Here is a 230,686-nt window from a genome sequence, read left to right as displayed (position 1 = left end):
TCAAGTGTACCCCTTGCCAAACTTCCTAGCTATGAAGCATACCAAGATGATACCTCCAAAAAGGGAACCAAGGCCAAAAAAATTGACCAGCGTGGCTATAAAGAATTCCCTGCCTTAAAATCCGGCAAATCTGGTGGTGGTGTTCTTACAAACCGTGTTGCAGACGCCATGCTTGATAAGGATCCGTATGAAATTAAAATGGCAATCGCCGATTGGTGTAACCTCCCCTTCTCTTGTACTGGTGCTCAACGCTGGGAAAAAGCCCTAGAGCAGCTTCCCTTCTTGGCTCATATTACAACCAACCCTTCTGAGATGACTCAGTATGCGGATATCGTCCTGCCTGCACCTATGCATGTGTTTGAGAAATGGTCCTTTAATAAGAGCAAAGCCAATAAATATGGTTTTGCCGCTATCCAACAAGCCGTTGTCGAGCCCCTTTGGGATGTAGTCAACGATGAAACCGGTTTTTCTTGGCTTCTTGCAGAATCCTTGGCCAAGAAGGGTTTCCCCAACCTTCTCGACTATTTCAAGACTGAAGTTAAAGATCCCGAAACTGGCAAAGCTCCAACTAATCACGAAGAGTTCACCATGGCCTATCTTAAACAGTTAACGCATGCCCTCTGGGATCCCACTGCAGAGAAAAAGGGAGATACCCTGAACAGCTGGCAGGATTTTGTAGATAAGGGAGTATGGAATACTGTCGAACCCGCTTATTTTAAAAACTGGGATGACTTCGGTACAAAAACCACGAAGTTTGAATTCTATAGTGAAACCTTAAAAGCTGCCCTCGAAGGCCATGCTGAAAAGCATAAAACGACGGTTGATGATATTATGCAGGCGACCAAATATTTGGCCAAAGGAGAACAGGCCTTTGTTCCACACTATGAAGAGCCTTTACGCCATGGCGATGCTACCGAATACCCCTTCATCTTCTTTGAGCATCGTTCGAGGCTGAATCGAGAAGCCCGCTCAGCTAACACACTCTGGTATCAAGAGTTCAAAGATGTAGACCCGGGTGATGAGGCTTGGGATGATGTGGCCAAAATTAACCCAGCGGATGGAGCAAGTCTTGGTATCCAATCTGGAGATACCATCCGTATTACCTCTCCACAAGGAAGTATTACCTGCACCGCCAAGCTCTGGGAAGGTGTACGCCCTGGGACAGTGGGCAAATGCTATGGTCAAGGCCACTGGGCCTACGGTAAGATTGCCGCTCTGGAATATGGCAAAAAGCCACGTGGAGGAAATAACAACGAAATTCTGCCCTCAGACTTCGAACGCTTAAGCGGAAGTACTGCCCGTCACGGTGGAGTAACCCGAATCAAAATCGAAAAAGTTTAATTCACAAAAACGGAGGTGAATGACATTGGCACGATATGGAATGGTCATTAACTTGCATAAATGCGTGGGCTGTGGAGCCTGTGGAATTGCCTGCAAGAACGAGAATAATGTGGATCAGGGGATGTTCTGGGCCCATCATATAAAGCGGACAACAGGCGTTTTCCCCAATGTAACCTATGAGTATGTCCCTACCCTTTGTAATCATTGTGATAATGCGGCTTGCGTCAGAGCTTGCCCAACCCAAGCCATGTATAAGGATGATAAAGGACTAACCCTTCACGACCCAAATAAATGCATTGGCTGTAAAAGCTGTATGCAAGCCTGTCCCTATGAGGTCATAAACTATAACGCTAAGGAACCTCACGACTACTGGCGGAATAAGACTTCAGTAATTGACCAGGGTACGACGAATGGCGCCGAAGTAGCTGAAAAGGTTGGGGAAAAGATCCCCTATTATAACCCAGACCGAGCTACGACCTACGCTGGCATTCGTCCCAAAGGCATTGTTGAAAAATGTACCTTGTGCGATCATCGCTTAGCTAAAGGAGAAATACCTTACTGCGCAGCTTCCTGCCCAGCTGATGCAAGAACTGTGGGTGATTTCGATGATCCCACAAGTGAAGTTAATCAGCTCATCGGCAAGTATGGTTATAAACAATTAAAGCCTAATGCCGGAACTCAGCCAAGAGTGTTTTATATCAGAGATTTCTAAGATACCTCTATGATTCGGAGAAACTGCAAAAGGGCCGAAGTCGGCCCTTTTGCTCAATGCTTTATGAGCAAATGACTGAAAGGTTGGGGTAGCGATGATTGTCCCCCTAGATACCCAGGAATTAACCCAAACAGCGAATATCTATAAACTTATCTCCTTGCTCTATGGTTCCCCAAGCGATGCAATGGAAGAGGCACTATTCTTATTAAAAGAAACCCTAACGGATATCCGATTCGATCTGGTTCCACTAGTATCCGAAATGGAAAGATTCTTCGTCGGTAATACCAATTATGAAGAGCTAAAATTCGAACATGCTAGATTATTTGTTGGACCTTTTGATCTATTGGCGCCGCCCTATGGCTCAATTTATTTAGACGGTCAACGTCGAGTTATGGGGGATTCCTCGGTTGAGGTATTACAGGCATATCAAGAAGCTGGTCTTAAATTATCTAATGAATTTAAACAGCCTCCTGATCACATTGTAACTGAACTGGAATTCGTCTATTTCCTTATAGCGAAATACCTTGAGACTAAGGACAGCCAGTGGCTCACAAGGAGAGATGACTTTCTTGATAGGTACTTGAAACCTTGGATGAAAGATTTTGCAAATAGAATTGCAAGCAATTCCCAAAGTACATTTTATAAAGGATTAGCCCACTTGACTTTAGAACTTGTAAATAAATAATTAAAAAAGTGACGCTTCCTGTGGTAATGCACAGGAGGCGTCTATGATTAAGAAGGCAAGGAACATTTCATTGTTGTTCTATCCCTTTAATATAAATTGAGCTTTCTTAAATCTTAGGAAGTTTAGCTATATATGTTAGATATAATACAACACCTATAGCAATAAATATGCAAGAATGAGCAGAATAGGCCATGGGCCTCAACCACTTAAACTAAGTGGTTGAGGCCCAGGCTATTCTCTATTGTATTCGATCTCAAATTTGCCTTAACTAACAATTGACAAAAATATATATCAGTTTTACAATAAACATACTAACACATATGCAATTATGTACATATGTCAATATAGGGTGGAATGATTTATAATGAATACATTAACCAATATCTTTAAAATTCTCTCCGACGAAACTCGATTAAGAATCATAATGCTCTTATACCAGCAGGACCTTTGCGTCTGTGAGCTTAGTGGTATATTAGATATTCCTCAGCCTAAAATATCTAAAAGTTTATCCAAGCTAAGAGATACAAATCTAGTTTCCGATACAAGATTGGAAAAATTCGTTTTTTATTCATTGAAAACGGAAGATCCAGTCCTCCTTAATACACTAAAAACTATTATGGAGAATCTAGAATCTTATCCTCAACTTATCAATGATCGAACCAGACTTGCTGATAAAGAGATCTACTTAAATGCATGTAATAACGTTAAAGAGGGAGATTAATATCCTAGCTAGGAGGAGTTGAGTTATGTTTATCTTTGAATTTCTAAATAACCAGCTATTAAAAATGCAGTGGCTTTCAGATTTAATCCAGTACTTAGTTGAAAAAGGATTCGGTCTCAATATCTCCGACCGCCTAGGTGGTAGTATTCACTTTTTTATCTACGATGTGATTAAAATCTTCATTTTATTGTCTGTCCTGATCTTTACTATCTCTTACATCCAAAGCTTTTTTCCACCTGAAAGAACAAAGAAAATCCTAGGTAATTTTAACGGCGTTACTGCTAATATTTTGGGAGCACTTTTAGGTACCGTAACTCCCTTTTGCTCCTGTTCATCAATACCACTTTTTATTGGGTTTACCAGCGCTGGCCTCCCCCTAGGCGTAACATTTTCATTCCTTATCTCTTCCCCATTAGTTGATTTGGCCTCTGTAATATTACTGGCAAGTATCTTTAACTGGAAAATCGCCATTGCTTATGTCGTTGTTGGGCTCGTTCTTGCTGTTATAGGAGGAACCATTATCGGAAAGTCGAAGTTAGAAAAATATGTGGAGCCTTTTGTGTTTAGCAATAAAATGATGGAAGTTGAACAAGAAGAACTGACGGTTAAAGATCGGATTGATTTTGCTAAAAACCAAGTTCAGGATATCATCAAGAAGGTTTGGCTCTATATTTTGATTGGTGTCGGTATCGGGGCTGCCATTCATAACTGGATTCCTGAAACCGTGATCTCAGCTGTTTTGGGTCAGGATAAATGGTACTCTGTCTTACTTGCCACATTTGTGGGCATTCCCATGTACGCTGATATTTTTGGAACGTTACCTATCGCCGAGGCACTAGTTAGCAAAGGGGTCGGCATTGGGACGGCCTTATCTTTCATGATGGCCGTTACAGCACTGTCTCTTCCCTCGTTAATTATGCTAAAAAAAGTAGTTAAAATGAAGCTGCTTGCCATCTTTGTGGGTACTGTCGCAGTGGGAATCCTCATTATCGGATATACCTTTAATATTTATGGTTATCTTCTATTTTAACTAGCTTGAAAAAGGAGGAAAAAAGCTGCGGTTGCTCTTGCTAATAAAAAACTGAAAGGGGATCTACAAATGATTATTAAAATTTTAGGAACAGGTTGTACCAATTGTAAAAAACTAGAGGCAAATGCTAACGAGGCTGTTAAAGAATTAGGAATCGAGGCTGTAGTTGAGAAAGTGGAGGACCTGCAAGCCATTATGGCTTATGGCGTTATGAAAACCCCCGCCCTTGTGGTTAATGAACAAGTTAAAGCCATGGGGAAGGTGCTCTCCGCCGAAGATATTAAGAAATTTCTTAACTAAGTTGATTTCTATTAGTTTTCCTATTGACGTACCAATTACTTTGCACAAAGGAGACCGGTGTTCGGTCTCTTTTTCATTGACTTTTCTATGCGAACTACTTCAGTAGACAAGTTTATGAAATCTCAGTAGCCACTTTGTGGTCCGTTAATACTCATCCGATATAGTCGTTGGCGATACTCAATATGGTGCGGTAATAGCCTTTATCTCCATACATATATTCTTAAAATTGTACATTTGTCACAGACTGTAAGACATTGAATAGATACAATGAATTAGTGATTAAGAATACAAATTAATTTTAAAGGGAGATGTAAAATGTTGAGGAAATACAATCTATTGGTTCTAATCTTGCTATTAGTGGTCACAAGCCTCGCCATAGGCTGTAGCTCTCAACCCGCTAGCCAACCGTCTCTAGCTCCATCCTCAGCCCCTGCTCCTGTATCTGGCGCACCCACTCAAGATATACTTCAAACTAATCTACTGGAGTTTGACGCTTGGGAAGCAAAGATGGCTGGGGAAATCAACTTAGACTACTACGTCATCGATCTTCGCAGCCCTGCAGAGAGCCAGCTGGAGAAGTCTATCGAAGGATCCATTAACATCGATGCCAATGAGACCTTAGCTAAAGGCAATGTAAGTATTATTAATGAGAAACTCAGCACTGTTCCTGAGGATGCTATAATACTACTCCACTGCAAATCAGGCGGACGTGTCAAAGCTAACCTTGCAAAATTTGTTGAGGCAGGCTACTCCAATGTCTATGGACTTAATGGCTGGACAGCCTTTGATGCCAAGGGTTATATTGGAGCTGCAAAGATCAATGCCAACACAGAGCATATAAAGCCTGATGCTTGGGTGGCCAAAATGAGTGGCGAAATCGGTAAAGATTATTTCATAATCGATACTCGTAATAAGATTGATCATGAAACAGGCTATATCAAAGGGGCTATAAACCTAGGAGCTGCTGAAACTTTCACTGTTGATCACTCTGCAACTATGGTTATAGTAGAACAAACCATCCCAAATAAAGATTCTGTTATTCTGGTCCACTGTAACGCAGGGACTAAGGCTAGAGTCACTCAGGCTCATCTAAAAGCCGAGGGTTACAAGAATGTGTTCGTTCTAGACAACAGGATGGTTATCGACAAGGGTGGCAACTATACATTCGAGTAAATTCATAATAAAAAACTCTACCCAAAGGCACTGTTTTAGCACCTGATACCCTATGAATAGACATACCCCCGGAATTTCTTGAAGATTATCTACCGTGGAGTCCAGACGTGCAGGCTAACCATGCCTATTCTTATGATTTGCAGAGAACATAATCAGAAAATACCATTCGAAGGGCCAATCTCGCTCCCTCAAATTCGGCACCAGTGCAGAATTTGACATCTTGAAACTTCTGGCGTCCTGATGATGAACTCAGAATGTTTCATATTTAGTTCAGGTGGCCGAATTCTTTTCTTCGCTTTTCATTGGAGTCACACAATGATCCACCTGGGCTATATTATGATTTATTTCTAGAAGCCTAAATAAAACATATAGAAGCCAATACACAAAACAACCAATCCCATAAAGATTCTTAGCAATTTGCTTATTTGACCATATTTTTCATTTGACGTTAACTTCTGTACAAAACCAACTGAAGTCCCAGCAAATAAGACCAAAAAACTATGCCCCAAAGAATAGGAGATTAAAAGAAAGATTCCCCATATAAGACTTCCTTCTTTCGCCACAACAGCAAGCAATACGACTAAAACAGGGGTAGCACAAGGAGACGAGAAAAATCCCCCTAAAACACCTGCCAAAAAGGCGCCTGCAAAACCACGCTTCGTATTTCTACTGATTGCATACGACGACGGAATAAAATTGTAGACTTCCCAAATCTGTAATGTCATTAAAAGCATAAGAACGCCAAGAAATATGTACCACCAAGATCCGGTCCCTTGCACTAGCCTCCCCAAAAGAGAGGCGATTGTCCCTAGAACAGTGAAGGTAGCAGCCATGCCAATTGCAAATGTCGCAGATAGCCGGAAGGCCTTCCCCGGTTCTCGCTGTCCAGTACCTCCTACATAACCAATTACGAGAGGTACACTGGTTAGTGCGCATGGGGTAATCGATGTTAAGACCCCCGCAACTAAAGCCAAAAGTGGAGCTACCCAAGAATTCATGGATATTCCCGCTGAAATCGATTCTAGCCATTGATTTATTATGCTGTCCATCAGGTTAAACCCATTTCTTCTAAGATAACAAGTAGCTGTTCTTTGCTTAAACTTCCTTCATGGGTTGTAAATACATGCTCTTCAGAATCTCGAAGGGTATACAGGTTCATCTGCATTGCATCGGGATCTTTAGGTTTGTAGGGTTTTCCTTCAGCATCGATAAAGACCTGAGTCGGTATTAAGTTAATAGGATACCCTTTAGCCAACTCCTTATATTTCCACACGTCTACAAATTTAACTATTGCTCTACCTTGGAGCTCTTCATTTAACTCTTTCAAGACAGGAGCCATCTCTTTACAGGGTATACAAGAATCCGCACCGAAATCAATGATAATAGGTAACCCATAAGATTTTAATTGTTCTATCTCCAGAGATTCTGTTACATGTAGTGCAAAGTCAAAATTCGGGCTACCTTCTGATGCAAACCCCGCATTAGAGTTCTTTAAACCCCATATGCCTAACACAACACCTAAAAAAATTAGAGGGATAATAATTTTCAACGCAAATCGGTTGAACCCTTCTTTCTTTTCACCATTCATAAGCAACACTCTCCTTCTTGAATTTCACAACCTGAAGGCAAAAATTCCCTTAAATCCATTATAGCAGTCAGGGGACCAGAATAGTTCCCTGACTGCTATAATTTAGGACCTTTTTAAGCAGTTATTTTCCCTAGTTTAAAATACTTCTTCCCTAGGCGTAATGCTACATTAACTAAGGCAATCATGATCGGCACCTCAATCAAGGGTCCGATAACCGCCGCAAAGGCTTGCCCGGAATCGATTCCGAAGACGGCTACAGCTACTGCAATGGCTAACTCAAAGTTGTTACTTGCTGCTGTAAAGGATAAAGTGACCGTCTGATCATACGGAACTCCCATCCGATAGCTCATAAAGAAAGAAACGAAGAACATCACCAAAAAGTAAATCACTAACGGAATAGCAATTCGCACCACATCCATGGGGAGGGTCACAATATACTGACCCTTCAAAGAAAACATAATGACAATGGTAAAGAGCAAGGCAATCAAAGCTAAGGGGCTAATCTTAGGGACGAAGGTCTTTTCATACCATTCTTTCCCTTTTCTTGGTAGCAAAAGCTTACGTGTAAGAATTCCGGCTAAGAATGGTATACCAAGGTAGATTAGAACGCTTTTCGCTACTTCCCCCATACTAATATGGACTTCCAGTCCCTCAGATAGGCCTAACCATTGGGGGAGTACAGTGATAAAGAAATACGCAAATACGGAATAGAAGATGACCTGGAAGAGAGAATTAAGAGCAACGATAGCTGCTGCATACTCTGAATTCCCCTTGGCCAAGCTGTTCCAAAGAATGACCATAGCAATACAACGGGCTAACCCAATCAAAATAAGTCCAGCCATATATTCTGGATAATCATGGAGAAAGATCACTGCCAAGACAAACATAAGGATGGGACCGATAATCCAGTTTTGAATAATCGATAAGGACATGACCTTCTTGTTCTTAATAACCAGACCCATCTCTTCATATTTTACCTTCGCCAAGGGCGGATACATCATGACGATAAGTCCGATGGCAATAGGAATAGATGTAGACCCAATGGATAAAGAATTCAACCAATCCGACACTCCCGGGAATAAATAACCGATTCCCACCCCAATCCCCATTGCCAGAAAAATCCACAGCGTTAGATAACGATCCAGTACCGAAAGCCTCCGACTGATCGATGAATCAACACTCATTTAATATTCTCCTCTCCTTTTCCTTACCCTCAAGGAATTCTTTTAACCGTTCTTCATCTTCTTTAATCACTGGAATCATCGGCAGGATTATCCCTATGCAATGATTTTCCTCATTCAAGGAATAATAAGTCCATTGACCTCCACGACGTTCTTTTGCTAGGCCACTCTGGCGAAGTCGTCGCATTTGTTGTGACACACCGGGTTGGCTAATTTCTAATACTTCTGTAAGGTCGCATACACATAGTTCTCGATTACGGAGTAAACTAATAATTCGCAACCGCGTCTTATCCCCTAGTACTTTTAATTCCTCAACAAGGGATTCTAGAGTTTGCATCTCATCCATTGGTTCCCCTCCCCTTGATATTTGATAGTTAATCGATTACTTCCGTTTTACTTACCGTCTAAGGCAAATCTCATAATTCTTTCTTCGATTTCATCACGTACACGCCGAAAAACAAGCAGGCGTTCCTCTTCAGAGCCCTCAGCTCGAGCCGGATCATCGAACCCCCAATGGTCCCTTTTAACCTGTGGAGGAGTGATAGGGCAACGATCATTGGCATCTCCACATAAAGTAATCACATAATCCGCCTGAGTAAGTAGAGCAGGGTCAATGACATCTGAAGTCTGCTTAGATATATCCACCCGGGCTTCTTCCATAACCTGTACTGCCTTAGGGTTCAACCCATGAGCTTCAACTCCCGCACTATAGACCTTGTACTGATCACCAAGATATTTCTTGCCAAAACCTTCTGCCATCTGACTACGACAGGAATTTCCGGTGCAAATAAAGTAGATCATCTTATTATTCATAGATTCTTCCTCCAAGTAGATAAATTGAATTACACGATATAAGTATATGCTTATCTGCTGATAAGTCAATAGAGCCATCCTACAATTTCGAGGATGGATTATTCCGGTTTGCGCTCCCGCAACATCCTTGACCCCGATTAACAAATGCAATGGCATACTTTTGTCTTACTTCTTCTCGATCAATATCCATACCCTCACACTAATAATATTTTTAACCAGAATTATAAATATTATTTTTTTGATGTATCGGCTTTATCGGGAAAACCATAATGACTCTCGCACACCAATGCAAGAGTCATTATAAAACAGACGGGAAGCAAATTATTTCGTTAGCTTTTACACCTCTTCCAAAGCCAACATATGTGTATCAATTAACCCTATCAAAAGAAGGGCAAATCCTTTAAAGAAATCTTCTGTTGTCAACTCAAGTAGACATTGTACAAATTTCGGAATCCATGTGATCATATATTCATGCATAAAACTCGACTGCATTTGGATAAGAATCCTCAATTCATCTGCATCCACGGTTTCATTTAATTCTAGAGCCCTAGTGGTCAGGTAATTGATATACTCAAGTTCTGCACCTAGAAAGTCATCCGGGACAGAACTCATATTCGACATTACAATATTACTTTCAAGATAGTGCTTACGTACTTCAATTGTGCTTTCGTCCATAAGTTTCGGTTTAGGTTCCTTACTTAAATAAATAGAAGCATAAGGGCTTACTGGTGCCTTACCTGGGCCAATAAATAATCTTGTATATTCTCTATTTAAAACCACTTCACAAGAAGCAAGGTCTTTTCCATCTAGTGCCTTTTGAATCGTAATAATGCCTTTAACTAGATTGTCATCACCTTCTTCTTCATTGAGAGATTCACCATAAATACTTTGAAAACGTTCTAACAGTTCCTTTTTTGGGCCTAAAGTAATGGTTTTGCTTAGGAAACCATAGAGTTCACGTTGTGTTATAAAGATCTGTTTAAGTTCTTCGATTTCCACTAATTCAGCCTCCATTCTTTACTAGAGGGGTATGGAGCCAGGGCGAGCCTCTGGCTCCAAATTGAATCCTATTAAAACTTTTTATGCTTTTATAACTTTGATAATCATATCCGCATAACAGGGCATACCCATAATCGGACTATGAGCATTCGGATCGACTAAACCACTATGGTTCGGTGTATAATCCTTGTTCTTAGAAGTTGGGCCTATTCCAGGGGAGAAACGACCTCCCGTACCAAAACCAAGTTTGATCGTTCCAGGCCTCATTCCCTCTGTAACGTAAACTTTACCTTTTTCTTGTGCTCCAAGGGGATTTTCCAAAATGGCTAAATCGCCAGTTTTTAGACCTAATTTTTTAGCATCATCGGCATTAATGGCAATCGTCCCCACACAGAATGTATTCTCTTTAAATTCCTTTTCAACTTCCTCTAACTCATTATTAGCATTCATATCAATGATTTTATGCTTAAAGGAATTATTCAAAGGCATCCATATACCTTCTACAGGAGCCTCTGATAACCAAGGTACCATTTGTGTTCCTGTCATCGCATGGTGAACACGGCCGCAGATGAGCTGGAATGGATACTCATCCTTATACTTTGCATACTCCTTATTAGTATAAGGGTTCCATTTTGTTTCGAACCAGTAGAAGGTATTTGGATATTTATCATATCCAATCTCTTTTAATCCGCGTGGAATAATACCCGTTTCCGCGATGAGTTTGTTGTATTTATCATAAGCACTAAATGTGAATTCAAACAATTTAGAGTTCGTTTTGGCTACAGCCTTACTTGCTACATGCTTACCTGCTTCTTTATCAAATACCTTAAAGCGATTCCAACTCATGGGCCATACGGCAACCCCTTTGTTCTTGCGCATCCAATCAACCGTAACTAGTTCGCCTTTTACAACCTTTTTCTCATGGTCAATTGTTACACGACCAGCATCCAGTGAATCAGGTGTTCCTTGAAGTTTATAACCTAATGGAAGGTGAGGATAAGGAATAGGTTCTCCAGCATGATTGCGACCTGGTGCGGGTGCGAGCATTTCATTAACGAAATCTTCTTCACTCTTATACTTATCCCAGAAATCACTTGCTTTGAAGTCTGCATCACCAAGTTCACTTAATTTTTTAGCAATCATATTCATGATGTCGGTCGGACATTTAGCCTCATGAAGTGGTTCAATTACTCGATCTCTTAACCAAAGAACTTGATGTGATGGATACACATCAGAGAGACTCATCCGCTCTGCATAACTTGCTTCCGGAAGAATGACATCTGCGTACATTCCGGTTTCCAAGTAGAGCGTGTCAATATTGACGACGAGTTCCACTTTATAATTCCCATTAGAATCCTTTGCAGTCAAAGCGTCAATCCAGTCTTTAGTATTTCCTCCGGTCATAACGGGGTTACCGGTACGAATCATAAAGCCTTTAATCGGATATTTATGTCCCTTGAGCGGCCCATAATTTAGAGCAACACCTTCTCTAAATCTTCTTGGATAGTCGCCCACTACATCATCCCATGCAGCAGGCCAATCTCCATACCAATCCATGTGAAGATGTTCAACTTCTCCTTCAACTTCTTTGCCGTCCACTAATCTTTTTACCTTTTTCTTCTTGAGGCTAGATCCTTTAGCATCTCCACCCTTATCACTCTTCACAAGTTCTGTGTCAATTGCCCCGCCTGGTACGTCGATATTTCCAGTGATAATATTGAGCGCCGTTCCTAAAATTGATGCTGGATAGCCATTGTAATGGTGGCCTGGGCTTTGCATCCCCCACACGAGTGCTGCTGGCTTTGTGATTCCAAATTCGTGAGCGACTTGAGCAATCTGCTCTATAGGAAGTCCGGTTCTATCTGTTGCCCAATCAAGACTAAAGTAAGACTTACCGTTGATAGGATCAGTTTTGCCCCACCAGGATTTGAATTCCTTCTCAAACTCATCCCAGCCAACACTGAGCTCTTTGAAACTCCAATCAATATATTTCTTTAACGGATCATTGGGATTGTCATTTTCGATGATATATCTTAGCATTGCCGCAAAGAGGTCACCGTCTGTACCCGGCCTAATTGGTAACCATTGATCAGCTTGAGATGCCGTATTCGTATGTGCTGGGTCGACTACAATAACCTTACAGCCGTTTTCAACTTTAGCCCCCACAGTTCCGCGACTCTCATAATTGATCCGTGTAGCAACAAATGGGTTCCAACCAACATAAATAATAAGTTTTGAATAATAGGTGTAGTCTTTTTTCAGACTACCATCTGGCTGTCTAACGAGGACAGGACGCATAACATCAGGCTCGATGCGTTTGCCGCCCAACATAAGCTTAGGACCATGACGACGTGGCGTATCACAAATGGAACCATGCTCTACACAGTTTGGAGTCCCGAAAGCATGAAATAAGCGATAATATTGATCCCTATCAGTAACGTCACCAGCATCCATAATTACTGATTCAGCACCGTAATTCTTTTTAATCTCAACCAATTTCTTGCCAATGTAATCAATAGCTTCTTCCCAGGTTGCTCTTCTAAACTTACCTTCTCCGCGTTCCCCCTCTCGAATCAGAGGATACTTGTTCCGTTCAGGGGAGTATATCAGTTGCATACCAGATGCACCTTTAGCACAACACGCGCCATCGTTAAAAGGACAGCTATCGTTTCCGTAGATTTTTGTAATGCGGCCGTCTTTAACCCACATTTCCATTGCGCACTCACTCGGGCACATGACGTCCGCGGTATACTTTACTTCAACATTTCCTAAACTTTTTGCCAGTTTCTCAGATTCCTCTGCTGAAACCTTTTTTATGTTCAGCATATTCGCGCCGAAACCCATTCCTGTCGCAGCTGTAACAGCAGCAGAAACTTTTAAGAAATTCCTTCTTGATAGAGAAAAGGAATTATTTTTGCTAGACATAGTATACCTCCTTGACTAATTCTTTATTTCGCACTAAAACTTAGGGCATTACTGCAGCGAGACCGGCAAATACCAAGGAATACCTCATCGAAAACACTCCAATTAGTAACAACACTGAAACTACTGTAAACACGGTTCGATTTTTGTTTACATTTCCAAAGAGTAGAAGAGCAAGCGGTGCGAGTAAACCCAATACTAACTCGCCAACAACAAACCATCCAGAACTCCAAAGAGTTTGTACAGCTAATTGTGATTCAAGTCCAGAAGTAGCTAAAATTATACTTCTTGAGGCAATCCATATTAAGCTAATTACAATTAAACTAATTGCAAGCGTTTTAGCTGAAGAAACTAACTTCTCACTTAACTCTTTTTTTGCTGTAAATCGAACAGCAAGTATAAGAATAGCAAGTCCGGCAAGTAGACTAGTGGTTATGAAGTATACAGGTAACAGCTCAGTATTCCATAAGACTTTCGCTTTAATTACACCCAATTCGAACCCAGGGTAGGCACTCAACAATAACGCGAAAATAAAGACTAGCGTGTTTAAAACCTTATTGTCGCCACTTGCTGTGGCAGCAGTCTCAGCAACGGCTTGGGAAGAAGCAGAACCTGTAATAAATCTCATCGCAAATAAAACCAACGTAATACCGTATAAAATCAGAAGCCATCCACCCCAAGACATAGGTGAATGAACATTAAAATTAAGTGGATTAATTACATACAAAAAACGCATTGGTTGTTGCAAATCAAGAATCAAGAACAACGGAGCTAGTGCAAGGGCAATTAAAGAAGTAAATGCCGCCGGGCGAACAAGGACATCATAATGCTTCATCCCAAATACTGTACTTAAAGAGGCAATCATTAAGCTACCTGCACTAATGCTTATTATAAAGAAATATAATGGAACCAATGCCTCCCAATTTGATTCATTCATAAATGTATACATGTTATTAACCGTCAATTGATTTCCCCTCCTTACTTAGGCTGTTGATTAAAATCAGCCGATATATAAAATACTTGAGGTTTTGTTCCTTGTTCCGGTTTAATCACTTGAACAGCATTAAGGGAAATGAGCTGTGAAATCTTGCTGTTCGGGTCATTTAGATCTCCAAAAATCCGTGCCTTTCCCATACAGTTTTTCACACATGCTGGTTCTCCACCATTATCTACACGATGATCACAGAAGGTACATTTGTCAGCAACTTTTTGGGTTTTACTCATATAACGAGCATCATACGGGCAGGAAACTACACAGTAACCACATCCAATGCATTTCTCCTTATCAACTAGAACGATGCCATCCTCACGCTTATAAGAAGCTTTAACAGGACAGACCTCTACGCAGGGAGCATTTTCACAATGATTACAAAGCCTTGGCTGATAATATCTCTTTACATTTGGAAAATCACCTTTTTCAGTCATGTTTACCCAGGACCTAAAAACACCAAAAGAGACTCCATTCTCCATTTTACAGGATACCGAACAAGACATACATCCGACACATTTTCTCAAATCAATTACCATGCCGTATTTTTTTTGTTTGTTTTCTTGGGGCATAACCTGACCTCCTTACCAATTTTTATTAAGATTTTAATAATTTAAGAAAAGTTAGGCATCACTCCTTATACCCACTTTCACAATCCTAAGTTTATTGTATTACAAAAAACAGGGTGCTTGAATCAGGCGAACGCAATAAAGAATTACTGCAATCACCTGAAAAGCACCCTAGGTAAACACCCTGGTTTAGACACAATGATTATTGAATAAGACCCCTTTTTAAAGCATACTTAGTTAATTCAACCTTACTATGAACACCTAACTTTTTCATTAGATTTGATCGATGATAATCAACCGTTTTTGAGCTAATATTTAATATAGGAGCAATTTCGTTATTGGTGTGTCCCTTTGCTAAAAGTATGAGAATCTCTCTTTCTCGCTCTGTTAAAGTTTCATATTCATCTTCATTCCCATGTCTATAAGCATTGACCACAATTTCTGCTATTTCAGGGTCTAAAAATGAACGTCCCTGATACGTTGCTCGGATGGCATTAACCACTTCATCTGCCGCAGCCCTTTTGAGAACATAACCAGATGCACCAATTTTTATAGCGGGAAGAATATATTCTCTATTCTCATATTGTGTCAAAAGAATGACTTTAGTCTTAGGAGCCCCTGCCAATATATCCTTAGTAGCGGTTAGCCCATCCATCCCTTTCATCGCAATGTCCATTAGTACAACATCAGGATTTAGTTGGAGTACCATCGAAATTGCTTGAGCCCCATTATCAGCTTCACCAATAACTTCCAAATCGCTCTGTAAGTTTAACAGCAGCCTAATACCCTGACGAAAAATAGTATGGTCATCGACCAGAAAGACCTTGATTTTCTTCATTTCTTTCCTCCTTGTAAGATAGATATTGGGTTAAGGTTATAAAACCTACCCGAACGTTCTTTGAAACCATAATCCTTATTGTTCAGATGAATGAGCTGACACTCTACGTAACCAATATCGCTAAACCTCTGGTATAATCATTTTTGGTCAGAGAGATAGATGTGCGTTCCTCCTGGATCCCTCTTTTGAGGCTTATCCGTGAAAAAGCGTGTCACTCCACAAGAATGGTTCGATGTTTAGCTGGTTGGGTCACGTTCTCGTGTTACCCGTTTCAAATGCAAGGTTGTTGACATTCTTTTTTAGTGGATGCTCTGATTCATCTGTTGAAAGGTTGTGTTAATTTGTCCCAGTTTCTTCATGATTTTGTTGTTGGAATCGATGTTTCTTCTGAATTCTCAATCGTTGCAATGCTCGCTCCCTCCGGGGAACTAATCCGCAAACCTTTTCGGATTGATCATAATCCTGCTGGCTTTCATAAACTGCTCGATATCCTAAAAAAAGAAGAAGAGCGGTTAGAACGAAAGCCCATCTACTTCGTAGAATCTACGGGTATCTTTCATTTACCACTCTTCTTCTTCTTGAGGTCGAATGACCTCCAAGGTTTTGTGCTCAACCCCTTGAGTGTTCATTCTATCAAAAACTTTGACTTAAGAAAAGTGAAAAATGATCAAAAAGATGCTGAAGCGATTGCTAGGCTTGCTAAATACCAAGATGTTAAGTTTTCTCTGGTTCCTGAGCCTCAAATTCTGGCTCTACGCATGATGACCCGAGAATATTATGCTTTGTCGGATACCCTCACTGAGATGAAGAATAGGCTATGCACCGATCTCTATCTTCTTTTCCCAGGATTCCTTGATGTGTTCTCTAATATCTTTGGCAAAACAGCTTTAACCGTTCTGAAAAAGTTCCCTTCACCGCGAGCCATTCAGGCGGCTGATACAGAATCGCTAACTTCGCTTATTTCGAAAATCAGTCGTAAGGGTACGGCTTGGGCCGAAAAGAAGGTGAACTTACTCAAGGACTGCGCGCAGCTTGCCTCATCCATGCCTCATGAGTTCTCTTTGCTGGATGCTAAGATCAAAGTCCATATCGATGGGATCAAAAGCATGCAGGCCAGTTTAGACGGGATTGTAAAGCAAATTCATGCGATGATAGACTCTGAGCTCTTTCCTGCTGATGCCAAGCGGAATATTGAGCTTCTTGATGGCATACCCGGTATTGGCTTTCTAACGGCTGCTACGCTCATTGCGGAGATGGGAGACTTCAGTCTTTTCAAGTCTGCTAAGGCCTTTACAGCCTTCTTTGGGATTGATCCATCTGTCAATCAGTCTGGAAAATTCCAAGGTGACAGAAACAAAATCTCTAAGCGTGGCACACGGATAGGGAGAAGAATTCTGTTTACCATCGCTATGGCTTCCATTCGTACAACGCGCAAAGGTGATGAGATTAATCCGGTTCTGCGAGAATTCTACGCGGCAAAATGCGTTAACAAGAAGAAAAAGGTAGCTCTCGTAGCCGTAATGCATAAACTTCTCCACTACATCTTTGCTGTTCTTCGTGACCAGAAACCCTTTGAGATCAGGCAACCTAAGGATCATCAATCCTGGAGAAATACAAAGCTCAGTCAAGCACCTGCGGCTTAAACATCTCTTTGTTACATGGTTGTAAGTTTGCCCGTGTCAAGGGTGATGCGAGGAATACCGGAGGCCCTTAGGCCGAGGATATGCTCGCCATCATCCCATTGACACGGAACAACACCAGAAGCTTGAAGACGGCAAAGTCTCTTAAGCCCCAAAGTATTACCCCATATTAAAGAGAGTTTGCCTGGCAAGCGCCGAGCGTTTCGTTCCCTCATACATCGATTTGGTCATTGTTCGGATTTTTCAATGGCTTGGTTTCCTGTACCCATTTTTTCTTGGACCTTGAAACTAATCTTTTTTACATTACACCTTGACTTTAATTAGCTGGTCTCAAAATCAGGAAAATCCAATTTCAATGATATCCGGGTACCACTATCAATCCTAGATTTAATATCTATTTCCCCACCTACTAATTCTGCTCTTTCCGTCATCCCTAAAAGTCCTAGAGACTCTTTTCCATCGATTTGACTAAATGCCTTTTCTATATTAAATCCGACACCATCATCTTCTATAAACACCTCTAAAGAATTCAGGTCAAATTGAAGTCCTACATAAACATTCTTGGCATTTGAGTATTTGATTGCATTAGTGATTGATTCTTGGACAATACGAAAGATGGTCATCTCTATGTCATCAGGAAGTCGTATGGGATTTCCAGCAAACGTCACATGGGGTTTCATCCCTGTAGTTTCCAATCGGCTTTCTACATACCACCGAATTGCGGGCATCAAACCTAAATCATCCAAAAGAGATGGTCTTAAATCATATATTATTTGATGCAACTCTTTTAGGATCATTGAAGTCTTATTCTTTAAATCTTCAAGAACCGTTAAGGCATACTCTTGATCAAATTGCATAATTTCAATAGCAGACTTTAACCCAATACCTAGCGCCGCTATGGTTTGACTACTTTCATCATGCAGCTCACGTGAAATTCGTTTCCGTTCTTCCTCTTGAGCTGTAATTACCTTATTTAAGAGCTGCTTTCTTAATATTTCTTTTTTATTGAGTTCAACCCACAACTCTGCATTTTCTATAGCTACACCTAGCTGCAACCCTATGGAATTCAGCAGGTTAAGATCTTCTTTTGCAAATGACTCCAAGTCAGAAGCGATAATATTTAAAACTCCTAGAACTCTATCTTTATAACTCAGGGGTACATAGACATGACTTAAAGCTTTTGTTCCATCAGGCAAATATAATTGTTTAATAGGACAAGCTGTACTCAAAGAGGAATGTACTTGAATAGAATTCGAATTGGGGGGTGGAAAGTTGGTACACCTTTGAAATTGCTTGGTCTGAGCTAATGCTTCTTCTGGTAGAATGCCGATTTGACACATGAGTTCAGCTTTATTCACATCGTCTCTCTCATTATACACCAAAATCCAACCAGCTTGCTTTCCAACAACCTGAAGTATTGTATTCAATGCCTCGTCTAATTTACCCTTAAAATTCATTTGACCACTTATTGCCTTAGAAAGCTCATTCAGAGCAGCTAGTTCACGATTTTTGCGGATAATTTCCATAGAAGTCTTCTTTTTTTCGGTTATATCTCTGTTAATACAGATAATGGCTTGGCTACCTTCGTAAGTAATATTACAATAGCTTGCTTCCAAGTAAAGTTTCGAACCGTCTTTTCTTTCGATGGCAATCTCTATTTGCTTTGGTAGTATTAACCCGCGCTCTGAAAGAACCCAAACCTCCTCAACCTGTTTTCTGCTTTCGGAATCTACGATTTCATTCCCTTCCATTTCGAAAAGTTCTTCTTTTGAATATCCTGTTAAATTTTCGTATTGCTCGTTAACATACGTCATGGCGCTTTTGTGATTCTCACTGTCTTGGAATACTACAATCCCTTCTCCAGCAGCACTTATGGCTTCAAGCAATGTTCGATTACTCTCTTCAGACTGGCGGAGCATCTGCATACCCGTAAATAAATCCTTTCTCATTCGGTTAAGACATCCCGCAAGTTCTACAATTTCATCCCTACCCCTTATAATAATATCCTCTTCGAGATTACCCTTACCCAATCGAAGAGCATGAGAAGCTAACTTTTTTAATGGCCTTGTAATTAAAGTACTTAGAACTAACGCTGCCACGGCTCCTATCAAAACTCCATAAACCGTTAGATTTAACATAAGATTTCTAACATTATAAGTCCATTGAGAAATAATATCCTGACTGAATCCAACATGAATTTCAGCATTAAGCCCCTCTAAAATACGAACTCCTACATCACGGATTAAACCTTGTGACTGTACATTTAAGAGCATGGTGTTTGTAATTTGATTTGATTTAAGTATATTAGTGTTTGTCAAACTGCTTGGGAAACCTCCACTAAATGTATGGGCGATCACTTTCCCATCATTATCGATGACATAAACATAGGAAATTCCTGAGCCTGTTTGTAATAGATTTTCTATTGTTCGCTGTACTATGAGAACGTTTCCATCTAGAAGGGGATTAGCAACGTTATCAGCAGCCATCCGTGAATACGTTGAGCCCTGTTCCTCTAATTGTTGAGTCATTGCTTGTTCGACGATTGTAGAAATAGCGCCCATAGTTAAAAGCCCCATGACAACGATCAATATTACGGTAATGATAATCATCTTGGTGCTTAGTTTCAATTAATTTCACCATCCACTTTCTTTAATAACCCGAATTTATCAGCCCAATTTCTTAATGTATTATAATCCTCATCGTTTGCTTGTGTAAATCCATGTCGCATTTCAGATCTCTCCCAATGATAAAGGCCAACTTTTTCCTCTCCTTCAGGATCAAATTTTATTAATGCCTGAGTAATTCTAGAAACTACATCTCCACTAACACCTTTGGAAAAAGCAATACCACTGCTAGGGTATTCCTCTGAAACAGCTACAATTTTCAGAAGCCCATCAGTTTCAAGTGATTTTGCAAGGGTATCCTGAATACCACCTGCATCAAATCGACCACTCATAACAGCATTAGCAACTTCGGAGTGCGAAGCAAAGTTCTGGTAATACTTCAGCGAACTCATTTCAATCCCTTTTTGTGATAACATGATTCTTGGAATCAAGTGCCCTTGGGTTGAAGTTGGGTCGCCGAAAGCAAAGGACTGCCCTCTTATATCGGATATCCTCATTATAGGACTATCGGGACGGGCCACAATCGCGGCTTTATACCTATCTTTGTCCTCTATGTTAAGCCCTTTTACAGTAATGACTGCTCCGTAATTTTCAGAGGCTTGCAAGTATCCCAATGTACCAATTGCTGCCATTTGGATTTTTCCTTGTCCTAACTCCTCAACAACACTCGATTTGACTGGAGTAACATGTATTTTAAAATTATACCCAGTCTCCTTTTCCAAATATTTTAGTAGGGGAACATACATCTTCACATCTTCTTTTGTCTCTAGCCTTCTGTCAAAGCCAAAATAGATAACATCTGAGGAGTCGGGAGAATTGGAGCGAACTTCCGTATAGGACCGGTTAGTTAAATCGATATCGATCGCTTTTTCTCCCTGATTACTACAGCCTGCAAGCAGGGTTGATAGCAAAAAAAAGAACAGAGCAATAACTTTATAGGATGGAAAATCCAATTTAATTCTTAGAAAAAACTTAAATTTCTTATGAATAGTCAAAATGTTTCACTCCATTGAAAAAGTTTTTAGGGGCTCAGAACGCTCCCTCAAATTTTAATCTATCACAAACTTAGTTTTCCTTTTATACTATTACAATTTTCTCAAATATAATCTTTGCTTAGAATTCGACATTAAGACCATAAACCCCTTGCTGTTTTACATTTTCGAGCTATCATCAGGCAAAATAATAATGAGCCGTATTCATTGCAAATTTCACACGCGATTCAGAAATATTTTATTTACATCATGAAGAAGCTATCAGAACAAATCGGGGGACCTAATCGGCCCCCTGATTTGTTCATGCCATTATAGCCATGATCTGGGATAAAATCAAATCATGGCTAATTTATTATTGCATTGATAACCCTTTCTCTATGGCATTTTGAATAATTCCATGACAGCATTTGCCTAACGGGTTATTCTTTTGGCATTGCGAATTACTCATTGCTCCAGTGATCTTTATAACTTCACTCATATTGCTTGCACCTTCTTTTATTACAGCGTTTATCACCTCTTGTTCAGTAACTTTACTGCAATAACAAGCATATTTAGGATTAGCGTCATTTTTAAACCATATAGGTACTTTTATCTGTTCCTTGTTAAATTCAACATTGGACTCTTTATTATAGTAAGAAATATCACATTCTTCATTCATGCACAAAAAATAATCAACATCACCAACTTGTTTTATTAGTTCATCAATTACCATATGCTTTATTGTAATATTTTTGACAGGGACACCTTGTTTATCACATACCGGGCACAGGTTGATCCTCGGCTTGGTTGCCCAAATAAAACAGCTCACAACTGCTCCTTGAAATTCTTTAATCTCTTCTTCAGTCAATTCTTCTAGCATACCCTGCAAACTGGGGTCCTCAAGATCATATTCACGAGTAACCAGAAGCTCGATATTCTCAAACCCTGCATTGGACAGCTTTCCACGATATTCTTCTTCGGTCATTGCCCCGGCGATACATCCAGCCCAAGCAAGGATACTGTCTCTAATTTTCTCTGGAAGAGGTCTCTTTAATACAATATCGGAAACGGCAAAGCGTCCCTGAGGCTTTAATACACGGTAGGATTCTTTTAAGACTTTATCTTTGTCTCCCGAAAGATTAATCACACAGTTCGAGATGATAACATCGACAGTTTTATCCGATAAAGGAATCTCCTCTATATGTCCTTTCAAAAATTCTGCATTCTCAACACCGGATTTCCTCTGATTTTCTCTTGCCACAGCCAGCATTTCCTCGGTCATATCTAATCCATAAGCTTTTCCTGTCGGGCCGACTCTTTTAGCCGAGAGAAGTACATCCAGTCCGGACCCGCTCCCTAGGTCGAGAACCACCTCTCCAGGGTTTAAGGTAGCAAGTGCTGTAGGGTTTCCACACCCGAAGGAGTTCGCGATAAGATCGGAATCTAAGCCCTCTAACTCCTTCTCATCGTAAAGATTACTCGTTATAGGATCTGCCGCATTATTGGCGGAATCACTACAGCATCCAGCACTCCCGCAACACCCTTGACCCCGATTAACAATGGCCAGAGCATACCTCTGTCTTACTTCTTCTCGAACATTATCCATTCCATTCCCTCACTTTATTTCATATTTTCAACTAGAATACATCAACCTTTTTTGATGTGTACAAGTAAAAAAAGAGGCTAAAGATTATTGTCTAAAGTAATCTGTCTGATGTATTCCCTTAATGTCTCATGATTAAGAGAGTAAAACTTCCATTTGCCTCTCGTTTCCTCTTTGATTAATCCTGCTTCGGTTAACTCTTTCATATGATAAGAAACCCTAGACTGTAACATCCCAAGTGTTGATACTATATCACAATTACATAGCCCTTCTTCTGGGGAGTTACAGCAGACTTCTTCGAGTTCACCCCTTTCAAACTTTGATAACATCATCAGGATTTGATAACGGTTCGGATCACTTAGTGCTTTTGAAATAATAGTAATGTTATTCATGAATATATCATATCAAAAACATTTGATATGTCAATCTAATTATTGCGTTTCTCTTCTCTTCTTTTTATAAAAAAATGATTATAATAGAAGTTGTATCATTAGGGTTATAAAAGTATATGGAGGTTATCTTTATGGATAGGAAATATAGGGTTTGTAAACAAGCAGAAGACTACTATCGCCGGGGAGATTACTTTTGTTCAGAGGCGATTGTTCGGAGTATCCGCGACGAATTCAACATGGATGTGTCCGACGATGTCATTGCCATGGCATCGGGCTTTCCTGTGGGAATGGGAGGATCAGGTTGCACCTGTGGCGCTTTAGCAGGAGGTATAATGGCTCTTGGTTTATTTTTCGGACGCCGTGAACCCGGTGATCCAAGGGTTAATCATACCATGGCGCTCGCTAAAGAGCTTCATGACCACTTCACTTCTCAGCACAAATCAACTTGCTGTCGTGTCTTAACAAGAGGCATGAAATTAGGTTCTCCTGTGCACATGGAGCAGTGTATCTCCATAACAGGAGAAATTGCTGAGAAGACGACTGAACTTATAGAAAGAGAACTCCTAAAGAATACCTTCATCTAAGAAAAGCATAGACTTTAACATCTAATCATATGATTTGCGGAGAACATAATCAGACAAATACCCTTCGAAGGGCTAATTTTGCTCCCTCAAATTTGGCACCAGTGCTAAATTTGACCTCTTGAAACTTCTGGGGCCGAGGAATTGCACTAGCCTCCTTCACCCTATTGATGAACTCAAATGTTTCATATTTAGTTCAGTAGGCCCACTGGTATTTATTTTAACCAGTGGGCCTACTGCATATTTTCTCCGTTTTTTGATATAATTTATACTTGGACAACCTATTTCATTTAGGCCCGTTACATAATCACTTTCGACTGATGATGTTATCTTCTCTATTGCCTTATGGCCTTAATATGTATAGAATTTAGTATAATGTATAAAAAACCTTGATCGAAGATAAGGAGGCCTCCGATGAAAATCAAAGAACCCATGAATGCCCTGACCCATTTTGTCCCTTTTGTAGCCGCTTGGTTTGGTCTGGTTTCTTTACTGCTCTTATCTTACGGAAGTCTCTCCAAAACCATTACCATGGCTGTCTACGGATTAAGCGTCATCGGTTTATATGGCACAAGTTCTCTGTATCATGCATTGCCATGTACCCCGAAGAAAGAGCTGATCTTACGCAAAATTGACCATATGATGATCTATATCCTCATCGGCGGGTCCTATACCCCAGTCTTTTATTATGGATTGGAGGGAGCTTGGCGCTGGGCCATGCTCATAGCAGTATGGGCCCTTGCCCTGATTGGAGTTCTTTTAAAAATTTGGTTTATCAATGCCCCCCGTTATGTATCGACAGCTTTCTATGTGACTCTGGGTTGGATTGCCTTGGTGCCCATTGTTCAGCTTGTACATAACCTTCCCTTAGGAGCCTTGATCATGATGGTAGTGGGTGGGGTAATGTATACTGTAGGGGCTATCATATATGCGGCGAAGATCTTTCGAATTCCTCGTTTGCATCTTGGCTTTCATGAAATATTCCATATTTTCATCGCAGCAGGGACTTTGATCCATTTCTTGATGGTTCTCATCTATATAGTACCTATGGCTAGCTAACTGATTTAGGAGCAATAATTCGAAAAGACAACTTCTCGGAACCTTTCAAGTCGTAACTTACTTAATCCTTAGATTCTAAAGGCCTTTGAGCTTTGACATCCCAGTTTAAAGAAGATAAAGTAAATAGTGTTAGCCTTAACAAATATTTGTACTCAAATAAGCTCATGCGGGGATCTCCTTTATCTGGATTAATGTCTGGGAGGGGAAAACCGTTTACACTCTACGCTCGTGAAATAATATACAATCATTAGGGTGCCTATCCTAGAGCTTGGAGAAAAACAAAGATTTGTTATGTGGTTACGTTGGGTTGTATCAAAGAATGGAGGGTAATACAGATGACCGAAACTGCAATTCAGGCTATTGAAAGGAAAGAAAAGCCTAAGAAAGCTAGGGATAACGGTTTTGTACCTGGAGTACTCTATGGAAAAGGCATGGATTCCATCAGTGTGAAGTTTGATGAGAAAAAGCTTCAGAGAGTGCTTCAAGGTCGTTCTCAGAAGGCTAAAATCATTGTAAAAGTAGGCGATGAAACCAGACACTGTTTCATCCAAGAGATTCAAAGAGACTTAACTTTAAATAAACTTATTCATATCTCTATGCAAGTGGTTCGTGAAGATCAGATTGTAAAAATGAAAGTGCCCCTTACCTTCGAAGGAACTGAGAAACTCAATGAGAAAAGACTTATTCTCCAACCGTACTTTTCGGAAATTGAACTTACCGGTCCCAGTATGGATATCCCAGAGCATATCCTTGTGGATGTTGCAAATATATCCTTAGGGGAGAAAATCACAGTAGCAGATCTTACGGTTAAGCCTTCAGTAGAAATACTCGATGATTCCGAAAAAATCATTGCTGCTATTACTGCATCAAGAGTTAATCTGCCCGCAAGCGGTGAGGATTCCGATTCTGCAAACTAAACTCATATTGTAAAAAACGCGACTGCCTAAGGCAGCCGCGCTTTTTACTGTTTAAAGCTACTGTTATTTTTTTAAGCTCTTATTATTGAAGATTTTGGGCAATACGTTTTCCTAACTCTACACAATGAACAAGGTCATTTTCATCAGGTGTCCACATAAGGCGGACCCCATCATCGACGACTTCAAAACCGCCTTTCTTCAACTCCTCATTCAATAGCTTAGTTACTTCACCGCTCCACCCATAACTGCCAAAGGCCACAGCCTTTTTATTTTTAAACTTCAGACCTTTAATTTCTTCCATAATCGCAGCTATGGAGGATAGATAGCCATTATTCACAGTGGGGGATCCAACCGCGATGGCTTTGGAACGGAAAACCTCACCGATAATTTCCGTCGTATCGGAACGAGCAGAATTAAATAGCTTAACGGTGAGGTTCGGATCAACCATCCGAATTCCCGTAGCAATAGATTCCGCCATCTTCCGAGTAGCGTTCCACATCGTGTCATAAATGATGGTGACTTGATCTTCTTGATAGTCATTAGCCCACTCTAAGTATTTGTGCACAATCTGCAACGGGTTGTCCCGCCAGATCACGCCATGGCTGGGGCAGATCATATTGATCGGCAACTCCAGCTTAACAATCTCATTGATTTTGGCCGTGACCATTTTGCTGAAGGGCGCAAGAATATTGCCATAGTATTTGAGGGCCTCTGTATAAAGCTCACTCGTATCGACTAAATCATTATACATATGTTCTGAAGCAAAGTGCTGACCGAAGCCATCATTACTAAAGAGGATATTATCCCCTGTCAAATAGCTAAACATCGTGTCCGGCCAATGGAGCATCCGTGCTTCGATGAAGATGAGTTCACGACTCCCAATATTCAGGCGATCACCGGTTTTAACTTCGACAAAGTTCCAATCCTTATGATAGCTTCCTTGAAGAATCTTTTTGCCATTAGCAGTACAATATATTGGTGTATCCGGAATTTCTTCCATAAGAAAGGGAAGCGCACCACTATGATCCACCTCATTGTGGTTCATGATAATATAATCGATCTCTTTCAAGTCGATTTCTTGCTTTAGCTTTGTAACAAACTCACGGCCGAAAGGTTCCCATATTGTATCGATAAGGACAGTCTTTTCATCCCGAATAAGATAAGAATTATAGGATGATCCCCTCTTAGTTTTGTACTCTTCCCCATGGAAATTCCGAAGCTCCCAATCGATTTTACCCACATATGTAATGGTCTCTGTAATTTTAAAAGACATATCTATAATTCCTCCTTTCATTAAACTCAATTTAATATATATTGTCCCCGAAAGCAAGTTTAAATAATAAAAGACCGCTATATTCCTACAGGTAAAGGAAAAAGTCGGTCTTACTCAACATCATTCTTAGGGATTAATAAAAAAAACTAACCCCATGGTAAACGAATAGATTAAGAATAGGACTTGTAACGCAACTAATCCTTTCGCTGTAATCGATTCTGGAAAAACGGAGCTTCCCGTGGTCGCAAAGGTTGTAATACTAAAATAAAGAAAAGTAATAATCTCCTCTATAGGATTATCTTCGATATTATCCGTAAAACTACTCTTATCCAAACGATAAAGCCAAGTATAAACCGATGCAAAATATAGAATTTGGACGGCAATAGCACCAGCAATAGGCCAATAGATATCCATAAGATGTCCATCTGCTACAACAAGAACAGAGTAAACATAAGAAGAGAGTCCTGCTGTCACAACAGCACTATAGATAACACTGCCGATTTTCCCCTTTAATACCTTACCATTCTCCCCCTCTAACCCCCTAAATAGGGTAGTAAATAAAGAGTAAGCCGCCGTCCCTACCATGGCTGGAGCCAGAAGCCATACATTAGATGCTGCGGTAATCTTTGCATTAATCCGCTCCGCTTCCTGAGAAAGTATGGGGGCAACTCTTTTGATATGACCAAGAAAACTGGGTCCGGGATAGCTTGAGGGATAAGAATCCGGATATAATGGATACTCTCCTAAGGATCCATACACTAATAATCCCCCCTTTAACTCACTTTTATATGGTATTTTATTCCACGAGGGAGATTCTGTTCACCTTTCTTTTCCTCGCAACTATGTTAAAGAAAATCCCAGAGCCTCACACTCTGGGATATTATTATCTCGGATTGCTCTTCTGAACCGGTCTAACACTCTCAAAATTCCTAAGCTCGGAAACGGTACCAAAGCGATAACCCTGTTCCCTTAACCGATCAATAATCGGGCCTAAAGCTCGGATGGTTTGTTCCCGTCTTTCTCCCCCATCATGAAGCAAGATAATTCCTCCGGGGAAACTGTTCATCACCACGTTTTGAATAATTCGTGACGGTCCCGGGTTTTGCCAATCCTTGCTATCAATACTCCACAAGGTCAAGGTATGCCCTTTTTCCTTCACTCCTGCCAAGACAGATTCAGAGATGATCCCCCCCGGCGGACGATAATAGGTAGTACGTTTTTGAAGCAGCTCATTTAAAACTTCATCCGTACGTGTAAGCTCGGGGACAAATTTACTGGGGGTATAGCTATGGGAGTAGCCATGGTTTGCTATTTCATGCCCCTCCTCACTGATCCGTTTAAGTAGCTCGGGGTTGTCTTGCGCATTCATCCCTAAAACAAAAAAGGTAGCTTTGACATTTTTCTCCTTAAGCACGTCGAGAACATCTCCTGTAAAAAGAGGATCCGGTCCATCATCGAAGGTTAAGGCCAACACTTTTTCTTCCGTCTGGACTAAATAATAAGTTCCCGGATGCTTAGCAATGGAGGGAAGAGCCCAGTCCATAGTCCGGACACTGACCCCTAGTAAGACTAAGCCAAGAACCATAATACTCAGATACAATCCTTTGCGAGATAAGATCACAATACGCAAAAATACTTCCCTCCTTTGCACCCTATTTAAACATATGCATCTATGCGGGCCCTAAAACCTTAAAGGAGGAGATTTATCTTTTCAGAAAAGATTCTAAGTCGTATTGGGTAAAAAACGACTTGAATGGACCCTAACCAACAAGTATAATGCTTACAGTACTTCAAACTCTCACATTAGTTGCTATTAACGAACATACCGTTTTGATAAGTGAGGAATATAACCATGACTTCTATCGTTATTGCACTAGGAGGTGCCTTAGGCGCATTATCACGCTATGAATTGAGTCTTTGGATCTCCGACCGCTGGACTCACTTTTTCCCTCTGCCAACTTTTATTATCAATGTTAGTGGAGCTTTCTTATTGGGCTTTATTAATGTTCTCTTCCTGGATAAATTATCTTGGGCGCCTGAGTGGCGATTAGGAATTGGGGTAGGATTTCTCGGAGCTTTTACTACTTTCTCGACTTTTGGCTTTGAGATTTTTACTTTAATTGAAAAGGGATATTATTCGACCGCAATCTCTTATGTTCTATTGAGCACTCTGGTTGGGTTGTTTGGGGTTTCTGTAGGTGTCACCCTTGCTAGGTGGTTATAATAATACAAATGCTCTCTTATCGACGTGGGTTCTTACTTAACCTCATCATCGATAAGAGAGCATTAATTATTTATGGCCATCTTGCTATCTACTGCTTATAGGTATTTCGGTGAATTTTCTCCAATAGTAATTCATCATCTGTATGTTCTGGACGTGTTTCTGCCGGATAACCCAAAGAGATAATACTTCCAACCTGTAGATGCTCCGGTATTCCCAGTAGTTTTTTTAAATAATCGCCAGCGGATATCCCATCTTGATAATTCCGTTCTCGAATCTGAATCCAACAGGACCCAAGGCCTAAATCTTGAGCTTGCATCTGAATCATAATAGAAGCGATTGAAGTATCTTCTACCCATACATCACTTTTTTGGGGATCTGCGCAGACAACAATGCCTAAGGTTGCACCTTTGAGGGATTGAGCTCCGACTTTAGCTACAGAAAGCTTCTCTAAGAGCTCCTGATCCTCTACCACGATAAATTCCCATGGTCTCCCATTGCAGGAGGTTGGGGAGAGTAAGGCAGAACGAATGAGTTGGTCTACTTTTTCTTTTTCGATAGGGGTATTCGTATACTTTCGTATGCTCCGGCGCCTTTGCAGAAGATCCTTGATGTCCATCTTTGCCTCATCCTTTCTATAGTCACCCATAACCGTAATATCGTATTCCAGACTGCCTATTATTTTAGCTTTGGTTTTCCATAAGCCGAAGCATCTTTAATCCCATCTCCAGCTCAAGGCGATTCTTACTATCCTCTAGGTCGAGTTGAGCAATTTCCTTAATGCGTTCCAAGCGATAGAGTATGGTTTTATAGTGGATAAACAATCCCTTAGCGGCTTTACTGGCGTTACCGTTGCATTCAAGAAAGACCTCTAAGGTTTTTAATAGCTCAGCTTCGTTTTCCTGATCATGCTTTAGAATTTTAAGCAATGATTTGGGGATAAACTCTTCTAAAGAGTTCCTTTCCGCGAACTTGCATAGAATTCGAAAAACCCCCAATTCTGAAAAGGCCACAACGGTACTCCCATCGTGAAGCATTCCTCCATAGCTCAGAGCATCTAAGGCTTCTTTATAGCTACGAGGAATTTCTTCAGCGCCATTAGCCATATCCCCGATACCAACTTCAACACAAAGCTTTTTCACCCTCTTCTTTAGTTGATCCTGGGCATCTTGAGCAATCTTTTTTACGTTATCTAAAGGATTTCCCTGGGACTCCTTAGCGGGCAAGAGCAGAACAATCTTATCCACTTTATTACCAATAATAAAGTCCCGAGTATGCGTTTTAATCGTCCCTGATATGAGGGACGTTATTTCTGTTTTAATGCTTTGCAAAGCCATCTTATGCTGAGAACGATGCTCTGCATGATAAGAGTCCAAATTTTTAAGATTAAAGAGGACTACATAATAGGAGCGATTTAAATCCCACTCCATCAGATTGATGCGTTCTTGAGCATTGGTTGAACCCAATTCACCAGAGAGGATATGCTCAAGCAAATCATTCTTAAACTTGTATTCTACTTCCTTAACCGCAAACCGCTTGACCATATCCAAGGTGGTCACGGTAGCAGCTTGCTCAATACTAATAAAATCCATATCAGCAATAGACTTATTGAGCTCCACAATCGTCAAATAGCCTTTAATTTGATTAAAGGCTTGGATTGGGACGACCACTTGAGGTATGCATTGTCCCTCCAGTTCCGGATAAGAGACGGATTGTCGATAATAGGAAAATTTATCATTAAGCTTTTCCCGCAAAACAAATTCTTCCGGCACCTGGAACTGCTCTAAAGCAGGATGGGTGCTTTGAATGCATCTATAGTTTTTGTCATATACAGCAACGGGGTTTCCCACCAGTTCTTCTAGGGTATTAACGATCGCTTCCAGCCCTTCGCATTGCAAAGCTAAGGTGGTAAAACGTTCTTGTACATCCTTATAGTATTTAAGCTTCACCACTTGGGAGTTAAAAAGCTCCTCCATGACCGGATACATGATGTCGACAAATCGTACACTGCCTTCCAACTCAATGATGGGCAGGCCATATTGGTTAGCCGCCTCGATAATTTCGTTCGGGATCTCTTGGACGAAGCGTCGCACTTTGATGGCCAAGGCTGAGACCTCTTTCTCAGCCATTTTCCGAATGAATTCACAATAATCCATTCCTTCACCCGGTCCTGAGTACAAACTCGTCAAAAGGAGCTCACCGCCCGATAGCCAATTCACAATATCAGGAGCTTCGATGATGGTAACACCTTTGACTACATTATCAAGTTTTTGGTGCCCTGCAACCACTTGGGAGGTTTTCAAAGGGCCAACCCTCAATAAATCTTTCACAGTAATCTCCAATGTGCTACCACCTCTCACTCTCATTTTGCTGTTATGCTTTCTTCGGCATTCCAGTCAACTATAATTGAACGTCTCGATTGCAATCCTTCGTATAGATATAGGTAAAGGGTGTACGCCCTACGCCATAGCAAGCCTGGGGTACATAGGGACCAAACCATATAAAGTCTTCTTTCTTCACGGGAATCCATTGCTTATCAATCAGGTAGACCCCTTCTCCCTCTATCAGGTAGAGTCCATGTTCTTGGACATGGGTTTCAATAAAGGGATGGCAACCGCCCGGTAAAAAGCTCAAGGTATGGAAGTTGACATCAAAGCCTAAATCCGTAGGCAACAAATCCTTAATTCGGACGTTCTCCATGCCATCATAAGGGGCATCAGGCATATCATTGAGTCTTCCGACCACAACCCTCGCCGCAAAGCCTTCCACTGCGCGATAGCGTTGCTTGTAAAGAAGAAGTCGCCAGGGTGCTGGGGAATCATTCTTAAGATTCATGCCTGAGGAAGCGGGAGCAAAGACATAGCCACTTTCGTCAATGCAATATTCTTTACCCTCAACTGAAACTTTACCTTCACCGTTTAAGCAGTAGATAAACGTTTCAATTCCTTCTTCTTGAAAAGGCTTTACGGTGCCACCTCCCGGGAGAACCTCGACTGTATACATAGCAAATTGGGGACCATAATGAGGAGAAGCGATAATGCTCACATTACACTTTTCCAAATTCGGCAGAACATTTTTCACACGTCCTTCGGGAGGAATCAAAGCATACCTCCCATGTTGGACTACTGCTCTTGACGATAATAAATCCTGAGGATAACCCATATTCCATTCTCCTTTCATTATACCATTGAAATTCACCTAATTAGCATTATATTCTTAATGTTCGTTACCCCTGCATTTTTACCTTTATCCAAATGTGATAAAGCTTTAGCCTCATCAACCCTTATAATTTACCCTATTATGCTAAGATACATGCTCGCCCGACAAGAAATCAGCTCTCAATCTTTATCAACTGGGGATAAAGGAAGTACAAAGGAAACATCGAATTGTATTGCAATGATTATTAAAGGAGATGACGTAGATGAGCCGTATACTTAAAGTCGAGACCTTAACCAAGGAAGCTTTTGAACCTTTTGGCTATCTTTTATATCCTAATCCCGGCATTGCACCCTTTAAAAATACTCCTCCCATCTTTACGGATCGAATGCCCTTTGAAGTAGATGAGGGAGAATCCGAATTTGTCTATGCCCTCTTGGATCGCAAAGAATTTAAGTTTTCGAACCTAGAACGTCATATTAAAGTAACCCAAGGTTTTTTTATGATGACCAGCGGACCAGCAATCATTACAGTTGCGCCGGCCACCGACCCCTCAGACTTAGAATCTTTACCTTCCCTTGATTCGGTACGCGCCTTCCTCTGGGAACGGGATATGTGTTTTGTTCTCCATCGCGGAGTTTGGCATGGAACCATTCTTCCCCTAGAACCGAAATTCGCCTATATTTTAGCTACTCGCAAGCAAACCTCTGACGAATCCATCGCTCCACTCTATGACGGCGATGTCCAAATCCGTGAATTAGGAGAGACTTTTGAGTTAAAGCTCTAAACGGAACTCGGTATAGTCAGGCTTTGCCTTATAATAAAAAACCAACAGGCGTCCCTAACCACTTTCAAAAGTAGTTTGGGGACGCCTGCTTTTATAAAACCCTAATCCTAATTCCTAAATCCTGAACTTAATCCTATTTCCATCCTTATCTTTATACTTCAACAACACACATAATTTCCACTGCAGCGCCACCGGGAAGCTGATTGGTACCCAAGGCCATGCGGGTATGCTTTCCTCTTTCACCAAAACAGGTCAAAAGCAACTCGGACGCTCCGTTCATCACTAACGGCTGCTGGGTAAAGTTGTCGGCACTGCGAACATAGCCAATGACCTGAACAAATTGCTTAATTTTATTTAAGTCTCCAAGGTATTCCTGCAAGGCGGCCAGACAATTGCTCATGGCAATTCGGGCTGCCTCTTGTCCCTGATCCACAGTGAAATCCTCGCCCAGCTTGCCCAAAAACACATATTCTCCTTGAAGTTTAGGGGTATGTCCGCAGACATAAAGTAGATTTCCTGTCTGAATCACTCTGGAATAAAATCCATCGGGTTCTGAAGGAACTGGCAACTCCAGATTGTACTTCGCTTTTAAGACCTCTTCAATATCCATCATTCAGGGCTTCACTCCCCTCATCCCTATATGCGCACTGCCGTATCAAGTAAAACATGGTACAATACATTCACTCCATCAGCGCAATCTTCCATACTGCTCCATTCAGCCGGATTATGACTGATTCCGTCTTTGGAGCGGATAAAGATCATCCCAATGGGGCAAATATTAACCATTTGCATCGCATCATGTCCCGCGCCGCTGGGTAAACAGAAATATTTCAACCCGATCTCTTGACAAGCCTTTTTGGCCGCTAGTTGAAATTCTTGGGAACAAGGTGTCGGAGGAATCCGCTGCAGGATTTCCGTTTCAATCTGAACTCCTCGTTCTTGGCATATTCTCTCAATTTCTTTAAATATAGCGGCCTCTACTTGATCACTGACTTCTTGAGAGATATCCCGCAAATCCAAAGTAAATTCCACACGCCCAGGAATAATGTTAATACCGCCCGGAAAAACATTGAATCTCCCTACGGTTGCGACAGTACTTCCTGTTTTCTTGGCTTCGCTCTCTATGACTTGAACCATCTCAGCGGCAGCCACCAAAGCATCCTGACGAAGATTCATGGGAGTTGCTCCAGCATGGCCCGCCTCGCCATTGACAACAATCTTCATCCATAGCTCATTGACAATGCCTGTGACGATACCGACCGAGAGATCATTGCGTTCCAATACCTTCCCCTGCTCAATATGAAGCTCGACAAAGGCCTTCAATTCTTCCTTGGCGCGAATGGCTTCCTGAATTTTCACGGAGTCAAAGCCCTGCTCACTCATAGCCTGCGCCACAGTCATACCAGCTTTATCCTTCATTTCCAAGTCTTTAGGCGAAAGGTCACCGATGACACCACGGCTACCAAACATACTAAAGCTAAACCGGGAACCTTCTTCATCATTGAAAGCATACACCTCAATGGGGTGTTGGGTTTCGATTCCTTGTTCCTTTAAAGTCTGAAGCACTTCGATGCCACCAATTATCCCTAGGCCACCGTCGAAGATTCCACCGTCACAGACCGTATCAATATGGGAACCCGTAAGAACCACAGGGGCGTGAGGGTCCCTTCCTTCGCGACGGCCAATCAGATTCCCTACAGCATCTTCACGGACACTCAAGCCTGCTTGCCGCATGTACTCAGCCACTAAGTCCTTTGAGGTCCGATGTTCAGCTGTAAAAGCATGGCGAGTTACCCCGCCGGATTCTCTCAGACCGATCTTCCCCAATTCTTGTAATCGCTGATATACACGTTCTTTGTTAATCATAACTGCCACCTCTTCATTACTGCTTCAATGGTTGAACATTTCTGTTCATCTACATCACTGAATTAAAATGTTCAAATATTATCTCAATTCTTTTATTTTATTTATCCTTATTTTTTATTATTTCAAGCCCTTTGTCTTTGGCAACTTTGGATAATAATCTTAAGGTCTTTCTATCCTTTTAGACCACTGACCTAAATAGATTGACCAGATGGCTAACTACCTGCAAATTTACCAACCTATAAAAGTGCTTTGTTTATGCCAGGTAGCCATCGGATAAAGGAATGAATAAACGTGTCAAACTAAATAGCTTAGTCTTTGTTGGATAAACCTTTTTAGGTTTTATTGTCCCAACTTGATAATGCTAAATTAAAATATTCAGTATATTCTTAATGTAAATTAGCCAATCACTCAACCCTTTTTCTCAGTTTACCATGTAGTCCTATTTTATTTTTAGGGGGCATGTATGTGTTTAATCTCGTCATTAAAAACGGTAAGGTTGTGACTGCTGACAAAGTTATTGAGGCAAGCATCGGTATTAGTAACGGAAAAATTGCCGCCATCATCGAGTCAGGAACAGAGGTCGCAGCAGAAAAGGTTATCGATGCCCAGGGCAAGTACGTTTTCCCTGGAGCTATCGATACCCATGCACATTTAAATGATCCTGGTTACCTCTGGAGAGAAGACTATGCACACGGTACTGCTGCCGCAGGGGTCGGCGGTTTTACCACTATCATTGATATGCCAATGCAAAATGAACCGGCCATGACCGATGGTAAAATCCTAGCTAAAAAGTTAGAAGCGGTTTCTCCTAACGCTTATGTAGATTTTTGTTTCTGGGGCGGTCTCGTCGATTATAATCTGAACAATCTGAAGGAACTAGATGATAAAGGCTGTGTAGCTTTTAAATCCTTTATCGGACCGGTTTCTCCAGACTATGTTTCTTTATCCATCGGCCAAGCCAAGGAGGCTATGGAGATTTGCAAGGAGTTCGATGGCCGGGCAGGCTTCCATTGCGAAGATTATTCTATTATCAAATGGGAAGAAGCCAGAGCCGCACGTAAAGAGAAAAATGATTGGCAGGACTTTCTTGATTCTCGCCCCGTCCTAGCTGAACTGGTTGCTACTCAAAATATCATCGATGTAGCCAAAGAAGTAGGAGCCAAGGTTCACATCTGTCATGTCAGTCATCCAAGAGTTGCCGAAATTATTCGCCAAGCCCAAATAGAGGGTGTAGATGTGACTGCTGAAACCTGTGGACATTATCTCGTCTTTACTGATCAAGATGTCATTAAAAATGGCAGTCTCTTTAAATGCGCACCGCCTTTGCGTGATGCCGCAGCTATGGAAGGGATGTGGGAGTACATCAACAATGGTACCTTATCCGCCATCGCCTCCGATCACTCTCCCTGCGAGCTTAGTGAAAAAAGCGAAGCGCAATATGGTGTTTTTGGCGCTTGGGGTGGAATCAGCGGCATCCAAAACGTGATGCAAGTAGTTTTTAGTGAAGGTGTCGTCAAGAGAGGCTATTCCCCTACTCTCTTAGCTCGCTCCTTAAGCCAAGGCCCAGCGAAAGCTTTTGGCATCTTTGGTAAAAAGGGCGCCCTTCAAGTAGGATTTGACGCTGACTTGGTCATCCTTGATCCAGATAAGGAATGGGAAATCACACCTGAATCCTTACATTATGTTAATCCAATCTCTGCCTTTGTTGGTCTGAAAGGCCAAGGCCTTCCCGTATGCACCTTAGTCAGAGGTCAAGTGGTTGCTCAAGATGGTCAAGTGGTAGGTCAAAAGGGCTTTGGAGAATATGTTGAGAAGCTAAAATAGAAGGAGGTACCTCATGAGCAGTCATTATGATTTAATTATCCGCAATGGACATGTGGTTTGCCCCGATGGTGTACGGAAAGCTGATATTGCTGTCTATGACGAGAAGATTGTTGACATCGCCGATGAAATTTCCGGTGAAGCCAAGGAAGTTGTGGATGCCACCGGAAAATATGTCTTTCCCGGTACGACCGATGGACACGTCCATTTTAATGACCCCGGAAGAACAGAATGGGAAACAATCTCCACAGGCTCAAGTGCTTTAGCCGCCGGTGGCGGAGTCGCTTTCTTTGATATGCCTCTCAACTGTAACCCTTGCACCCTAGATGCAGTTCACTTCAATAATAAACTGGCCGTAGCTCAGAAGGATTCCTTAGTGGACTACGGTTTCTGGGGCGGCCTCACTCCGAACAACCTAGATAAGCTAGATGAACTAGCCGAATGTGGAGTGATTGGCTTTAAAGCCTTTTCCTGCCACAGTGGCATTGATGAATTTGGGCGTTTGGACGATTACACTGCTTTAGTCGGCATGCAGAAGCTCGCCAAACTAGGGCTACCCTTGATGGTTCATTGCGAAAACGCTGAGATTACCAAAGAATTAACCGAGCTTTCTCTGGCCAATAATCGGGCAGGGGTGCGGGATTACTTCGCAGCTCGCCCACCTATTACTGAGATTGAAAATGTTTCGCGGATGATTACCTTCGCTGAAGAAACCGGTTGCAAGCTTATTATTGCTCACATCAGCACCGCCAAAGCAGTTGAACTTGTCACCGAGGCCCGAAAAAGAGGGGTTGATGTCTGTTGCGAAACCATCGGCCATTATCTCTACCTTACCGGCGACGATGTAGAACGCCTAGGAACCGTAGCGAAGTGTTCTCCTCCCATTCGCGATGGCGCAAACCAATCCAAAATGTGGGGAAAACTTTTCAATGATGAGATTGCTTTTGTTTCTTCTGATCACTCTCCTTGTGACCCTAAGCTTAAGGATGGAGAATTCATGCGTGTTTGGGGTGGCATATCGGCCTGCCAGACCACCCTGCAAGGCTTGCTCACTCATGCTTACCATGATCGGAAGTTCCCTCTTCTGGATATTGCCAGATTAACCGCCCAAAATGTTAATGACATTTTTAATATCCAGGGTAAAGGAAAAATCCAAGCCGGTTATGATGCAGACTTTGCCTTAGTAGACTTGAATCAAGAGTTCACCTTGCAAGCAGACGATCTCTTTTATAAGCATAAAGTTAGCCCTTATGTAGGCGATCGATTCCGCGGCAATGTTACACAAACCATTCTGAGAGGAACGACAATCTTTAAAGATGGAAAAATAGTCTCCAAGCCCATCGGTAAGCATCTCAAACCAACTCTATAAGCTAAAAGAAGATTCTCACCTTAGCCAAAAACCAAAAAAGGAAGTGAATACATGTCTATAAACACTGAAGTTCAAGATATTGTGATTGAACATGCTCCAGGTGTAGAAGAAACTTTATATCCAAAGAGAGCCAAAGATCGCACCATGGGACCCATCCCTTATATGTTTATGTGGATTGGTGATGGAGTTAACTTAGGTAATATGACCCTCGGCGGCAGTATGATTATTGCCGGAATAGCTACCTTAAATATTTACCAAACCTTTGCTGCAGCCATCATAGCGATCGGAATCATCTCCCTTATTTTCACTCTGAATGACAGACTGGGCTATAGAACCGGAATCCCTTATGTTATGCAACTGCGGATGTCTTTCGGTGAGAAAGGATCTGTTATATCCTCGCTCTTACGTGGCATTCCAGCGATTGTCTGGTACGGATTCCAAAGCTGGGTCGGTGCTACCGCCTTAAATGAAATTCTCAAAGTCTTTACAAACGGCTCCTTTGATAGCATTCCCATCTGCTTCGTTGTCCTTCAGCTAGTGCAGATTGTTCTTTCCATGTATGGCTTTCACGCCATTAAATGGGTAGAAACCCTTATCTCTGTTGTCCTAATGGCCGCCTTTGTCTATGTATTTGGTCTTCTCATTGCGAACTATAGCGATGTTATCGCTCAAAAATGGATCAATACTCAAGGCACTTGGGGCATCGAATTCTGGGCTTTCATTATGGTCCTTATGGGCAATTATGCTGCCATATTCCTCAGTGCAGCCGATTATTCTCGTGAGCTCAAACCCGGAATTAGTGATGGGAAACGCGGCCTTCTTTACTTCTCTCCCATTGTCATAGCCTATGGTGCAGTCATTGTTATTGGTGCCATGCTAGCTTCAGCTACCGGTAACTCAAACCCTGTTAAAGCTTTAGCCATCGTTTTCAATAATGATGCCGTCACCGTTTTTGTCTCCGCCTTTATCGTCATGGGTGCAGTCGCCGTAAATATGGTTGCTAACATTATTGCACCAACCTATGTCATTCAATTGCTCACCAAAATCAAATACAAGCCAGCCGTTGTAATCACTGGTCTCCTCGGCCTTTGCTCCTTCCCTTGGGTACTGGTACAAGATTCCTCATCCGCAGGTTTGGCTATGTTTATTCTTATCTACTCCGCCTTCTTAGGACCTATTGTGGCCATACTCTTAGTTGAGTACTACATTCTAAGAAAACAAAAAGTAAATGTGGTAGACCTTTACAAAGCAGATGGCCCCTTCTCCGGGTATAACCCGGCCGCAATCACCGCCATGCTCCTTGGTGCAGCCGCAGCCTTTATGCTGGTGGACCTCGCTTGGATTATCGGTCTCGTCGTCGGCGGTATATCCTACTTCCTTCTCACGAAATATGCCTTTAAAGGCTCCAAGTTTAAAATCGGTACCATCTTCGAGAATAATTAAAACTAAATTTCGTCTCATATTTAAAAACTGTTTCCGGCATATTTGTTGGGAGCAGTTTTTATTTTGATCAGACTTCTATGCTACTAGAGCTAGGCTACTAATGAGTGGAAAATTCAGTGTCGCCTGATAAGATCATCATTATTGGTATTATTAGGTAACTTTTCAGCCAAAAAATGCTGTTAGACTTTCAGGATTAACCAGTGAGCCCCTCATTTCGACTATTGAAAGAAAATCTCTGGACCACTAAGGAGCTCTAGATGATAATAGTATCATATTGTGAAACTCAGTTTTGCACATCGAAACAAGCACTCTTGGCAATTCTTCTGCACGGTTTAGGAAATCGATATTTCAACCATTTAACTGTGAAACACTGTTTTATTATTTAAAATAAGGAGGAGTTATTATGGCACTTTGGGGAAATGAAAACGACGCCACCACTTTTGAGGGGTCTTCGGATACGAGCAAGGAGCGCATGACAGGAGCTCAGTTTATCGCCGCCTTTTTAGAAAGAAGAGGGGTCAAGCAAGTCTACGGGATTCCCGGAGCAGCCATTCTTCCCTTCTACGATGCTATACGGGAGCGAAACTTTGCATCTTATAACGTCCGCCATGAGCAAACCGCGATCTTTATGGCTGATGGTTTTGCTCGAACCACCGGTCAGGTAGGAGTTTGTGCCGCCACATCAGGCCCCGGAGCCACCAACTTTCTGACAGGCCTGTATAGTGCCTACAGCGACTCGATTCCCCTACTGGCTTTAACCGGTCAGGTCCCCACTTCCTTAATCGGTAAGGATTCCTTTCAAGAAGCCCCCATCCTAGAAATGGCTCGCCCTGTGACCAAGGCCGCTTATCAGATCATGAAAACAGCAGATCTTCCAACGATCATGAACGAAGCCTGGCAACTAGCCACAACGGGCAGAAAAGGTCCTATCTTGCTGGATCTGCCCTTGGATGTGCAGAAAGGGAGCTTGGCAGTTGATTGGAATGCTCTTGATGCCGCTTTGGATTTAAATTTACAAAGCTCACCCAAGCAGGAAATTGCGCAGAGCGAATTGAATACTATCCACACAATGCTCTGCGAAGCTAAGACGCCAACTCTACTGGTAGGTGGAGGGGTTGCTCTTGGTAACGCATCGGCAGAGCTGCTCGATCTGGCTGAGCTTCTGCACATCCCCGTGGTATCCAGCCTAATGGGCAAAGACGCCTTTCCCAACGATCATCCTCTCTATGCAGGGTTGATGGGCACTATGTGCCAAACCCCTCTAGGGAATAAAACCATCCTCGAATCAGATCTAATCATCAATCTCGGCGGACGTTTTGATGGTCGCGGCACTGGAGATGTAAAGCAGTTTAAAGCTGGACGAAAAGTGATTCATATCAATCTCGACAAGCAAGAGCTCTCTCGCCATATTCCCACAGAGATTTCCTTAGCCGTGGATATCAGGGACTTCATAGACCAGTTTCTCAATTTACTACGGGACAAAAACTACTCCCCAAGCGCTCAGGCTCAAGCCCGCATTCACTCGCTTCAAGAGGAACGGACCCGTTTAGCCCGCCAAACGGTGTTCAACACTTTCCCTCTCAAGCCCCAGCAAGCCATTGCTGAGGTACGTGGAGCCCTCGACAGAGATGCGATTTTAACTCTGGATTGTGGCATTAGTCAAATCTGGACAACACAGCTTTACGATGCCTATGTCCCCCGCTCCTTCCTGATCACTGGTCGGGCCGGAACCATGGGCTGGGGATTGGGAGCGGCACTGGGAGCAAAGCTTGCTTTTCCGGAGCGTCAAGTTGTTAACCTTTTAGGGGATGCGAGCCTTGGGATGTCCCTACAGGAGCTGGCCACGGCTGCCAAACACAATATTCCTGTCGTTGTGGTGGTATTAAATAACTCTCTCTTTGGCTTGATCCGTCAACAGCAAAATCTTCTTTTTAACCAACGTTGCATTTCTACGGATCTTGAGTACGAGAATCGCGTACAAGGTCATTCCCGAGGGCTGGACTTTGTGGCAACTGCTCAGGGCATGGGCGTGGAAGCGGAATTGGTCGATAAACCCGGCAAGCTTCCAGAAGCCTTACAAAGAGCCTTTAGTAGCGACCGTCCTTATCTAATAGAAGTTTTAGTCGACCCCACAGCCCAATGCTCCGTTTCCCTGGATGGAACCTTAACAGGTGTCCGCGAACTAGAGTGACAAAGAATTTAGGGAGGAATCAACACATGTTTGTAAAAAAAGAAAACCTCGTTGCCAATTTGTCCTTTCTCTTTACCGATTTGCCCCTTCTGGATCGCTTCAAAGCGGCCAAAGCAGCCGGACTGAAACGAGTGGAATTCATGTTCCCCTACGATTATGAGCCAACCGAGCTCAAAGGAGCCCTAGATGTCAACGGTTTAGAACTGGTCCTCTTTAATCTTCCCGCCGGAAATTGGGATGCCGGCGAACGCGGGATCGCCCTCGACCCCAGCCGCCAAGAAGAATTTCGAGCAGGGGTGGCCAAAGCCATCACCTTCGCCCAAGCTCTCCAGGTTAAACAAGTGAACTGCTTGGTGGGTAAAGCTCTTCCTGACCAATCAACGGAAGTATTATGGTCAACCCTAATTGCCAATATTCGCTATGCAGCTGAACAACTCCAAGCTGCCGGTGTTAAACTACTGGTTGAGCCACTCAATCACCTTGATGCACCCGGATTCTTTCTTAATACGACAGACGACGTGCTCAATGTCATTTCGGCATCGGAGAGTGATAATGTTTTTCTCCAATACGACACCTATCACGCGGCCCGCGAAGGAGAAGATCTCTTGCAAGTCTTACGTGATAAACTTCCTCAGATCGCTCACATCCAAATTGCTGATAACCCCGGACGTCATCAGCCCGGTACCGGCGAACTTGATTACCATACCTTTTTTAAGACCTTAGAAGAAGTGGGTTATCCCTTTGCGGTCGCCATGGAGTATGTGCCCCAGCCGGATACGGTGACATCCTTAGGGTGGATTAAGGACTTTGAGTAAGCTGCACGGAAGTGTGATAGAAAAATTTACGAGGAGGTACTCAAAATGAAAATTGGTTTTATTGGCTTAGGTATTATGGGCAAACCCATGAGTTTAAATTTACTCAAGGCCGGTCATGAGCTGGTTGTCTATAATCGCAGTCAAGGGTCCGTTCAAGAATTAGTTAAGGCCGGTGCCGAGGCCGGCCTATCTCCCAAGGATGTGGCCGAACGTTGCTCCCTGATTATCACCATGGTTCCCAACTCTCCCCAAGTCAAGGAAGTGATTCTCGGCGAAAACGGAGTGATTGAAGGCGCCCAACCTGGTAGCATGGTGATCGATATGAGCTCTATTGCACCGGGCGCTAGTCAAGAAGTGGCCCAAAAGCTGGCTGAGAAAAGCATTCGTTTCATGGACGCACCCGTCAGCGGTGGTGAACCTAAAGCTATTGAAGGAACCCTATCCATCATGGCCGGCGGGAATCCTGCCGACTTCGAGGAATTCCTTCCTATATTAAAGGCCATGAGCTCTTCAGCTGTACTTTGCGGTAATGTAGGCGCTGGAAATGTAACAAAGCTTGCTAACCAAGTCATCGTCGCCATCAATATCGCAGCGGTTTCTGAGGCCTTGACCCTCGCCACTAAGGCTGGAGCGAATCCTGAAACGGTCTACAAAGCTATCCGAGGCGGGTTAGCAGGAAGTACTGTCATGGACGCCAAAGCGCCGATGATGTTTGAACGCCGCTTTGACCCAGGCTTCCGCATTAATCTTCATATAAAAGACCTCAACAACGTCTTGGAAACCGGACACGATATCGGCTCTCCTCTACCACTGACCGCTTCAGTCATGGAAATGATGCAAACTCTAAAACACAGCGGTCTAGATCAAGCGGATCATAGTGCCTTAGTCCAATATTACGAAAAGCTAGCTGATATCGAAGTGAACAACGAAGCCTAAGCCTCTTCAGTTGATTATGATTCGATAATGCTATATACCCACAATATATACCCCACTTTCCCCACTCCATTGAGTGGGGATTTTTTATGTACCATTATATTTCCGATTCATATATTTAGGATGTTTGTTTAACTATCTTCACATAATAAGAAAGGCAAACCAACCTAATCATCAATAATTAACAATCCATAATCTAGAATCCTCGAGGAGGGAACACATGAAAAAATCGGGCGAGATTCAAAGACGACCTGAAGGGAGAAATAGCGCTAAGTATGAATCACGTAGTGCCCAGGAGAAGCAAGCCCAGAAAAAGGAAAAGGACCCTTCAGTATTAGAACAATCCTAGAATCCAGAGCCATTCAAAATCAATTTTTGAATGGCTCTAAAAATGCGTGACCTCTACTACCCTGGCGTTTTTACTGTAATGAGTTATTCATAGCAATGGGCTATCCTATGGCAATGCTACTATTTAGCAATGGCTTTCACTCTCTTATGGAGTGTGATTTGCCTTTCACGATATTCTAGCATTTTCATTAAGGCGGTAAACATCAAAGTTGATACCCCTAAGGCTATCCACCCTGTTCCCATTTCTATGTAGGTTAAGGCAATTCCCATACCGAGAGGACCTAAGGTATAGCCCGAATCAAAAATGATGGCTAGGGTTGAGGTCATTCTCCCCCGATGGGAAGCTGGGGTATTATCCGCCACAAAGGGTGATACCGTAATCGCAAGTATGATCTCTCCTAGGGTAAAGATAAATGCCCACAGGAATAAAAACTCCAACGAATGTAGCACCCCAATCATACCAAAGCCAACGGCGTAGAGTATTCCTCCAATCACCGCTCGTCGCAAGTAAGGAAGATGCCCGGCGAAGCGGGTGACAATCGGGGTAAAGACCATGACGATAAAGCCGTTAAAGGCTGCTACGAATCCAAAATACTGGGCTCCCATAACGGGATAGTCCTTCATAATCTGCATAGGAAGCATAAATGACCATTGCGAATAGGTGAAGTTATAACCGAACATAATCAGGGCAAAGAAGATGAGCAAGGGACGTAGTCGTATGACCTTGAAAATCGACCCTTCGACACTACGCTCTAGGTAACGTTCCTCATCTCGAATCTCTTCCTGAGCCTTGGCAATCGTCTCCTTAATAAAGATAACGATAAGAATTAAGGACAGAAAAATCGCCAAGCTCTCTCCGATAAAGACCCAAGGGAGATGATGTCGATAAAGGAATCCCCCTAAAATAGGACCAATTGCAAAACCAATATTCCAGCCCATATAGGAAAGAGAATAGGCACCACTTCGATTAGCAGGGGTTGTGAGGTCAGCAATAAGGGAGTCGTAAGCCGGCTTAGTCGTTGAACTTAAGGCTGCCGCAAGGATGATGAGATGAATCATCTCCTGCGACGGCTCCATCAAGCCGATTCGAAAATAAAGCAACACTGCTAAGCCTGAAAATAAGACAATGATTCTTTTTCGACCAAAGTGATCAACAAGTTTACCACCGGAAAGTGCGGCCAACATGCTAACTATTCCGGATATGCAAAGATAAAAACCTGCCCTTCCCTCGGACAATCCAATACTCTGAGTCATAATAATGGTCATTAAGGGTCCCACAAAGGCCCCTATTGCATTGATAATACGGGCAACGAAGATAACATAGATTTCTCTGGGCATTCCACGATACGGATTAAGCATATTGCGTAGTATTGACATCTTCTATCTCTCTCTTCCGTCAATCAACAAAGCCACGGACTTCTCTCCAAAGAGAGTTCCGTGGCTTTATAAAAATAAATAAAGTCACGGTTATAGCCCGTGACTCCACCATCCATTTCCAATTCAATAAATGTCAATGGTCAAATGGGTAGTCTCAGGCCGTAGGATGAAATTACAGGATAACTGTTATACAAATAAGCTGGAGCAATAAATAAAGTCATAGTCACGGCCTCCTTTCTGACGTACGCTAAGTAAGATTTTTCCTATGTATTAAAACATTATTAAGTATACGTTTTACCGGGCAAGTCTGTCAATCCTCCTATTTACATTTTTTTCTTGTATCATTAAGTCTTTTACTTTAAGTCCCCTACAGGATTGGAGCATGTTCAGCATTTTACCTTGAAGAAGTGCTCAACCTTTCAGGTTATCTCATTCTATCCATAAGACGAAAAGGAGCGCCGGCTGATGCCCACACTCCTTACTGTTCCTATTTACTGCAATCCTAATCCTTTGCGTTTAGTTATGATGTGAGCCTCAATGCCTTGGGCCACTTCGACAGGGTCATCTCCGAGAGCGACCTTCCCTCCGGTCATCCCCTCTATATCTTCAGTCAACAGCTTGACTAATTGAGGGGCACCTGAGACAAAAGGAGTCGGTGAAAGATGGGTATATGCTCCGTAGGCGATAGCAAAGATACCATCAATCGTGGCCTTCTGCTCCATCCACTCGGGTGCTGTAACGGCAATAGGAAGTTGAGGAATATCCACATCCAAGTGATCCGCAAGAGCGGTTACCAGCATACTGATCCGTCCAGTGTCTGTACAGGTACCAAAGCTGAGAACCGGGGGAATTTTTAAGGCGGTACAAATCTCTTTAAGTCCTGAGCCCGCCAGATTCACGGCATCCATGTTGCACAGTCCGGCAACTTCTAAGGCGTGGTTTCCACATCCACCAGCGACCACAAGGATATCTCGTTTGATTAACTCCTTCGTCAGATTCACAGTATTCCAATCCTGAGGACCATTCCTTAAGGTTGAGCAGTTAGCCAAGGCGACGACACCTTTGATTTTCCCTGCTGCAATGACTTCGACTAAAGGGTCCAGCTTATTTCCCAAGGCCCCTAAGACAGCCTCTGTGGAGAATCCGGCGATTGCTTTCATCTTTTTCTGAGGAACTAAGGGTTTCACCTTATCTTTGCGCTTTTTAAAGTTTTCAATAGCCAAATCAATGAGTTTTTCGACGATAGTTTCCGTTTCTGATGGGTCATAAGGGAACTTATGTTGAAGTCCTGGGATATCAATAATCGTGCTGATAGAAACAAGGGTGGCTTGGTATTTCTCAGCATACATGTCAAGAGCCGGGGGGGAGCAGTTTTCTTCCATGGCAAAGACATCAACGGTCCCCGTGGCCATGAGAGGCTCGATTGCCAGCCAGTTGCCCATCAACCCTACAAAAACATCATCCACCTCAAAACGCTGTAGAAGCTCTTGTCCTGTCTCAATAGATCCAACCACCCGCAGACCTTTTGCCCCGGCGGCTCTTGCTTTCTCTTGAACATCAGCCGAACGCGCTCTTTCAATGGTTGCCGCACCAATCCAAGGCTGATGACCATTAAAGACAATATTGACATGTTCCGGGCACATAATCCCTAAGTCCACTTCGACTTCGTGAGGTTTGGGTGTTCCATAAAGAATATCTTGCACCATTTCCAGACCAATCTGAGAGTTGTAAATGGTGGCTAATCCTAAACGGAGGGCTTTGATAGCCAAGGAAACATGGTTGCCATCCACGTTGGTTAAACAGCTTGCTACACAGTTTTGTTCTTCATGAACTGTTCCAGAAGGGTATATATTCAGATCCCGCCAAACTTGCTTTCTCTTCTTCGGAGCAAAGGCTTCAACCATCAGGTTAGGCTCTTCCACTCCGACTCGCTGTTGATTCTCTAAAAGATCTGCCAGCTGAATAGCCATCTGGTTCGTATCTTGGTTCGTATTGATACCCAGCTTTTCGCACATCCACTTTAGTTTCTCGGGCTCCTTAATTTTAAAAGGGGTTTTTCCTTCGGCAGTGGCTTTCAAGGTGCGAAAGGCTTCATAAGCATGATGACTATATGTACCTGCACCCATAATATTTTGCAGGAGGAATTTTCTCATGGCCATCGCATCAGGACCGATACCGCAAACCCCTTTGTCCTGCCCTCCCTTATCGCTGATTCGGCAAGGACCATTAGAGCATAGCTGACAGCTTCGGCCTTCGAGACAGAACTTGCAGCGGATCTTTTCTTGAGATGCATAACGATCAAATACATTAGACATCTCATCTTCGCGGATTCTCTTGAGCATTTCCTCCACGGAATCGTGATAACTAACCCGGCCTTCGCTTTTTTCCAGAATCGATTCAGTCATTCGCTTCACTCCTTATTCTTTGAGCCGTTCTATAAGAAAAATATATACAACAAAGAGTTTGCGCCTTTTGAGCCATGAATATGTACCTGTTGTCGCTAATCTTTTATGAAAAATAATGTATACTTATTCATTTTCTACTTATCAACCTCTGGGCATTATGGTATCATGTGTACTATAATAGCGATTCATATATTTATAAAATATCAAAGAATTAAGGAGAGTGATATTGGAGTGATTGCTTTTTCGGTCATCTGCTATATGATCATGATGTTGTCCATCGGGTATTATTCCTATAGAAGGACCACAAATCTATCCGATTACATGATTGGAGGAAGAACCCTTGGCCCAGCGGTCACAGCTTTAAGCGCCGGAGCCTCCGACATGAGCGGTTGGCTGATGATGGGACTACCCGGAGCTATGTTTGTTTCCGGAATAAGCTCGGGCTGGATTGTCGCCGGCCTTACCATCGGTGCTTATCTCAACTGGCTTTATGTGGCACCACGTTTGCGCTCCTACACGGAAATCGCCAGTGATTCCATTACGATTCCTTCCTTTCTCGGACATCGTTTTCATGATACTACTCATGTGCTCCGTTTAGTATCCGCACTTGTCATTATTACCTTCTTTACTTTTTATGTTTCCTCGGGTCTAGTTTCTGGTGCCGTTCTTTTTAACACGACCTTCGGCATGGATTACCATACAGGTCTTTGGTTGATTCTTGCCGTCATTGTGGGCTATACCCTCATCGGCGGCTTTCTGGCTGTGAGCTTTACTGACTTCGTCCAAGGACTAATCATGGTTATCGCTTTGATTGCGGTCCCTGTCGTAACCCTCTGGTATACGGGCGGCCTTGGTGAAAGCATCACCACCATCCAAACCATTGATCCTAACCTTTTAAACATCTTTACCGGAACGACGGCCATCGGTATTATTTCCCTATTAGCATGGGGCTTGGGTTACTTTGGTCAGCCACATATCATTGTCCGTTTTATGGCCATTTCCTCAGTCGGCGAAATCAATCGATCCCGCAAAATTGGCATGAGTTGGATGATCTTCTCTGAAATCGGCGCTATGTTTACTGGTTTGGTGGGGATTGCCTACTTTTCTACTCATGGCCTGACCTTAGCCGACCCTGAGACAGTGTTCATTGAGCTGGGCAAAATTCTCTTCCACCCAATCATCACGGGATTCCTGATCTCTGCCATTCTTGCCGCAATTATGAGCACAATCTCCTCTCAGCTTCTGGTAACCTCGAGTTCCCTGACTGAAGATATCTACCGTATTCTGTTCCGACGCTCAGCTACAGATAAAGAGCTAATTTTCGTCAGCCGCCTTTGTGTTTTGTTGGTTGCTCTGCTGGCGACCTATCTGGCCTGGACCCAGAACGATACAATTCTTAACCTCGTAGGTTACGCTTGGGCGGGCTTCGGCTCTGCTTTTGGCCCTGTTATTCTATTGAGCCTCTACTGGAAACGAATGACCAAGTGGGGAGCACTAGCCGGTATGGTTATGGGTTCACTCACCGTTATCCTTTGGGAACAGTTCCCTGCCTTCAGCGCTGTCTATGAAATTATTCCTGGTTTCATCGTCGGCCTGCTCTCAATTATCATCGTCAGTCTTTTGACAGCTGAACCTTCAAAAGCTGTTCAAGATGAGTTTGATAGATCTGCAGCTGAGACCAAAGGTATATAGGCAAAAGCAAATCTCATTAATCAACAGCAACCCTCCATAGAATATTTGACTGCTATAGGGCAAAATTAAAGTGCACCCTCAAATGTTGGACACGAAATCTAACATTCGGAGGTGCACTTTTTTATATAGCAAATTCAGTAAAGAGTTCAGCTTAAACCTACTTCTAGGAGCGGAAGATGAGCGGTTTTAGCCATTCTCCTCCATGATATTGCGAGCAATCATCACTCCGCAGGCTTCAGCCTGGGCTAGACCGCGAGTAATCCCCGCACCGTCTCCCCCCGCATAAAGTCCCCCAATTTCGGTTTCAAAATTGCTTTTTAGCTTCGGACGCGAGGAATAGAATTTGGCTTCAACTCCGTAAAGCAAGGTGTGTTCAGAGGCAATCCCCGGCGTTACTTTATCGAGAGCTTCAATCATCTCTATAATGCTTTTCATGGTGGAATAAGGAAGTACAAGCCCTAGATTGCCAGGAACAGCTTCTTTTAAGGTGGGCTCGACGAAGCTCTCCTTGATCCTCTTCTCTGTCGAGCGGCGTCCTTTCATAATATCCCCAAAGGTCTGAACTAAGACACTGCCGTTGGATAAGTCATTGGCCAGTCGGGAAATATTCTTGGCATACTCTGTAGGCTTATTAAAAGGATAGGAGAAGTTATGGGAAACCAAAAGGGCAAAGTTCGTATTATTGCTGCCTAGATTCTTATCACGATAAGCATGTCCGTTGGCCAGCATCACACCCGTGTGATTTTCAATAACCACATGACCGGAAGGGTTGCTACAGAAGCTTCTTACTGTCGTACCTACGGAAGTCCGATAGAGGAACTTTCCTTCGTACAAGTTCTCATTAATATCTTCCATGATAGTGTCCAGGGTCTCGACCCGAACCCCCACATCCACTTGGTTGCTGCTCATTTCCAACTTGTATTTCTTTAAGGCATCAGCAAACCACTCTGAACCATCCCGACCGGGAACCACCACAACCTTAGGTGCATAGTACTCCTCGCCCTTAGCGGTGCGGATTCCCTTGACCTGCAGGTGTCCTGCCCCTTCATCTGCGATGATGTCGGCAACTTCTGTTTCGAAAACCATATCGATTTTGCCTTTAAGAAACTCGTAGATGTCCTTAAGAATTTCCAGGTTTAATTCCGTTCCCAGATGGCGAACTTGAGCGCGGAGCAATTTCAGGCCAGCTCCTAAAGCTTTCTTTTCAATTCCCTTTACTATAGGAGTATTGGGATCCGTTAGGGCGGAAGTGGCTCCATGCTTTAGGTTAATCTCATCCACATATTTAATCAGGCTTAAGACTTCTGAAGGAGGCAGGTATTCGGTGAGCCATCCCCCAAACTCTGTGGTTATATTAAACTTCCCATCCGAATAAGCTCCGGCACCACCAAAACCATTGGTGATTGAGCATGCCGGTGTACAGCTGGCAAACTCCCTTTGCTTATTAGGCGGCGGGCATTTAGAAAGGGTCTTTTTTAAAATAGGACAACTGCGTTTATAGATATCCCGGCCTTTTTCAATCAAAAGGACAGAGAGCTGGGGGGCCTTGATTGCTAATTCATAACTTGCAAAAATTCCGGCGGGACCTGCCCCAATGATGATCACGTCATACTTTTTCAAGATTTTTTCCTCCTCGGTTAAAGCTTGACACCACGCAAACCTTATAAACTATACCTTATGTTCTTGAATAATTCAACCCTAAATTCGAACATTTCATTAAAATTACGCTGTTTCGTTTGGATTGAACGAGGCCGCGTTTTTAGAAAGGGATTCGGATTCAACCTTCTTTGATTATTAGTCCAGTACCGAGGTCAACTTTGGTTGATCTCGCCATCTTAAGCATAATCTAACAATAATAGAATGTTTGTTTCTATTGATATCGAACATATATTCGCATATAATAGATAAAGCAGAACTAAATTTAGCAGTTCATTGCAAAAAATGATTCCTCTTCAGGTGGTGCTTGATATTGAGCAAACATATTATCTTTCATATTGATGTGAATTCGGCGTATCTTTCTTGGGAAGCAGCTTACCGACTCCAGCAAGGGGATTCCTTGGATTTAAGGAGCGTCCCTTCTGTAGTGGGAGGAGATCCGTTGACCCGGCATGGTATTGTCTTAGCCAAATCTATACCTGCTAAAAAATACGATATCAAAACCGGAGAAACCTTATATTCTGCTCTCTCTAAATGTCCGGACCTGATTATTGCCAAGCCTAATTATCTCCTCTTTCGCCAATGCAGCCAAGCTTTAGGAGATATTTTAAAAGAGTATTCCCCTCTCATCCAGCAATTCTCCGTGGATGAATACTTTGTGGATTTCACCTCGCTGGATCAGCTTTGGGGAGATCCCCTTAAGGCGGCCTATCTCATCAAGGATCGGGTTAAGAACGAACTGGGCTTTACAGTGAATATCGGTATCTCTACCAATAAGTTATTGGCAAAAATGGCCTCGGAATTCCAAAAGCCCGACAAGGTCCATACTCTATTTTCTGAGGAAATCCCCGAAAAAATGTGGCCCCTACCCATCGAAGAGCTCTTCATGGTGGGAAGAGCAACCTCCCAAAAGCTTCTCTCGCGCAATATTAAAACCATTGGCGACCTGGCACACACCGATCCGCGCATCTTAAGAACAACTCTAAAAAGCCATGGCATCCTGATTTGGAATTATGCCCATGGGATTGAAAATTCCCCCGTTCGACCCGGCGGCCGCGTGAAAGTCAAAGGTATGGGCAATTCCACCACCCTGCCCTTCGATGTGGATAGTCGCAAGGAAGCTCACCTGGTCCTGCTCTCCCTTGTAGAAACCGTCAGCGCTCGTTTAAGACATGATCAGTATTTCGCCCAACTTGTAGCCGTTTCCTTTCGAACCCATGAATTTCTCTCATATTCTCATCAACGAAAAATCTCCCACCCCACAGACTGTACCAACGAAATCTGGGAGATCGCTTGTGAGCTCTTCGATGAGTTATGGAAGGGTCAACCCCTAAGACATATGGGCGTTCGGGTCTCTGAGCTTTGTCATAATGATTTTCTACAGTTATCCTTCTTCGAAAGGGACTATGAGAAGGATCGGAAAATCGATCAGACCATCGACGTGATTCGAGAGCGCTTTGGCTCTCATTCCATCATGCGTTCTTCTTATCTTCACTCCGGCCTCAAGGCCATGACCGGAGGGGTAATAGCCGAAGAGGAATATCCCATGATGACCAGTTTACTTTAAGCTGCCATCAAAATCGCCCGACAACAAAATACAAGGAGGAATGTTTAAGTGAAGGTTATCATGCAACCCATTGAGATGGTGGCTCGTTTCAATGAGCAGGGCATTCCCCGTCCGGTAAAGTTTAAAGCCCGCTTCGAAGGGGTTCCTGTGGTCGTTTCCATTGATAAAATCATCCTAAAAACTGAGGAGAAGCTGGCCGGCAATCGCATGATTATTTTCCGCTGCCAAAGTGTCATCAATGGACTTCTCAAGGTGTTTGAGCTGAAGTATGAACTCAACACTTGCAAGTGGTTCTTAGCGAAGATGTAATAGGTTCTTAGCCAAAAAGAATAGTCCACGGCTGTCCTTTTGTTGGGACGAAAGCCGTGGACTTTTGTGTTGCACTTATTATTGCTTTGAACTTATTGTTTTGAACTACCATCTGACATCTGACCTTACTGCAGGGGAATCCTACTCGTTGTTAGCGCCTATTCTTTCCTGCGCTCTCTTCTGCAACCAGCTTTTAAGATAAGCATAAACCGGCGGTATTGCCGATGTTCCGATGATTGCAAAAATCACTAGAGTGAAGTTATCTCGCACGAAGGGCAAATTGCCAAAGAAAAAGCCTCCGAAAAGGGCGACCGTAACCCATAAGAGGGCTCCGATGAGATTGTAAGAAAGAAATCGCATATACTTCATGGCGCCGACACCTGCCACAAAGGGAGCAAAGGTCCGAATGATGGGTAGAAAACGGGCAATGATAATGGTCTTTCCCCCGTGTTTTTGATAGAACTTCTGCGTCTTCAGCAGATTCTCATGATTAAGGAAACGTATTTCCTTTGAGAATACCTTGGGCCCAAGGTAGCGTCCGATCTCGTAATTGACAGTGTCGCCAAGGACAGCAGCCCCCAGAAGTAAGAAAAACAAAATCTTAATATCCAATGCCCCAGCAGCGGCAAAAGTCCCCGCCACAAAAAGCAAAGAATCTCCGGGAAGAAACGGAGTCACAACCAATCCCGTTTCCGCAAAAATAATCAAAAAAAGTATGAGATACGTCCATAATCCATAGGCACTAATAATTTCACCAAGATGCTTGTCCAAATGAATGAATATATCAATCACAGTTTGTAAAAATTCCAAGATTGAACCTCCTATTTTTTAGCCTATCCGTCGCAAAAGAAACTTCAATACTTCTTCGAATCATCATATCGTCTGCATTATCATATCGCCTCGAGGGGGAAAAATCAATTTATGAACGGCGAATTTAAGAAAAGTTTAATAAATACCTCGGAAAAGAAAACCAATAAAGAACCCAAAAAGAAAAACCGCCAATAAAGACGGTTCAGGGCGACAAGGGCAAACCCTTGTCTATATAAAAAGTTAGGAGAAGAATGTTATATGCATCATAACACACTAAATTAAAATGCAAGTGAAGAAATCGTAAACTCTTTGTTAACATTGTGTGAAAATAAGTTAAGCGCCCTTTGACACCTGTCTCCTATGAAGACGAGTGTCAAAGGACGGGTTAGTCCTGTGTTAATCTTCTTGGAATAAGACGGTCGAGAGATATCTTTCTCCTGTGTCCGGGAGAAGGACAACAATCTTTTTACCCTTATTCTCTGGTCTCTTAGCAATTTGCGTGGCTGCATAAGCTGCTGCACCGGAGGAAATCCCTACAAGAAGGCCTTCGGTTTTCGAGAGCTTTCTGGAGGTTTCGAAGGCTTCTTCATTTTTCACCTGATAGATTTCATCAATGATTTCAGAGTTATATACACCAGGAACAAAGCCGGCACCAATACCTTGAATCTTATGGGACCCAGGGTTTCCTCCTGATAAGACAGGGGAATCGAGAGGCTCCACAGCTATAACCTTTACCCCTGGTTTTCTCTCCTTAAGCACTTCGCCCACACCCGTTACGGTGCCACCGGTACCGACTCCGGCGATAAAGATGTCCACCTCTCCATCCGTGTCTCGCCAAATTTCTTCGGCAGTGGTTTTTCTATGAATTTCAGGGTTAGCCGGATTGTTAAACTGTTGCGGAATAAAGGCATTTTCATATTCTGTCGCTAATTCTTCGGCTTTTTGAATAGCACCTTTCATCCCAGCGGGTCCCGGGGTAAGAATAAGCTCAGCTCCGAGGGCTTTGAGAAGGTTTCTTCTCTCCGCACTCATCGTTTCCGGCATGGTTAAAATCAAACGATAGCCACGAGCAGCAGATACGAAGGCCAGAGCGATCCCTGTGTTGCCACTAGTCGGCTCAATAATCACGGTGTCCTTGGTGATTAAACCTCTTTCTTCGGCATCTTTAATCATGGCATAACCAATTCTGTCCTTAACACTGGAAAGGGGGTTGAAGTATTCGAGCTTCGCTATTACAGTGGCTTCTAATTCATTGGCTTGATTGTAATTGGACAACTCTAAAAGTGGGGTATTTCCGATAAGGTCAGTTAAACTCTTGGCAATCTTTGACATGGTGTTTTCCTCCCTAATAATAAACTTAAGCAATCGACGTCTGTCTTTGCGTGTAATGTCCGGTTTATTATTCCTAGTATTCTTATATGTTTTGTTGCCTTTATTTTAATACGGCCTCTCGGAGCTGTCAAGAGCAAATTCAAGAAAGCTTAGTGCATCCTGAAGTTTAAATGTTCAATTTTTATTATTCTACAGCGTCCGCCGAAATACTCTCATGCTTATCCTGGCCAAACTGACTCAGCTCAGTGAGAAAGACCTCGGCAGCCTTGGTGAAATAAGTATCGTATCCTCTGACAATCACAAAATCCCGCGCTAGATAAGGACAGCTTTTGTCGAGGGGTATGGTCATCAATTCTTTGGTCTTTAATTCTTTTTGGATAATTAATTTAGATACCATGGCAATACCCAAACCGCTGATGACTGCCGCCTTAACTCCTGTATTACTGCTGAATACATAAGAATGTTGCATTTTTATTTTTAAAGCTTGCATAAAATGATCGCTAAATTCCCGAGTTCCAGAACCCGCCTCACGGAGAATCCAGACGAAGCCTTGGAGGTCCTTTGCCGAAACGCTCCTAATTTTCGTTAATGGATGCCCCGCGGGAGCGATCAAAATCATCTCATCTTCCATGAAAGGCTCAACCATAAACTCCCTCTCATTCACTACTCCTTCTACTAAAGCGATATCTAACCGATTTTGGCGTAATCCTTGGGCAATCTCTTCCGTATTCGCTATCGTGACCGAAATGTTGAGATTGGGATATCCGGTCGCCATTTGGCTGATGAGTTCCGGCAGAATATATTCCCCAATGGTGAAGCTTGCCCCGATCCGCAGAGTTCCTGTAACTACACTTTGGATTTGGTTGATTTTCTCTTTCGCTTCTTTGTACTGATTAATAATCCTAGTGGCTTCCTCATAGAAAATCTCTCCAGCTGGAGTAAGTTCTACATGCTTTGATGATCGATTGATTAGCTTTGTCCCAAATTCATTCTCCAGATTACGGATATGTGAGCTAACAGCAGGCTGGGAAAGGAAGAGATCGTCCGCCGCTTTGGAAAAGCTTTTTTCTTCCGCCACTTTTCTAAAAATCTCCAACGGTTCAATAATCAAGAATATTACCTCCACTTTAGTTAGATTTTAACTTATAACATTTATCTATGTGATCTATTTGCAATTCAATTTGCATCATCTTCCCTATCAAGAGTAAAGTAAGCAGTATGTTAATTCCGTCTCTCTACTTTACTTCAGGAGGTTCTCATGTCAATTATAAACTACTTAGCAGAAAAAGCCGAACGTCCTTTTTATTCGAGCCTTAGTAATTACTCACCTTTTTTCTTTGGTGTTTTTTTTACAGTAGGCATTGCCGCTTTCGCCGTAGGGCTTGCCAACTTACCCGGTCTCAACAAGATTGGAGCTATGCTCTGCGCCATTTTTATTGCTGTTCTTTACCGCAATACTCTTGGCTATCCGGAAAGCTACCGAGTCGGCATTCAATTTTCAGCTCAGAAAATCCTCCGTTTTGCTATTATTCTATATGGCTTTCGCTTAAATATCCAACTTATCTTTCAGCAAGGCCCTTCGCTGCTGATCCAAGGCGGACTTACGATTGCAATCGCTATTATTACGACCCTTTTTGTCGCTAAATTGCTCAAGGCAGATCTGCAGCTTTCTCTTCTGCTAGGAATTGGCACCGGGATTTGCGGAGCTGCGGCTATTGCTGCAGTTTCTCCTATCCTCAAAGCAAAAGATGAAGATACTGCTATTGGAGTGGGTATCATTGCTTTAATCGGTACATTCTTTACTCTAGCCTATACTCTACTCTATCCCTATTTAGGTCTTACTCCCGCTCAATACGGAATGTGGAGCGGAATCAGCCTCCACGAGATTGCTCATACCGCTGCGGCCGCCGGCCCCGTGGGGTCGGAGGCTTTAACTACAGCGTTAATGGCCAAGTTAGCAAGAGTCTTCCTCTTAATCCCCGTCAGCTTCATTCTGCTCTGGTGGGTGCGTCGTAATTCAAAAGAAGAAAAAGACCCAACTCAAACAGCTTCCTTTCCTTGGTTCTTACTAGGATTCATCTTGACAAGTATTATCGGGACGTATTTCTCTATCCCCACTGTAATCTTAGATAGCATCGCAACCCTCTCCACCTTTTTGATGACTGCCGCTATGGTTGGCCTAGGCTTGAATGTTCATTTAGCAAGCTTACGTGCTCGTGCTCTCCGTCCTCTCCTAGCCATGTTTATTGCGTCTATTTTAGTTTCTACAGTCTCCTACCTCGCCCTAATTCTTTAAAAATATATGATAGCGTAAAGAAAAGGGATGTTCCAACAAAGGAACATCCTTTTTCTTTCGCATTAGCATTCATTTGTTTATTATCACACATCGTTGATGATTAGCCTACGGTTTTTCTTAGCGCTTGATCAAGATCATAGATAAGGTCGTCCGCGTCTTCAATGCCAATGGAAAGTCTGACCATATCCGGGGACACTCCCGCTGCCAGCAGATCCTTCTCCGACAATTGAGCGTGGGTCGTGCTGGCCGGATGAATGACCAGTGATTTGGCATCCGCAACATTAGCCAGCAAGGAGAATATTTCTAAGCTATCAATAAATTTCTTACCCGCTGCCACTCCCCCTTTGATGCCAAAGGTGAAGATTGAACCCGCTCCGTGGGGAAGATATTTTTGAGAGAGATCATAATATTTACTCTCTTTGAGGTTCGGGTAGTTGACCCAGGACACATGAGGATGGCTGTTTAAGAATTCCACAATCTTCCTCGTATTTGCCACATGTTTTTCCACCCGCAGCGATAAGGTTTCCAAACCTTGTAGGAATAAAAATGAATTAAAGGGACTTAGGCAGGCTCCCGTATCCCGCAAAAGCTGTACTCTGGCTTTGGTGATATAGGCAGCTGGACCAAGAGCCTCAACGTATTTTAGCCCGTGATAACTCTCATCTGGCTCCGTTAATCCGGGAAAGCGTCCACTACCCGCCCAATCAAACTTTCCTGAATCTACGATGACCCCACCGATGGATGAGCCATGACCGCCAATAAATTTCGTCGCTGAATGAACAACAATATCGGCTCCCCATTCGATAGGACGAATCAGGTAAGGCGTGCCAAAGGTATTGTCCACAATCAAAGGAACACCATTTTCATGGGCAATTTTGGCTACGGCCTCGATATCCACCAGGTTGATACCCGGATTACCGATAGTTTCTATATAAAGAGCTTTGGTCTTTTCCGTGATGGCCTTGCGGAAGTTTTCCGGATCATCGGGATTAACAAAAATCGTCTTAATCCCTAGTTTGGGTAAAGTCGCAGAAAAGAGGTTATAGGTTCCTCCATAAAGAGTGCTGGCTGAAACGATCTCATCGCCCATTTCAGCGATATTGAGCACCGCATAGGTGATGGCCGCAGAACCAGAAGCCACGGCAAGAGCTGCGATTCCGCCCTCTAAGGCGGCCATACGTTGCTCGAAAACATCCGTGGTCGGATTCATAATCCGGGTATAAATATTACCCGATTCTTTTAAGCCAAATAAATTAGCCGCATGCTCCGCATCATTGAACACATAGGATGAAGTCTGATAAATTGGCACCGCCCGTGAGCCTGTCGTTGGATCGGCTACTTGCCCGGCATGAACCTGCAATGTATCAAATTTCAATTTTCTCTCGCTCATTAGTTTCACTCCTTTAATCCTCATTAATCTACCCTAGCAAGACCGGAACTATTAGAGATCTTCGCAGTCCAAGTGTTATCTAGTATTTTAATATGTTTACTTGGCTTTAAACAGATTTTAATCACATTCTCTGCTTTTGTCAATACAAAATCACCCTGTATTATATATTTTTTATCTTTTTCGCTCTCTATCATCCAACAGATTTGCACAAAAAGACCTACTCTGGACCAAGACAAGAATTTTCATTCAGCAGTGCTGACGTAAACAGCATAGGAGTCTGATAGTATAAAAAAGCCGCCTCCAATCATCTGAAGGCAGCTTTACGCTTAAATATAATACATAATCGCACCATTTCCGCTCATCGCTTTATACTCCTGAACGAGATCTTCCAAGGTGATGGAATCCACAAATTCATTGATCCGTTCGGTCATCTGATCCCACACCTTAATTTGGATGCACTCCTGAATGCTTACCCCGCTATCATGATTCAATTCTTCATTGGCCACGGATAAATCTCCTTCCAAAACCCTAAGAATTGTACCCACTCTTATATCCGAGGCTTTATCTGCTAAGATATAACCGCCTTGTGCACCCTTCACGCTTTTGATGATTCCAGCCTTGCGCAAGGAGGAAAAAACCTGCTCTAAATAATTCTCAGAAATAGTTTGACGCTCTGCAATATTCGAAAGAGGAACATGCTCCCCCTGGGAATGAACTGCTAAGTCCAGCAATGCTCTTAGTCCGTATCTTCCTTTGGTCGATATCTTCATTACTTAACACTCCAAACTTAAGAATTCTGATTGGTTTAGTATCAATGTAATATGAATACTGAGCTTTGTCAAACTCCTAGGGGGTTCAATTATCTGACTGAGATATATCCTGTCTTCTCCACGAGACTTTGACCCTCTGCTGATAAAATCCACTGGATTAGCTTTTGGCTATTCCCATTGGTATTAGACTTTAGGGTCACTGCATACACCGGAACGGTGAAGGGATAGCTGGCATTGCGCACGTTTTCCGGGTGGGCAGAACCACCATCTGATTAAGTAGAGTAAGGACAAAATATCTTTTATTCGATTGCATGACGATCTAACTCCTCTCGGTGTCTCTCAATCGTTCAAAGCCTAAGTAACGTGTCCCTTGAAAGCTTAACCTTCCAATATCCTCCTCAGCCAACATCCCATACTCCTGGGCCCCCACTTGGAATTCCATCCTATCTCCACTCTCTACTTCAAAGGTCACATAATAGGTCGTGCTATGATGGTTATGAGATAGCCCGTTACCGCTGTTATGATGGTGAGATGTAACATGATCTCTCTTAGCTACAATCTGCGAGGGTACAATTAATACCGGCTGTGAATTATTATACTTCCAGGTCCGTATCCCTTGGATGATACCCATAAGTATTATCCCAAAAACAACAACAAACCCTATGGTTACCATGATCGGAACTATGGAGAACATCATATCCGATTGAATAAACAAATCCAAAGCGCCTCCTTATCGTGGTTTTAACACGTTATACTATTCTCGACTAGATTTAGATATCCTTCAAATTCCCCATTAATTTACAAGGACTTCCCGCTAAGCCGACTAGCTTAGCGGGAAGTCCTTGTAAATTTACTGCCTTTAAATTTATTGCCTTAAACCATAGGTTCGATTTACATCAAGTACAAAAATAATACCATGCCCCGGATTATCTATATGAAGCTCCTGACGAATGGCCGTGATAATCGCTTCAGTAGTAGAGGACTCTGCCAAAATCATCACGATTTCTTTCTCCGGTTCAATAGCCATAGAGAAAAGGGTATTTGTTTCATGGATACCCGAACCTCGAGCATTGATGATGGTTCCCCCTCTAGAGCCGGCTTTTGTCGCTGCTTCCATGACATCTTCGGCCATGCCCCTGTCGACAACGGTATAGATCGCATTGTACATTGGGTTTTCTGCACCTCGACTTTCATCTTCATGGCGATAACTATGATGATGTCCTACAAAACCCCTTACAGAGCTTATAAAGGCAATCCCGTGATTTGGCTTATGCAATGCCAGTTTTTCATTAAGTGCTGCGAGGGCGTTCTCCGCTGCTTTCTTTTCCCCAATCATCATAACAATTTCTTTGCGTATATCTGTTAAGTCTAACAGCTTCAGTATAGGATTATTGACCGTCCCTCGCCCTAAACAAATGGTCCCGCCGGATATTCCGTGCTGCTTGGCAAACTTGAGCACTTTAGTTCCCACCCCATGATTCACTACGAGGGAAATCAATTCAAATTCCAGTGTTGTAGGGCTATCCTTCATGTTGTTCTAACCCTTCCTTTACCGATTTAATCTTAAAAATAAACCCTAAGGTTTGCAGCGCAATAATCGGTGTCATAGCGACCATCGCAATAACTCCAAAACCATCGACCAGCACATTGGCCCCCTCAATCGCCTCCGCGGCGCCTTGAGCAAAGGCTAAAATAAATGTTGCCGTCATCGGTCCGGATGCAACCCCTCCGGCGTCAAAAGCTATTCCCACGAATAACTTAGGCACAAAATACATCATGAGAATGGAAACCACATAACCCGGCAAAAGAAAATGCCACAATTGAAGTCCGGGAACCAGGATTCTTACCATGGACAGGGCTACTGCAAAGGCAACGCCAATAGATAGAGCAATGAGCACCACCGGTCTCCTCACATATCCACTTGTAACATCTTCTATCTGATGTGTCAATACGTAAACAGCAGGTTCAGCTAAAACTACGACAAGTCCTATGAGAAAGCCAATACCAATGACAATCAACTTATTATCTAAAGCGGCTACGCTATAGCCGATCTTAGTTCCGACTTCCATAAAACCGGCATTAACACCCGTTAAAAATAGAACCAATCCGATAAAGGTATAAAGCAAACCCTTGAGCACTTTACGATAGGCTTTTTTAGATATTTTAAAAGAGACTTTCTGAAACACTAAAAACACTAGAATAATCGGTGCTAAAGCAATCAAAATTTCCCAGGCTACACTAGGCAATTTATGCATAAAAGGAGCAAGAACCGACGTCGAAGTTGCAGCAGCCTCCTGGAGGCTTCCCGTAATCTTATCTTGTTTTGACAAAATACTCATGATCATCACGGCTAGAATTGCCCCTGTGGATGTCACGGCCACGAGACCAAAGCTATCCTTTTCCGAAGCCTTGCCGTCCTTTTTCAAGGATGAAACTCCTAAAGCAAGCGCCAGCATGAAAGGCACTGTGAGCGCCCCGGTGGTTGCACCGGACGCATCAAAGGATATCGCGAGGAATTCCGAGGAAGTAAAGAAACTTAATCCCAAAATCAACAGATAGAGAACCGTCAGCAACTTATACAAAGGAATATTATAAACGATACGCACCAAACCGCAAGTGAGCATCATTGCAACACCAATGGATACCACAACCACAAGGCTCAGCTTAGATATCACTCCTGATGTCACCATATCCACTTGACCAGCTAGAATATGCAGATCTGGTTCGGCAATGGAAATAAAAAAGCCGAGCAATAAGCCAGCCCCAATAATGATCCACAATTTATTGCTTTTCGCTAAAGCTCCTCCCATGAGGGTACCTACTTTGCTAATGCCTATGTCCACCCCAAAAAGGAAAATTGCTAAGCCAAGAACAATGAATAAGGCCCCCAGAAGGAATCGAATGATTAAGTAGGGTTCTAGAGGGGTTATCGTGAAATTAAGAACCAATACGATGAAAACGATAGGGACAACGGACCATAAAATTTCTTTAAGTTTCTCTAAAAGTACACTCAAATAAACTTCCCTTCCCTTCTGTCTTTTAGTTTCTACACCTGCCGTCGCTTATGACGCAAGTATTCAATGAACTTTTCCACCTCCTCGAGCTCAAGTTCTGTTAGATCCTTCACATTGATTTCCCTACGGGAATGGCCCTCAGACGTTGAACTCTCATCGAGGTATCCCGCAACTTTCATCAGTTCGTTGTAATTTAGATGGAGAGCCAGAGCAATGGATTTGAGCACATTAGGAGATGGGTGCTTTCGTTCTCCATTTTCTAAGCGATAGATTTCTGTATGGCTCAAGTTTGCCAAGCTTGCCAATTTCCGAATAGAGATCTTTTGCGCTACTCTATGAACGGATAGATAATCTCCCAAAGCAACCATTTCAACACCTCTTCATTTTGTCCCAATCAACTTCACTTTTGCTCAATCAATTCGAACATTATATTTATTATCAACTTTAAAATTATAACATTCCTTGTATCCTCGTGTCACCAAAATTATCTTTTTTGGTGACACGAGGATACTATATACAATTGTTGACTCTATTTACAAATTTATGTATAATTAAATAAACTCGTTAGATTTTGCGGATGGAAAACCTTCTCGATTGCCTGTGGCTTTGGGGATCAAGGATACTACTTCCCAGTAACGGGTCGAATAAAATCTTGGAGGTTTTTTTGATGTTTGAAGACAAAGTATTATCCTGCAAAGACTGCGGCGCAGAATTCGTTTTCACAGCTTCAGAACAAGAATTTTACGCAGAAAAAGGCTTTACAAACGAACCCGGTCGTTGCCCTTCTTGCCGCGCAGCAAGAAAAGCACAAAGCCGTAACGGTGGTGGATACTCTTCACGCCCAGAAAGAGAAATGTTCCCTGCAACTTGCTCAACTTGCGGGAAAGAAACTACAGTTCCTTTCCAACCTACTGGTGACAAGCCTGTATATTGCCGTGATTGCTATACCCCTCGCAAACGCAGCAACTGGTAATTTCTAAAATCTACATGCGAACTTTGAGTTTAACGGCTCAGAGTTCTTTTTTTGTCCCCAATTGCAATACTTTCTTCCCCTTCGGCGCCAATCCTATCTAGACGAAAACCATGACCAAACCCGAGAGATTAAAAGTTAGTATTAAAGTTACCTATATAAATATTTATAATTCATATGTTAAACTTCCGTGAATTTACCCCAAAAATACTTGCCTATGCAACAAAAAAGAAGTATGATAGAGAAAAAAGGAACAAATCGCGAGGTAACACATATGCCAACATTTCAAGAATATACTTCACGATCTTTTGGGCATAAAGTGAACAAGTCGGCACGGCTCATGTCACAAAGAATGGCCCATCTATTTAAAGAAAACGGTTATAATATCTCCATAGAGCAATGGCGACTTCTTCTCTATTTGTGGCGCGAAGATGGCGTAACGCAAAACTACTTGGCAGATACCACAAGTAAAGATGAACCCAGCGTTTCTAGAATTATCAATACCATGGAAAAAAATAATCTAGTTATTAGAACCAGACATCCTCATGACCGTCGCACGAACCTTATCTATCTCACAGAATCCGGAAGGGACCTGCGGGATGGCTTGATGACTATCGGAGCAAGAATGAACAAAGATATAACCGAGGGTATAGATCCTGATGAGTTATCTGTTTGCGTTAAAGTATTAGAAAAGGTATTAGACAATTGCAATAAGCTGTTAGAAAATTGATTGCTCTTTGTTATTCAACTCTATAAGCACATAGATAAGCATATATTAAGAATACGAAGAAGAAGAGAGTTAGTATAAGGAATATTGCCTTATACTAACTCTCTTCTTTAGTATTATGGACATGCTATGGAACCGACTTGCTATGAAGACTGACTCACTGAGAGGATTGATGCTATGAGGATTGGCAAGCTGTGCTCAACCTACCGGCAAGCTAGCGTATCTGCATAGCGATAAACCTCTAAAACCTCCGTGGCCTCAAGACCAGAATCAAGGATACCTGCACTGGTGCCAAATATATAACGGCCAGGTCTGGCAGCTTCTATGAGTTCATCCACCTTATTGCTTCCTCCTGCGCTAAACCACGCCAAGCTGTACCCGCCCATCAGACAAAAATCATCGCCCACAGCTTCACGAACCTTCCTCAAATCCATGACGGACTCTAACGAATGGAGGCCGTTAAAGCCCATCTCCTTTATATCCTGAAGAATGAGCTGGAGATTTCCGTCAGAATGAAAAAATATCGGTATCTCTCTGCCAGTAAATGCTCGAGCGCTCTGCACCAGTTCTGCACGTAATTCTTTAAGATAAGGAAAAAAACGTTCTCTCATCGTCCGGGGAGATACATACAGCCCCTGATTATAGGCTATATCGTCTGCAATTAAAATACCATGTGCTCCGGAAGCTATAGCGGCTCGCCCCAACTCTAGACTTCGCCTGAGCGACCCTTGAACCAAGCTGTCCATCTTATCCTCATCCTTGACGATATCCATTAAAAACTCAGTAAAATCGGGATAGCCATGCCCTACTCCCTGAAAAGGTCCATCGATTAAAGCAAAGGTGAAAAAATCACTTTCCTCACCCCAACGTCTTAATTCTGCCCAAGGGCCGTCTTGGCTGTCGGTATCCGCCATAAAAACAAGCGCATCGAGCCCTAATAATTCAGACGCTTTTACGCGATCCTCGAAATCAATCCGCTTCAAACTTTGGTGAGAAGTCACTTTCAGAAGTTTGGTGATCAAGCCATCTTCGATATGAAACTCCCCCTTGGGAAGTTTATCTACTGCTTGCCCATAAATCGTGGCTAAGACTCTTTCAATCTTCGTCATATTCCCTCCAGGCGTCAACGGTCTAGGATAAAAAAGTCCAGGCAAAGTAAACTTCACCTGAACTTTTGCTTAACGTACGTAATCTCTTGGGTTGACAGTGTCCCCATTGACGATAACCTCAAAATGCAAATGGGATCCAGTCGATCGTCCTGTGGAGCCAACCAATCCGATGGTTTCTCCCTGAGACACAGATTGTCCCACTGAAACCAATAATTTTGAAGAATGGGCATAGCGAGTCTGAACACCATTACCATGATCGAGCACGATGCAATTACCATAGTTCCCTTGCCAACCTGCACTGATAACGGTTCCTGCCGCCGCAGCTACATAGGATTCGCCAGCCGGACCGGCATAGTCAATTCCTGTGTGGAATTCTCCACCCCGATATCCATAATAAGAAGATGTACTTCCCCCATAAGGCCTTACTAAGCCCGGCACGGAACCGCTACCCCGGGAAGCGCTTGCTACCTGCACGCGTTTCGGTCCTTTCGCGACCACCTGGGATACTGCCTCTTTTGTTACTTTCTCATCAACAATCGCTTTAGAGACCACTTTGTCATTTTTTTGCACATAAGAATATGTAACGACTTTTTCCCCATCAGCTCCAGCTTTAGTTACCTTAGAGGTACCGCTAGCCAACTTGGCATCAACCTTTGTCACCACATCAAAAGGAATGGTTTCCGTATCGGTCTTCGTTCCTTCAAAAACTACCGTAAGATAGGGTGTAATTTTCTCAATCATTATCTTTTCCCCAGGCTTTATCACCGTATCCAGTGTTGTTCCAGGGTTCGCGGCCAGTACCTCCACAGTTTTGAGATTGTTCTTACGGGCGATAAGCCACCAAGAATCGTTTTCTTCTACGACGTACTCTTCTTTTTGGATATTCCCCTCTTCAAGCTTAGCAAAGGCTGCTTCGGCTGTAGTGATTTGTTCAGGTAATACTTCTACATCCTTTATCTCTATCTCTTCATCAAAAGAGACATTCTCAACGACGTTCTTTTCATCCTCGTGAACGTAGATTCCTTGATAAGTTTTTATCAGTTCATCGACATCCTTTTGATCCGCTAGATTAAAAAGGGAGTTACCCGCAATGTTAACTTGAACGGCCTCGATATAAAGGGATAGTTTTTCTTTGAGATCCGCCTTGGATAAGGCGGTAAATTGATTATTAATCCGCGCAGGGTTGTATTCAATTTGATCATGGGTCTTGGCAGTTTCGCCAAAAGCAGCACCCTCTTCAGCGAGGATTTGCTCTACAAGCTCTTCGCCGGTTTTAACATTTTCCACGACACCAACGGTTTCTCCATTGACAACAACATAAGCCGCGGAAGCTGTGGAGCTTAGATAAAAGCCGCCTCCACCTAGGACTAATAATGCTGTTAACGCTCCACCAATCACTTTCGGGGATTTCCACGGTAGTTTATTTAAAGACTGAAGCCAAATCTTCGATTCTGTAATAATCTTCACAGGCTGCATCGCTTACCTCCTAAATCACAAACAACTTCGCTCATTATACAGGATGGATGTGAAGATTTTGTGAAAAAATATCAGATTTTTTATGATTCTCATAAAAAAAATTTATTTCCATAAATCTCGGCAAAAATGGGTTTATTTCTCACGCGCCGGCTTGCGGTCCTGCCGCGCGTATTTCAGCTGTGATCTGCCCAAACTGTTCAAAGTTCTTTCTGAAACGCTGGGCCAACTCTTTGGCATTATGGTCATATGCTTCTTTATCCTGCCAAGTGAGCCTTGGCTTTAACACATCATTAGGAACCCCAGCCACATGATTGGGAATCAAGACTCCAAAGTTAGGGTCTGCTGTAAATTCGGCCTCCGCCAAGGAGCCGTTGAGTGCTGCTGTAATCATCGCTCGGGTATATTTTAAGTTGATCCGCTTACCTACTCCATAGGCACCACCGGACCAGCCGGTATTCACCAGATAAACTTGTGTCCCATAGTTATCAATTCTTTCACCCAGCATCTCCGCATAAACCTGGGGTGCTAAAGGCAGAAAGGGTGCCCCAAAGCATGTAGAGAAGGTTGCTTGAGGTTCTGTAATTCCCCGTTCGGTACCTGCCAATTTGGAGGTGTAGCCGGATAGAAAATGATACATTGCCTGTTCCTTGGTCAATTTGGCAATTGGAGGCAATACCCCAAAAGCATCCGCCGTGAGGAACACAATAACCTGGGGCTGTCCTCCCACTCCAGGGATAACCGAGCCTTCGATATAATCAATCGGATAGGCCGCCCGGGTGTTCTCGGTTAGAGACGCATCGCAGTAATCCGCCACTTTTTCATGTGAATCCAATATTACATTTTCCAGTACAGTTCCATATTTAATCGCATTCCAAATCTGGGGTTCTTTTTCTTGAGAAAGGTTAATGCATTTGGCATAGCAGCCTCCCTCAAAATTGAAGACTCCGTTTTTGGACCAACCATGCTCATCATCCCCGATTAAATACCGCTCAGGGTCAGCAGATAGCGTCGTTTTACCAGTTCCGGATAAGCCAAAAAAGAGAGCCACATCCCCATCTTTACCGATATTAGCCGAGCAATGCATGGGTACAACTTCCCGTAAAGGCAAAAAGTAATTCATAACACTAAAGATAGATTTTTTCATTTCTCCGGCATAATGAGTACCGCCAATCAATACGACACGTTTCTCAAAGGAGCAAATGATAAAAGCTTCGGAGTGGGTCCCATGAACTTCCGAGTTAGCTTTGAAGCCAGGGACAGCGTATATGGTGAATTGAGCTTGATGATTTTGCAATTCCTCTTGGGTGGGACGAATAAAAAGCTGATGAACAAAGAGATTTTGCCAAGCAAATTCATTGATGACGCGAATCGGCAACCGATATTCTTCATCTGCTCCGGCAAAGCCATCAAAAATGAATAGCTCCTCCTTCGTTTCCGCATAGGCTTTCACTTCATCATAGAGACGTTCAAAATTCTCCTGAGAAATCGGACGATTCACCGAGCCCCAGTCGATTTGATCATGAACAGAAGGTTCATCGACAATGAATTTATCTAAAGGGGAACGACCCGTATATTTCCCCGTACTGACATGAAATGCACCGGTTGAAGAAAGAACACCTTCACCGCGTTTAAGGGCACTATTCACTAGTTCTGAAACCTCTAAATTATGATGAATTGTTTGATCCATGATAATGTTACTCCTTTTTCAGTGATAAAATATACAAAATACATTGCGTTTTCAACACACATTCAACATTATAACAGCTGTTACGCAGATTTGGCACCCATATTTTTATATTCTTAAAAAAACTATGTCCAAAACTATGCCCGACCCGCAAGATGACCTCAACAAAAACGCCGGGAATCCTCTCCTGAGGTTCCCAGCGTTTTATTTAAGCCATATATTTGTTTGTTTTTATATTTTTTAGTTTTTGGTTTTTCTATTATTAGGCTCTTGGGGGTATTGATTGTAGTTGTCTCCGTCACTTGTTAACTTGTCTTTGTTACTTGTCTTTGACTACTCTTTATTCTCGTCTCGGAGGTTCTAGTTTGCTGCATAGTAATTGATCAAGCTACCCTTGAGGATAATTTCGCGCTCGTCTTGGGTCAGAGGATTGAGCTGAAGCTTCATCTCTTTAACCCCTGCTGCAGTTACCAGCTGCCCGGTGATGAATTCGTCCTCATTCAAGATACTTTGACGAATCCCGGGAATGAAAATATAGTCATCCACTTGGAATGTAATATCCGCATCATAGTCCCAAGTAAAGGGTAGCATGCCCCAGTTGATCAGATTGCTGCGATACCGCTTCGTGGCGTACTCTTGAGCGATATTGGCCATGCCACCTAAAACCCTCTGACAGGATGCCGCCTGTTCCCGTGCGGAGCCATCACCAGGTTTTACGGCATAAATCACCGTACCGATTCCCGTGTTCGCCAGTGCGTTTTCCACATTCCCAAGGGCTGGGTCAGCCTGAAGCATTTTCTCTGCTGTCGCGCGCAATTCCCCCGTTATGCCGCTAAGGTCTTTTTGCCCAGACTGAATACCTTGACGTTCTTTCTCCAAGGCATGAACCGCTTTAGCACGGGATACATAGAGTGGTTCCTTTCGAGATAGGGTGAATTCGGCAAGTCGTAACGGGTTAGAACGGTAAGAAGAGGTTTCCCCAGACGGAATTAACTCATCCGTGGTGGTCACCGGATCATGGACGACCGCGGCAAACTTTAAGAGAACATTCTCAGGGAGGGTAATCATCTTCGGCCAATCTGCGATATTGGGCCCAAACTTCAACTCCGTCTCGGGCTTCGCCTGACCAAAGCCTTGGTATACCCTTTTGGCATAGATATCGGCATTAAATTCATAATCGGCGTCTGCTGGTGTATACTCAATCTCCGTAGCCGGAGTGAGCCGACCGCCATTAATTACGGTGGCGGCTATCGAACGAGCGTCCATCAAGGCAACCGAAGAAATCTGAAGATCACCCGGTTTAGAACCCTCTCGGTTGGGGAAGTTCCGTGTGGTATGGCGAATGCTCAATTGACCATTGGCCGGTACATCCCCCGCTCCAAAGCAAGGACCACAGAAGGCAGTCTTGATTAGTGCTCCTGCTTGCATAAGCTTGCCGATGGCACCTCTCTTGATGAGCTCGTAGTAAATAGGCTGGCTGGCAGGATAGACGCTGAAGGAAAGATAATCACTGCCCACGGATTGGCTATCGACAATAGTAGCTACATCCATGATGTTTTGATAGCTACCACCGGCACAGCCGGCAACGATCGCTTGATCTACAAACAGTCGACCGTTTTTGATGCGATCCGTAAGATTGAAATTGATTTTAGGATTAGCCAGTTGTTTTCTTCCCTCTTCTTCCACCTGCTTGAGGATATCATAAGGGTTTTGGTTGAGCTCCTCAATCGTAAAGGCGTTGCTGGGATGGAAGGGCATAGCAATCATCGGTTTAATTTTGCTTAAATCCACATGGACCATGCCGTCATAATAAGCCACATTCCCCGGCTCAACTTTGGCATATGCTTCGCCACGGCCATGGATCTCCATATACTTCTTAACCTGATCATCGGTCACCCAAATGGAGCTTAAGCAAGTGGTCTCTGTGGTCATAACATCGATGCCGCTTCGGAAGTCCACCGATAAGTTCGCAATTCCGGGGCCCACAAACTCCATGACTTTATTTTTGACAAAGCCATTGTTGAAGACGGCCCGAATAATGGCTAAGGCCACATCTTGAGGTCCCACCCCAGGCTGTGGTTTACCTTCCAGATAGATGGCGACCACCCCAGGATATTTAATATCATAGGTCTTTTGCAAGAGTTGTTTGACGAGTTCCGGTCCCCCTTCGCCCACGCCCATGGTACCAAAGGCTCCGTAACGGGTATGGCTATCTGAGCCAAGCAGCATTTTGCCACCACCGGTCATCATTTCTCGCATATATTGATGAATCACTGCTTGATGGGCCGGAACAAAGATTCCGCCATATTTTTGAGCTGCTGAGAGACCAAACACATGATCATCCTCATTGATGGTTCCCCCGACCGCCGATAAGCTATTATGACAGTTGGTCAGAACATAAGGAATGGGGAATTCCTTTAAGCCACTAGCCCGAGCGGTTTGGACAATCCCTACATAGGTAATATCATGAGATGTCAAGGCATCGAAGCGAATCTTCAAGTGCTCCATAGTGCCGGAAGTATTGTGCCGGGATAAGATTTGATAAGCCATCGTATTTTGTTGGGCACTTTGACGATCTAGGATTACTTCTTGAGGAAGTTGATCCGGTTGAACGGGTTGCCCTGCCAGATCGCAAAGCACATTTGTATCCTTAACCTCCAAGGCTTGCTTCCCTTGAATAAGGAATATACCATTATTAATTAGACGTACCATGTTCATCCTCCATACTCTAAGGTTTTTTACGATTCTTCCTCTACCGAGGGATGGTTTAAATTTACCGAGAATTTTACATTCTATCAACCTTTTTACACCATGTATACAATATTTAATAGTTTTTTAGAAATTAGAAACCGATTTGGCACTCACCAACTTTAGTGTCTTGCCATTTGAGGATTAAATGATCCCCATCCTGTATTTTCCCGACCCCTGCCGGAGTTCCCGTGAAGATAACATCCCCGGCTCCGAGTCCAAATTCCTTGGCGACATATTCTAAGATCTCAGGAATGTCGAAAATCATATCTTTTATATTCCCATGCTGGACTTCTTGCCCATTCTTCAGCAGAGCGAAATCATATTCCTTGATAGCCTCAAGACCGGCAAACGGCATCCACGGAGAACAAAGAGCAGAATTGGGAAACCCTTTAGCAGGCAACCAAGGATAACCTTTCTTTTTCAGTTCTTCTTGCAATTCTCTTAGGGTGAAGTCCACCCCAATTGAAATCTTATCAATCAGTTCATCGGCGCTCATTCCTTCTTCGTAGTCTTGGTCGAGATGGATGACGAGCTCCACTTCATAATGCACAGCCCCTTTGTCGGTCGGCATTTTAATGATCTGCCCCTTAGCCTCCGTATAAGCATGAGTTGGTTTGGTAAAAATCAACGGGGCTTCCGGCACCGCATTATTTAACTCTTCTGCATGCAATCGGTAGTTGCGACCCACGCAGTAAATATTTCGAAGCGACATGTTTTCCCTCATTTCCCTCATTTACTTATCTTATTATAACCTAGATGTCCACCACGATGCCACAATACGACAGAGAAGTCTCGGCTCAAGTGAGTATGAATGGGTGACAATGCACAGGCCTGTCCCAAATACGAAGGCGCCTTCGTATTTGGGACAGGCCTATATATACGCTTAGTAGAACAGGAGCACAGTATCTACTTTTTCCAGCTAGATAATGCGCACCTAGGCACGCACAGTACAAAAAGGTCACCCTTTTAGTATCAACATGAAGGGCGAGTCAGCCTTTCTTTTGGGAACTTTCTTTGTCAGACATCCCGAAAAAACCCATGCAGAATCCAGGAATGCGGTTCCAAGGCTTCCTTAAAGTTTGGTTATAGAGCCTTACCGACTGGATATATATATCTTGACTACGCAGGAGAATACTCTGGGCATCTAATTCGTCCAGCTCATCTTTAGCTTGTAAATACTTCTTTCGGCAGACGATGAGCTGACTTGCGGCACTTTGAACTGTAGATTGTTTAGCCAGCAACTTTTCGCGCACTACCCAAAACCATAAAATCATAAAAGCTGTGGTGCTGATTCCTGCGACTAAAGTGAGGATTATTGTCGCCAAGCCACATCCCTTCTTTCTACCTTCCCTAACTGTCTTAATTAATTTATAACCTATCGATATACCTTCTAGTCAAAAAATATTAAATTAGGTAGACTTTCGTGCTATACTTGTTCTGTTCTCCCAATAAATCTTCGTGATTATCTAATAATTTCTCTAAAATGAAGCAAAGTATATAGAGCTGTGTGAGGGTAATTTGATATGCTATCATTTTCTATCATTAATTACTGCTTCGTCTTGATATATGGACTGATAATGTCTTTATCCTTTGCCAATGTTTCGATTAGAAGATACTTAAAAAGTGTTATTTTTATAGCCCTGAGCTTTTTGATAGTGCAATTAAGTGTCCATCTGCTTTTGGGTACAGATTTTTTATATAAATCTTATCCCTTTTTTACCCATATCCCCTTGATTATACTCTTGGTAATCTATTACAAGAAACCTATCAACATCGCCTTAGTTTCTGTGTTGACTGCTTATTTACTATGCACACCACGGAAATGGATCGGTACAGTAGTTTCGTCCTTTTGGGGATATAACAGCGATATCTCTTATTTGGTACAAATCTTGATCACGATCCCTTTGTTGATCTTAATTATAAAAGCAGCAGCACCGATTATTATTGGTTTGAAGCAAGAAGATCATCGAGTTGTTTCCTTATTTATATATGTGCCTCTGACTTATTATGTAATCGAATATGGTATCACAGTATACAGTGACTTGTTATATAGTGGTGGACCTGCGGTGGTTGAATTCTTAGATACCGCCATTGCTATTGTTTACTTCATATTCTCCATCATGTATTTAAAAATATCCAAGCAGAAACGGGACATGGCACTTGAGAATGCTAACCTACAGCTACTTTTCAAACAATCCGAATTGGAAATGTCTGCCCTCAAAGAAGCCCAGAAAGCAGTAGCCATTTACCGGCATGATATGCGTCATCATCTTTCCCTAATCAGGGGTTATCTTACCGATGGTGAACAGCAGCAAGCCTTAGACTATATTCAGCTTACTCAAGCGGATATTGAAGAGATGACACCCCACCGCTACTCGAAGAACAACACTGTCAATCTTATTCTTTCTTCCTTCGCGGTCAAAGCAAAGACCCACGGTGTCAAATTCTCGGTGAAGGCTAACTTGCCGCCGAGCCTTCCATTTCTCGAAACTGAGCTTTGCGCTTTGCTATCCAACGGGCTTGAAAATGCCATGAGTGCTGCGGCACTAGTAACCGATCCCGCGTATAGAATGGTGCGCGCTAACTGCCAAACTCATAAGGGTAACTTGCTTATCCTCATAGAGAATAGCTATGCCGGCCAATTAATATTGGAGAACGGTCTGCCCCAAAGGCCAGGCAAGGACTCCGAGCACGGCTTCGGCACCAAAAGTATCATGATGATCACCGATAAACACCAAGGCTACTGCTCCTTTGCAGCTAAGAATGCTATTTTTACTCTTAAAATTGTGCTGCCCTTAGGCAATAGTTAAACTTCTCTTCCTTGAAATCCGCTCTTTTATTGTGTTGGCTAGCGTGCCGCTCTGGGTTATTTACAACCTCTTGGCGGCACGCTTTTTTGTGTTAATCAGCAAATAGTTACCTTCTACTTCTACCGGCTATTGCTGGGCTTTAATACTAATTTCCTTTTTCACTACCTCAGAAAGTGCACCTTCACCTCCTAAGACATAGATCTTTTGGAGCTGCCGCTCTTGTAAAAAAGCACTTAGCTCCGTACGGAGAGAGGATTCATTCACCAGGAAGAGGGGCATTCTTTCTTTGCCGGCCAGTGCTGCTCCAGCCAGTGCATCGGCATAGCTTTCCCCTGTTGCAAAAGCCGCTTTGGTATATAGCTTTGCTGAGTTGTTTGTACTGGCATTGCTTTGATCTGCCACGCCATAGTTCTCAAAGTATTGGGCTATGGCCAGACTGGTTTGATAACGATCACTGCCACTGAGGCGAGTGATTTTTATCTTTAGCTGGTTTTCAAGAGTATCTCCCACAGCTTCGGCTATGACCCCTGAGCCACCCACCAGGATAACCTCCTCAATGCCCCAATCTCGTAAAGCTTGAGCCGTCTTTTCCTGCAAAGCTTCTTTTCCGGTAAAGAGAATCGGCAGTGCGTACTGAGCCGCAAAAGGTGCGATACTCAAGGCATCGGGATAATCTAGACCCGTTGCCAGGATGACTGTTTTTGATGTGTTATAGTTAGCGGTGTTTGCCTTATCGGACTGGATCAACTCTCCCATCTTTACGGCAGTTTCATAGCGATTCACACCATAGATACGTTGAGTAGTATAGTTTTGAGCCAACTGGTCCTCCACTGCTAGAGCGATCACTCCCGAACCACCCAGAATATAAATGTTTTTAGCTTGCAGACGCTGAATCTCCCGTAATGTCTCCGGACTTAAGCTGTCTTTAGCTGTCAGGAGAACCGGAGCATCCTTCACCCCAGCCAGGGTCGCTGCCACCAAAGCATCAGGATAATCCTCACCACTGGCTAAGACAACATTATTAGCCGTTTTCCAACCCTGACGGCTGATGGCCGCCGCAGTCTCATAGCGATTGGCCCCACTGAGTCTTTGGGCCGGAATACCTTTTTGAGCCATTAGATAGAAGTTGCATAGGTGGTCGGTGGTGACGCTAAAGGCATTGTTTTCCCAGTCAAAGGTTCCGACCAGAGTCGTAATGCCCCCGTCACCACCCTCCTTATAAACCACTAGTGTACTGGGATCGATGCTCTGGATTTCTTCTTCCGTCAGCTGGAAGGTTAAAGTGATCTTCCCCTTTAGCTGGGTAATATTATTGGTCTGTCCGTCTTTCTCGGTAGCAAAGGTAATGTTGTAGCCTTTGCGAAGGCCCTGTTGGTCGGGATAGGTCAGATAGAAGGAATTAAGGGTATTTGATTCTTTGATTTCCGAGGCTTTGATCACAAGGGCTTCACCCTCGGCGCGGGGGATATCCTGCGGCTGGGCAGTAATTTGCAGGCCGTTTTCCACTTGAATGGCCTGGTTGCCGCTGATCATCTCCGTAAGCTGAGTAGGGGTAAAGGTAAAGATTCCGGCGGTTGGGGTTGGGGTTGGGGCCGGGACAGAACCGCCACCGCCTCCGCCGTCTGATGATGGCCGGGCAGCGATGGTGATGCTCAGCTCTTGTGTATCATCCGGACTTACTCCGTTTGTGGCTTTAACCGTGAAGGTCACGCTTCCGCTGGTCGTGGGTGTGCCGCTGATCGTGCCGGTGCCTGCGGCCAGGGTCAAACCTGCCGGCAAACTACTGCTGTCCAGCGACCAGGTAATCGACGTACTCCCTGTGGCAGCAAGCGTCTGTGAATACGCTGTTCCCACTGTGCCCCCCGGTAGGTTGGTGGTGGTGATACTCGGAGCTACCAGTGCTGAACCCACATACACCGCCGCCGTTTTGCTGGATGGGGTAAAAGCAAAGCCTGTTTTAGCAACCGCTACGGTTACATTGGCGCTGTCGGCAACGGTAATGTCGGAAATCGCCAGTTTATACACGCCGTTTGTCTCTGTGGCACTTAAGGCACCTTTGGTTGCACCAGTCAGGGTGATATCCCCGGCTGCAAGTCCTGTTACGCTGCTGTCAAAGGTAAGAGTCAGCTCGGTTGTTGTGGTGGTATTTGCTACCCCGTTGGCAGTCAGACCGTTGAAGGCAATCTCCACAATCTCCCTGATCAGCTTTCCGTTTGCGGTCGTATAGGCTGTCGCAATACCTGGAAGGGTAACCGAATTCCCCTCTTCCCAGGTACCGGGAACATAGACGGTAGCAAGGAGCGTGCAGTTTAAAAAAACATCACCAACCTCTAACATATTAGGCCGTGTGTTTCCCAGAAAGCTTACAGCGGTCAGACCACTGCAGCCTTCGAAAGCATATGGATCAATAATGGTCACACCGGCCGGTATGGTCAGGGTGCCGGTCAGGTTGCTGCAGCCTTGAAATGCTTCAGGACCAATGGTCGTAAGCTGACTGCCTGGAGCAAAGCTCAGGCCGTTGAGACCACTGCAGCCATTAAAGGCATAAACACTGATAGTGGTCACACCGGCGGGTATGGTCAGATTGCCGGTAAAACCGCTGCAGTTCGTGAAGGCTCTAACACCAATAGTGGTCACACTGGCGGGTAGGTTCAGGGTGCCGGTAAGACCACTGCAGCCGTCGAAGGCTGCAACACCAATAGTGGTCACGCTGGCGGGTAGGTTCAGGGTGCCGGTAAGACCACTGCAGCCGTCGAAGGCTGCAACACCAATAGTGGTCACGCTGGCGGGTAGGTTCAGGGTGCCATTAAGCTGGGTGCAGTTAGTGAAGGCATTATTACCGATGGCAGTAACGTCGTAGGTCTTGCCATCTTTTACAACAGTAGGGGGAATGATTAGCTGACCTGCGGTATCTGGCGCAATTGCACTATTCATACCATCACCGATCTGCACCTTTCCGAAAGTGCCTTCGCCCGCAGGCACCTCTATAATTTTATAGGTGCAGGGAACAGCTGCAGCGCCCACTGTAATATTGGCGGTGAACACATCGCCGACTACTAAGGCATGAGCCGAATCTATCGTGATATTTCCTGCTGCCATATTACCGGCGCGGTCAACAACGTTGGCCGCTGTAATGACAAAATCTGCGGCGATGGTTGCCGCACTGGCGCCGCCGTTATTCAGGGTCGCGCTTACGCCGTCGCCTGCCGGGGACATGGTTAAATCGCTCGCTGCAATTCCGGTGATCCAGTTTGCTCCTGCGGCTGTGTTTGCTTTGATTTGGTTAAAGATGGCCGTCCAGGAACCAATGGCTAGCGGGCCTCCCACGGCTGTCAGGGTGACGCTTCCACCTGCCGGAATGGTGTTCTGGGCTGATATGGTAATTGCGCTCGGGGCAATTCCGTCAATAACGATGTCCTTGTTGGCCCCGAGAGAACCTGGTGCCCCGGGATCCGGCAAGGTTAGAATTGCATCTGTTGCTCCCGCTATAATGGTTCCTCCGTTTAACTTCAGCGAATCTGTGGCCTTATAGTCAAGGTCCTCCGCGCTGTCTCCGGCCTGAACCGTGTAAATGAAGGTTAAGGTATTTGTGCCGCCTCTGAAACCATAGCTTGCAGTCCGGTCCGTTGTTACGGTCTCCAGCCCCAACCGTGGTGTACCGGTTACGGTAACCGCGCTGCTGAAGGTTACGGTTATGGCTATCGTGTCTCCTTGCTTATAGGAACCGTTTGTAGTTGTAGCACTTACACTTGTTACTGTTGGTGGTGACGGTGGTTCGCCCTCCCCAAACACCTCAGCCGGCACCATGGTAAGCACCATACAGAGCACCAGCAGTATACTGAGAATTCGTTTCTTAAGCAATGCAATTCCTCCTCTTATGCTTATTTGCATTTTCTATCTTGTTCGGTTTTTCTCACTTATTCATCCTTTTTTGTTTATCCTCACTACACGCTGGTGAAGATCTACCCGTCAATGGTCTCAAAGGTGACTGGGGCATCCTCCCAATCTACGCTGCTTAAGTTATTAACTATAGAGTCAAGCTTTAATAACTAGATTCCTAAGAGCTGTTTTTTCTTAGCTGCAAACTCCTCCTCTGTGATAAGACCTTCTTCCAGCAAGCCTTTAAAGCGTCTAATCTCTTCGATGCTGTCCACCGGCCTTTCCGCTGCCATTGCCTGTTGTAAAGGATTAACCCAACCCACAAGCATTTCCTCCGCATCCGGGAAAGCAATATGCATCAAGGAGCCAGCTAGCTCTTCTAACTTAGCCGCAGTCTGATCATACTCACGCATAAAGGAGTTCGCATCGGGGTGGGTATTGTTGAAATCCGGGCCACTTACTTTAAATTCGATAGTCTGCCAATAAGGATGCTCCAGCTTCAGCTCAATGTGAAATTCTTCAAAGGGCTCAGGCATATCCATTCTTGGGCGATAGCTATTTTTGTTATCTTCATCCCGATCAAGCTGATTAGCTACCTGCGCTGTCATTCTAACCATAGCCAACTGAGGAGCTAGAGCGGCAACACGGTCAGGCACACTGCTCGTATAACGCTTTAATCCAGCAGAAGATCCTTCAAAAAGAGTCTCCTGATCCTCTTTAATCGTAAAAGACTTGAGATGGCTACCTGCAAAAACCATCTTGTCAGGTTCTCCACTCATACAAAAAAGCTTATTATAAAAATCAAAGATAACTTTTTCACAGAAAAACCCAAAATCGAGATCTTTTGATATCACAAAGTTGTCGCGCAGTACCTGGTTTTCCTCCAAATACACAAAATGCTCTTTGATACTTTGAAGGGTCAAATTATCCTGCAAGCTGGGCTCCATATCGATTCTATCGTTACAATCACTGCAAAGGGGCTGTTCTTCAATCACTCTGGCAAAAATCCTCGGGGTTGCCCCCCCACAAATTCCGCAAGGGTTTTTCTTGGATGAAAATAATCCCATAGTAAATGCCTCCCTTTAAAAATTCGTTACCTTGTTCCACCGCCACGACCACCGCCTATTGAGCCTCCACCGCCTCCCAAGGATGAAAACCCACCACTACCCTTGCTACGGGCTGCCTGGGCTCGTCTTTCTTCAGCTTGAAGCATGTGAGTTACCAACAGATGACTATAGGCATAAGATGTCTTTAAGTTTTGGCTGTATTGCTCCACTTCTCGCCCCAGCTGCGGATAGACTTCCTGCATCTGTTCCGCAACCTTGTCCGCAATGCCAAAGAGCAAGGCATAGGATAAGAGCTCTTGCCAGATAGGCATTGTTTCCACTCCCCGCTCGGCCACCAAGGAAAAATCCTCCAGATACTGCTTAAAGCCCACTAGCTCGCCTAACTCTTTTTCGCCACTAGGAGTTAGATGCTTTAGTTTTAAAGGCGGCTCCCAGCTTGTCAGGCATTGCCTTTCCTGCAAATACTTAAGTCCCCCTGCATTCGATTGATCAAGATAATTTCGTAGCAAGGTATCATTTCTTTCAGCAAACCTTGGCAATTCCTTTGGCTGTAAAATTCCATCAGACCCTGCTGCTCCTTCTAAAACTGTATACAAATACTCATCATATTCGTTCATCTCTTTGTGGTTACTGCCTTTAAGCTCTAAGCTAACAATTTCCTTTGTCTTGCCCATAAATCCCACTTCTTCCAGCCGGACAGGGGCTAAACAACCCAATTGAATCAAGCGCAGCATTCCCGTCCCCAAGATAGCGCCCTCCTCACAAAGCTCAAACAATCTGCCCAAGGCGTAAGTTGCTTGAACATTGCCGCTGTTGGGAACCTCGCGAAAATATCCCCAGCGCTGCCCGAACTCTTGCATCTTCTTAGCTGCACTGCGCTTTCTTAGCTTGCTAATCAGCAGGATAAGGGCCAGCGGGATCCCAATAGAGAGCGCTACCGTTAAAAATACTGCTAGCGCTGAGACTTCCTCCCCTGAGCCTTCATCGTCATAATCGCTATCTTGAAAGGCTTGCTCTCTGACCTCTGCGAAGCTAACACTCTCCGTTCTTGAGGGATTCAGAAGACCCTTCTCAAGGCTCAGCATGACTGTCACATGGTTGTATTCAGTAAGCGGTTTTTCTGTATAGGCTCTAATGGCCCCATCTTCAAAAAGCACCTGTCCCTCATAACCAAAAGCCCAGATGTCACTGCCTTCATCCTTGAGAGGTGTTCCATCAGCTAAGCGTATGTCTACTTTCACATCCGTGGGAGTCGTATTCATACCCTTGTTGGCAAAGCGAAAATTCACTCCATCGAGATCGGTATAGCTACCAATGACATTTTTCAGCCGATACTCAATCGCATAACGGTTGGTGCCGTACTCGCTAAGTCCGAAGCAGATCTCATAACCTTCCTCCGTGTAGTTGAGCCCACATTTGGAGGCTTTCTCCGCAAAGCCGGCCTCCAGATCCCAAGGCTCCACAACCTGATAGACACCATTGTGGTCAGCCACTCTTAAGTCACTGATCTGCAGATAATCGGGAGCAGCCATAGGAATGTAGATTTCGGTTCCTTCGTCAAAGTCACCCTCCCAGACCTGGGTAATATACATTGAACCATCGTCATAGATGACTGCCTCAATATCTATGGTGCGGACATGGTTTTGAGCATAAGTCGGCTTAGGGCCAATAGTTAACAGCAAAACAACTAGCAAAATTCCGCAGCTATATCTCATCATTGTTTTCATAGCAGACCTCATTTCATGCTCGGCATAACCGTCTTGCCTTCCTGCTCCTGCAGGTAATCTCTTTGCCGAAAGCCCAACATACCGGCGATGAGCAACACAGGAAACATGCGGATCTCGCGATTCAGCTTTGTCACACTATCGTTATAAATAAGACGGCTGTTGCGCACCAGGTTTTCATATGTATTGACAGCATCCATTGTCTCAGCATAGGTTTCGTTAGCTTTAAGCTCTGGGTACTGCTCAGCCACCATGGCAATCCTGCCTAACGCTTCCGCTATGATCCCCTCCTGGCGTAAGACCTCGTTCGGGGTTGATTTGGCAGTAATGACACTACGACGGGACTTAATCGTCTCGATTAGAGTTTCACTTTCATGCTTGGCATAGCCCTTCGTTAAATCCAGCAGGGCCGTCAGAGCATCAAAGCGTGAGGATAGCTGAACCCCTATCTGACTCATGGCATTATTGATGTTCTCATCTAACACTACTAATCTACGCTGTGTGGACATAACCCATAAAACAACCAGAACGACAGCAACACCTAAAATAATCAATGTAGTTGGCAAAGCAAATCACTCCTCAATCATAAAATAAAAGAGCAGGCTGAAAGTATACTATCTATCTATCTATCTGTCTGCTCTTAGTTAAAAGTTCAAAATTTATTTCTCCAACCGGTCAAGGAATTCACCTAATTTTTTATCATATTCGGCCATTAATTCAGCCACTTGAACCAGCTTGGATTCATCATTTTCTACACCCGCTTCATAGCTTAAACGTTCCCCATCAGCTAAGGCTCTAATCGAAGCAGTTAGAAGGGCAACATGCTCCTTATAATACTCCGTCTTCCACTGCGCTTTTTCCGCAGTCTCCAGCAGGGCTTGTGCATGATCAGCCAACTGCTTCGTGGCTTCTAACAGGGCACTTTCTTCAGCTTGGCCATCGATTACCTTTTGACGCAGAGCTGCGAATTCCGGTCCCATGTTTTGGTGTTCGACGATACCTTCCATTAGTTCTTGGAGCTGAGCATAATCTGCATTAGCCAACGCTTGCACCTGGGCCACCTGGTCCGCAGGCACTTCGTTTGTAGGTGGATTGCTAGCTGGCGCAGAAGCCGGAGCCTCATCTCCTCCACAGCCTATAAGACTTAAAGACATAACCGCTATCATAAGGACTACTAATAACTTTTTCATTGATCAATCTCCTCTTCTCATAAATTTCCTTGGCGTAAATACCTTGTTATCAGCATAGCAAAATAAACTTCCTAAAACTGTTGAGGGCGTGAAATGTAGTTTTTTCGTCCTGAAAGTTTGACCAAGATTCAAACTATTCTCTGTTATTATGATAAAATATACTTGGGTTATATTAACACTAGGAGGCATCGTAGTGCTAAAGATTGCTATTTGTGATGATGATGTACAAGAGCTTACTCGTCTTACTAATCTAATGAAAAAATATCAAGCTGAGAAGAAAGCCACTATGAAATATGTGACTTTCTCCAATGCCATAGAACTTTTAGAAACCATGCGTAAAGGTATCTATGATGTCCTACTACTTGACATACTAATGCCTGGAGTAAATGGTATGGAGGCAGCTCATGAAATTAGGCGATTTGACAGTGAGGTAAGAATTATCTTCTTGACATCTTCACCTGAATTTGCAATTGAAAGCTATGCTGTCGATGCTTATTACTATTTACTCAAACCCTGTGCCCCAGAAAAGCTCTACCCTGTTCTGGATAGCCTTTTTCTGGATTCACATAAAGAAGAGGCTGCCTTAAATATTAAGACAGCCTCGGGAGTGATGCGTATACCCTTTAGTAGGCTAGAGTTTTTAGAAGTCATCAATAAGAAGCTATATTTTCACATCAATGATGGCAGTGTAAAAGAAATCTATGGTTCGCTCTCCGACTTTGAGCCTGAGCTACTGAGCCGTGAAGAGTTCGTTAAAGTGCACCGTTCGTGTATCGTAAATATGTGCTGTATACAGGAAATAAACGGCAGAGAACTTATTACATATGCTCATCAAAGCGCTCCTATATCAAGGCTACTTTACGGAAAAGTAAGAGAAGCTTATATGCAATATTTGTTTGTGGAAAAAGGGATCCAACCATAACTTCTCCTACTCATAAACTGTCACCTTTTTCTCTTATCTTAGTGTCCAGTTTATCATACCATTTCCAACCTCCAATTGTTGGGTATGTCTAACAATTGGGTGCAGTTCATCAAAGCTGCTTGTTCCTTTTTCTATATCTGCTATGTCCTCTTCACTTAATTCGACAGACTCGTGATCGGCGCCGGAATTCTGCCCCCGCGGCGGATAAAGTCACGGGAGGAAAAGGGATTAAGCCTAATGACCGGAGCTCCTCCCAACAGTCCACCAAATTCTACCCGCTCGCCGACCTTTTTGCCGATGGCGGGAATGACCCGCACCGCGGTTGTCTTCTTATTAATCATCCCAATAGCTGCTTCATCGGCTATAATACCGGCAATCGTCTCCGGCTCGACATCCCCGGGAATCGCAATCATATCCAAGCCCACGGAGCAGACACAAGTCATAGCCTCCAGCTTTTCAATGCTTAAAGCCCCCTCCTCTACCGCGCGAATCATGCCCGCATCTTCCGAGACAGGAATAAAGGCTCCGCTCAACCCTCCCACATGGGAGGAGGCCATGGCGCCACCCTTTTTCACGGCGTCATTGAGCAAGGCCAAGGCAGCGGTGGTTCCATGAGCTCCGCAGCGCTCCAGTCCCATATTCTCTAGAATTTCTGCCACACTATCCCCTACAGCTGGGGTAGGAGCTAAGGAAAGATCCACAATCCCAAAGGGTACATTAAGAACCTTGGAAGCCTCGCGACCGATGAGTTCACCCATGCGCGTAATCTTAAAGGCTGTGCGTTTAATCAGGTTGGCTATTTCCCCTAAATCCGCTTCCGGACTTTTCTTGACTGCATGGGCCACCACCCCGGGGCCACTAACCCCTACGTTGATCACCGTCTCCGGCTCACCTACCCCATGAAAGGCTCCAGCCATAAAGGGGTTATCTTCCGGCGCATTGCAGAAGACAACCAACTTGGCAGCGGCAATACCATCTTGGTCTGCAGTGCGTCGAGCGCATTCGAGGATGACTTCTCCCATGGTTAAAACCGCATCCATATTGATCCCGGTTTTCGTAGAACCGATATTTACCGAGGAGCAAACTCGTTTTGTTTCTGCTAAGGCTTGCGGAATCGCCGCGATGAGAGCCCGATCTCCTTTGGTTAATCCCTTTTGGACTAAGGCTGAAAAGCCTCCCAGAAAGTTGATTCCCACTACCTCTGCCGCTCGGTCCAGTGCCTTAGCTAAACGCACCATTTCTTCCGGGTTAAAGCTTGAACCGAGAAGAGCGATCGGGGTTACGGAAACCCGCTTGTTGACGATGGGAATTCCATAGCGAGCAGATAGACTTTCACCTACACTGACGAGATGCTCCGCTTGCTGAGTGATTTTATCATAGATCTTTTGTTCCACACGCTGAACATCATCTCCGGCACAATCCAACAAGCTAATACCCATAGTGATCGTACGGATATCGAGGTTCTCATTCTCAACCATCTCGATGGTTTGAAGTATTTCGTGGGGAGCGATATGCATTTTCATCCTTTTACCCCCTTAAACTCGATGCATGAATTCAAAAATATCTTCATGCTGAACATTGACTTTTAACCCACGGGGTTCTCCCTCACTCTGCAGCTGCTTGGTGAGATCCCCTAAAGATACGGACGCTTGGGCGACATCCACAATCATAATCATGGTGAAAAATCCCTGGAGGATCGTTTGGCTGAGATCTAAGACATTGATGGATTTTTCAGCTAAACGTCCGGTCAGCCAAGCGATAATGCCAATCTGATCCTTACCGAGAATGGAGATAATCACTCGGTTGGAAGTTTCTTTAGTACTTTCTAAGCTCATTTCCTTTACCCCTTTTCTTCTTGATTTTCTATCGTTCCCATTTTGAGCAATAAAAAAGAGTCAACTAAAAGTTTGACTCTGGTGAGCAAAGAGAATTCATTTAAGCGGCAACATCTAATGCAAGAATCGTAGCCAAAAGCGCCCAAATCTTTTCTCTGTCCTTTTGCCTGAGAGATTGGACAGTATCTTCTACTGTCTTGCCCCTTCGGCGTCCTTACGGAACTCTCCAGAGTTCTGTCCATTTCCAGTTTACCATCGGTTTTACACCCATGCACTCCTGAGAACTTCATCCAGTCCTATTTACTTATATCGTATTATAAACACAATCACTAAAAAAATGCAAACCCAGAACTGATCTCATAATCTTCACAGTTAATTGTTAGCTAGTGAAAAATAAGTACAATCAAAAACGCAGCTGTTATAATGAAGTTATAGATAATAACTAATAAATTGGAGTTGATAAAAAATGAACGTCATCGCGGTAAATGGTAGTCCACGAAAAAAGTGGAATACTGCAACACTCTTACAAGAAGCGCTCAAGGGAGCTCAATCAGTCGGTGCGGAGACCGAATTGGTTCATCTTTATGACTTAAACTTCAAAGGCTGTATCAGTTGCTTTATATGTAAACAGAGGAACACTAAGTATCTCGGCCATTGCGCCTTAAAAGATGATCTTACCCCTCTCTTAGAGAAAATCCTCATAAGTGATGTCCTGTTGCTGGGTTCCCCAATCTACTTCGGCAATGTTACCGGAGAAATGCGCTCTTTTTTAGAACGGTTGTATTTCTCTAACCTAAGCTATAATGAAGGCCAACGTAGCGTATTTCAAGGCAAGATAGCTTCAGGATTTATCTATACAATGAATCTCCCGGAAAGCAATTCACAGCAGATGGGTTACGAATTCTTATATAATGGCAACGCGCGCAGTCTAGAACTCCTAAATGGACCTACAGAATATCTACTTCCTAGATTCTACGTCAGTACTTCAAAAAGCATAATCAAAGCCTTGATAAATATGCGTTCCTTCGAAATTCAGCTTTCACCCATTGGGTGAAAGAAAAGTGCTCAAAAATATGTTAAATTATCAGCTTTTATGACTCGATATATGGTAAAATAATAGTAAGAAAAGTAGTAAAAAGGGGTTCTAATTATGATTAATAAAATTGATTTCAAAGCTAAGAATCTAACATCAAATGCAGGTCTTTTTCTGCTCCTTGAGAATGCAAAAAGCAATGGGATTTTTGATTTTATTGAAAATGACCTCGTATTTGATAATGACTCAACAAATAAAATCAAGATGAATCATATAAAGACCATGCTCTGCGGTCACTTCATTGGCATTGATAAGTTAGAACGTCTAAAGCTACTTCAAAATGATCCCCTCGTCAACGAGTTTGATATTTCCGTAAAAGAACCTGAAACAGTGTCACGGTTTCTAGGAAACTTCAACTTCAAGACAACCCAAATGTTTAGAGACATTAATTTTAAAGTCTTTAAAAAACTGCTCACTAAAAGTAAATTGACATCCATTACGATTGATATTGATAGTAGTGTAATTAACGTAGAAGGTCATCAAGAAGGTGCGTCAAAAGGATATAATCCTAAGAAACTGGGAAACCGATGCTACAATATCCAATTTGCATTTTGCGACGAATTAAAAGCATATGTTACCGGATTTGTAAGAAGTGGCAATACTTACACTGCAAACGGTGCTGCGGAAATGATCAAAGAAATTGTTGCTAACATCAAATCAGACGATTTAGAAATTTTATTTCGAATGGATAGTGGCTACTTTGATGAAAAAATTATCGAAACGATAGAATCTCTTGGATGCAAATATTTAATTAAAGCCAAAAGTTATTCTACACTCACCTCACAAGCAACGAATTCATCAATTGTATTCGTTAAAGGAGAAGAAGGTAGAGAAACTACAGAACTGTATACAAAATTAGTTAAATGGGAAAAAGACAGAAGATTTGTCGTATCTCGCGTACTGAAACCAGAAAAAGAAAGAGCACAATTATCACTTTTAGAAGGTTCCGAATACGACTACTTTTTCTTTGTAACAAATACTACCTTGCTTTCTGAAAAAGTAGTTATATACTATGAAAAGCGTGGTAATGCTGAAAACTATATCAAAGAAGCCAAATACGACATGGCGGTGGGTCATCTCTTGCTAAAGTCATTTTGGGCGAATGAAGCCGTGTTTCAAATGATGATGCTTTCATATAACCTATTTTTGTTGTTCAAGTTTGATTCCTTGGACTCTTCAGAATACAGACAGCAAATAAAGACCTTTCGTTTGAAGTATGTATTTCTTGCAGCAAAAATAATCAAAACCGCAAGATATGTAATCATGAAGTTGTCGGAAAACTATCCGTACAAGGGAGTGTATGAAAAATGTCTGGTATAATAAGAATATCATCAATAAAATTGAGTGTTGCTCTGTGGATAACTTGCAGAGTTTATTAAGTATCATTGCAGCAAAGATGAAATCAATGATTTATCAAAAATGATTGAAAGGTGGTTGTAAATAATGTTACAATGTGTGAGAAGCAGTCTAAATTCTTCGTGAAATAGTGATTTTTGAAGCTAATAAAAAACACACGTGGAATTTAGGTACATTATTAATAAACTCGAGGATAGTGATAAGATAACCGCGATAGCGGTTGATTTTATCGGCATCCACGTGCATGGTACACCCTCCGGGTACAATCCCGTGCCCATGGGGAGCCTTGCCCCCGAAAACTCCGAACGCCGCATGTGCATACCGAGAAACTTCGATGGCTTGGAAATAATGATCAGTCATACGTTGATCTTCTTGGGGAGTAAGGCGAATATCTCCCTCCAAATGAGGTAGGAAGGGGGGGATGTCGGGGCCTTTGAAATAATCAGGCATGCTCAGAAGGTAGAAATGACGGAGATGATTCTGCAGGAAATCACTACCCATAATAAGATTGCGGAGGACCAATCCGTTCGGTGGAACGGCCATCCCCAGGGCTTGCTCCACTGCATAAGACGCCGCCACCCCATGAACTGAGGAGCAGATGCCGCAGATGCGCTGCGTATAATAAGGCATATCAAAAGCGGATCGACCTTCGAGAATTTGCTCAAAGCCTCGGTAGAGGGTATCCGCGATCAAGGCGTCTTGGATCACTCCGTTTTCTAGATGGGCCTCTACCAACATCGGATTGTGGATTCGGGTAAACGGAAAAACAACCTTCTTCTCCAGTAAGCTCACTCCTCGTTCACTTGTAAAATCAACCGCCCATGTCGATTGGCGGCATCACTTTTGGTCATTGCTGAGATTTCTTGGGCCGATAGGTATGATACGTCTTGGCTTTCTTCAGCTGGATCTTTTTCTTCACCTGGTTCGTCGATTGAATTAGATTCCGATGAAGACGTCCTTTATAAAGTGAGCTTAGAAAATGTCCGCCAATCCCTAGGGTAGCTAAGCCTAAGACCCCTCTACCGATTCGATCGGTTGTTTCGCGGGTTCCTCCGGGGAAGGTGATGTCGGAAAAATGATTGGTAAAAGGCTCCATAAGATCAGGAAACCCGGGCTCGGTGCAGCCGATGCAGGGAGAGTTACAGCCGATTGGCCAGTTGTAGCGGTCGTTCCAGCGACGGATAGGGCAGTCGGCATAGGTGACGGGTCCTTTGCAGCCTACGCGGTAAAGACATTCCTTCTGACCGATATCTGTAGCAAAGATACCTTGGTCGTAGTAACGACGTCGCGGGCAGTTGTTATGAATGGTTTCTCCGTAAAACATTTTGGGACGGCCGAATTTTTCTAGTTCAGGCTCCCCATATAGAGCCAAATGCAGAAGGGTACCCATAATCCAATCCGGATGGGCAGGGCAACCGGAGACATTGATAATTCGGCGTTCGGGGAGGATCGTTTGTGTACCGGTACTCTGGGACGGGTTAGGATACCCAGAGGCAGGCCCCCCATAAGTAGCACAATTACCTATGGCCACGATATATTTAGCTTTTAAACCCAGCCTACGAACCAGGTCCAGGCCTGTGACCATTTGGCCGTTTTCGAGGCCGGCGTAATTATAATGACCATTATCTCTACGCGCGATAGATCCTTGGACAATAAGTATGAATTCATGGGCTAGAGTTTCTTCCATATCCAATAAGACCTTATAGGCTGACTCCCCTTGGGTTTGCATCATGGTCCAGTCATAACGCCATTCAGTGATGTTGGTAAAAATATCGGATAGTGTCGGTGTCCAAATATTATCTAAAGAGATACTATCTCCGGTACAGGTTCCCGTCTCTACCATCAGAATGGGTAGCTTCTTTTTAATATCTCCTTGAGCTAAGGCTTTTTCTAATTCGGGGGTTACTAAGCTGATAAAGTTGCCAAGAATGGCTCCTTTGACGACCAGCTTAAGAAATTCTCGACGGTTCAGCACATCATAACCCTCCTTAAAGGAATATTTTCCCCCAAAGAAGGGCTAATCATTCAAAAAACAAGAAGTGGAGTTATGAAAAATCATAACTCCACTTCTTGTTTGGGTAACGAAGTAGACTGGTCACAAATTCCTGCGTCCAGGAATTTATTACGCAACATCAGGGTACTTTCTACAGATACCTACCAATTTGATGACTATACAAAATATGAGGCCTCAAGGTTCGATGCGAAGCATAAGGCTCAAGTTAGACAGGAGCAGTTTCCGCAGGAATGCCAAAAAGCCTTCGAGCTAGGGGCAAGATTAGCTAATCCCATCTAAGGAGTCCCATTTACTCAAGATCTTGGCCTCCCTAAAAATAAAATGGCTTCATAGTCCAGATGAACTCTTATCAACTTAGAATGTAAAAATACGCCCATCAACGGGCGTATTTTTTGTTAGATCAATTCACGCTTATTAAAAGAAGCCGTTGCAAAACGTTGCATAGCCTTCATTTTGGTCAACCACACGATATGGGCGTCATTCTTTGTATTCTGAAGCATCTGTGGAACAAAGAAGGCCGCGACGGTCTCTGGCTTATCGCCAAGAATATTAAATATCTTCCTGAATTTCTGATCCTCAATCACGGGTGACTTTTCACCGTCCGGGGTTTTAGTAATAAAATCTGTTAGCATCATGCCCGGGGAAAGGCGTCCCACTAATACAGGCTTACCCTCAAGCTCTTTGGCCAGCCCCCTCGTAAAATAGGTCAAAGCACGTTTAGAAGTACCATAAAGAATTGTTTTAACTTGTATCATATCGTTAGAACCGAGACCCTCCATATTCCATAGCTGTCCGCTCCCCTGAGACAACATGTTACTCACTGCAACTTGAGAGCCATAAATCATGCCTTTGATGTTAGTGTCTATCACTGCATCGACATAGTTTGGTTCCGTATCATAAGCAAATTCATGGGGGACGTTTTGTCCAGCGTTGTTAATCCAGTAATCTACTCGCCCCCATTTTTTGACCGATTCCTGCCAAAGGTTTTCTAGTTCTTCTTTTGCCCTTACATTGCAGGGGACGTACAACACCTTATCGGTGAACTCAGCCAGTTCTTGCTTGGCACGTTCAAAGGACTTGTCACTTCTCCCAGAGATAGTGACATTGCATCCTGATTTCAAAAACTCTTTTGCCATGCATAGTCCCACACCCCTAGTACTTCCGGTTATAACTACGGTTTTCATACTCAGCATTCCCTCCGGTCCAATTTGAATTAACTTAATCGAATCTAATCGAATATCTTTATCTTGGTTATTTAAAAACTTTGAAATCCTATCTTTTTAACTATTCCCCACGCGCTGCCTCATGGCTTAACAATGAGCGGATTCTGAACTCCATATTTCTGCAAATGCTTAAGCAGGTTTTCTCTCTGCAGCTTATGGAGATCCTCATAATCCCCATAATGATTAATAATATCATCGGCGAGTCCGGGGATTTCTTTACCTGATACAGGGGTAGTGCAATATTGGCGAATCGAAGGGAGCCATTCAGAACCATCCTTGGCCTGCTCATAGCTGACCAATTGATAGTTTCCCGCCTCACTCCTTTCAAAGGTAATGGCCGAGGGAATAATGCCTCCACTTACTTCCCGAATAGAAGCAGCATTAGCAGTAGTATTCATTATGTAGGTTGCACTGTAGGTAGTCACAAAAACTTTCAGGAAATCCCCTTCCTCAATACTCTTAAATATTTTCGGTGCAACTACTGTGAAGCCTCTTTGTGGCTGGGAATAGTGAGCTGTTTCAGTAGTATAGACGAGCTTTTCCAACTCATCTTTGCCGTCATAAGAATAATCCGGGAGCTTGATTGGCTCTTGCTTAGAAAAGGCAGTATACCACTCTTCAGGAGAAAGCGATTCATCAATTATGGTATTTCTCGCCCCTAAAATATCTTTGCAAAGGCGCATCATGATCTGTCCCCTTAGCCCTTCTGCATTCCCTTGCTCGAATTGATAGAGCATATATTGCAAAGCCTCTTCGCCACCGAATTTCAGGATAGTTTCGTATTCATCCTCATGGGCCCGGATGTAATCCTGTGGATTGGAGGAGCTTAGCGGCGAGGAGATAATGGCATTAAGGCTATGCTCTATATCAAAAGAGGTAGTTTCTTTCGGCTTAATTCCAGCCTCCGTAAAAATGTTAAAGATTGCTTGGGCTGTCCCTGAACTGATTCTATTGATCCTTTGATAAGGTCTTTCAATAAAATAGTTCTTCCCGTCCTTGGTATAAACGAAATAAGTCTGAGAAGGTTCCTGACCTAACAGATCCACCCGGATATATTCATCGACAGTAGGTGCGTCGTTCACGCTGGAATATTTCATAGCAAGGAGATTTTCCTCTCCTTGTGCTAATAGCACCGCCATCTCCATTATTGAACTGTCGGTAATGGTAACGGGAGTAGCCGGTTCCCCTTTTTTCCACTCAGTAAGGGTCAAGCTTTGCACTTTTGGATAGCCGAGCAACGCTACTTCTTGGATAACTCGGAAATCTTCCTTTGGAATGGCATAGTAACGATATTGATCCCCGGATTGGATCATGGCCAGAGCTGGTTCCGCTTCATAAAAGCGAATCTCGTTATCAGTATTCACACGAATTGTTATGGAGGGGGTGAGTTCATATGGCGAAAAGACCCTTTTTTTCTTCCATTCATCTGTCGCCGAATGAAGCCATCTTCCTAACTCCAGACTGGACACAACAATAGGATAAGGGTAGCCCGCTTCGTCAATCTGTACTCCTTCTCCTTGCACAAGGAGGGTGGCCAGATTATCCGGATTGAGGAAGGATAGATCCGGTTCCTTTTTAACAGGGTTAGCTATTAAAGCGAACACTATACCACCTATGGTAATGATCAAAGCAATCGCGATCCAAAAAGCAGGCTTCTTATAATTAAGAATATTTGCCCTATCCGAACTCATTTCCTCGCCTCCTCGATCATCTTCTTCATTTGCTCAGCCTCCTGTCTAGACAGCTTCTTATCTTTAAGAAAGGTGGCTAAAAAAGCTGGCAGAGAATTATCAAAGGATTTTCCAAAAACAAACTTTTGAGAATTCCGTATCTTTGCCTATTTACAGACCATCTAAAAGGTTTACTACAATATACTCAATTAAGTTTATCGCAGTAAACCTACACTGGTCAACTAAACTTCCCTACCCCGACATCCTATTGCTAATAATATTGTACTACAGTATAATATTATCCATGAGGTCATTATTGTACTATAGTTAGGCTATCGTTAGGCTATCTTAATCTTGAGTATTTTTTGCGAGGTGATTGAGTTATGACTATGCCAATGAATCGAAGAGAGCGTAAAAAAGAAGAGACAAGACTGAATATCATCGACTGTTCCATCGAGCTTTTTAGGGCAAAAGGGTTTCAAGAAACATCCATGGAGGAAATCGCCACAAAAACGGACATCGCTAAAGGCACTCTCTATAATTACTTTGAAAATAAGGAGTCCATACTTAGCGCCTACGTACAATCCTCTATTATGGATTTCGGAGAAGAGCTGGAATCTCTCCTTAAAGATCATTCAGGAATCGAGGCAAGACTACGACTATTGCTAGATTTTAGACATGATTTTTTTGGTAAAGATCCCGAACTAACCGCTATCTATTTAAGCTACCGCATGCAGAATCTTTTCAACGGTCCTACCAGCCCCTTTGAACATCCTGAACGCAGTGGTTTAGAAAAGGTCATATTAAAAATCCTCTTAGAAGCCCAAAAGAACAAGGAAATTCGCGACGATATGCCTGTCACAGTTCTCGCCAGGAGCTTCCAACTCATAACCGTCAATTATTTTATATCTTGTCAGTTTTCCCAAGAATCCGCTGAGCTCGAACACTTAAGAGAACAACTCATTACACTATTTCTTAATGGAGCCAAGCAAAACTAAAGGAGGCAAGACTATGGAGAAACGATATACCCTATTCTTTGATGAGATTGACCAAAAGGACCTCCCTCTTGTGGGTGGTAAAGGAGCCAATCTTGGGGAAATGACCAAGGCTGGGTTCCCGATACCTTATGGTTTCTGCGTCACTACGAAAAGTTATCAAGAGTTTCTTTCCCTTAACCACTTACAGAGCTTTATTACTGAAGGGATTAAGGATGCCAGCCCTGATACTATTAGCCAAGTCGGTGAGACCCTCCGCAGGAAACTAAGCGACTCAGAAATACCTGAGCAGGTCAAAGGCTCCATACTGCAAGCCATGAATCATACAGGTCCAGATACCTATTATGCTGTAAGGTCCAGTGCTACAGCTGAGGATTTAGCTTTTGCATCCTTTGCCGGCCAGCAGGACACCTATCTCAATGTTAAAGGCGAAGCCGCCCTCCTCGAGGCAATTCGCAACTGTTGGGCTTCCCTCTTTACAGACCGGGCTATTCTCTACCGAATCCAAAATAATATCGCCCATGAAATGGTGCTTATGTCTGTCGTCGTCCAGAGGATGGTCCTCCCCGAAGCATCGGGAATCCTCTTCACAGCCGATCCCGTATCTGGGCACAGAGGAATCATCTCTATTGATGCCGGATATGGTCTAGGAGAAGCCCTCGTATCAGGTCTTGTCTCCCCGGATATTTATAAATTCAATAAAAAGTCTAGAGAAATCGAAAATATAACCATCGCTGAGAAAAAAATAGCTATTATACCCCTTGCGGGAGGGGGTACCCAAAAGGTAGAGCTTAGCGGAGAAAAGGCAACCAGCCAAGTTCTCGATGATTCCCTTATTCAAACCCTAGCCGAGTTGGGGATGAATATCGAAAGTCACTATGGCTGCCCCCAAGATATTGAGTGGTGCCTAAGTTCGGAGATTTCTGCCACAGGAGAAACCGTACCGACTCTTAGCATTGTCCAAAGCCGCGCGATTACTTCCCTCTTCCCCCTTCCCGCCCCCTTGCCTCAGGACGATGCTCTACATGCTTATTTTTCCTTTAATCATCTTCAGGTGATGACCGACCCAATCTCCCCCTTGGGCATTGATATGCTTAGGATGATTGCTTCATTTGACAAAGGAGCTCGGTGCCCCGAAGATTATCGAGTCATGACATCGGCGGCGGGAAGAATCTATATTGATATCAGTGAGCTTCTAGCTCATAAAACCATCGGGAAATCCTTCTCTCGCTTCTTAGTTAATGCCGATGCCTTGATGGCAGCCTCCTTGAGTGAGCTCATGAACAGACCCGACTTTGCTACTCGAATCAAAAAGAATGAGCATACCGTAAAATCAGTGAGAGGATTCATTAAGCCCATTGCCATCAAAGCACTGAAGAACCTAACCTATAAAAAGCCAGAAGGCACTGTTGAATTTGTGGGCGATTATATTGACAAGCGAGTCAGACAAATCAAGGAAGAAGTCAACAAGGCTAAACCGGGTATTGAGAGACTGGAGGCTATCTATAATTCAGCTCGCTTTACCTCTGATTTTCAAGTTCTTTTGCCCAAAATGGCACCGGCTATGTTAGGATTTAAAGCCTTGGAAACTCTGGAAGAAAAGTTTCTAGGAGGACATAAGTATGCCCAATCAATTGTTACCGGACTGGAAGGGAATATCACCACGGAAATGGGACTTTTGGTAGGAGACTTAGCCGATTTCGTTCGTGAGTCGCCGGAGCTAATCCGTGAATTAGAAAACGAAGACTACGACACCTTATTCGCTCGCCTTGACAATCTACCCGGCCATGCGGGATTCAAGAAAGCCTTCCACAGCTTCATGACCAAATACGATATGCGAGCAGCTGGTGAAATCGATATGGCTAAGGACCGCTGGATCGAAAATCCGGAACCCTTAGTCAGATCCATCCTATCCACCGCGAAAACCGCCCAAGCAGGAGCTCACCGTCTAGAATACAAGGACACGATCATGAAAGCAAAGCTGGCCGCCGAGGACCTGATCAAGGAAGTCGAGACAAAACACGGAAAACTAAAGGCTAAAGTCATTCGTAGGGTCGTCAGGGTTGTCCGCAACTACTTACCCATCCGTGAACATCCGAAATATTTGATCATGAAACTGATCCTGATTTGCAAGAAGGCCTTTTTAGAAGAAGCTAAAATCCTGGTAGCTCAAGGACATCTCGTTACAGAAAAGGATATCTTCTATGTGGGCTTTTGGGAGCTCCACAAAGCAATTCAAGAAAACTCCAGCCTCCTAGAGCTTGTCAAAAAAAGAAAAGAAGAATACCAACATTATATAAGGCTCAGTGCCCCACGCCTCTTAACCAGCGACGGAGAGGGAATTAAGGGAAGTTATCAGCGGGCTAACCTACCAGAAGATGCTTTAGTGGGCATGCCGGTGTCCTCCGGGGTGATCGAAGGCATCGCCCGAGTGATTACCGACCCCACGAAAGCCAGCCTAAACAAAGGAGAAATCCTAGTAGCTCCTTTTACCGATCCCGGTTGGACACCTCTCTTCATCAATGCGGCTGGTCTGGTTATGGAAGTGGGCGGCCTCTTAACACATGGCACCGTAGTAGCCCGGGAATATGGGATTCCCGCCGTTGTCGGCATAACTGATGCCACTAAGCGCATCGAAACCGGACAAAAAATTCGGGTCGATGGGAATGCAGGTTTCGTGTTAGTGCTGGAAGAATAGGGGGGGTGTCCTATTCACGCTTTCGTAGGCCTACTCTTCGGCATGTTTGCCATTGGAGTTATGCAGTTAATCCTAGCCACGGCTATGCCCTTCATTGTTCAGGAAATCGGTGGCAGCGAGTTATATAGCTGGGTCTTTTCCAGTTATATGCTGGCCTCGATTGCTGCGATTCCTCTGTTCTCTAAGCTTGCTGACATCTATGGCAAAAGAAGATTCTATATTCTGGGCATGATGGTCTTTGCCTTAGGTAGTTTATACGGAGCCTTAGCCTCTACCATGCCTCATTTAATTGGAGCAAGAGTTATTCAAGGCTTCGGAGCCGGTATCATTACTCCCGTGTCGATGGCTATGGTCACGGATATGTTCCCACCGGAAAAGCGCGGGAATATGATTGGGATGTTCAGTTTCGTCCAACTTCTGGCCAATCTACTCAGTCCACCTCTCGGCAGCTTTATTACAAAAGAGCTGGGCTGGACTTGGATTTTCTTATTGAACTTAGGGATGGTATTTTTCTCGGTTACCTTGGTTGCCTTGGCAAGAGGAACACAGAAAAGCAAGCTTGATCTGAAGCTCAAAGAAGTCGATATCTTCGGCGGTTTACTTTTCGGGGGATTTTGCCTTCTAGCTGTTCTATTATCCAATAAAGTGAGCGCACAAGCTGGTGAAAGTAGCTTAAGCCTTTTAAACAGCGGGTCTTTCCTGCTTCTTGCCGCTTGGATCCTTGCCGGAGTTTTACTTTTCTATAATGAAAAGAGACAAAAGAATCCTATTATTAAAACAGAATTCTTTAAAGTCAAAATCCTGCGTCGCTCGCTTATTAGTGCAGTTTTGGCCGGGGCGATCATGTACGGCTTAGTTACTATCCTTCCTCTCTGTGGGGTCATTCTTAATCAACTGGGTTACCAACTGAATGAAAGCAGAGTTCTTCTCTTTTTCATGGTCGGTATTACTTTAGGACTTCTCGCCGGTAGCCGCTTGAGCAAGCTAAGATTGAGCCAAGCCCCTCGCTATCTGTGGGTAGCCTTGTCCCTAAGCTCGATTCTTCTTCTCTATTCCATTCAAGCCGAGAACATCATAGGTTTTAGCCTGTTCTCCATCATGACTGGCCTGAGCACCGGAGGCATCATGGCCACCTTTCTAATCAACTCCCAAAACGCGGTGCAAAGCGAAGACCGAACCGTCTTAAGTGGCCTGGTCCAACTAGGAAGATACTTTGGCGCCTCTGTCGGGATCACCTTATTAGTGGGCATGTTGCCGGAAGTCGGCGCAATCAGCGGAATCGACCAGTTTTTAGGGACATTCGTGGTATTAGTAGCACTATCCATCACGGGCCTAATCAACGAATTAATATAGTAACACTAAAAGGGAGCATGGATTACTTCTAAAGTAATCCATGCTCCTACGATTAGATGCGTTAAATCAGCATATTCCGTTATTCTAGTAAGTGGGACTGAGTCGATACAGAACTACTTTTTCTGAGGAAGAATACGCTTAATCCCAAAAGCCCCTGCGCCAAGGACGACAACAGCACCGATTCCATAGAGCAATGTGTTGGATGACGCGCTTTCTTCTGTTCCTTTATCGCCACTTTCAGAGGAGGTTATGCTTACGTCAGCAACAACCCCTCCAACAGGTGCAGAGAGAGGGGTATCCAATGCCGGTTCGGCTCCTCCGGAAGTTGCGGCTAAAGCGACTGCCAGTTGTCCTTCCACGACTTTGACCTTCTCTTTACCAAAAATACCATAAAGATATTCAGCACTTGCTTCGCTATAAGGTTCAATCCCGATCTCCACATAATCAGCCATCGGGCCGGTATGAGTTACAGAAAAGCCCTTTTCTGCAAACTCCCCGCGATGCTGTTCAAAAACAAACTGATCAATCTCTCTTTGTCGATTAAGCAGGTCTGCGGGAATATCTAAACCCGGGTAAGCAGGACTTGAAACCGCAGTATCTGGCGCAAGCATCGTGCTTGCAGCAGCTGGCTGAACTTGACCCGCAGCTTCAGCAGAAGTTTTATCATCACTAGCATAAACAGCTCCTGAAAAAGCTATAGTTAAGCACATTCCCAAAACCAATGACTTTGCAAATTTAAATTTAAGCAAATTGAATCCCTCCAGTTTTATTACCTATCAGCCATTATTAAGTTGTACAACTGGTATATTAGACGAGAGAGGATGTCTGATTCTGACGTTTTTCTCTATCCAATTCTTGCCTGCCTACCAGTAATGGTTCACCCTTCGCCTTTGCCGATAGGAGACCTTTTGGTTTGCAAAAAGATTTATTGTAGTAGTAGACAAGCTATGTTAGGATGTAAATAATAGGAATTCGAAGGAGCTGTCAAAATGGAAAACGAAGAATTTCAAAGACTGGTATTAAACGGTTTTAAAGAAATGAATGAACGTTTTAACAGCATCGATGAGCGCTTTCAAGGCATTGACGAACGTTTTAACAGCATCGACGAGCGCTTTCAAGGCATTGACGAACATTTTAACAGCATTGACGAGCGCTTTGAAGGCATTGACGAACGTTTTAACAGCATCGACGAGCGTTCTAAAGGCACTGATGCACGATTTGTCAGCATGGAAGAGCGATTTGATAAAATTGACTCCAAATTAAATGAACATGATTTACAATTTGCAGAAATCAAAAGCGAACTAGCTGATTTGAAGATTCTTTCCAGCCAGCATCATGAAGAGTTGGAGAAAGTCGCACTACAAGTGCAAAAGTCACTACAAACTACGGAGAAGCTAATTGAAATCGATGATGAGCACTTGGCTAAGCGTAGCTCTTTATTAAAACGAATCGAATAATCAGAAGCACAAATATACAATGAGACCTTTGCACAGTGAAAGATTATGTTTCTCTGTGCAAAGGTCTTTTTTTGAGCGGTGGCATGCAAAGTTAAACCTGAAAAAGCAACCCCATCCCCCTCCTGAGTAAACGCTAAATAACATAGGCAGAGAATGTCAAGTTTATGGTCCCTTACTTAAAAACTTGAGAGCAGTGTAGCTAAGCAAGGCAGCCCCAAGGGGCAATGCTCCTTCATCCAAGTCAAATTTCGGATGGTGAAGGGCGAAATTCGGTTGTCCGTGGAAGCCACCACCTAAATAGATATAAGCTGACGGAACAAGCTGGCTGAAGGATGCAAAATCATCGCCCAATAGAACGGGTGAAACCGCTAGAGTATTCTCTTTTCCCAGAATTTGCTCTCCTGCTTCCTTGATAAGCCCGATCATGATTTTGTCATTGATTAAGGTCTTTACTTCTGGTTTAAACTTTAAAGTGTAACCCGCCCCGTATGCCGAAGTGATGGAACGCAGGATATTCTCCATCATCTGGCCTGTGCGATTCATTAATTCATCCCCAAAGCACCGTACCGTCCCCTCGATGGAGACCTTTTCAGGGATAATATTGGATTTTTGTCCTCCATGAATCGATCCTAAGCTTAAGACAAAGGGCTCCATCGGATCAATTTGGGCTGAAGCTATGGTTTGAAGGGCCTGAATGCACTCAGCAGCCACCAAAATCGGATTAACCGAATGATGGGGCAAGGCACCATGTCCACCTTTTCCCAAAATTTCTATGGCAAAGAAAGCCACCGAGGCAAAGAAGGGACCCTCTTTATAGCCGATTTGACCTGTCGATAACCCTGGATTGACATGGAGCGCTATTGCTGCATCCACAGTTGGATTTTCTAGCACCCCTTCTCGAATCATCTCGTCTGCTCCCCCTATCGGAGATTCCTCACTAGGTTGGAAAATCAGCTTTATATTACCGGCAAAGGAATCCCTCATGCCGGAGAGTATCTCCGCGGTCCCTAAAACAACGGCTATATGGGCATCATGGCCACAAGCATGCATGACTCCTGACCTGGTAGAGCAAAACTCATGACCTGTCTCTTCTTGGATAGGTAATGCATCCATATCGGCACGAATGGCTAGGGTCTTCCCTGCTTCACTTCCTTTGAGAAGCCCGACGACCCCAGTTTTTCCGACATTCTCAGTGACCTCACACCCTAAAGCTCTAAGTTTATCCGCTATATAGTTTGCCGTTCTTTCTTCCTGCAATGCCAATTCCGGTTGTCTGTGCATATCCCGTCTTATGGTTATAAGCTTATCTTCAATGGATTGTGCCGACTTCATTATTTTTTCCAGCAATTCACTTCCCCCTTAGTCTGCCCGAGATTATTGCAAGCGAGATGAGTACTCGGTCATCTTTGTAGATTATGAGGGACACCGGGATAGGTTCATTGCCTCCCCCGTTTCTCACTGCGCTTTCAAAGTGACCCGCTCTTCTTCCCCCCCATTCCATCGAACCGAGAAATCACAGGTATCGTCCTCCTCCGGAACACGACCTGTGCCAAATCCGAACCACCCCCACCACAGGTTTGAGCCCCCATAGACACTTGTCTGTTCGTCATCAAAGTTGCCTTGTCGAAACCCATCATCCGATGTTAGAGAAGATGCCCCACCAGGCCATTCAAAACGGTAAGTGATATCTCGTATCTCTTCCGGGTTGCCCTTATAGCGGATCAAGGGCAATTCAGTGGAATTCGTTTGAGTACGTTTATACCCTTTTTCATCGGTCCACTGCTCTTCATAGGTCGATACAACTAATTTACCTTCCCAGTGCTCTCCCTCACCCTGAAGGACAAATTTCCTCCCTTGATTTAACTCGTAAAAGATCGTTTTCCCCACGGTTAAGGTGATAGGGGTTAGAATTTTAGTTTCGTTTTCCATATTTTCCAAGGTAATATTATAAACTAGGACCATCACCATATTTTTAGCCCCATAAGCTCTGCTCAGCTTCTGTGCCTTAATAAACGGATCACGAGAAAAGGGATCTTGGGAATTAGGATCTCCTCTTCCGGATAGTTCTTCTAAAGTAGTTCGCCTTTCCAAAGTAGAATTAAATTCGTAGATATACAACTGGCTAAGGCCATCATCAATATCATAGACTTTCGGTTCCACCCTCCCTAGTGCACACTCTTTGGGAGCTAAAGCCGGCTCTTTAGAGATCTTTAGTTCAAGCCCGGCCTTTTTTAGAACCATTAACACATCTTTCGTCTTAAAAGTTTCCTGATCTGTCAACACCATTCCTGCCTGATTGTTTACCATGCTAAATCCCATCGCACCCAAAGCAATAATTAACAGAGCCACAAAGGCGCCCATCCGCAAATATTTTTTCCATCTCTTCATCACTTTCCCGCCTCCCCTTCAGCAAACTTCTTGAAATCTACTGTCCAACCTGCTTCCAAGAATTTTGTCAAGACACTTTGGAATACTATCTTCTATATTCATTCTAGAGTACCCTCTTATGTTGTCAACAAAGAAAGTTAATCGATGACCGAAGGCAAGGCACTGCCTTAAATATAAATATTGCTAAAGCAATAAAAAAGTATTGTTATTTTTATACCTCTTAATGTATAATTATACAAAACTAAGTCTTAATCTTCCCTGAGAAATACCCCACTACTTAAATAAGGAGTTGATCATACACATGCCCAAAAGAAATGATATCCATAAGATTATGATTATCGGTTCAGGGCCGATTGTGATCGGACAAGCTGCAGAATTTGATTATTCAGGAACACAAGCCTGTAAAGCACTGAAGCAGCTAGGTTATGAAATCGTCTTAGTAAATTCCAACCCTGCCACGGTCATGACTGATCCTACCACGGCAGATGCTACGTATATTGAGCCTCTCAATGTCAAGAGAATAGCCGAGATTATTGAAAAAGAGCGTCCTGATGCTCTCCTACCTAATTTAGGTGGACAGACGGGTTTAAACCTCAGTTCTGAGCTAGCTAAGGAAGGGATTCTCGATCACTATGGGGTGCAAATCATTGGGGTTCAGTTAGACGCTATCGAGCGCGGTGAAGATCGCATCGCCTTTAAGCAAACCATGGAGAAGCTGGGCATTGACATGCCGAAGAGCAGTCCTGCTTACAGCGTCGAAGAAGCAGAAAAAATCGCGCAGGAGCTGGGTTACCCTGTAGTTGTGCGTCCAGCATATACCATGGGTGGTACCGGTGGCGGTTTAGTCTACAATGTGGAAGAGCTAAGAACCGTCAGCAACCGCGGTATTGCCGCCAGTATGATTGGGCAAATTCTGATTGAAGAATCTGTGCTGGGTTGGGAAGAGTTGGAGTTAGAAGTAGTTCGCGATGCCAAGAACCAAATGATTACGGTCTGCTTCATCGAAAACATTGACCCCGTCGGCGTTCACACGGGAGACTCCTTCTGTAGTGCACCGATGTTAACCATCAGCCAAGAGCTTCAAGAGCGCTTGCAAAAATATGCCTATTCCATCGTTGAAGCCATCGAAGTCATCGGTGGAACCAACGTTCAGTTTGCTCACAACCCAGCCACAGGGCGGGTCGTCATCATCGAAATCAATCCCCGAACCTCCAGGTCCTCAGCACTAGCCTCCAAAGCTACCGGATTTCCCATTGCCTTAATCTCCTCTCTGCTGGCTGCGGGACTCACTCTCGATGAAATACCCTACTGGCGCGCTGGGACTTTGGATAAATATACACCCTACGGCGATTATGTCGTGATTAAATTTGCTCGCTGGGCTTTTGAAAAGTTTAAAGGGGTAGAAGACAAACTCGGAACACAAATGCGCGCTGTTGGGGAAGTCATGAGTATCGGTAAAAACTATAAGGAAGCCCTACAGAAAGCGATCCGTTCCTTGGAGATCGGTCGCTACGGCTTAGGCTTCGCTAAGGATTTCCACAATAAAAGCTTAGGAGAGCTACTCGCTTTGCTGCAGGAGCCCTCCAGTGAACGACAATTTATTATGTATGAAGCCTTGCGCAAGGGGGCCAATCCCGAAGACTTAAGTCAAATAACCTATATTAAGCTCTGGTTTATCCAACAAATGAAAGAGCTCGTAGACTTGGAAGAAAAAATTCTTAATTATCAAGATCAAGAGCTTCCCGGTCACCTACTGTTGCAAGCCAAGAAGGATGGTTTTGCAGACCGCTATCTGGCTCAGATCTTACATGTGCCGGAAGCCAACATTAGAAAGCAACGTTTAGCCTTAGCCCTTCCTCAAGCTTGGGATAGCGTGCCGGTAAGCGGAGTGGAAAATGCCGCTTATTACTACTCCACCTATAACGGTCCCGACAAAGTAAGCACCAGCAACCGCGAAAAAGTTCTCATTTTAGGCGGTGGCCCTAACCGTATTGGTCAAGGGATCGAATTCGATTACTGCTGTGTCCACGCTGCTTTTGCCTTACGGGATTTAGGCTACGAGACCATCATGATCAACTGCAACCCGGAGACTGTTTCTACAGATTATGACACCTCGGATAAACTCTATTTTGAACCGCTTACCGTGGAAGACGTCTTAAGTATTTACGAAAAAGAGCAACCCCTCGGCGCAATCGTTCAGTTTGGCGGTCAAACCCCTCTAAATATAGCCACTCAATTACAGGATGCAGGGGTGAAAATACTGGGTACCCCTCCGGATGTGATTAATCTGGCCGAGGATCGGGATCAGTTCCGCAAAATGATGGAACAATTGGATATCCCTATGCCCCAAGCCGGTATGGCAGCTAACTTAGAGGAAGCACTGGAAGCAGCTGAATTCATTGGTTATCCCGTCATGGTCCGCCCTTCTTTTGTCCTAGGTGGGCGAGGAATGGAAGTTGTTTATGATAAGGAGCAACTTCAAGAATACGTAAGCGCAGCTGTTGACCTCACCTCAGAAAATCCGATTCTCATCGATAGATTTTTAGTCAATGCCATCGAAGCGGAAGCCGATGCGGTTTCCGACGGCAAGCTTGCTTGCGTCCCGGCTGTCATGGAGCATATTGAATTAGCAGGGATTCACTCCGGGGACTCCGCCTGCGTCATTCCACCCATCAGTATTCCGGAAAACCACCTAAAAACGATCGTCGACTACACCCAAAAAATCGCCCAAGAGCTTCACGTCATTGGGTTGATGAATATTCAATACGCCATAGCCGATGATAAAGTCTATGTACTGGAAGCCAATCCGCGCGCCTCCCGTACTGTGCCATTGGTTTCCAAGGTCTGCAACATTCCCATGGCCCGCTTAGCCACCGAGTTAGTGATGGCCGATTATGCAGGCATTGAAAACGATACGGTGACCAACTTTAAACCGCCCGTGCTTCAACACTTTGGGGTGAAAGAAGCGGTCTTCCCCTTCGACAAATTCCCAGAGGTCGATCCTCTGCTCGGACCGGAGATGCGTTCGACAGGAGAAGTCTTAGGCATGGCCGACTCCTTTGGTTTGGCTTATTATAAGGCTCAGGAAGCTACTCAATCCCCTCTTCCCTCAACAGGAACCGTGCTCATGAGTATTGCTGAGCAGGATCGTTCCCCCATCGTTGCCGAAACTGCCCAAGAGTTTCTGAAATTAGGGTTTACCATCAAAGCAACCCAAGGAACCCGTCAGTATCTGCAAGACCACGGCATCGACTCCGAATACATCTATAAGATTTATGAAGGCCGACCCCATATCCCTGATGAGATTATGAATGGCAAGATTCAATTGGTTATTAACACCCCCACCGGCAAGCGCAGTCTGCAGGACGATTCCTATATTCGCAAGACAGCTATTAAACACAAAATACCTTACATCACTACCACGGCTGCTGCCTTAGCTAGCGCCAAAGGAATTGCTGCACATCGCGAGGCTGCCAACACCAATGCCGTTGTGAAATCCTTGCAAGAATATCATGCTCAGTTGAATCCGACAGATAACGAAAAGTAAATAAGTGAATTAAAAGTGGCAGTGTGAAGCTTTGAGATTTCACACTGCCACTTTTCTGTACTATGACGGATCAGCCTTAACATTTGGTTTCCCTGCCTCCACCAGAACCTTACTGCCCAAAAGGAAAAAGCTCTCAAAAAATATCAACACTCCGGTTCCTAAGAGCATATATTCTATGGGGACAATATCAGCTAGCGGGCCGAAAACAAGCATCCCTAAGGGCATCATGGTGCTGGAAATCATGGAGAGCACCCCAAAAACCCGCCCGAGAAAATCCGGCTCAACCTTCTCCTGAAGCATGACATAAGAAGGAGTATTAAATATCGGCATGGCTACTCCAATCAAACTCATAAACAAAAGGTATACCCAAAAATTCGGAGTGACCCCAAGAGCTACGGTGCAAACTCCAAACATAAGTGTGCCAAGAGTCATGGAGTACACCCGATTCTTGAACCCTCCCCAGGCCGCCATTAGAATTCCACCCACCATCATCCCTATAGAAAAAGTCACTTCAAGAGCTGTCAAGCGCCAGACATCGACCCCAAAGGCTCGAGTCACATGCAAGGGTGTCAGAAACGCTGCCGGAGCGGCCAGAATCATGAACCCTGCGCAGAAAAGGAAGAACTTCTTTAAAAAGGCATGGCTATTTATATAACGTATTCCTTCAACCATATCACCAAAATAACTTACTGACTGTTTCTCTTGAGCTTTGCGGTGGGCAGGGACATGCAAAAACAGTAGCAAAAATACAATGGCAACCGTCGCTGTCAGCACATCGATCATGAAAATTACTTCAAGAGAAGTCACCGACATCAAGGCCCCGCTCAACAACGGGGAAATCAGCATAACCGCCGATTGGATACTGCCGTTGACCGCATTCACCCTGGTTAATTGCTCCTCCGGAACCAACTGGGGAAGGAAGGCCCCTATCGCAGGCATTTGCACGGCTGCTCCCAGAGCACGAATCGCTGACATCGCAAAAAGCAGCCACATCATGTCATATCCGGCATAAAACAGGAGCGCCAAGATAAGGGTACAGGTAGCAATCATGGAATCAGCTAGGATAATCAGGGTTTTGCGGTTATATCGATCTGCCCATACCCCGGCAAAGGGCGAAAGAAAAAAGGTGGGCAAAAAACCACAAATAATGGAGATCATCATCATAATTCCCGATTGAGTCTTCAAGATGATATACCACATAATAGAATATTGAACCAAGGATGAGCCAAAAAGGGATATGGTCTGACTTGTTAGGAATAATATAATGTTCTTTTTCCAGTCTTGCTTGCTATCCAGAGAAATCCGCTCCAATCGTTTGCTGAATTCTTATACTAGGTCATCCTCGCCTGAGTGGGTTAATCCACATAATTCCCATTAAAGCCGATAAAACCAATGATTATGAATAATTTTACCATAATGAAATAAGAAATAGAAACTCCGCAAGGTTCTTCTTGCGGAGTTTCACATTCTTCACACAGTCCACTACTATAGATATCACTCATACGGGTTTTTCTTAACTTTGTCAGGGTCTAATATACTCATTACTGACCAGTAGGTCAGCTATGACCTCAGTCGGAATTACAAATTCTTGGATCCCCATCACCCCAGGACCGACTTCATACTTATCAAAGGATATGACCAGCTTATAATCGGGATTGATAAAGAAGCTCTGCGCAGGGGAAATCTGTTGGAAGGGTTCAAAATACAAATCTTCCTCTTGTCCTTCTCTTTCAATCCAATACATCATGTTGGGGTCCTTATCCATAGCTTGGTTCATTTGGGCAACGATATAGTCACTGATGACTGCCACATACTGATCATCTTTAAAGAGACTGGGTAAAGTAATGAGGACTTGCTCCACCTTATCGATCGTATCATATTTGATTACTGTGGACGAAGAACCGACCATTTCTACCACATAGCGGCCAATCGATAGCAAACGCTCATTGTCCGTCTTGATCATATAACCACTGTCCACCCCTAGGTGGCCTTCCCCTAGCGCTTCCATTTCTTTCACGTTGATCATGAATTGCTCATAAAGCGCTTGGTTCTCTTCAAGATACTTCTGGTTTAGTGCATCCCCTAAGCCAGACTCTTCGAGACCGGTAATGACTGGCACCTCGATGTTAGCTTGATGCAACCCATCGTCAAATTGATAATCCCGAAAGGTTAAGACTTGAACCAGGTTTTTCATACCCGGCACCTCCGCTAATACACTAGCCATGGTGGGACTGATATTAATACCCCCCACAAAGATAATGATGGCCGCGGCCACTGCTGACACACGATGCAGCCATTGGCGATTCTTGCGACTTTGCTTGCCGGTCTGTAGTGCCTTGCGCACAACTTGGTCTAATTCTTCCGGGATAGCAACCTTCTGATGGTCTTCCTTTAACTCATTAAGCTTCTTCTCGTTTAGATTCTTCTCGCTCATATTACACCTCCTGAACGGATTGTACATCGATAGGTTCTTCCATCTGTAAACGCAGCTTTTTTAGGGTCCCATAAAGACGGGATTTTGTTGTATTCACATTTTCCTTTAAAATAAAAGCAACCTCTTCTATTTTTAGGTCCTCATAATAACGAAGCACGATGCGAGACCGATCCGTAGGCGTTAACCCTTCGATAGCCTTAGCTAAATCTAGATCGGAATAATCATCCGCTCCAGCCGCACTCTCAGTGTAGTTATTAAGCGTCTCCTGATCGACCACCACCATACGCTTTTGCTTGCGCAAAAAGTCCAACGCTGTATTGACCACTATGCGATAAACCCAACTCTTCATACCTTGGGTATCCTTCAGTAAATCCGCTGACGATATGGCCTTAATGATGGACTCTTGGACAAGATCTAGGGCATCCTCCGGGTTCTTAACGTAACTGTATGCTAGTCGATAAATATACTCTTGATTCGTTAGTAAGTAGTCCTCCAGCTCACGAGCGGACTTTTTAGATAACATAACTCCTACTCCTTTGAAGTGCACTTCATTCTTGGATAATCATCCTCTTCTATAGTATAGACGCACAACCCCCTAAAGAAAGTTTAAATTTTACGTGACATTTTCTTTTTTTACTCGTTTAAGCTAATAAAGGAGGTGAAGATGTGGAGACCTGGTACCGGGAAACTGTTACAAAGCTGTATCGATTCATCTACTCCCAAGTCCAAAATCGCGAAGAGACTGAAGATATCACTCAAGAGACCTATCTGCGTTGCTTTAAGCAACAACCAGAAAACCTCCCCCCTTACCCCTATCTTAAGCAGATTGCGCGCAATCTCATCACCGATCGTTTTCGAACGACACGCCGAGCTCAACACCATCTCGGCCAAGTACTCAGTCAAGAATCCCCCTCTCCGGAAGAGGATTGGTTGAATCAAGCCCTAATCCAGGAACTCATGGAACAACTCCCCCCTGATTATCGGCAAGCCATTGATCTCCGCATTATCCAAGGCTACTCGCGCAAAGAGACTGCCACATTCATGGGTCGCAGTGAGGATGCCATTCGCGGGCTTCAATATCGTGCTCTGCAAGCCTTACGAGATTTGATGCGGAACAACGAACAGAAAGGAGGAGCATCGTGACAAACGACAATCAGCAGAAAAACACGCCCTCTGCAGAAGATCTAGTGGATGTCTTTATCAATGATCTAAATCAAGAGCAACAGCTTAAGCCAAAAAAGACAACAGCAGACACAGAAGAAGCGACTGCTAAAGTGACTTATGAGATATCTACCAAGGCAATTGGTGGAGTAAGTAAAGATGCAACCGAAGATGTCAGAGAGCTACAAGCCATCGCCCAAATCCTAATAAAAGAGTCTTCACCTATAGAAGGGCCAAGTGAAGATTTTATAGCTAGTCTCTGGCAAAAGCTTGAACCCCTCGAAAAGGGACAGGAGAAAACACATGAACTCAGCCCGTTCTATGCAAATAATAACCTCTCACGAACCCCAAGCCCTTCTCCGGTGAAGAAAAAATTCCTCCCCTGGGCCGGACTTGTAGCAAGCATCCTCGTCTTTCTCTTTTTCTTCTCCACTTGGTCAGGTTCTTCGCAAAACATCGTCCTGGCCATGGAAGATTCGGTCAAAAAACTAGAGAATTACCATGGCATCCTAGAAAAAACCAGCACCAATGAAGCAGGCGAACGTCAATTCCAGATTCGAACGGAGATCTGGTCTGTCGGAGAAAACTATGCCACCCAAACTCAAGATGGAATTCTTACCGTTAATAACGGCGAGACCCGTTGGCGCACCAACTCCGCTACCAAGGAAATCTCACTTCTCCCCATTTATGCAGATCCCCATGACTTCGATCTTCAGAAGGAAGCCGCCAAAGCCTTAAGCTATCCTCACCAAATTCTCGGTGAGGAAACTATTGCCGGGCGAGTTGCCACCCATATTGAAATCCAACCACCCGGAGGGCTGCCCTATTCTCTCTGGATTGACCAAGAAACTCATTTGCCTATCCAACTACAAACAGCCCTACAGAAATCTCTGCAAACCACCTACACCTATATTAGCTTGGCAACCAATACTACGATTCCAGAAGATATTTTCGCTTACAATCCACCCCAAGATTACCGCGTGGTGGACAACACGAACGACCAACTCGTTGCTAGTCTTGAGGAAGCTATCCAGGTCAGTGGTTTAGCTCCCCTAGAACTCACCACCACCCCACGGCGCATTTTTGCGGCACCGGAGCGTATTGTCTTTGACTTTGAAGATACGATCATTATCCAATCCAAAGCCACTGGGGCGCTGGTCATCGATCCTCTAGCGGCTTTGGGCCAAGCCGAAGGCGGACCTCTAGAAATCCTGCCCAATAGCTTGCGCTGGCTGCAAAAGGATTTGGAAATCCAAGTTCAAGGGAAGCGCTTTGAAGAGCTGGCTCGACAATTGACCTACACCCTAGACCTCACCCCTCAAGCCAAGCCACTACCTCCCGAGAAGACCATGATCAAGCTCCCTATCGATCTGGAGATTGTGAAAAACAACCAACAACAAGTTGATTCGGGAAGCAGCCCTTGGCAGCTTGATCCTGTCCAAGTCGCTTTTACCTTCATTGCCCTGCAGATTTCCCCCGAAGGGATCGTTGGCGAGCCACCTCTGGACTATGATACCTTGACAATGATTGAAAACGACGGTAAAAAAGCTGTCGTGCAAGCCGCAGAAGGGCCGGTCAAAGCTGTGTATCTGGAGCGCTTGATTCGTCAAGATGAGACAGGCATCTGGACCGTTACCGGTTATCTAGCGCGCTAAATCATTAAAGAGCCGACGCTGTGAACGAATTGTTCATCTGCGCGGCTCTCTTTCTCCATATAAATTTAACGCTCACCTTTTGTACTGTACCTTACTTTCCACCATACACTGTTAGGGCGCTATAGACTTGATCATTTACGAGTCCTACAGGCTCAACACTTGGGCTGTCTTTATCCAATTCTGCTATTCCATTCTCCTATCGTAGCGCAGGATAATCCTCGTACAGCTTTGTGATTTCAGCGTTTATTCCTTGAACATCGACGGATTCCACAGACTGATTGGAAAGCCCGTACTTCTTCTTCAAAGCAAGCACCCGATACACGCTTTCATCGATTCTATCGCTAGATATTACCCCGGTCCGGGCTGCTGCTAGAATCGCCTGCAATGCCGCTTCTTCTTGTACAAAGTCATGACAAATCAAAACGATATCGCTCCCGGCTTGCAGGGATTTTACTGCCGCCTCGCCAATCTCATAATTCTCCAGGATCGCCCCCATGGTCATATCATCAGTGAAGACGACTCCCTCAAATTTCATGTCTTCCCGTAAAATGTCCGAGATCAGGGTTTTTGAAAGCGACGCGGGATACTCAGGATCAAGCTGTGGTATCAGGATATGAGCCAGCATAATGGCATCCGCATCATGGGCGATGGCCTCGGAAAAAGGAATTAACTCGAAGCTTTGCAAGCGTTCAAGGTCATAATCGACTTTGGGTAGACCCACATGAGAATCCACCGTAGTATCTCCATGTCCTGGAAAATGCTTGACCACAGGGATGATGTTTTGAGCTTGGATCCCCTTCATCGACTGAATGCCCAGCTCACTGACCAGCTCAGGAGTACTCCCCAATGCCCGGTCCCCGATAACCGTGTTCTGAGGGTTGCTGAAAATATCTAAAACGGGAGCGAAATTAACATTCATACCGAAGACCTTAAGTTCTTGGCCCAGGACTACTCCTACGCGGGTCGCCAAATCACTGTCATTCTGCTTTCCCACCTTTTGACTGGAAGGCATCCTCCGCAATTCAGCAGGCATCCGGGAAACTCTCCCTCCCTCCTCATCAAGGGCTAAAAACAACGGAACCTCATTAATGGCATTGGTCTTCTTTAAGGAATTGACGAGATCGAGCATTTGTTGAGTATCCCTGATATTTTTCTGAAAAAGAATAAACCCACCCACATGATAGGTTTGAATCAGCCGCTGGGTATTTTCATTGATCTCATATCCATCAGTCCCAACAATCACCAGCTGTCCTACTTTTTCCTCTAAGGACATCTCTTTCAGCTGTTCGGCGATGGGGTCAACCTTGGGCGGAGCGCTCGGTAGCATAGAGGAATTGTTCCCTCCCTGCTGATTAGACGAGGGGCCGTTATTGTTTGCATTTCCCCCTTGGGTGAGGGCATACAGAATTCCTACGACAAGGACAATGATGGCAATTCCCAAGGCGACTATCCTTCGTTTGTGCATTTTTCATATCAGACCTTTGCTATGTGATAATGCTATGTGATAATTTCAAACCTCTGGTACCTGTCAATTCGCGGTGCTAAAGGCACTCTCATTCCAAGCCAAATAGTTATCTTTTGACCACTGTGATACCTTGATTCACTAATCTTTCTTCCCACTCGAGCAATAAAATTTCTAGGTCATCGGTATAATCCGTTTTCGTTTCATCTTTATCATACTCTAGCTGTTCCAGTACTTCAAATGTGAAATTCTCTACTCCCTGCTCTTGAAACTTTTTCAACAGTTCGCGACTTGGATGAAAATTCGTTTCCAGTTTGAAGCGGGATCCGTTGAGGACCGCACGCAGATTCTGACTTCCTTCAATATAACACCAAGTATCTAGCTTGGAGCGAATGCCCATGATCCCCATATCTGGTCTCATCTGCTTATATTGTTCTTTAAGCTCCTTTTTTCTATCCATAACTTTAATATCCCATCTCCTTAAGAAGTCTGGCGAGCGTCCGTAAGCGCTCACCCATGAGCTCATCGTCATTACTCAGTGCCTGATTAAAAAGCTTGATATCTTCATCAATCCTATCATTATCAGTGCAGACAGCCACCGTCATAGCATCCCCTTGCAAACCGACTCTATCAATCACGGGATTTTCTGGATCATAGAGCTTTTCATACCGATAGGCTTCCCGGAAGTGGAGCTTGGTTCGGCAGACAAGGATTGCTAGGTCGAGGACCCTGTGAAGGGGTAGTTCTTCCGATTGCCTTGACCATTTTTCTCCAGTATAGCGCCATACCTTAGCAGAAATATCAACCTTCCCCCGATCATTCCATTGAGCTAGACCTAAGGAAAGGCCTTTGGCATCTGATTCATAAGCGTAGCGGCCATCTACATTCTCGTAGTTTTCTGATACAATAACGGGTTTATGCTTTAAACTTGTGGGTATTTTCATGGTTTTACCTCCATACACCCTATTTATTAGGATCGATTATCTACTCCCATGCTTTACTCTGTAGTCCTTAGAAGGGCCACCTTTCAATTTGGTGATTTGGTAATTAATAATTTAGTAGTCTAGTAGTTTAGTAATTTACTCATCTACTAAATTACAAAGTAAGTATATCTATACGATGAGTATTTGTCAATATAAGCAAAACTCTCTTAGTACCTACGCTTTTTAAAAATCTAGCAGATATTTAGCCAGTATTGGTTAGTGCATAGCAAATTAAGGCAGAAGAGGCCATAGCTTACCGAACGTCTTCGGTCTGCTTTAGCCTCTTTTTCTTGGTAGGTTAATCTATATGATGTTAAGGGTTACCTTTTTGATTAGCTAAAGGGAACAAATACCCCTGCGAAAACGATGGAATATCGCAGGGCAATTCCTCCCACAAGGAGTGATAAAGCACAAATCAGTAAGACGCTTTCTTTCTGGGAGCGAACAAGCGTTTCGAGAAGCAGGGGTAGTAGAAGCCCAACACCAATCACTAAACCCCAAAAAGGAAGCGCGAGGAATCCCTCAAGAAGAATTGCAACACTACTTGCTGCTGCTCCACCCGATTGATTTGAAATATAAAGAATTAAGCCAAGGACAACAATTTCTGTAAGGATCAGACCCACGTCAAGCTTAAGGATGGAATGCAAGGCCTGGGAAATTTGTTCTGATCGGACTTTTTTAGCGACAACAAGACTAAAGAGTATAAAGCCAACCCCTGAGGATAATGCTGATGCCAAAAATAGTAGAGGGAGAAGAATTGGGCTGTTCCAAAACGGAATTGCTTTAACAACTCCTAGCAAAAGCCCTGTGTAGGTTGCGGTTCCTATGGCAAGGCAAAAACCTATCCAATCGAAGTAACGAGGTGTTTCTCTCTTGCGATATAGATTTTGAATCATTTGTACCAAACCGAGAACTAGGAATAGCGATAGAATAATCGTACCTATGGAGATCATTGAGGAAAACGGTTTAAGTACAGCCAAGGGAGCAAACAGGGGTCTTCCTAAATCAAGTAGCAAAAATCCTGTTCCAACTGCAACAAAAGCAGGACCCCAGAAATACCCAATATTCTGCAAGGAATTATCCTTGCGTAACAACTTATTCCCAAGGGTGATTAGGTATATCCCCGCCCCTGTACCCGCCAAAAAGAGATACCAAACTACAAGATCATGCCAGACGTGTTGAGGATGCATTAGACATTCCCCCCTTTTACAACAGCAGATTCAGGCAGATAATACACGGCCGAACCAGTCCCCTGGTTCTCTATAAGCTGAAAGGTCTCATGCTCTTTTAACAGAATAGATATTTCGCTTTGTGGATCGTCTAAGTCACCAAAAATTCGCGCGCGTCCCGGACAGCTTACAGTACAGGATGGAGCTAAACCTTGGTCGACGCGTTCATAGCAGAAATTACACTTTCCCGGAGTTCCCTTAATATGTTGCTTATATCCCTGTTCCTCTAGCGGAGTTAGGCCATATTTAGGAAAGTACCCTTCTGATTTCTTATTAAAGCTTCTTGCTTGATAAGGACAGGCGACTACGCAATATTGGCAGCCGATACATATCTTCTGGTTTACGGTGACAATTCCATCCGCTCGTTTCGATGTCGCGCCCGTAGGGCAGACCTTTAAACAGGGTGGATTTGAACAGTGATTACAGAGAATCGGCATAAAGGTCATCCGAGCCTCTGGATATTCACCTTTTTCCTCTACGATGACCCGGTTCCAAGTCACTCCTTTTGGGGTTGCATGCTCAGCTTTACACGCCATAACGCAGGCGAAACAGCCGACACATCGTCTCAAATCGATTAGCATCCCATATCGAGCCATTACGATTCCCTCCATTTACTTTGGCGTTATACCTTCCGGATTTTTACTTTGATATCTCGATCGAGGTTGATTTTCAAGGGGTTGAAGAGCTCCTCCGAAAGCTTTAGCAAGTCACCAAAGGCAGGGCCTCGTTTGGCTTCAGGGTTAAAGTTAGCAGTTTGAATGCCATAAGCACCAGCGATGCCAAGGACTTCTTTATGGATGAGGTGTGTGGTCTTGACCTTTCCTTCGATTCTGCTTCCCACAAAGGATTCGATTTCAATCAAGTCCCCATCCTTCAGTCCCCGTTCCTGTGCAGTATAGGCATTGACCATTACATATAAAGCATAGGGGTCCTGATTTTCAGTAAGCTCCATAAGCCATCCATTACCGATATTACAGGCAAAGTGATGTTGCATGTTTTTATAGTTGATACAATAGAGGTCATATTCTTGAGAGGCTTTGTGTTCTGGGTGGGGTTCCCAATTCGGAAGTGGAGTAAGCTGATTTAACACAAACTCGTTTCCTGGTTTCCTTGTGATGCCTTTTTCTTCAAACTCCTGTGTAAGGCGCATATGGTGAGAAGCAAACTCCTCTAAGTAAATAGGAAGTCTGGCTTGCGGGTATTTGCTATAACCGTAATAATTTTGCGTATTGTAAACATCATAGGAGGCAATACCATTTTTCTTAAACCATTCTAGATCATATTGACCACCCGTTTTTGCTAAGCACATTAAATTAATAACTTGTTCCCAAGTGTATTTCTTTGCTGTATCAAGTTGGTACTCACCCTTTAAGCCAAGCGTCGAATTTAGCCGGGATAGTACTCCGCCATCACCCTTGAGAATACCTAGCGCCTCGCTGAGTTCCAGGATAATCTGGTTTCCCTCTTTAGTATCATATAAGGGCTCTTCTAAAACAGGTTGCTGGATTGCCCATCCGTAGTTTCCTTTTTCTTGGAAAACATCAGTGAAGGAAGTCCTTGGAGCATAAGCACTCAGTCCATAGCGCTCTAGCCAGCTACTCTCAGGCAAGACGATGTCAGCAAATTCAGTGGGCTCGTCGAACTCATAGGAAATCGCGAAGGTAAATGGGAAACTCTTCATTATGCCGTTAACTCGTTCGTAGTCTCCGAGAAGGGATTGGGGATTTCCTCCCCACATGCCCAATACCTCCGGAACATAGTCGAATCCATAGGACTTGGGGTCGGTTAGACTAAGCCAAGCTAAACCGGTAGAAGATCCTGCTATGGGAGAATGCTCAACAAGAGAGATAGTATCAGGATTCTTTTTGAGCGGAACATAAACTAACTCCTCTGAAGTCGTGACTCCGTCTACAGGGTTAATCTTATAGAAAGGAGCCCCTGCTGCCTTGGCGGAACCCGGGACCTCAGCTGCCCCTACAATGAGAGAGAGAATCTTTGTAGCATGGACAACCATATAATTATCCACATGACATTTTGACCCTTGCTCAGAAATGATTGCTACCGGACGGTAGGGATAAGTCTGATCTCCTATCGTAATGCTGTTGCCAATCTCTGCGTACTCAACCCATTCTTTAGCTAATCGACGTACTGTATCAGCTGAAATACCTGTGATTTCTTCTCCTTTTTCTGGAGTGTATGCCTTGACGTGCTCTTTCAAGGAATTAAAGGCAGTGCGATAGCTTTTACCGTTGATTACGAAAGTTCCATCGAGTGTAGGTTTTTGAAGGGCTGGATCATCAAAGGCTTTTGCACGTTGATCTGCCTGATCCCAAACCAGAGGCTTACCAAGATGTAGACCACGAACTTCATCTTCACTCTGCTCATCATTACGGAGATATAAGCCATCTTCCCCAACTAAGTAAGGTGAATTCGTTCGTTGAACTAAATAAGCCTCATCATAATTTTCTATCTCATTGAGGATGACTTGAATCATCGATAATAGAAAATATCCCGTTGTTCCCGGTATAATGGGAACCCACTCATCCGTCTTTGCTAAAGATGGACTTAGTATGGGGGTAACATTGACGACTTTTAGGCCCCGAATCCGAGCATTAACAAAGGCATCAACCTCTTCGCTATTTCCTTTACCCCCTTGTTGAGAGTTTGCACCTAGATTAAGGAAGTACTTGCAATAGAGTAGATCGGCCCGTGCCTGCCCCCCACCATTGACAATCTTGTTCAATGGGCTAGTGGCACCGCCGCAGCCTACTGAAGTTCCTCCAACGATGACATTCGGAGTTCCAAACGAAGCAGCAAATGCTTGTTCAGTATTCATATTAAGACTAGCCGCATGACCCGTTAAAAACACGAATTTTCTTGGGTCCTCCGCTTGGACTTTCTTTAATTTCTCAGTAATGGCAGCTATGGCCTCTTGCCAAGAAATTTGGGCCCATTTCGGATCTATTCCTCTCCCCTTTTCCGGATTCGTCCGCTTCATGGGAGTTTTTACACGATATGGATTGTAAAGAGTAAGCAAGGCTGCAGCTGATTTTGCGCAGTTTCGCCCCTGATTCGTAGGCGATACTGGATTGCCTTCTACCTTAACTGCCACACCGTCAACACGACGAACCAACAGATGACACCGGTTATCTGCTGCACAGGCTTTACAATGTGTAGGGACCCAGACATCCTCTACTTTGTTGTCCGAGGCTTCAAAAATCCTATCTCCAGTAAGTCCTACACCGACAAAGGCCATCGTTGCAGCAGCAGTGGATAAGCCGAGAAATTGTCTTCTATTTAGTTTCATTCCATTTCCCCCCTTAGGATTGAATCCAGGTCATAGTTTACTCCCCAGGCGAGCCAAGGGAGTAGAGTGTATTTGAACATTCGACCAACCAAAGCTGCTCAGACTCCAAAAATTCACTCAAAAGGAGTAGGACGCCCCTGTAAAAAGATGTCTCCGCTTGCTCAACCCCCCGGTGACATAATTCAGAAATCCAGGACAAGTGCTCGTTTGTAAAATCGTTTTCTTGGCTTAGCGTTTTGAGTGCTTTTTGCTGATTATTAACGATCCAGTGCTGGAGCTCTTGGGATACAAGCTTATAAAGAAAAGCTAACTGAACACCTGCATAATCGGGTTCAAACTGGGGATGAGATATTTTCAATCCCGCCGAGGCGTAGTGTTCACGGAGAGCATGAATATCGTAGGTTATATAAGCCGAAGCTCGCGCAGGAGGGAGCCCATAATCAGGTTTGATTCCTCGGAACAGACGGAGCCATTCTACATTTAAGCTTGTCGTTACTTCAGAAATCTCTTGCGCTTCCACTTCGCGACTAAACGTATATAGACATTGCATTCCTTCGTTAAAAGCGGGACTGGACTCCAACAACAAAGACGTATCCGGGTTGAAAACCTTATAGAAATCTTGCGTTAATTCAATACTCGGTTGTTGATTAAAGAGTACAGAAAATAACTGATAGAGTTGTAGACGAGCTTTGGTGTAGGTTACTATTTCATCTATGTTTAACAACCACAATCTTCCTCTTCTACAGCAGGTGCCCCCGGAGCCTTACTGGGCGTTGCCGGAGCTGTTGCTTCATCTGGTTTTGCAGCTTCATCTGGCTTTGCAGCTTCATCTGGCTTGGTAGTTTCGGCTGGTTTAGCTGCTTCATCCGGTTTAGCGGTTTCTCCAGGTTTAGCTGGTTCATCTGGCTTAGCAGTATCATCAGGTTTAGCAGTATCTCCTGGTTTTTGAGCTTCAGTAGCTTTTTCAGTTTGCGGACTTTTGGGTGACTCCGTTGATTGACTTCCGCAGCCTGTGATTCCGAATACTAAGGTTGCGGCTAAAAGGGTGATAATAAGCTTTTTGTTAAGTTTCTTCATGACGCACTCCCTCTCAATGACTCTCTGTAATGAAATTTAAATACGTTCAGAGGTCTACTTAAAGTGGTTATTACAGTGGAAACCGCGATTGCGGTTTCCACTGTAAGTGATTCCAACTATTCCATTGATTACGAATTATTCCCCTTGTCCTTATTGCGCGAAGCTTGGTATGCGATAATCGCAATAGCTACTACTGCGATACCAACAGGCACAGCAACAGGAACTCCGGAGCTTTTAGCAGGTGCTGGTGCAGCCGCAGGAGCTTCCGTAGCAGGGGCAGCATTTGCTGCAGATAACTTCTGAATTTGAGCTTGTTGCTCAGTAAGTAAATTAACTTGGTAACGGCTGACAAAATGAGCTACTGTGCGATTTTTCACATTAATCATAAGATCAATGTTCTTACCCTGAGCTCGATCGGCTAAATTAGGGGTCTTATTTCCGTTTACATCTTCAACATGCCATGATTTTACAACTTGACCATCAAACTCATCGATAACAACTTTGAAATATTCGTCTGGACCAACAAACACGTTGTTGGTTGAATCGAGTACGATCTCGTCTTTATTTTCGAGCATCAACTCGATTAGCAAAGAACAGGTGCTTCATGTGTCGGGCCGGGAAATAAACCGTGGGTCACTTGCCCAGGTTCCCGGATTTTCAAATTTCACCAAATCAGTATAGCCTACCAGGGCAACTTTGCCATCTTTGAAGGGCTCGCGAAACGCATCAAGTTGAACCTGTACAGTATCATTTTCAGGCCGTACAACAAGACTATTACGCGTTACCTCATCTGCCGGCAAGTATTTCATGGTATCTTCTGTCAATGGACCGAGTGTCTTCTGGGTAACTTTCCCATCCTTAGAGGTTAATTCAACGGATACTGAATCTTTAGTAATGTCAGTAACTGTAACAGTGTAATCGCCAAGAGTAGCTTTTTCGCCTTTTCCGAGTTTCATTTCAACAGCTGGCTTATCACTCAGTAGGCTATACACGATTGCTCCCGTAGCAAACTCCTTAACATGGGCAACTTCAGCTGTTACTTCACCAGCGACCAAATAAGATTGGCCACTAATGGCTACTGGTGAACCATAATATTCAACATGAAAATTCTGTCCATCTTTACCAGGGTAGTAGGTTCCAGTTTTTCTTCCGGTACCATCATTTAACACACCTTCAGCAATATTTCTCAGTTTTGCGTTCGGTGATACTTCGAAGGCAGACCCATAGTAGTTTCCTGAGGGCTTTAGAATCTGAAAAGTGGCTTCTGGTGCCTGGAATCCATTTCCATCGATTCCAATACTACTGAGTTCAAGATGTTTGGAACCATCACCTAGCGGAACAGACCCGCCCTTCTTAACATCGGCATTGGTAATAACATCTAGTCTGGTCGCAGTATCGACAATGGTGTACTCTTTACCAAGAATAGTTACTTTATGGCCAGTAAGCATATCCGCAGTTCCGGTTCGTGTTGTGTAATAAAGTCCTGATTTCGGAATAATTATTTTTCCATTCTCAACACGACTTTGGCGAATTATTAAGCCTTCTTGCATTCCCACATCTTGATCAAGTAGGTTTTTGCCCGTTACGTTTTTGAAGCCTTCGAGACCTGCAACAAATGCTGCATCTTTAGCTGGTGCCTTCATTAGAGCATTATCGGCTGCCAAAACTGGTACAACACTACTCGATAATGCGAAAACGGCTGCAAGGGCAAGTGCGCACGCTTTCTTTGTAAACTTCTTCATTCATACACCCCTTTCATAAAATTTTTTACTAATAGAGGATCAGGTAACCCCATTTTCTATCTACCCTCCTTTCATGATGGTTACCAGGGATTGATATAACTTTCACTTTTATAATACGAAGAACTTAAAAATGATATAACTATACAAAGATAATTAAATTTTAGTTAATTGTACTAAATTAACCGAAATCCATTAGTTATTCGTTTAGGCTTTACACGTTTCCGCCCTTTTCTTCTGATAACTCCTTTTTATGGATCAAACAAATTCTTAATCGTTACTATATAAATAAATCATTGTTGCCGCAAGTAATTACTCATACATAAGAACCCCGCGCAAATACGCGGAGTTCCTATGTGAATTACGTTTGTGGGAAACGTCTTATTCTACTTCAGCATGGCCCTGAGTCGCTTCAACTCAGCGAGTATTTCGTCATACTCTTGATCGAGGGCTTCACGATTATCTTTCTTCGAGGGTAGGGAGATTCTGCCCACCACCTCGCTTAAACGGTTTTGCAGCACGAAGATTTTCTTGGCGACTTCTTCCTTTCCGCTATCCGTTACCTTCTGCCGACTCGCTAGATATTCAGTATAGTTCCCCTTAAAGCTGATGAGCTTATGATCCTCGATGTTCAGAATAGAGTTGGCCACTGATCTGATGAAACGGCGGTCATGGGAGACGAAAAGTAAGGACCGATCATAATTCTGCAGTGCTTCTTCAATGACCTCCAGCGAGTTAATATCCAAATAGTTGGTTGGTTCGTCGAGAACCAAGAGGTTATAGTCTTGGCAGAGGATTTTGGCGAAGGAGGCCTTCACCCGCTCTCCCCCGCTGAGCACCTTGACCCTCTTATACACCTGATCTCCTTTAAAAAGCAACCGAGCTAATAAACTTCTGACGAAGCTCTCAGGATAGATGCTTTCTGCCATAACATTGTCCATGATGCTTTCCTGATCCTCGAGGACGCTCAAATCTTGGCTGAAATAACCGATTCTGGCACTGGGGGCAATCCTTATGGACTCCTCTCCCTTCATGATCATTTTCAGCAAGGTACTTTTCCCGCACCCATTGGGGCCGATTAAGGCTACCTTTGCTCCATTTTCGATCTGAAATCCCGCCTCTTTAAAGATAACGCGACTGCTAAAGGCTTTATTGATCTTCTTCCCTTCAATGATCACTTTACTGTGAAGCCTTTGGGTGTCCGCAAGATCTAGCTTGATTTTCTCAATCTTGTTAGGCTTCTCTTTGATTTCCAATTGCTCAATTCTCGTCTCGACACTCTTCTTACTTCGATCTAAGTTGGCTTTAGCTTTTTGGTTACCCATCTTGTGCAGTCTGGCTTCTGAGTTTCCCATCCTGCGGGGAGTCTTGCGTATCGACTTTGACTTTTCGCTGGTCTCGATCACGACCCGCTCTAAACGCTTTTTTTCTGAAACGTATTGTCCATATTCAAACTGAGCTCGTTCTCTTTCACGAGCCTTCTGTTCACAATAGCTTCTATAATTGCCCGGATAAATCTTGATCTGTCCATCCTCTAGCTCCAAAATCTTATTGCACAAACCATCGAGGAGACCGCGGTCATGGGAAATGAGGAATAATCCACCGTCATACCCCGCAAAGTAGTGCTCAATCTGCTCGATTCCTTCCATATCCATATTGCTGGTGGGCTCATCAGCAAAGATCATGGTGCTATTTTGGCTAAGGCAAACCGCCAGTTTAAAGCGAGTCTTTTCGCCGCCGCTTAACTTCTCACTGTAGGTCATAGGGATTTTGAATTTTGACGCCATTTCCTGATTGATCGTTTCCTGCTCGGGCGATTCTAACTGAGAAATTGTTGAGGATTGGCCATAGAGCTTGACCCACCCTTCGTCGGGCTGGAGCTTTTGGCTGAGTAGATTGAGCAAAGTTGTTTTGCCTGCTCCATTAATCCCAACGATGCCAATTCTATCCTCTGAATAAAGACTCAGTTTTTTGATATCAATGACTAAGCGGTCTCCGAAGTATTTTTTCACATTGCTGCATTCCACTAATAAAATAAAAAACCCCTCCTATTGTACCGGAGAGGATAGTGCTTCAAATGACAGCGCAGCGACTATAATGCTGACTGTGCCTCGAGACCCTTCCAGATCATAAGGCACTTCAGACGTTACAGTCTTCAAGACGCAGTTGTATGAAAAGCTATCCACAGAATAATCACTATCCACTCACAGTCAAAAATGCATGCGTTTCAAAGCCGTTAACACGACTTCTCTAAAAAGCATATTTTCCTAGTAAAGTGAATTACTTCATTTTCTGCAGATACCTTACCTTTCTTATAGTTAAACCTTTAAAGGCTTCTGTTCACATTATATAAGCCACAATATCACTATGTCAATCCAACACCTTTCTACGCATTCCTCCTCTTGAATGGACCATGAGACGGAAATTAGCAAAGACACCCTAAGTGAAGTGCACCCCAATGTTAGACAAAAATCTAACGTTTGAGGTGCACTTTTTAACGTCCTTATCTAATAGTTATCTGTAGCTCTTGAGTCGTTACTTTTCTGATTGTTATCCATCTGGTCCTTACTTCTTAACCCCGGTATAAATGAAGATTGCATCGCGAAGGAATTCTGCTGCCCCGGGTTGCTTCTCATCGTAAAAAGCTGTGAATCTTGAGTCATCCAAATACATCTGGGCTAGCCCTGCATGAGCTTCCTTGGAGTAGCTAGTCCAAGTAAAGGTAAGCCATTGTCGATGGAGATCGGCTGTTTTTTGAGCCAGCTCTCCTGCGGGGTCCCCTGTCTTAAAGGCTTCATAAAGGGTTGCTAGCACTTCTTCACTAAGCTTGGTGAATTGGTCATGCTGCTCTTGCGACATGTTCATGAACTTCTCATTGGACTTTGCTACGGTTTCTTCACCGTATTTTTCACGGATTTCCTGGCCATATTTCTCTTCATTTTCTTCGATCATCTTACGTTTAAATCCTTCAAACTTTTCTTTGTCGGACATAGTGATTCTCCCTTCCTTTTGCGCAATGGTTTTCTCAACATTTCCGATGAGCTGATCCAATTGCTCTCTTTTCTCTAGAAGCTTCTCACGATGTTCTCGCAGTGCCTTTTCCCCATCAAAATCTGATGAGGTTATGATATCTTTTATTCCTTCCAAGCTCATCCCCAACTCTCTGTAAAATAAAATCTGTTGTAAGCGGTCAACCTCGCGTTGCCCATAGATTCGATACCCTGAGGAAGCGATTCTAGCCGGCTTAAGAATCCCGATTTCGTCATAGTATCTGAGGGTACGCGAGCTGATTCCCGCCAGATGAGCTAATTTTTGCACTGTGTATTCCACGTGATCACCTCCTGACGAGATTAAGAATACACCTTGACGCAGCGTCAATGTAAAGAGGGAAAATACCACTATTTTAAAAAAGTTTTAAGAAATTTAAAGTGAACGTTAGCTTAATGCATCAAGCAATTGATCAAAACGATCTATAACGCACTCAAAGTTTTATACACTACCAATGAACTGCCCCATGATAATAGACACTCTTATTATATACGAGTGGATTGTGTCCATCAAATCGGGTATGAGTCAATCATGTATTGAAAAACGTTTTAGACCCTGCAGCGCTGCGCCGCAAGCTCCGCAAAAGCGAGCACTAGGAATAACGCCGGAGCCGCATTTCGGGCAGAATTTGATTTGCGAAGCAGTCTGAAGCGCGGTAGGTAAATCCTCGTCTATACTGGAATTCGTCAGAAACAGCCAATCTATATCCTCGCCGTCCTCACAGAAGCCGATCGCTCCGCCGGGTGACACCACATAAAAGCTGTCCTCGTCTGCGGGATTTTCCGCATCGCTTACCTCGGCAATCGCCATCAGGCTTTTTCTGTCGTATTTTTCATCGGAAGTGGCAAAACGGAAGCTTCCGCAGCGTGTTACGGCGTATTCCGCCGCCTTCAGCAAAGTGTTGAATTGTTCCATTACAAATTCTCCTTCTTTATTTGAACAGCAGACTATTACACCGCTTGCAGCAATCATTGTGTATGGGGTTCATCATAGAACACACGTTGCAGTAGATGATGCGGTCTTTCGATTTATCGTATTTCTCGTATGTACCGAACTTCGGATGAAAACGTACCTTGTCGCCTACATCCAGATAGTCGTACATAACCCGCCTGCTGTCCTTTTCAACAATAGTCTTTTTTCTACCCGCATCGGTAGTGATTGTCACCGTGTATTCCGTATAAGTTTTTGACGCATCGTCTTTATGCTCGTACTTCTCTTTGCTAAATTTGTTGGTGACGATGCCCTCCCACATGGGCTGTTTGGCTCTGCGTAGGGCAAATACATTGATGATCAGCATCACAAGGGCAATACCGACACCTATGACCGCCGATTCTCCAAAAGGGAAATCATCCATGAGCAGCCCGGCGATGGGAAAGCCGATGAGCGGTACGAAAACCAATATCCACATACAGCCGATGGAGCTTTTCCTGTTTTTCTGTGCAGCCTCCAGTATTTCTGGGCTGTTGCACATGTCCGAAAATCCGATAAGATTCATGCGCTGCGTATCCCCGCTATCCTGCGACGCAAAAGACCTTGCCTGTGATGAGTGTGGTTCTCCGTTGTTTACAGCAGCTCCGCAATTAATACAGAACAGGGCATCCTGTGGTATTGCAGTCCCGCAGGCAGAGCAAATGTTGGGGTTGTCCTGCCCCGCTTTCGTGCCGCAACCTGAACAGAAGACCGCGCCCTTCGGCAGCTTGTTTCCGCAGTTATGGCAAAACATATCCGCATCACTCCTTATTTCAATTATTTTGGGGGTAGCTGGTTTCTTCGCCGCTGTTTTCTTCTTTTTCTTGCCTCTGGCTGTACGGATTACAAGGAGCAGCAAAAGCAGATAACCGATGGGAGCAAGGATATGATAGACGATCGCCACCTCGCCCATCTCGTCAAATTCGCACAGCGCGGCGGGCTTGTTGATGTAGGGGAAATGGTTAAGGTAGCGGATGCGCTCGGAGCGCGTTTCGCCCTCATCCAAGCTCGGCCACGCCTCGTCGCTTTGGTACATCACATGGCCTTGATACTCCTTGCCGTTTGCCATAAACCAATAGCCTTTGGAAACGGTGCGGGAGCGGTTTTGACCCGCGTCTGTATCGTCCAGTCGCGCCTGATAGCTGTCCACCGTACCCATGACGGAATCGCCCCATATCGCTAGCGACAGCGTAGAGAGGCTCAAATACATGGCAAACAGCAACACGGCGCAGATCAGCAGCAAAATGGGTAAGGGGATTTTTTTGCTCTTTTTCTTCTTTACCATCTCGACGCTCCTTTCATTGTTGTTAGTAATCCCGCTTTTCATGCCAGCCCACAGCATGACCAGCTGTCGCCACAGGTTCAGCGTATAGCTCCAACGCAGCTTGCCGTCCTCGCAGGGGGTGATGTCAGGATGTGGGGGGATATTGATTTGCTTTCAGTCATCTCGATACCCCTCTATTAATCATATCCTTGGCCGACATATCTTGTGCTTGAGGTCGCTTTTACCTCTGACAGGTAATCACGCCCCACTCTTTATCGTTGTGGTCGCGCATGGAGGCGCTGAACGATGTTCCGTCAGCGGAGAATACAAATTTTGCTCCCGCAATATTTGCTTCGCCTGTCGACCACCGCACAAAATAGCTGCCGTTGATATAGGTGCTCTCGGTTTCATTATTTGAGCAGACGATTTTATAGTAAGAGCCGTCGCCAAAATCCTTTTCAAATGTGACTATAGTTGTCACATCAATATCCTTACCTGTTTCTGCAACATGAAGTACACCTGTGAAAGTTCCTGAACAGTCAACCTTTTCTGCCTGCGTTTTTATGGTGAAGGTTTTTTCGGTGCTTTTAAACGGTTTTAGCTTTGTGCTCGCCTCAACCTTACCCTCCTCCCAATCTTTTTGCGTTTTATAGAATTCCAGCTTCATCGGGAACCCTGCTGTTTCGTGGGCAAGAAGAGTAAACTTCAGTTGCCCATTTGATTTATCATCCAACTTGATCGTCCATGCCTTTGCGGTAACTTTATCGGAAAGCGGCGCCAATTTGACATAGCAGTTTGCCCATTTGGGCTGCTCGCCCTCTATCTCCTGTTCCTTTATCGTGATGGTGTATATCGTGTTGAGTTGCGCGGCGAGCTGTTTATACTCCTTTTCCCTCTGACTGAGAGCATCAAAATACATATCCCGGCTCAGAGACTGGAACATAACCTGAAGGTAAGCATAGATTTCAGCTTTGTAATTGCTTGATATTTTTTCGCGGTCGCTCTCCGACGGCCACGGATACTTGGACAGATTGCCGTTTTTGTCAAAGGCGTCTATCCATGAATCCCAGTCGCTCGCTGCGACCTCCCAGTATTTGTTTACATAGTTGTCGATCTCGTCCTGCATTTTGTCGAGAGCTGTCTGCGGGTCGGATTTGTTTTCTTTGGATATCTTCTTGAATAAATCGTACCAATCCTTGACGCGGCGCTTGTTTTCGGTTCTTGCGTAATAGGCGTCGTACATATTTTTTGTGCTTTCATACTTGGTGTCGATGGCAAAATTCATCACATCTGTAAGCGCGATGTCGATTACTCCGACGCCCACATAGGCCACCTGAAATGAATCCAACAGATATTTTCGTGACGACGCCAAATTCAGCCCCAGATTCAATACGGTTTTCATTCCGCTGATCGACGTTTCCTTGCTTGTCAGTCCGTTGCTGTATGCGTCATATGCGAACTGAGTACAGGAGGTTGCGATGCCTAAGACTGTCAATGCGTCTCCAAACGGTTCGCTGATCAAGTCGTCATACGCACCTCCAAGCGTTAAGAGCGTGGGGATATTTGTTGCGGCGAACATCGGAAGCGAGTTGTTTGCACTGAGAAATGCCGACACAACATCCTCCTGCCACGACGCACCCTGCTCGGCGTATGTTTTGAGCAACTCCTCCGCCTGTCGCGTTGTCATGTAAGCTGCGTAGGCGTTGACATCAGAAATGTATTCGCTGCGCTTTCCTGGGTTCCTGACCTTAAACGCGCTGTAGGTGGAGAGGTGGTCAGTGAGAATATGCACCTTGTTGGCTTCGGCGTCCACCTTATAAAGGACATCCTCCCACTGACCGCTCTGCTCGTTTAGATACTTACCGCATACAGAAAGCATCTCATCATCACCAAGCCCCGCATCGTCATAGGGTATGGTTAGCTCGATAGTGCCCTCTGGTTGGCCTGAGGATAGCTTGAAATCGTAGGCGTAAATATCCACGTCGCTGTTAACGGGAGCGGGAGTTACCTTTTGTATGGTGAGTTCCTCACCAGGCTCCAGCAGACAGCCGAAGTCTATCGCCGCACCGTCCTCTGAGGCCAATGCCGTCTGTCCGTCCTCCACCGTGAAGGTTTCGGCTTTCAGTGTGCCAGGAGTCTTTGGCTGATCACCAGAGCTGCAGCCGGAAAGCCCAGCTATAGCGGACAGCAGCATGGCGGCAGTCAGCAGAAGGGATAGTTTTTTTCGTTTCATAACGATATCTCCTTTCGCATGCTTAGGCTATTGGTAGCTTAAATTTAACGGTCTCGTACATGACGTTATATTTCATGATGATTTCTTTTTCGTCCGATTTTAATTGGAACACCGTCCATCCGCTATTCGTTTCGCCGGGGTCGATCGCCGCCTCAAAATACATTCCATCTGTTTCAAAATTCCAGACATCTCTGTTGCGCGACTCGTTCGATAGCTCAGCGTCGTACTCTCCGTCTCGAACGATGTATAGCAACGGATCCTTTGCGAACTGTATTTCATCGGAAATATTTTTTGCAGTGGCATAAACTTTGACATAGACGGACCCCTCCGCATATTTCTGGAGAATGTTCATGTCGTCAACGATTTCGAGCTTGTCGATTGTAATCTCAAGTCCCTCGACCTCGGCCGCTTCGCCGATGCCATAATACTTGTTTTCATCCGCTCCCGCTTCACTAGAGGGAGTATTTCCCGATTCAGCAGGGACAGGGCTTTCGGACGAAGCCTCACTGCCGCCATCCCCGCCGCAAGCAGCGAGGGTGAGCATAAGTGCCAGCGATAAGAATAAAACAATAACCTTTTTCATTATAAAACCTCCATTATTTTAGTTTAATTTTCTTAACTCCCATCCCCTTAGAGAATGTCAAGCCTCACTCCGGCATATAGGGCGGGTCAATCGGAGGCGATTGTGCTGCCGTGGCAAAAGGCACTTCCCCAAATAGCTCCCCGAAGAGATGGTCAAAGAACTTACCTATAGCTTCAAATCCAAGATCAATGGAGATCAGGGAAGCTGTCTTGCGATTATTTTCATCAATAAATTCACTGACCCAGCTTATCCGTGGCCATGCTGAGAGATCTACAGGGCTTGCGTTGCTATCTTCAGTGGATTTTAGCCAATCTTGTGCAGATTCCTCGCCCATTTCTACGACCTTAACCGCACCGGCGCCAAAGCTTTCTTCCAGGTACTTCTTGATGATATCCGCTTGCTTAAACTCTACGATTTTGAGCAGATACTCCCCTTGCTTGTCGATGTCCCATCTGCCCTTGAACACATTAGGTGCTATATTCTGCATCCATTTACTGACGGGTTTGTTTAATGCCTTTTGGACCGCAGAATTTTCTAAAGCCTTATCAAAGAAATTACCGGCGATTTTTTTCACGCCCATGGCTGTTAAGTCAGCTGTAAGGGCAGTAATAGCAGAATAGATATCGACTTTCCCGTCTCGGTCTCTATTCTCATAAATATTCTTCGCTATCTTCCAAACCAAGAAACCTGCCACTGCAGCACATGTCTGTTTGAAGGTAATATTTTTACGACTCGTAGCATCATCAAAAGCATTAACTAGGAGATTATCCACTCCTGCGGTGATATTTTTAATAGTTTCCAGTTCTTCCAAAGTGAACGGTTCATCATTGAGCAGATAATCAAGAACTTCTCCCAAAAAGGCGGCGAAAAAGTCTTTGGCGGGGGATAGAAGAGCATCAGCTGTATTGCCGTAGTATTTGCTGATCAGATAGGAAAAGGCCTGGTCCCCGAACCATTTAAGCCATTCGGCATAATAAAGCATATTATCCAGTTCTGCGGCGATCTTTTCGTATTCGGCGGCATCCTGGGTGTAGTAGATTACAGCATCATGGCAGATCCGATAAGTCACCAGACGCAGCTCTGCCGTGGACATTTTTTTACCGTTTTCCCGGAGCATCTTAGCCAGTTCCGGACTGATCCCGCCAACTTTGCTAACGACTTTTTTCATATGGCCAAAAGCCTCATCCCAACCGGCCAGCGGTCCGGGTCCTCCACCTAAGAGGCGAAGGGGCAGATCCAGGGTATACTCCTCTTGGCCATAGGTGCAAGAAATAGGCAAGGTGAGGTAATAGGGTTTGCCTTCTTCTTCCACCAGAGCTTCCTCGGGAGCAAATTTATATTCTTTGAGGTTGCCTGGAATTTCCTGAATACGATACTTAAACCTATCTGCCAAATGAGTGGTGCGTTCATCAGTTCCTTTTAAGCCAGCAAAGACAGGACTATATTCCTGGGGTTCGAGAACCCGGACTGTGGGTCTGCCCTCATCATCCTGCTCAGGTACGGCAAAGTCGAGAACAAAGCCCGTTGGTACTACGTCGCCCCATTCCTCCGTAGCTTCATTATCAAAGGTGTCGATGAGAACGTAGCCTTGGTCATCAAACTTCACTTCTCGGATGGACAGACCTTCAGGATAAAGCTCTGCATTCAGGCTGTTTTCTGCTTTTTCCTGATCATTTTCAGCTATAATGCCGAAGCCAAAAGTTTGCTTAAGAGCCTGCTGCCCTTCCGGCTTAGGGCTAAGGTTTTTCACTTTCAGAATATAGCTTTGGACACCGGATTCTTCTATAGTCCCCATATTTTCAATATCTTGGCTCTCTTCCAGTTCGCAGCTCAGAGGAATCCCTTCTGCTACATCCAGCCGGACTGAAGCTGGCTTTTCCAGAAAATCATGGAGGGTAACAGGAGTTTCATAAACCTTCCCATCTCCTATAAGCATGGGCAGAGTCATAGTCAGATAACGTCCCTGCTCTGGGAAAGAAATATAGGGTTTGCCGATTAAACGAAAGGTGACATTGTTCTGGAAGGAACCCTCTTCACCCCTAAAGCGGATGCTAACTACTCCGGTGCCCGGATTTTCCCCGCCGGGTACCGACTTTGCCGACACCAGAGCACCCATATAGTTCCCTGCCATGGAACAATCTTTCACAGCCAAATTTCCACCGGAAAAAATCTCTATAGCAGAAGTCAGGTCTGGTCGATCAATTTCCTCACCTTCAGGAGTAATCTCCACTATCCGGGCATAGACCGTTACTGGTTGGGTATCATAACGGATCCCATCGCCGAAGTCTTTACGCAGGCACATTTTGTAGCGACTTCTCCTCTTGCTGTTATTGTCTCCTCCATCTCCGCCTCCTCCACCTGCACCTGCACCAGCCATGGCAGCAGCTCCGCCGATGATAGCTATGGCTAGGGCTTCAGGGATACTGACCCCTGTTTCACCTTTATCCTTATCGGCACGGGTATCGACTTTTCCAGCTGCCCCGACGGTTGCGCCCTTTACTTTACCGAGCTTTACTTTCTCCACCTGGAAATATACAGTAGCAGACACCATATCCATAGACTCCCTTAAAACTTCGCTGGGGTTTTCATAGCGCCATTCCTCGAAGATACCATCGGGAACTGTCAGCGTATCAAGCCAAAGTTTTAGAATGCCTGTATCATCTACGAACCATCTAACTCTTTCATCTACCTTGTTGTCCTCGAAAGTATACTTAAATGTATAAGTACCGTTTCTATTGTTTTCTGGCTCGACATATTCCTGAGACGCACTGGAAGAAGCGGAACCTGCTGAGTGATAATCCAGATTAAAAAACTTGCCTGCCCAATCATTTTCATCTAGGTAATAAAGTACATCATCAAAGGTTAAATTAACGCTGGACTGCCATTGATAGTTGTAATCAGAACCGAAGACTCGGTCGGGAGCTTGCCGATAAGCACCAGCGTTGCCTGTCTCATAGACAACTGTATAGCTGCTTTTTTCATTGTGCTTAACGACCCAGGGTTCTCCCTGGAAAGCTTCGTAGTCCTCTAAAGAACTCATATCACCTGCATTGCCATGTGCCAGACGAATTGCGCTTGTGCTTACTGTCAAAGGTTTAAGGACCAACTCTACTGGTACGTACTCTTTTGCTAGAATAGCTTCGCGGATATCGCTTTGGGCCGTCAGCTGCATATCAGCAAACTGGGCCAAATCATAATACTCCACCGGATCTACATAATCTCCCTCCTTGGGACCTGCAGCATACACCCCCATAGGCATAAGGATGAGGCTAAAAAGCAGAAATACTATAATAGTTTTAAAGTAGGTTTTCCTTCTTATTTTCATTCTGTGGTCGCCTCCTTTTTGTTTCTGCTTACGACCGTAACGATCCCACCGGCCAATAGTAACAGGATTCCAAGTACATAGCCGTTTCCTCCCCCAGGGAGAAAGCTGATTGCTGCAAACAGGGCAAAGCCCAGGGTCCAGCCACGCATGAAGATAGTAATCGTGGCATTTTTGGCTTTAGGCAGCAATGCGGTTATCACTCTCCGCAAAAATCCATGATGGGTCAAAGCCTTGGCCGAGAGCAAAAAAGCGGCGATACAGACCATAGTGTTTTGCAGATTGGAGGAAATCATCATATTACTGGCAATTAGGGCTATACCAAGGCCGAGCAATAAATTTCCGGCCATTCCTTTACCGCCTTTGCCTATACCACCCATCTGGCCAAGGCCGCTTTTCACTTTCTGAAGCATGCCTTGATCAGCAATAAGCTGAGCCAGAAGTGCTGCTACCAGTCCTTTGCCTATCGTGCCCCCGATGAGACTCCCTTGGGCAGCAGTCAGCCAGGAGAGTGCCCGCACCGGCAAAGGGAAAATGCCCAAGGACGCTAAAAGATTGACCAGCAGCCAAATAACCACAAGGGTTATGACAATCCCCATCCGTTTTTTGTCGCCCAGCGTCCGCTTAAAGCCGCTCGCCAAACCTCTGAAGCCGCTTTTCAGTAAAGAAAGCAGCCCTTCTCCGGTGAGATCGCCCGTGGTGGGGATTAGTTCCGATGCTAGCGCAAGCTCGCCCGCTGACTGATAGGCGGGGGCCGCATCGGAGAAAATGCTTTTCGCATAGGCGACTGTCTTGATTTTGGCTTCGGTTTTTATTTGTTTGCCGGTCTTTGACAGGACGGTCTCACTGTTCGGCGTTGTCTGATCCAGCAGCGCTCCGGCTTCCTCCGGTACTGAGGAAACATTAGCTCCGCACTTTGCACAAAACTTTGCACCCTTATTCAGAGCTGCGTCGCAGCTTGTGCAGAATTTACCCATAATACTCACTCCTTCTTTCATTAATCACTCGTTTTTGGTGCATTACCATCCGGTGATTTTTGCCGTTACGCCTGTTTCATACAAAAGCTTATGCGCGGCGTCCAGCACCGCCTGTTTTTGAGTCATGTCGTGCAGTAGTTCTACCCGCATGGTTTGAGCCGAGTCGCCAAAAGTCATGTACATCCGTTCCTTATCAATTTGGGCGGTGTGCAGCCGCACGCCGTGTACCCCGTCAAGGCCCCATCGGTAGATTTCGCTACCAATGAGGATACCAAAGGTAGATACTACGGTTTCCTCGGTGTATTTTTTTACTTGGCAGTCTGGCATGGAGATAAGAGCAGATGGCACCGCAAGGATGCGATTATCCCATATGAGCATTGCATCATTGAGCAGATGACTCTGTCTCACCAATAACATGAGAGAGATGGCGCTGATGGCTCCAAAGGCGAAAACCGCTTCTAACATAAATGTTGCTCCGAGCCACACCGCCAAACAAATACTGGCTGCCAACGATAAGGCATATCCATTGCGTCGTTTGCGGATTAATCTCATTTGCATCATACCTCCTCCAATATAAATCTTAGAGAAAAGTGTCTGAAAAAGCATCGTTCAAAAAGATGAATTTGAAGAAAAAAGCCCCTCATACTTTAGTATGAGAGGCCAGTTAAACCCTGTATTCATGTGGTTTTATGTATCATTCAACCTTTTGATTTTTGAGCAGGGTGCTGATGAGTTCTGCCCGACTACCTACATCATATTTTGAAAAAATATTCCTTGCATGTGTTTTTACTGTACTCTCACTAATAAACAAAGCCCCAGCAATTTCCCGGTTGGATTTGCCTGAAAGGATTAGCTGCAATACCTCCTGCTCCCGGACGGTCAGCGGGTCAAGCGTTTTAATTTGACGAACAATGTCCGTTTGCTGTGACTGACTCATAATATCATAAGCGGCAAGGTAGGCATGGCTTTTCAGCAGTAAAACAAGCTGGTGGTTCAGCGGCGGCAGCATAACCAGTGTAACGCAAACCACAGTAAGGGCAATCACCGCAACCTCCGCACTAGGAAGCCCAATGGATGTTACGGCCATTCCCAAGACACCTCCGCAAAGGACGCCGAATACATTGGCGGAAAGTCCAATGCCAAAGGTTTGTGCCGGGTTGTCGCTATAATCCAGCATTTCTCCAAGGATGCTCCACCAAAACAGATCAAAAATACCGCAAGCACCGAGCATCAGCGTATCCACAATCAGATAATCGGTAGTGTTTCGACCTAGCAGCATAAAGCTAATGAACGCTCCCATAATCATTGCCATTCCGATATACAAAATTCTGGAACGCTTTGCTTTCATAGGTAGGTTGCGCACGATAACAAGCGCCACGATATAAGGCACAGCCCAATACCAGCTCACCAGCCCCGTTAGATGCTCAAAAGCGGGATTGATGACATGATACATCAGTCCCGAATTGATTGTGATGATAAAGACAAAAAGACACAGCAATATTAGTGGGTTTTTAATGCCACCATGCATCTTATTTTTAAATGTTTTGTAGTGCTCATTCTCAATCTCCTTCTCCATCGGCAGCATCCAAATGAAGGCTATGCTGATCACAAGGCAAAGCGTAGAGAGACTTAGTCCGATAAATGGTGACCGGTTCATGGCAACCACATTGACTATAATCATCAACAGATTGGAATAAATCAGAACGTCGGCACAAGATTTAATGCGCTCGTTCTTGGGCGTAAAGACCCTGAGAAAATATCCCCATGCCGCCACCGCGCTGCCGCTGGCGTACCCGCTGACAATCAGTCCGCCCATCCATAGAACGGAGAAAGAGAGAAAGAAAGGTATGGTGGTAGCTAAGCATAGACACATGCCACCGAGCATTATACTTTTAGCGACTGCCTGCGATCTGACAAACAGACCGCAGGTGAAAAGCCCTATAAAATGTGCGATTATAGCAGCCAATATGTAGTCAGAGGAATCTGTTTCACGCAGATTCAGCAGGCTATATAGCACCTGTCCCTCAAACTGGAAGGACAGTATATAAGCAAAGAGAAATGAAAATCCGACAATAGAAAGCCTGCGGGAATTAATAAATTTAAGCCTGTTCATTGACACCCTCCTGCTCATCGGAGGCTCCGCCTCTTTTAACCCATTCGTCGATATCGGCGGCTTTGAAACGCCAGAGCTTCCCCACCTTAGATGCGGGCATACCGCGCTGCTCAATCCAGCGCATGACCGTGTGGCGCTTCACTCCAAGATAATCGCAAACTTCTTGCAGGGATATCCATCTGCCGTTATGTATCGTTTCAGGCAAAACTACCACCTCACTTTGATAAATTCGCACAAATATCCTAATCGATTAGTATGGATAATTGTAACACAATAATATCAAATTATTTGTCGTTTTATGTTATATTGCGTTGTACTGAACACTATTAGGGCTTTCAAATAGGAAAGGGGAAAGCAGAGATGATCGCACTCTATTTTCACAATAGTGCCGTATTGCCTTCTGTCTGACCCTAGATTCTCTTTTCAAGGTAAAAAACAGGACTATATCGGTGAACCCCTTTGTTTTCGGGCATCCTCGGTATAGTCCTATTATAGTCGGCATCATTAAAAAGTTTTAGGAAATTTAAAATTGAACGCTAGCTAAAGATATCGAGTAGTTGATCAAAACGATCCATGACTGCCGCATAGCTTTCCACCGAACCAAAGCCATAGCGAGCAAAGATAAAGGGAATCTCGGCGACTTGTGCAGCCTTAGCATCTCCTCGAGTATCTCCCACATAAACGGGATTCTGGAGATGGTTTCGTTCCATAATGAGCTTAATATTCTCGCCTTTGGAAAGTCCTGTTCTGCCTGGATTCTCATAATCAATGAAATATTTCTCTAGTTGATGGGCAAAGAAAAATGACTCGATATAGCCATCTTGGCAATTGCTTACGATAAATAGTTTATGGCTTTGCGCGAGCGCTTCCAGAGTCTTCTCTACATGAGGATACAACATCCCCCCATGAGTCCTGATCTTCTCAAACTCTATTTCTCCGCCGCGATTCATAATCCTAAACTGATCTTCCTCGGATATATTAGAAAAGAGTTTTCTACCAATCTCGGGAATTTGGAGTCCCATGACACTTTTGATTTGGTCCATTGTAATTCCTTCAGATTTATGCCCTTGCCTGCGGGCGTATTCTTCCAAAGCTTGATTCCAAGACAAGTATACGAGCTTTGTGGCATCCCATAAGGTCCCATCCAAATCAAAAATAATGCTATCTACATTCGCCAATTTTTCCATAATAGATTCCCCTTACCCGAGAGTTACCACCCTCTGATCAAAGTATTTTTTTGAGATCCGCCATGAAAGAATCTACAGCTTCTTCTCGTGTCGCCCAAGATGTTACCAAGCGAATAGCGGTTTGTGTGCCCACTTTCCCCCATATTTCAAAATGATAGTTCACCTTAAGCTGCTCCACGATCGCGTCCGAGAAAATAGGAAATACTTGGTTGGAGCTAGATTCGGCAAGAAATTTAACCCCTGCTTCCTTTAACTCATCTCGTAGCTTATAAGCCATAGTGTTAGCGTGAATTGCTAGGTCAAAATACAAATTATCTCGGAAAAGCTCAAGGAACTGAAGGCCGATTACCCTTCCTTTTGCTAAAAGAGCACCCTTTTGTTTCATATGATAGCGAAAATCTGGTTTTAGAGCTTCATTGCACAGTACCAAAGCTTCCCCAAGGAGTGCACCATTTTTCGTTCCACCAATATAGAAGGCATCCACTAGCTTTGGCAAATCTGCTAAGTCTAGGTCATTGCCCTCCGAGCACAGAGCCGAACCGAGTCTGGCCCCATCCATAAATAAGTAGAGATTCTTTTCCCGGCAAAACTGACTGAGAGCTTGAAGTTCACTTTTGCTATACACGGTGCCTACCTCTGTCGTATTGGAGATGTACACCAGCTTAGGCTTGACCATATGTTCGTCAGTGTGAGCAGTCAACACCTCTTGAATCTGGGCCGGTGTCAGCTTACCGTCCTTGCTCTCTGATGTCAACACTTTGTGGCCCGTGGCCTCGATGGCCCCCGTCTCGTGGACAAAGATATGTCCGGTCTGCGCAGCAATGGCCGCCTCATGAGGTCTCAAAAAGGCCGAAATCGCCACGAGATTGGCTTGGGTTCCTCCCGTAAGATAGTGGATAGTCAAGTCCTTATTCCCCAACCGCTCCCGCAAAAGTTCACTAGCCCCTAGGCAAAAGGAATCCTCTCCATACCCTTGTTCCTGAATAAGGTTCGATTTCAGCAGAGCCTCGAGAATCCGCGGATGGGCTCCTTCACTATAGTCATTCTTGAAACTTATCATCTTTTATCCTCCACATCCTAAAAAAATATCTCTTAAAAACTAGTCTATTAACTTAACTACTAAACCAAGGGGTATCCGGCCTCCTCAAGGCGCTTGCTAATCCGTCTTTGATGTTCAAAGCTTTGCGTTTCCAAAGTCATATAGACCCGGGCAGAACGCAGGGGAACCGCTAAGTCATAGCGGGCATGCTCGATGGACATGATATTCGCCCGTTCTTGAGCAATAATTTCGAGGACCTTCTCTAGGTTACCAGGCTGGTCAGGCAAGAGCATCTGGCAGACCATGGCCCGGCCTGAACGTCTGAGGCCTCGTTCGATAATCTGAGCAAGGAAATTCACATCGATATTGCCCCCACTCAGGATAAGCACCGCTTTCTGACCCGTTAGATCCACCTTATGGTGAAGGGCAGCCGCGACACTCACAGCACCCGCCCCTTCGGCGAGGGTCTTCGTGCGTTCCATCAGCATAAGAATCGCTTGACTAATCTCTTCTTCTTCAACAGTCACGATTTCATCCACAACCTGCTGCACCGTGGCAAAGGTTCGCTCCCCCGCCTTTTTGACGGCAATCCCGTCTGCCATAGTATTGGCCCGGGCTAAGAGCTCCGGTTTACCAACCTCCAGCGCATGGAGCATGCTCGCAGCCCCAGCTGCTTGGACCCCGATGATGCGCACATCTGGTTTAAGGGATTTTAAAGCTACCCCTACCCCGGCTATCAAACCCCCACCACCAATCGGAACCAGCACGGTATCCACCTGGGGCAGCTGCTCAAAAATCTCTAAGCCAATCGTCCCTTGTCCCGCCATAACCTCCCAATCATCAAAGGCATGAATGAAGGTCGCCCCGGTTTCTTGCTGTATTTCTACGGCCTTTTGATAGGCATCATCGAAGACTGCCCCGGAAAGAATGACCTTAGCGCCATACCCTTCTGTCGCGGAGACTTTGGCCAGGGGAGCATTTTCCGGCATGACGATGGTTGACGCGATCCCTGAGCGCGAGGCTGCCATGGCCACCCCTTGGGCATGATTTCCTGCCGAAGCGGCCAAAACCCCCTTTTTCTTCTCCTCTTCGGATAGCTTAAGGATTTTGTTCATAGCTCCGCGCGCCTTAAAAGAGCCGGTTTTTTGCAGGTTCTCCATCTTCAGGTAGATATCCGCACCGGTCAGGGCACTCAAAGTACTTGAATGGTCCAAAACCGTTCGGTGTATATAAGGATGAATAGCGTTCTGGGCTTCTTGGATTTTTGCTAAAGTCAGTTCTATAGACATACCAACGCTCCTTACTGATCGTAATTGCTAATCTCAATTGCTGATCACAAATGCTGATTTCTTTCGATCATCTCTTTGCTGATCCCAATCGCAATTCTCAACACTATTTTAAAACCATAAGTTCTGAATCGCCTTCTCTTTCTGAGCTTTAGTATATACCGAAAAAGCTTCCCTCACCCGAGAATAGTCGCTAGAACATGAAAATAGGCATCCCGTGAAGGAATGCCTAAATATAATTCTCTATAATGCTCGCTGAATCCTTTTTCTTCGTCATCAGCAGGGCTCTCGCATTAGATTGCCTTTTGAGTCCAAGCCTTGAGATCCTGGTGGGAGATACTGTCGAGAAACATCTGATGGATTTTGCGATCTTCATTTAATTCCGGGTGAAAGGAAAGACCGATTTGATTTTTATAACGAACAGCCACGATGTGTTCATTGACCTCTGCGAGAACCTCCACCCCTGCTTTGACCGATTCGATATAGGGTGCACGAATAAAGGTCATGGGAACCTTACCTAAATCCCCAACTGCCTCTTCGGTATAAAAGCTCCCCAGCTGCCTTCCGTAAGCATTCCGCTTAACCTTTACCGGCAAGGTACCAAAGTAGCGGGCCGAATCGTTGCTGAGCTCTTCCGCAAGCAGAATAAGGCCCGCGCAAGTTGCCAAAACCGGCAAGCCATAGGCTATTTTCTCCTGCAGAGGTTCGAACATATCCAACTCCCGGAGCAATTTCCCCTGGGTGGTACTCTCCCCCCCCGGCAGAATCAGTCCGTCGAAATCTTGACGAGCATCATTGCCATTGCGCAGCTCAAGATATTCTACGCCCAGCTCCTTAAGGATTTTCTCATGCTCGGCAAAGGCCCCTTGAACAGCCAATACTCCTACGATCATCTTACTTGCCCCGTTCAGCCATGAGTAGCTCGATTTCCTGCTCATTGATTCCGACCATGGCTTCTCCTAGGTCCTCAGACAGTTCGGCCAACATTTTTGGATCTTGGTAGTTGGTCACTGCTTTGACAATCGCTTGGGCTCTCCTGGCGGGATCTCCCGATTTAAAAATACCAGAACCCACGAAAACTCCTTCCGCTCCCAGCTGCATCATTAAAGCTGCATCCGCAGGGGTCGCGATCCCACCAGCAGCAAAATTGACCACCGGCAGACGTCGATGCTCATGGACATAAAGCACCAACTCATAAGGCACTTGGAGTTCCTTCGCTTCTTGGAACAGCTCATCTTCTCGCATACCGACCACGCGGCTGATTTGACGGTTGATCATGCGCATATGACGAACAGCTTGGACTACGTCTCCGGTACCTGGTTCACCCTTGGTCCGAATCATCGTAGCTCCTTCGTTAATTCTCCGCAGGGCTTCCCCCAGATCTTTCGCCCCGCAGACAAAAGGAATCTTAAATCTGGTCTTATCAATGTGGTATACATCATCCGAAGGTGAAAGCACTTCACTCTCATCAATATAATCGATTTCGATAGCCTCAAGAATCTGAGCCTCGACAAAGTGACCGATCCGACACTTGGCCATGACCGGAATAGAAACTGCATTCTGAATGCCCTTAATCATCTTCGGATCACTCATCCGGGATACACCGCCAACAGCTCGAATGTCGGCTGGAATCCGTTCCAGAGCCATTACCGCGCAGGCTCCGGCCGCTTCGGCAATCTTCGCTTGCTCCGGTGTGGTCACATCCATGATCACCCCGCCCTTCAGCATCTGGGCAAGCTCCTTGTTTAAATCGTATTGTTTGTTGTTTATAGTATTCATGCCAAACCCTCACTTTACATGTTCATTAGTTTCGAGTATACTCAAAACTGGCTATATTAAAAATAACCAATTTCATATTTCTTTATACGACCAAATTGAGAAGGAGTCCTGAGGATGTTGACCTATTCTTTTGAAACGATAGGGTCAGAAAGTATGTATGAATATCTTTATCATTGCATCAAAAAGGATATTCTACAAAAAAAACTAAAGCCTGATGAAAAGCTCCCCTCCAAACGGGCCTTTGCCAAAAACCTTGGGGTGAGCATCATCACCATCGAGAACGCTTATGCTCAATTGGCCGCCGAAGGCTATATTTATACCCTGCCCAAGCGAGGCTACTTTGTCGCCAATCTAGAGGGACAAACCCTTCATCCCCTTCGGGAAAGACAGCAGAAAACTCAAGGCCAGAAACAAAAAAACGAGCCAGCTTATTATGCTGACTTCGTCAGAAATTCCGTAGCACCCGATTCTTTTCCCTTCTCCGTCTGGACTAAGCTCCTGCGCGACGTAACCGATACGGAAAGCGAGGCTTCTCTTTTGTCCGATACCTCTGTGGGCGGCGTCATGAAGCTAAGGCAGGCTCTTGCTGAACACCTTTACCAATTCCGCGGGCTATCTGTGGAACCTGAGCAGATTATTGTCGGTGCCGGAACCCAGTACCTCTACAGCGTCCTTATCCAGCTGCTGGGCAGAAATCGCAGCTATGCCGTAGAAGATCCCGGCTATCCTCGACTGATGAAAATATATGAGAGTAATGATGTCACATGCCATCCGATTCCTATGGACCCCTCTGGGATTATTCCGGACTATATAAAAAGCAGTGGCGCCCAGATTCTGCACATTACCCCCTCTCACCATTTTCCGACTGGGATCGTCATGCCCGTCAGCCGTCGCTATGAGCTCTTAAGCTGGGCAGCCCAGCAAAATGAACACTATATAATTGAAGATGATTACGACTGTGAATTCCGCCTCTTCGGCAAACCCATCCCCACCCTGCAAAGTATCGATATCATGGAAAAAGTAATCTACATCAACACCTTCTCGAAAAGCCTAGCTCCCACCTTCCGCATCAGCTACATGGTGCTCCCCAGGCATCTTGTGGAACGGTATTATGAAAGGTTGGGCTTCTACTCCTGCACCGTATCAACCTTTGAGCAATTCACTCTGGCGCGTTTCATCTCTGAAGGTTATTTTGAAAAGCATATCAATCGTATGCGAACCTATTACCGCAAGCAGCGAGATACCATCCTCAAAGCCATCCGTCAAAGCGATCTATGCCCCTATGTTACAATTCGCGAAGAAGATTCCGGGCTACATTTCCTGATGAAAATCCACACTCAAATAGACGACGCCAAGCTTATCCTAGCAGCCAAAAATGCCGGTATCCGCATTTCCTGTGTCTCTCAATATTATCATGACAACCAGGATCATCAGACCCATGAAATCATCTTGAACTACTCAGGCATAGAGCCGGATAAAATTAACACAGCCATCCAGCGCCTGAGTCGGAGCCTTCTGGCTGTGATCTTGCATCCCGAGGACGCTACTTAAACTTAAAAACCTAAAACTAGCCAATACATAAAAAAGCTGCAAAAGCACACGGCCTTTGCAGCTTTTAATTTAATTACAACTGAGCTTTGACACTTTCCTTATCCATCGAGCACTCCAAGCGCTTCACTTCTTTACCCTGATCTAAAACAATCACTGCTGGTGCAGCTTCAATCTGATATTTTTGGGCGAGAATTTTCTTGGTGGCCAAGTCCACTTTGACAACCTTATACTCATTCCCCAATTCACTGTTTAATTCTTCCAATAAGGTGCTGAAGGCCAAGCTTTCATTCACCATAGCATTGAAGAACAACAGTAACACTTTCTTATCGCTTTGGAGAACCTCTGCGTTAAAGCTATTAACTTCATCGATATAGCGTTCAGCTGCCACCGCTGCTGTAGCCCCATCACCGGCTGACGTCACTACTTGCCTCAAGTATTTGACGCGATTATCACCAACAGCGTAGACACCCTCAATATTTGTTTCCATCAGCTCACTGACAGGGATATAACCACGCTTATCCATAGTAATACCACTATCTTTTAAGAATCCTGTGGAAGGGACCATGCCGACAAAGAAGAACACGCCTTGGCAGGGGTAATCATAGGATTCTCCAGTCTTAATGTTCTTGATTTTCACGGCTTCAACATTCTCTTCACCAAGGACTTCGGCCACTGTGGAGTTCCAGATAAAGTTCATTTTCGGATGGCTAGCGGCCCTCTCAGCGCTTACTTTGTTGCAGTCAAGAACCCCTTCATCATGTAACACAATAACTGTAACTTTTTTGGCAAACTTGGCAATAAACATACCTTCTTCGATGGCTTGGTCACCGCTACCAACGACTACAACGTCTTCCCCTTCGAAAAACTCAGCGTCACAGGTGGCACAGTAAGCCACTCCATTTCCCCGCAACCTTGTTTCTCCTGGGATATTGAGTAATCTAGGTTGACTACCGCAACCAATGATAGCGACTTTGGCAGCAAATTCTTTACCCTTCTTAGTTTTGATTATCTTTTCTTCTTGTGAAAAGTCAACACTAAGCACTTCATCTTTTAGAAATTCCACCCCAAAGCTTTTAGCATGATCAGAAAAAGCCTTCATTAGATCTGGTCCGGTCGTTTCAATGTAACCAGGATAGTTAACAATTTCACGAGTCGTATCGACCATACCGCCAATGGTTCCTTTATTGATAAGTAAGGTCTTAAGTTTAGCTCGACCACCATAGATGGCTGAGGTCAGTCCAGCAGGACCTCCTCCAATAATAATTAAATCATAGTTTTCCACTTTACATACCTCTTACCTTATCTAATTTAAAACGATTAAGCCCCCAAAACTTCGGCGATTTTTTCTTCTACTTTATCGTCTTCGACTGCCCCAGCCATTTTTCCTTGATATTCGCCTTCATTAAAGAAGAGAATTTGAGGAACACCTTTTAAAGAAAATCTTTGGAATAAAGCTTTTTCGTCTTCAACATCGACATAGTAGAAACCGAATTTACCTTCATACTTTGGCTTTAACTCTTCAAGTACAGGAACAACCTCTTTACACACGTGACATGATTTTCTTGAGAAGATAACTAAACAAGGATCACCATTATCATAGATAATCTCCTCAAATTTGGTTGGGTTTAATTGTTCTAATGACATCTTTCACACTCCTAATCAAAAAAATATTTCTACTTACTTAAACAACTAAAACATATCAAGCAGAGTCTGTGGCGCAAACTAATCATCTTGCGTCAATGAAAAAACCTATATGGATAGCATACCACTCGTTCACTTGTTTTAAAATATACTTGGCTATAGAAAAATTCAATGCTAGACAGCTAATTTTTTAATGAAAGGTAAGCGCCTAATAAGACAGTGTATAGAAGCTTCCCTAAAACCATGGGACAATCCTTCTAAACCAGCCTTTCTCTACCATTAAAATAGAGCCCATATTCCCAAGCGCTTGGGAATATGGGCTACAGTAGTTGCCAACTGGTATTTTGTTGTTGGATTGTCCTAATTCAAATTCCCAAACGTTTGGGAATTTGAACTGAAGACCTAAATACAACAAAGCAGGCGTCTCAGAAAACCTGAAACGCCTGCTACATAAGACTTTGTGAAATTATGGTGCGCCACCCAGGATTCGAACCAGGGACCTGCCGATTAAGAGTCGGATGCTCTACCAGCTGAGCTAGTGGCGCAAGCACTATAATATAATATACCTATCGGCAAAGTTTTGCAAGCACAAACTTCTCTCGACTATTTATTTCAAATTCATTTATCTTTTTTACTGCGACGTATTACGTCGATACTAATAGCCGTTATGAGTCCGGCAATTGCGCCTATCGAGAGCATCATACCCATGATGACGTTGCCTAAATCCTCAAACCCTTCTCCTCCTCTTACAACAGTGGCCAAGTAGAAATAATAAAGGGCTAACAACAAACAGAGAATCCCCGGTAGGTATTTGATGAATTTAATACCCGTGATAAACCTACCCAAAAGGTAAGTGATACCTGCAATTATTAAAGCGATGATTAGTAAGACGAGGATTAAGCGATCCATTGTATTACCTCTTTCGTTAGCTCTAGTTCTAGTACTAGCTTCAGTTCTAGCTTTAGCTTCTTTCACCCAATTTATCCGATGCCTAGCAGGGGTAACACCCCCCTATTTCTATATCTGGGAGTTAGGCATACCCTTAGGCTAGATTTAAAAATCTCTGGGTTAAAATCATATAATGAGGTACAATATATTAGATAAATAGAATTCACCATAAAGGAGAGAGCCTTATGTTAACAGGTGCAGAAAAAATTACCGATGTTGTTGAGAAACATCCTGAAACAGTAGAAGTCTTCCAAAAATACGGCATGCATTGCTTCGGGTGCATGGCGGCTCGTTTTGAGAACGTGGAACAAGGTGCTACAGCTCATGGAATTGATGTTCCTAATCTTATCAAGGATTTAAACAAAGCTATCTCTAAATAATAGTATTAATTTAAGCTTCATGCATCCCTAGCGAAAGAACGGTTCACATGATTGAAATGTCATGTCGCCGTTCTTTTGTTTTTGATTACGCAAAGTTAGTGGTATAATTTAACATGCAAAACATGATTCAATGTGCTAAAGCATTATTCAATCTGCTAGAGACCACCACTGATTGCTATGTTCATACAATATTCATAAAAAATTCAGCTCTTTTTCAGTTTATCATCAGTTTTGCCTCAGCGTCATTCATTATAATGAATCTAAACACAAAGCTCAATGCCTATAGTGCATCGTCATGTTGTCTTACTATTTTATATGGAGGTTTCTTGTTATGAATGAAAATGAATATTATGTAGCCCCACCTGAGCCCCCCCAAAGAAAGCCGCGGCTGATGCCATTAGTTGCTATCTGCCTTATCAGTGCCCTCATCGGGGGAGTCTCCTCTGTCTCCCTAGTGCAATATATCAGTCCAGAAACGTTGCGCACGGTGGGATCCACGGGATCCATACAATCCACGAATAATGCTAACACCGTTTCCCTGCTTGCCAATTCTCTACCGACTGAATCAAATTCACCTGTCGTTCAAGTGGCAAAGAATGTGGGGCCCGCTGTCGTTGGCATCTCAAATTACCAGCCTTTCTCAAATATTCATAGCTATGGTTACGGTTTTAGCTTTGGTTCCCAAGAGAACACCAGAAGTTCCGAATTGGTGGAAGCAGGAACAGGTTCTGGCTTTATCATCGATGCCAAGCAGGGCTATATCGTCACGAACTATCATGTGATTGAGGGCGCTCAGAAAATCACCGTCAGTCTCAGCGACGGACGCAACCTTGAAGCAAAACTCGTCGGCTCCGATGCGAAGACAGATTTAGCCGTACTTAAACTATCTGATACCAGCAATCTAACCGAAGTCACACTCGGAGAATCCTCAAAGATTGAAGTGGGCGAGTATGTGGTTGCTATCGGTAACCCAGGTGGTAACGAATTCGCACGCTCGGTCACAGCAGGGGTTATCTCCGCTACCAACCGTACCCTTGCTATGTCCGGCGAATCCACCCTATATAATATGCTCCAAACCGATGCCGCCATCAATCCCGGCAACAGCGGCGGCCCACTTGTGAATTACAACGGCCAAGTCATCGGCATTAACTCGGCGAAGTATGCCGAAAGTGGCTTTGAGGGTATGGGATTTGCCATCCCCATCACTGAAGCCACCACAATTATTGAGCAATTGATCGGCACCGGAACAGCGAAGCATCCGGCCCTCTACGTCTCCGTTAGTGATCAATACCTAGCTTACGCTGAGGAAGAAAAGCTCCCACTCGGGGCTTATATCTACCAAGTTGACCCCAATGGGCCCGCCGGCAAAGCGGGCATCCTTGAAAAGGATGTAATCACCCATATCGACGGAGTAAAAGTCGAGAACTCCACAGAGCTCATCGGCGAGATTTACAAGCACAATGTAGGGGACCAAGTGACCCTTACCTTCGTCCGCAATGGAGAAGTTAAAGAAGTGAAAGTTACCCTAGGCGAAATGGCCGCCCAATGAGTTAAGCTAGAGCGCGGCCTCGCCTTGTTGGCCCGTGCGGATGCGCACCGCTTGTTCCACGGGGTAGACAAATATTTTCCCATCCCCAACTTCGCCACTGCGAGCAGCTTGGGTAATGATGGCTAACAGTTGTTCAACCAGTTCGTCCTTCACAACCACTTCAATCTTCACCTTTGGGAGTAGATATACTTTATACTCTACTCCCCGGTATACTTGAGTGTGGCCCTTTTGATTCCCACAGCCAATGACTTGGGTTACTGTTAAGCCACTAACCCCAAAACGATCGAGCGCAGCTTGCACATCATCAAGGCTACCCGGTCTAATAATCGCTTCAATCTTCTTCATAGTACCTCTCCCCTATACAGATTAATTTTTCGCCCTCTGATCAGAAACTTTAATTTTTATTTTCCCGGTTGACCACTGGCTGCAGGAGCACCTACGGTTTTGACTGCTGTAGCAAACGCGGGTAAATAGCCACTGCCAATAAAATCTGGGTAGGCTTGTTCACCATGCTGGGAGATATCCAAGCCCAGCTCTTCTTCTTCAGCCGTAACACGCAAGGGAGTAAATACACTGACCAGCTTCATAATCACGAAAGTTGCGACAACTGCCAGAACTATCGTGATGACAACTCCAATTGCTTGAATACCCACCTGTGCCGCATTTCCATACAATAGTCCGTCTGTTCCCCCTAGGGAGGCTGAGGCAAAGATACCCGTGGCTAAAGCTCCCCAAATTCCGCCGATCCCATGGCATCCGAAGGCATCCAAGGAATCATCATAGCCAAGTTTTGCCTTAAGCACACTGACGCTGAAGTAGCAGATTGCTCCACCGATAAGACCAATAACTAGGGAGGACATGGGAGTGACAAATCCTGCACCTGGGGTAATCGCAACGAGTCCTGCGATTGCGCCACTGGCTGCCCCTAGGATAGTGGGCTTGCCACGGTGAATCCATTCCGTAGCGGTCCATGCTAAGGCCCCTGCAGCTGCAGACGTATTGGTCGTGACGAGGGCCATGACAGCTAGCCCATTGGCACCTAAGGCACTGCCAGCATTAAAGCCAAACCAGCCAAACCAGAGAAGGCCTGCACCTAAAACAGTCATAGGCAATTGGTGGGGAGCCATGGGCTCTTTCCCATATCCTTTACGTTTGCCAAGGATTGAAGCCGCCACTAGACCCGTAACTCCTGAACTGATATGCACAACGGTTCCACCGGCAAAATCCAGCGCTCCCATTTCACGCAAAAAGCCGCCGACACCCCATACCCAGTGTGCAAGAGGATAATATACCATGAGCAACCAAAGCACGATAAATCCTAAAAAGGCGGGAAATCTCATCCGTTCCGCAATGGAACCCGATATTATAGCGGGCGTAATCAGGGTAAACATCATTTGGAAGGCCATAAATAATAGGAAGGGAATCGTTCCCGAATAATCTGGATTAGGTTCCATACCGACTCCATTAAGACCTAGCCACTGAAAACTTCCAATCATACCACCATAATCTGTGCCAAAGGCTAAACTAAAACCAACTGAGATCCATAATACGGAAGAGACACCCATGATAATAAAACTATGCATCACCGTACTCAGTACGTTCTTTTTGCGAACCATTCCCCCGTAAAACAAAGCCAACCCGGGAGTCATAAGAAAGACGAGTGCTGTTGAAATAATTATGAAGCTTGTGTCTCCTGAATCTATTAGCCCACTACTTGCCATGTTATTTTCCTCCTTGATTTTTATTGAGAGAATCACCCGTAAAAAATTCACTTACAAATGCGTATACCCCAAGCCCACTCTACATCTCTCAGTAAGAGCATGTAAGGAAGATCGCCCAAAGATAGCGATGGCAATCCAGTTTTGATTACTGGCAATCCCCACCTTTAGTTCATAATGAGTACAACTATTATCTTGAACAAAAATTCCCTGACTCGCTTCTAGGATGGCATAGGTTATAGCGCATATTGCCTTAGGCTCCTTTCGGATTGCATCAGCGCGGATTGCTTCTGCTATCACTGAATGAGTCAACTTCCCCGAGGGTTGTAAGTCATTATAAGTCCCACGTAATTCGGTTACTGCACAGTAGACATTTTGCGAAAACATCTGCTTTCTTAACTCATTCATTTCTTCATGAGGTTCTGCTAAAGCTAAGGCCATTGCAGTTCTTTCAAGGGAAGGCTTGGCTTGTCTCTTATTGTTTTCCGGCATTTTATCCCTCCTTACTAATGGAGTAAAGGCATCTGCGTTTCAGCGAAATGAGCATCCATGATCGATCGCGAAAACAAAAAAAGGCGCCGTTTCAAGAAATCTATCAAGATTCTTGTCACGGCGCCTTTGCCTTATTGATTTGATGTTTATAAATTTATAGTAACTCAATAAAAATAGCAAGAGGTTTTTGTGAAGAACACTGTATACATCAAGGACCTCATCAAGCGTTAATCTTGATGAGGTCCTCTACGGTTTAAATACTATTATAATGCTTTCTTGACAACCGTAACGGCGAGACTGACCAGACTCTCTCGGGATTTTACAGAGTCAGCAGCGACCATCCCAGTCACAAAGCTCACTAACGTGCATTTCATAATATTATCTGCTAAGATTTGCTTCGGTTTAAACTTTGCCATAGACTCTTTAAATTGTTGTTTTGCCTCAACAACACTTAAGCTATTTTTTTCTTTGCGCAAAGCACCAGCCCCCCTCCCAGGATTATTGCCACAAGGGCCACAGCAAATGCTGCCAGGAATGGTGGCATCAGCAGACCTAAGCCGAGGAAACAGCCGTAAATAAACATAACAAAAGCAGTAATCGCTAATACGAGAGCGACGACAAGTAAGCCGACTGCTATCAGGATCTTAAAAAGTTTACTGCGGATATCTGCAAACTGCGCATCAAATAAGTCGAGAAATTTTAGAATAACATCTGCTATAGTTTCCATAGCCTACTTCCTTTTCAGCAATTTCACGACGAGGAAACCCAATCCAAAGGCGATCAGTAGAGTTGCTAACGGATGTTCCTTTGCTGCTCCTACTCCTTTTTCTACGACCTTCTTACCTTCTTCACATGCTTTTTTAGCAACTTCTTCTCCAGTTTCGACTGGCTTTTGAACGACTTCTTTAACCACTTCGAAGCCAAGATCAACTGCCATCAAGAGCGCTGCCTTCACATCGGATAGATCAATTGGATTTGCTTGTGCGCTGGTTGTCGGTTCATTGGATTGCATCTTTTCTACCTCCTCTATTTTTGCTTGCCTCTGGCAATTTTGAGTCATCAGTGGGTTGACTAACTGTCAGACCGCTTGTCCATCTGAATCGTTCAAATTTTGCCTTCATTAGCGAATTCGGGTACGATGAAATCAGTCATCATTTCACACCTACTAACGCTTGTAATCATTTTAGCAAAAATTCATATTATTATCTACTACTAAGCAAAATTCTCTGCTCTAAAAATAAAACTTTTCGAATCTAATAATTTGCGTCAGTTCTTTTGCTCGCAAATCGTGGCAATAGCTTGGATACACCCTTCTACCTCTTGGGTCGTATTAAAATACCCTAAGCTCAAGCGCACTGTTCCGTGTTTAAAGGTACCCAGGGTTCGGTGGGCATCGGGAGCGCAGTGCAGTCCCGGTCTGGAAGCGATGCCATAAAGCCGATCCAATAGATAGGAAACCTCCGAAGGCTCTCTTCCTTCAAGGTTCAGCGACAGAACGGGGGCCCTTTCTACCGTAGGCCCCGGACCATAGAGGAGGACACCCGGAATCTTACCTAAACCAAGCATGAGCTGGCGAATAAGGGTATTTTCCTTTTCACGAATCTTATCTATCCCTTCTCGACGGATAAACTCTATTCCTGCCCCCAAGCCGGCTATTCCCGGTGTATTCAGGGTCCCACTTTCATAGCGTTCTGGGCTCTCCTCGGGTTGGAAGAGCTCCTCTGAGTTCGCACCTGTTCCCCCTTCCTTCAAGGAGTCCAATTGCAAATCCCCCCTCAGATATAGACCTCCCGTACCTTGGGGACCCAATAACCCCTTATGCCCGGCAAAAACTAAAAGGTCGATACCCATGGCTTGCACATCAATCGACAGGGTGCCTGCGGTCTGAGCAGAATCGACCATCATTAGCACCCCCCTTTCCTTTGCAATCTTGCCGATTTCCGAGATGGGTTGAATCACACCGAGTACATTTGAGGCATGGCTAAGCACAATCAGTTTAGTATTCTCCTGAATGGCCGCCTCCACTTGCTGAGGATGCAGTCCCTCTTGCACTGAGGCCTGAAGCTTAGTGACTTCAACCCCTTGAGAGCGAAGCTTTTCCAGCGGTCGGGTCACCGCATTATGTTCAAGAGAGCTTGTTATGACATGATCGCCGGGCTTGAGCAAGCCCTTTAAACCGAGGTTAAGGGCCTCCGTGGCATTGGAGGTAAAGACTACCTGCAGGGGATCCGCAATGTTAAAAAACTCGGCAATCTGTACTCGTGTTTCGAAAACAATCTGTCCGGCCAGCAAAGCCATGGTGTGTCCGGAGCGACTGGGATTAGCACCTTTTTGACGCATGCAGAGCTCCACTGCTTCATAGACAGATTCTGGCTTCGGCCAAGTTGTTGCAGCATTATCGAAATAAATCATATCTATACCACCTTCATCCGGTTAAGTATGCAAACTTCATATTATATATCATAATATGTTTCGCTCCTAAATGGCACCTCCGTAAAAGAAAAACTTAAACTTTGCTTACGAAAAAAAATGCCCCGAACCCTTGCCCCGCACTAATTGTGTGATATAGTATTGCTTGGAGGTTTTTGTCACTATAAAAATTAGGAGGCGCATAATGGATTGGTTATTGCTTGCCCTAACCATAGTTGTCCTCATCTATCTCGCGGGCTTTCGGCCCCAGTGGCTCATCATTTTGCTGCTCGGAGCAGTGGCTCTCGATATCTCCAAAACATGGTACCCTGATATTCCCTTCATCGGCAGTGCCCTCGGTATGATTACCTTGGCTCGGCTGACGACCTATGCTCTCATTTTCTCGGCCTTTATGCATGTGCTGTTGAATGGTGATTATCGCAAACGCCTTGGCGAAATCTTTACTCAGCCTGTGACCTGGGCTATTTTGCTTTACTTTATTGTTGCCGTGGTCAGTTATAAACATAGTTTTGATCAGTCAAGGACCCTTGTGGAAGGTCTCCGACTGTTAGTGTATATCGCTTTATACTTCTCGGTCATCTTATTTACTCGTTTTCGTTTTAACCCGTTGTTTCCATTTCATATCGTTCATCTCGTCGGCTTGGGGCTGGCTCCGCTCACCTTTTATGAGAGGCTGAGTGGCCATCTCATTTGGCAAGACGTCAATGCCTTGGGCGACTATCTACGCGTCAATGCCACCTTTGTTGATCCTAATATCTTCGCCCGCTTTCTCGTCTTGGCTATTGTTGCTAATCTTATTTTGCAATATCTGGCCAATTCAGCTTGGCAACGCCGCATTTATTTCGCAAGTTTATTTGTCTTGCTGGGGCAGCTCGTCGTTACCATGTCTCGGGGAGGCCTTCTCACCTTGGCTGTGGTGATGGTCTTCATCCTCATTATGCTCCGCAGCAAACGTATTGCGCTACCCGTAGGCATTACCGGCGCGATCGGCCTCGGAGCCGTTCTGCTCAATCCGACGATGCTAGAACGATTCTTAAAGATTCAACAAGACCTTACTTCCATCGGCTCCGAACGCCTTTATCTCATTAAAGTCGGAGTGCGCATGTTCCAAGATAATCCTCTTTGGGGGGTTGGGCTGGGAGCTTTTCAGACCCGATTTCTGACCAACTATATTGATTATAAGACTGTGGGGGATGGGGTAAGCCTATCGCACACTTCAGTGATAACCGTCATGGCCGAGCTGGGGTGGCTTGGTCTCATCAGTTTGAGCTTGCTGTTGCTAAGCCTCATCTATGCCCTCCATAGCCTAAGTCAGAAAGTTCGCCATACCTTTATCCTAGGTATCGGTTATTTCGGTTGGATTTTGACTATCTTTATCAGTGCTCAGATGGAAGCTCGCTTCTTTGAAGACCCCGTGCTCTGGGTGAGTATGGCTATGCTTGTTTCCTTGGTCCTTAACAGCAAGGAGGAGCATTTTATCTCCAACCGCAGCTTCCGTTATCTCGATACAATCCGCTAAACTAGGTAATGGCCAGTAGTAAAACGGTGAAAACCATGGCAGAATAACAGTAGGCCTGATTTTGAACGGGGGATGCCTCTTGATTAGTGACGCTCAGCCGCTCGTATCCATCGTGATTCCGATGCGCAATGAGAAAGCTTATATCGATCGTTGTATTCAAACCTTTGTCCAGCAAACTTACCCCCTCGAGCAACTGGAAATCATCATCGTCGACGGTCAATCCACAGATGGTTCCCGAGAGATTGTGGAAGAACTGGGCAAGCTCTATCCGGTTAAACTCTTAGATAATCCGACAGGGTTTACCCCTACCGGGATGAATATCGGCCTGCAGTCGGCCCAAGGAGAAATCGGGGTGGTCTTCAGTGCCCACGCTACGGCTCATCCGGACTTTATTAAGAACAGCGTCCAAGCCCTGAAGACGACGAACGCGGCCGCCGTGGGTGGCCGCCTCATCAATCGCTCCTCAGGGGAATTCGCCAAGCTTGCCGGTAAGGTTTTGGGGCATCCCTTTGGGGTCGGCAATTCCAAATTTCGCTATTCCGATACCCCGGATTATGTGGATACAGTCGCCTATGGCGCTTACCGGATGGATGTCTTAAAAGAGACCGGTCTTTTTGATGAGCGTCTGATTCGCAATCAGGATATCGAACTGAACTATCGCCTCCGTAAGTTAGGCCATACTCTGTATTTTGACCCAGCCATTGAATCCTATTATGCGCCGCGGGAAAACTTTACGCGCTTTGTGCAGCAGGGCTATGGCAATGGGTATTGGAATATCATCACCGCCAGATTATGCGCGCAATCCCTTTCCTGGCGCCATTTTGTGCCCTTAGTCTTTGTGCTGGCACTTCTGGGAGCGACACTCTTAGCCATCTTTACTAGTCCCTGGTGGCTAGCCCTCGTCGCGGGCCCTTATCTCCTCTTGGACCTTCTGGTCAGCGCACGCCTAGCCGGGAGTTTGCCGGAATTTTTCCAACTTGTCTTCCTTTTCCCCAGCTTACATATATCTTATGGTTTAGGATCATTGATATCCTTAGTTAAACAAATCTTTACTGGAGTTGACAAACCATGAGTTTTAGCCTCAGCCTAGCTCTAACGGTGATACTTATCCCTTTGGTGATCCGTTACCGAATTATTGATAAGCCTAATTACCGTAGCATTCATACCCGTGAAACTCCTAAAGCCGGAGGGATAGCCATTCTCCTCGGCTTACTTGGAGGGCTTTTCATTAGTGGCCAAGGGACGGCCTTATTGGCTTTGGCCCTGTTGATGGTGGGAGCCACCACCTTAGGCTTACTGGATGACCTGAAAAATCTAAGTCCCAATGCTAAACTCATTGCTCAATTCGCCCTCGCTTTGCTGACTACAGCCGGTGGCTATCAATTCGTACTCTTTGGCAACCTGCTGGACACGGCAATCACCGTGATTTGGATCGTCGGGCTGATGAACGCCTTCAATCTCATCGATGGCATGGATGGCCTAGCCGGCGGGGTCGCTGGAATAGCAACGCTCATTTTCTTCGCTCTCGGGGTGCCTAGCTTAGAAACCATCGCACTTCCGCTCCTGGGTTCAATCCTTGGCTTTCTTATCTATAACTTTCGACCCGCCAAAATATTTATGGGAGATACGGGCAGTATGCTCCTCGGCTATCTCTTGGCGGTGATGGGCATCCTAGTCCAGCGAAGTGCAGAGTCACCCTGGGTTGGTGGGGCAGTGACCTTACTCATCCTCTCCTATCCTTTATTCGATATCGCCTTAAGCATTATCCGCCGCAAAGTCAACCACCGACCCATCTTTGCTCCCGATCGTAGCCACAGCTATAATTTGCTGATGGATCAAATGGGAATGGGTTATCTGTCCACCGTTTTCACCGTCTATGGAGTGACGGCTTGCGGAGGCTTGTTAGGGTTTCTAACCTATACGCGTCAATCCCTTGCTTTAGCGGCCATCTCACTTATCGTGGTCATCGCCACCATGATCACCTTCGTGGCTCGCTACCACCTTCTCGCTGTAAGTCGTTATGAAAAGCGCTAAACACAACACTAAATACAACACACTTAAATAGTTGAATTATACAGGCAGATTACTGAATTAATGCGTTAGGAGGAGATATCTATGGACACAGAAGCAGAACAACGAATTTACCTTTCATCCCCTCATATGAGCGGTGATGAGCAAGACTATATCAGGGAAGCCTTTGCGACGAACTGGATTGCCCCTTTAGGCCCGAATGTGGAAGCCTTTGAGCGCCAGGTTGCTGACTATGTCGGTGTCCAAGGGGCTGTTGCCTTGAGTTCGGGGACAGCAGCTCTTCATTTAGCACTTAAATACTTAGGCGTAAACCGAGGCGATTCTGTCATCTGTTCATCCCTAACCTTTTCCGCCAGTGCTAACCCCATCATTTATGAAGGGGGAGTACCCGTTTTTATCGATGCTGACCCAAGCAACTGGAACATGTCCCCACAGGCCTTAGCCCGAGCCTTAGAAGAACTCAAAAAAACAGGAAAGCTACCCAAAGCGGCGATTATCGTCGATCTCTATGGACAAAGCGCCTCTATGGAGCCTCTGCTTGAGTTGCTCGAACACTACCAGGTTCCGGTAATTGAAGATGCCGCTGAGGCCCTCGGAGCCACCTATCAGGGTAAACCCTGCGGTTCCTTTGGCAAATTCGGAGTCTTTTCCTTTAACGGTAACAAAATCATCACCACCTCCGGTGGAGGGATGCTCGTTTCCGATAATCTGAAGGCTTTAGATAAAGTACGGTTCTGGGCAACACAAGCTCGAGACAAAGCGCGGCACTATCAACATAGCGAGATCGGCTACAACTATCGCTTGAGCAACGTCTTAGCCGGTATTGGTCGCGGTCAGATGAAAGTCATCGATGAGCGCGTCAATACCCGTCGTGCCATCTTTGACCGTTACTATGCCGCCCTTAACAAGGTGGACGGCTTAGACTTTATGCCTGAAGCAAGTTACGGTCGCAGCAACCGTTGGCTGACCACCCTAACTCTCGACCCTGAAAAAACCGGTGTCACGGTCAATGATGTACTTATTGCCTTGGAAGAACATAATATTGAAGCTCGCCCCGTGTGGAAACCACTCCATCTCCAGCCTGTCTTTAAAGATTGTCCTTATTATCCTCATGAAATCGGGAAAAGTGTCTCCGATGAGCTCTTTGCCAAGGGAATCTGTCTCCCTTCCGGGACGAATATGACCGAGGCGGAACAAGACCGAGTCATTGAGATTGTAAGCCGTCTTTTGAAGTGAGCTTTCCTAGTCGATACGCATGCCAGTAGATACACACCATTTACGGATACACATAAAAAGTAGCCAGCTGATTTTTTATATCTCTGGCTACTTTCGTCGATACTACTTTCGTTGATACTATTTTCATTGCATCTTCTTTAGTATATTCTATTCAACGCAACCTACAGCCTTACCTCAACAAAATCTCTGGCCTCGATAGAATCTTCCGTGACCTCGCAGTCCAGAGCCAGAATCTTAACCCCATGGTTCTTAGCCTGAATTAAGGCTTCGGCAAAGGCCTGATGGGTCTTCGCATTTGGGGTGAAGAACTTGACATCTTTCATCTGAATAATAAACACAATATAAGCATCATACCCAGCATCGATAGCCTGACATAACTCAAGAATGTGCTTAACGCCCCGTTCCGTGGGAGCATCAGGAAAGAGAACCACTCCCTCTTCCTCTAAGGTAACCCCTTTCACTTCGACAAAGATCTTCCTTTGGGCTGCTTCCAGATAAAAATCAAAGCGGGAGGTTTGGAACTTGCTTTCAGGCTTGATAAGCCGGAGATCTTGGAAGTATTCCCGCCCCTCTAACCATTCCCGAAAAACTTTATTTGGTACTTGGCTGTCCATATTGATTAGCCTGTTCCCCTTGCGGACCCCGATAAGATCAAACTTGGTTTTCCGATGCTCATAGTCAGCTTCCTGTACATAGACTTCGACTCCGGGAAGCAATAATTCTTTACAGCGTCCCGTATTCTTAACATGGCAGACTTCTTCTTTGCCGTTAATTTCTACCCTCGCGATGAAGCGATTCGGGCGAGATATAAATTTCCCTGCTCTGATATTTTTATAATGCATAGTTCTCCTAGTCCGTTTTCAAATCTTTTTCGACAACATTCAACCTTATACTACTATATTTTGGAGAAATCAGGTATAATGACGCTAACTCATTTACAAAGGATAGGAGGAATCATTTTGGCGGATATAGGCTCGGCAATCCGCATGATCCGCAAAAACCAAAAGCTCAGCTTGAGAGATATTGCGGAGAAAACTGAATTAACCATTAGTCATTTAAGCCAAATCGAACGCAATCTAGCCAGTCCTTCCTTGGTTACTTTAGAGAAGGTCGCCCATGCTTTAGGACTTCCCATCTCGAGCTTTTTTGTAAACCCCAAATTCACCTCAGAGTATATACCCGAAGAAGCCCAACGGACCATTTTATTAAATGCGGGCATAACCCTGCGCTTCCTTATCAACAATAGCGGTCAGAATAATCATCTCGGTGCCTATATTGCTGAGATCACCGAGCTTGCCGAGGGTATTACTGTTCACCAAGGGGATAAATTCATCTTAGTCCTCGAGGGTGACATGCGCTTTCATGTAGCACAGAGGGAATTTTTCCTTAGTAAAGGTGATACCCTTTATTTTAATGGCCTGATTCCCCATTGGATTAGCGAAAAATCTGAAGGGACTCTTAAATTCTTTGTGGCAACGACCCCACCTGAAGTTTTTTAAGCCCTACACCCTACATATCTAAACTAGGGAGGCGATTATTCTTGATTGAAGTCGGTGAATCCATTCGTGCCATTCGCAAAAGGCTCAATCTCACAACTACTCAATTAGCACAGCAATTGGAGTTAAGCAATGGCTATATCAGCCTCATTGAGAGGGATATCGTTAGCCCTTCCTTGACTACTCTTAAAAAAATCGCTCTAATCTTGAATGTTCCTGTCGAGTCCTTCTTTCTCGATCCAAACTCCGAAGTGGTCTATAGTCATCTGAAAATGCATGAGCAAGAATATCTGCATTCTGAAAATAAAAATTGGCGCCTACTCATCAATCCATCGCCTACGGACCAGATAGGAGCCTATTGTGTGGATATGTCCGATCTGGATAAAAAAATTTACTCACATGAGGGAGTCGAATTGCTCTATGTTTTAGAAGGAGAAAGTCCCATCAATGTGGGAAAAGAGGACTACACCCTTAAAGCAGGGGACGCTTTATATTTCGATGCCTCGATTCTCCATTGGGATGCCAAAGACGTTAAGCTCCCGCGTAAACTCATTGTCGTGACGACTCCACCAGAAAAATTCCATTTTTAACTCTACCTACACCTCAAACGTGGTCTCTGCTTCGGCAACGAGAACCCGCTCCCGGTGGGTATAGACATTCATACAGTTTTTGCGGGCAAAGCCGATGACTGTAATGCCCAACTCTTCAGCCAATCGCAGAGCGAGGTCCGTAGGTGCGGATACCCCGACCAGAATAGGGCAGCCCATCTTCGCTGTCTTAATCACAATTTCTGAGGAGATGCGACCACTAAAAACAATGATTTTTTGAGAAAGATTAACCTTCTCCAAAAAAGCTTGGCCATATAGTTTATCAAGCACATTATGCCGTCCAATATCGACAGCCTGATAATCTAACTTCCCTTCGGATGCTAAGGCCCCGCCGTGGACTCCTCCGGTAAGATGAAAAAGCTCTGAGCCCTCTTCCAACAGATTAATATACTCGCTCACTTTTTGAACAGGGATCTTTAATTGACTCTCAACCTTCTGGGCAAGTCGGGCATCGTTGGCAAAGTAAAAGGTGCTTTTGCCCTTGCCACAGCAGGAAGTGATATAGCGTTTCAGAAAGAGATCCTCACTTAAAGTACGTTCTGAACTAGTCTCCACCCAAACTAAACCCTGCCGCTGATCAAAGGTGATCTTCTTAATCTCATCGAGATGATTAATAATACCTTCCGAACAAAGAAAGCCCACGGCCAATTCCTTTCCTTGGCTGGGGGTGCAGACCATGGTCGCGAACTCTTTTCCATTGATATAGATGGTGAGGGCCTTTTCCACTGCAATATGCACATGCGCTTCACACTGATCTGTTCCCACTATCTTGACAACCTGAGTTTTGTTTGAATTCCCCTGATCCATAAAAAGCCCCCTCCCGATCCCAAAGATAGATAACGTTCTGATAATTCTAACATAAATAAATACAGATTCAAAGATGGCCCAAACTATCGCCAAGCACCATTAAATTCGAGTAAATTCATGATAGCTCCTTGTCCAGAGGAAATTTAGCAATTATAATGGATATACATATGCGCAAGCAGGAAATTGAAAACATAAAGATCGACAATAGCAAACTTGGTGAAAGCCAAGGACGCAAAGCTATGGGTCTTCCAGGAAACACCTGATGATTGCCAAGCTACCGAACACTTAAACTTTGAAATTGTCGCCAAATTATGGCGATTTTTCATTTTGCACACGGGTTAATCCGGGTTTAGAATTGCTTCGAAAAGGATTTTGAAAGGAAGATAAAATTGCGCCAGGTAAGTACTCATCGACTTCAAGAAGGAGATATTCTGGGTCGTACCATATATACCAATGATGGACGAGTTTTGTTAGGAAAAGGAATGGCACTTTCTGCCTCATATATTAATCGTTTAAATAAACTTGGCATCAGCATTGTCTACATTGACGATGAAGTAAGTAAAGATATCGTGATCGAAGATGTCATTTCCGAAGAGCATCGTCGCGAAGCCATGTCCTCCCTAGACAACGCGGTACAAGCGGTTAAAGTCGGCAAGGACTTTGATGGCTTTACGGCCAAAAAATCGATTGATAATATTATTCAGGATATCCTTTTCCAGAAAGATATCTTTATCGGTTTAACCGATATGCGAACCTATGATAATCATGTCTTTGCTCATTCTGTCAATGTCTGCGTTCTCTCAACTGTGCTCGGAAAAGCCCTCAAGCTAGACCACGAAAGCCTGCAAGGACTAGCGATTGGCGCCTTATTCCATGATATTGGCACGGTAAAGCTACCCAAGGAGCTCCTCAAGAAGCGGACGCCCTTTACCCCAGCAGAAGCAGAGCTCTACAAAACTCACGCCAACCATGGCTTTGATATCCTGCGCACCAAGCGCGAGTTGAATTTGCTCAGTGCCCATATCGCCTTTCAACATCATGAGTATTTTAATGGCAGCGGCTATCCCCGAAAATTAGAGGGCGATTCCGTCCATCACTGGGCCCAGATTGTTGGCATCGCAAACTTTTATGATAACCTGGTCAATGACGGCCCCGGCCATACCCATATCGCACCGTATGAAGCTTGCGAGATTTTGATGGGTAGCTCCGATAAATTCTTCCCTAGGGATTTAATCATTACCTTTCTTAAACATATTGCCGCTTACCCGACCGGTTGTACCGTTAAATTAAGCACCGGCGAAATCGGCATCGTTGTGGATCAGAATAAAAGCCTCCCCATGCGCCCCATCGTTAGGGTTGTGCTGGCTGATGAAGACTTCTCTAGTGCTCAGGCCAAGGAATACAATCTGGTGGAAGAACGCACCCTATTTATTGATTCCATTCTGGAGTAAGTATAAAGGCGACCTTATCCTACTTTTGCAGTAAGATAAGGTCGTCTTCTTGTCGTTAATCCCCTACTTCTCAGATAGCTTCCAGACACGCAGTACATAGCCACCGCAGCCGCATTGATCGATGAATTGGTACTTGATACGCTCCCCAAACCGTTGGTCCAGTAGTTCGGTCAAGTAATCGGCCGGATTGCCAAAGGTGGCCGGTGTCACAACGTTGACATAATAGCCCACTCCTGTATCAGCTACTGCCTCTAGAGCATCCTTAATGACAAGGTCACGATCATTTGCATAATCATCATGTTCCAGTCCTACCGAATAGTTCATGTTCTTCATCATTATCCCATCCTTACCTTGAGTCCCGCTTTACTGCCAAACTCTATACTTCATATTAAGAAGGATACCATGAACTGATTGGGAGAAATGTGTTTCAAATCATAGTTTGATATTTAATCTCATGGTCCGAAGTTAAATCGCCTTTTTCATGGTATTGATGGCACTAAATAAGGCTTTCACTGAGGAAGTGAAAATATCCATGTGGATTCCGCAGCCCCAGTGCATCGCACCATCGGGACCGGTAATGCCGACATAGGAAACCGCTTGGGATTTGGAGCCTACCTCCAGTGCATGCTCTTTATAGTTAAGGTTGGAGTAGGATAACCCCAGTTGGCTCTGGAGGGCATTGCTGATTGCGTCGAGACGTCCCTCTCCTTTTCCCGATAACTCCAGTGTTTCATTATTGTAACGTATGGTGACGGTAGTGTGGAAATCTTCCTGGCCGTTGAACCGGAAATTGACCAGTTCAACTGGATTGTCAATATTGACATATTCCTTGACGAAAATATCTTTAATTTCTACGGGCATCAGCTCTTTGTGCAGCTGATCTGAGACATTCTTCACCTTATAACCGAAGTCCTCACGCATCTTAGCCGGCAAATCAAAAGCATAATGCTGTTCCAGCAGGAAGGCAATGCCCCCCTTACCGGATTGACTATTGATACGGATGACATCTCCCTCATACTCCCGGCCAATGTCCTGAGGGTCGATGAGCAGATAAGGCACAGTCCAGTTGTTGCAGTCGCGTTCTTCCCGATATTTCATTCCTTTGGTAATGGCATCTTGATGGGAGCCGGAGAACGCTGCAAAAACCAGCTTGCCTCCATAGGGTTGACGTTCGTGGACTTTCATTCCGGTTAGCTTTTCATAGCCAGCAGTAATATCCAGCATATTTTCAAAGTTCAAGCCGGGGTCCACTCCATGGGAAAACATATTGAGGGCTAAGGTAACGATATCCACATTACCCGTACGCTCCCCATTCCCGAACAGGGTCCCTTCGATGCGCTGTCCACCGGCCAGCAAGCCCAACTCAGCATCAGCTACCGCAGTGCCTCGGTCATTATGAGGATGGAGGGAAAGAATCACATTATCCCGATACTTGAAATGATCGCTCATATACTCAATCTGACTGGCATAGACGTGGGGCATGGACATGGACACAGTTGCCGGCAGATTGATAATTACCTTATTCTCTGGGGTGGGTTCAAACACATCAAGAACCTTGTTGCAGATCTCCAGAGCGAATTCCATCTCTGTGCCCGTAAAGCTTTCCGGTGAATATTCAAATCGGAAGTTGCCTTCCGTCTTGGCAGCATATTGCTTCAGCAATTGAGCACCGCTGACCGCGATTTCAATAATTTCTTCCTTGGTCATCTTAAAGACCTGCTCTCGTTGGGCAACCGAAGTTGAGTTGTAAAGGTGGACCACGGCCCTTTTAGCCCCTTCTAAAGCTTTAAAGGTCTTCTCAATGATATGCTCTCTGGATTGGGTCAACACCTGGATGCTGACATCCTCAGGAATCAGATCCTGCTCAATCAAAGTGCGCAAAAAGGTATACTCCGTCTCGGAGGCCGCGGGAAAGCCCACTTCGATTTCCTTGAAGCCGACCTTCACTAGCAGTTGAAAAAACTCCAATTTCTCCTCCAAGCTCATGGGTACCACCAAGGCCTGATTGCCGTCACGCAGATCCACACTGCACCAAGTCGGAGGGGTCGTGACATACTCCTGTTGCGCCCATTTAAAAGAGGTTAGCGGTGGCATAAAATAGCCCCGTTGATACTTATTACAATTTTTCATCCCTTCATCGTCCTTTCTCATATCCTTGCAGTTTCACATTTTTTAAATCAGAAAATAAAAAAATCCTTCATCTCTATAACCTTAGAGACGAAAGACTTAACATCTTACGTGGTACCACTCTCATTCAAGCCTCACGGCCTGCACTCAACAGATACGGATCAAGAAAGCTCGTCAGTCGTTGTTTACGCGCTTTGCGACCTTATATCCTCCTACTGTAACGGTTAGGCTCCGGCTCTACCTACTCTTCATCATTTCAGCGAGCTACTCCGAGGTGAGTTCGAATCCATCTTGGCCACTGTTTTCCACCAACCAACAGCTCTCTAGGCGCTCCGAAACATTCTACTAATCCTCATCAGTGTATTTAATATAGTATTCGTATATTGCGTTTAATGTATTCTATAACAGATCTTTAAGTATTGTCAAGTAAAAATAACTCCTTCTGTCCGCGAGACTCTCATGTTAAAATGAACAGTAGATACATAATAGCTGCGCAAAGAAAACGACAGAGTATGGGGAGAATTAGGGAGCAAAGATGAAAAGTGTAAATGAAATTTTTAGCGATTATGAGGCGGGGTTGAATTTAAGCACTGCTCTCGTAAAAGCCGTGGTTTTAAAAGAAAAGAGCAAAGCTTTAGAGATGAGGATCTGCTCTGATCAATATATTAGCATCGAAGAAATCGCTGCCTTGAATCAGTTCATCCGCCAACGGCTATCCTTAGATGATTCTGAGATCATCGTCGAGTATGCCGAGGGTGTCTCAAAAAAACCTCTTGAGGCGGAACTAAAAAACATCTTGGGGATGTTGACTCGTAAACACCCTCTTCTTAAATCCGCTATCAATAACTGCGACTATGAAATCACCGAACAGCGGATTAATTTTACCTTTAAAATTGCGGTATCCTACTTACTTAAAGGTAAAGGTTACGACAAGGTCATCCAAGAAACCGTCCAAAACCTTTATGGAACAACCTATCAGGTTCACTTTGTTGATCAAGTCAGCCCCGAAGAAGTCATTCGACTCCAAGAGGCTATTCAGGAAAGAGAAATGATACTGATCCAAGAGCAAGTGATGGTCTCCCCCCTTCCAACCGGCACCCCCCCTGGGTCTGTTGTCCTTAACGATGGAGCAGAAGCCCCTTCAGAAACGGGTCCAAAGGGAAAAGAAAAAGCAAATGGCAAAGGCAAAGCCGAAGCGGACAGCAAAAAGGGCGATTCCCAGTTGATTTTGGGCCGCAATGCAACCCTTAAGGATAAAGTTATTAAAATCATCGATATTACCCCCGATGAGGGAAAAGTCGCCCTTCAGGGTGAACTATCGAATGTTGAATCTAAGGAATTGAGAAGCGGTAAAACCCTGATTTCCTTTGACTTATATGATGGCTCAAGCTCCCTCACCTGCAAAGCCTTCCTCAAGCCCGGCGAAGATGGGGAGGTTTTATCTCGACTACAAAAGGCCAAAGGGGTCAAGCTCTCCGGCAATGCCGGCTTGAGTAAGTTTTCCGGGGAAATCGAGCTGATCGCCAATACCATCATCGAGGTTGAAGGAATCCGGAAGATTGTCCGTCAGGACCGAGCCAAGGAAAAGCGCGTCGAACTGCATCTGCATACCCAAATGAGTCAGATGGATGCCATGACCAGTGCCACGGACTTCATCAAGCGGGCCATGAGCTGGGGCATGAAATCTGTCGCCATCACCGATCACGGGGTCGTGCAGTCCTTCCCTGAGGCTCATAAACTCTTAGGCCGGGATAATCCCGATTTCAAGGTAATCTATGGGGTGGAGGCTTATTTGGCTCCGGATAAAAAACCCGCCGTAACCCATCCCCAAGGCCAGCCCATCGATACCACCTATTGTGTGTTGGACTTGGAGACCACCGGTTTCTCTGCCGTTACAGAGAAAATCACGGAAATAGGGGTCATGAAGGTTCAAGCCGGTAAGGTCATTGATCAATTTACCTGCTTTGTCAATCCCCAAAAACCGATTCCCGCCCGCGTTGTCGAGATAACTCACATCACGGATGATATGGTCAAAAACGCGGAGACCATCGATCAGGTCCTGCCCAAGCTCCTAGATTTTTTGGAGGACAGCGTGTTGGTCGCCCATAATGCCGATTTTGACATGGGCTTTTTAAAGCATAATGCCAAGCTCTTAGGCTATGATTTTAACTACACCTACCTCGATACCTTAGCTCTAGCTAAAGAGCTTTTCCCAGAATATAAAACCTACAAATTAGGACGGATTGCCAAGAATCTGGGGATCAACGTGGAGGTTGCCCATCGCGCCTTAGATGACGTGGATACCACAGTAAAAGTGTTTAATATCATGCTGGATAAGCTCAAGGAACGAGGGGCAGTGACCCTCGAAGATATCGACCTGATGGCGGCGGATGAAGTAGCGAAAAAGGAAGAATATAAGAAGCTCAAAACCTATCATGCCATCATCCTTGCCAAGAACTATACCGGATTAAAGAATCTCTATAAGCTTGTCTCTTACTCCCACTTGGATTATTTCTATAAAAAGCCACGGATCTTAAAGAGCCTCCTCAAGAAATACTCGGAAGGCCTCATCTTAGGTAGCGCCTGTAGCGAGGGCGAGCTATTCCAAGCGATCCTCTTGGGCAAATCTACCGAAGAAATCGAAGCCATCGCCGAAGAATACGATTATCTGGAAATCCAACCCCTAGACAATAATGACTACCTGGTCCGCACCGAGCAAGTACCCAATAAAGAATACCTGATGGAAATCAATCGCAAAATCGTTGCACTCGGTGAAAAACTCCATAAACCCGTGGTCGCCACAGGGGATGTCCACTTCATCGATCCTCAGGATGAGATTTACCGGCGGATCTTAGAAGCGGGTCAAGGCTATAAGGACGCGGATGTCCAGCCCCCTCTTTATCTCAAAACCACCGATGAAATGCTCGGGGAGTTCTACTATCTGGGCGAGGACAAAGCTTATGAAGTGGTGGTCACCAACACCAATCTCCTTGCCAGTTGGTGTGAGCCCATTAGCCCTATCTCCCAAGAGAAAGCCACCCCTCATATCGAGGGCTGCGAGGATACTCTGAGAGAAATTACCTATAGCAAGGCCCATGAGCTTTATGGCGATCCCTTGCCAGAAATCGTGGAGAAAAGGCTGGAGCGCGAGTTGGATTCCATCATCCAAAACGGCTTCTCTGTCATGTATATCATCGCCCAAAAGCTGGTTTGGAAATCCAACGAGGATGGCTATCTGGTCGGTTCCCGGGGATCGGTAGGTTCTTCCGTGGTCGCTTATCTGACTGGGATCACCGAGGTCAACGCCTTACCGCCTCACTACCGTTGCCCCAGCTGTCACTACTCGGACTTCTCCGACCATGATCGACGAATCGGCTTTGACTTGCCCGATCAAGCTTGCCCTGTTTGCGGAGCCAATCTTGACAAGGACGGCATCGATATCCCCTTTGAAACCTTCTTAGGCTTCAACGGCGATAAGGAGCCGGATATTGACTTAAACTTCTCGGGAGAATACCAAGCGAAGGCTCATAAATATACGGAGGTCATCTTCGGCAAGGGCACCACCTTCAAGGCGGGAACTATCGGCACCATCGCCGATAAAACAGCCTTTGGCTACGTGAAAAAGTATTTCGAAGAAAAAGGCAGCACCGCCAACAAGGCCGAAATCGTGCGGATTGCCAAAGGCTGCACAGGAATCAAAAGAACCTCAGGTCAGCATCCGGGGGGTATTATCGTCGTTCCGAAAGGACGGGAGATCTTCGAATTCTGCCCTGTTCAGCATCCTGCCGATGACCCCAACTCGGAAATCATCACCACCCATTTTGACTACCACTCCATTGACCAGAATCTGCTTAAGCTGGATATCCTGGGGCATGATGATCCTACGGTTATTCGTATGCTGCAAGATATAACCGGAGTGGACCCGAAAACGATCCCCATGGACGATCCTGAGACCATGTCCCTTTTCTCCTCCACAAGGGCTTTAGGAGTAAGCCCCGAGCAAATCAATTCTAAGGTAGGAACCTTCGGCGTCCCTGAGTTTGGAACCCGGTTCGTGCGCGGCATGCTTTTAGACACCATGCCCAAGGCCTTCGAGGATTTAATCTGTATTTCGGGACTTTCCCACGGAACCGATGTCTGGCTGGGCAACGCCAAAGAATTAATCGATGCCGGCACCGTGACCTTGAGCGAAGCTGTGTGTACTCGCGATGAGATCATGACTTACCTGATTCGTATGGGTCTACCCCCGAATACCGCCTTTAAAATCATGGAGCTGGTTCGAAAGGGCAAAGCCTTAAAGGATGCCAAATGGCCGGAGTATGAAGCCTTAATGCGCGAACATCATGTTCCGGAGTGGTATATCGATTCCTGCCGTAAAATCAAATACATGTTTCCCAAAGCCCATGCGGCAGCTTACGTAATGATGGCCTTCCGAATTGCTTGGTTTAAGGTCCACATCCCCTTGGCCTATTACGCGGCCTACTTCTCCATCCGCGCCAAAGCCTTTGACGCTGAATTTATGATCTATGGCAAAGAAAAAGTGAAGGCGAAGATGAAGGAAATCGAGAACTTGGGCAATCAAGCAGCGCCTAAAGATAAGGATATGTACGATGACTTGGAGATTGTCCTGGAAATGTATGAGCGCGGCTTCTCCTTCCTGCCCATCGACCTCTATCAATCCCACCCCACGAAATTCCAAGTGGAGGAAAACGCCTTAAGACCGCCCCTGAACAGCATCTCCGGCATGGGAACGGTGGCCGCCGAAGGGCTCTATAACGCCGCCCAAGAAAAACCTTTCAATTCCATCGAAGATGTGAAAAAACGCGGTAAGATCGGCAATTCCACCGTCGATGTCTTGAAGAAATTCGATTGCTTCCGCGGAATACCGGAAAGCGATCAGATGAGCTTTTTTGATTTGATTTCATAGGCTTTATGAAAAATTATAGCCACGATTCGATAGCTGAGGTATGTTCCCTTTCGGTAACAGATTTGTTTAATCTGCCTACCTTTGGGGAACGCACCGCCTAAACCGAATCGTGGCTGTTATTATCCCATGGACTTTCTTATAGAGCCCATGGGCTTGTTTTTGCTTATCTTTAGATGGATTATTTTAGATGACAATTTTTAAATGAGCTGATATATTCTGCGATCTTCAGTATCTAAACGTTTGGTTAAAGCAGAAATTATCTTCTTCGAGGCCTCTTGGAATTCGGGGATATTATCTTTTATTTTTGTTGCGGACATATATGTACTTTTATACTTCATGAAATCTGCTGCTAATGTGCCCATTTCTGAATAGAGCTGTTGAGCAGTCTTGCGCATTTCCTCATTCGCCGAACCCTTTAGGTTGGGATAAAGGTAATCATCCTCAGACTTTAAATGCAGGACGAGAATACCGGATAGCTTGCTTATCTTCAAGGACAGATCAAAGGCCTTCTGTTCCAAATTCCCAGAGTTAATCTCTTGGTCAATTTCCTGAACAAGCTGACGAATATTTGTATGTTGTTTTTTCAGTAAGTCATGACTCATTTCTATTCCCCCTCAATGCACCGTGAAACGATGCTTTACATCCTAACTTTAGGATACCTAATGACGCAACAAAGTGCCGTGACTCAGGTCACGACACTTTGTTATTCTTATCATCCATATGAAGCTTTTGAGCCTTGCGAGGCCTGTGGGTTGTCCCCATTCAAGCTTTGGGCAGCCTAACGATAAAGCGACTACCCTCCCCTACTTTGCTTTCGACCCGGATGGTTCCCCCATGCAGCTCGACTAGGGACTGGGTTATGGCTAAGCCCAAGCCTGAGCCGCCGTATTTGCGGGCCCGCGAGGAATCGCTACGGTAGAAGCGTTCGAAAAGATGGGCCACATGATCTTCGGTAATTCCCGGTCCGTTATCCTCCACTGCTAATTCCACGCCCGTCCCCACAGACTGCAAGGAAAGACGAACACTCCCCTGATTCTGATCTGTGTGCTGAACCGCGTTCTGGAAGAGATTAAGAATAACCTGCTTGATCTTATCGACATCGATAGAGACCGGCCCCACCGAGGCCAAAGCCAGTTGAACCTCTCTTTCCTCAGCCAGCATACGCAACTGGGGCTCCATCTCTAAAATCAAGGATTTCAGATCCTTCTCCTCTTTTTCCAAGTCAGGAGAACGATCGAGTCTAGCTAGAAGGAGCAGATCCTGAATCAGCTTCTTCATCCGCTCTGATTCGTCATACATGCTCTTCAAGGACTTGTCCAGCTTATCCGGTTGATTCATGGCCCCTCTCAGCAGAACCTCCAGAAAACCATGGATGGAGGTCAAGGGCGTCCGCAGCTCATGAGAAGCATCGGCCACAAACCGCCGCATCTGCTCCTTGGCTTCTTTCTCCGCGGCAAAGGAGGACTCTAGCCTCTCCAACATACCGTTAAGAGATTCCGCTAGGCTGTCGATCTCCGTTTGCCCTTGGGCCACCGGCAGACGTTCATCGAGATTCCCGGCATCGATACTTTCCATGGTATCCACGACATTGGATAAGGGAACCAGCGTCCTTTTAATGACGGCTTGGTAGGCCACTAACCCGCCCGCGAGAGCTAATAAGGAAAGCATCATAAAGATGAACACCTGGCGAAATAACACATCATTGACGAACTGAGTGCTCATGCTTACCTGAATCTGCCCAATCAGGTGGCCGCGAAAATTCAGAGGCTGAAGCAGTACCATCAGTTCCTCGCCTTCGGAGGTCTTCACCACCATATAATCACGAGTGTCTGTTTCCAGCAGCGCTTTTTGGTAATGGGCTGCACTGAGCTGGGGCGATGGGGATGAGTTCCCCGCACCGTTTAGGGGGGTAAGATTTCCGTTCAGATCCACGTAGGCAATAGCTGAATCCATTAGATTGACAGGAACACCCTTGGGCGCATTCTCCGGATTACGACCCGGCGCTAATTCCCCCGGCCCATTTTCAAGATTGAAATTGGCATTGATTTCGGCATAGATTAACATCTGGGTCCAAGTTTCTCTAGGGACAGAGGCCATCTGGGAGCGAATACTAGATGCCGTACTCGATAAAATAAACCCTTTGAGGAAGACATACTGAAAAATCCCAATCAATATGAGAATGATGGCTAGGAAGAAAAGTGAGCGAGCAAGCAGTTGGAATTTTAAAGAATGCGGGTCAACGCTGTTTTTCAGTGAAAACCGATCTTTGACAGGATGCCACTTGTTCATAGCAAATCCATCCGATATCCGGCTCCCCGCAAGGTGCGGATTAGGCGATGCTCTTTATCGCCCAGCTTTTCTCGTAAGGAGCGAATATACACTTCGACAATATTATCGTCCCCGACAAAATCATAACCCCAAACCTTATCCAGAATCATCGACTTGCTTAACACCAGCCCTTGGTTAAGGATCATGAACTTCAGCAGTTCATATTCCGTAGGAGATAGTTCCAAGGCCTTATCATGAAAAAGGATTTCCTTGCGTCGGTCATCCACGCGCAAAGGACCTACCGTAACCTCTTCCAAAAGATGCGGGAACTGATTGCGAACCCGGGCATAGATGCGCGCTAGCAACTCCTCGAAGCTAAAGGGCTTGGCCATATAATCATCGGCACCCGTCCTCAAACCCTTCACCCGATCCTCGACATCATCTTTAGCGGTCAACATGATGATGGAGACCTGCTCCAGCTTTTTTAGCATACGACACACTTCAAAGCCGTCCATACCCGGCATCATAATATCCAAGATAATTATATGGGGATGGAATTGCTTAGCTAAGGTAATCCCAGCCATCCCGTCGGGAGCTGTCTGCACCTCGAACCCCTCGTTCAGCAATCCCATGGCCAGGAACTCTAAAATATTGGGCTCATCATCAATGATCAGGATTTTTATCCCTTTGAGCTTCTGGATAGGTATCACCTCTTTACACCGAATGGGCTCACACCCTCATTATCTACTACCCCGTTGAAATGATTCTGAAGACAGACTGAAAGTTAGCTGAAAACCTCCATGAGTATCGCGAGCTCATTAATATATTCTTCAAATAAGATACTGAATAAGCTGCTTCTGCAAGCTGAAATCTACTACTCCTTTGGTAGAGAACTCTGTGAATCGGTGATTTCCTCCACAGGCATATCAATAACTTCCCCGTTGGTAAAGCCTCTTGGGGACTGCTGATCAGCGGATGGGCCATAGCCTTTGAAATCGGTATTGGTATAGACCTTATAATAGATACGCCCATTCTGCCCGGACTTCCCTTGAAAACTCACCCCTCTTTTCTTGAGGAAAAAGTAAAGGTAGATACGATAAAGGGTATAGAGTACCGCTCCGATAATAATGATCCAGACGGAGAAAACCACGGTGGTGATGGCCACAAAGAAAATCGCCAAGGCCCACATGATTCGATATAGCAAAGGCATACAAAGACCCCCTTATTAGTTAATAATCAAAATCAAAATCCTAAAACTGATTAAATAAATTGTAGCATATTTCGCCCCGCGTTTGAAGTTTTCTCGGTCTTTGCGTAACGAGTGCGGTTGACTTCCCAAAAAAGCGAGAGTATCATAAATAGATAACTTATTATAGATATAGATAGAATTAATAGATTTGATGTTCAGCGGAGAAGGTTAATATTTTTCCGTGGGAAGACGGGAAGGGGCAAAGATAATCAGATGGCAAAAGTAGTTTTAGAGGATATCATCAAAGCAGGTCAAACCCTTAAAGGGGTTATTAACAAAACACCCTTACATCGTCATGACCTTCTTTCAGAAAAATACCAATGCAATATTTTTTTAAAGCGTGAAGATCTGCAAGTGGTTCGTTCGTTCAAGCTCCGTGGAGCTTATAATATGGTCCAAAGCATTCCCCAAGAGCGACTGAGCAGTGGGGTCGTCTGTGCCAGCGCGGGTAACCATGCCCAAGGAGTCGCTTACTCTTGCAAAGCTTTGGGCATTAAAGGCAGCATCTACGTGCCTTCCACTACCCCAAAACAAAAAATCTCCTCCATTAAACGCTTTGGCGGAGAATTTGTCGAAGTGATTCAAACAGGCGATACCTTCGATGATGCTTTTAACCAAGCAAAAGCTCATTGCGAAGAAGCGAATAAAACCTTTGTCCATCCCTTCGATGATCCATTAGTCATCGCCGGTCAAGGAACCATCGGCATGGAAATCCTCAATGATCTGGAAGTCCCGGCAGATTTTGTCCTCGGCGGCGTCGGCGGGGGCGGTCTCATGTCCGGGGTGGGGATTGCTATGAAAAGCTTAAGCCCCAACACTCAGGTCATCGGGGTAGAAGCGGCTGGTGCCGCCTCCATGAAGGAAGCCTTGCAACGACGTGAAGTAGTCACCCTCGATAAAATCGATAGCTTCGTTGATGGAACCGCAGTCAAACGAGTCGGAGATTTTACCTTTGACATCTGCCAAGAGGTCCTTGATGATGTCATCGTCGTCACCGAAGGCAAGGTATGCACCACCATCCTGGAAATGTATAACGATAGTGCCATCGTGGTTGAACCGGCCGGTGCACTGCCTATCGCAGCCCTCGATGCTTATCAGGACAAGATTAAAGGCAAAAACGTGGTCTGCATTATCAGTGGCGGCAATAATGATATCGAGAGAACTCCGGAAATCAAAGAGCGCTCCTTACTCGATCAAGGGCTCAAGCATTATTTCATCGTGAATTTCCCCCAAAGACCCGGCGCCTTAAAGGAATTCGTCGTGGATGTCCTGGGACCCCATGATGATATTGCTCGCTTTGAATATATTAAATCCAACAATAAGGAAAAAGGCCCAACCCTAATCGGCATCGAGCTTACCCATAAAGAAGATTATCAATCCCTTGTGGAAAACATGAATAAAAAAGGTTTCCAATATACGGAGATCAATGATAATCCTGAACTGTTTGGTTTGCTAATTTAATAAATAAAAGTATTGCTCGTAAATTTTAAAAACCAAGGCTTACCCTCATCGGGTAACCCTTGGTTTTTTTGCACCCCTTCGAGGGCAACCTATACTATCCTCACTAAGCAACACTATAGCTAAAAGGTGGCCGATGTTATGCACCACAAGAAGATCAAGATATGGGAAATTGCCGGAGTATTTTTAGCCCCATCAATGAAAGCATCTGGGAGCATTTGAAGATAGGTTTTTGGGCATTAGTTCTCTTTTCACTCCTCGAGTATAGGTTCATCAAAAGCAAAACTCATAACTTTTTCCTTGCCAAGGGTTTAGGCAATTTGGCTTTACACGGGCTGATTGTCATTGTCTTTTATTCATATACCGCATTTACAGATAAGCCGATTATGTTTCTTGACATCTCTTCCTTCGTCCTAGGATGTATCCTCTGTCAGCTGGTGAGTTACAAAATTCTTACTAAATCAAAACCCAAGCCAGTATTAAATTGGCTTGGGCTTAGCATTCTTCTTGCCAGTGCCGCACTTTTCGTCATTTTTACTTTTGCTCCACCGGAGCTCATCCTGTTCCAAGAACCCAGCACCTATCTAAAAGGCAAATAAGTAAGAATCAATGCGCTGATAACTAACGATGGGCTTGGGTTGAGCAGTTGCCATGCAAAGACTATTCAAGGGCAAAGTTTACTGCTCCTTGTGCATGAAGCAAGGTGGTATCAAATAAGGGAACAGCTGAGTCCTCAGGCTTAACTAAGAGGCCGATTTCCGTGCACCCTAGAATGATCCCTTCTGCGCCCTGTTCGATTAAGCCTTCGATGATTCTTCTGTATTTGGCACGTGATTCATCGACAATCTTTCCTAGGCATAGCTCATTATAAATTACTGTATTTACTATTTCCCTATCAATATCCTTGGGAATCAATACTTTGATCCCCTTAGCCACTAAGCGTGACTTATAGAAATCCTGTTCCATAGTATATTTTGTCCCCAAGAGCCCCACTGTCTTAATATCATTAGCTAGAACGTGTTGAGCGGTAATATCTGCAATATGCAGTATGGGAATGTTAATGCCCGCCTGAATCTCATCGGCGACTTTGTGCATGGTATTCGTACAAATGAGGATGAAATCTGCACCCGCTGCCTCAAGACCACGGGCAGCCTCTGCTAAGATTTGAGTAGCTTTATCCCATTCACCATTGCTTTGGCAGACCTCTATCTCCTCAAAGTCGACGCTGTAGAGAACACATTTGGCCGAATGCAAACCGCCAAGCCTTTGCTTAACTTCTTCATTGATGATGCGATAGTATTCAGCTGAGGATTCCCAGCTCATTCCTCCGATTAAACCGATGGTTTTCATGCAATACACCTCCTGGGTAGTTATTTTATTGGGCTCACAAAGTCCATTTGAAAATTGCTTTTACTTTAAAATCAATCAACATTGCTAATCATTATCCGCATTGCAGATAACGTTTCGTAAATTCCCTAAATATGGTTACTGCATTCACATTTCCTCATCACGCTAATTCAGTATTAGCCGAAGTCTCTAAAAAGCAGACTGAATTTACTGCCCGCAATGCAAATTATTTTATATACATAAATGATTGTGGAGGAGTTACTCCGTAATTAGCCTTCAATGAGACAGGATCATCATACCTAAGGTAATTTTTAATTTTAATCGCATAGCCGAAACTTTTATTACCAAAGTATTGAAAAAAGAAATCTTGACTAACTCCTGAAGAGTTTTTTGTATTCTCCCATAATGTGCTTATATCATCAAAAAGGATATGTTCGATTTCAAACTCGCCAATAACTTTGCTAACTGGTGCTGATGCATACACAACGACTTTATCTATGTCTTTTCTTTTAAAAATGGATTTTCTATATTCATATTTTTTATTACCATCAAAAATTTTATTGGCGAATTCCGGTTTAATCGACAATAATACCTTCATATACTTGTGCCTCCCTAATGATGTCGATAAAGTTCTTTTGAGTTATTCTCGTAAAGCCTCTTGGTGCGGAATTAACGTTAGCAATAACGCCTAGTTCTATTAGTCTTTGCATGTTAATTCTCTTTGGAAAGGAGTTAACATAAAGAAAATTTACGATAAACGGGCGGTTTCTTCTATCATAATTCCAATGTGTAGAAAGCTCTTCATCTGTGAAAACACTTCTCTTTTTACATAGACTTATAAACTGCTTTTCATCTTTTATGTTTGTTACAATACTCTCAACTATACCAATAGTTGTAATTACGCCCTTGTATAATCCCCCAGTTCTATAAAAAATTATTAAATTTCCAGATTTTAAATTGCGTTCAAATGAACGAGTAATATATACTTTACTAATCGCATTTCGATATGGTTCATTTTCCTCAAAATCTTTAGGTGACTCAGTCTTTAGAATAGAGTCAGGAAATAAATTAGTATGATAATCAGGGTAAATCGGAACAATAAACTTTTCACTACTACTAGATATGTAGGGATATGTAATTTTGGGATTGTTTATATCTACTTTAATACTAAAATCTCTTACGAAAACTAATTCCTCACCTGAGGCACTAATCTTGTTGCCGTGTTTGTAAAAACCAAAGTCTTGCAGCAAATTTATTAGCCTTTCTTGCTCAAGCGTTCTATCAAAAATAGTAACATAAATCTCCTCAACATTAAGGCATATTGCATTATCAAAGATTATTTTAAGAAACCTTTCGCCAAGTTTAAAGCCATTAAGGTTAACTTTAAAGGTTCCAACTTTTAATCTCTTCTTCGGACGAAAAGAAGGCTTTATATCTGCATAACTCTCTTCTTTATCTTCAACTTTTAAATAAAGAAATGCTAATGTACTATCTCCTTGTTTACAGATATAAGCCAATTCATCGGCTTTCTTATTAAACCATCTTTCAAAACCCACATAATCTTTCCTTAAACTATCAAAGAAATCATCACTTAAGTTAATATTTCCAAAGAGTTCTTTCTTTACAGCTAGAACTTTGTAATCTGTAAGACCTGGATGTTCGGAAGTAATCTTTTCTAAGAAAGAATCAATAGTAAAGACTCTATCTATAACATTTAACAGAGTTGCCTTATATAGTATCTTTCGATCCTCAGTTATCAGTATATCTACTCTATCACAAACCAGTTCATTTAGTAATCTAGTATCATTAATATCATTTTCTTTTTTATCTATTTCCTGGGAAACTCTTTCTAGATCTCGATTTAATGGCGCTTCCGTTTTGAGGACATTGTAATTATCTAACTTGATATTAAATGATCTTAAGGTCTTAGGATCTTTATATTTACTAATTTCATTAACAGTAACGGGATGGACACATTTTGTATAGTGTAAATTATCAATCCATCTAAATAATATACCGATATCCTTATTAACTACCGTACCTGCTTCTCTATGAATAATTATATTAGTATCTAATAAAATTCTCATAATTAACCTCTTTCGAAGAACATCCGTTCGATATTATTATACCCCTAAAGCATTAGTAAATGGAGCCTTTTCTAATTTATTATGCTGTCTAAAAACTTATAAACTTTTGTTGAATCTTCTGAGTTGCCAAAAGATAAGTATGGAATCTTTAACTGTTCAGATACTTTTAAAGAGTATTTAAGCTCTTCCTCCTGAAATCTCCGTAAAAGCGCCTTTGGATATATTACATTATCCCTTTCTCTCAATCTGCCTATGATATTATCAACGTCATCATTTAATACAATAATAGCCACTAGAGGCAGTTCATTAAATACTTTATCCGGAACTCTTTCAACATTGCTATCTTTATTTAGCAAACAAAAATGTCCATCTAATATAATATAGCTATCTGTATCATCTAAATCTTTAACCGCATTAATCAAAATATCCTGATTCTGCATGATATCTTGAACACTTTTTTCTGAGCCTAAGATTTGTTCCTTGACTCTTGATATAAGTTCACTAGCTGAATAGGATTTTAATCTATAGTTGTCCAACAGGTTGTTACAAAAATACGTTTTCCCAACACCATGTATCCCTCCTACGAAAATAATTCTTTTCATCTCTATACCCCCTTGAAACTCATTTTCACAATCTGACAAATTTGATCTCGATAAGGTCTTTTTTCCGCGACATCAATGCGCAATTTTTCTATTCTTCGTACTCGCCCGCCTACCCACACAAGATCATTACCAGTTATTCTCCATAAAACCATTCATTTCCTCTTCATTTTCCCATTTTTTACACAGCATACCAAATTCTTCTCTCGCCACATTAAAAAGACCTACCCATCGATTCAACAACCCCAGCCCCTTTGAACTGTTTGAATTGCTCTTATAATGTCATTTTAAGTAATTCATCCAAATTTTATCTAATGAATAAAGCGCATATCTCATCTATAATCAACTTGTCGCATGATAATTAAAAAATTCTTGAGGAGGTCTTTCATGCAACGAGTGCGATTTTTATGGTTTATGCTTATTTTCTTGCTCATTTTAAGCTTCCTCGCACCCATCCAGGTCTTCGGTGCAGAAGACACAGCCTCTTCATCAATTCCAGTCCAGCGAATTTCCGGTAAAGATCGCATTGAAACGTCCATTGCTGTTGCTCAACAAGGATGGGACATCGCAGAAACCGTTATTTTGAATGAATATGACAACTATGCTGATGCCCTCGCTGCAACTCCCTTTGCAACTCAGCTGAATGCTCCTGTGCTATTGACCCGTGGGGGTGACCTTGATCCGCGGATTAGGTTAGAATTAGAACGCCTTGAAGCTAAGAAAGTCATTCTACTTGGCGGAGAAGGTCGCCTTAGCACCCGGATTGAGGACCAGCTTACGGAATTTAACTACGCTTGGGAGCGCATCGGCGGATTGACTCGCTATGATACCTCGGTCCTTATCGCTCAAAAGGTCGACAGCGACTCCGTGATTCTCGTCAATGGCGATAATTATCCTGATGCCCTTTCGGCCGCTTCCTATGCAGGAATTAAGAATATCCCCATTATCCTAATTCCGAACCGAAGTCTTCCTGAAACTGTCATCAACTATTATCAAGCGCACACCCCTGCTGAGGTCATGGTCGTGGGGGGATCTTCTGTTGTCCCCGACGCCCTGTTAGAAACCCATGGAATCCCTGTTGACCATCGCTTCGGCGGCCTTGACCGCTATGATACCGCAGCACAGCTTTACGCCTATGCTAAAGGCGCTTTTTCTTCAAATGATGTTTACTTTGCCTCGGGTGAGCAATATCCGGATGCCATGGTGGGCACGATTTTAGCAGCGAAGAATAGTTCTGCACTGCTAATTACCAAAAGCAATGCCTTACCTTCCCCCATCGCTCAGCTTTTTGATCCTGCCACGTCAGCGTTACAGGGTGTCTTTATCTTAGGGGGAACCGGGGTCATATCACCTAGCGTTTACGCCGTATTATCATCGCTAATTACGCCTCCGCTCCCCAAAAGCCCACAGGAGCCGACTCCCCAAGTGCCAACTCCACAAGAGCCGATTCCTGAAGAGGAGGAGCCAAAGCTCGCTGGAAAAACCATCGTTGTAGACCCCGGACATGGTTTTCCGAACCCCGGTGCCCTTGGACCTTCGGGGACTCAAGAAATGAACAACAATTTAGCTATCGCCAAGTTCTTAGCCCTTGAGCTCGAAAATGCCGGTGCGAACGTTATCCTGACACGGACGAATGATAATTCACCCGCCTATGATGCGAACACAACCTACACTCAAACAGCTGACTTACAATCACGAGTGGCCATCGCTGAAAAGAACAGCGCTGATTTGTTCGTAAGTCTCCATAATGACTCTTGGCAAACTGCACATGGAACAACGACATTTTACGCATCGGGTAATCCTCAAGCAGCTTCCAGTATTAAACTAGCGCAATCAATTCAGAAGGCCTTGACCCAAGTGGTGGGTACCGATGATCTTGGGGTAAAAGACTCCCAATTCTATGTCTTAAGAAGAACCACAATGCCAGCAGTCCTTGTGGAAGTAGCGTTCATTTCTCATCCCACGGAAGAAATGCTGCTTGCCGATGATGAGTTTCGAAAGAAGGCGGCCCACGGGGTAGCTCGCGGGATATTCCAGTACTTTGGTTTTGATTGAGTTCACAATGCAGAAATAGATGCAAATTAGCACACAAGACCAACTTGTGTGCTAATTTTCCCTTAAAAAATCTCCTTGACTTACAATTTAAAAAGGTAAACTAACCCATCCATCGGCCACTAAGGCGAGGACACCACAAAGCACGAGGAAAACCGCTCCCCAGGTATCACTGCGTTCCCAATCCTTTGTGCTGAGGATTCGGTAGCCTCCGGAGACATAGCCTCTGGCCACGAGGTTCTCGGCCAGTTCTTCAGCACGACGCAGGGTGATGCGGAGCAGTGGTAGGAGGAGGAAGGCGAGGTCTCTGACTTTCCCGGGCCAGCCTGAAGGTAAGCTTCCTTTTGCTAAACGGGCTTTATAGAGCAAGCCAGCTTCCTCTAAGAGCAACGGGATAAACCGCAGTGTCAAGGTGATTAGCAGGGCGAAGTCCGCAGCCTTGTCCGTGAATCGGGAGAAGGGTGCGACAAAGAAGGCGATACCTACCCCTTGTTCCGAGGGAAGAGTAACGGCGGAGAAGATCCGGGTGAGCAGGAAGACGAGAAGAATACGCCAACCCATCATTAGTCCTTGCCGTATTCCTTCCATGGTCCAGTATCCTTCCCAAAAACGCCAGCCTTCGCCCCAACTCCAACCCATCATCAAGGTGTAGAAGGTTCCCAGCAGGAGAGTGGCCTTCAGGACTGCTTGAAAAGCTTTGGGAGGGATATGACTGACCCCAAGCAGAATCATAAATGCAATGGTTAAGGCGAGCAGTCCTCCCCATTCGACTGTGGTCATCAATAACCCCAGTCCTACCAGACCTCCGATTTTTAGTCGGGGGTCTGCTTTATGCAAAGGACTTTCAGCGCGTAAATATAGCTCTTTTCCTAGCAACGAACCCCAGCCTCCTTCAATCGTCCTACCTGTCCATCGATATCCTTTGCGGGACAATTGAAAGAGACTTTTCCCTCTTCGATTAACCACACTTTGTCAGCCAGATCGCGAACTTCTGACAAATCATGGGTGACGTAAACGATGGTTAGCTTACCTTTCAACTCTCTGAGAAGTCCACGGAACATCGACCATCCCTCTGCATCTAAGCCCAGCAATGGCTCATCCAGCAAAAGCACCTCAGGCAGAGATTCCAAAGCGGCTGCTAAAGCTACCCTTTGGCGCTCTCCTCCACTCAAACGCTCAGGATAGGCGGTGGCCAGCTTGCGGGGAACCCCGAAAACCTCAAGATAGGCAAGGTTAAGGTCAGCCTTGCTTTTTCTCTCTTTTTTGCTTTGGAGGTAAAAGACTTCGTCCTCGACCGTGCTTCCCAAAAAATATTCCCCTGGCTCTTGAAGGATAAGCCGTGCTCTTCGTCTTAATTCTCTGTTCTCAAAAGTAACATCCTGACCAAACGCACAAAACTTGCCTTCCGTAGGCTTAATCAAGGCGATTGCGCTCTCTAGCAGGGTGGATTTTCCTGACCCCGAAGGACCGAGGATGGCCAAGAAGCTCTTATCTTTAATAGTCTCGGTAAGAAATAGTCGTGAGGGGTAATTTGCCTCTTGCCACTCCAGAGGGTTGCCTTGGCTTAGGGGTGGTTTTGAATCAGTTTCGCCCGAGTGTCGCAAGGATTGTATTCTGAAATATTTATCCCCTAATCCCTCACCTGAATTACTACTTTCTGAATTACTACTCCCTAAATTACGATTCTCCAGTAAAATTGGTCTATGGAGAGAGCGAAGAGAAAGACTTTGGCAAAAATCACGATCCTGAAGGGCAGCTTGGGGTAACCCAACATCTAAGAGCTTACCTTCCCTCATCACCCAGAGGCGATCGGCTTTAGCGGCCAGCTCAGGGTCATGGGTGATCCAGAGTTGAGCCATTCCCTCGCCCTTTTCTTTTAACTGAGCAAGGCATGCTTCTTGAGCTCTTTCATCCAGCATACTCAGCGCCTCATCGAGGATAAGAAAGGACGGTTTTATGGCTAGGATGGAGGCTAGAACAAGCCTTTGCCTCTCTCCCCCGGAAAGAGTGGAGGGTGATTGATTAAGCTGAGCCCCCAAACCCATTTCTCTGGCTATCTCCTTCACCATTTTCTGCACTCTCTTTACTTCATAGCCTAAATTTAAGAGGCCAAAGCCTAATTCTTCAGCGACAGTTGCCCCGATTATTTGGCGGCGGGGATGTTGACCGATAATCCCAATTTCTTGCCATCGTTTCACCTCTGTCCAAGGTTTGATGACGCCATCCTGGAGTAGCCTTAACTCTCCCTCCTTCGGCTCAATGAAACCTGCTAAGATGCGCGCCAAGGTGGTTTTTCCTGAGCCATTGGGTCCCATAAGAGCGACCACTTCCCCTTGCTGCAAGGAAAAATCGATTCTATCTAGGACGCCATAGCATATATTTTTACCTCTTAAGGTCTTCTTCATGGTTCGTTCACTCACTTCACAATCCCAAATACTCTCGTCAAATACTCATACATATACTCTCACAAAATACTCTTGTCAAATATCTTATCATATTGTAAACTAAATTTCATCACCAAGTTTACAATGCGCATTTATTATTAAAGCATATTTATACATCGCTTAAAGTGAAACGCTACATCGCTCATACAGAAAGGATGAACAACTCCTATGGATACTCGATACCTTGCTAAAACTGCTGCCATGGCTGCCCTGCTTTGCTTAGCTGGAATGCTAGCCCGTTGGGCTTCAGCAGCTTTGATTCCCTTTAGTTTGCTCCCTCTGTTCATTATGCTGACCGGCCTCATTCTGGGACCAAAGTATGGTAGCCTGGCAGTCACGGTCTATGTATTTTTGGGTTTGCTTGGTTTACCTGTTTTCGCCAGCGCTCCCTTTGGGGGAATCGGCTATGTTCTAAAACCATCCTTTGGTTATCTTTTAGGGGATATTGCCGCCGCCTATGTGGTCGGTAAGCTTTACAACCGTAAAAGCTTCCTCTCCGCAATCCTAGCGGTCATCGCCGGGATTGGTGCCTTATATATCGTTGGCCTCAGTTACTTCTACTTCGTCATGCACTTTGTTTTGGATAAGCCTACCACTGTGGCCCTCATCGTCTCGACTGGCTTCCTTCCCTTTATCTTCGGCGATCTGGCTAAAGGAGGTATTGCCGCCTGGGTCGGCAATCAGGTAGTCAAGCGTTCAGTCAAAAATCCTATAGGGTAGTTTCATAGGGCTGGAAAAGGGACAAAAGAATAAGTCTTAAAGTAGCGCCCAAAAATATCCCAAATAATATTGTGCTTAATCGCTACTAAAACTCAAAGAGGAAGAACCAGATTTCTTAAGTCTGGCTCTTCCTCTCTATCTTTGCAGAGCTCATAGATCACTCAATTGTTATTTTCCACATGCTTTTATTGATCTTCATCTTCATCAGAATCTATATAAATTTCAAAAAGTACCCGCAAAAAATCCTGCTGCTCATTTAGAACTCGAACGACCTTTACTATATTACCTTCAATTCTATAAAAGACATAGTTCTTCCCACAGAAGAGATACATATAGTCTGTTGAAACATCAAACATTTTACTCAACGACACCCCTAATAAGGGGTATTCCCCTAGTCTATTAATACTAGCAGTGATTTTAACAAGAGCCTTTTGGGCTGTATCAATTCCAAAGTTTTCAATAATATATGCCCTTATTTTCCACAGATCCTCCTGTGCTTTCGGCGAATATTCGACTTTTCCCATACTATAGCCCTAATGAAGCCTCTACCTCATCAGTAGAAAGCCATCCTTTTTCCCTAGCTGATTTTTCCCCTTCTTCAAGCTGTGCCATTAGCCTTACCATTGCGCGGAGCTTATCAAGTTCTTCTACTCTAATAATGGCATATTCACCTCTTCCATTTCTGGTCAAGTATACCGGATTGTTGTAGGATACCTCTTTTAATACTTCTGAGTAATTTCTCAAATCTGATATGGGTTTAATATTAGGCATTTTCATCACCCCTTATAAATAGTATAAGCCAACCAGTCTAAAATAACAACGCAAATTAACATGTTAATTTGCGCGCTAATTTTCCGCATCTTCAACTAATATTATCTACATTTCTTTTTGATATTTGAGCGCCAAGAAAACGGATACCACGTAATATAAAACGAAAATTCCAACGGTAATTCCAAATAACCATAATGGATAATCTAACAGAACCATAACATAGGCTAAGCCTAGGATAAACCACTGGGAAATATCAGCCGATTTCGCCTTTGCCTTATTCTGAATCATTTTATTGCGTTCATCATTCGTCTCAATTTCAAGCTGTTTCTTTATTTCAGGGTGTTTCTGCTGAAAGTATTTCGTATATAGATAGAAAAGACCGGTACCAAACAAGGAAATCCCAACCCCAATCAAGAGTGCTGAGATATTCTTTTTATCTGCCCAAAACAAAAAACCTGTGCCGGTCAGCCCAATTCCTAATAAAAGTTGATAGACATAAAATGATGTTTTCTTTAGCATTTTACTCCTCCTCATAAATGAAAATCTCTTCAATTGACATACCGAAATATCGTGCGATTTTAAATGCCAAAACAATGGATGGATTGTAGCGACCATTTTCTAATGAACCAATTGTCTGTCGAGATACTTCTAAAACAGCCGCCAATTCTTCTTGTTTAATTCCGTGCTGCTTTCGAATTTCTTCTAATCTATTTTTCAAAAAACTCCATCCCTTTCTTTAGTTATGGAAAGCACGCTTTACATTTATAAGATACCATATGTGCTTTTTTATGTCAAGTTAACTTTCCATCATGCCAAAAAAATGATAGGGGCTCTTTTGAAGACCCTATCATTTCATAGCCTTTAGTTGTGGGAACTGCTACTCATATTCCTTGATAATCACTTCCGCTACCTGAAGCTGCGGGAGCCGCAGATCCATAGCTTGCTTTTGAATAGTGCGGAACGCTTCGGGTTCGCTCATATTCGCCTTCTCTACAAGCAGCCATTTAGCCTTTTCAACAAGCTTCCGTTCATCCATGCGTTTCTTTAGGCTATCCCGCTCGTTCTTTAACTCGAACAGAGAATTCCTGACGGATAATGCAAAGCGGGCGCTTTGGGTTAGGGTGAGGCGATTGATGGGCTTCGGGAGGATCATGGCCCCGGTGGATTCGAGGGCTCCCTGCATAATGGCGATTTGGTCCGGTCGGGCCATGACGATAATTCCCGCCTCTGTTTTCTCGCGGATATCGAGGACGAGATCGATCCCTTGTTCGTCAGGAAGTGGGGCACTGATGATAATTAAATCCGGCTGGGTGTTAATAAACTGCCGCCGTGCCTCGTTGGCCGAATGAGCGCAGCTTACCGGATAACACCCTTCCTTAATCAGTGTGCTTTCCATACTGCCGGCTACTTCAGATTTTCCACAGACGATGAGGACATTCCCTGCGCTCATGATTTATCACCCCTTTAGGCAACAGGGCTTCGCATGCTCAATAGATTTTTAGATAGTTATCAATCTCCCACTGATGAACCGTGGTGTCATAGTCCCGCCACTCTTGAGTCTTGGCTGTGATATACTTCGTAAAAATATGCTCGCCAATAGTAGAATGGATCAAGGGATCCTTCTTCATTTCTTCAAGAGCGATTAAGAGATTGGAGGGCAACCGATCCAACTTTAAGGATTTTTCCTCCTCGGAAGTCAGATTATAGATGTTAATATTGACCGGTTCAGCCACCTGAAGGCCGCGGTTTAATCCCTCGAGCCCAGCCTCTAAAAGCAAAGCCAAAGTCAAATACGGATTACAGCTGGGATCGGGGCTACGTAGCTCAAGACGAGCTCCCTCACCCCGTGGGGAAGGGACACGCAACAAGGGACTGCGGTTCATGGGTGACCAAGCGATATGAACCGGTGCTTCATAGCCCGCAACTAAGCGTTTGTAGGAGTTGACTAAAGGATTAGCGATGGCCGTAATCCCTTTGATATGCTCTAATAATCCCGCGATGAATTGCTTTGCCGTTGCCGAGAGTTCCCCCTGAGCCTCAGGGTGGTTAAAGATATTCACCCCTTCTTTGGCTAGAGACATGTTGATATGCATGCCTGACCCATTAACCCCTTGGAGTGGCTTGGGCATAAAAGTCGCATGGAGGCCATTGCGTTGGGCAATGATTTTGACTACATATTTGAAGGTCATAATATTGTCGGCTGCCGTCAGGGCATCCGTATATTTGAAGTCGATCTCATGCTGTCCGGCGGCGGATTCATGATGGGAGGTCTCAATCTCAAAACCCATCTCTTCTAGGACCAGACAAATCTCCCGTCGGGTGTTTTCACCTTGGTCGATGGGAGCCAAATCACAATAGCCGGCGCTGTCGTGGGTCGTGGTGGTCGGTTGTCCTACATCATCAGTATGGAATAAAAAGAATTCGCACTCGGGGCCCACCTGGAAAACATAACCCTTGTCCTGGGCCTTCTGCAGAGTTCGCTTCAGAATATAGCGGGGATCCCCTGCGAATTGGGAACCATCATGATTCTTGACATCACAGATGATCCTTGCTACTTTCCCCTGTTGCGGTCGCCAAGGAATTAAGGCAAAGGTACTGGGGTCGGGGAGCAATAGCATATCGGAGGTCTCAACTCCTGCAAATCCCGGCACAGCCGAACCATCAAACATCACTCCCTGCTCGAGAGCTTGGGGAAGCTGGTTATCCGTGATGGCGATGTTTTTCATCCGACCAAAAATATCGGTAAACTGCAGACGAATAAAACGGACATCATTCTCTTGGACAAATTTCAGGCACTCTTCTTTGCTAAATCGCATCAACGACACTCCTTTCTAATGGGCAAAAGGGTTAAAAAAAGGGCGCACTAAGTTCCCTATTAGGGTCCTTAGAACGCCTTTGTTCTATTCCTAATCTTATAATACTGTTCCTTGCATGAAAAATGAAACCCTACGGTTCATCTTATACTTTGCGCAAGTCCTCTGTCAATATCAGAACGTCATGGATGCTGTATTCATTCGTGAAGACTGGCACCCTACTCGAGCCCTCGCATATATTGAACAGAGACAAAGGAGTACTCAGACGGGTGCTCCTTTGTCATTTTTCGGTAGCGAGGTGTTTTGCTGATGTGCTCCATTCTCGGTTTAATAAGTTTTTCGCGAAAGCTATTACCCCCAGATATTCAATATCTTAACCAAGCAGGGAAAACCCTAGCCCATCGGGGGCCGGATCAAAATGGGCTTTCTCATAGGGAGCATTTTGCTTTTCAACATAATCGGTTAGCCGTCATTGACCTTGAAAAGGGCAGACAGCCCATGACGACCAGCCACGAAGGGTTTGAATATACCATCGTCTACAACGGCGAGCTCTATAACACTGAAGATCTACGTCAAGAGCTACGCGGTTATGGTGTCAAGTTTCAAACCCATTGCGATACGGAAGTGGTGCTGTACAGCTACATCATTTGGGGTGAGCAATGCTCCGCCAAGTTCAACGGCATTTATGCCTTCGTTGTTTATGACTCCAGACAAGGCCGAGCCTATCTTGCCCGGGACCGCTTCGGCGTCAAGCCCTTCTTCTATACTTTTGTGGACGGCGCCCTACTCTTTGCTTCGGAGCTTAAGGCAATCCTTCAGCATCCCCATGTAAAGGCTCAGCTGGGTTACGAAGGCTTATGGCAGCTGCTCTATATGATGCCCGTCAAAGAAGAAGGCACCGCTCTTTTCAAAAATATCTTCGAGCTTCCTCCTGCCTCCCATGCGTTCTTCTCCCCGAACTCTGCAGGCGGGCCACAGGGTTTGCAAACCACCAAGTACTGGTCCTTGGCGGCCTACGAAAACAGGGAGAGGGAGGACACCATCGTCGCCACCACCCGCGAGCTTCTAGTAGATGCCATCCAACGTCAGCTGGTCGCCGATGTCCCCCTCTGCACCTTTCTCTCGGGAGGACTGGATTCCTCAGTTATTACAGCAGTGGCCGCCCAAAGCTATCAGCAAAAAGGTGCACAGCTCTCTACCTACTCCTTTGAACACGCCGGGAATAAAGAGCATTTTCAGCAAACCCTCTTTCAGCCGCAAAGCGATGATGAATATGCCCTCTATCTCGCTGACTACTTGGCTACCCAGCATCAGATCCTCACCGCTCAAAACGAAGATCTGGTCAACGCTTTAAATGACGCGGTCCGCTATCGGGATTATCCCGGCATGGCGGACATCGACTCTTCCCTGCTTTACTACTGCCGCCAAGTCAAGAAACATCATACGGTCGCCCTCTCCGGTGAGTGCGCTGACGAAGTCTTCGGAGGGTATCCTTGGTTCTATCGACCTGAGATGCTCACCTCCGGATTCTTCCCTTGGATTCATGATCCCTATGCCCGCATTAGCTTATTTCGACCTGAGGTGGTTCGCCCTCAGGCAGGGTTTGAATATACCTCAGAGCTCTATCGTCAAAGGGTGGCGGCCTGTCCGGTGGTTGCCGGAGAATCAGAAGCGATGCGCACCTCGCGGATTGCCAGCTGGCTTTCTATCCACTACTTCATGACCTCGCTGCTGGAACGAAAGGACCGCATGAGCATGGCCTCCGGACTGGAAGTGCGGGTTCCCTTTGCTGATCATCGGCTGGTCGACTATGTCTATAACGTGCCTTGGGATATCAAATACAAAAATGGTTTAGAAAAATCACTACTACGTGCTGCCATGCAGGATTATCTCCCCGATAAAATCCTTTATCGAAAAAAGAGCCCCTTCCCCAAAACCCACGACCCCCACTATGCAACCTTGGTCTATCATCTTTTCCAAAAGCGTTTAAGCTCGGGCAGTGGGATGCTGGCGGAGCTCTTACACATGGATGTGCTTGATCGCCTCGCCAGCCCGGGAAATAACACCTGGTTTGGGCAGCTCATGGGAGCACCCCAGCTTATGGCTTGGCTGGTCCAGCTGGATTTTTGGTTCGAGGAGTATAAGGTTGAGTTATGCCTGTAAGGCTAGGTTATGCCTGTACGATGAAGTATCACAGCCGGAGCATGATAAAACCATGTCAAGAAACAAGCGTCAGCATAGTTGCCGACGCTTGTTTAAAAACTGAACTCATACGTGTTAGCACGTTTAAAGGCTCCGTGCGCTTTACCAATAAAATACTCTTACTCTTCACTCTTAGGATGACACGGCAATCTGCCGAGTAGAAGCTGAGGTTTCCTCATCTACACTGCTATGCTGAATAGCTCCCTTTTTCATCAATTTCTCAAAATCTTCCTTGCGAACCGGGCGGCTGTAGAAATAACCCTGACCATAATCACAGGCCATAGTTTTGAGGATGGCTGATTGCTCTGCTTCTTCAATCCCCTCCGCCACGACCTGCAGATTCAAATCATGAATTAGATGAATCATATGTTTGACGATCAGGCAGTCATGCTCAGCACTGGCAATATTTTTAATAAAGTCGATATCCAGCTTGACCACATCAATGGGCAACTTTTTGAGGTAGGTTAAGGATGAATAGCCCGTGCCAAAGTCATCCAGAGCGATTTCGATGCCCATGGCCTTTATCTCTTTGAGATTTCTGATGGAGGTCTCCAGGTCCTTCATCAAGGATGTTTCTGTGACTTCAAACTGCACGCTATTCGCTTTGAGCCCTGTTTCTCGTAGCAGCGTTTTAACTTCCTCAATCATCTCGACGCAGGTAAGGCTCTTTCCCGATAAATTAATCGAGATTTTTACATCAGGATACTGTGACTCCAGCCACTGTTTTTTCTGCCTTAAGGCTGTTTTTATGACCCATTTTTCGATATCGTAGATGAGTCCTGTTTCCTCCGCTAAGGGGATGAACTCACTCGGAGAAATAAAGCCGAGCTTAGGATGGGTCCAGCGAATCAAGGCCTCAGCGCCAATTAAGCTCTCATCTGTCATATTGATAATCGGCTGATACAAAAGCTGGAATTCATTATATTCAATGGCATGCCTTAAGTAATTAATTAAGGCAATCTGCTCCAGCATCTTATTTTGCGCCTCTAAGGAGTAAAAACGATAGTTATCTTTTCCGTTCTTCTTCACAAGATACAAGGCAATATCCACATTTTTAAATATGGACGCTAGATCTTCCCCGTGCTCCGGATAAAGGGCAATCCCAATACTCGTGGAAATAAAGAATTCATGATTATCCACAGTCCAAGGCTTTCTTAAGGAGTTCTGCAAATCCTGTACTGTACGGGCAATCTCTTCCTCTTGATTCATCCCCTTGTAAATGATTGCAAATTCATCTCCACCTAATCTGGCCACAAAGTCCGCGGGGCTCGTGTGCTGCTTGATTCGATCAGCAATATGCTTGACGAATAGATCTCCTGAAGCATGCCCCACTGAATCATTGATATTTTTAAAATTATCGATATCCATGTAGAGCAAGGTGAACTTCTCCGCCCGACTCCCGCTAATAAGCTCATTTATCTTCTCTTCGAAAAAGAACCGGTTGGGCAATCCCGTAAGACTGTCATAGTAGGCGGAGGCATGAAGCTTATTTTCCAAGTGCTTCTTCTTCGTTATATCTGTATGAGTACCGGCAAGACGAATAACCTTGTGATGATCATCATGGATTGCCCTAGCCTTGCAAAGGATCCAGATATAATCCTCAGTTTTCCTTTTCATCCGATACATGATTTCCAGGGAGCCACTTTCCGATTGGAGATAGTCGTCTACCGCTTTTAGCGTCTCATCTCGATCATCAGGATGAAGCAAATAAAGCCATGTATCGTAAGTAAAATTTACCTCACCCTCCTCATAGCCGAGGATTTCGGTATACTTCGATGAAAAGTAATAGGAACTATGCTCTAAATTCCAGTCCCAAATGCCACAGTCCGATCCTTCAACCGCCAGCTCCAACCTTTGTTCACTAAGAGCCAAGGCATTGCGATGTTGCTTTAACTCATGAATACTGTCAGCTAACTCTTTGATTGCTAATTTAAAAAGATTCATTCTAATGCATACCAGGAAAAACAGCAAAAGCATGGTTAAAAAAACATAGACTACACCCTTATAGGTCTGCATCTGTTGATAGACTTCCATGCTACCAGCGACTCTTCTGGTCAATTCATCAGAAAACAAAATCCAGAGCATACCCACAAGCCCATAAATCAAGGTGATTTTAAGGGCTTCTACTAAGGGATTTATTTTATATTGATTTTCTATGTAATAGCCAAATCCTTCGAGCTTATTCTGTCCAAAGTAGAGCTTCAGTCGGTCACGAATCCCCAATCTTTCTCAACTCCAATTCTAGGTGAGTATGAGACCCTCCGGCGAATACTATATCTATAAAAAGCTAGGTACAAGTCTGTATAAGTCAGGTAAATTTGTACAAAATGGTCCATCTCAGGCAATTATAGCCAAATATAAATCCATTTTATCGGACCCTATGCAAAAAAACAATAGATAAGAGATATTTTGTAGTATTTTGTCAATTTAGGAGATTCTTGATGTGGCGCTTCACTCCATATTAAAAAGGACCGAGGCAAAGCCTTGATCCTTTTCGACGGGACTGAGGAGGTCCAACCTTATTTAAGTGGCTGTAGTTCAGGGACTAAATGGGGAGGTATTTCACCTTTCATACCTCTTACCAGGTTTTCTGCCGCCAACATGGCCATTGCGAAGCGCGTACTTGTAGTGGCTGAGCCAAGATGAGGCAGAGTAACCACATTCTTAAATTGGAGCAAGGGATGATCCGGGTTGACCGGTTCTTTCTTATATACATCCAGACCCGCACCGCGAATTCTTCCTTCGCGAAGGGCATCTTCTAATGCCACTTCATCCACCGTCTCACCTCGTGAAGCACTGATAAAAACAGCCGATCCCTTCATGAGACTAAACTCTTTAGAACCCATGAAATTCACCGTTTGTGGAGTCAGGGGGGTGAGAAGCACAACAAAATCCGCTTTTCGGAGGAGTTCTTCAAGGGAGCAATAGTGGGCTGCAAATCGCTCCTCTGCTTCAGGATTACGGGAACGATTATGATAAAGAATGTTCATATTAAAGCCAAACTTTGCTCTTTGAGCAAGAGCATTGCCGATGCGTCCCATCCCGATGATGCCTAGGGTCTGGTGGTGAACATCGACACCGAAAAGCTCTGGAGTGACCTTCTTGTTCCATTGGCCATCCTTTACATAGCGGTCCAGTTCGCATAAGCGTCGGGCAGTGCTCAACATAAGTCCAAAAATTAAATCGGCGACGGTATCATTCAATACATTGGGTGTATTGGTTCCAAGGACTTTCCTAGCCTTCATATCCTCAAGAACGAAATTATTATACCCTACAGAAATATTGGAGACTATTTTCAGCTTCGGTGCAGCAGCAAGAAGTTCTCGATCGATTTTCTCTTGATTGATTAAGAGTCCCTTCACATCCCATAGCCGCTTGAGAAGTTCACTCCGGGATATTTCCCCGGCACCCTCCCACTTCGTATATCTACAGTGCTTGCCGATAAAGTCTTCAACTTCCTGGGGAACCTTTCGAGCGATAAAAACTTCAGACATTAGCACACAACCTTCCAAACCCCTAACTTAGTCACCAATTAACAGCTCTCCTACTTTTTCTTCCTTCCATTTCAATACAAAACGGTCCCCTTTGCCTGCTTTTCCCACTCCGGATGGTGTACCCGTATAAATGATGTCACCTTCATCCAGCCCGAAGTGTTTCGCCGAAAATTCTATGATTGTAGGAATATCAAAGATCATCTCCTTGATATTTCCTCTTTGCACTTCGATACCATTCTTCTCCAGAGTAAAGTCAAAGTTGGCCGAAGCCCCAAGGCCTTCAAAAGGAAGCCATTGCGACAAAACTGCAGAATTCGGGAACCCTTTGGCCAGTAACCAAGGCAGTCCTTTTTCCTTCAACTCATCTTGCACTTCTCTTAGGGTAAAATCAATTCCTATAGCGATTTTATCAATAAGCTCCTCGGCCTTCATATCGGGTTCAAATTTTTCACTAATATGGACAACGAATTCTACTTCGTAATGCACATCACCTTGATCCTGTGGCATAGAAATCGTCTGCCCCTGACCTTCAACAAGAGCATGAGTGGGCTTTGCAAAAAGAAACGGGGAAGTTGGAACTGCATTGTTGAGTTCCTTGGCATGCTGCATATAATTGCGGCCGACGCAATAAATGTTTTTAATAACCATTTCCACTCCTCCTTCTCACCGATTGGCTAGGCGATACTTTCCTGAGTTTGTCTAATAATAGTCCTAAGCAGCTCTCTGTCTTCGGCCCCTAAGGGCAACAATGGCTTCCGGGGTTCACCACCATACAAACCAATAAGCTCTAGGGCAGCTTTTAAGCCACTTACACCCCAGCGAGCGGTTACAGCATTATTGGCCTCGATTAAATTCAGTTGTAGGGCTTTGGCTTTTGCAAATTGACCATCCTCCACAAGCTCTTGAACCTGTGCACATTCGTTGGGGAAAACATTAGCTAAGGCTAGAGTTCCTCCAATAGCCCCCAAAGCTAAGCTAGCAAACAAAAAACTCGCTGACCCTGCAAATACTGAAAAATCACCCGGTGTTGTGTGAATAATCTCCGCGATCTGAACAATATTGCCGCCGGAATCTTTGATGCCGATAATATTGGGGTGGGTAGCCAGCTCGGCCACCAGCTTGGCGGATAGATTAATGCCGGAGTTACCGGGCATATTATAGAGAATGATAGGAATGGGGCTAGCTTCAGCCACTTCCAAGTAGAACTCCTTCAGTACACGATCATTCATAGCCTTTTTGAAGTAATTAGGGCTTAATACCAAGGCTGCGGCAGCACCAGCTTCAGTGGCAAGCTTATTGAGCTTGATCGTCTCTTGAGTTGACTCGGTACCTGTCCCTACAATAACCGGCTTCTTACCTTTAGCCTGAGCACAGACCGCGTGAATAAGCTGTTGCTTTTCCTCAGGGCTCAGCATGATGAATTCACCGTTGGAACCCATAACCACAATGCCCTCGAGTTTTGAAGCCAACCAAAACTCCAAATTACTTTCCAGCTTATCAAAAGCAATTTGGCCATCTTTAAATGGAGTAGGAATCGGGACATAAATACCACGTAGTTTGAACATACCTTTTTCCTCCTATCTATGACGATTATCCGTGGTTACTCTTGAGCAAGTAACTTCTCCGCACGTTTTTGGTTGAAAATTCCACAGTAACAGGGCTTGGCGAGAATTTCGGATGCCCCCCTTGGCGTCATTTGTCCATCAGCCACCGCCTTTTTCACCTGTCTGACAAGACCGGCTGCAATCATGCCATGACCGCACATGGTGGTAAAGCACATCACATCTTCTTCCGGAAGCAAATCCGTAGCACCATGAACGCCTAAGGAAATACCCGCTGAGTGAGGCTTCAAACCTACTTCTTCACAAATCGCCTGTACTTGATCAACAAGCCCTGTGACCACCACAGACAAGCCAATCTCTTCTTCCTTTAGCCGTTTAAGGACATGGACGATTTTTTCACGTTCGTGAAAAACGCACATAACTGGGGAGTTATCTTCGGTCTTGGCTATCAAGGCTTGGGGGTCAAGGCCTAAGGTAAGGTTTTCCTGTGTAGTTAAAGAACCAAGATTTGTTGGACCTTCCTCAAAGATAAGCTCTAATGTGCGTTGCACCTTAGGAGTACAGCCAACATGGTTAATGCCCATAGCCGGTCTGGAGATGAACACAAAATCCTCAGTAAAGCTCTCTTCCGGCCCTACCCGATGCAGCGAGTGAGTCATGTTTTATCCTCCCCCCTCGGCCGTCCAAGTCCGACATTGACTTTCATATTCTTGGGTACATTGATTCCTAATTTAGCTAGCCTCTCCACTACGGGCAGACTCCCGTCCGGCTCAAAGCGAGCCACGATTCCCCAAGAAAATATGCATTGGGCCCGACTGGCAGCTTCCGTGATTTTATCGACGCAATCTTCTAATTGACCTTCAGGGATAACGAACTCCACGATTGCTGATGAGACCTTTTCGTTGCGCACATCTTCTTTGATACTACCTGCATGGACATCCTCCATGAGATGGGTCAAAGGATTATTGGGTTCGAATTCGATTCCTGCTTGAGCTAAGGTAGTGGTTATTATCTCAACATCACCTAGGCGAGTACCTACCCCTGGTCTACCGAATTCCAAGGCCATGCCCAAGTATCCCCGCTTAAAACGAGCGGTGACATCATTGGTTTTGACCTCTTCCGTACCTCGCCCGCGCACTCCTGTATTTTCATGCTTGGCTGTGGGGTCGCTAAATACTTTGCGCACGGAACGCGGCCACTTCATTGTTTCCGGCGGTTCATAAAATGCATCAACCGGACATTCAATTTGGCGAATACAGATACCGCATTCTACACATTCATCCTGATTTATCTGAGCTGTATCTCCCATTTCTATAGCCCCCAAAGGGCAATAAGGAATACATTCACCACAGCTTATACATAATTCATCATCAATCTTCATTTTAGTCCCTCCCCAGTAGCAGGTTTACCGCTTTTCCTCACCCGAGCGATGATCTTTTTAAGCAACGGCCAAGCCACAGCGAGGATTACTACGACCAAAATTGTCCCTGAGATAGGTCGGGTGAAGAAGATTGCCGGATTGCCATTGGAAATAATCAGGGATTGTCTTAACGAAGTTTCTAGCAAGGCTCCTAATACCAAAGCTAACACCATGGGAGTTGCGGGGAATTCTAATTTCTTCATGAGGAAGCCTAATACCCCGAACAGAATGGTTAAACCCACATCGAACATGCTGTTATTCAGGCTGTAGGCACCGATGAGAATGAACCCCATCACGACAGCATTAAGAACATTTGAAGAAACATCCAAGACCTTGACAAATAAAGGTACGGCGAGCAAGGCGAGAATCAAAAGTATGAAGTTACCAATATACATACTGCCAATCAGACCCCAGACAAATTCCGGATTGTTCGCAAAGAGCAGCGGCCCTGGGCTTAAGCCAAACATCATCAGTGCTCCCAACATCACTGCCGTGCTCCCTGATCCAGGAATGCCTAAGGTAAGAAGCGGAACCAGAGCACCGATGGAAGCAGCGTTATTAGCTGACTCTGGTGCGGCAACCCCCTCAATAACTCCAGTCCCAAATTTATCCCCACGCTTGGATACTTTCTTACCTATCCCATAGGAGATAAAGGAAGCGATAGTCGCACCCGCCCCAGGGAGCATGCCGATTAAGAAGCCAATTCCGGTACCTCGGGCAATATGAGGTGCAGAGTATCTCCAATCTTCTTTCGTAGGCATCTGTTTGCGCCAGCCCAGATCTTTTTTATTAATCTTAACTTTTTCCCCTTCTTCACTGATCACGAGCAGTTCAGCAATTCCAAACAAGCCCATGGCCACCGGGATAAAATCTATGCCCTCATAGAGTTCATAGGTTCCGAAGGTAAAACGAGGAATCCCTTGAACCAAATCTAAGCCGATGGTAGCTATAAAGAGACCAATTAAGGCAGACATATAACCCTTCGCCGGAAATTTCCCAGTCATACCCCCAATAGTGGTTAACCCCAGGACCATCAGAGCAAAGTATTCTGGAGGTCCAAAAGTGATGGCAAACTCAGCTAGAGCCGGAGCCAAAAACATAAACATCACGACACAAGCAGTTCCTCCAATAATCGATGCAAAAGCAGCCATACCTAAGGCCTGACCAGCCCTTCCTTGCTTAGCTAGCGGATGACCATCCAAAGTGGTCATCACTGCCGAAGCATCCCCAGGTACATTGATCAAGATGGAGGTGATAGAACCGCCATACATAGCACCATAATAAATCCCTGCCAGCATAATAATTCCTGCAACAGGATCTGTCCCAAAGGTTAGGGGGAGGAGAATTGCAATCCCTGCCGAAGGCCCAAGTCCCGGTAAGGCACCGATGATGATTCCGAACACAACCCCGATAACACAATAAACTAAATTCATAGGATCTGTTGCTACAGATAAACCCATAACTAGATTTTGTAGAGTTTCCATTCATTCCACCCCCTAAAATCCAAAAATACCGGTGGGTAGTGGCACGCTGAGAATTATATCGAAAAGGACGAAGGCAGCAACGGGGGTAACCACGGTAATAGCAATTACCTTTTTCCAGCTTGTTGGGCCAGTGAACTTAGCAATTACCCCAGCCATCAAACCAATGGCCAGACTAAGTCCAATGAACTTCGTTAAAAGCATGACGGCAACGGCACTCCCGATAATAATTCCTGCATTTTTAAATTCGGCAAATTTAAAAGGTTGCTCACCTTCCACTTCATGTTTGGTAAAGCTTTTGATAAAAGGCACCAAGGCAAGGATCATGATAAGTAGCGCCACCCATCTTGGGAGGAAACCAGGACCGGGAATGCCTTTAAGAATATAGTCTAATTTCTGAGCCCCTATAAAGACAAGGAGTCCAAATAGAAAGATAATAATGCTAGCAATCCGATTGGCCATGCGCATATTAAGAGCCCTCCCCTCCAAGACCTTCAGTGTGGGGAGCCATTCTCTCCAAAATGGTTTGGGCACGTTCTGGGTTATAAATACCGCAGATGCAGGGATGACCAATTTTGATGGCCGCTTTCTCAGGTGACATTTTACCCTGACGCACTTTAGTGATAGTCTCCTCCACTAAGGTCTTAGAGATTAAACTATGTCCGCACATGGTGAGAAGCTCCAAAGCCTCCTCAGGAGGTAATTTCTCTTTTTTCCCCCAAATATCTAATGAGAAGTTGATGGAATGAGGCTTGATTCCATATTCTTTACACAATTCAAGAATATCCAGAGTGGGGCCGGAAACTGTAACCGACATTTCCAAATCTAATTCCAGCAGGCGTTCAATAGCCTGACGTATTTTCTCCTTACTCGCGAAATTACACCGCACTCGCGGAACATCCATTAAATTCGCTCTAATCTCATCAATGTCCACCCCGGATAGTATGGTTCCTGTTTCATTTGACCCAATATTGGTGGGGCCTATTTTCCAAACTTCTTCTAGAACTTGCCGTAATTTATCCTTTGAGCCCACATGATTAATTCCTGAAGCAGCGGTTACCAGCAGGATATAGTCGTTTTTCAAGTCGGCTTCTACCCCCCGACGGTGTAATGAATGGGTCATCATCTATCCCTCCTTGTGCCTCGCGGACAATTTTGTAAGGTCTTCCCAATCCTAGATTGACTTTGGCATTGGGTCTGGGCTTCATTCCCATGCGCTCTAGTTCCGGTAACACCGGTATACTTCCATCTTCTTCAAAGCAGCCGATGAGATCGAGGGAAAAGACTGTATCCAGTTCCTTTGCTACCTTTTTGATGGTTTCAAAAATTTCAGCCATTCGTTCGATCTCGACAGTAAACTCCACTATGGCAGAAAGAACAGTTTCCTTTTTATATTCATCTTTAAAAACACCCTTAGCTCTGTCTTCTAATAAATGTGTCAAGGGATTGCACTCTTCATATTCAATACCGTATGGGGCTAGGGCCGTAGTCAGCTTTTCCACTTCGGCAAAGGTGGTTCCGACACAGGGTCGCCCCATTTCGATAGCAATACCGACTTCACCACGGCACACACGGCCAGTGACATCATTGGTCTTGACTTCCTCAGTTCCTCTGCCGGGCACTCCAGTCACCCCATGAACCGTAGCCGGATCACTGAAGTAACGCCTCACTTCTCTAGGTGTTCCTTTGATTTGTTCATAGGGTTCATAGATAGCTTTCGGCGAACATCTTACCACTCTATGGCGAATACAGTTGCCACATTCCACACAGAGCGCTTGATCGATTACGGCTTTTTTATCCGACATGCTGATGGCTCCCGTGGGGCAGTAGGGTACACATATGCCGCAGCCAATGCACTTCTCTTTATCAATAAGCATCAATTTCCCTCCTTGAGGTGCCTTCAATTACAAGTGTCATAATTCACAAGGTGTTCTCGCTATTGATCAGGGGAGGACGAGGAGGAGGCATTAGCTTCAAAAAGCCTCCTCCATCAGTGCTATTTAATAATTACTTTTCAATTTTGTCTAAGTACTTGGCATACATATCATTTTGTGCTTGGCTAGCTTTCAAGAATTCATCCGGTCCCATAATCTTTTCTTCCATGAAATTATTCTTGACAAATTCTTTCCACTCTGGAGTTTCGGTGGCTTTTTTAAACATATCATGAAGATAATCCACATTCTCTTGAGAGATACCGGAAGGAGCTACAACCCCTCGCAATTGGGATAAGACAACATCATGACCCAGTTCCTTTAAGGTGGGGACATCCTTTAGAATACCGCCAGCTCGATCTTCGGTAGTAACCGCTAAAGCTTTCATTTTACCCGCTTCCAGCTGTGAAGCTGCTTCACTTGGCCCTAAGAAGCCGAAGGTAACATGGCCGCCAAGAACCGAAGTCATTACTTCTCCACCACCTGCAAAAGGCACATACTTCATTTGCACCCCTGCACTATCGCTAAGGGCATAGAATACAACAGCATCCATGGAGAGACCACTGGAACCACCGGAACTAATGGATTCCGGTTTAGCTTTAGCCGCTTCTAACAGTTGCTCCATCGTTTGATAGGGAGAATCCGTCGGGACGACGAGCAGAGTCGGATCTTCAGCTACTGCGATGATATGGGTGAAATCTTTATAGGATACAGGGGACTGTCCCGATATCGGACCCGTATAGAAGCTGGAGCTCACTGTGCTTAACTCATAAGGATTTCCTTTGTGATCATTAGCTACATAGGACCAACCTATGGAACCAGAACCACCGGGTTTATTGACTACGGTGATGTTAGTGGGATTAAGTTTATTATCAGCAACAGTTTTCACTAGAGTACGACAGAATACATCACTACCGCCGCCCGCTCCCATGGGTACTAAAAATTCAAAATCCTTTTCGGGAAAACTTGCAGCTTTTTCCGTGCCAGAACTTGAGTCTTGTTTTTGATTGCTACTACTACTGCTACCACAACCGGCTATCGAGCCTAACAAAAACAAAAGTGCGGTTATAAACACTATAGAACGAAAATGCTTTTTCATATCCCCAGCTCCCTTTTAATTTTTAGTTATTATTAGAACCTTAACCCTTCCTCCCCGTAAACCGTTGCCTACCTTTTTATACCCACCTCACCTCCCTCCAATTCATTAGGTTACTCAAGAATTGCACCCTTGTCTGCCTGACTGACATTGCGCGCATAGACCCCTAAAAAACCTTTATCCATTGGCCTTTTCCGTGGAGGAAGGTTCGCTAAGCGCTTGCTGATCTCTTCCGGACTCACCCGCAGGTTCAGGGCTTTGTGTTCAATATCAATCTCTATCGAATCGCCATCTTGGACTATGGCAATCGGTCCTCCGACGTAAGCTTCTGGGGCAACATGCCCAATGCAAAAGCCGCGGGTTGCTCCGGAAAAGCGGCCATCAGTGATCATAGCAACACTGTCACCCAGACCCATGCCCGTGAGTAAGGCGGCGGGAATGGACATCTCTCGCATCCCCGGTCCCCCGACAGGTCCCTCATTGCGAATGACCAACACATCCCCTGGTTTGATTTCCTTAGTCATGATGTGTTCCATGAGATCCTCTTCCGATTCAAAGGTTTTGGCGATCCCTACTTGGCAGTTGGGTGCATCTTTCACCCCGCTAACCTTGATCACAGCGCCATCCGGTGCCAGGTTACCTTTTAATGCCACAATTCCCCCCTTGGGTTGCAGCGGATTATTCAGAGGACGGACAGTTTGCCACTTCTTAACCTCGCTAAAATATCCCTCGATAGTTTTGCCGGTCACTGTCAACACCTCTTTATGGAGCAATGGGGAAATAATCTTGAGGATAGCCCCGACTCCCCCTGCTTGATAAAAATCCCAGAGGGTGTATTTACTAGAGGGCTTATACTTAGCAACACAGGGCGTTTGTTCCGAGAGCCTATCGATATCATCAAGGGTTAGCTCTACTCCTGCCTCCCTCGCAATGGCCGGTAAATGTAATACTGCATTGGTTGAGCCACCAATAGCCATGACAAGGCGCACAGCGTTGGCTAAACTTCCTTCATTCAGGATCTGATGTGAACGCAAATTCTCCTTGACCATTTCCACGATGCGCTTTCCTGTTTCTTTGGCTTGGTGTCTTTTTTTGGCATAGACCGAAGGGGTCGTCGAGGTGCCGGGCAGGGACATACCTAAGGCTTCGATTAAGCACCCCATGGTGTTCCCAGTTCCCATCATTCCGCAAACGCCCACAGTGGTGCAGGTATCCGTTTCAATGGCTTCGAAAAGCTTGTCATCCATCCGTTGCTTCGTGAAGGCTCCCATGGCTTCCTTAATATCTGACATCACCCATTGTTGACCTTGGTCATCAAAGTGGGGAAGCATCGGACCCGGGGGCAGAAAGATTGTCGGTAGATTAAGGCGGGCAGCAGCCATCAGCATGCCTCCGGGAGATTTATCACAGGAAGGAAGTAAGACTAAACCATCAAATCCACCAGAGCCCACCATCAGCTCGATCTCCGCGGCGACAATTTCCCGGCTGGGTAGGGAATAGTGCATTCCTACCCCTTGAGCTATGGCATCACAGACAGCTATAGTATGGAACTCCACTGGTGTTCCACCGGCAGCCCATACCCCAGCTTTGACGAATTGGGCGAGCTCTTTATTGGGGTAACTGCCGGGATGGATCTCTGACCAAGAGCTGACTACTCCAATAATTGGCTTTCTCAAATCTTCCTGGGTATAACCCACCGATTTAAACATGGCACGGGGATAGGCACCCTTGATTCCCTTAAACAACTCTTGAGAATTTATTATTCTATTGTCTGTTTCCATGGCCACATCACTTCACTTTTTCTATAATCACTCCATCATCGTCGATGAGTTTCTGAATATAGGTATACGCTTTGGCGGCTGCTTCATAGCAGCTGGGAGTCTGCTCGATTTCCATCGAAAGATAGCGATCATACCCCAAAGCTTTTAAGACTCGTATAATCTCCGGGAAATTCAGGGCTCCTGTTCCCGGAACACCCCTATGGTTATCTGCCAAATGGACATGGATTGTCTGGTTCTTGGCTTCAATCAAGCTGGCCGCAATGGACTTATCTTCGATATTCATGTGAAATACATCAAGCATAAGGTACAAATTAGGCAATTGCTGCTCTTGGAGCCAAGCCAAGGCTTCCTGGGTAGATTTGAGGTTGTTAATTGCAAAACGACATTGGGGCTCTATGGTAATCAGCACATTTTTCGTTGCCGCGTAGTCACATAGTTCTTTAATGGCCCGATCCCTTAGGCGTCCTGTATGCGCCTCGTCTCCCTGAACAATATCTCCGCGCAATTTACCCACATTAACTTGGGATCCAAACCGAGCGGCTAAATCAATGGCAGCCTTTGCCCTCGTCATCGCCTCATTCCGAATCGTCCCATCTAAGGAAGTAAACCGTAATTGATCTTCGGAAACCATAGGACCTGTACCAAGGGCCGCCAATTCCAGATGATTAAGCTCTAAAAGCTGCCCCAATTTCCTTAGGTCAATTTCCCGCGGATCCCGAACAAATAACTCTACTCCCTGGTAACCTATCTCATGCAAGCTGGCTAACATGTCCTCCAGCTCTCCTCTATAGGCTAGATACTTAGCCTGGGTATCAGGACCGCTTATGGTGTAGGCTAATTTCATCCTAGTCCACCCTTTCCTGTGGATTTACGGTATTGCACCTGAAGCAAGTCCTCAAACACCCCAATCATACCGCCTTTATCTCGATCACCCAGTCCCTTAAGCAGGGCGATTTGATAGGTTGTCGTCGCCGCACAGAGTACAGGCATGGGGATGCAGAGGCTGGACGAGATCTCCACTCCACTGACCAAATCCTTATAGGCATGTTTCATAGGATACCCCTCGGTAAAATTGCCCTCGAGAATCTTGGGAATGAAAAACTCTGAGGCATAGCTCCTACCCGTTCCACTGTTGACGACCTCCCCTACTTTTTCCGGATCAAGGCCGAGTTTAATGGACATAGGGAGGATTTCGGCCAAGGCAGCTCCATTGATATCAAATAATAATTGATTGATTAGCTTGGTCAGTTGGCCACTCCCGCTGTTGCCCATATAGAGAATTTTGTTGGCCATCCATTGGAGATAGGGCGTCACCTTTGTAAAAAGTTCCTGCTTGCCGCCGCACATCATGGTGAGGGTTCCTTCCTTAGCCCGTGCTTCCATACCTGAAACTGGCGCATCGAGAAACTCGACTCCCCGTGCCGCTAATTCCTTGGCAATATCTAAGGTGGTGTTGTATTTAATGGTACTGGTATCCACAATGATCTGCCCTGTCCGAAGGGCCTGCTTAAGCCCCTCCTCCCCCAGCAATACCTGATGAACGACTTCACTGTTGGGAAGAGAGCAAAAGATGATATCCGCTTCTGCCACATCCTGTAGACCCTTTGCCACCCGCGCCCCCTGTTCTTCAAACTCAAGGTAACTGTTCGGCCGCTGATCATAAACGATTAATTCTTTACCACTTTTAAGTAAATTTAAGGCCATAGGTTTACCCATTTGTCCCAAGCCAACAAAACCTAGTTTCACAGATTTGCCCTCCTTAGCAGCTATGTCGTCGACCCACTTTGGCCATCTTAACCACAAGTTCATAAGCACTTTCCCATGCCCCAGGGTTGGCAATCCCTTGACCGGCGATATCGAAAGCAGAGCCATGAGAGCAGGTGGTAACTGGACTGGGTAAGCCAGCCATTACGGTGACACCCTGATCAAACCCTTTCAGCTTCATGGCAATCTGGCCCTGATCATGGAACATGGTCACCGCCGCCTGATATTCCTTGTTGAATAACTTAATAAACAAGGTGTCGGCAGGAAATGGACCTTCAGCCATAATCCCTAGAGCTCTGGCCTCTTCTACAGCAGGAGAAATGATCTCAATCTCCTCCATCCCGCAAGTGCCACCTTCCCCCCCATGGGGATTTAAGGCCGCCACCGCAATGTGGGGGTGAGCAATACCCGCCCGCTTGAGGGTCTGATTCACCAAATGGATGGACTTAAGGATTCCCTCTACACTCAATCGAGCACTAATATCTTTCACCGGTATGTGACTGGTAACACGAGCTGTCCATGCATCCTTTAGCACGTTCAATTCGCCGCGGTTGCCTTCATACTGAAAAAACCCTGCCAACAAATCAATCGCCCCATGCAGGACAAAGCCTGCTTTTTTCATAGCTGCTTTGTTGTTGGGAGCAAAACAGAGTCCGTCCATCAACCCTTGTTGACAATACCCCACACATTGCTGAATATTGGTCGCTGCATCCTTACCGCATTCAACGCTCAACTCGCCCATAACTAAATCCGCAGCGTTAAACCTCTTGGTATCTAAAACGACAATCCCCATCATCCTTAGGGCTTCATCCAAGGTATAGGCTACTTGGAAATCTACGTTGACCTTCGCAATCTGCATACCATGCTCGAATAAGCGCTGATCCCCCACAATAATCGGATGAGCATCCTTTTCTAAGCTTCCTGCGGCAGCAGCCTTAGCCACGATTTCCGGTCCAACTCCTGCAGGATCGCCCATGGTGATGCCGATGACGGGTTTAGTTTCACAGTTTATCAAAACGAGATTCCCCCCTATCCTCAGTGCTACACTCCTTAAGTGCAAAATCTATGCCAACTCACTAAATATTCCGAAAACTCTTTACCTTAAGCCGCGTGCTTTTCCTATTGCCCATGCTATCTGACTTTGATATATCTTATTTCAAATTTGTATGGCATATTCTTCCATTACAAGATAAACTTTTACCCACTCTCCATAATTTTCTTAACACTTTTTGTTACAGTGAAACCTTTTCTTGTTTCATTTGTTTCTTACGTTGCAAGGTCATTAAAAAAACCATACTTCCGCTGTTAACGGTCGTATGGTCTAATTTGTTCTCTTTTTCGGCGCCACAACGTGGTGCGGCTTATTCCTAGCATCTCTGCCAACTGTTGTTGGGTCATTTTGCTTTGTTTTTCTTGCTGTCGCTGATTTCGGATATCCGGAAGCGGTGTCACAAGAGTTAATAGAGGTGCCTCTTTTATAGGCAAGATTTCTTTGACCTCTTGAGCCCCAAGCATTTTGTTCTCAGAGAGTACGGATAAACGTTCACAGACATTGCGCAGTTCACGAATATTTCCCGGCCATTCATATTGCATGAGTACTAAGAGTCCTTCAAGGCTTAGGGAGATTGGCTTATGACCTCTAGGAAAATCTGCTAAAAAGGTCTTCGCAATATCTTTAATATCTTCCTTGCGTTCGCGCAAGGGCGGAAGAATTAAACTCAACACATCGATACGATAGAGAAGGTCCTGGCGAAATTTACTTTCTTGCACTAGTAAACTTAAATCTTCATTGGTTGCCGATATGATTCGTACATCAATGGGAATGTTCTTGTCATCACCTAGTTTACGAATTTCCCTTTCCTGCAATACCCGCAGGAGTTTCGCTTGCAAACCAAGAGGCATTTCGGCTATTTCGTCTAGAAAGAGGGTCCCTTTATGGGCTAACTCAAAAAGCCCTACTTTCCCACCTTTAGCGGCTCCTGTAAAAGCGCCTCCCACATAGCCAAAAAGTTCACTTTCCAGTAATTGTTCAGGAAGTGCTGCACAGTTTATGGCAACAAAAGGCTGGTTACACCGCATGCTGTTGTTATGAATACTCTGAGCAAAGAGCTCTTTCCCTGTCCCTGTCTCGCCGATAATCAATACATTTGAGTTTGCAACAGCATATTTTTGGGCAACCCGGATGGTTTTCATAATAACCTCACTGCTGCCGATTATTGCGTCAAAATTGTACTTAGCTGCTAAGCCTTTCTTGTTTAATTTCTGGCGCACATCAATTTCTGCCTTTTGCAAAGTATCGACATTTTGTAGTATTAATACTGCACCCTGATTTTTCTGTTCAATGATAATGTTTCTTTTATTGATAACGACCACGCGGTTGTTAATGGTGATGACTTCATTGGTAGTATAACTTTCTTTGCTTAGATGGGCTTCTTTGAATTGTGGCAGGAAGGACGAGAGTTCTTTGCCTGTGAGAATCGTTTGGGCGGGGAGCTCCAAAATGCCATAGACCGCTTGGTTGTATGCCATAATCAGCCCCTGATGATCGTAGGCGATAACCGCTTCATCGGTGCTTTCCAGAATGATTTTAAAAAGCTCATTTTTCTTGCGTTCTTCGATGATGGCTTTTGCTACGTTGAATGCCTCATTGAAGGCTAAGTGGTTGGCTTCATATCCCATAGTTATTGCTACTGAATTGACGCCCTCACTTTTGGCCATACGAAAAACTGTAAACCCACCGAGAATTGCATCAAAGCCCAGACGCTTAACGAAGTCAAAGACATTCGCCACATGACCATATTCTTTGACTGGAAAAACCGTTAACTGAACATCCAAAGTGTCTTCGATAAAACTCTTCTCGACTTGAATAGTTTCCGAGATGATAATGGCAATCTTTTTGGCCTGATATACATTTTTACACTCCACAATTCCCCGCATAATATCATACCCCGTGACAGCAAGCTCTATCACACGAGCACGCCTAAATCTCTTACTGAGGGTTAGGAAGTAAATTCCACGAGCAATCACAATGGTATTGTCAATGTCATACTCCATCAACTCTTGAGGGCTGGCCGTTTGCAAGACTTCTACTGAGACATCCTTTGACTCCTTCGAGCAAATCAGTTTATTGATAATATCCCGATTATGGCCAAGGGTCATGGTATAGACTATTCTGATCATGAGTAATCCTCCATACAGCAAGAAGATAATATGACCTATAGCTTGATATTTAACTCTTGAGCAATAGCTTGGAATGTAGCGAGCATATCCTCATCCAGGGTAACCCCTTGGACCACCGAACTCTGCTCTTGCTCCCATTCACGTTCCCCAGGCAGTTTGATTTCTTGGTACCCCGGTGCCAACGGAATCTGTTTAATTTCTTCTACAAAATGTTCCACGCGCTTATGATAGGTTTCCATCGTTAGAAATGCATCTGCCTTGACTAAAATGACGAAATGACCGACATTGGCAGGCTTGTTTCCTTCACCGTATTGCCAAGCTACTTCTTTGCCAAAACCAGCTCCCACCAAGACCCCCGCTAAATGCTCTACCGCTAAGCTCAAGGCATACCCCTTCGCTCCGGCCATGGGCAGCAAAACGCCTGCCAAAGCAGCCTGGGGATCTGTTGTGGCAAAGCCTTCTTTATCGAGAGCCCACCCCTTAGGAATTTCTTCCCCTTGAGCAGCCGCTCGAATAATCTTGCCACGCGCCACAAGCGAGGTAGCCAGATCCACGATGATATGCGGTTTTTCGGCTCGCGGTAGGCCAAAGGCAATAGGATTCGTGCCAAAATAGGCCTCCTTACCTCCCCAAGGCGGTGTCGCCGGTGGTGCGTCCGTAAGCACTATGGAGACAAAACCTTGCTCTGCGGCAAGTTGACAATAATAACCTGAAGCCCCAAAATGGTTGCTCCCCTTCATCCCAATAACACAAATCCCTACTTGCCGAGCTTGTTCCATCCCTCGGTTCAGAGCATGCACCATTCCCACAGCACCTAATCCGTTATCCCCGTCCACCCCTAATATTCCGAGTGCTCTTTGTTCGATAGCTATTTTCGGTTGAGGGTTCACCGCCCCCTTTTGGATGCGTCGTAAATAAATAGGAAAACGACTTATACCATGGCTCTTGATCCCACGTAGCTCCGCGTAGAGCAGGTTATCACTTACAATTTGCCCATCGGCTACAGGTACTCCGCAAGCCGAAAAGGCCTGTTCCATAAACCTTTTCATGGCATTGACTTCATAGGTGTTGTTAGCTTGCATTACTTCACTCCTTTGGTTTTATGATGTTAAATCTCTGAATTAAATGGATTCAATCTAATTCAGATAAACATAACAGCGATAATCGGGATACAGGTAATGATGATTAACAGTCGCACCAATTGCAGTATGCTGATGGTCAGGGTATCGGCCTTCATCTCTTCGGAAACCGCGAGCATTTGATTCAGCCCGCCGGGGGCTGAACTCAATAGGCAGGTGATGATATCCCAATGAGTCAGATGATGTAAATACCACCCCACGACGAAATTACTGAGTACAATAAGCAAGGAAAAGCCAATAATGGGCAGCAACATCTCTTGAATAGTCCGCACCACCTCCGGTGAAAATTCCAACCCGATGCTCATACCAATTCCAAGCAAGGCAAGTTGCAAAACAGAACTTGGAAATTGATACTGCTTTTTGAGCACTATGTTGGTCAGCGCCAAAGTCGTCATGGCACCAATCACTCCTCCGCCGGGAAAGCCCAAGACCAGCAGAAGCAGGCCCCCCATTATGCCAAGGCTGTAAAGGAGTAGCTTAGTTCCCAACCCAATTTCTACTTGCTCTATTGGCTCGGCGTCTCCTGTTACTAGTGTCTGATTTTGCTCTTCCTTCATCGCGACCCGTTGCGCAGTTGGTGTTCTTCGCTTTAACCAACGAGCAATAATAGGCACCACACTGATAATGACCACTAAGCGTACAAATTGATAGGTGGATACCATGGGCACTTCGGTATCATAGGCCAAGGCGACAACCGTCATTTCTGAGATCCCACCGGGAGCGGCGGAGAAAAGAGCCGTAGCGATATTAGGGGTAAATTGGAGTAAAAGAAACGTCATACCCAAGGTTGATAGTAAAGTCCAAACCGCTATAACTAAGGAAGGACGTAACACCCTACGCAAATCAGCCAGCCTCTGATGATTAATTCTGGCCCCTAAAGACAGCCCTATAATCAGCTGAAATATATTGACGGTGGTCATGGAGAGATCGGGAAGTCCCCCTCCCAATGCTTGATATATACCGATAAACATCATCGGCCCCATAATTGATGGTGCCGGGAAATTAATCTTCTTTAATAACCAGTAGCCTGCAACAGCCAGACTAATCGTTATACTTGCGCTAAGTAATGGAAACATTACCGTATGTTCCTTTTCTTCAATTTTGCTTTTCCTCTATCGTATTCAGGATTAGTAAATTTAGCAGCCAAACATGTACCCATTATTTTCCATTTCGCTTATACTTACACAAATTCCTTCTTTTTATTTTAAACAACTCCTAAACTATCAATGCAAAAAAGCTTCAAGAGCCAGTTTGGCTCATTGAAGCTTTTCTCGGGGATGCAATAGCTAATGTTCTAGAAATTATAATGGGTATCATTCTATACCGCCCCATTCGATACACAATGATACCCATCATAAACATTTTGTTGCTTCATTTTATTCCTGTTATACTTCGTCTTGTCGCGATGAACCCCTACCCCCTGTCTGACGATTTCCATCGAGGAATTCATTTTGTTCGGAGACTGTTTAATCAGATCCAACTGATTAATAACCCCAACGACTTGTTTTTTCTTTTTTGCTCCCATATCCACCCTCCAAAAATAACTTTATCTTTAAAATACCTACTCAATATAGTATAGCATTTTTGACAGCATTTTTACACCTACAGGCAAGACTTAACATTTTCGGCATAGATAGACTCGTGCCATGGCGAATCTGGTTAATTTTACTTGACAGTTCTCGTCTTTTTGTTAATCTTTAATCATTAGAACAAGCAAAAAACAAGCAAAAGGAGAGCCCGATGCATAACTCCATTCCAACAGAGATAGTCAACACCGTTCTTTCCGAATTAAAAATCGGCCTAACGCTCATCGACACCACCGGGAAAGTTATTTATTTCAATCATTTGGGAGGGGAATTGCTGGGGTGGGACCCTAACCTTCCGGAAAATAATAGCATTCTCTCCTGTCATAAAAACGAGTCCAAGCCCAAGGTCCTTGATAAACTCAATCAACCGGCAACTATCGAATGGCACAGAGTCATCAAAACTCAAGGCAGATGTATCGAAAATGCTTATTCCCCGATTAATATACCCGGCCAATTTACCGGAGCTATGATTATTACCAAGGATGTCACGGAAAGAGAACTCTACTTAGAACGCATAAAGAAAAATTCCGAGACAGATCCCCTCACCGGACTTTTTAATCGCAATCTTTTTCAGGAGGTTATTCAGGGCTATATCAACGAGTCCAAGCCCTTTGGACTGGCCATGCTTGATATTAGCGGCTTGAAGTATATCAATGATCACTTTGGACATGAGGAAGGAGATCGCATTCTTAAAGAAGCCGCTGCCTCGATTCGGAGCAGCATCAGGGATACTGATTTCGCATTTCGCTTCGGCGGCGATGAGTTCTTGATACTTACCACAGCCAAAGAACCCGTTCTTAAAATGATTGAGGCCCGAATCAAGAGTCAAAATAAGATTCCGACCGAGCATACCCCTGCGGTACTCAACATAAGCTTCGGCTACGCCACTTCTTTTGAAGAAAAGAGCATGGAAGCCGTATTGGCTTTAGCTGACCAACGGATGTACCGGGACAAACAGACTTTCTATTTGGGTGCCGGGAAGTTCTTTAAGGGCAAGTAAGCATTATGCCCTGATCATTGCTTCACCAACCATTTTTCAACAGGCATCGTAAAGCAAATACCGTTGGCAGGGGAATTCAACCCTGCCTTTTCTTTGATGGCAGCCATAATTTTCTCAACTTTGTCCCCGCTGACAATGCTTAAGACGATCTCCTTCTCAGTATCTAAGGTAATACCCAGAATCGATTTATGTACCGGGCCGCTGCCACGAGCGTGGATAATTGTCCCACCGCCTGCTCCTGCCTGGCGAGCGACTTCCACCACCTCATCAGCAAAACCGGCGTTGACGATGATATAGAGAGCTTTTAAATCCATTTCGTTTTCCATCCTTTATCCTCTCCTATCCTTAAATGGACAGCTTTTCGACAGGTATGGTAAAAGCAATGCCTGTGTTCTGCTTGTCAAAGTTAAACTTCTTGATTAGCATTTCCAGCACCGCATCGGTTTTCTCCCCGGGCAAGAGACAGGTGATGACCACTTTATCTTCTTCCGTCACGAATCCGAGCAGGCATTTCAAGTGACTCGTATTCACAGTGCCCTTTCCATATACGATATTGACAAGCCGCCCCCCCGCCTCCGGAAGCGCTTCTAACAGGGCGTCTTTTTGCTTTCTACCGGCAATCAGTGTCAAAAAAACCAAGCCGCTTAAATCATTACTCATTGCTTTCCTTTACCTCCGTGACGAAGAACTCATGTACTACTTCTTTTTTTGTAGCATCGCCATTCATCTTATCGCAATCTGCAATATCGCTATCTGTGGTGTTGTTACCTGATGTATTGTTACCTACAGCTTCATTATCTAAAGCTTCGTTATCTACCGCTTCCTTGCCAACGGCTTCACTATTTGTCGGTTCACTTGCTTCTGCTTTCCCAGCATGCATAGCTAGAGAAGCCAGTTCTTTAAGTTCCTCTGCCTCAGCTGCCCGGATAAGCTTCTGTGCTTTTCTAAGCTGGGTATCGTAAATTATGCCCAAAGCCTGCACGGCAATTAAAGGGGTAACCGAAATAAAGGCGATAATTCCGAATCCGTTAATCAAAACCGATTGGGCGCCCGGTCCCGCTGAAGCAGCTACAGCCTGCGCAGTCCCGAGGGTCAGAGGGGTTAAAAAAGCTGAGGTTAAGGCTCCCCCTGAGACGCCCCCCGAATCGAAGGCTAAGCCTACGAAAAGTCTAGAGGAAAACTTAAGCATGATGATAGCCAGGACATAGAGGGGAACCAAAAACCAAAGGATATGTATTTGGGTCAGAATCTTCACCATACTAATCAAGGCTGCAACGCCAATCCCTAAGGCCAGGGTGATTCGTATGGAGTTTTTCTTGATATGACCGTTAGTTATCTCTTCAAGTTGTTCTCCTAGGACAGTGACAGCCGGCTCGGCCAGCGTTATGGCAGCCCCGAGCACAAAGCCCACCGCGAGCAGGAGCCACTTAAACCAATCGGGACGGCTGGGGTCCAAAAATACTTCACCGATATATTTAGCCGCGAAGGCAAAGCCGAAGTCAATGCCCGACAAGAAGATGAGCAAGCCCAGATAGACAACAACCGTTCCCAGCAGTAGCTTCATTAACTCTCTGTGGGACAGCTTAATCAGAAACAGCTGAAAGGGCATAAAAACAAGGATAATCGGGAAAAGCGCCCAAGCAACACCACCCAAGTTGGCAAAGAGTATTGCCCCTAGGCTCTCCAATACCCCCGGATCGTAGACCTCTGCAGGTGGAATGGTTCCGCCATTGGCCGCTTTCATAATGATACCGTAAAGGAATAAGGCCAGAATCGGACCCACTGAAGCTAATCCAATGATGCCGAAAGTATCTTCGTTGGTTTTGGACCTCGACATCGTTGCCGAAATACCCAAACCCAGCGCCAAGATAAAGGGCACAGAAACATCGCCCGTCGTCGCCCCACTGCCATCAAAGGCCAAGGCGACGAACTCCTCGGGGACAAAAATGACCATCAGAAATACGGCAATATACAGGATGGCGAAAACCACTTTGATATTCAGGTCCTTGAGAATTCTGAACAGAGCGAAGCCGACGAAGACGCCGATCCCCATGCTCAGGACCCAGACGAATACCATCTCCTTGACGCCCGGCATGATCATGTGAGTTTGCTTCGCCAAGACCCAAAGGGCCGGTTCTGCTACTGTCGCCAGCACCCCGAACAAAAGGCCGACCATGATGATAAAGATACCTTTTTTTAACCTAATCAGTGAACTACCCACCAGCTTACCTATTGGTAGAATACTAATATCTAGCCCATCCAAAAATAAAGCCTGTCCGACGACAACGCCTAAATAGCCTACGGCCAGCTTTACATAATCAGACGCGCTTTCCATAGGCGCTATGAACACACAAACAATGATGATTACGATAGCCAGCGGTAGCGACGATATGAAGACTTCTTTAAGGGTGTTAAAGTATCTCATACTCGATATTATAGCATAGGCAAAAAGGCAAGTACTTCTTTTCTTCTGAAAAATCAGAACAGAAATGTACTTGCCTCTTAACTTCGGCTACGCAGGTGTTTAATCAAGTTCATCAGAAAGCTAGAATCAGCAACAGCCTCCACTATCAGGTGAACAGTCGCAGCTAGGTTCTGTGCCGGTTAGCCAGCCCTTAATAATCGCAGAAGCACAACCCACGCCGGGTTTGACCTCTAAGGCATGAAACGGGCAGTTCTTAACACAGGCACCACATTCGATGCAACGATCTTTCTCAACAATAGTCGCTTTACTGTTCATAATCGCAAAAACCTGATGGGGACATACTTCAAAGCATTTTCCACAGCCTGTGCATCGGCTCTGTTCCAATTTTAAGGTTGCAACGTTTTTTAAATATTGGCTCTTCATACTCTTATTCTCCTTAATTCTTAGATGAAGCTACCTGCCAGTAGCAATACGCAGCCCACAATAATTGAAATAATAATAGTCGGAATCGCTATTCTCATCTCTTTCAAAACACCTGAAAAAGAAGTGTAGGTTGAGGAACCGGTGAAATTCATAGCTAAATACCCCGAAACGGCAGGAAAAATAAGGATATACCCAAGCGCCTGAAGTAAGCTATACCTTGGTTCATAAGGCCATCCATTGAGTCCATTAACCAGAATAGCCCAGACAAGTCCTAATAACCAACCTTTCCAAGCAAAGGCTCGCCCCGGGATCCAGGGTAGTAATGCCGGGGTTAAGACACATCCGATAATCACGGCGCCTATATAGCCATAAAAGTCGACCCAACCAAAGGGCCCCAGGCCCATAAGGTTTAACAAAAAGAGTACTCCAAAAATCATCAAGGATTTCTTTAAGGTGCCCACAAGTTCAATCGGTGTCAAAATCAATCGATCATAAGCACCGAATTGAACCGTTCTCATTTCAGGAGTGGCCTTCATCCCTGCTTGAATAAACTCTTTTATATCTTCCGCTTTCACCGGTCCATAAATAACCCTAAACCCCGTATACTTGGTGACCTCATGTGCACTTACACCCGGAGCGCCCAACTGAGGTAAAATCAGAGTTCGATGTGCTACAACTTTATCGAGTTGTGCGATAGCCAATCGATTGATAAGTTCTGTTGTTCCAAATGTTCCCTTGCCTGCGGCACACCAAACATTGACCCCTTTAGTGTCAAGAGCCAAAATCCAGGTGTCCAGTCCTGTTAATTTTTTTCGCAAACCATCGAAGGTCAGCTTGTAATTCGCTGTAACGAGTACAGGAGAACTCCCATCAGGGTTCCCCACACGATAAAGCCCAGGCTCGACTTTATAATTCATTCTGTCAATACCCCACCGGACCTTCCAGGCGCCCAACGTATCAGCAAAGGTTAATTGACTTGATGTTTGCAAAATTTTAATCTCTTTTTTCGTGTCGATGGATAACATATTTCACCTCATCCTCACTCAGACTTTAACTTGACCGCTAATTATCCGTTCTTTAAGCTCTAAAACCTTATTCTCGATAATCTTTGCCGTTTGAATAAAGTCTCCATCTTCTTTTCCTGTGGGATCTTCCAGCCCCCAATCCTCTCTGTGCTTGCAGGATACATGAGGACAATGGACATTACATCCCATCGTAATCACAATATCCGGCCGAGGGATATCCTGGATAAGCTTGGAAAACTGCGTTTTTTCCATGTCGATATCATGAAGCTGCTTTATAATCCGCACTGCATCTTGATTGATTGAAGGTTTGGTTTCAGTGCCTGCTGAATAAGACTCAAATACATCTGCAGCCAGCTTTTTCCCAAGGGCTTCAGCCATCTGCGAACGACAAGAATTATGAACACAGACGAAGGCAACTTTATACATTCTTTTTACCTCATTAAAAATCTATTTTGTCAGGACATTCGCTTCTGTTGTTAGATAGTCGGGGTTGCAACCCCTTTTTTATCGAAATACTTTCTCTTAAAGTAAAAAGCAAGATTAACCAAGGCAATCATCACAGGCACTTCAACCAGTGGTCCTATGACGGCTGCGAAAGCTTGATCCGAGGCAATTCCAAAGACGGCGACCGCTACAGCAATAGCAAGTTCAAAGTTATTGCTGGCTGCAGTAAAGGCAAGCGTTACTGTCTGCTCATAGTTGACACCTTGCTTATAGGACATATAAAAACTAATCAAGAACATAATGGTAAAATAGATCAACAGCGGAATGGCAATGCGGACCACATGAAAGGGCAGAGCCACGATAAATTGTCCCTTTAAGACGAACATGACAATGATGGTATATAACAAGGCGATTAAAGCAAGAGGCGATATTTTAGGAATAAAGACCTTTTCATACCACTCCTTGTTCTTAACTCTTAAGAAAATAAATCGGGTTAAAAAACCGGCTGCAAAAGGAATTCCTAAATAGATTAAAACGCTCTTGGCTACATCCCCCATGGCAACATGAACCACTTGCCCACCCCAAGAAAGTCCTAACCATTGAGGTAAGACGGTGACAAAGAAATATATATATACCGAATAAAATAGGATTTGGAAGATGGAATTCAAGGCGACTAGGGCAGCGCAATATTCATTGTCTCCTTTGGCCAACGTATTCCAAACAATAACCATGGCAATACAGCGCGCAAGGCCAATGATAATCAGACCAATAGCGTAGTTTGGCATATCAGGTAACAATAAAATTGCCAAGATAAACATCAACACAGGGCCAATGATCCAGTTTTGAACCAAGGACAGGATGAGAACCTTTTTATTTTGGGCTACTTTACCTATTTCCTCATATTTAATCTTTGCTAGGGGCGGATACATCATAATAATAAGACCGATGGCTATAGGCCATGAAATGGTTCCGGTACTCATACTCTCTAAAGCCTTCGCAAGACTTGGAACAAGGTATCCCCCTAATACCCCTATCCCCATTGCAAGGAAAATCCATAGTGTTAGAAAGCGGTCAAGAATAGATAATTTCGCTGGAGCTTTAACATTCACATCTGCGCCCTCCCACAGTGACATTTTCCTTCTGGCTTGTTATTTCGTCCAACAGCTTCTTAGCCACGTCACACCCCTCTTTATCAATTGAGTAGTACATCCACTTCCCATCCCTCCGACTACCCACAAGACCGGAATCACAAAGAATCTTCATATGATGCGATAAGGTGGATTGTCCGATGTGCAAATCCTCAAGAATTTCACAGGCACATCTCTCAGCACTTTGCAACATTTCCATAATCATCAACCGATTTGGATCGCTGAGTGCCTTAAATACTTTGGCATCTTTTTGATATTTATTGTCCATAGCTATTACGACCTCATATCTATTTTTATCGATACGATTATTGTATGACTCACATCGAAGTATGTCAATATATTACTTAAGAAAAACGCCCCTTGTCGAAGAGGCGTCCGTTCATATCTATAATAATGTGATCCGTAGGCTGCACAATGACACAATCAGCGAAATAGAATACTAAAATCTCCGTACCCCTCGCGTTCCAGATCCTCCTTAGGAATAAAGCGCAGGGCTGCCGAATTGATACAATAGCGCAAGCCTTCTGGACCGGGTCCATCCTCGAAAACATGACCAAGATGGGAATCAGCTTCTACACTGCGAACTTCAGTACGGGTCATATGATGGCTCGTGTCCTGCTTCTCTTGGAGGTAGCCTTTTAAAAGAGGCTTGGTAAAGCTCGGCCAGCCACAACCACTGTCAAATTTGTCCTTGGAACTAAACAAGGGTTCCCCGGAGACTATATCGACGTAAATCCCTTCCTGCTTGTGATCCCAAAATTCATTGCGGAAGGCCGGCTCCGTGCCATTTTCTTGAGTCACTTGATATTGCATGGGGGTGAGCCGCTTCTTTAGCTCCCCATTATCTTTAGGCCAATGCTTTTTGATAAAATCCTCACGGCCCGAACCTTGGTGGTAGAGCTTATAACGCAAGGAATTCTTCTTATGATAGCCTTGATGATAGTCCTCTGCCGGGTAAAAAGGAAGCGCCGGGAGAATGCCGGTAACGATAGGCTTGCTGAAGCGCTTGCTTTCCTCCAAGGCCTTTTTGGATGCTTCGGCAAGGAGTCGCTGCTCTTCAGAATGATAAAAAATGGCTGTTTGGTACGATTCTCCCCGATCATGAAATTGTCCACCCGGGTCGGTCGGATCAATCTGTTGCCAAAAATGATTGAGCAATTCTTCATAGGCTATCCGTTCAGGGTCAAACTTGATCTGCACCGCCTCCAGATGCCCGGTGGTATGGGAACACACCTTCTCATAGCTAGGTTTACTATCATGACCTCCTGTATAGCCCGATTGTATATCCATTACACCCTCAATCGGACTAAGTGCTGCTTCAATACACCAAAAGCAACCTCCAGCAAAGGTTGCTTTTTCTATTTTGGGTTGGCTAGCGGTCATATCTATTCCCCCTTAAATGACTCATTATTCCCATGGCGCCTCCCAGACCTTGCATACATTGTATGTTGTCTTCCAAAAAAATGCAATCTACCCCACCTATGTCAAGAACCCCCGGTGGACAAGGTGCATATAAATAAAAAGACAAGGCTTATTCGAAGCCGGTCAAAATTCAGAACAAGGAGGGAACTATGCATGGCAATCCTTTCGACACCGTTGGAAACCGTAATGGTTGTTCGCTATCAAACCGGAATGGTCGACGGCTCCCCGGTTATCCGGCAAAAAAGGCTGGCAGGGCTGAAGACCGATGTACTCGATGAGGATATTCACGAAGTGGCAACTGCCCTATTCGATCTACTCCAATACCCTCTGACATCCGTAACTCGTGAGAACCGCATCGACTTAATCGAGGAGTAAGGCATGAAAACACCACTTAAGGAGGTGACCCTATGGCAACCAGTACGCAGAAGGTCCTTAGACTGACCTTCGCCACAACTCTCGGAAATTCGTTTACCATTACCCTCCCGAATCCCCGAGAAGACCTGACAACCCTCGAAGCCGAGGCCGTCATGAACCTGATTGTGGCCAAAAATATGTTTATGACCTCCGTCGGTGAATTAACCGGTAAGCGAGACATTAAAGTCATCGATACCACAACGGCTGATCTGTATGATCCGCCACAGTTTTAGAGTACCCCAGACGGAGAAAACACGCCTCATGAGAAATCGATCTCTAGCGGCCAAACGGCCGCTCCTCTTATAGGTAAAATCCCGACCCTTCTGTAGGGAATCTTATGGGAGCTCTTCCTCAGGAAAAGCTTACAAATTAACAGAGGAGATCGATCACTATGGATAATGAAATAACCAACCGGACCCCACAGGTCATCGCCTTCGAGATCAACAGCATCAAAGATCAAGCGGGCAAAATGCTACTCTACAGCGCCATCGAAATCGGCCGACGCCTGACAGAGGCCAAGTCTCTGGTCAATCATGGCGAATGGTTACAATGGCTGGAGGAATCGGTAAGTTACTCGAAGAGTACTGCCGAAAACCTGATTCGTCTCTATGAAGAGTATGGCTCTAACCTGCCCATCGACCACCCCGATAGTGCGAATTCCCAAGCGCTTGGGAATTTGAGCTACACCCAAGCGGTGCTGCTCCTAGGGGTACCGAAAGAAGAACGGGAGGCCTTTATCGCCGATAATGATATAGTCAGCTTGTCCACCCGGGAGCTACAGCAAGCTGTCAAGGAAAGAGACCAAGCCCTAAGCGAGAAAGCGGATCTCCAAAATACTCTGAACTCCAACAGCGGCGCAATTAACCAAATAACCGTTGAACGTGATGAACTGAGAAAACAATACTCAAGTCTCACATCCGTCAGCAAGGTTAAAGAGGCCACCATCAAGACCCTCCAGCAACAACTGGAGGGTGCCAAGAAAAACAACGCATCCACCGAGAAAATCGCCGCTCTGGAAAAGGAACTCAAAACCGTTCGGGCCAAGGTGTCCGCTAACAAAGTTGTCTTCCACTATGATAGTATCTCCAAACAGTTCAGCGAATTGCTAAAGGAAATGGCGAATCTAGCCCCCGCCGACCCAGAAACGCATCAGAAATACAGAAGTGAGATAAGTGAGTTTATCGGGACGATAACGAAGAAGCTGTAAACAATCAAGATGTGAGCGGGGATTAGTTTGGAGGAGAATCCAACCGAGGCTGTGGCCTCGGTTGGTTTTTTGTATAGGACGAAATAGGATTACTTATATTTTCATTTTTACACTATAGGAGTTTTTGGATACTTTCAGAGAAACCGTCTCGCCCTTTTGACACTGAATGTACATTTCCTCTGTTTGACGCTGCACATTCTGTAGTTCTTCAATGATATCTGTAATCTTGTTAAACAATATGAGATACATCTCACTGTAATTTGTCACCCATATCACCTCATAAAATGCTTTCCACTACATTTTATGCGTTTTCCGCATAATAATCAATATGCGATTATCGCATACTATAAAATAAGTATGAGGTGATTCTATGTATCAACGTTTAAAAGATTTAAGAGAAGACAAGGATTTAACCCAACAAAATTTAGCGGATTTACTTAATGTGAACCAGACGACTTACTCTAGGTATGAAAGTGGAGCTCTTGATATACCTAACACATCATTAATAAAGCTTGCTCATTTTTATAACACCAGTGTTGATTATCTGCTGGGATTAACTAATAATAAGGAATCCTACCGTTAAAAGAGATGCTTACCTGGGGCAAAGTGAGGCTCAAAGAACCTGCTCCATATCTTTTTCACTGATTTCGACAATACCCGCTTCTCCGTTGGTTTTTTGAATATGTTCGATGAGTTGGTCGGCCCGAATCACTTGATTCTTGACTCCTTTTTGGCAAACTTAGCATTTAAAACCGTTTTATGATTTGCTAAGACAACGACCGGTCGATAGTTATCATAAAAGGATTTCTCAATCAATGCCTTTAGAATAAAATTTTTCTGTTCCAGTCGAATCTGTTTGATTAACTCCAAATGCCTTTTGTTTTGAGTAATTGGGGAATAGATTGCTTCCTTTACGTACTTGCCCTTGTGGTTTACAGTCCTGATAAAATCTCCGTTGCAGATCTGCAAATTGCCAAATAGACTTTTACCCTCTACAACAAAGCACCTTTTCTTCGTGATGATTAAATAGTCAATCTGTGCAGATAAATCCCCGTGCTTCAGGCACAAATCATCCGCCTGTTTTTTGAAGGGAAATGCAAGGTTTGAGGGACACTGTCAAGTATTCCGTGACAGTAGTCCATGTCAATATTATTCATATTATCATACATAAGCACATCAACCGGATGCGTTGGGAATTTTGAAGAACGCCGGAAAGCCCCCCTTGGAGTGAACGGTTCCACATTATAAGATAAACAATAAGGATATCCGATTTAGCAACGAGATGTTCTTAGACAAACCTTGTTTTTAACGTGATTCCCCTACACGTTTCCAAATGCTTTCATAATCAATGTTATCAGCCATATACCTCATCCTTTAATTAAAAAGGGTACATCCTTGCGCCTTAAAATCCTCAACTTTAGCGAGCAAGTCTTCCACAGTCATATCAAGGTGTTCGGCAAGACATCTTAAGCAAAAGAACTTTTCCACTTTTCTGCCGTGAAGCTTTTTGTTGAGACCAACGGCAATTTTGTTGAGTTCGGTCTCGCAAAGGTAACATTTAGTTGGTTTCTCCATTAAATATCATACCTCACCTTATAAGTCGCAAATCCCGTGTTTCCGAACATACCTGGATTTATAATTTTCATCTGCTTTAATACAGTTTCCTGCATGCGTTTTGCGGGTTGCAAACAGTACTTATCAAATTCACGTTTGAACTTTGAGTCCCGAATCAAGGCGCTATCGGCATGAGGAAAGAACAGCTTCAGATAAGCCGTGCAAAGACGCATAATCGCATCTTGCTCCCGCCCTGACGTATCGCCGGACTTTGAGCTTACATCTACGAGTTCTTCTACAAAACCACGGTAACGCATCGTTTCAGCAGGGCTACGAAGCAAATGCATAATTTCCGTGAAATATTCGGTATTGAGCGCCCACCCGCTTATATACATTCTTGGAGAGAGCGGTGGGATAAATTGACCAGGAACAAAGCCGTGAATACGCTGTATGAGCGCACTATCGCGGAAAATATCAGGGAGTTCACGCAACATATCCTTTGAAGCGTCCATATCCTCAACAGCAATGTTGCCAAGGAATATAATTCCCGCGTCGCCATCAACCCTTGTTCCACCAACCGTAGTGTAACCGTCTTCCATATAGCCTTTGAGGATGCCGCCCATTTCCTTGTCATTGGTAAAGCTAATTGATTTAACTTCATCAATCGCAACAAAATCATTAAAAGTAACTAGACCTTTTGCCCGTGCCCCTGCACGCCGATCTAAAAAGAGCATTGTGCGGCTGACACTGCCCCCGCTCAATAACCAGCCATATTTCCCTACCTTGCCGAAAATATAGGACTTTCCCGTCTGTTGCGGCGCGAGCTCAATCAGGTTAATGCGTGGCTGAATAAACGGCAAAAGGCGAGTAAGCATCGTATGTTTCGCATTCCAAATGTCAGTGTCAATCCAACCTTCGCGTTCAAAACCATCTGGATTGTAGTCTATAGCGCCAAGTATGATACCCATCCACTCTTCGACCTCAAAATGGGTTCTAGCCTCACGGAAAGCGTCCAAATTGACTTCGTAAGGACAGAAATTTTTATAGTCGAGCAATGTGAACCGGCCATTTTTCTTATTTCCCTCCGGCGGCATATAGCCAAGCCTCACCAAGCCCCAGCCGCCCGCTTCGCCGATAAGTTCATCCTTAATTCTATCCCACACATAGTCCTCTATGATAGTATGGGAATAAGTGAATCCCAGACCGGGTATCTCAAAGCAGTAGTAGTCTGCGCTTGAATTAAATGAAATATTAACCTTTGCAAGAAATGGGCGAGTTTCTCCGTTAGAACGTGCCTCGTCTTGTAAACGTTCTTTTTCGCTACGAGGAGGAATAATGGATGCAACATATTCACTAAGCACATCAACATTTTCGACACGTCCGTCTGGTCCTGCTTTACGCTTCAGTATCCAATCACGAAGAAAAGCCTCAATTTTTGCAGATTTGAACATAGCCATGACAGATGGGTCTTTATAGACCGTGGTAGAAGGAAAATACTCCCGTAATTTATCAACATCATACATATTTACTCACCATCCTTAAATATCAAATCCCATTCTATCTAGGATTTGCTCCATTGTCTTTTTACCAAGTTGAGATGGCTTTTCTGTAGTTTTCACTCTCGAGAAAACGATAATTGGAACAAGCCGTTCTTCAAGAGAGGCACCGCCATGTAGTTCGTTAAGCTTGCCCCCCTGCTTAGGCAATCGGTTATATCCACGAACCACCCAATACGTCTTGCCATCGCTCGCGCTGTATTGCGACTCGAACTCCGGCGGACGATTTCCGTGTTGCGGAGCAACGGAATACCGCCAATCAAGCGGATTCCCGTTCCACGGTAGAGTGGCACCCAATCCATTATTGCGCGCGAGTACGGCAAGCCTTGATGAGCCGTGGTCGGAAGTCAAAACTACACGGGAGTATTTCTCAAGTCCAGTAGAAATGCGCGGAAATACCTCTGATTCAAAAACTCGCAAAGATGCCGCTATGTTTCGTTCGGGCGGGCAATGCTCGTGCTTCGCCTCCCCGTAGTGGGCAATGTTATCTATGTCCTTTACCTCGTCAAGTGTCCTGTCATTAGCCCATTTGAGCGGGTTATATTTTGTTGAAGTAGGTAACTTGACCGAGACGACAGCATGTGATTCAATATTCATATTTCGCCGCTTAGCCATTGCCAGCAAGAGCGGATAATATTCTGCACCCATTCCGTCCACAACAAGAAGGGCCATATCATCGTCGGTTGACAGCTTCAACAGAACCGAATCGCGAGCAGTAAGCGAAGTCGGCAATACAAGGTTGAACGCTTTTTTAGCGAACACATCTGTGACGGTGTCGTTTACCTTAAATCTACGATATTCCTTGAAGTAAGCAGTCAAATCTTTATCACCGTAGTCATAATCCGACAAATAATCCGAAAGTACCGGGCATATGCGTTTCAATATATCCGGTAAGCCCAATATCAAGTCATATTTTGCAGCACGACGAACAATCTCACGCATTTCCGCTTTTGTGCCGCAGTTAAGGAATTCTGCTGCAGTCACATTATTCTTTGTTTGCCCGATAAACTCCACAATCAAAGGTTCTACTGTATTCATCAATGGGCTAAGAGCATCGGCACGTTCAACTGCAAGTCGCCTAGCATCATCATCTCCGAGTAGAGTCACAGCCGTTTCAACCACATATTTACGAAGTAAATTTTCATGTGTCGGTTCAGCGTCGAGAACCTTTGACAAGTAGGTATCCATCGGTAACTTCTTTTGGAGCAGCCAAACATATGCCATCCAAAGTTCATCGTCAAGCATTTCAATCAACCTATTAAGCGCATAGCGAACGCCAATATTTTCTTTGCCGAATTGGACCTCAAGCCACGCTTCCGGCGATACATTTTTCTCTTTTGCTTTCAGTAGTAGAGTTTCCATCGTAGAGGGTTTCAAAACGACATTGAAACTGTAGAAACGCTCCGCCACTTGCTGCACATCAACGTAGAACGAAATGTTTTCACTTAGTCCTGCTTGTTTATAACGCAGATCATTTAAGACAAGTAAGTGTTTGCCTGTTGAGACAGAATCACCGAGTCTTTTTAGAAGCGTTTTATAATCATTGAGATTGTTTGCAGATCCGAACCATTTAGATGAAACAACCTCAACTTTTGGCGGCTCGACAGAGTTTATCATTTCCACTGTCGCTATTTTAACAACATCTAGTGACTGTTCATACTTCGGATTGACGAAGTACCGGTCGATGTTATAGCTACTACTCAGCAGATAAGTGGCATTCAGGTTCCCTTCGTCAATCCGATGGCGTAACGCAACAAAGAAAGCATCAATATTTTGTTTGGAGAGTAATGATAGATAGGCATCAATGCCGGTAATGACAACACGTCCGTTTTGTGTTGCAATACTATTGTCAAGACATGCGAAGAGCGTGTCGGGCATAGGCAAAAGAACCGCACCATCGGAAATACAATCGCTAACTGACAACTTCACTTCATTTTTATGGTGGGCAAGTAAGTATGCCGCCGTATCGATATTCGGATAAACTACTACACGCGCAGACTTACAGTCACCGAATTGGCAATATTCGTTGAGTGTGTATACCATAGTAATCACTCCCAAAACAACAATCCTAATTCTGCGTTTTCCTGTGCTAATAGGAGAAGCTTTTGCTTCAGTTCATCAGAAGACTGGTTGCGGATTTTTTCTGCAACCTGTGGCGCGAGCATTCCTTTATATTGGCTACGGATAAACTCTGAAATGTCCGGCTGCTTCGACCAGAAGTTCGGCTGTTTGCCGTATATCTCACGCAAAAATTCAAGGAGAGAGGCGAGGCTGATATTAAATTTTGCATACCGCGTCGGTACAGTTTCCGCAAGAAATGCTTGTTGGCATTCCACTATGCTCGGCGGAGTTATCTCTTGGAGAGTGTCAAGCAGTTCCGCAAGTTTTGCCGCCGCGAAAGTTTCAGGCTGCTCTATAGCTTTGAGGATATCGTCGCTTTGTGGTAATCCACCAAGTAGAAAACGAGCTGGAATTCCATTACTTAAGGCCCATTCAAATGGTGTTTTTACGCCTGAGGATAGTCGTAACCATTCAGCTTTGAGCTTGGAAACAACGGATTGCTTGGCATTATCCTCAATTTTGGCGCGTAGACCGTTTAGAAACGTGGGTTCATCCAAACCGAACCCACTTGGCATACCACCAAGTATGTCGCGCAATTCATCATTAGAAATCTCCGCGCCATTCAAGCGTTTTTTCACAATTTCAAGCGCTTCTGCTTTTGTTGAATCAAAGAACAGCTTTGCTATGATTTCTGAATACTGTAATAGTGCGGACTTGATATCGTATACTGAACCGCTTTGCTGCAATACTGACAAAAACATCGAAAGCGCAGGATATGCGGTAACAATCATCGACTTGGGCAGGCAGTTTGTCTGCATAATGGCTGAACGCAACGCCTCAAATACGTGCTTATACGGTATAAAGTCCGTAAAGCCTAGTAACGGCTTTGCAAGTTCTATTACTTCATACTCGCAGAACATTTCGTCGACTTCTTTGCTGATGTCAGCCTGTTTCCATAGCCATCCCGCCGCCTCACTAGCTTTTTCCCGTATGGCGCGGCTGTATCCGTGGGAGACATCGCCGATGCGTTTCGCAAGTTCGGCAAGTGCTAAGTTCGTCTTATCAATATAAAGGTCAAAAGCCGTTACAAAATTTTCTGACTTGATATAGTCTGCGATTACATCTACAATATCTGGGCATTCTAAAATAGCCGTACCAACATCTCTAACCGCGTTTGAACGTTCCTCTGTTTTGCCTTTCGAACTGGTGGAAAACGCTATACATACGTTATTCAAAATCTCCTCAATCTTGTCTGCTTTTTCCTCACTGACAGAACGGATATATTCTGGTAAAACCCACAGCGGTACGCGCCCGGACATGTCCTGTATGCTGTTCTGAATTTGTCCAAGAACAATCTCAATAGTCGCATCTGCAATTGAGGAAACGCCAAACATTTGCGGCGCCTTTTCAATAAAAGCTTTGTCTTCTTTAGATAGACGACAAATCACTTTTTCGCCTTTCATATTTTCATTCCCGTCGTTTTTGACTACGGATTCAATAATTTCAGCAAGCGTGTCCGCATCAAGTGGGCGTGTAAGTTTGCCGTCAGTCCACTGAAAGTTTTTCGTAAGAATATTGCGGAGAGTAAAGCCGAGGACAAAGGCGCTGAGAGCATTGTAACGCATGCCAAACGGAGCGCGTTGTAACTCAATATACACCCTACGAACGGAAAGTTGACCGCCTTTGCCAATGCTGTTTGCAATTTTCTTTTCAAATAGCGCGTGAATTTCGGACAGGGGGTGTTTGGGGTTCTGTGCAAACCAATTTTCATCATCAGTAATACTCTGTGCTTTGAAAATGTTAATAAGCTGTTTGCTTTTTCCTGCATAGTTATCAAATTGTATTCCCGACAATGCCCATTCCTTCAAACCACGAATATCGAATGCCGATATATATTGTGTTAAGTAATCAACACAATTCGGTAATGTCTTGCGAACATAATCTGAGATACGTTGCTTAAAAGCACTCCAATAAGTGTCTGAGGACACAACTTGCCCGGATTGAATAGAATGCATCTTAATGATTGTGCTTTGTTTCTTTATTTCATCAAACCATTCGCGCTCCAATCGTTCATAGGAATTTTTAATCTGGGTCTTCGCTCCGCCGTCGTTTTCGAGCAAATACTGAGCATACTGCCGTATGTAATCATTCCATAAATTCACATTGTTGTGACAGAACGAAAGTGTCGGAAAAGTAAACATCAGTACACGGTGGTCATGGAGATGAGAAAGAATGCTTTTTATTTTTTCAGTTATTTCAAGCTGTTCCTTTTCATTTCTGGCTATAACAAACCATAGACAAACAGAAGCGTTATCCTTATTTAGTCCAACGCTATATCTATCTCTTACAGAAGAGGTGATATTTGTCAGTGTTGTATGAATTGCATCTGAGACGCGAATTTCAAAGCGATGGGCTGAGTGAGATGCCCTTGTGCTTTTTGTGTGTTCTTCAAGCATTGACGCAACTTTTGGGGATAGCAAGTCGTGGAATTTATTTTCTTGTTCTGCTATTTTCTTTTGTAAATCCGCCCCGCCTACAGATGTGGCAAACAATTCGATGTGACCGTTCACGACTGAGAAACAGTGTCTATCTTCTGCCAAATCTTTCACAATTTCTCCAACGTTGACAAGCGCGCCGTCCCCTCTGAAAGACAGTTCGATGTTTGTTACAGTTGGCCTTAATCGCTCATGTCCATCTGGATTAAGTCTGTCAAGTAGGCAGAATAACAATACCGCTTTGAGAACACGAATTTCCGTAGCGTCATTCGTTTGATTGGAAAACTCGCGATTCTTTATGCGCTCATATTCCGAACGGATGGACGTAATCTCTTCGTTAATTCCCAAATCCTCACGATCTATGAAATACTTCCACAAGTAATCCACAGTTAAAAATTGCTTATTTGCAACGCTCGGTCCTGCCGTGCGGATAAAATCTTGGAACTCACGTCCGTTAGCGCTTCCTTTAAGGTAATCAAAAATACTTCTCTGACCCGACCGCGTCGATTCTGATAGAAATTTCAATAAAAATGCTGCCATAGGATGTATCGGCAGTACGTCATAAAACGATTGGCGGCTAACATAATCCTCTGAAGAAGGATCGGTAGTATTGAAATACCCTGCAATATCCGATATTGCACTATAGAGATTGTCTTTTTCAGTTTTCCATTCTGCGACAGATATCGGGTCCGTCTCGGGGTCTGCCAATGGCTTCATCGCATGGGCGGCAAGGCGAAATGCAGTATCGTTGGGCATCTGTAACTTGCGGCGATAAAAGCGGTCTTTTGACCTTTGTGCGTTTTCAGAGCCCTCAGCTACAAACGCCGTGATTTCAAGATGAGTAACCGGAACAAGGAAAAAGTGATTTATGCCGGGGTTTTCCGTTACATCCTCAAAAGTCTTTAAATGTGCTCTGTTCTCGTCAATAAACTCCGAAAACTCGTCAAAAATATAGACGATGCGCGATAAATTGTTTTCAAGCAAGATTGCAGCAACCCATTTTCTAAATGTTGGCACATCAATGTTAAGAAAGATGGAGTCTTCATGGAATACCCTTTGCACATCGCCTAACAGCCTAGTTGGAGCATCTGCAGTTTTATGCTCCTTATTTAACAATTCAGTAAGTTGCTCAACTGTAGTAATACCGGTATGTAGATAGGCGAGTTCGCTTTGGATTGAATCGCGCGTTGTAAAAAAATGATCAGCCTCGCGTTTTAGCCGTTCAATTATACTGTCAAGGTTCGCTTTCGCCGGTACGGTCAGGCCTCGCTCTCTCAGCGTAGCAACAATACCTTTTTCCAAGCGGACAAGAAAATCCTCTTTCGGGCCAACACCGGACGCGTTGTAGTCATAAACGACAAACGTTCCTTCATTCCGATGAGCAAACAAGTCTTTTTCGAGTGCTTCTCGATCGGAGAGCGCATCAGCACAACTCCTAAACCAGCTATGAACTCGTTCAGCATCGTCCATAAACAGCTTTTGCGTTACGAGTGCAGCATTGCTTTTGCCTGTGCCATAGTTTCCATACAACCACGTTGAAAGATTGCTCTTAAACCCGTCAAGCAAAGTTTCAAGAAATTCCGCGAATTTCTTGTGCGGGTAAAAGTTGAGCCACGTCTCTTGCGTCTCATTAATTGCCTCGCGGGTCATATTCGCTTTGTAGTCCTGCGGGACTACAAAATAGTCCGAATAGTATTTCATTCTCTACTCCCCCAATGCAAGCGAGATTATGTCTTCTATGGTATATCTGTTCTGAAAAACCTCAAGCCCGTCGTTGCCGTGCGTGAACGTGGTGGAAATATAGTCCGGGTATTTACTTCGTAAGCCTTCGCACTGTTTTTTAAATGTATCCGGAGTAATACCAAAAGCAACGAGCGGCGAAACAAAGGTAGACTCTATATCTGCCGTCATCAATTCGCGCACGGTAAAGCTCCCGCGCTCGGCTTTGTTAGCAATGAGGTACAAACCGTAGAGGAGCGTGAGCGGGTGCACATCTTTAGATTCTCGGGTGAGGCTAACCACTGTACGCCCTTTCATTTCAGGGAGGGTCACCGCACCTTCGCCGCCGAGAGGGGATTTACTGAGCATATCTTTCAGAGCATTAAGTCCGCCATCTATTGTAGATTTACCGAGAGTTGGATTACTTTCAGACAGCATCCTTACCAACTGTTCAATAGTGTATGTGGTTCCGATTTCTGTAGATGTTATGAACCACTTTATCAAAATGGCATTGTTTGCGAGCGTAAGCCAAATATATTCCCAACCGAGCGATGAAGCCCCACCGAATTTCCGGAACAGTTCTACAAGTATTGTAGGTTTCTTATCATTTGCGAAAATAAGCCCCGCTTGTGTGAACCAAATTCGGGCCGCAGACTTCACCATATTCTTACCGAGCGGGTGATTTTCGTGCCAAGGGAAAAACTTATCGCCTAATTCAACCAGAGTTGAAACCCACAAGTAATTCCCTTTTTCGCGCAACCCGAAATTTTCATAGTTCGCAATGCTGCGCATTACGTTGTTCTTTTCGGTTTCTGGCTTAAACATAGACTTATACCTCCAACAATAATTGTTGTCCGAATTGTAGCACTTGCGACACTTTATACATTTTGTTGCGCTGATTTTAAGTTTATTGTCCTTAACACTCATTGCTCCAACAGGACATTCAGCTTCACAGCTTCGGCAAACAACACACGCCGATACTTTACGCAAAAAAGAGCGTAAGACTGGCAATAACGAAGCCTGTTCTTCCTTGGAGCGAAACTCAAACGTTACAGTGCCTCCGCCTGTATAGGGCGCATAATAACTAAAGAGTATTCCGTCATCAAGCGTGTTCGGCAATTTCAATCTCTGACGGTCTGTTTCACGTTCCTTAACAACCATACCAAGTGTCTTAATCCATTCGTAGAACAAATCCTTTAAAAAATGCGGACTTTGGAATGTGGTTTTTAGACCCGCGCCTACTTCAAGTGGATTTGTAATTGTGTCTCTAAGAATGAGTCCATTTTTTCGAGCTTGCCAATTTAGGCTTCCGATAAATTCTATTTGTTCTTCTGCTGTCTTAAAACTTTTTGAGCTTGTGCTAATTATAATATCGTTGTAAGGTTTCAACAGCCGAGGATAAGCCTTGTCCACAAACCATTCGTACTTCTCAGACGATTCGGGACACATCAGGCAACCAACGCGGGTTAGACCTTTTTTGTACGCACAATTCACTAGCAAATCGTTAGCGAGTATATACAGCCACAACTCGTGTGCTCCCCAGTCCAAAATCGGCATGCGGTTTAGTTGGGAAGCATTTTTTGCGCCATCCTTAGCGTCTTCGTAAAAGGAACGACTGTAACTTTCGTCGCCCCTCACTCCTACAAATGCCATAACCCTAACCGCCGCCTTGTGTAGTTTATATTTCAGACACATAAGTGCGGGCGTGCTTTTGTGGACGGAACAGCACCACCGAATCGTTCGCGATGGTGGGGCAAATGTCCGCCAGTTTTCAAGCGCGGACGTTCCCGCTCTCGCGCAAATAAACTCTCTCTCTGGGTAGCGGGTTTGGATTTCCTCCCAAACTTTATAAGTGTCTGGCAGTTCCATATCCGTGTCACTGAAAATAACGGGTACGGAGAGCGGTAGGACTCGATGGCATAGGTCAAGGAGCGCAACAGAATCTTTGCCACCGGAAAACGCAATATAGGCGATATCGCAACGTCCGATATCTGCGTCATAAAGTTCCTTTGTGCGGCGTTTCGCATCAGCCACAACGATATCCATAATGTCGGCGTTTGCGGTAACCATTGACGCAACGTCCACTGGTTCGAGTTTAAGCTTGCCCTCGAAAAAGACCTGGATGTTCAACGGCTTGCCGTACTGTGTATTGTTAAGCTGTGCAATTTTTTCGCCGTTTTTCAAGTAGACATTTTTCTGCGCCCACAAAAGAGGGCGGGTTTCACGCCGATCATATTCAAAGAATCTGCCCAGTCCTGTCAACGAGAGTTCAGGCGCAAATACCGGGCGTATTTCGTTGGCAACGAACTTGCCTATCTGCGTGGTTAGCAAATAACCACCAGTTTTTTTATCCCAAACGTAAGAGTACATTAATTCGATACCTCCGCGAATATACCGCCTTTCCATTCTCGGGGAGGTTCGGCTTTATAGTAAAAGGCAATTAAGCGCCTGTAGGTTTTTTCGTCAAGCAAGTTATATTCGGCTTTAAAATTGACCCCCATTGCAAGGCTTAACGCCGTATGTATGGCTTCATCGGATGGTGTGACGTCGAGTTCAGCCAGATGGTTCAGCGTTTCAGCAAGCACATCCTCAAACTCGTCAGATAATCCCAGCGAGTCAAGGGTCTGATAACATCCAATCCCGTTGATTTCGGTTTTTACAAGTTCCTCGGCATAATCTTTTATTACCTTGCTAAGAAAATCCGCTGAAAAGGCACGAAACTTAACGCGCAAATCATCCACGCTGACCACGCCGCCGACTTCGTCTCGGATGAATTCAATTATTTTTGATATGAGTTCCTCAAGTGATTCATGTACGCTGCGTACATTCCCTGGACGGGCAATCCTTATTCCATAAAACGACACTGTGCGGATATCACCTTTGCGAATAAAATCATAAAGACTTTCAAAGTCATCTGCGTTTCGAATGCATTTTTCATTAAGGTTATTATGAAAAATGTTATAAAGTTCCGATACCTCAAAACAGCCGTAATCGTCCAATAGACTGTCTGCAATATCGACAATTTCTTCACGTACATTAGCTTCGGAGACTGTATCAAGTAAGAAATAAACATCGTCATTCCGATGAAACATCGACCTTTTCAAAGCGTTCTGAATGGCAACGTCTATATCAATGCCAGACTTGTCGGAGAGTAAGCGTATTGCTGTGGTGTCAAAACGAAAACCGTGAGTGTAATCTTCTGCAAGTACGGTTATTACATTTGATGGTACGTTTGCTTGTTCTTTCGCATCTATGCTCAGTAGTTCAGGAAAATGCTCGGACAGAAAATCCTTGAGCATCGTCAAAGAACGGGTATAGCCTTGTGCCGACATCGCGGGTCTATTCGTCTGCGTGGGATTAAATGTAAAATACTTTTTTATTGCGGCATACGCTTCCTGAATGCCGTCATCGTTTATTAAAGCTTCTGCAAGCGTTATCCCGCGGTCATTATTATTCAAATAGTAAGCGTCCGATTCGTGCATTTTAATCGTGTTTGGACTCCAATCTGGATATTGCTTTGTCAACCATTCTCGAAAAGTTGCCCGTATATGCTGCCGAGCTAACACGGACGAATCACTGCTGCGGTTGGACTTAGTATAGATAAAACCGCTGTTCAACTTCGGTGTGTATGTAATTTCGACATCGATCAGATTAACACCACAATGTCTGCAAAGTTTTCCTATTAAGTCTACAAGGCTTGCTATATTAAGATTGACATATACCCAATGCCCTGTTGAAATTTGTCTTGCTGCTCCATTTGGCTTCTCATTTAATAGAAATGGTCGCCGCCTTCTCAAATGCAAAGGTTTCTCGAACAACTCAGCAATTTTATCATTCTGCTCATCCAAAAACTTTTCTATGAGCGTCACCAATAAGTCACGCCAATTTCCGACAGGAATGCTCTCGCCATTTATTGAGCAAGTCAGAGGATTACAGTCCGAACACATCTCGGGATGGTCAAAATCCACGTAGCGTACTTCATCTGAATTGCAATGCTTTTTCGCTTCAATATTTCTAGGTGGTATTGGCAATTCCCCTCTTATTTCGCTAGGAATCCAATTTGGCTGAACACCGTTTTCCAAGCAACGAATAATATTGTCGGCGGCACTTCTTGCAGGTTGGTCATTCGAAAGGTCATTTTTAAATGCACACAAAGCAGGAACATCATCTAATGTCCACTCAGAAAGCAACCCTGGGTGTTTTGCTGTGCTACGCACTATCAATTTCTTTCCGTTTACATAGTTCACAGTTCCTACGTCACCATCCATTTTTATTATTGATTCAAATTATAGCAAATATCTCTTGTAAACTGTCAATTTCCCGGAAAACATCATGGATTGCCGGGTCAAATTCTTTCCCGGTCTCTGAAACGTTCAGTTCCAGCTCCCTATAATCACCGCAGACGTACTTTTTTCTGTACTCGACCCTTTGAATTCTCCAAAATTCTTCATTTTGACGAATTTGCAATTAGGTGCCCCATCAAAACTCCTGGTTCTTCAGTGACCTCAATTGGAGGGTCTAGTCGTATCTTCCATTTTACATCTATTAGATATTGAATCAATCATAATTAGAGGGAGGATCACGTGGAGGCTAAGAAGTAGTTAAGATTAAAATAGATAATTCATCCTCTTTGCCACCAATAATTATTACTGCTTCTTTTAATACTATTTGGATCATCTTCAACTTCAACATCTACCAAGAAAGTTCATTTTTATCTTTGCTTTTTAATTTATTCCCCTTTTATATTTTCTAATTCGACTTAACAGGATGAACCTCCTTCTCATTATATGAATTACATAGAGGTTTTTGCTGTGAAATCAAATATATTTAAGTTTCGCACCCGATAAAGCGGGAAAATCTAGTCTATGAAAAATAGAAAAACCACTTGAGCCATTTAAGGAACAACTGTCGGCAAAAGAGTGGCGCGGGTTCGATTACGACCAGTTTCCTGCCCCTCCCCATAACTGCTCGTGAAGTTTCCCCTCAAGCAGCTCACCCCGTAACCTTCATCATAAGAGTTATGCGACCTATCGAGTGGTATACAATTCCATCGAAATGCCCTACATTTTAAGGGGATGGACTTTACAGTCCCGGAAGAGCCCCAACACGTTATAAAGGTATTCATTACTCCATCTCCGCGCCAACCAATGCTACGCTTTTGTCTC

208 protein-coding genes, 1 tRNA gene, 2 pseudogenes, 2 riboswitches and 1 other annotated feature (1 of these 214 running past the window's edge) are annotated in these 230,686 nt (G+C 44.5%); of the genes and pseudogenes, 59 read left to right on the top strand and 152 right to left on the bottom strand.

Going from position 1 to position 230,686, the window contains the following annotated elements; all coding sequences use genetic code 11:
* From DESDI_RS04705 to DESDI_RS04675, 7 genes are all read left to right on the top strand, one after another.
* Positions 1–1,341: the 3' portion of a molybdopterin-dependent oxidoreductase gene (locus DESDI_RS04705; RefSeq protein WP_015261495.1), read on the top strand. Its footprint begins 1,191 nt before the window's first position; only the last 1,341 of its 2,532 coding nucleotides appear in the window; the start codon falls outside the window, past its left edge; the stop codon is at positions 1,339–1,341.
* Positions 1,342–1,360: 19 nt separating this feature from the next.
* Positions 1,361–2,053, top strand: a complete 693-nt coding sequence (locus DESDI_RS04700) for a 4Fe-4S dicluster domain-containing protein (RefSeq protein ID WP_242825440.1) — start codon at positions 1,361–1,363, stop codon at positions 2,051–2,053.
* 94 nt (positions 2,054–2,147) lie between these two features.
* Positions 2,148–2,738, top strand: a complete 591-nt coding sequence (locus DESDI_RS04695; protein WP_015261493.1) for a TorD/DmsD family molecular chaperone — start codon at positions 2,148–2,150, stop codon at positions 2,736–2,738.
* Between the two features lie 364 nt (positions 2,739–3,102).
* Entirely contained in the window at positions 3,103–3,459 is a 357-nt protein-coding gene (locus tag DESDI_RS04690) for an ArsR/SmtB family transcription factor (protein ID WP_015261492.1), read from the top strand.
* Positions 3,460–3,484: 25 nt separating this feature from the next.
* Entirely contained in the window at positions 3,485–4,489 is a 1,005-nt protein-coding gene (locus DESDI_RS04685) for a permease (protein ID WP_015261491.1), read from the top strand.
* Between the two features lie 69 nt (positions 4,490–4,558).
* Positions 4,559–4,789 carry a thioredoxin family protein gene (locus tag DESDI_RS04680; protein ID WP_015261490.1) on the top strand — a complete coding sequence of 77 codons (231 nt, stop codon included), beginning with the start codon at positions 4,559–4,561 and terminating at the stop codon, positions 4,787–4,789.
* Between the two features lie 315 nt (positions 4,790–5,104).
* Positions 5,105–5,962, top strand: coding sequence for a rhodanese-like domain-containing protein (locus DESDI_RS04675; RefSeq protein WP_015261489.1), 858 nt, complete (start codon positions 5,105–5,107; stop codon positions 5,960–5,962).
* A gap of 347 nt (positions 5,963–6,309) precedes the next feature.
* Here the strand turns inward: DESDI_RS04675 and DESDI_RS04670 are convergent, their stop codons facing one another.
* The 10 genes from DESDI_RS04670 to DESDI_RS04625 all read right to left on the bottom strand — a co-directional run bounded on the left by DESDI_RS04670 (position 6,310) and on the right by DESDI_RS04625 (position 15,860).
* Complete coding sequence (locus tag DESDI_RS04670) at positions 6,310–7,011, bottom strand: cytochrome c biogenesis CcdA family protein (protein ID WP_015261488.1); 702 nt, start codon at positions 7,009–7,011, stop codon at positions 6,310–6,312.
* Complete coding sequence (locus DESDI_RS04665; RefSeq protein ID WP_015261487.1) at positions 7,011–7,550, bottom strand: thioredoxin family protein; 540 nt, start codon at positions 7,548–7,550, stop codon at positions 7,011–7,013. Before DESDI_RS04665 ends, DESDI_RS04670 begins: the two co-directional genes overlap by 1 nt.
* A 113-nt stretch (positions 7,551–7,663) precedes the next feature.
* A complete protein-coding gene (gene arsB / locus DESDI_RS04660) occupies positions 7,664–8,734 on the bottom strand; it encodes an ACR3 family arsenite efflux transporter (RefSeq protein ID WP_015261486.1) in 1,071 nt (356 codons plus the stop codon).
* Positions 8,724–9,077 (bottom strand): ArsR/SmtB family transcription factor, encoded by a 354-nt coding sequence (locus DESDI_RS04655; RefSeq protein WP_015261485.1) that lies wholly within the window; start codon positions 9,075–9,077, stop codon positions 8,724–8,726. Before DESDI_RS04655 ends, arsB (DESDI_RS04660) begins: the two co-directional genes overlap by 11 nt.
* A 47-nt stretch (positions 9,078–9,124) precedes the next feature.
* Positions 9,125–9,544 (bottom strand): arsenate reductase (thioredoxin), encoded by a 420-nt coding sequence (gene arsC, locus DESDI_RS04650; protein WP_015261484.1) that lies wholly within the window; start codon positions 9,542–9,544, stop codon positions 9,125–9,127.
* A 336-nt stretch (positions 9,545–9,880) separates the two neighbouring features.
* A complete protein-coding gene (locus DESDI_RS04645; protein ID WP_015261483.1) occupies positions 9,881–10,543 on the bottom strand; it encodes a TorD/DmsD family molecular chaperone in 663 nt (220 codons plus the stop codon).
* An 81-nt stretch (positions 10,544–10,624) separates the two neighbouring features.
* Positions 10,625–13,468, bottom strand: a complete 2,844-nt coding sequence (locus DESDI_RS04640; protein ID WP_015261482.1) for a molybdopterin-containing oxidoreductase family protein — start codon at positions 13,466–13,468, stop codon at positions 10,625–10,627.
* Between the two features lie 40 nt (positions 13,469–13,508).
* Positions 13,509–14,429 carry an NrfD/PsrC family molybdoenzyme membrane anchor subunit gene (nrfD, locus tag DESDI_RS04635; protein WP_015261481.1) on the bottom strand — a complete coding sequence of 307 codons (921 nt, stop codon included), beginning with the start codon at positions 14,427–14,429 and terminating at the stop codon, positions 13,509–13,511.
* A gap of 14 nt (positions 14,430–14,443) precedes the next feature.
* Positions 14,444–15,025 (bottom strand): sulfate reduction electron transfer complex DsrMKJOP subunit DsrO, encoded by a 582-nt coding sequence (dsrO, locus tag DESDI_RS04630; RefSeq protein WP_015261480.1) that lies wholly within the window; start codon positions 15,023–15,025, stop codon positions 14,444–14,446.
* 199 nt (positions 15,026–15,224) lie between these two features.
* Entirely contained in the window at positions 15,225–15,860 is a 636-nt protein-coding gene (locus DESDI_RS04625; protein WP_015261479.1) for a response regulator, read from the bottom strand.
* Between the two features lie 341 nt (positions 15,861–16,201).
* On the opposite strand from DESDI_RS04625, the gene DESDI_RS04620 reads away from it, so the two are divergent.
* Positions 16,202–17,503 carry an IS110 family RNA-guided transposase gene (locus tag DESDI_RS04620; RefSeq protein WP_015261055.1) on the top strand — a complete coding sequence of 434 codons (1,302 nt, stop codon included), beginning with the start codon at positions 16,202–16,204 and terminating at the stop codon, positions 17,501–17,503.
* Positions 17,504–17,514: 11 nt separating this feature from the next.
* Here the strand turns inward: DESDI_RS04620 and DESDI_RS17815 are convergent, their stop codons facing one another.
* The 5 genes from DESDI_RS17815 to DESDI_RS17540 form a co-directional block, all read right to left on the bottom strand.
* On the bottom strand, positions 17,515–17,715 hold the full coding sequence (locus DESDI_RS17815; protein WP_156801096.1) for a hypothetical protein: 201 nt from the start codon (positions 17,713–17,715) through the stop codon (positions 17,515–17,517).
* A 105-nt stretch (positions 17,716–17,820) separates the two neighbouring features.
* Positions 17,821–20,109: a PAS domain S-box protein gene (locus tag DESDI_RS04615; protein WP_156801113.1), complete on the bottom strand. Its 2,289-nt coding sequence runs from the start codon at positions 20,107–20,109 to the stop codon at positions 17,821–17,823.
* Between the two features lie 14 nt (positions 20,110–20,123).
* A complete protein-coding gene (gene phnD / locus DESDI_RS04610; protein WP_015261477.1) occupies positions 20,124–21,119 on the bottom strand; it encodes a phosphate/phosphite/phosphonate ABC transporter substrate-binding protein in 996 nt (331 codons plus the stop codon).
* A 349-nt stretch (positions 21,120–21,468) separates the two neighbouring features.
* Positions 21,469–22,701 carry a Csac_0668 family 2Fe-2S cluster-binding (seleno)protein gene (locus tag DESDI_RS18555; RefSeq protein WP_015261476.1) on the bottom strand — a complete coding sequence of 411 codons (1,233 nt, stop codon included), beginning with the start codon at positions 22,699–22,701 and terminating at the stop codon, positions 21,469–21,471.
* Positions 22,702–22,778: 77 nt separating this feature from the next.
* Complete coding sequence (locus DESDI_RS17540) at positions 22,779–23,090, bottom strand: ArsR/SmtB family transcription factor (protein WP_015261475.1); 312 nt, start codon at positions 23,088–23,090, stop codon at positions 22,779–22,781.
* A 131-nt stretch (positions 23,091–23,221) separates the two neighbouring features.
* On the opposite strand from DESDI_RS17540, the gene DESDI_RS04600 reads away from it, so the two are divergent.
* The 3 genes from DESDI_RS04600 to DESDI_RS04590 all read left to right on the top strand — a co-directional run bounded on the left by DESDI_RS04600 (position 23,222) and on the right by DESDI_RS04590 (position 25,647).
* Positions 23,222–23,674 carry a C-GCAxxG-C-C family protein gene (locus tag DESDI_RS04600; RefSeq protein ID WP_015261474.1) on the top strand — a complete coding sequence of 151 codons (453 nt, stop codon included), beginning with the start codon at positions 23,222–23,224 and terminating at the stop codon, positions 23,672–23,674.
* Positions 23,675–24,085: 411 nt separating this feature from the next.
* On the top strand, positions 24,086–24,730 hold the full coding sequence (trhA, locus tag DESDI_RS04595) for a PAQR family membrane homeostasis protein TrhA (protein WP_015261473.1): 645 nt from the start codon (positions 24,086–24,088) through the stop codon (positions 24,728–24,730).
* A gap of 335 nt (positions 24,731–25,065) precedes the next feature.
* Complete coding sequence (locus tag DESDI_RS04590) at positions 25,066–25,647, top strand: 50S ribosomal protein L25 (RefSeq protein WP_015261472.1); 582 nt, start codon at positions 25,066–25,068, stop codon at positions 25,645–25,647.
* A gap of 82 nt (positions 25,648–25,729) precedes the next feature.
* Here DESDI_RS04590 and DESDI_RS04585 read toward each other — a convergent pair whose 3' ends face one another.
* The 3 genes from DESDI_RS04585 to DESDI_RS04575 form a co-directional block, all read right to left on the bottom strand.
* Complete coding sequence (locus DESDI_RS04585; RefSeq protein ID WP_015261471.1) at positions 25,730–26,920, bottom strand: anaerobic nitric oxide reductase flavorubredoxin; 1,191 nt, start codon at positions 26,918–26,920, stop codon at positions 25,730–25,732.
* A gap of 126 nt (positions 26,921–27,046) precedes the next feature.
* Positions 27,047–27,679 (bottom strand): hypothetical protein, encoded by a 633-nt coding sequence (locus DESDI_RS04580; protein WP_015261470.1) that lies wholly within the window; start codon positions 27,677–27,679, stop codon positions 27,047–27,049.
* Positions 27,680–27,803: 124 nt separating this feature from the next.
* On the bottom strand, positions 27,804–28,550 hold the full coding sequence (locus DESDI_RS04575) for a polysaccharide deacetylase family protein (protein WP_015261469.1): 747 nt from the start codon (positions 28,548–28,550) through the stop codon (positions 27,804–27,806).
* A 222-nt stretch (positions 28,551–28,772) separates the two neighbouring features.
* Between DESDI_RS04575 and crcB the strand changes: the two genes are divergently transcribed.
* Positions 28,773–29,144 carry a fluoride efflux transporter CrcB gene (gene crcB, locus DESDI_RS04570; RefSeq protein WP_015261468.1) on the top strand — a complete coding sequence of 124 codons (372 nt, stop codon included), beginning with the start codon at positions 28,773–28,775 and terminating at the stop codon, positions 29,142–29,144.
* A gap of 88 nt (positions 29,145–29,232) precedes the next feature.
* Here the strand turns inward: crcB and DESDI_RS04565 are convergent, their stop codons facing one another.
* The 3 genes from DESDI_RS04565 to allE all read right to left on the bottom strand — a co-directional run bounded on the left by DESDI_RS04565 (position 29,233) and on the right by allE (position 32,303).
* Positions 29,233–29,760, bottom strand: coding sequence for a nitroreductase family protein (locus DESDI_RS04565; protein ID WP_015261467.1), 528 nt, complete (start codon positions 29,758–29,760; stop codon positions 29,233–29,235).
* Between the two features lie 64 nt (positions 29,761–29,824).
* Positions 29,825–31,483 carry a PucR family transcriptional regulator gene (locus tag DESDI_RS04560; RefSeq protein WP_015261466.1) on the bottom strand — a complete coding sequence of 553 codons (1,659 nt, stop codon included), beginning with the start codon at positions 31,481–31,483 and terminating at the stop codon, positions 29,825–29,827.
* 58 nt (positions 31,484–31,541) lie between these two features.
* On the bottom strand, positions 31,542–32,303 hold the full coding sequence (allE, locus tag DESDI_RS04555) for a (S)-ureidoglycine aminohydrolase (protein ID WP_015261465.1): 762 nt from the start codon (positions 32,301–32,303) through the stop codon (positions 31,542–31,544).
* 259 nt (positions 32,304–32,562) lie between these two features.
* Here allE and DESDI_RS04550 point away from each other — a divergent pair, with 259 nt between their 5' ends.
* Positions 32,563–33,084 (top strand): ureidoglycolate lyase, encoded by a 522-nt coding sequence (locus DESDI_RS04550; protein WP_015261464.1) that lies wholly within the window; start codon positions 32,563–32,565, stop codon positions 33,082–33,084.
* Positions 33,085–33,235: 151 nt separating this feature from the next.
* On the opposite strand, the gene DESDI_RS04545 is transcribed toward DESDI_RS04550, so the two are convergent.
* Both DESDI_RS04545 and DESDI_RS04540 read right to left on the bottom strand, forming a co-directional pair.
* On the bottom strand, positions 33,236–33,697 hold the full coding sequence (locus DESDI_RS04545) for a RidA family protein (protein WP_015261463.1): 462 nt from the start codon (positions 33,695–33,697) through the stop codon (positions 33,236–33,238).
* Positions 33,698–33,720: 23 nt separating this feature from the next.
* Positions 33,721–34,950 carry a Zn-dependent hydrolase gene (locus DESDI_RS04540; protein ID WP_015261462.1) on the bottom strand — a complete coding sequence of 410 codons (1,230 nt, stop codon included), beginning with the start codon at positions 34,948–34,950 and terminating at the stop codon, positions 33,721–33,723.
* A gap of 465 nt (positions 34,951–35,415) precedes the next feature.
* Here DESDI_RS04540 and allB (DESDI_RS04535) point away from each other — a divergent pair, with 465 nt between their 5' ends.
* The 7 genes from allB (DESDI_RS04535) (at position 35,416) to DESDI_RS18385 (ending at position 43,871) form a co-directional block, all read left to right on the top strand.
* Entirely contained in the window at positions 35,416–36,774 is a 1,359-nt protein-coding gene (gene allB, locus DESDI_RS04535) for an allantoinase AllB (protein WP_015261461.1), read from the top strand.
* A gap of 13 nt (positions 36,775–36,787) precedes the next feature.
* Positions 36,788–38,140, top strand: a complete 1,353-nt coding sequence (allB, locus tag DESDI_RS04530) for an allantoinase AllB (protein ID WP_015261460.1) — start codon at positions 36,788–36,790, stop codon at positions 38,138–38,140.
* Between the two features lie 51 nt (positions 38,141–38,191).
* Positions 38,192–39,583, top strand: coding sequence for an NCS1 family transporter (locus DESDI_RS04525; RefSeq protein WP_015261459.1), 1,392 nt, complete (start codon positions 38,192–38,194; stop codon positions 39,581–39,583).
* Positions 39,584–39,986: 403 nt separating this feature from the next.
* On the top strand, positions 39,987–41,774 hold the full coding sequence (locus DESDI_RS04520; RefSeq protein WP_015261458.1) for a thiamine pyrophosphate-binding protein: 1,788 nt from the start codon (positions 39,987–39,989) through the stop codon (positions 41,772–41,774).
* A 26-nt stretch (positions 41,775–41,800) separates the two neighbouring features.
* Positions 41,801–42,589 carry a hydroxypyruvate isomerase gene (gene hyi, locus DESDI_RS04515; protein ID WP_015261457.1) on the top strand — a complete coding sequence of 263 codons (789 nt, stop codon included), beginning with the start codon at positions 41,801–41,803 and terminating at the stop codon, positions 42,587–42,589.
* Between the two features lie 24 nt (positions 42,590–42,613).
* Positions 42,614–43,525, top strand: coding sequence for a 2-hydroxy-3-oxopropionate reductase (garR, locus tag DESDI_RS04510; RefSeq protein WP_427846166.1), 912 nt, complete (start codon positions 42,614–42,616; stop codon positions 43,523–43,525).
* A gap of 217 nt (positions 43,526–43,742) precedes the next feature.
* A complete protein-coding gene (locus DESDI_RS18385; protein ID WP_015261455.1) occupies positions 43,743–43,871 on the top strand; it encodes a hypothetical protein in 129 nt (42 codons plus the stop codon).
* 119 nt (positions 43,872–43,990) lie between these two features.
* Here the strand turns inward: DESDI_RS18385 and DESDI_RS04505 are convergent, their stop codons facing one another.
* Both DESDI_RS04505 and cooS read right to left on the bottom strand, forming a co-directional pair.
* Positions 43,991–45,229: an MFS transporter gene (locus tag DESDI_RS04505; protein ID WP_041219729.1), complete on the bottom strand. Its 1,239-nt coding sequence runs from the start codon at positions 45,227–45,229 to the stop codon at positions 43,991–43,993.
* Between the two features lie 509 nt (positions 45,230–45,738).
* Entirely contained in the window at positions 45,739–47,652 is a 1,914-nt protein-coding gene (cooS, locus tag DESDI_RS04500) for an anaerobic carbon-monoxide dehydrogenase catalytic subunit (protein ID WP_015261453.1), read from the bottom strand.
* A 231-nt stretch (positions 47,653–47,883) separates the two neighbouring features.
* Between cooS and putP the strand changes: the two genes are divergently transcribed.
* Positions 47,884–49,344, top strand: coding sequence for a sodium/proline symporter PutP (putP, locus tag DESDI_RS04495; protein ID WP_015261452.1), 1,461 nt, complete (start codon positions 47,884–47,886; stop codon positions 49,342–49,344).
* A gap of 186 nt (positions 49,345–49,530) precedes the next feature.
* Here the strand turns inward: putP and DESDI_RS04490 are convergent, their stop codons facing one another.
* A complete protein-coding gene (locus tag DESDI_RS04490; protein WP_015261451.1) occupies positions 49,531–50,964 on the bottom strand; it encodes an NAD(P)/FAD-dependent oxidoreductase in 1,434 nt (477 codons plus the stop codon).
* Between the two features lie 349 nt (positions 50,965–51,313).
* Here DESDI_RS04490 and DESDI_RS04485 point away from each other — a divergent pair, with 349 nt between their 5' ends.
* Positions 51,314–52,567, top strand: coding sequence for a Y-family DNA polymerase (locus DESDI_RS04485; RefSeq protein WP_015261450.1), 1,254 nt, complete (start codon positions 51,314–51,316; stop codon positions 52,565–52,567).
* 48 nt (positions 52,568–52,615) lie between these two features.
* Positions 52,616–52,876 carry a hypothetical protein gene (locus tag DESDI_RS04480; protein ID WP_015261449.1) on the top strand — a complete coding sequence of 87 codons (261 nt, stop codon included), beginning with the start codon at positions 52,616–52,618 and terminating at the stop codon, positions 52,874–52,876.
* A gap of 141 nt (positions 52,877–53,017) precedes the next feature.
* Here DESDI_RS04480 and DESDI_RS04475 read toward each other — a convergent pair whose 3' ends face one another.
* From DESDI_RS04475 to DESDI_RS04465, 3 genes are all read right to left on the bottom strand, one after another.
* Positions 53,018–53,686 carry a DedA family protein gene (locus DESDI_RS04475; protein ID WP_015261448.1) on the bottom strand — a complete coding sequence of 223 codons (669 nt, stop codon included), beginning with the start codon at positions 53,684–53,686 and terminating at the stop codon, positions 53,018–53,020.
* Positions 53,687–54,082: 396 nt separating this feature from the next.
* On the bottom strand, positions 54,083–55,018 hold the full coding sequence (gene cysK, locus DESDI_RS04470) for a cysteine synthase A (RefSeq protein WP_015261447.1): 936 nt from the start codon (positions 55,016–55,018) through the stop codon (positions 54,083–54,085).
* Between the two features lie 184 nt (positions 55,019–55,202).
* Positions 55,203–56,129: a LysR family transcriptional regulator gene (locus tag DESDI_RS04465; RefSeq protein WP_015261446.1), complete on the bottom strand. Its 927-nt coding sequence runs from the start codon at positions 56,127–56,129 to the stop codon at positions 55,203–55,205.
* 147 nt (positions 56,130–56,276) lie between these two features.
* Between DESDI_RS04465 and DESDI_RS04460 the strand changes: the two genes are divergently transcribed.
* Positions 56,277–57,314 carry a YeiH family protein gene (locus DESDI_RS04460; RefSeq protein ID WP_015261445.1) on the top strand — a complete coding sequence of 346 codons (1,038 nt, stop codon included), beginning with the start codon at positions 56,277–56,279 and terminating at the stop codon, positions 57,312–57,314.
* Positions 57,315–57,414: 100 nt separating this feature from the next.
* Here DESDI_RS04460 and DESDI_RS04455 read toward each other — a convergent pair whose 3' ends face one another.
* The 6 genes from DESDI_RS04455 to DESDI_RS04425 form a co-directional block, all read right to left on the bottom strand.
* Entirely contained in the window at positions 57,415–58,704 is a 1,290-nt protein-coding gene (locus DESDI_RS04455) for a homocysteine synthase (RefSeq protein WP_015261444.1), read from the bottom strand.
* Between the two features lie 326 nt (positions 58,705–59,030).
* Entirely contained in the window at positions 59,031–59,474 is a 444-nt protein-coding gene (locus DESDI_RS04445; protein ID WP_015261442.1) for an RrF2 family transcriptional regulator, read from the bottom strand.
* 319 nt (positions 59,475–59,793) lie between these two features.
* Complete coding sequence (locus tag DESDI_RS04440) at positions 59,794–60,189, bottom strand: DUF2500 domain-containing protein (protein ID WP_015261441.1); 396 nt, start codon at positions 60,187–60,189, stop codon at positions 59,794–59,796.
* A gap of 150 nt (positions 60,190–60,339) precedes the next feature.
* Positions 60,340–61,005 carry a P-II family nitrogen regulator gene (locus DESDI_RS04435; RefSeq protein WP_015261440.1) on the bottom strand — a complete coding sequence of 222 codons (666 nt, stop codon included), beginning with the start codon at positions 61,003–61,005 and terminating at the stop codon, positions 60,340–60,342.
* Positions 60,995–62,488, bottom strand: coding sequence for a DUF1538 domain-containing protein (locus DESDI_RS04430; RefSeq protein ID WP_015261439.1), 1,494 nt, complete (start codon positions 62,486–62,488; stop codon positions 60,995–60,997). Before DESDI_RS04430 ends, DESDI_RS04435 begins: the two co-directional genes overlap by 11 nt.
* 32 nt (positions 62,489–62,520) lie before the next feature.
* Positions 62,521–62,856 carry a helix-turn-helix domain-containing protein gene (locus DESDI_RS04425; RefSeq protein WP_015261438.1) on the bottom strand — a complete coding sequence of 112 codons (336 nt, stop codon included), beginning with the start codon at positions 62,854–62,856 and terminating at the stop codon, positions 62,521–62,523.
* Positions 62,857–63,155: 299 nt separating this feature from the next.
* Between DESDI_RS04425 and DESDI_RS04420 the strand changes: the two genes are divergently transcribed.
* Together DESDI_RS04420 and DESDI_RS04415 are read left to right on the top strand one after the other, a co-directional pair.
* A complete protein-coding gene (locus tag DESDI_RS04420) occupies positions 63,156–63,461 on the top strand; it encodes a zinc-ribbon domain containing protein (RefSeq protein ID WP_015261437.1) in 306 nt (101 codons plus the stop codon).
* Between the two features lie 271 nt (positions 63,462–63,732).
* Positions 63,733–64,188, top strand: a complete 456-nt coding sequence (locus tag DESDI_RS04415; protein ID WP_015261436.1) for a MarR family winged helix-turn-helix transcriptional regulator — start codon at positions 63,733–63,735, stop codon at positions 64,186–64,188.
* Between the two features lie 200 nt (positions 64,189–64,388).
* On the opposite strand, the gene DESDI_RS04410 is transcribed toward DESDI_RS04415, so the two are convergent.
* The 6 genes from DESDI_RS04410 to DESDI_RS04385 all read right to left on the bottom strand — a co-directional run bounded on the left by DESDI_RS04410 (position 64,389) and on the right by DESDI_RS04385 (position 72,530).
* Positions 64,389–65,294, bottom strand: a complete 906-nt coding sequence (locus DESDI_RS04410) for a uroporphyrinogen decarboxylase family protein (RefSeq protein WP_015261435.1) — start codon at positions 65,292–65,294, stop codon at positions 64,389–64,391.
* Between the two features lie 69 nt (positions 65,295–65,363).
* On the bottom strand, positions 65,364–66,770 hold the full coding sequence (locus DESDI_RS04405; protein ID WP_015261434.1) for a peptidoglycan DD-metalloendopeptidase family protein: 1,407 nt from the start codon (positions 66,768–66,770) through the stop codon (positions 65,364–65,366).
* 139 nt (positions 66,771–66,909) lie between these two features.
* Positions 66,910–68,457, bottom strand: a complete 1,548-nt coding sequence (gene pckA, locus DESDI_RS04400; RefSeq protein WP_015261433.1) for a phosphoenolpyruvate carboxykinase (ATP) — start codon at positions 68,455–68,457, stop codon at positions 66,910–66,912.
* A 357-nt stretch (positions 68,458–68,814) separates the two neighbouring features.
* Positions 68,815–71,166, bottom strand: coding sequence for a hydratase (locus DESDI_RS04395; RefSeq protein ID WP_015261432.1), 2,352 nt, complete (start codon positions 71,164–71,166; stop codon positions 68,815–68,817).
* Positions 71,167–71,296: 130 nt separating this feature from the next.
* Complete coding sequence (locus DESDI_RS04390) at positions 71,297–71,917, bottom strand: fumarylacetoacetate hydrolase family protein (RefSeq protein ID WP_015261431.1); 621 nt, start codon at positions 71,915–71,917, stop codon at positions 71,297–71,299.
* 277 nt (positions 71,918–72,194) lie between these two features.
* Positions 72,195–72,530: a hypothetical protein gene (locus DESDI_RS04385; RefSeq protein ID WP_015261430.1), complete on the bottom strand. Its 336-nt coding sequence runs from the start codon at positions 72,528–72,530 to the stop codon at positions 72,195–72,197.
* A 330-nt stretch (positions 72,531–72,860) separates the two neighbouring features.
* On the opposite strand from DESDI_RS04385, the gene DESDI_RS04380 reads away from it, so the two are divergent.
* Positions 72,861–74,015: a GHKL domain-containing protein gene (locus DESDI_RS04380; protein WP_172635883.1), complete on the top strand. Its 1,155-nt coding sequence runs from the start codon at positions 72,861–72,863 to the stop codon at positions 74,013–74,015.
* A 126-nt stretch (positions 74,016–74,141) separates the two neighbouring features.
* Here the strand turns inward: DESDI_RS04380 and DESDI_RS17235 are convergent, their stop codons facing one another.
* The 5 genes from DESDI_RS17235 to DESDI_RS04355 form a co-directional block, all read right to left on the bottom strand.
* Entirely contained in the window at positions 74,142–77,876 is a 3,735-nt protein-coding gene (locus DESDI_RS17235) for a cell wall-binding repeat-containing protein (protein WP_015261428.1), read from the bottom strand.
* Between the two features lie 188 nt (positions 77,877–78,064).
* A complete protein-coding gene (locus DESDI_RS04370; protein ID WP_015261427.1) occupies positions 78,065–78,961 on the bottom strand; it encodes an SHOCT domain-containing protein in 897 nt (298 codons plus the stop codon).
* A 26-nt stretch (positions 78,962–78,987) separates the two neighbouring features.
* Positions 78,988–80,688, bottom strand: a complete 1,701-nt coding sequence (locus DESDI_RS04365; RefSeq protein WP_015261426.1) for a DUF2207 family protein — start codon at positions 80,686–80,688, stop codon at positions 78,988–78,990.
* An 8-nt stretch (positions 80,689–80,696) separates the two neighbouring features.
* The gene (locus DESDI_RS04360; RefSeq protein WP_051015703.1) at positions 80,697–81,194 is read right to left on the bottom strand and encodes a LemA family protein; all 498 of its coding nucleotides are present in this window, start codon (positions 81,192–81,194) and stop codon (positions 80,697–80,699) included.
* Positions 81,195–81,344: 150 nt separating this feature from the next.
* Complete coding sequence (locus DESDI_RS04355) at positions 81,345–81,875, bottom strand: hypothetical protein (RefSeq protein ID WP_015261424.1); 531 nt, start codon at positions 81,873–81,875, stop codon at positions 81,345–81,347.
* A gap of 193 nt (positions 81,876–82,068) precedes the next feature.
* Here DESDI_RS04355 and DESDI_RS04350 point away from each other — a divergent pair, with 193 nt between their 5' ends.
* Positions 82,069–82,797, top strand: coding sequence for a LytR/AlgR family response regulator transcription factor (locus DESDI_RS04350; protein WP_015261423.1), 729 nt, complete (start codon positions 82,069–82,071; stop codon positions 82,795–82,797).
* A 155-nt stretch (positions 82,798–82,952) separates the two neighbouring features.
* Here the strand turns inward: DESDI_RS04350 and DESDI_RS04345 are convergent, their stop codons facing one another.
* Entirely contained in the window at positions 82,953–84,320 is a 1,368-nt protein-coding gene (locus tag DESDI_RS04345) for a PFL family protein (protein ID WP_015261422.1), read from the bottom strand.
* Positions 84,321–84,332: 12 nt separating this feature from the next.
* The gene (locus DESDI_RS04340) at positions 84,333–84,632 is read right to left on the bottom strand and encodes an ACT domain-containing protein (RefSeq protein ID WP_015261421.1); all 300 of its coding nucleotides are present in this window, start codon (positions 84,630–84,632) and stop codon (positions 84,333–84,335) included.
* A 145-nt stretch (positions 84,633–84,777) separates the two neighbouring features.
* A riboswitch (glycine riboswitch) is annotated at positions 84,778–84,872 on the bottom strand.
* Between the two features lie 226 nt (positions 84,873–85,098).
* Between DESDI_RS04340 and DESDI_RS04335 the strand changes: the two genes are divergently transcribed.
* Both DESDI_RS04335 and DESDI_RS04330 read left to right on the top strand, forming a co-directional pair.
* The gene (locus DESDI_RS04335) at positions 85,099–85,686 is read left to right on the top strand and encodes a flavodoxin family protein (RefSeq protein ID WP_015261420.1); all 588 of its coding nucleotides are present in this window, start codon (positions 85,099–85,101) and stop codon (positions 85,684–85,686) included.
* Positions 85,687–85,782: 96 nt separating this feature from the next.
* Positions 85,783–87,045: an IS1380-like element ISEcp1 family transposase gene (locus DESDI_RS04330; RefSeq protein ID WP_000608644.1), complete on the top strand. Its 1,263-nt coding sequence runs from the start codon at positions 85,783–85,785 to the stop codon at positions 87,043–87,045.
* A gap of 207 nt (positions 87,046–87,252) precedes the next feature.
* On the opposite strand, the pseudogene DESDI_RS04325 reads toward DESDI_RS04330, so the two are convergent.
* Together DESDI_RS04325 and DESDI_RS04320 are read right to left on the bottom strand one after the other, a co-directional pair.
* Positions 87,253–87,873 (bottom strand): annotated as a pseudogene (locus DESDI_RS04325) (nickel-dependent hydrogenase large subunit); the annotation flags it as partial.
* Between the two features lie 55 nt (positions 87,874–87,928).
* Entirely contained in the window at positions 87,929–89,056 is a 1,128-nt protein-coding gene (locus DESDI_RS04320) for a hydrogenase small subunit (RefSeq protein WP_015261419.1), read from the bottom strand.
* Between the two features lie 162 nt (positions 89,057–89,218).
* On the opposite strand from DESDI_RS04320, the pseudogene DESDI_RS17805 reads away from it, so the two are divergent.
* Positions 89,219–89,374, top strand: a pseudogene (locus DESDI_RS17805) (flavodoxin family protein); the annotation flags it as partial.
* A 116-nt stretch (positions 89,375–89,490) separates the two neighbouring features.
* Here DESDI_RS17805 and DESDI_RS04310 read toward each other — a convergent pair.
* Together DESDI_RS04310 and DESDI_RS04305 are read right to left on the bottom strand one after the other, a co-directional pair.
* Positions 89,491–90,279, bottom strand: a complete 789-nt coding sequence (locus DESDI_RS04310; protein WP_015261418.1) for an SDR family NAD(P)-dependent oxidoreductase — start codon at positions 90,277–90,279, stop codon at positions 89,491–89,493.
* Positions 90,280–90,398: 119 nt separating this feature from the next.
* Positions 90,399–92,009, bottom strand: coding sequence for a DUF5301 domain-containing protein (locus tag DESDI_RS04305; protein ID WP_015261417.1), 1,611 nt, complete (start codon positions 92,007–92,009; stop codon positions 90,399–90,401).
* Positions 92,010–92,371: 362 nt separating this feature from the next.
* Between DESDI_RS04305 and DESDI_RS04300 the strand changes: the two genes are divergently transcribed.
* Genes DESDI_RS04300 through DESDI_RS04290 form a run of 3 tightly spaced genes read left to right on the top strand, consistent with a single transcriptional unit; the run spans position 92,372 to position 97,034 of the window.
* Positions 92,372–92,986 carry a TetR/AcrR family transcriptional regulator gene (locus tag DESDI_RS04300; RefSeq protein ID WP_015261416.1) on the top strand — a complete coding sequence of 205 codons (615 nt, stop codon included), beginning with the start codon at positions 92,372–92,374 and terminating at the stop codon, positions 92,984–92,986.
* 13 nt (positions 92,987–92,999) lie between these two features.
* Complete coding sequence (locus DESDI_RS04295) at positions 93,000–95,681, top strand: phosphoenolpyruvate synthase (RefSeq protein WP_015261415.1); 2,682 nt, start codon at positions 93,000–93,002, stop codon at positions 95,679–95,681.
* A 12-nt stretch (positions 95,682–95,693) separates the two neighbouring features.
* Positions 95,694–97,034 (top strand): MFS transporter, encoded by a 1,341-nt coding sequence (locus tag DESDI_RS04290; RefSeq protein WP_041219260.1) that lies wholly within the window; start codon positions 95,694–95,696, stop codon positions 97,032–97,034.
* Positions 97,035–97,147: 113 nt separating this feature from the next.
* Here the strand turns inward: DESDI_RS04290 and DESDI_RS04285 are convergent, their stop codons facing one another.
* The gene (locus tag DESDI_RS04285) at positions 97,148–97,783 is read right to left on the bottom strand and encodes a hypothetical protein (RefSeq protein WP_015261413.1); all 636 of its coding nucleotides are present in this window, start codon (positions 97,781–97,783) and stop codon (positions 97,148–97,150) included.
* Between the two features lie 240 nt (positions 97,784–98,023).
* On the opposite strand from DESDI_RS04285, the gene DESDI_RS04280 reads away from it, so the two are divergent.
* Positions 98,024–98,491, top strand: coding sequence for a hypothetical protein (locus DESDI_RS04280; protein ID WP_015261412.1), 468 nt, complete (start codon positions 98,024–98,026; stop codon positions 98,489–98,491).
* A gap of 162 nt (positions 98,492–98,653) precedes the next feature.
* Here the strand turns inward: DESDI_RS04280 and DESDI_RS04275 are convergent, their stop codons facing one another.
* Positions 98,654–99,838, bottom strand: coding sequence for a M20 metallopeptidase family protein (locus tag DESDI_RS04275; RefSeq protein WP_015261411.1), 1,185 nt, complete (start codon positions 99,836–99,838; stop codon positions 98,654–98,656).
* A 108-nt stretch (positions 99,839–99,946) separates the two neighbouring features.
* A complete protein-coding gene (locus DESDI_RS04270) occupies positions 99,947–100,879 on the bottom strand; it encodes a DUF2275 domain-containing protein (RefSeq protein WP_015261410.1) in 933 nt (310 codons plus the stop codon).
* 301 nt (positions 100,880–101,180) lie between these two features.
* Between DESDI_RS04270 and carB the strand changes: the two genes are divergently transcribed.
* The gene (gene carB, locus DESDI_RS04265) at positions 101,181–104,426 is read left to right on the top strand and encodes a carbamoyl-phosphate synthase large subunit (protein WP_015261409.1); all 3,246 of its coding nucleotides are present in this window, start codon (positions 101,181–101,183) and stop codon (positions 104,424–104,426) included.
* A gap of 60 nt (positions 104,427–104,486) precedes the next feature.
* Here the strand turns inward: carB and DESDI_RS04260 are convergent, their stop codons facing one another.
* From DESDI_RS04260 to sigV, 3 genes are all read right to left on the bottom strand, one after another.
* Positions 104,487–105,737: an MFS transporter gene (locus DESDI_RS04260; RefSeq protein ID WP_015261408.1), complete on the bottom strand. Its 1,251-nt coding sequence runs from the start codon at positions 105,735–105,737 to the stop codon at positions 104,487–104,489.
* A 211-nt stretch (positions 105,738–105,948) separates the two neighbouring features.
* Positions 105,949–106,860, bottom strand: a complete 912-nt coding sequence (gene rsiV / locus DESDI_RS04255) for an anti-sigma-V factor RsiV (protein WP_015261407.1) — start codon at positions 106,858–106,860, stop codon at positions 105,949–105,951.
* Position 106,861: 1 nt separating this feature from the next.
* Positions 106,862–107,383 carry an RNA polymerase sigma factor SigV gene (gene sigV, locus DESDI_RS04250; RefSeq protein ID WP_015261406.1) on the bottom strand — a complete coding sequence of 174 codons (522 nt, stop codon included), beginning with the start codon at positions 107,381–107,383 and terminating at the stop codon, positions 106,862–106,864.
* A gap of 143 nt (positions 107,384–107,526) precedes the next feature.
* Between sigV and DESDI_RS04245 the strand changes: the two genes are divergently transcribed.
* Entirely contained in the window at positions 107,527–108,003 is a 477-nt protein-coding gene (locus DESDI_RS04245; protein WP_015261405.1) for an RNA polymerase sigma factor, read from the top strand.
* On the top strand, positions 108,000–109,676 hold the full coding sequence (locus tag DESDI_RS04240) for a LolA family protein (protein WP_015261404.1): 1,677 nt from the start codon (positions 108,000–108,002) through the stop codon (positions 109,674–109,676). The genes DESDI_RS04245 and DESDI_RS04240 overlap by 4 nt, the downstream gene beginning before the upstream one ends.
* A gap of 196 nt (positions 109,677–109,872) precedes the next feature.
* Here DESDI_RS04240 and nagZ read toward each other — a convergent pair whose 3' ends face one another.
* The 26 genes from nagZ to pdxS all read right to left on the bottom strand — a co-directional run bounded on the left by nagZ (position 109,873) and on the right by pdxS (position 139,273).
* Positions 109,873–111,141: a beta-N-acetylhexosaminidase gene (gene nagZ / locus DESDI_RS04235; RefSeq protein WP_041219257.1), complete on the bottom strand. Its 1,269-nt coding sequence runs from the start codon at positions 111,139–111,141 to the stop codon at positions 109,873–109,875.
* Positions 111,142–111,247: 106 nt separating this feature from the next.
* On the bottom strand, positions 111,248–111,598 hold the full coding sequence (locus DESDI_RS04230; protein WP_015261402.1) for a GIY-YIG nuclease family protein: 351 nt from the start codon (positions 111,596–111,598) through the stop codon (positions 111,248–111,250).
* 4 nt (positions 111,599–111,602) lie between these two features.
* Entirely contained in the window at positions 111,603–112,082 is a 480-nt protein-coding gene (locus DESDI_RS04225) for a DUF6530 family protein (protein WP_015261401.1), read from the bottom strand.
* 371 nt (positions 112,083–112,453) lie between these two features.
* On the bottom strand, positions 112,454–113,311 hold the full coding sequence (nrfD, locus tag DESDI_RS04220) for an NrfD/PsrC family molybdoenzyme membrane anchor subunit (RefSeq protein WP_015261400.1): 858 nt from the start codon (positions 113,309–113,311) through the stop codon (positions 112,454–112,456).
* Positions 113,311–113,946 carry a sulfate reduction electron transfer complex DsrMKJOP subunit DsrO gene (gene dsrO / locus DESDI_RS04215; protein ID WP_015261399.1) on the bottom strand — a complete coding sequence of 212 codons (636 nt, stop codon included), beginning with the start codon at positions 113,944–113,946 and terminating at the stop codon, positions 113,311–113,313. The genes nrfD (DESDI_RS04220) and dsrO (DESDI_RS04215) overlap by 1 nt, the downstream gene beginning before the upstream one ends.
* Positions 113,947–113,972: 26 nt before the next feature.
* Entirely contained in the window at positions 113,973–116,657 is a 2,685-nt protein-coding gene (locus DESDI_RS04210; protein WP_015261398.1) for a molybdopterin-dependent oxidoreductase, read from the bottom strand.
* 37 nt (positions 116,658–116,694) lie between these two features.
* Positions 116,695–117,381, bottom strand: coding sequence for a TorD/DmsD family molecular chaperone (locus tag DESDI_RS04205; RefSeq protein ID WP_015261397.1), 687 nt, complete (start codon positions 117,379–117,381; stop codon positions 116,695–116,697).
* Positions 117,375–117,734: a hypothetical protein gene (locus DESDI_RS04200; protein ID WP_015261396.1), complete on the bottom strand. Its 360-nt coding sequence runs from the start codon at positions 117,732–117,734 to the stop codon at positions 117,375–117,377. The genes DESDI_RS04205 and DESDI_RS04200 overlap by 7 nt, the downstream gene beginning before the upstream one ends.
* 128 nt (positions 117,735–117,862) lie before the next feature.
* Positions 117,863–118,309, bottom strand: coding sequence for a hypothetical protein (locus DESDI_RS17230; protein ID WP_015261395.1), 447 nt, complete (start codon positions 118,307–118,309; stop codon positions 117,863–117,865).
* Positions 118,310–118,336: 27 nt separating this feature from the next.
* On the bottom strand, positions 118,337–119,476 hold the full coding sequence (locus tag DESDI_RS04190) for a hypothetical protein (protein WP_015261394.1): 1,140 nt from the start codon (positions 119,474–119,476) through the stop codon (positions 118,337–118,339).
* A gap of 383 nt (positions 119,477–119,859) precedes the next feature.
* Positions 119,860–121,500 carry a ribosomal protection-like ABC-F family protein gene (gene abc-f, locus DESDI_RS04185; RefSeq protein WP_345787211.1) on the bottom strand — a complete coding sequence of 547 codons (1,641 nt, stop codon included), beginning with the start codon at positions 121,498–121,500 and terminating at the stop codon, positions 119,860–119,862.
* 538 nt (positions 121,501–122,038) lie between these two features.
* Positions 122,039–122,803 carry a MerR family transcriptional regulator gene (locus tag DESDI_RS04180; RefSeq protein ID WP_015261392.1) on the bottom strand — a complete coding sequence of 255 codons (765 nt, stop codon included), beginning with the start codon at positions 122,801–122,803 and terminating at the stop codon, positions 122,039–122,041.
* Between the two features lie 243 nt (positions 122,804–123,046).
* The gene (locus tag DESDI_RS04175; RefSeq protein ID WP_015261391.1) at positions 123,047–123,436 is read right to left on the bottom strand and encodes a zinc ribbon domain-containing protein; all 390 of its coding nucleotides are present in this window, start codon (positions 123,434–123,436) and stop codon (positions 123,047–123,049) included.
* A 16-nt stretch (positions 123,437–123,452) separates the two neighbouring features.
* Positions 123,453–124,775 carry a zinc ribbon domain-containing protein gene (locus DESDI_RS04170; protein WP_015261390.1) on the bottom strand — a complete coding sequence of 441 codons (1,323 nt, stop codon included), beginning with the start codon at positions 124,773–124,775 and terminating at the stop codon, positions 123,453–123,455.
* Positions 124,776–124,995: 220 nt separating this feature from the next.
* Entirely contained in the window at positions 124,996–126,987 is a 1,992-nt protein-coding gene (locus DESDI_RS04165) for a hypothetical protein (protein ID WP_015261389.1), read from the bottom strand.
* Positions 126,988–127,009: 22 nt separating this feature from the next.
* On the bottom strand, positions 127,010–127,570 hold the full coding sequence (locus DESDI_RS04160; protein WP_015261388.1) for a DUF4352 domain-containing protein: 561 nt from the start codon (positions 127,568–127,570) through the stop codon (positions 127,010–127,012).
* Positions 127,571–127,634: 64 nt separating this feature from the next.
* A complete protein-coding gene (locus tag DESDI_RS04155) occupies positions 127,635–130,895 on the bottom strand; it encodes a hypothetical protein (protein WP_015261387.1) in 3,261 nt (1,086 codons plus the stop codon).
* Entirely contained in the window at positions 130,892–131,869 is a 978-nt protein-coding gene (locus tag DESDI_RS04150) for a zinc ribbon domain-containing protein (protein ID WP_015261386.1), read from the bottom strand. The genes DESDI_RS04155 and DESDI_RS04150 overlap by 4 nt, the downstream gene beginning before the upstream one ends.
* Positions 131,870–131,911: 42 nt before the next feature.
* Positions 131,912–132,421 (bottom strand): hypothetical protein, encoded by a 510-nt coding sequence (locus DESDI_RS04145; protein WP_015261385.1) that lies wholly within the window; start codon positions 132,419–132,421, stop codon positions 131,912–131,914.
* Between the two features lie 142 nt (positions 132,422–132,563).
* Positions 132,564–133,982 (bottom strand): LuxR family transcriptional regulator, encoded by a 1,419-nt coding sequence (locus DESDI_RS18380; protein WP_015261384.1) that lies wholly within the window; start codon positions 133,980–133,982, stop codon positions 132,564–132,566.
* Complete coding sequence (locus tag DESDI_RS04135) at positions 133,969–134,196, bottom strand: helix-turn-helix domain-containing protein (RefSeq protein ID WP_242825464.1); 228 nt, start codon at positions 134,194–134,196, stop codon at positions 133,969–133,971. The genes DESDI_RS18380 and DESDI_RS04135 overlap by 14 nt, the downstream gene beginning before the upstream one ends.
* A gap of 322 nt (positions 134,197–134,518) precedes the next feature.
* The gene (locus DESDI_RS04130; protein ID WP_015261382.1) at positions 134,519–135,169 is read right to left on the bottom strand and encodes an HAD family hydrolase; all 651 of its coding nucleotides are present in this window, start codon (positions 135,167–135,169) and stop codon (positions 134,519–134,521) included.
* A 37-nt stretch (positions 135,170–135,206) separates the two neighbouring features.
* Entirely contained in the window at positions 135,207–136,229 is a 1,023-nt protein-coding gene (locus DESDI_RS04125) for a threonine aldolase family protein (protein ID WP_015261381.1), read from the bottom strand.
* Between the two features lie 59 nt (positions 136,230–136,288).
* Positions 136,289–137,497, bottom strand: a complete 1,209-nt coding sequence (gene ilvA, locus DESDI_RS04120) for a threonine ammonia-lyase (RefSeq protein ID WP_015261380.1) — start codon at positions 137,495–137,497, stop codon at positions 136,289–136,291.
* A 290-nt stretch (positions 137,498–137,787) separates the two neighbouring features.
* A complete protein-coding gene (gene pdxT / locus DESDI_RS04115; protein WP_015261379.1) occupies positions 137,788–138,387 on the bottom strand; it encodes a pyridoxal 5'-phosphate synthase glutaminase subunit PdxT in 600 nt (199 codons plus the stop codon).
* Between the two features lies 1 nt (position 138,388).
* Positions 138,389–139,273 (bottom strand): pyridoxal 5'-phosphate synthase lyase subunit PdxS, encoded by an 885-nt coding sequence (gene pdxS, locus DESDI_RS04110; protein WP_015261378.1) that lies wholly within the window; start codon positions 139,271–139,273, stop codon positions 138,389–138,391.
* Between the two features lie 114 nt (positions 139,274–139,387).
* Here pdxS and pdxR point away from each other — a divergent pair, with 114 nt between their 5' ends.
* Positions 139,388–140,824, top strand: a complete 1,437-nt coding sequence (pdxR, locus tag DESDI_RS04105) for a MocR-like pyridoxine biosynthesis transcription factor PdxR (protein ID WP_015261377.1) — start codon at positions 139,388–139,390, stop codon at positions 140,822–140,824.
* A gap of 73 nt (positions 140,825–140,897) precedes the next feature.
* Here the strand turns inward: pdxR and DESDI_RS04100 are convergent, their stop codons facing one another.
* From DESDI_RS04100 to DESDI_RS04085, 4 genes are all read right to left on the bottom strand, one after another.
* Complete coding sequence (locus tag DESDI_RS04100; protein WP_015261376.1) at positions 140,898–142,106, bottom strand: FAD-dependent oxidoreductase; 1,209 nt, start codon at positions 142,104–142,106, stop codon at positions 140,898–140,900.
* A 35-nt stretch (positions 142,107–142,141) separates the two neighbouring features.
* The gene (locus DESDI_RS04095) at positions 142,142–142,468 is read right to left on the bottom strand and encodes a thioredoxin family protein (RefSeq protein WP_015261375.1); all 327 of its coding nucleotides are present in this window, start codon (positions 142,466–142,468) and stop codon (positions 142,142–142,144) included.
* 466 nt (positions 142,469–142,934) lie between these two features.
* A tRNA-Lys gene (locus DESDI_RS04090) sits at positions 142,935–143,010 on the bottom strand.
* A gap of 73 nt (positions 143,011–143,083) precedes the next feature.
* Positions 143,084–143,374 carry a hypothetical protein gene (locus tag DESDI_RS04085; RefSeq protein ID WP_015261374.1) on the bottom strand — a complete coding sequence of 97 codons (291 nt, stop codon included), beginning with the start codon at positions 143,372–143,374 and terminating at the stop codon, positions 143,084–143,086.
* Between the two features lie 224 nt (positions 143,375–143,598).
* Here DESDI_RS04085 and DESDI_RS04080 point away from each other — a divergent pair, with 224 nt between their 5' ends.
* Together DESDI_RS04080 and DESDI_RS04075 are read left to right on the top strand one after the other, a co-directional pair.
* Positions 143,599–143,793, top strand: coding sequence for a DUF1858 domain-containing protein (locus tag DESDI_RS04080; RefSeq protein ID WP_015261373.1), 195 nt, complete (start codon positions 143,599–143,601; stop codon positions 143,791–143,793).
* Between the two features lie 331 nt (positions 143,794–144,124).
* A complete protein-coding gene (locus DESDI_RS04075) occupies positions 144,125–145,342 on the top strand; it encodes a S1C family serine protease (protein WP_015261372.1) in 1,218 nt (405 codons plus the stop codon).
* Between the two features lie 6 nt (positions 145,343–145,348).
* Here the strand turns inward: DESDI_RS04075 and DESDI_RS04070 are convergent, their stop codons facing one another.
* From DESDI_RS04070 to DESDI_RS04040, 7 genes are all read right to left on the bottom strand, one after another.
* Complete coding sequence (locus DESDI_RS04070) at positions 145,349–145,687, bottom strand: P-II family nitrogen regulator (protein WP_015261371.1); 339 nt, start codon at positions 145,685–145,687, stop codon at positions 145,349–145,351.
* Between the two features lie 56 nt (positions 145,688–145,743).
* Positions 145,744–147,063 (bottom strand): ammonium transporter, encoded by a 1,320-nt coding sequence (locus tag DESDI_RS04065; RefSeq protein ID WP_015261370.1) that lies wholly within the window; start codon positions 147,061–147,063, stop codon positions 145,744–145,746.
* Between the two features lie 51 nt (positions 147,064–147,114).
* Positions 147,115–147,552, bottom strand: coding sequence for a HutP family protein (locus DESDI_RS04060; protein ID WP_015261369.1), 438 nt, complete (start codon positions 147,550–147,552; stop codon positions 147,115–147,117).
* Between the two features lie 263 nt (positions 147,553–147,815).
* Complete coding sequence (locus DESDI_RS04055) at positions 147,816–148,028, bottom strand: hypothetical protein (RefSeq protein ID WP_015261368.1); 213 nt, start codon at positions 148,026–148,028, stop codon at positions 147,816–147,818.
* The gene (locus DESDI_RS04050) at positions 148,004–148,279 is read right to left on the bottom strand and encodes a phage holin family protein (protein WP_015261367.1); all 276 of its coding nucleotides are present in this window, start codon (positions 148,277–148,279) and stop codon (positions 148,004–148,006) included. The genes DESDI_RS04055 and DESDI_RS04050 overlap by 25 nt, the downstream gene beginning before the upstream one ends.
* Positions 148,280–148,282: 3 nt before the next feature.
* Positions 148,283–148,564 carry a hypothetical protein gene (locus tag DESDI_RS04045; RefSeq protein ID WP_015261366.1) on the bottom strand — a complete coding sequence of 94 codons (282 nt, stop codon included), beginning with the start codon at positions 148,562–148,564 and terminating at the stop codon, positions 148,283–148,285.
* A gap of 254 nt (positions 148,565–148,818) precedes the next feature.
* Positions 148,819–149,964, bottom strand: coding sequence for an aminotransferase class V-fold PLP-dependent enzyme (locus DESDI_RS04040; RefSeq protein ID WP_015261365.1), 1,146 nt, complete (start codon positions 149,962–149,964; stop codon positions 148,819–148,821).
* 202 nt (positions 149,965–150,166) lie between these two features.
* On the opposite strand from DESDI_RS04040, the gene DESDI_RS04035 reads away from it, so the two are divergent.
* The 4 genes from DESDI_RS04035 to DESDI_RS04020 all read left to right on the top strand — a co-directional run bounded on the left by DESDI_RS04035 (position 150,167) and on the right by DESDI_RS04020 (position 154,768).
* Positions 150,167–151,501 carry an O-antigen ligase family protein gene (locus DESDI_RS04035; protein ID WP_015261364.1) on the top strand — a complete coding sequence of 445 codons (1,335 nt, stop codon included), beginning with the start codon at positions 150,167–150,169 and terminating at the stop codon, positions 151,499–151,501.
* A gap of 79 nt (positions 151,502–151,580) precedes the next feature.
* Complete coding sequence (locus DESDI_RS04030) at positions 151,581–152,573, top strand: glycosyltransferase family 2 protein (protein ID WP_051015659.1); 993 nt, start codon at positions 151,581–151,583, stop codon at positions 152,571–152,573.
* Complete coding sequence (locus tag DESDI_RS04025; protein ID WP_015261362.1) at positions 152,570–153,535, top strand: glycosyltransferase family 4 protein; 966 nt, start codon at positions 152,570–152,572, stop codon at positions 153,533–153,535. The genes DESDI_RS04030 and DESDI_RS04025 overlap by 4 nt, the downstream gene beginning before the upstream one ends.
* A gap of 81 nt (positions 153,536–153,616) precedes the next feature.
* Positions 153,617–154,768 (top strand): DegT/DnrJ/EryC1/StrS family aminotransferase, encoded by a 1,152-nt coding sequence (locus tag DESDI_RS04020; protein ID WP_015261361.1) that lies wholly within the window; start codon positions 153,617–153,619, stop codon positions 154,766–154,768.
* Between the two features lie 161 nt (positions 154,769–154,929).
* Here DESDI_RS04020 and sfsA read toward each other — a convergent pair whose 3' ends face one another.
* The gene (gene sfsA, locus DESDI_RS04015; RefSeq protein WP_015261360.1) at positions 154,930–155,610 is read right to left on the bottom strand and encodes a DNA/RNA nuclease SfsA; all 681 of its coding nucleotides are present in this window, start codon (positions 155,608–155,610) and stop codon (positions 154,930–154,932) included.
* A 117-nt stretch (positions 155,611–155,727) separates the two neighbouring features.
* Between sfsA and DESDI_RS04010 the strand changes: the two genes are divergently transcribed.
* Together DESDI_RS04010 and DESDI_RS04005 are read left to right on the top strand one after the other, a co-directional pair.
* Positions 155,728–156,267, top strand: coding sequence for a helix-turn-helix domain-containing protein (locus tag DESDI_RS04010; RefSeq protein WP_015261359.1), 540 nt, complete (start codon positions 155,728–155,730; stop codon positions 156,265–156,267).
* 41 nt (positions 156,268–156,308) lie between these two features.
* On the top strand, positions 156,309–156,854 hold the full coding sequence (locus tag DESDI_RS04005; RefSeq protein WP_015261358.1) for a helix-turn-helix domain-containing protein: 546 nt from the start codon (positions 156,309–156,311) through the stop codon (positions 156,852–156,854).
* A 6-nt stretch (positions 156,855–156,860) separates the two neighbouring features.
* Here the strand turns inward: DESDI_RS04005 and fdhD are convergent, their stop codons facing one another.
* Complete coding sequence (gene fdhD, locus DESDI_RS04000; RefSeq protein WP_015261357.1) at positions 156,861–157,679, bottom strand: formate dehydrogenase accessory sulfurtransferase FdhD; 819 nt, start codon at positions 157,677–157,679, stop codon at positions 156,861–156,863.
* 196 nt (positions 157,680–157,875) lie between these two features.
* Positions 157,876–157,961, top strand: a riboswitch (cyclic di-GMP riboswitch).
* Between the two features lie 107 nt (positions 157,962–158,068).
* Between fdhD and DESDI_RS03995 the strand changes: the two genes are divergently transcribed.
* Entirely contained in the window at positions 158,069–159,130 is a 1,062-nt protein-coding gene (locus DESDI_RS03995) for an HD-GYP domain-containing protein (protein WP_015261356.1), read from the top strand.
* 63 nt (positions 159,131–159,193) lie between these two features.
* Here DESDI_RS03995 and DESDI_RS03990 read toward each other — a convergent pair whose 3' ends face one another.
* Both DESDI_RS03990 and DESDI_RS03985 read right to left on the bottom strand, forming a co-directional pair.
* Positions 159,194–159,463 carry a CGCGG family putative rSAM-modified RiPP protein gene (locus DESDI_RS03990; protein WP_156801107.1) on the bottom strand — a complete coding sequence of 90 codons (270 nt, stop codon included), beginning with the start codon at positions 159,461–159,463 and terminating at the stop codon, positions 159,194–159,196.
* 132 nt (positions 159,464–159,595) lie between these two features.
* Positions 159,596–161,260, bottom strand: coding sequence for a 2-isopropylmalate synthase (locus DESDI_RS03985; RefSeq protein ID WP_015261354.1), 1,665 nt, complete (start codon positions 161,258–161,260; stop codon positions 159,596–159,598).
* An 80-nt stretch (positions 161,261–161,340) separates the two neighbouring features.
* Positions 161,341–161,625 (bottom strand) — a binding site (T-box leader).
* 167 nt (positions 161,626–161,792) lie between these two features.
* On the opposite strand from DESDI_RS03985, the gene polC reads away from it, so the two are divergent.
* A complete protein-coding gene (gene polC, locus DESDI_RS03980) occupies positions 161,793–166,184 on the top strand; it encodes a DNA polymerase III subunit alpha (protein ID WP_015261353.1) in 4,392 nt (1,463 codons plus the stop codon).
* Positions 166,185–166,381: 197 nt separating this feature from the next.
* On the opposite strand, the gene DESDI_RS03975 is transcribed toward polC, so the two are convergent.
* From DESDI_RS03975 to DESDI_RS03960, 4 genes are all read right to left on the bottom strand, one after another.
* On the bottom strand, positions 166,382–166,786 hold the full coding sequence (locus tag DESDI_RS03975) for a hemerythrin domain-containing protein (protein ID WP_015261352.1): 405 nt from the start codon (positions 166,784–166,786) through the stop codon (positions 166,382–166,384).
* Positions 166,787–166,946: 160 nt separating this feature from the next.
* Positions 166,947–168,473, bottom strand: a complete 1,527-nt coding sequence (locus tag DESDI_RS03970; protein ID WP_015261351.1) for a sensor histidine kinase — start codon at positions 168,471–168,473, stop codon at positions 166,947–166,949.
* Positions 168,470–169,153, bottom strand: a complete 684-nt coding sequence (locus DESDI_RS03965) for a response regulator transcription factor (protein ID WP_041219700.1) — start codon at positions 169,151–169,153, stop codon at positions 168,470–168,472. The genes DESDI_RS03970 and DESDI_RS03965 overlap by 4 nt, the downstream gene beginning before the upstream one ends.
* Before the next feature lie 173 nt (positions 169,154–169,326).
* Complete coding sequence (locus DESDI_RS03960; protein ID WP_015261349.1) at positions 169,327–169,662, bottom strand: hypothetical protein; 336 nt, start codon at positions 169,660–169,662, stop codon at positions 169,327–169,329.
* 252 nt (positions 169,663–169,914) lie between these two features.
* Between DESDI_RS03960 and ilvA (DESDI_RS03955) the strand changes: the two genes are divergently transcribed.
* Entirely contained in the window at positions 169,915–171,162 is a 1,248-nt protein-coding gene (ilvA, locus tag DESDI_RS03955; RefSeq protein ID WP_015261348.1) for a threonine ammonia-lyase IlvA, read from the top strand.
* Between the two features lie 161 nt (positions 171,163–171,323).
* On the top strand, positions 171,324–171,758 hold the full coding sequence (locus DESDI_RS03950; RefSeq protein ID WP_015261347.1) for a DUF6512 family protein: 435 nt from the start codon (positions 171,324–171,326) through the stop codon (positions 171,756–171,758).
* 61 nt (positions 171,759–171,819) lie between these two features.
* On the opposite strand, the gene DESDI_RS03945 is transcribed toward DESDI_RS03950, so the two are convergent.
* From DESDI_RS03945 to DESDI_RS03930, 4 genes are all read right to left on the bottom strand, one after another.
* Complete coding sequence (locus DESDI_RS03945; protein WP_015261346.1) at positions 171,820–172,509, bottom strand: aspartate/glutamate racemase family protein; 690 nt, start codon at positions 172,507–172,509, stop codon at positions 171,820–171,822.
* Between the two features lie 223 nt (positions 172,510–172,732).
* The gene (locus DESDI_RS03940; protein WP_015261345.1) at positions 172,733–173,104 is read right to left on the bottom strand and encodes an ASCH domain-containing protein; all 372 of its coding nucleotides are present in this window, start codon (positions 173,102–173,104) and stop codon (positions 172,733–172,735) included.
* Entirely contained in the window at positions 173,082–174,593 is a 1,512-nt protein-coding gene (locus DESDI_RS03935) for a PIN domain-containing protein (protein WP_015261344.1), read from the bottom strand. The genes DESDI_RS03940 and DESDI_RS03935 overlap by 23 nt, the downstream gene beginning before the upstream one ends.
* A gap of 71 nt (positions 174,594–174,664) precedes the next feature.
* Positions 174,665–175,195 carry an ATP-binding protein gene (locus DESDI_RS03930; RefSeq protein WP_015261343.1) on the bottom strand — a complete coding sequence of 177 codons (531 nt, stop codon included), beginning with the start codon at positions 175,193–175,195 and terminating at the stop codon, positions 174,665–174,667.
* Between the two features lie 384 nt (positions 175,196–175,579).
* Between DESDI_RS03930 and DESDI_RS03925 the strand changes: the two genes are divergently transcribed.
* Positions 175,580–177,247 (top strand): N-acetylmuramoyl-L-alanine amidase, encoded by a 1,668-nt coding sequence (locus DESDI_RS03925; protein ID WP_015261341.1) that lies wholly within the window; start codon positions 175,580–175,582, stop codon positions 177,245–177,247.
* A gap of 87 nt (positions 177,248–177,334) precedes the next feature.
* On the opposite strand, the gene DESDI_RS03920 is transcribed toward DESDI_RS03925, so the two are convergent.
* Together DESDI_RS03920 and DESDI_RS03915 are read right to left on the bottom strand one after the other, a co-directional pair.
* Entirely contained in the window at positions 177,335–178,120 is a 786-nt protein-coding gene (locus tag DESDI_RS03920) for an energy-coupling factor transporter transmembrane component T family protein (protein ID WP_015261340.1), read from the bottom strand.
* Positions 178,114–179,649: an ABC transporter ATP-binding protein gene (locus DESDI_RS03915; protein WP_015261339.1), complete on the bottom strand. Its 1,536-nt coding sequence runs from the start codon at positions 179,647–179,649 to the stop codon at positions 178,114–178,116. Before DESDI_RS03915 ends, DESDI_RS03920 begins: the two co-directional genes overlap by 7 nt.
* 207 nt (positions 179,650–179,856) lie before the next feature.
* On the opposite strand from DESDI_RS03915, the gene DESDI_RS03910 reads away from it, so the two are divergent.
* The gene (locus DESDI_RS03910; protein WP_015261338.1) at positions 179,857–180,408 is read left to right on the top strand and encodes a biotin transporter BioY; all 552 of its coding nucleotides are present in this window, start codon (positions 179,857–179,859) and stop codon (positions 180,406–180,408) included.
* A gap of 185 nt (positions 180,409–180,593) precedes the next feature.
* Here the strand turns inward: DESDI_RS03910 and DESDI_RS03905 are convergent, their stop codons facing one another.
* The 6 genes from DESDI_RS03905 to glnA form a co-directional block, all read right to left on the bottom strand.
* Complete coding sequence (locus tag DESDI_RS03905) at positions 180,594–180,932, bottom strand: type II toxin-antitoxin system RelE/ParE family toxin (protein WP_015261337.1); 339 nt, start codon at positions 180,930–180,932, stop codon at positions 180,594–180,596.
* Between the two features lies 1 nt (position 180,933).
* Complete coding sequence (locus DESDI_RS03900) at positions 180,934–181,179, bottom strand: type II toxin-antitoxin system prevent-host-death family antitoxin (RefSeq protein ID WP_015261336.1); 246 nt, start codon at positions 181,177–181,179, stop codon at positions 180,934–180,936.
* Positions 181,180–181,284: 105 nt separating this feature from the next.
* The gene (locus tag DESDI_RS03895) at positions 181,285–181,698 is read right to left on the bottom strand and encodes a DUF2178 domain-containing protein (protein WP_015261335.1); all 414 of its coding nucleotides are present in this window, start codon (positions 181,696–181,698) and stop codon (positions 181,285–181,287) included.
* 1 nt (position 181,699) lies between these two features.
* A complete protein-coding gene (locus DESDI_RS03890) occupies positions 181,700–181,897 on the bottom strand; it encodes a helix-turn-helix transcriptional regulator (RefSeq protein WP_015261334.1) in 198 nt (65 codons plus the stop codon).
* A gap of 159 nt (positions 181,898–182,056) precedes the next feature.
* Positions 182,057–182,629, bottom strand: coding sequence for an ANTAR domain-containing response regulator (locus tag DESDI_RS03885; protein ID WP_015261333.1), 573 nt, complete (start codon positions 182,627–182,629; stop codon positions 182,057–182,059).
* 37 nt (positions 182,630–182,666) lie between these two features.
* Positions 182,667–183,995 carry a type I glutamate--ammonia ligase gene (glnA, locus tag DESDI_RS03880; protein WP_015261332.1) on the bottom strand — a complete coding sequence of 443 codons (1,329 nt, stop codon included), beginning with the start codon at positions 183,993–183,995 and terminating at the stop codon, positions 182,667–182,669.
* A 306-nt stretch (positions 183,996–184,301) separates the two neighbouring features.
* Between glnA and asnB the strand changes: the two genes are divergently transcribed.
* Entirely contained in the window at positions 184,302–186,155 is a 1,854-nt protein-coding gene (gene asnB, locus DESDI_RS03875) for an asparagine synthase (glutamine-hydrolyzing) (protein ID WP_015261331.1), read from the top strand.
* A 171-nt stretch (positions 186,156–186,326) separates the two neighbouring features.
* On the opposite strand, the gene DESDI_RS03870 is transcribed toward asnB, so the two are convergent.
* From DESDI_RS03870 to DESDI_RS03780, 19 genes are all read right to left on the bottom strand, one after another.
* The gene (locus tag DESDI_RS03870) at positions 186,327–188,417 is read right to left on the bottom strand and encodes a putative bifunctional diguanylate cyclase/phosphodiesterase (protein WP_015261330.1); all 2,091 of its coding nucleotides are present in this window, start codon (positions 188,415–188,417) and stop codon (positions 186,327–186,329) included.
* A 296-nt stretch (positions 188,418–188,713) separates the two neighbouring features.
* Entirely contained in the window at positions 188,714–189,688 is a 975-nt protein-coding gene (locus DESDI_RS03865; RefSeq protein ID WP_015261329.1) for a 2-hydroxyacid dehydrogenase, read from the bottom strand.
* Positions 189,689–189,715: 27 nt separating this feature from the next.
* Positions 189,716–190,336: a fumarylacetoacetate hydrolase family protein gene (locus DESDI_RS03860; RefSeq protein ID WP_015261328.1), complete on the bottom strand. Its 621-nt coding sequence runs from the start codon at positions 190,334–190,336 to the stop codon at positions 189,716–189,718.
* Positions 190,337–190,362: 26 nt separating this feature from the next.
* Entirely contained in the window at positions 190,363–191,253 is an 891-nt protein-coding gene (locus tag DESDI_RS03855) for a dihydrodipicolinate synthase family protein (RefSeq protein WP_015261327.1), read from the bottom strand.
* Between the two features lie 35 nt (positions 191,254–191,288).
* Positions 191,289–191,909 (bottom strand): hypothetical protein, encoded by a 621-nt coding sequence (locus DESDI_RS03850; protein WP_015261326.1) that lies wholly within the window; start codon positions 191,907–191,909, stop codon positions 191,289–191,291.
* Positions 191,906–192,631 carry a DUF362 domain-containing protein gene (locus DESDI_RS03845; RefSeq protein WP_015261325.1) on the bottom strand — a complete coding sequence of 242 codons (726 nt, stop codon included), beginning with the start codon at positions 192,629–192,631 and terminating at the stop codon, positions 191,906–191,908. The genes DESDI_RS03850 and DESDI_RS03845 overlap by 4 nt, the downstream gene beginning before the upstream one ends.
* Positions 192,628–194,154, bottom strand: coding sequence for a tripartite tricarboxylate transporter permease (locus DESDI_RS03840; RefSeq protein WP_015261324.1), 1,527 nt, complete (start codon positions 194,152–194,154; stop codon positions 192,628–192,630). The genes DESDI_RS03845 and DESDI_RS03840 overlap by 4 nt, the downstream gene beginning before the upstream one ends.
* Positions 194,155–194,166: 12 nt before the next feature.
* Positions 194,167–194,619, bottom strand: a complete 453-nt coding sequence (locus DESDI_RS03835; protein WP_015261323.1) for a tripartite tricarboxylate transporter TctB family protein — start codon at positions 194,617–194,619, stop codon at positions 194,167–194,169.
* A gap of 1 nt (position 194,620) precedes the next feature.
* A complete protein-coding gene (locus DESDI_RS03830; RefSeq protein ID WP_242825437.1) occupies positions 194,621–195,235 on the bottom strand; it encodes a hypothetical protein in 615 nt (204 codons plus the stop codon).
* On the bottom strand, positions 195,189–196,028 hold the full coding sequence (locus DESDI_RS03825; protein WP_015261321.1) for a DUF362 domain-containing protein: 840 nt from the start codon (positions 196,026–196,028) through the stop codon (positions 195,189–195,191). The genes DESDI_RS03830 and DESDI_RS03825 overlap by 47 nt, the downstream gene beginning before the upstream one ends.
* A gap of 130 nt (positions 196,029–196,158) precedes the next feature.
* The gene (locus DESDI_RS03820) at positions 196,159–197,181 is read right to left on the bottom strand and encodes a tripartite tricarboxylate transporter substrate binding protein (protein WP_015261320.1); all 1,023 of its coding nucleotides are present in this window, start codon (positions 197,179–197,181) and stop codon (positions 196,159–196,161) included.
* Positions 197,182–197,291: 110 nt separating this feature from the next.
* Positions 197,292–198,959, bottom strand: coding sequence for a dihydroxy-acid dehydratase (gene ilvD, locus DESDI_RS03815; RefSeq protein ID WP_015261319.1), 1,668 nt, complete (start codon positions 198,957–198,959; stop codon positions 197,292–197,294).
* Between the two features lie 7 nt (positions 198,960–198,966).
* Positions 198,967–199,803, bottom strand: a complete 837-nt coding sequence (locus DESDI_RS03810; RefSeq protein ID WP_015261318.1) for a sugar phosphate isomerase/epimerase family protein — start codon at positions 199,801–199,803, stop codon at positions 198,967–198,969.
* Positions 199,800–200,705: an NAD(P)-dependent oxidoreductase gene (locus tag DESDI_RS03805; RefSeq protein WP_015261317.1), complete on the bottom strand. Its 906-nt coding sequence runs from the start codon at positions 200,703–200,705 to the stop codon at positions 199,800–199,802. The genes DESDI_RS03810 and DESDI_RS03805 overlap by 4 nt, the downstream gene beginning before the upstream one ends.
* 13 nt (positions 200,706–200,718) lie before the next feature.
* On the bottom strand, positions 200,719–201,738 hold the full coding sequence (locus DESDI_RS03800; RefSeq protein ID WP_015261316.1) for a 4-hydroxythreonine-4-phosphate dehydrogenase PdxA: 1,020 nt from the start codon (positions 201,736–201,738) through the stop codon (positions 200,719–200,721).
* 290 nt (positions 201,739–202,028) lie between these two features.
* Positions 202,029–203,903 carry a sigma 54-interacting transcriptional regulator gene (locus tag DESDI_RS03795; RefSeq protein WP_015261315.1) on the bottom strand — a complete coding sequence of 625 codons (1,875 nt, stop codon included), beginning with the start codon at positions 203,901–203,903 and terminating at the stop codon, positions 202,029–202,031.
* A gap of 35 nt (positions 203,904–203,938) precedes the next feature.
* Entirely contained in the window at positions 203,939–204,985 is a 1,047-nt protein-coding gene (locus DESDI_RS03790; protein ID WP_015261314.1) for an Ldh family oxidoreductase, read from the bottom strand.
* A gap of 59 nt (positions 204,986–205,044) precedes the next feature.
* Positions 205,045–206,118, bottom strand: a complete 1,074-nt coding sequence (locus tag DESDI_RS03785) for an AbrB family transcriptional regulator (RefSeq protein WP_015261313.1) — start codon at positions 206,116–206,118, stop codon at positions 205,045–205,047.
* A 242-nt stretch (positions 206,119–206,360) separates the two neighbouring features.
* Positions 206,361–206,567: a hypothetical protein gene (locus DESDI_RS03780; RefSeq protein ID WP_015261312.1), complete on the bottom strand. Its 207-nt coding sequence runs from the start codon at positions 206,565–206,567 to the stop codon at positions 206,361–206,363.
* Between the two features lie 215 nt (positions 206,568–206,782).
* On the opposite strand from DESDI_RS03780, the gene DESDI_RS03775 reads away from it, so the two are divergent.
* Positions 206,783–207,628, top strand: a complete 846-nt coding sequence (locus DESDI_RS03775; protein WP_015261311.1) for a GGDEF domain-containing protein — start codon at positions 206,783–206,785, stop codon at positions 207,626–207,628.
* Between the two features lie 14 nt (positions 207,629–207,642).
* On the opposite strand, the gene DESDI_RS03770 is transcribed toward DESDI_RS03775, so the two are convergent.
* From DESDI_RS03770 to msrB, 9 genes are all read right to left on the bottom strand, one after another.
* Positions 207,643–207,954 carry a P-II family nitrogen regulator gene (locus DESDI_RS03770; protein WP_015261310.1) on the bottom strand — a complete coding sequence of 104 codons (312 nt, stop codon included), beginning with the start codon at positions 207,952–207,954 and terminating at the stop codon, positions 207,643–207,645.
* 19 nt (positions 207,955–207,973) lie between these two features.
* Positions 207,974–208,288, bottom strand: a complete 315-nt coding sequence (locus tag DESDI_RS03765) for a hypothetical protein (RefSeq protein ID WP_015261309.1) — start codon at positions 208,286–208,288, stop codon at positions 207,974–207,976.
* On the bottom strand, positions 208,281–210,053 hold the full coding sequence (locus DESDI_RS03760) for a DUF1538 domain-containing protein (protein ID WP_015261308.1): 1,773 nt from the start codon (positions 210,051–210,053) through the stop codon (positions 208,281–208,283). The genes DESDI_RS03765 and DESDI_RS03760 overlap by 8 nt, the downstream gene beginning before the upstream one ends.
* 126 nt (positions 210,054–210,179) lie before the next feature.
* Entirely contained in the window at positions 210,180–210,476 is a 297-nt protein-coding gene (hgcB, locus tag DESDI_RS03755) for a mercury methylation ferredoxin HgcB (protein ID WP_015261307.1), read from the bottom strand.
* 20 nt (positions 210,477–210,496) lie between these two features.
* Entirely contained in the window at positions 210,497–211,501 is a 1,005-nt protein-coding gene (hgcA, locus tag DESDI_RS03750; RefSeq protein ID WP_015261306.1) for a mercury methylation corrinoid protein HgcA, read from the bottom strand.
* 18 nt (positions 211,502–211,519) lie between these two features.
* On the bottom strand, positions 211,520–211,927 hold the full coding sequence (locus DESDI_RS03745) for an arsenate reductase ArsC (RefSeq protein WP_015261305.1): 408 nt from the start codon (positions 211,925–211,927) through the stop codon (positions 211,520–211,522).
* 50 nt (positions 211,928–211,977) lie between these two features.
* Entirely contained in the window at positions 211,978–213,078 is a 1,101-nt protein-coding gene (gene arsB / locus DESDI_RS03740; protein ID WP_156801106.1) for an ACR3 family arsenite efflux transporter, read from the bottom strand.
* Positions 213,044–213,361 carry an ArsR/SmtB family transcription factor gene (locus DESDI_RS03735; RefSeq protein ID WP_015261303.1) on the bottom strand — a complete coding sequence of 106 codons (318 nt, stop codon included), beginning with the start codon at positions 213,359–213,361 and terminating at the stop codon, positions 213,044–213,046. The genes arsB (DESDI_RS03740) and DESDI_RS03735 overlap by 35 nt, the downstream gene beginning before the upstream one ends.
* Positions 213,362–213,516: 155 nt before the next feature.
* A complete protein-coding gene (msrB, locus tag DESDI_RS03730; RefSeq protein ID WP_015261302.1) occupies positions 213,517–214,476 on the bottom strand; it encodes a peptide-methionine (R)-S-oxide reductase MsrB in 960 nt (319 codons plus the stop codon).
* Between the two features lie 192 nt (positions 214,477–214,668).
* Between msrB and DESDI_RS03725 the strand changes: the two genes are divergently transcribed.
* The 3 genes from DESDI_RS03725 (at position 214,669) to DESDI_RS03715 (ending at position 216,136) form a co-directional block, all read left to right on the top strand.
* On the top strand, positions 214,669–214,890 hold the full coding sequence (locus tag DESDI_RS03725) for a DUF1659 domain-containing protein (protein ID WP_015261301.1): 222 nt from the start codon (positions 214,669–214,671) through the stop codon (positions 214,888–214,890).
* A gap of 32 nt (positions 214,891–214,922) precedes the next feature.
* The gene (locus DESDI_RS03720; RefSeq protein WP_015261300.1) at positions 214,923–215,162 is read left to right on the top strand and encodes a DUF2922 domain-containing protein; all 240 of its coding nucleotides are present in this window, start codon (positions 214,923–214,925) and stop codon (positions 215,160–215,162) included.
* A 158-nt stretch (positions 215,163–215,320) separates the two neighbouring features.
* A complete protein-coding gene (locus DESDI_RS03715) occupies positions 215,321–216,136 on the top strand; it encodes a DUF3102 domain-containing protein (protein WP_015261299.1) in 816 nt (271 codons plus the stop codon).
* A gap of 93 nt (positions 216,137–216,229) precedes the next feature.
* Here DESDI_RS03715 and DESDI_RS18020 read toward each other — a convergent pair whose 3' ends face one another.
* Positions 216,230–216,403 carry a hypothetical protein gene (locus tag DESDI_RS18020; RefSeq protein WP_015261298.1) on the bottom strand — a complete coding sequence of 58 codons (174 nt, stop codon included), beginning with the start codon at positions 216,401–216,403 and terminating at the stop codon, positions 216,230–216,232.
* A gap of 103 nt (positions 216,404–216,506) precedes the next feature.
* Between DESDI_RS18020 and DESDI_RS03710 the strand changes: the two genes are divergently transcribed.
* Positions 216,507–216,719, top strand: a complete 213-nt coding sequence (locus DESDI_RS03710) for a helix-turn-helix domain-containing protein (protein ID WP_015261297.1) — start codon at positions 216,507–216,509, stop codon at positions 216,717–216,719.
* Positions 216,720–216,844: 125 nt separating this feature from the next.
* On the opposite strand, the gene DESDI_RS03705 is transcribed toward DESDI_RS03710, so the two are convergent.
* The 8 genes from DESDI_RS03705 to DESDI_RS03670 form a co-directional block, all read right to left on the bottom strand.
* The gene (locus DESDI_RS03705) at positions 216,845–217,204 is read right to left on the bottom strand and encodes a nuclease-related domain-containing protein (protein ID WP_051015658.1); all 360 of its coding nucleotides are present in this window, start codon (positions 217,202–217,204) and stop codon (positions 216,845–216,847) included.
* Between the two features lie 306 nt (positions 217,205–217,510).
* Entirely contained in the window at positions 217,511–217,711 is a 201-nt protein-coding gene (locus DESDI_RS03700; protein ID WP_015261295.1) for a hypothetical protein, read from the bottom strand.
* Complete coding sequence (locus tag DESDI_RS03695; protein ID WP_015261294.1) at positions 217,711–219,213, bottom strand: BREX system Lon protease-like protein BrxL; 1,503 nt, start codon at positions 219,211–219,213, stop codon at positions 217,711–217,713. Before DESDI_RS03695 ends, DESDI_RS03700 begins: the two co-directional genes overlap by 1 nt.
* Before the next feature lie 15 nt (positions 219,214–219,228).
* A complete protein-coding gene (gene pglZ, locus DESDI_RS03690) occupies positions 219,229–221,289 on the bottom strand; it encodes a BREX-4 system phosphatase PglZ (RefSeq protein ID WP_015261293.1) in 2,061 nt (686 codons plus the stop codon).
* 5 nt (positions 221,290–221,294) lie between these two features.
* Positions 221,295–225,503, bottom strand: a complete 4,209-nt coding sequence (locus DESDI_RS03685; protein WP_015261292.1) for a hypothetical protein — start codon at positions 225,501–225,503, stop codon at positions 221,295–221,297.
* Between the two features lie 3 nt (positions 225,504–225,506).
* A complete protein-coding gene (locus tag DESDI_RS03680) occupies positions 225,507–227,891 on the bottom strand; it encodes a phosphoadenosine phosphosulfate reductase domain-containing protein (protein WP_015261291.1) in 2,385 nt (794 codons plus the stop codon).
* Positions 227,891–229,789, bottom strand: coding sequence for a hypothetical protein (locus DESDI_RS03675; RefSeq protein WP_015261290.1), 1,899 nt, complete (start codon positions 229,787–229,789; stop codon positions 227,891–227,893). Before DESDI_RS03675 ends, DESDI_RS03680 begins: the two co-directional genes overlap by 1 nt.
* Positions 229,790–229,802: 13 nt before the next feature.
* Positions 229,803–229,988 carry a hypothetical protein gene (locus tag DESDI_RS03670; RefSeq protein ID WP_041219249.1) on the bottom strand — a complete coding sequence of 62 codons (186 nt, stop codon included), beginning with the start codon at positions 229,986–229,988 and terminating at the stop codon, positions 229,803–229,805.
* Positions 229,989–230,686: the final 698 nt, after the last annotated feature.

The sequence above is a fragment of the Desulfitobacterium dichloroeliminans LMG P-21439 genome, from assembly GCF_000243135.2.
GTDB lineage: Bacteria > Bacillota > Desulfitobacteriia > Desulfitobacteriales > Desulfitobacteriaceae > Desulfitobacterium > Desulfitobacterium dichloroeliminans.
The sequence above is the reverse complement of the archived record's forward strand: the minus strand, read 5'-3'. Positions and strand labels throughout refer to the sequence as shown.

Bases quoted from the DNA above. Each gene is read 5' to 3' on its own strand.
- DESDI_RS04700 (WP_242825440.1), top strand. From the start codon at position 1,361: ATGACATTGGCACGATATGGAATGGTCATTAACTTGCATAAATGCGTG.
- DESDI_RS04695 (WP_015261493.1), top strand. From the start codon at position 2,148: ATGATTGTCCCCCTAGATACCCAGGAATTAACCCAAACAGCGAATATC.
- DESDI_RS04690 (WP_015261492.1), top strand. From the start codon at position 3,103: ATGAATACATTAACCAATATCTTTAAAATTCTCTCCGACGAAACTCGA.
- DESDI_RS04685 (WP_015261491.1), top strand. From the start codon at position 3,485: ATGTTTATCTTTGAATTTCTAAATAACCAGCTATTAAAAATGCAGTGG.
- DESDI_RS04680 (WP_015261490.1), top strand. From the start codon at position 4,559: ATGATTATTAAAATTTTAGGAACAGGTTGTACCAATTGTAAAAAACTA.
- DESDI_RS04675 (WP_015261489.1), top strand. From the start codon at position 5,105: ATGTTGAGGAAATACAATCTATTGGTTCTAATCTTGCTATTAGTGGTC.
- DESDI_RS04670 (WP_015261488.1), bottom strand. From the start codon at position 7,011: ATGGACAGCATAATAAATCAATGGCTAGAATCGATTTCAGCGGGAATA.
- DESDI_RS04665 (WP_015261487.1), bottom strand. From the start codon at position 7,550: ATGAATGGTGAAAAGAAAGAAGGGTTCAACCGATTTGCGTTGAAAATT.
- arsB (WP_015261486.1), bottom strand. From the start codon at position 8,734: ATGAGTGTTGATTCATCGATCAGTCGGAGGCTTTCGGTACTGGATCGT.
- DESDI_RS04655 (WP_015261485.1), bottom strand. From the start codon at position 9,077: ATGGATGAGATGCAAACTCTAGAATCCCTTGTTGAGGAATTAAAAGTA.
- arsC (WP_015261484.1), bottom strand. From the start codon at position 9,544: ATGAATAATAAGATGATCTACTTTATTTGCACCGGAAATTCCTGTCGT.
- DESDI_RS04640 (WP_015261482.1), bottom strand. From the start codon at position 13,468: ATGTCTAGCAAAAATAATTCCTTTTCTCTATCAAGAAGGAATTTCTTA.
- dsrO (WP_015261480.1), bottom strand. From the start codon at position 15,025: ATGCCCCAAGAAAACAAACAAAAAAAATACGGCATGGTAATTGATTTG.
- DESDI_RS04625 (WP_015261479.1), bottom strand. From the start codon at position 15,860: ATGAAGAAAATCAAGGTCTTTCTGGTCGATGACCATACTATTTTTCGT.
- DESDI_RS17815 (WP_156801096.1), bottom strand. From the start codon at position 17,715: ATGAGGGAACGAAACGCTCGGCGCTTGCCAGGCAAACTCTCTTTAATA.
- DESDI_RS04615 (WP_156801113.1), bottom strand. From the start codon at position 20,109: ATGATTATCATTACCGTAATATTGATCGTTGTCATGGGGCTTTTAACT.
- DESDI_RS18555 (WP_015261476.1), bottom strand. From the start codon at position 22,701: ATGGATAATGTTCGAGAAGAAGTAAGACAGAGGTATGCTCTGGCCATT.
- DESDI_RS17540 (WP_015261475.1), bottom strand. From the start codon at position 23,090: ATGAATAACATTACTATTATTTCAAAAGCACTAAGTGATCCGAACCGT.
- DESDI_RS04600 (WP_015261474.1), top strand. From the start codon at position 23,222: ATGGATAGGAAATATAGGGTTTGTAAACAAGCAGAAGACTACTATCGC.
- trhA (WP_015261473.1), top strand. From the start codon at position 24,086: ATGAAAATCAAAGAACCCATGAATGCCCTGACCCATTTTGTCCCTTTT.
- DESDI_RS04590 (WP_015261472.1), top strand. From the start codon at position 25,066: ATGACCGAAACTGCAATTCAGGCTATTGAAAGGAAAGAAAAGCCTAAG.
- DESDI_RS04585 (WP_015261471.1), bottom strand. From the start codon at position 26,920: ATGTCTTTTAAAATTACAGAGACCATTACATATGTGGGTAAAATCGAT.
- crcB (WP_015261468.1), top strand. From the start codon at position 28,773: ATGACTTCTATCGTTATTGCACTAGGAGGTGCCTTAGGCGCATTATCA.
- DESDI_RS04565 (WP_015261467.1), bottom strand. From the start codon at position 29,760: ATGGACATCAAGGATCTTCTGCAAAGGCGCCGGAGCATACGAAAGTAT.
- allE (WP_015261465.1), bottom strand. From the start codon at position 32,303: ATGGGTTATCCTCAGGATTTATTATCGTCAAGAGCAGTAGTCCAACAT.
- DESDI_RS04550 (WP_015261464.1), top strand. From the start codon at position 32,563: ATGAGCCGTATACTTAAAGTCGAGACCTTAACCAAGGAAGCTTTTGAA.
- DESDI_RS04545 (WP_015261463.1), bottom strand. From the start codon at position 33,697: ATGATGGATATTGAAGAGGTCTTAAAAGCGAAGTACAATCTGGAGTTG.
- DESDI_RS04540 (WP_015261462.1), bottom strand. From the start codon at position 34,950: ATGATTAACAAAGAACGTGTATATCAGCGATTACAAGAATTGGGGAAG.
- allB (WP_015261460.1), top strand. From the start codon at position 36,788: ATGAGCAGTCATTATGATTTAATTATCCGCAATGGACATGTGGTTTGC.
- DESDI_RS04525 (WP_015261459.1), top strand. From the start codon at position 38,192: ATGTCTATAAACACTGAAGTTCAAGATATTGTGATTGAACATGCTCCA.
- DESDI_RS04520 (WP_015261458.1), top strand. From the start codon at position 39,987: ATGGCACTTTGGGGAAATGAAAACGACGCCACCACTTTTGAGGGGTCT.
- hyi (WP_015261457.1), top strand. From the start codon at position 41,801: ATGTTTGTAAAAAAAGAAAACCTCGTTGCCAATTTGTCCTTTCTCTTT.
- DESDI_RS18385 (WP_015261455.1), top strand. From the start codon at position 43,743: ATGAAAAAATCGGGCGAGATTCAAAGACGACCTGAAGGGAGAAATAGC.
- DESDI_RS04505 (WP_041219729.1), bottom strand. From the start codon at position 45,229: ATGCTTAATCCGTATCGTGGAATGCCCAGAGAAATCTATGTTATCTTC.
- cooS (WP_015261453.1), bottom strand. From the start codon at position 47,652: ATGACTGAATCGATTCTGGAAAAAAGCGAAGGCCGGGTTAGTTATCAC.
- cysK (WP_015261447.1), bottom strand. From the start codon at position 55,018: ATGTCAAAGATTGCCAAGAGTTTAACTGACCTTATCGGAAATACCCCA.
- DESDI_RS04460 (WP_015261445.1), top strand. From the start codon at position 56,277: ATGTCAATTATAAACTACTTAGCAGAAAAAGCCGAACGTCCTTTTTAT.
- DESDI_RS04455 (WP_015261444.1), bottom strand. From the start codon at position 58,704: ATGAGCGAGAGAAAATTGAAATTTGATACATTGCAGGTTCATGCCGGG.
- DESDI_RS04445 (WP_015261442.1), bottom strand. From the start codon at position 59,474: ATGAAGATATCGACCAAAGGAAGATACGGACTAAGAGCATTGCTGGAC.
- DESDI_RS04435 (WP_015261440.1), bottom strand. From the start codon at position 61,005: ATGAAGGATAGCCCTACAACACTGGAATTTGAATTGATTTCCCTCGTA.
- DESDI_RS04425 (WP_015261438.1), bottom strand. From the start codon at position 62,856: ATGGTTGCTTTGGGAGATTATCTATCCGTTCATAGAGTAGCGCAAAAG.
- DESDI_RS04420 (WP_015261437.1), top strand. From the start codon at position 63,156: ATGTTTGAAGACAAAGTATTATCCTGCAAAGACTGCGGCGCAGAATTC.
- DESDI_RS04415 (WP_015261436.1), top strand. From the start codon at position 63,733: ATGCCAACATTTCAAGAATATACTTCACGATCTTTTGGGCATAAAGTG.
- DESDI_RS04410 (WP_015261435.1), bottom strand. From the start codon at position 65,294: ATGACGAAGATTGAAAGAGTCTTAGCCACGATTTATGGGCAAGCAGTA.
- DESDI_RS04405 (WP_015261434.1), bottom strand. From the start codon at position 66,770: ATGCAGCCTGTGAAGATTATTACAGAATCGAAGATTTGGCTTCAGTCT.
- pckA (WP_015261433.1), bottom strand. From the start codon at position 68,457: ATGGATCAAACAATTCATCATAATTTAGAGGTTTCAGAACTAGTGAAT.
- DESDI_RS04395 (WP_015261432.1), bottom strand. From the start codon at position 71,166: ATGGTACGTCTAATTAATAATGGTATATTCCTTATTCAAGGGAAGCAA.
- DESDI_RS04390 (WP_015261431.1), bottom strand. From the start codon at position 71,917: ATGTCGCTTCGAAATATTTACTGCGTGGGTCGCAACTACCGATTGCAT.
- DESDI_RS04370 (WP_015261427.1), bottom strand. From the start codon at position 78,961: ATGGGATTATTTTCATCCAAGAAAAACCCTTGCGGAATTTGTGGGGGG.
- DESDI_RS04365 (WP_015261426.1), bottom strand. From the start codon at position 80,688: ATGAAAACAATGATGAGATATAGCTGCGGAATTTTGCTAGTTGTTTTG.
- DESDI_RS04360 (WP_051015703.1), bottom strand. From the start codon at position 81,194: ATGTCCACACAGCGTAGATTAGTAGTGTTAGATGAGAACATCAATAAT.
- DESDI_RS04355 (WP_015261424.1), bottom strand. From the start codon at position 81,875: ATGAAAAAGTTATTAGTAGTCCTTATGATAGCGGTTATGTCTTTAAGT.
- DESDI_RS04345 (WP_015261422.1), bottom strand. From the start codon at position 84,320: ATGAAAATGCATATCGCTCCCCACGAAATACTTCAAACCATCGAGATG.
- DESDI_RS04340 (WP_015261421.1), bottom strand. From the start codon at position 84,632: ATGAGCTTAGAAAGTACTAAAGAAACTTCCAACCGAGTGATTATCTCC.
- DESDI_RS04335 (WP_015261420.1), top strand. From the start codon at position 85,099: ATGAACGTCATCGCGGTAAATGGTAGTCCACGAAAAAAGTGGAATACT.
- DESDI_RS04330 (WP_000608644.1), top strand. From the start codon at position 85,783: ATGATTAATAAAATTGATTTCAAAGCTAAGAATCTAACATCAAATGCA.
- DESDI_RS04310 (WP_015261418.1), bottom strand. From the start codon at position 90,279: ATGAAAACCGTAGTTATAACCGGAAGTACTAGGGGTGTGGGACTATGC.
- DESDI_RS04305 (WP_015261417.1), bottom strand. From the start codon at position 92,009: ATGAGTTCGGATAGGGCAAATATTCTTAATTATAAGAAGCCTGCTTTT.
- DESDI_RS04300 (WP_015261416.1), top strand. From the start codon at position 92,372: ATGACTATGCCAATGAATCGAAGAGAGCGTAAAAAAGAAGAGACAAGA.
- DESDI_RS04295 (WP_015261415.1), top strand. From the start codon at position 93,000: ATGGAGAAACGATATACCCTATTCTTTGATGAGATTGACCAAAAGGAC.
- DESDI_RS04280 (WP_015261412.1), top strand. From the start codon at position 98,024: ATGGAAAACGAAGAATTTCAAAGACTGGTATTAAACGGTTTTAAAGAA.
- DESDI_RS04270 (WP_015261410.1), bottom strand. From the start codon at position 100,879: ATGAAGAGATGGAAAAAATATTTGCGGATGGGCGCCTTTGTGGCTCTG.
- carB (WP_015261409.1), top strand. From the start codon at position 101,181: ATGCCCAAAAGAAATGATATCCATAAGATTATGATTATCGGTTCAGGG.
- rsiV (WP_015261407.1), bottom strand. From the start codon at position 106,860: ATGAGCGAGAAGAATCTAAACGAGAAGAAGCTTAATGAGTTAAAGGAA.
- sigV (WP_015261406.1), bottom strand. From the start codon at position 107,383: ATGTTATCTAAAAAGTCCGCTCGTGAGCTGGAGGACTACTTACTAACG.
- nagZ (WP_041219257.1), bottom strand. From the start codon at position 111,141: ATGCACAAACGAAGGATAGTCGCCTTGGGAATTGCCATCATTGTCCTT.
- DESDI_RS04230 (WP_015261402.1), bottom strand. From the start codon at position 111,598: ATGGATAGAAAAAAGGAGCTTAAAGAACAATATAAGCAGATGAGACCA.
- DESDI_RS04225 (WP_015261401.1), bottom strand. From the start codon at position 112,082: ATGAAAATACCCACAAGTTTAAAGCATAAACCCGTTATTGTATCAGAA.
- nrfD (WP_015261400.1), bottom strand. From the start codon at position 113,311: ATGCATCCTCAACACGTCTGGCATGATCTTGTAGTTTGGTATCTCTTT.
- dsrO (WP_015261399.1), bottom strand. From the start codon at position 113,946: ATGGCTCGATATGGGATGCTAATCGATTTGAGACGATGTGTCGGCTGT.
- DESDI_RS04210 (WP_015261398.1), bottom strand. From the start codon at position 116,657: ATGAAACTAAATAGAAGACAATTTCTCGGCTTATCCACTGCTGCTGCA.
- DESDI_RS04200 (WP_015261396.1), bottom strand. From the start codon at position 117,734: ATGAAGAAACTTAACAAAAAGCTTATTATCACCCTTTTAGCCGCAACC.
- DESDI_RS17230 (WP_015261395.1), bottom strand. From the start codon at position 118,309: ATGCTCGAAAATAAAGACGAGATCGTACTCGATTCAACCAACAACGTG.
- DESDI_RS04190 (WP_015261394.1), bottom strand. From the start codon at position 119,476: ATGAAGAAGTTTACAAAGAAAGCGTGCGCACTTGCCCTTGCAGCCGTT.
- DESDI_RS04175 (WP_015261391.1), bottom strand. From the start codon at position 123,436: ATGGAACAATTCAACACTTTGCTGAAGGCGGCGGAATACGCCGTAACA.
- DESDI_RS04170 (WP_015261390.1), bottom strand. From the start codon at position 124,775: ATGGTAAAGAAGAAAAAGAGCAAAAAAATCCCCTTACCCATTTTGCTG.
- DESDI_RS04165 (WP_015261389.1), bottom strand. From the start codon at position 126,987: ATGAAACGAAAAAAACTATCCCTTCTGCTGACTGCCGCCATGCTGCTG.
- DESDI_RS04160 (WP_015261388.1), bottom strand. From the start codon at position 127,570: ATGAAAAAGGTTATTGTTTTATTCTTATCGCTGGCACTTATGCTCACC.
- DESDI_RS04155 (WP_015261387.1), bottom strand. From the start codon at position 130,895: ATGAAAATAAGAAGGAAAACCTACTTTAAAACTATTATAGTATTTCTG.
- DESDI_RS04150 (WP_015261386.1), bottom strand. From the start codon at position 131,869: ATGGGTAAATTCTGCACAAGCTGCGACGCAGCTCTGAATAAGGGTGCA.
- DESDI_RS04145 (WP_015261385.1), bottom strand. From the start codon at position 132,421: ATGAGATTAATCCGCAAACGACGCAATGGATATGCCTTATCGTTGGCA.
- DESDI_RS18380 (WP_015261384.1), bottom strand. From the start codon at position 133,982: ATGAACAGGCTTAAATTTATTAATTCCCGCAGGCTTTCTATTGTCGGA.
- DESDI_RS04130 (WP_015261382.1), bottom strand. From the start codon at position 135,169: ATGGAAAAATTGGCGAATGTAGATAGCATTATTTTTGATTTGGATGGG.
- DESDI_RS04125 (WP_015261381.1), bottom strand. From the start codon at position 136,229: ATGATAAGTTTCAAGAATGACTATAGTGAAGGAGCCCATCCGCGGATT.
- ilvA (WP_015261380.1), bottom strand. From the start codon at position 137,497: ATGTCTATAGAACTGACTTTAGCAAAAATCCAAGAAGCCCAGAACGCT.
- pdxT (WP_015261379.1), bottom strand. From the start codon at position 138,387: ATGATCGTAGGAGTATTGGCTGTTCAAGGGGCCTTTGCCGAGCATGAG.
- pdxS (WP_015261378.1), bottom strand. From the start codon at position 139,273: ATGAATACTATAAACAACAAACAATACGATTTAAACAAGGAGCTTGCC.
- pdxR (WP_015261377.1), top strand. From the start codon at position 139,388: ATGTTGACCTATTCTTTTGAAACGATAGGGTCAGAAAGTATGTATGAA.
- DESDI_RS04095 (WP_015261375.1), bottom strand. From the start codon at position 142,468: ATGTCATTAGAACAATTAAACCCAACCAAATTTGAGGAGATTATCTAT.
- DESDI_RS04085 (WP_015261374.1), bottom strand. From the start codon at position 143,374: ATGGATCGCTTAATCCTCGTCTTACTAATCATCGCTTTAATAATTGCA.
- DESDI_RS04080 (WP_015261373.1), top strand. From the start codon at position 143,599: ATGTTAACAGGTGCAGAAAAAATTACCGATGTTGTTGAGAAACATCCT.
- DESDI_RS04075 (WP_015261372.1), top strand. From the start codon at position 144,125: ATGAATGAAAATGAATATTATGTAGCCCCACCTGAGCCCCCCCAAAGA.
- DESDI_RS04070 (WP_015261371.1), bottom strand. From the start codon at position 145,687: ATGAAGAAGATTGAAGCGATTATTAGACCGGGTAGCCTTGATGATGTG.
- DESDI_RS04065 (WP_015261370.1), bottom strand. From the start codon at position 147,063: ATGGCAAGTAGTGGGCTAATAGATTCAGGAGACACAAGCTTCATAATT.
- DESDI_RS04060 (WP_015261369.1), bottom strand. From the start codon at position 147,552: ATGCCGGAAAACAATAAGAGACAAGCCAAGCCTTCCCTTGAAAGAACT.
- DESDI_RS04050 (WP_015261367.1), bottom strand. From the start codon at position 148,279: ATGGAAACTATAGCAGATGTTATTCTAAAATTTCTCGACTTATTTGAT.
- DESDI_RS04045 (WP_015261366.1), bottom strand. From the start codon at position 148,564: ATGCAATCCAATGAACCGACAACCAGCGCACAAGCAAATCCAATTGAT.
- DESDI_RS04040 (WP_015261365.1), bottom strand. From the start codon at position 149,964: ATGATTTATTTCGATAATGCTGCAACAACTTGGCCGAAGCCAGAATCT.
- DESDI_RS04035 (WP_015261364.1), top strand. From the start codon at position 150,167: ATGGATTGGTTATTGCTTGCCCTAACCATAGTTGTCCTCATCTATCTC.
- DESDI_RS04025 (WP_015261362.1), top strand. From the start codon at position 152,570: ATGAGTTTTAGCCTCAGCCTAGCTCTAACGGTGATACTTATCCCTTTG.
- DESDI_RS04020 (WP_015261361.1), top strand. From the start codon at position 153,617: ATGGACACAGAAGCAGAACAACGAATTTACCTTTCATCCCCTCATATG.
- sfsA (WP_015261360.1), bottom strand. From the start codon at position 155,610: ATGCATTATAAAAATATCAGAGCAGGGAAATTTATATCTCGCCCGAAT.
- fdhD (WP_015261357.1), bottom strand. From the start codon at position 157,679: ATGGATCAGGGGAATTCAAACAAAACTCAGGTTGTCAAGATAGTGGGA.
- DESDI_RS03990 (WP_156801107.1), bottom strand. From the start codon at position 159,463: ATGAAGAACATGAACTATTCGGTAGGACTGGAACATGATGATTATGCA.
- DESDI_RS03985 (WP_015261354.1), bottom strand. From the start codon at position 161,260: ATGAAAAATTGTAATAAGTATCAACGGGGCTATTTTATGCCACCGCTA.
- polC (WP_015261353.1), top strand. From the start codon at position 161,793: ATGAAAAGTGTAAATGAAATTTTTAGCGATTATGAGGCGGGGTTGAAT.
- DESDI_RS03975 (WP_015261352.1), bottom strand. From the start codon at position 166,786: ATGAGTCATGACTTACTGAAAAAACAACATACAAATATTCGTCAGCTT.
- DESDI_RS03970 (WP_015261351.1), bottom strand. From the start codon at position 168,473: ATGAACAAGTGGCATCCTGTCAAAGATCGGTTTTCACTGAAAAACAGC.
- DESDI_RS03960 (WP_015261349.1), bottom strand. From the start codon at position 169,662: ATGCCTTTGCTATATCGAATCATGTGGGCCTTGGCGATTTTCTTTGTG.
- ilvA (WP_015261348.1), top strand. From the start codon at position 169,915: ATGGCAAAAGTAGTTTTAGAGGATATCATCAAAGCAGGTCAAACCCTT.
- DESDI_RS03950 (WP_015261347.1), top strand. From the start codon at position 171,324: ATGGGAAATTGCCGGAGTATTTTTAGCCCCATCAATGAAAGCATCTGG.
- DESDI_RS03945 (WP_015261346.1), bottom strand. From the start codon at position 172,509: ATGAAAACCATCGGTTTAATCGGAGGAATGAGCTGGGAATCCTCAGCT.
- DESDI_RS03940 (WP_015261345.1), bottom strand. From the start codon at position 173,104: ATGAAGGTATTATTGTCGATTAAACCGGAATTCGCCAATAAAATTTTT.
- DESDI_RS03935 (WP_015261344.1), bottom strand. From the start codon at position 174,593: ATGAGAATTTTATTAGATACTAATATAATTATTCATAGAGAAGCAGGT.
- DESDI_RS03930 (WP_015261343.1), bottom strand. From the start codon at position 175,195: ATGAAAAGAATTATTTTCGTAGGAGGGATACATGGTGTTGGGAAAACG.
- DESDI_RS03925 (WP_015261341.1), top strand. From the start codon at position 175,580: ATGCAACGAGTGCGATTTTTATGGTTTATGCTTATTTTCTTGCTCATT.
- DESDI_RS03915 (WP_015261339.1), bottom strand. From the start codon at position 179,649: ATGAAGAAGACCTTAAGAGGTAAAAATATATGCTATGGCGTCCTAGAT.
- DESDI_RS03910 (WP_015261338.1), top strand. From the start codon at position 179,857: ATGGATACTCGATACCTTGCTAAAACTGCTGCCATGGCTGCCCTGCTT.
- DESDI_RS03905 (WP_015261337.1), bottom strand. From the start codon at position 180,932: ATGGGAAAAGTCGAATATTCGCCGAAAGCACAGGAGGATCTGTGGAAA.
- DESDI_RS03900 (WP_015261336.1), bottom strand. From the start codon at position 181,179: ATGCCTAATATTAAACCCATATCAGATTTGAGAAATTACTCAGAAGTA.
- DESDI_RS03895 (WP_015261335.1), bottom strand. From the start codon at position 181,698: ATGCTAAAGAAAACATCATTTTATGTCTATCAACTTTTATTAGGAATT.
- DESDI_RS03885 (WP_015261333.1), bottom strand. From the start codon at position 182,629: ATGAGCGCAGGGAATGTCCTCATCGTCTGTGGAAAATCTGAAGTAGCC.
- glnA (WP_015261332.1), bottom strand. From the start codon at position 183,995: ATGCGATTTAGCAAAGAAGAGTGCCTGAAATTTGTCCAAGAGAATGAT.
- asnB (WP_015261331.1), top strand. From the start codon at position 184,302: ATGTGCTCCATTCTCGGTTTAATAAGTTTTTCGCGAAAGCTATTACCC.
- DESDI_RS03865 (WP_015261329.1), bottom strand. From the start codon at position 189,688: ATGTCTGAAGTTTTTATCGCTCGAAAGGTTCCCCAGGAAGTTGAAGAC.
- DESDI_RS03860 (WP_015261328.1), bottom strand. From the start codon at position 190,336: ATGGTTATTAAAAACATTTATTGCGTCGGCCGCAATTATATGCAGCAT.
- DESDI_RS03855 (WP_015261327.1), bottom strand. From the start codon at position 191,253: ATGTTCAAACTACGTGGTATTTATGTCCCGATTCCTACTCCATTTAAA.
- DESDI_RS03850 (WP_015261326.1), bottom strand. From the start codon at position 191,909: ATGACTCACTCGCTGCATCGGGTAGGGCCGGAAGAGAGCTTTACTGAG.
- DESDI_RS03845 (WP_015261325.1), bottom strand. From the start codon at position 192,631: ATGAAGATTGATGATGAATTATGTATAAGCTGTGGTGAATGTATTCCT.
- DESDI_RS03840 (WP_015261324.1), bottom strand. From the start codon at position 194,154: ATGGAAACTCTACAAAATCTAGTTATGGGTTTATCTGTAGCAACAGAT.
- DESDI_RS03835 (WP_015261323.1), bottom strand. From the start codon at position 194,619: ATGCGCATGGCCAATCGGATTGCTAGCATTATTATCTTTCTATTTGGA.
- DESDI_RS03825 (WP_015261321.1), bottom strand. From the start codon at position 196,028: ATGCTTATTGATAAAGAGAAGTGCATTGGCTGCGGCATATGTGTACCC.
- DESDI_RS03820 (WP_015261320.1), bottom strand. From the start codon at position 197,181: ATGAAAAAGCATTTTCGTTCTATAGTGTTTATAACCGCACTTTTGTTT.
- ilvD (WP_015261319.1), bottom strand. From the start codon at position 198,959: ATGGAAACAGACAATAGAATAATAAATTCTCAAGAGTTGTTTAAGGGA.
- DESDI_RS03810 (WP_015261318.1), bottom strand. From the start codon at position 199,803: ATGAAATTAGCCTACACCATAAGCGGTCCTGATACCCAGGCTAAGTAT.
- DESDI_RS03795 (WP_015261315.1), bottom strand. From the start codon at position 203,903: ATGATCAGAATAGTCTATACCATGACCCTTGGCCATAATCGGGATATT.
- DESDI_RS03790 (WP_015261314.1), bottom strand. From the start codon at position 204,985: ATGCAAGCTAACAACACCTATGAAGTCAATGCCATGAAAAGGTTTATG.
- DESDI_RS03785 (WP_015261313.1), bottom strand. From the start codon at position 206,118: ATGTTTCCATTACTTAGCGCAAGTATAACGATTAGTCTGGCTGTTGCA.
- DESDI_RS03780 (WP_015261312.1), bottom strand. From the start codon at position 206,567: ATGGGAGCAAAAAAGAAAAAACAAGTCGTTGGGGTTATTAATCAGTTG.
- DESDI_RS03775 (WP_015261311.1), top strand. From the start codon at position 206,783: ATGCATAACTCCATTCCAACAGAGATAGTCAACACCGTTCTTTCCGAA.
- DESDI_RS03770 (WP_015261310.1), bottom strand. From the start codon at position 207,954: ATGGAAAACGAAATGGATTTAAAAGCTCTCTATATCATCGTCAACGCC.
- DESDI_RS03765 (WP_015261309.1), bottom strand. From the start codon at position 208,288: ATGAGTAATGATTTAAGCGGCTTGGTTTTTTTGACACTGATTGCCGGT.
- DESDI_RS03760 (WP_015261308.1), bottom strand. From the start codon at position 210,053: ATGAGATACTTTAACACCCTTAAAGAAGTCTTCATATCGTCGCTACCG.
- hgcB (WP_015261307.1), bottom strand. From the start codon at position 210,476: ATGAAGAGCCAATATTTAAAAAACGTTGCAACCTTAAAATTGGAACAG.
- hgcA (WP_015261306.1), bottom strand. From the start codon at position 211,501: ATGTTATCCATCGACACGAAAAAAGAGATTAAAATTTTGCAAACATCA.
- DESDI_RS03745 (WP_015261305.1), bottom strand. From the start codon at position 211,927: ATGTATAAAGTTGCCTTCGTCTGTGTTCATAATTCTTGTCGTTCGCAG.
- arsB (WP_156801106.1), bottom strand. From the start codon at position 213,078: ATGTCACTGTGGGAGGGCGCAGATGTGAATGTTAAAGCTCCAGCGAAA.
- DESDI_RS03735 (WP_015261303.1), bottom strand. From the start codon at position 213,361: ATGGACAATAAATATCAAAAAGATGCCAAAGTATTTAAGGCACTCAGC.
- msrB (WP_015261302.1), bottom strand. From the start codon at position 214,476: ATGACCGCTAGCCAACCCAAAATAGAAAAAGCAACCTTTGCTGGAGGT.
- DESDI_RS03725 (WP_015261301.1), top strand. From the start codon at position 214,669: ATGGCAATCCTTTCGACACCGTTGGAAACCGTAATGGTTGTTCGCTAT.
- DESDI_RS03720 (WP_015261300.1), top strand. From the start codon at position 214,923: ATGGCAACCAGTACGCAGAAGGTCCTTAGACTGACCTTCGCCACAACT.
- DESDI_RS03715 (WP_015261299.1), top strand. From the start codon at position 215,321: ATGGATAATGAAATAACCAACCGGACCCCACAGGTCATCGCCTTCGAG.
- DESDI_RS03710 (WP_015261297.1), top strand. From the start codon at position 216,507: ATGTATCAACGTTTAAAAGATTTAAGAGAAGACAAGGATTTAACCCAA.
- DESDI_RS03700 (WP_015261295.1), bottom strand. From the start codon at position 217,711: ATGGAGAAACCAACTAAATGTTACCTTTGCGAGACCGAACTCAACAAA.
- DESDI_RS03695 (WP_015261294.1), bottom strand. From the start codon at position 219,213: ATGTATGATGTTGATAAATTACGGGAGTATTTTCCTTCTACCACGGTC.
- pglZ (WP_015261293.1), bottom strand. From the start codon at position 221,289: ATGGTATACACACTCAACGAATATTGCCAATTCGGTGACTGTAAGTCT.
- DESDI_RS03685 (WP_015261292.1), bottom strand. From the start codon at position 225,503: ATGAAATACTATTCGGACTATTTTGTAGTCCCGCAGGACTACAAAGCG.
- DESDI_RS03680 (WP_015261291.1), bottom strand. From the start codon at position 227,891: ATGTACTCTTACGTTTGGGATAAAAAAACTGGTGGTTATTTGCTAACC.
- DESDI_RS03675 (WP_015261290.1), bottom strand. From the start codon at position 229,789: ATGGATGGTGACGTAGGAACTGTGAACTATGTAAACGGAAAGAAATTG.